Annotated in this window: 202 protein-coding genes and 2 pseudogenes (2 of these 204 cut by a window edge); 69 read left to right on the top strand and 135 right to left on the bottom strand. The window is 59.0% G+C overall.

Features of this window, described 5'->3' with window-relative positions; genetic code table 11:
* The 3 genes in view from purM to AC3IUF_RS08730 are tightly spaced (at most 8 nt apart) and all read left to right on the top strand, a layout consistent with a single transcriptional unit that may run on beyond the window.
* Positions 1-493 carry the 3' portion of a phosphoribosylformylglycinamidine cyclo-ligase gene (gene purM / locus AC3IUF_RS08740; protein WP_007919839.1) on the top strand. The gene continues 566 nt to the left of window position 1, outside the view, so only the last 493 of its 1059 coding nucleotides appear in the window; its start codon lies off the left edge, out of view; it ends in the stop codon at positions 491-493.
* Positions 493-1143 (top strand): phosphoribosylglycinamide formyltransferase, encoded by a 651-nt coding sequence (purN, locus tag AC3IUF_RS08735; RefSeq protein WP_007919841.1) that lies wholly within the window; start codon positions 493-495, stop codon positions 1141-1143. The genes purM and purN overlap by 1 nt, the downstream gene beginning before the upstream one ends.
* 8 nt (positions 1144-1151) lie before the next feature.
* Entirely contained in the window at positions 1152-1865 is a 714-nt protein-coding gene (locus AC3IUF_RS08730) for a DUF3108 domain-containing protein (protein WP_095114118.1), read from the top strand.
* Between the two features lie 259 nt (positions 1866-2124).
* Here AC3IUF_RS08730 and AC3IUF_RS08725 read toward each other — a convergent pair whose 3' ends face one another.
* The gene (locus tag AC3IUF_RS08725; protein ID WP_095114119.1) at positions 2125-3750 is read right to left on the bottom strand and encodes a methyl-accepting chemotaxis protein; all 1626 of its coding nucleotides are present in this window, start codon (positions 3748-3750) and stop codon (positions 2125-2127) included.
* Between the two features lie 130 nt (positions 3751-3880).
* Complete coding sequence (locus tag AC3IUF_RS08720) at positions 3881-4936, bottom strand: amidohydrolase family protein (RefSeq protein ID WP_489280878.1); 1056 nt, start codon at positions 4934-4936, stop codon at positions 3881-3883.
* Positions 4937-5064: 128 nt separating this feature from the next.
* Between AC3IUF_RS08720 and AC3IUF_RS08715 the strand changes: the two genes are divergently transcribed.
* Positions 5065-5481 (top strand): OsmC family protein, encoded by a 417-nt coding sequence (locus tag AC3IUF_RS08715; RefSeq protein WP_007919858.1) that lies wholly within the window; start codon positions 5065-5067, stop codon positions 5479-5481.
* 61 nt (positions 5482-5542) lie between these two features.
* Positions 5543-6415 carry a pirin family protein gene (locus AC3IUF_RS08710; protein ID WP_489280877.1) on the top strand — a complete coding sequence of 291 codons (873 nt, stop codon included), beginning with the start codon at positions 5543-5545 and terminating at the stop codon, positions 6413-6415.
* Positions 6416-6499: 84 nt separating this feature from the next.
* Here the strand turns inward: AC3IUF_RS08710 and AC3IUF_RS08705 are convergent, their stop codons facing one another.
* From AC3IUF_RS08705 to AC3IUF_RS08690, 4 genes are all read right to left on the bottom strand, one after another.
* Entirely contained in the window at positions 6500-7228 is a 729-nt protein-coding gene (locus tag AC3IUF_RS08705) for a dienelactone hydrolase family protein (protein ID WP_489280876.1), read from the bottom strand.
* A 68-nt stretch (positions 7229-7296) separates the two neighbouring features.
* On the bottom strand, positions 7297-9201 hold the full coding sequence (gene htpG / locus AC3IUF_RS08700; protein ID WP_489280875.1) for a molecular chaperone HtpG: 1905 nt from the start codon (positions 9199-9201) through the stop codon (positions 7297-7299).
* 82 nt (positions 9202-9283) lie between these two features.
* Complete coding sequence (locus AC3IUF_RS08695; RefSeq protein ID WP_489280874.1) at positions 9284-9736, bottom strand: PaaI family thioesterase; 453 nt, start codon at positions 9734-9736, stop codon at positions 9284-9286.
* The gene (locus AC3IUF_RS08690; RefSeq protein ID WP_489280873.1) at positions 9733-10209 is read right to left on the bottom strand and encodes a PaaI family thioesterase; all 477 of its coding nucleotides are present in this window, start codon (positions 10207-10209) and stop codon (positions 9733-9735) included. The genes AC3IUF_RS08695 and AC3IUF_RS08690 overlap by 4 nt, the downstream gene beginning before the upstream one ends.
* Before the next feature lie 158 nt (positions 10210-10367).
* Here AC3IUF_RS08690 and AC3IUF_RS08685 point away from each other — a divergent pair, with 158 nt between their 5' ends.
* Positions 10368-10604 (top strand): hypothetical protein, encoded by a 237-nt coding sequence (locus AC3IUF_RS08685; protein ID WP_007919867.1) that lies wholly within the window; start codon positions 10368-10370, stop codon positions 10602-10604.
* Between the two features lie 78 nt (positions 10605-10682).
* Here AC3IUF_RS08685 and AC3IUF_RS08680 read toward each other — a convergent pair whose 3' ends face one another.
* Both AC3IUF_RS08680 and AC3IUF_RS08675 read right to left on the bottom strand, forming a co-directional pair.
* Entirely contained in the window at positions 10683-11084 is a 402-nt protein-coding gene (locus AC3IUF_RS08680; RefSeq protein ID WP_007919869.1) for an MAPEG family protein, read from the bottom strand.
* The gene (locus AC3IUF_RS08675) at positions 11084-11821 is read right to left on the bottom strand and encodes a DUF599 domain-containing protein (RefSeq protein WP_007919871.1); all 738 of its coding nucleotides are present in this window, start codon (positions 11819-11821) and stop codon (positions 11084-11086) included. The genes AC3IUF_RS08680 and AC3IUF_RS08675 overlap by 1 nt, the downstream gene beginning before the upstream one ends.
* A gap of 233 nt (positions 11822-12054) precedes the next feature.
* Here AC3IUF_RS08675 and AC3IUF_RS08670 point away from each other — a divergent pair, with 233 nt between their 5' ends.
* The gene (locus AC3IUF_RS08670; RefSeq protein WP_489280872.1) at positions 12055-13290 is read left to right on the top strand and encodes an NHL repeat-containing protein; all 1236 of its coding nucleotides are present in this window, start codon (positions 12055-12057) and stop codon (positions 13288-13290) included.
* A gap of 96 nt (positions 13291-13386) precedes the next feature.
* On the opposite strand, the gene brnQ is transcribed toward AC3IUF_RS08670, so the two are convergent.
* The 10 genes from brnQ to sdhC form a co-directional block, all read right to left on the bottom strand.
* Entirely contained in the window at positions 13387-14700 is a 1314-nt protein-coding gene (gene brnQ, locus AC3IUF_RS08665) for a branched-chain amino acid transport system II carrier protein (RefSeq protein ID WP_150694967.1), read from the bottom strand.
* A 402-nt stretch (positions 14701-15102) separates the two neighbouring features.
* Positions 15103-15984, bottom strand: coding sequence for a succinate--CoA ligase subunit alpha (gene sucD / locus AC3IUF_RS08660; RefSeq protein WP_007919877.1), 882 nt, complete (start codon positions 15982-15984; stop codon positions 15103-15105).
* Positions 15984-17150, bottom strand: a complete 1167-nt coding sequence (gene sucC / locus AC3IUF_RS08655) for an ADP-forming succinate--CoA ligase subunit beta (protein ID WP_007919879.1) — start codon at positions 17148-17150, stop codon at positions 15984-15986. The genes sucD and sucC overlap by 1 nt, the downstream gene beginning before the upstream one ends.
* Before the next feature lie 199 nt (positions 17151-17349).
* Entirely contained in the window at positions 17350-18786 is a 1437-nt protein-coding gene (gene lpdA, locus AC3IUF_RS08650) for a dihydrolipoyl dehydrogenase (RefSeq protein WP_007919881.1), read from the bottom strand.
* A 97-nt stretch (positions 18787-18883) separates the two neighbouring features.
* Complete coding sequence (odhB, locus tag AC3IUF_RS08645) at positions 18884-20104, bottom strand: 2-oxoglutarate dehydrogenase complex dihydrolipoyllysine-residue succinyltransferase (protein ID WP_007919883.1); 1221 nt, start codon at positions 20102-20104, stop codon at positions 18884-18886.
* 44 nt (positions 20105-20148) lie between these two features.
* A complete protein-coding gene (locus AC3IUF_RS08640) occupies positions 20149-22980 on the bottom strand; it encodes a 2-oxoglutarate dehydrogenase E1 component (protein WP_007919886.1) in 2832 nt (943 codons plus the stop codon).
* Between the two features lie 251 nt (positions 22981-23231).
* Complete coding sequence (locus AC3IUF_RS08635; RefSeq protein WP_007919888.1) at positions 23232-23936, bottom strand: succinate dehydrogenase iron-sulfur subunit; 705 nt, start codon at positions 23934-23936, stop codon at positions 23232-23234.
* Positions 23937-23947: 11 nt separating this feature from the next.
* On the bottom strand, positions 23948-25720 hold the full coding sequence (gene sdhA / locus AC3IUF_RS08630) for a succinate dehydrogenase flavoprotein subunit (RefSeq protein WP_007919889.1): 1773 nt from the start codon (positions 25718-25720) through the stop codon (positions 23948-23950).
* A 3-nt stretch (positions 25721-25723) separates the two neighbouring features.
* A complete protein-coding gene (sdhD, locus tag AC3IUF_RS08625; protein ID WP_007919900.1) occupies positions 25724-26092 on the bottom strand; it encodes a succinate dehydrogenase, hydrophobic membrane anchor protein in 369 nt (122 codons plus the stop codon).
* On the bottom strand, positions 26086-26460 hold the full coding sequence (gene sdhC, locus AC3IUF_RS08620; protein WP_038363944.1) for a succinate dehydrogenase, cytochrome b556 subunit: 375 nt from the start codon (positions 26458-26460) through the stop codon (positions 26086-26088). The genes sdhD and sdhC overlap by 7 nt, the downstream gene beginning before the upstream one ends.
* Positions 26461-26822: 362 nt before the next feature.
* On the opposite strand from sdhC, the gene gltA reads away from it, so the two are divergent.
* Positions 26823-28112 (top strand): citrate synthase, encoded by a 1290-nt coding sequence (gene gltA / locus AC3IUF_RS08615; RefSeq protein WP_007919904.1) that lies wholly within the window; start codon positions 26823-26825, stop codon positions 28110-28112.
* Between the two features lie 1042 nt (positions 28113-29154).
* Here gltA and AC3IUF_RS08610 read toward each other — a convergent pair.
* From AC3IUF_RS08610 to AC3IUF_RS08600, 3 genes are all read right to left on the bottom strand, one after another.
* The gene (locus tag AC3IUF_RS08610) at positions 29155-30813 is read right to left on the bottom strand and encodes a cation acetate symporter (protein ID WP_007919906.1); all 1659 of its coding nucleotides are present in this window, start codon (positions 30811-30813) and stop codon (positions 29155-29157) included.
* Positions 30810-31121: a DUF485 domain-containing protein gene (locus AC3IUF_RS08605; protein WP_007919908.1), complete on the bottom strand. Its 312-nt coding sequence runs from the start codon at positions 31119-31121 to the stop codon at positions 30810-30812. Before AC3IUF_RS08605 ends, AC3IUF_RS08610 begins: the two co-directional genes overlap by 4 nt.
* A gap of 248 nt (positions 31122-31369) precedes the next feature.
* Positions 31370-32221, bottom strand: coding sequence for a glycine betaine ABC transporter substrate-binding protein (locus AC3IUF_RS08600; protein WP_007919916.1), 852 nt, complete (start codon positions 32219-32221; stop codon positions 31370-31372).
* Positions 32222-32507: 286 nt separating this feature from the next.
* On the opposite strand from AC3IUF_RS08600, the gene AC3IUF_RS08595 reads away from it, so the two are divergent.
* Positions 32508-34103, top strand: a complete 1596-nt coding sequence (locus AC3IUF_RS08595) for a glycoside hydrolase family 17 protein (RefSeq protein ID WP_489280871.1) — start codon at positions 32508-32510, stop codon at positions 34101-34103.
* Between the two features lie 95 nt (positions 34104-34198).
* On the opposite strand, the gene AC3IUF_RS08590 is transcribed toward AC3IUF_RS08595, so the two are convergent.
* Complete coding sequence (locus tag AC3IUF_RS08590) at positions 34199-34567, bottom strand: hypothetical protein (protein WP_007919927.1); 369 nt, start codon at positions 34565-34567, stop codon at positions 34199-34201.
* A 224-nt stretch (positions 34568-34791) separates the two neighbouring features.
* Between AC3IUF_RS08590 and AC3IUF_RS08585 the strand changes: the two genes are divergently transcribed.
* Positions 34792-36090, top strand: coding sequence for a serine protein kinase PrkA (locus AC3IUF_RS08585; protein WP_007919928.1), 1299 nt, complete (start codon positions 34792-34794; stop codon positions 36088-36090).
* Positions 36083-36871, top strand: a complete 789-nt coding sequence (locus AC3IUF_RS08580) for an MlaA family lipoprotein (RefSeq protein ID WP_123374660.1) — start codon at positions 36083-36085, stop codon at positions 36869-36871. The genes AC3IUF_RS08585 and AC3IUF_RS08580 overlap by 8 nt, the downstream gene beginning before the upstream one ends.
* A 92-nt stretch (positions 36872-36963) precedes the next feature.
* On the opposite strand, the gene AC3IUF_RS08575 is transcribed toward AC3IUF_RS08580, so the two are convergent.
* Complete coding sequence (locus tag AC3IUF_RS08575) at positions 36964-37878, bottom strand: DUF808 domain-containing protein (RefSeq protein ID WP_414916248.1); 915 nt, start codon at positions 37876-37878, stop codon at positions 36964-36966.
* A 135-nt stretch (positions 37879-38013) separates the two neighbouring features.
* Between AC3IUF_RS08575 and AC3IUF_RS08570 the strand changes: the two genes are divergently transcribed.
* Positions 38014-38619 carry a TetR/AcrR family transcriptional regulator gene (locus tag AC3IUF_RS08570; RefSeq protein ID WP_007919931.1) on the top strand — a complete coding sequence of 202 codons (606 nt, stop codon included), beginning with the start codon at positions 38014-38016 and terminating at the stop codon, positions 38617-38619.
* A 131-nt stretch (positions 38620-38750) separates the two neighbouring features.
* On the opposite strand, the gene AC3IUF_RS08565 is transcribed toward AC3IUF_RS08570, so the two are convergent.
* Positions 38751-39209: an REP-associated tyrosine transposase gene (locus AC3IUF_RS08565; RefSeq protein ID WP_042704959.1), complete on the bottom strand. Its 459-nt coding sequence runs from the start codon at positions 39207-39209 to the stop codon at positions 38751-38753.
* A 211-nt stretch (positions 39210-39420) separates the two neighbouring features.
* Entirely contained in the window at positions 39421-39861 is a 441-nt protein-coding gene (locus AC3IUF_RS08560) for a GlcG/HbpS family heme-binding protein (RefSeq protein WP_007919933.1), read from the bottom strand.
* A 268-nt stretch (positions 39862-40129) separates the two neighbouring features.
* Between AC3IUF_RS08560 and gcl the strand changes: the two genes are divergently transcribed.
* From gcl to AC3IUF_RS08520, 8 genes are all read left to right on the top strand, one after another.
* Positions 40130-41905: a glyoxylate carboligase gene (gene gcl, locus AC3IUF_RS08555; protein ID WP_007919935.1), complete on the top strand. Its 1776-nt coding sequence runs from the start codon at positions 40130-40132 to the stop codon at positions 41903-41905.
* Positions 41906-42097: 192 nt separating this feature from the next.
* Positions 42098-42880: a hydroxypyruvate isomerase gene (hyi, locus tag AC3IUF_RS08550; protein WP_095050211.1), complete on the top strand. Its 783-nt coding sequence runs from the start codon at positions 42098-42100 to the stop codon at positions 42878-42880.
* Between the two features lie 143 nt (positions 42881-43023).
* Positions 43024-43917 (top strand): 2-hydroxy-3-oxopropionate reductase, encoded by an 894-nt coding sequence (locus AC3IUF_RS08545; RefSeq protein ID WP_007919937.1) that lies wholly within the window; start codon positions 43024-43026, stop codon positions 43915-43917.
* A 163-nt stretch (positions 43918-44080) separates the two neighbouring features.
* Positions 44081-45355, top strand: coding sequence for a glycerate kinase type-2 family protein (locus AC3IUF_RS08540; RefSeq protein WP_123374658.1), 1275 nt, complete (start codon positions 44081-44083; stop codon positions 45353-45355).
* Positions 45352-46767 carry a pyruvate kinase gene (gene pyk, locus AC3IUF_RS08535; protein WP_095114130.1) on the top strand — a complete coding sequence of 472 codons (1416 nt, stop codon included), beginning with the start codon at positions 45352-45354 and terminating at the stop codon, positions 46765-46767. Before AC3IUF_RS08540 ends, pyk begins: the two co-directional genes overlap by 4 nt.
* Before the next feature lie 140 nt (positions 46768-46907).
* Positions 46908-47822 (top strand): urea transporter, encoded by a 915-nt coding sequence (locus AC3IUF_RS08530; RefSeq protein WP_489280870.1) that lies wholly within the window; start codon positions 46908-46910, stop codon positions 47820-47822.
* 21 nt (positions 47823-47843) lie between these two features.
* On the top strand, positions 47844-48668 hold the full coding sequence (locus AC3IUF_RS08525; protein WP_007919942.1) for an ion transporter: 825 nt from the start codon (positions 47844-47846) through the stop codon (positions 48666-48668).
* A 104-nt stretch (positions 48669-48772) separates the two neighbouring features.
* Positions 48773-49771, top strand: a complete 999-nt coding sequence (locus tag AC3IUF_RS08520; protein WP_007950301.1) for a sulfate ABC transporter substrate-binding protein — start codon at positions 48773-48775, stop codon at positions 49769-49771.
* Between the two features lie 239 nt (positions 49772-50010).
* On the opposite strand, the gene AC3IUF_RS08515 is transcribed toward AC3IUF_RS08520, so the two are convergent.
* Positions 50011-50622: a DUF5666 domain-containing protein gene (locus AC3IUF_RS08515; protein WP_095114132.1), complete on the bottom strand. Its 612-nt coding sequence runs from the start codon at positions 50620-50622 to the stop codon at positions 50011-50013.
* Between the two features lie 241 nt (positions 50623-50863).
* Between AC3IUF_RS08515 and AC3IUF_RS08510 the strand changes: the two genes are divergently transcribed.
* Positions 50864-52051, top strand: coding sequence for an MFS transporter (locus AC3IUF_RS08510; protein ID WP_489280869.1), 1188 nt, complete (start codon positions 50864-50866; stop codon positions 52049-52051).
* 69 nt (positions 52052-52120) lie between these two features.
* Here the strand turns inward: AC3IUF_RS08510 and AC3IUF_RS08505 are convergent, their stop codons facing one another.
* The 12 genes from AC3IUF_RS08505 to ccmA all read right to left on the bottom strand — a co-directional run bounded on the left by AC3IUF_RS08505 (position 52121) and on the right by ccmA (position 60326).
* Positions 52121-52525, bottom strand: coding sequence for a type II toxin-antitoxin system HicB family antitoxin (locus AC3IUF_RS08505; RefSeq protein WP_123374656.1), 405 nt, complete (start codon positions 52523-52525; stop codon positions 52121-52123).
* Positions 52525-52737 carry a type II toxin-antitoxin system HicA family toxin gene (locus tag AC3IUF_RS08500; RefSeq protein ID WP_007919951.1) on the bottom strand — a complete coding sequence of 71 codons (213 nt, stop codon included), beginning with the start codon at positions 52735-52737 and terminating at the stop codon, positions 52525-52527. Before AC3IUF_RS08500 ends, AC3IUF_RS08505 begins: the two co-directional genes overlap by 1 nt.
* Before the next feature lie 208 nt (positions 52738-52945).
* Positions 52946-53350 carry a hypothetical protein gene (locus tag AC3IUF_RS08495; RefSeq protein WP_016987493.1) on the bottom strand — a complete coding sequence of 135 codons (405 nt, stop codon included), beginning with the start codon at positions 53348-53350 and terminating at the stop codon, positions 52946-52948.
* A gap of 25 nt (positions 53351-53375) precedes the next feature.
* Complete coding sequence (gene ccmI / locus AC3IUF_RS08490; RefSeq protein WP_489280868.1) at positions 53376-54578, bottom strand: c-type cytochrome biogenesis protein CcmI; 1203 nt, start codon at positions 54576-54578, stop codon at positions 53376-53378.
* Positions 54575-55045 carry a cytochrome c-type biogenesis protein gene (locus AC3IUF_RS08485; protein WP_007919960.1) on the bottom strand — a complete coding sequence of 157 codons (471 nt, stop codon included), beginning with the start codon at positions 55043-55045 and terminating at the stop codon, positions 54575-54577. The genes ccmI and AC3IUF_RS08485 overlap by 4 nt, the downstream gene beginning before the upstream one ends.
* On the bottom strand, positions 55042-55578 hold the full coding sequence (locus AC3IUF_RS08480) for a DsbE family thiol:disulfide interchange protein (RefSeq protein ID WP_007919961.1): 537 nt from the start codon (positions 55576-55578) through the stop codon (positions 55042-55044). The genes AC3IUF_RS08485 and AC3IUF_RS08480 overlap by 4 nt, the downstream gene beginning before the upstream one ends.
* Positions 55575-57563: a heme lyase CcmF/NrfE family subunit gene (locus tag AC3IUF_RS08475; RefSeq protein ID WP_007919962.1), complete on the bottom strand. Its 1989-nt coding sequence runs from the start codon at positions 57561-57563 to the stop codon at positions 55575-55577. The genes AC3IUF_RS08480 and AC3IUF_RS08475 overlap by 4 nt, the downstream gene beginning before the upstream one ends.
* 3 nt (positions 57564-57566) lie before the next feature.
* Positions 57567-58022, bottom strand: a complete 456-nt coding sequence (gene ccmE / locus AC3IUF_RS08470; RefSeq protein WP_105709433.1) for a cytochrome c maturation protein CcmE — start codon at positions 58020-58022, stop codon at positions 57567-57569.
* Positions 58019-58195: a heme exporter protein CcmD gene (ccmD, locus tag AC3IUF_RS08465; protein WP_019692354.1), complete on the bottom strand. Its 177-nt coding sequence runs from the start codon at positions 58193-58195 to the stop codon at positions 58019-58021. Before ccmD ends, ccmE begins: the two co-directional genes overlap by 4 nt.
* Positions 58192-58947 carry a heme ABC transporter permease gene (locus AC3IUF_RS08460; RefSeq protein ID WP_016987487.1) on the bottom strand — a complete coding sequence of 252 codons (756 nt, stop codon included), beginning with the start codon at positions 58945-58947 and terminating at the stop codon, positions 58192-58194. Before AC3IUF_RS08460 ends, ccmD begins: the two co-directional genes overlap by 4 nt.
* A gap of 78 nt (positions 58948-59025) precedes the next feature.
* Complete coding sequence (gene ccmB, locus AC3IUF_RS08455) at positions 59026-59694, bottom strand: heme exporter protein CcmB (protein ID WP_007919970.1); 669 nt, start codon at positions 59692-59694, stop codon at positions 59026-59028.
* Positions 59691-60326 carry a cytochrome c biogenesis heme-transporting ATPase CcmA gene (gene ccmA, locus AC3IUF_RS08450; protein WP_016987486.1) on the bottom strand — a complete coding sequence of 212 codons (636 nt, stop codon included), beginning with the start codon at positions 60324-60326 and terminating at the stop codon, positions 59691-59693. The genes ccmB and ccmA overlap by 4 nt, the downstream gene beginning before the upstream one ends.
* Before the next feature lie 197 nt (positions 60327-60523).
* Between ccmA and fliK the strand changes: the two genes are divergently transcribed.
* Complete coding sequence (fliK, locus tag AC3IUF_RS08445; protein ID WP_095114136.1) at positions 60524-62098, top strand: flagellar hook-length control protein FliK; 1575 nt, start codon at positions 60524-60526, stop codon at positions 62096-62098.
* A complete protein-coding gene (locus tag AC3IUF_RS08440) occupies positions 62095-62424 on the top strand; it encodes an EscU/YscU/HrcU family type III secretion system export apparatus switch protein (RefSeq protein WP_007919976.1) in 330 nt (109 codons plus the stop codon). Before fliK ends, AC3IUF_RS08440 begins: the two co-directional genes overlap by 4 nt.
* Positions 62425-62521: 97 nt before the next feature.
* Here AC3IUF_RS08440 and AC3IUF_RS08435 read toward each other — a convergent pair whose 3' ends face one another.
* The 14 genes from AC3IUF_RS08435 to flhA form a co-directional block, all read right to left on the bottom strand.
* Entirely contained in the window at positions 62522-62914 is a 393-nt protein-coding gene (locus AC3IUF_RS08435; RefSeq protein ID WP_007919978.1) for a DUF2802 domain-containing protein, read from the bottom strand.
* Entirely contained in the window at positions 62915-63400 is a 486-nt protein-coding gene (locus AC3IUF_RS08430; RefSeq protein WP_007919980.1) for a chemotaxis protein CheW, read from the bottom strand.
* Positions 63401-63490: 90 nt separating this feature from the next.
* On the bottom strand, positions 63491-64441 hold the full coding sequence (locus tag AC3IUF_RS08425; RefSeq protein ID WP_489280867.1) for a CheW domain-containing protein: 951 nt from the start codon (positions 64439-64441) through the stop codon (positions 63491-63493).
* Between the two features lie 116 nt (positions 64442-64557).
* Positions 64558-65346 (bottom strand): ParA family protein, encoded by a 789-nt coding sequence (locus tag AC3IUF_RS08420; RefSeq protein ID WP_007919990.1) that lies wholly within the window; start codon positions 65344-65346, stop codon positions 64558-64560.
* 43 nt (positions 65347-65389) lie between these two features.
* Positions 65390-66280, bottom strand: coding sequence for a flagellar motor protein MotD (motD, locus tag AC3IUF_RS08415; protein WP_007919992.1), 891 nt, complete (start codon positions 66278-66280; stop codon positions 65390-65392).
* Between the two features lie 12 nt (positions 66281-66292).
* Entirely contained in the window at positions 66293-67033 is a 741-nt protein-coding gene (locus AC3IUF_RS08410) for a flagellar motor protein (protein WP_007919994.1), read from the bottom strand.
* Complete coding sequence (locus AC3IUF_RS08405) at positions 67033-68175, bottom strand: protein-glutamate methylesterase/protein-glutamine glutaminase (protein WP_489280866.1); 1143 nt, start codon at positions 68173-68175, stop codon at positions 67033-67035. Before AC3IUF_RS08405 ends, AC3IUF_RS08410 begins: the two co-directional genes overlap by 1 nt.
* 49 nt (positions 68176-68224) lie before the next feature.
* Positions 68225-70498 (bottom strand): chemotaxis protein CheA, encoded by a 2274-nt coding sequence (locus AC3IUF_RS08400; RefSeq protein ID WP_007919999.1) that lies wholly within the window; start codon positions 70496-70498, stop codon positions 68225-68227.
* A 54-nt stretch (positions 70499-70552) separates the two neighbouring features.
* Positions 70553-71341 (bottom strand): protein phosphatase CheZ, encoded by a 789-nt coding sequence (locus AC3IUF_RS08395; RefSeq protein ID WP_007920000.1) that lies wholly within the window; start codon positions 71339-71341, stop codon positions 70553-70555.
* A gap of 18 nt (positions 71342-71359) precedes the next feature.
* On the bottom strand, positions 71360-71731 hold the full coding sequence (locus AC3IUF_RS08390; RefSeq protein ID WP_161986607.1) for a chemotaxis response regulator CheY: 372 nt from the start codon (positions 71729-71731) through the stop codon (positions 71360-71362).
* A gap of 166 nt (positions 71732-71897) precedes the next feature.
* Positions 71898-72638: an RNA polymerase sigma factor FliA gene (fliA, locus tag AC3IUF_RS08385; protein ID WP_007920004.1), complete on the bottom strand. Its 741-nt coding sequence runs from the start codon at positions 72636-72638 to the stop codon at positions 71898-71900.
* On the bottom strand, positions 72635-73465 hold the full coding sequence (gene fleN / locus AC3IUF_RS08380) for a flagellar synthesis regulator FleN (protein ID WP_003222917.1): 831 nt from the start codon (positions 73463-73465) through the stop codon (positions 72635-72637). The genes fliA and fleN overlap by 4 nt, the downstream gene beginning before the upstream one ends.
* A gap of 116 nt (positions 73466-73581) precedes the next feature.
* Positions 73582-74922, bottom strand: a complete 1341-nt coding sequence (flhF, locus tag AC3IUF_RS08375) for a flagellar biosynthesis GTPase FlhF (protein WP_489280865.1) — start codon at positions 74920-74922, stop codon at positions 73582-73584.
* Between the two features lie 11 nt (positions 74923-74933).
* Complete coding sequence (gene flhA, locus AC3IUF_RS08370; protein WP_007920014.1) at positions 74934-77063, bottom strand: flagellar biosynthesis protein FlhA; 2130 nt, start codon at positions 77061-77063, stop codon at positions 74934-74936.
* Between the two features lie 630 nt (positions 77064-77693).
* Between flhA and AC3IUF_RS08365 the strand changes: the two genes are divergently transcribed.
* Positions 77694-78053, top strand: coding sequence for a DUF6124 family protein (locus tag AC3IUF_RS08365; protein ID WP_489280864.1), 360 nt, complete (start codon positions 77694-77696; stop codon positions 78051-78053).
* Between the two features lie 115 nt (positions 78054-78168).
* Here AC3IUF_RS08365 and AC3IUF_RS08360 read toward each other — a convergent pair whose 3' ends face one another.
* Both AC3IUF_RS08360 and AC3IUF_RS08355 read right to left on the bottom strand, forming a co-directional pair.
* Positions 78169-78609, bottom strand: coding sequence for a transposase (locus tag AC3IUF_RS08360; protein ID WP_414916258.1), 441 nt, complete (start codon positions 78607-78609; stop codon positions 78169-78171).
* A gap of 17 nt (positions 78610-78626) precedes the next feature.
* Positions 78627-78917 (bottom strand): hypothetical protein, encoded by a 291-nt coding sequence (locus tag AC3IUF_RS08355; RefSeq protein ID WP_095114141.1) that lies wholly within the window; start codon positions 78915-78917, stop codon positions 78627-78629.
* A gap of 315 nt (positions 78918-79232) precedes the next feature.
* Between AC3IUF_RS08355 and AC3IUF_RS08350 the strand changes: the two genes are divergently transcribed.
* The 4 genes and pseudogenes from AC3IUF_RS08350 to AC3IUF_RS08335 all read left to right on the top strand — a co-directional run bounded on the left by AC3IUF_RS08350 (position 79233) and on the right by AC3IUF_RS08335 (position 86434).
* On the top strand, positions 79233-79676 hold the full coding sequence (locus AC3IUF_RS08350; RefSeq protein ID WP_489280863.1) for a hypothetical protein: 444 nt from the start codon (positions 79233-79235) through the stop codon (positions 79674-79676).
* 725 nt (positions 79677-80401) lie between these two features.
* A pseudogene (locus tag AC3IUF_RS08345) lies at positions 80402-80760 on the top strand (DUF6124 family protein).
* A 316-nt stretch (positions 80761-81076) separates the two neighbouring features.
* The gene (locus AC3IUF_RS08340) at positions 81077-85528 is read left to right on the top strand and encodes a hypothetical protein (RefSeq protein ID WP_489280862.1); all 4452 of its coding nucleotides are present in this window, start codon (positions 81077-81079) and stop codon (positions 85526-85528) included.
* 546 nt (positions 85529-86074) lie between these two features.
* Entirely contained in the window at positions 86075-86434 is a 360-nt protein-coding gene (locus tag AC3IUF_RS08335; protein WP_331695150.1) for a DUF6124 family protein, read from the top strand.
* A 186-nt stretch (positions 86435-86620) separates the two neighbouring features.
* Here the strand turns inward: AC3IUF_RS08335 and AC3IUF_RS08330 are convergent, their stop codons facing one another.
* The 55 genes from AC3IUF_RS08330 to AC3IUF_RS08060 form a co-directional block, all read right to left on the bottom strand.
* Complete coding sequence (locus AC3IUF_RS08330; protein WP_489280861.1) at positions 86621-87295, bottom strand: hypothetical protein; 675 nt, start codon at positions 87293-87295, stop codon at positions 86621-86623.
* A gap of 178 nt (positions 87296-87473) precedes the next feature.
* Entirely contained in the window at positions 87474-88613 is a 1140-nt protein-coding gene (gene flhB, locus AC3IUF_RS08325; RefSeq protein ID WP_095114144.1) for a flagellar biosynthesis protein FlhB, read from the bottom strand.
* 3 nt (positions 88614-88616) lie between these two features.
* Positions 88617-89402 (bottom strand): flagellar biosynthetic protein FliR, encoded by a 786-nt coding sequence (gene fliR / locus AC3IUF_RS08320; RefSeq protein WP_007920024.1) that lies wholly within the window; start codon positions 89400-89402, stop codon positions 88617-88619.
* A gap of 3 nt (positions 89403-89405) precedes the next feature.
* The gene (gene fliQ, locus AC3IUF_RS08315) at positions 89406-89675 is read right to left on the bottom strand and encodes a flagellar biosynthesis protein FliQ (RefSeq protein ID WP_007920026.1); all 270 of its coding nucleotides are present in this window, start codon (positions 89673-89675) and stop codon (positions 89406-89408) included.
* A complete protein-coding gene (gene fliP / locus AC3IUF_RS08310; RefSeq protein ID WP_007920027.1) occupies positions 89672-90430 on the bottom strand; it encodes a flagellar type III secretion system pore protein FliP in 759 nt (252 codons plus the stop codon). The genes fliQ and fliP overlap by 4 nt, the downstream gene beginning before the upstream one ends.
* A complete protein-coding gene (gene fliO, locus AC3IUF_RS08305) occupies positions 90430-90882 on the bottom strand; it encodes a flagellar biosynthetic protein FliO (RefSeq protein ID WP_007920029.1) in 453 nt (150 codons plus the stop codon). The genes fliP and fliO overlap by 1 nt, the downstream gene beginning before the upstream one ends.
* Positions 90883-91332: a flagellar motor switch protein FliN gene (gene fliN, locus AC3IUF_RS08300; RefSeq protein WP_007920031.1), complete on the bottom strand. Its 450-nt coding sequence runs from the start codon at positions 91330-91332 to the stop codon at positions 90883-90885.
* Between the two features lie 56 nt (positions 91333-91388).
* Complete coding sequence (fliM, locus tag AC3IUF_RS08295; protein ID WP_007920032.1) at positions 91389-92357, bottom strand: flagellar motor switch protein FliM; 969 nt, start codon at positions 92355-92357, stop codon at positions 91389-91391.
* Between the two features lie 9 nt (positions 92358-92366).
* Complete coding sequence (gene fliL, locus AC3IUF_RS08290) at positions 92367-92870, bottom strand: flagellar basal body-associated protein FliL (RefSeq protein WP_007920033.1); 504 nt, start codon at positions 92868-92870, stop codon at positions 92367-92369.
* A gap of 598 nt (positions 92871-93468) precedes the next feature.
* On the bottom strand, positions 93469-94839 hold the full coding sequence (locus tag AC3IUF_RS08285) for a flagellar hook-length control protein FliK (protein ID WP_463542575.1): 1371 nt from the start codon (positions 94837-94839) through the stop codon (positions 93469-93471).
* A 104-nt stretch (positions 94840-94943) separates the two neighbouring features.
* Positions 94944-95291, bottom strand: a complete 348-nt coding sequence (locus AC3IUF_RS08280) for an Hpt domain-containing protein (RefSeq protein ID WP_095114147.1) — start codon at positions 95289-95291, stop codon at positions 94944-94946.
* 31 nt (positions 95292-95322) lie between these two features.
* Complete coding sequence (locus tag AC3IUF_RS08275; protein ID WP_007920036.1) at positions 95323-97026, bottom strand: ATP-binding SpoIIE family protein phosphatase; 1704 nt, start codon at positions 97024-97026, stop codon at positions 95323-95325.
* A 5-nt stretch (positions 97027-97031) separates the two neighbouring features.
* Positions 97032-97337: an STAS domain-containing protein gene (locus AC3IUF_RS08270; RefSeq protein WP_095114148.1), complete on the bottom strand. Its 306-nt coding sequence runs from the start codon at positions 97335-97337 to the stop codon at positions 97032-97034.
* A gap of 158 nt (positions 97338-97495) precedes the next feature.
* Positions 97496-97948 carry a flagellar export protein FliJ gene (gene fliJ, locus AC3IUF_RS08265; RefSeq protein ID WP_007920039.1) on the bottom strand — a complete coding sequence of 151 codons (453 nt, stop codon included), beginning with the start codon at positions 97946-97948 and terminating at the stop codon, positions 97496-97498.
* A gap of 6 nt (positions 97949-97954) precedes the next feature.
* Entirely contained in the window at positions 97955-99313 is a 1359-nt protein-coding gene (gene fliI, locus AC3IUF_RS08260) for a flagellar protein export ATPase FliI (protein ID WP_007920040.1), read from the bottom strand.
* Complete coding sequence (gene fliH, locus AC3IUF_RS08255; protein WP_489280860.1) at positions 99303-100109, bottom strand: flagellar assembly protein FliH; 807 nt, start codon at positions 100107-100109, stop codon at positions 99303-99305. Before fliH ends, fliI begins: the two co-directional genes overlap by 11 nt.
* A gap of 4 nt (positions 100110-100113) precedes the next feature.
* Positions 100114-101133, bottom strand: coding sequence for a flagellar motor switch protein FliG (gene fliG, locus AC3IUF_RS08250; protein ID WP_007920042.1), 1020 nt, complete (start codon positions 101131-101133; stop codon positions 100114-100116).
* A complete protein-coding gene (gene fliF / locus AC3IUF_RS08245) occupies positions 101126-102913 on the bottom strand; it encodes a flagellar basal-body MS-ring/collar protein FliF (RefSeq protein WP_007920043.1) in 1788 nt (595 codons plus the stop codon). The genes fliG and fliF overlap by 8 nt, the downstream gene beginning before the upstream one ends.
* A 15-nt stretch (positions 102914-102928) precedes the next feature.
* Positions 102929-103258, bottom strand: a complete 330-nt coding sequence (gene fliE / locus AC3IUF_RS08240; RefSeq protein WP_007920044.1) for a flagellar hook-basal body complex protein FliE — start codon at positions 103256-103258, stop codon at positions 102929-102931.
* A gap of 128 nt (positions 103259-103386) precedes the next feature.
* Entirely contained in the window at positions 103387-104778 is a 1392-nt protein-coding gene (locus AC3IUF_RS08235) for a sigma-54-dependent transcriptional regulator (RefSeq protein WP_007920046.1), read from the bottom strand.
* Between the two features lie 5 nt (positions 104779-104783).
* Positions 104784-105992, bottom strand: coding sequence for a sensor histidine kinase (locus tag AC3IUF_RS08230; RefSeq protein ID WP_007920048.1), 1209 nt, complete (start codon positions 105990-105992; stop codon positions 104784-104786).
* 110 nt (positions 105993-106102) lie between these two features.
* Entirely contained in the window at positions 106103-107578 is a 1476-nt protein-coding gene (locus tag AC3IUF_RS08225) for a sigma-54 dependent transcriptional regulator (protein ID WP_007920053.1), read from the bottom strand.
* 172 nt (positions 107579-107750) lie between these two features.
* Positions 107751-108047 carry a flagellar protein FliT gene (fliT, locus tag AC3IUF_RS08220; RefSeq protein WP_095114152.1) on the bottom strand — a complete coding sequence of 99 codons (297 nt, stop codon included), beginning with the start codon at positions 108045-108047 and terminating at the stop codon, positions 107751-107753.
* An 11-nt stretch (positions 108048-108058) separates the two neighbouring features.
* Positions 108059-108457 carry a flagellar export chaperone FliS gene (fliS, locus tag AC3IUF_RS08215; RefSeq protein ID WP_007920055.1) on the bottom strand — a complete coding sequence of 133 codons (399 nt, stop codon included), beginning with the start codon at positions 108455-108457 and terminating at the stop codon, positions 108059-108061.
* A gap of 129 nt (positions 108458-108586) precedes the next feature.
* On the bottom strand, positions 108587-110029 hold the full coding sequence (fliD, locus tag AC3IUF_RS08210) for a flagellar filament capping protein FliD (RefSeq protein WP_007920056.1): 1443 nt from the start codon (positions 110027-110029) through the stop codon (positions 108587-108589).
* A gap of 82 nt (positions 110030-110111) precedes the next feature.
* Positions 110112-110468: a flagellar protein FlaG gene (locus AC3IUF_RS08205; RefSeq protein ID WP_007920057.1), complete on the bottom strand. Its 357-nt coding sequence runs from the start codon at positions 110466-110468 to the stop codon at positions 110112-110114.
* Between the two features lie 73 nt (positions 110469-110541).
* Positions 110542-111393 (bottom strand): flagellin domain-containing protein, encoded by an 852-nt coding sequence (locus AC3IUF_RS08200; protein WP_007920059.1) that lies wholly within the window; start codon positions 111391-111393, stop codon positions 110542-110544.
* Between the two features lie 242 nt (positions 111394-111635).
* On the bottom strand, positions 111636-111902 hold the full coding sequence (locus AC3IUF_RS08195; protein ID WP_414916124.1) for a hypothetical protein: 267 nt from the start codon (positions 111900-111902) through the stop codon (positions 111636-111638).
* A complete protein-coding gene (locus AC3IUF_RS08190; RefSeq protein ID WP_489280859.1) occupies positions 111899-113188 on the bottom strand; it encodes a motility associated factor glycosyltransferase family protein in 1290 nt (429 codons plus the stop codon). The genes AC3IUF_RS08195 and AC3IUF_RS08190 overlap by 4 nt, the downstream gene beginning before the upstream one ends.
* Positions 113189-113276: 88 nt before the next feature.
* Positions 113277-114203, bottom strand: coding sequence for a ketoacyl-ACP synthase III (locus AC3IUF_RS08185; RefSeq protein WP_007920064.1), 927 nt, complete (start codon positions 114201-114203; stop codon positions 113277-113279).
* A 226-nt stretch (positions 114204-114429) separates the two neighbouring features.
* Positions 114430-115482 carry a pseudaminic acid synthase gene (gene pseI, locus AC3IUF_RS08180; RefSeq protein ID WP_095114155.1) on the bottom strand — a complete coding sequence of 351 codons (1053 nt, stop codon included), beginning with the start codon at positions 115480-115482 and terminating at the stop codon, positions 114430-114432.
* Positions 115475-116980, bottom strand: coding sequence for a UDP-2,4-diacetamido-2,4,6-trideoxy-beta-L-altropyranose hydrolase (pseG, locus tag AC3IUF_RS08175; protein WP_007920066.1), 1506 nt, complete (start codon positions 116978-116980; stop codon positions 115475-115477). Before pseG ends, pseI begins: the two co-directional genes overlap by 8 nt.
* Positions 116977-117672 (bottom strand): pseudaminic acid cytidylyltransferase, encoded by a 696-nt coding sequence (gene pseF / locus AC3IUF_RS08170; RefSeq protein WP_123376260.1) that lies wholly within the window; start codon positions 117670-117672, stop codon positions 116977-116979. The genes pseG and pseF overlap by 4 nt, the downstream gene beginning before the upstream one ends.
* Entirely contained in the window at positions 117669-118289 is a 621-nt protein-coding gene (locus tag AC3IUF_RS08165; protein ID WP_007920069.1) for a pseudaminic acid biosynthesis-associated methylase, read from the bottom strand. Before AC3IUF_RS08165 ends, pseF begins: the two co-directional genes overlap by 4 nt.
* A 31-nt stretch (positions 118290-118320) precedes the next feature.
* Complete coding sequence (gene pseC / locus AC3IUF_RS08160) at positions 118321-119478, bottom strand: UDP-4-amino-4,6-dideoxy-N-acetyl-beta-L-altrosamine transaminase (RefSeq protein ID WP_489280858.1); 1158 nt, start codon at positions 119476-119478, stop codon at positions 118321-118323.
* Positions 119475-120476, bottom strand: a complete 1002-nt coding sequence (gene pseB / locus AC3IUF_RS08155) for a UDP-N-acetylglucosamine 4,6-dehydratase (inverting) (RefSeq protein ID WP_007920072.1) — start codon at positions 120474-120476, stop codon at positions 119475-119477. Before pseB ends, pseC begins: the two co-directional genes overlap by 4 nt.
* Before the next feature lie 23 nt (positions 120477-120499).
* A complete protein-coding gene (locus tag AC3IUF_RS08150; protein ID WP_489280857.1) occupies positions 120500-123415 on the bottom strand; it encodes a glycosyltransferase family 2 protein in 2916 nt (971 codons plus the stop codon).
* Positions 123416-123469: 54 nt separating this feature from the next.
* Positions 123470-124207: a cephalosporin hydroxylase family protein gene (locus AC3IUF_RS08145; RefSeq protein ID WP_007920080.1), complete on the bottom strand. Its 738-nt coding sequence runs from the start codon at positions 124205-124207 to the stop codon at positions 123470-123472.
* A gap of 17 nt (positions 124208-124224) precedes the next feature.
* The gene (locus AC3IUF_RS08140) at positions 124225-125295 is read right to left on the bottom strand and encodes a class I SAM-dependent methyltransferase (protein ID WP_007920082.1); all 1071 of its coding nucleotides are present in this window, start codon (positions 125293-125295) and stop codon (positions 124225-124227) included.
* Positions 125292-126143, bottom strand: a complete 852-nt coding sequence (locus AC3IUF_RS08135) for an NAD-dependent epimerase/dehydratase family protein (RefSeq protein WP_007920084.1) — start codon at positions 126141-126143, stop codon at positions 125292-125294. Before AC3IUF_RS08135 ends, AC3IUF_RS08140 begins: the two co-directional genes overlap by 4 nt.
* The gene (locus AC3IUF_RS08130) at positions 126140-127366 is read right to left on the bottom strand and encodes a methyltransferase domain-containing protein (RefSeq protein ID WP_489280856.1); all 1227 of its coding nucleotides are present in this window, start codon (positions 127364-127366) and stop codon (positions 126140-126142) included. The genes AC3IUF_RS08135 and AC3IUF_RS08130 overlap by 4 nt, the downstream gene beginning before the upstream one ends.
* Entirely contained in the window at positions 127363-127923 is a 561-nt protein-coding gene (locus tag AC3IUF_RS08125; RefSeq protein ID WP_489280855.1) for a dTDP-4-dehydrorhamnose 3,5-epimerase family protein, read from the bottom strand. The genes AC3IUF_RS08130 and AC3IUF_RS08125 overlap by 4 nt, the downstream gene beginning before the upstream one ends.
* Positions 127920-129002, bottom strand: a complete 1083-nt coding sequence (gene rfbG, locus AC3IUF_RS08120; protein ID WP_489280854.1) for a CDP-glucose 4,6-dehydratase — start codon at positions 129000-129002, stop codon at positions 127920-127922. Before rfbG ends, AC3IUF_RS08125 begins: the two co-directional genes overlap by 4 nt.
* A complete protein-coding gene (gene rfbF, locus AC3IUF_RS08115) occupies positions 128984-129757 on the bottom strand; it encodes a glucose-1-phosphate cytidylyltransferase (RefSeq protein ID WP_414893332.1) in 774 nt (257 codons plus the stop codon). Before rfbF ends, rfbG begins: the two co-directional genes overlap by 19 nt.
* A 783-nt stretch (positions 129758-130540) precedes the next feature.
* Entirely contained in the window at positions 130541-132529 is a 1989-nt protein-coding gene (locus tag AC3IUF_RS08110) for a calcium-binding protein (protein WP_489280853.1), read from the bottom strand.
* 270 nt (positions 132530-132799) lie between these two features.
* The gene (locus AC3IUF_RS08105; protein WP_489280852.1) at positions 132800-135820 is read right to left on the bottom strand and encodes a beta strand repeat-containing protein; all 3021 of its coding nucleotides are present in this window, start codon (positions 135818-135820) and stop codon (positions 132800-132802) included.
* Between the two features lie 228 nt (positions 135821-136048).
* Positions 136049-139642 (bottom strand): glycosyltransferase, encoded by a 3594-nt coding sequence (locus tag AC3IUF_RS08100; protein WP_489280851.1) that lies wholly within the window; start codon positions 139640-139642, stop codon positions 136049-136051.
* A gap of 108 nt (positions 139643-139750) precedes the next feature.
* Positions 139751-141319 (bottom strand): flagellar hook-associated protein 3, encoded by a 1569-nt coding sequence (locus AC3IUF_RS08095; protein ID WP_095114164.1) that lies wholly within the window; start codon positions 141317-141319, stop codon positions 139751-139753.
* Positions 141320-141332: 13 nt separating this feature from the next.
* Positions 141333-143378 carry a flagellar hook-associated protein FlgK gene (gene flgK / locus AC3IUF_RS08090; RefSeq protein ID WP_007920110.1) on the bottom strand — a complete coding sequence of 682 codons (2046 nt, stop codon included), beginning with the start codon at positions 143376-143378 and terminating at the stop codon, positions 141333-141335.
* A gap of 24 nt (positions 143379-143402) precedes the next feature.
* Positions 143403-144695, bottom strand: a complete 1293-nt coding sequence (gene flgJ / locus AC3IUF_RS08085; RefSeq protein ID WP_414916114.1) for a flagellar assembly peptidoglycan hydrolase FlgJ — start codon at positions 144693-144695, stop codon at positions 143403-143405.
* A gap of 11 nt (positions 144696-144706) precedes the next feature.
* Positions 144707-145795, bottom strand: a complete 1089-nt coding sequence (locus AC3IUF_RS08080; protein WP_042704956.1) for a flagellar basal body P-ring protein FlgI — start codon at positions 145793-145795, stop codon at positions 144707-144709.
* Positions 145796-145822: 27 nt separating this feature from the next.
* Complete coding sequence (flgH, locus tag AC3IUF_RS08075; protein ID WP_007920116.1) at positions 145823-146518, bottom strand: flagellar basal body L-ring protein FlgH; 696 nt, start codon at positions 146516-146518, stop codon at positions 145823-145825.
* A 52-nt stretch (positions 146519-146570) separates the two neighbouring features.
* Positions 146571-147356 (bottom strand): flagellar basal-body rod protein FlgG, encoded by a 786-nt coding sequence (gene flgG, locus AC3IUF_RS08070; RefSeq protein WP_007920118.1) that lies wholly within the window; start codon positions 147354-147356, stop codon positions 146571-146573.
* A gap of 45 nt (positions 147357-147401) precedes the next feature.
* Positions 147402-148142 (bottom strand): flagellar basal body rod protein FlgF, encoded by a 741-nt coding sequence (locus tag AC3IUF_RS08065; protein ID WP_007920119.1) that lies wholly within the window; start codon positions 148140-148142, stop codon positions 147402-147404.
* A 272-nt stretch (positions 148143-148414) separates the two neighbouring features.
* A complete protein-coding gene (locus AC3IUF_RS08060) occupies positions 148415-149977 on the bottom strand; it encodes a sigma-54-dependent phenylalanine hydroxylase transcriptional regulator PhhR (RefSeq protein WP_007920121.1) in 1563 nt (520 codons plus the stop codon).
* A gap of 373 nt (positions 149978-150350) precedes the next feature.
* Between AC3IUF_RS08060 and phhA the strand changes: the two genes are divergently transcribed.
* From phhA to AC3IUF_RS08030, 6 genes are all read left to right on the top strand, one after another.
* On the top strand, positions 150351-151142 hold the full coding sequence (phhA, locus tag AC3IUF_RS08055; protein ID WP_007920123.1) for a phenylalanine 4-monooxygenase: 792 nt from the start codon (positions 150351-150353) through the stop codon (positions 151140-151142).
* Positions 151143-151259: 117 nt separating this feature from the next.
* Complete coding sequence (locus tag AC3IUF_RS08050; protein ID WP_003222798.1) at positions 151260-151616, top strand: 4a-hydroxytetrahydrobiopterin dehydratase; 357 nt, start codon at positions 151260-151262, stop codon at positions 151614-151616.
* Positions 151616-152809, top strand: coding sequence for an amino acid aminotransferase (locus tag AC3IUF_RS08045; RefSeq protein WP_489280850.1), 1194 nt, complete (start codon positions 151616-151618; stop codon positions 152807-152809). The genes AC3IUF_RS08050 and AC3IUF_RS08045 overlap by 1 nt, the downstream gene beginning before the upstream one ends.
* A gap of 267 nt (positions 152810-153076) precedes the next feature.
* A complete protein-coding gene (locus AC3IUF_RS08040; protein ID WP_016987951.1) occupies positions 153077-153208 on the top strand; it encodes a hypothetical protein in 132 nt (43 codons plus the stop codon).
* Positions 153209-153278: 70 nt separating this feature from the next.
* Entirely contained in the window at positions 153279-153461 is a 183-nt protein-coding gene (locus tag AC3IUF_RS08035) for a hypothetical protein (RefSeq protein WP_042704957.1), read from the top strand.
* Positions 153462-153575: 114 nt separating this feature from the next.
* Positions 153576-154763, top strand: coding sequence for an MFS transporter (locus AC3IUF_RS08030; RefSeq protein WP_447787518.1), 1188 nt, complete (start codon positions 153576-153578; stop codon positions 154761-154763).
* Here AC3IUF_RS08030 and arfB read toward each other — a convergent pair.
* The gene (gene arfB, locus AC3IUF_RS08025; RefSeq protein WP_007920134.1) at positions 154760-155173 is read right to left on the bottom strand and encodes an alternative ribosome rescue aminoacyl-tRNA hydrolase ArfB; all 414 of its coding nucleotides are present in this window, start codon (positions 155171-155173) and stop codon (positions 154760-154762) included. The genes AC3IUF_RS08030 and arfB overlap by 4 nt on opposite strands.
* Positions 155174-155628: 455 nt before the next feature.
* Between arfB and AC3IUF_RS08020 the strand changes: the two genes are divergently transcribed.
* From AC3IUF_RS08020 to queC, 6 genes are all read left to right on the top strand, one after another.
* A complete protein-coding gene (locus AC3IUF_RS08020) occupies positions 155629-155892 on the top strand; it encodes a PAAR domain-containing protein (protein ID WP_007920142.1) in 264 nt (87 codons plus the stop codon).
* A 117-nt stretch (positions 155893-156009) separates the two neighbouring features.
* Positions 156010-160635: an RHS repeat-associated core domain-containing protein gene (locus AC3IUF_RS08015; RefSeq protein WP_489280849.1), complete on the top strand. Its 4626-nt coding sequence runs from the start codon at positions 156010-156012 to the stop codon at positions 160633-160635.
* 4 nt (positions 160636-160639) lie between these two features.
* The gene (locus AC3IUF_RS08010; RefSeq protein ID WP_007919652.1) at positions 160640-160999 is read left to right on the top strand and encodes a hypothetical protein; all 360 of its coding nucleotides are present in this window, start codon (positions 160640-160642) and stop codon (positions 160997-160999) included.
* 1 nt (position 161000) lies between these two features.
* Positions 161001-161597 carry a hypothetical protein gene (locus AC3IUF_RS08005; RefSeq protein WP_447784160.1) on the top strand — a complete coding sequence of 199 codons (597 nt, stop codon included), beginning with the start codon at positions 161001-161003 and terminating at the stop codon, positions 161595-161597.
* 206 nt (positions 161598-161803) lie between these two features.
* A complete protein-coding gene (locus AC3IUF_RS08000; protein ID WP_007919654.1) occupies positions 161804-162271 on the top strand; it encodes an SUKH-3 domain-containing protein in 468 nt (155 codons plus the stop codon).
* 197 nt (positions 162272-162468) lie between these two features.
* Positions 162469-163167, top strand: a complete 699-nt coding sequence (gene queC, locus AC3IUF_RS07995; RefSeq protein WP_007919656.1) for a 7-cyano-7-deazaguanine synthase QueC — start codon at positions 162469-162471, stop codon at positions 163165-163167.
* Between the two features lie 53 nt (positions 163168-163220).
* Here the strand turns inward: queC and AC3IUF_RS07990 are convergent, their stop codons facing one another.
* Positions 163221-164099, bottom strand: a complete 879-nt coding sequence (locus AC3IUF_RS07990; protein WP_489280848.1) for a queuosine precursor transporter — start codon at positions 164097-164099, stop codon at positions 163221-163223.
* Entirely contained in the window at positions 164083-164688 is a 606-nt protein-coding gene (locus tag AC3IUF_RS07985; protein WP_042704939.1) for a helix-turn-helix transcriptional regulator, read from the bottom strand. The genes AC3IUF_RS07990 and AC3IUF_RS07985 overlap by 17 nt, the downstream gene beginning before the upstream one ends.
* Positions 164689-165219: 531 nt before the next feature.
* On the opposite strand from AC3IUF_RS07985, the gene glyA reads away from it, so the two are divergent.
* The gene (gene glyA, locus AC3IUF_RS07980) at positions 165220-166569 is read left to right on the top strand and encodes a serine hydroxymethyltransferase (protein ID WP_489280847.1); all 1350 of its coding nucleotides are present in this window, start codon (positions 165220-165222) and stop codon (positions 166567-166569) included.
* A 68-nt stretch (positions 166570-166637) separates the two neighbouring features.
* Here glyA and AC3IUF_RS07975 read toward each other — a convergent pair whose 3' ends face one another.
* The gene (locus AC3IUF_RS07975; protein WP_007919666.1) at positions 166638-168056 is read right to left on the bottom strand and encodes an amino acid permease; all 1419 of its coding nucleotides are present in this window, start codon (positions 168054-168056) and stop codon (positions 166638-166640) included.
* Positions 168057-168355: 299 nt separating this feature from the next.
* Between AC3IUF_RS07975 and AC3IUF_RS07970 the strand changes: the two genes are divergently transcribed.
* From AC3IUF_RS07970 to AC3IUF_RS07960, 3 genes are all read left to right on the top strand, one after another.
* Positions 168356-168742: a hypothetical protein gene (locus AC3IUF_RS07970; protein ID WP_489280846.1), complete on the top strand. Its 387-nt coding sequence runs from the start codon at positions 168356-168358 to the stop codon at positions 168740-168742.
* A gap of 207 nt (positions 168743-168949) precedes the next feature.
* Positions 168950-169087 (top strand): hypothetical protein, encoded by a 138-nt coding sequence (locus AC3IUF_RS07965; protein WP_003222780.1) that lies wholly within the window; start codon positions 168950-168952, stop codon positions 169085-169087.
* Positions 169088-169158: 71 nt separating this feature from the next.
* Positions 169159-170124 (top strand): M29 family metallopeptidase, encoded by a 966-nt coding sequence (locus AC3IUF_RS07960; protein ID WP_095114467.1) that lies wholly within the window; start codon positions 169159-169161, stop codon positions 170122-170124.
* Between the two features lie 231 nt (positions 170125-170355).
* Here AC3IUF_RS07960 and rluB read toward each other — a convergent pair whose 3' ends face one another.
* The 6 genes from rluB to AC3IUF_RS07930 form a co-directional block, all read right to left on the bottom strand.
* The gene (gene rluB / locus AC3IUF_RS07955; RefSeq protein WP_095114464.1) at positions 170356-171576 is read right to left on the bottom strand and encodes a 23S rRNA pseudouridine(2605) synthase RluB; all 1221 of its coding nucleotides are present in this window, start codon (positions 171574-171576) and stop codon (positions 170356-170358) included.
* A gap of 143 nt (positions 171577-171719) precedes the next feature.
* Positions 171720-171911 (bottom strand): DUF1289 domain-containing protein, encoded by a 192-nt coding sequence (locus AC3IUF_RS07950; protein WP_034153249.1) that lies wholly within the window; start codon positions 171909-171911, stop codon positions 171720-171722.
* Positions 171912-172016: 105 nt separating this feature from the next.
* Positions 172017-173012 carry an SMC-Scp complex subunit ScpB gene (scpB, locus tag AC3IUF_RS07945; protein WP_095114463.1) on the bottom strand — a complete coding sequence of 332 codons (996 nt, stop codon included), beginning with the start codon at positions 173010-173012 and terminating at the stop codon, positions 172017-172019.
* Between the two features lie 11 nt (positions 173013-173023).
* Entirely contained in the window at positions 173024-173845 is an 822-nt protein-coding gene (locus AC3IUF_RS07940; protein WP_007919671.1) for a segregation and condensation protein A, read from the bottom strand.
* A complete protein-coding gene (locus AC3IUF_RS07935; protein WP_095114461.1) occupies positions 173846-174475 on the bottom strand; it encodes an L-threonylcarbamoyladenylate synthase in 630 nt (209 codons plus the stop codon).
* Between the two features lie 13 nt (positions 174476-174488).
* Positions 174489-175352: a PHP domain-containing protein gene (locus AC3IUF_RS07930; protein WP_095114459.1), complete on the bottom strand. Its 864-nt coding sequence runs from the start codon at positions 175350-175352 to the stop codon at positions 174489-174491.
* A gap of 87 nt (positions 175353-175439) precedes the next feature.
* On the opposite strand from AC3IUF_RS07930, the gene AC3IUF_RS07925 reads away from it, so the two are divergent.
* The 6 genes from AC3IUF_RS07925 to AC3IUF_RS07900 all read left to right on the top strand — a co-directional run bounded on the left by AC3IUF_RS07925 (position 175440) and on the right by AC3IUF_RS07900 (position 179783).
* Positions 175440-176039, top strand: a complete 600-nt coding sequence (locus AC3IUF_RS07925; RefSeq protein WP_489280845.1) for a septation protein A — start codon at positions 175440-175442, stop codon at positions 176037-176039.
* A 1-nt stretch (position 176040) separates the two neighbouring features.
* Positions 176041-176340 (top strand): YciI family protein, encoded by a 300-nt coding sequence (locus tag AC3IUF_RS07920; RefSeq protein WP_007919677.1) that lies wholly within the window; start codon positions 176041-176043, stop codon positions 176338-176340.
* Positions 176341-176490: 150 nt separating this feature from the next.
* Positions 176491-176901 carry an SH3 domain-containing protein gene (locus AC3IUF_RS07915; protein WP_038363742.1) on the top strand — a complete coding sequence of 137 codons (411 nt, stop codon included), beginning with the start codon at positions 176491-176493 and terminating at the stop codon, positions 176899-176901.
* 7 nt (positions 176902-176908) lie between these two features.
* Positions 176909-177586 (top strand): response regulator transcription factor, encoded by a 678-nt coding sequence (locus tag AC3IUF_RS07910; protein WP_007919679.1) that lies wholly within the window; start codon positions 176909-176911, stop codon positions 177584-177586.
* 231 nt (positions 177587-177817) lie between these two features.
* Positions 177818-178267 carry a Spy/CpxP family protein refolding chaperone gene (locus tag AC3IUF_RS07905; RefSeq protein ID WP_007919681.1) on the top strand — a complete coding sequence of 150 codons (450 nt, stop codon included), beginning with the start codon at positions 177818-177820 and terminating at the stop codon, positions 178265-178267.
* A gap of 175 nt (positions 178268-178442) precedes the next feature.
* Positions 178443-179783 (top strand): sensor histidine kinase, encoded by a 1341-nt coding sequence (locus tag AC3IUF_RS07900; protein WP_489280844.1) that lies wholly within the window; start codon positions 178443-178445, stop codon positions 179781-179783.
* Between the two features lie 313 nt (positions 179784-180096).
* On the opposite strand, the gene AC3IUF_RS07895 is transcribed toward AC3IUF_RS07900, so the two are convergent.
* Entirely contained in the window at positions 180097-180663 is a 567-nt protein-coding gene (locus tag AC3IUF_RS07895; protein ID WP_007919690.1) for a nitroreductase family protein, read from the bottom strand.
* 121 nt (positions 180664-180784) lie between these two features.
* Here AC3IUF_RS07895 and AC3IUF_RS07890 point away from each other — a divergent pair, with 121 nt between their 5' ends.
* Complete coding sequence (locus AC3IUF_RS07890) at positions 180785-182239, top strand: TrkH family potassium uptake protein (protein WP_007919691.1); 1455 nt, start codon at positions 180785-180787, stop codon at positions 182237-182239.
* On the opposite strand, the gene AC3IUF_RS07885 is transcribed toward AC3IUF_RS07890, so the two are convergent.
* On the bottom strand, positions 182196-183257 hold the full coding sequence (locus AC3IUF_RS07885; RefSeq protein ID WP_202949280.1) for an AraC family transcriptional regulator: 1062 nt from the start codon (positions 183255-183257) through the stop codon (positions 182196-182198). The genes AC3IUF_RS07890 and AC3IUF_RS07885 overlap by 44 nt on opposite strands.
* Positions 183258-183421: 164 nt before the next feature.
* Between AC3IUF_RS07885 and AC3IUF_RS07880 the strand changes: the two genes are divergently transcribed.
* Positions 183422-183733, top strand: a complete 312-nt coding sequence (locus AC3IUF_RS07880; protein WP_414916104.1) for an Mpo1-like protein — start codon at positions 183422-183424, stop codon at positions 183731-183733.
* A gap of 14 nt (positions 183734-183747) precedes the next feature.
* A complete protein-coding gene (locus AC3IUF_RS07875; protein WP_095114453.1) occupies positions 183748-184338 on the top strand; it encodes an HD domain-containing protein in 591 nt (196 codons plus the stop codon).
* Between the two features lie 77 nt (positions 184339-184415).
* Here AC3IUF_RS07875 and AC3IUF_RS07870 read toward each other — a convergent pair whose 3' ends face one another.
* Positions 184416-185231 carry a UDP-2,3-diacylglucosamine diphosphatase gene (locus AC3IUF_RS07870; RefSeq protein ID WP_007919701.1) on the bottom strand — a complete coding sequence of 272 codons (816 nt, stop codon included), beginning with the start codon at positions 185229-185231 and terminating at the stop codon, positions 184416-184418.
* A gap of 135 nt (positions 185232-185366) precedes the next feature.
* On the opposite strand from AC3IUF_RS07870, the gene AC3IUF_RS07865 reads away from it, so the two are divergent.
* Both AC3IUF_RS07865 and AC3IUF_RS07860 read left to right on the top strand, forming a co-directional pair.
* Positions 185367-186131 carry an AraC family transcriptional regulator gene (locus AC3IUF_RS07865; protein WP_123376278.1) on the top strand — a complete coding sequence of 255 codons (765 nt, stop codon included), beginning with the start codon at positions 185367-185369 and terminating at the stop codon, positions 186129-186131.
* Positions 186132-186414: 283 nt separating this feature from the next.
* Entirely contained in the window at positions 186415-187308 is an 894-nt protein-coding gene (locus tag AC3IUF_RS07860) for a DMT family transporter (RefSeq protein ID WP_007919705.1), read from the top strand.
* Here AC3IUF_RS07860 and AC3IUF_RS07855 read toward each other — a convergent pair.
* Positions 187302-187589, bottom strand: coding sequence for an Rdx family protein (locus tag AC3IUF_RS07855; RefSeq protein ID WP_095114447.1), 288 nt, complete (start codon positions 187587-187589; stop codon positions 187302-187304). The two genes, AC3IUF_RS07860 and AC3IUF_RS07855, sit on opposite strands and share 7 nt — an antisense overlap.
* Before the next feature lie 71 nt (positions 187590-187660).
* On the opposite strand from AC3IUF_RS07855, the gene AC3IUF_RS07850 reads away from it, so the two are divergent.
* Positions 187661-189862 (top strand): patatin-like phospholipase family protein, encoded by a 2202-nt coding sequence (locus AC3IUF_RS07850; RefSeq protein WP_007919709.1) that lies wholly within the window; start codon positions 187661-187663, stop codon positions 189860-189862.
* A gap of 123 nt (positions 189863-189985) precedes the next feature.
* Here AC3IUF_RS07850 and AC3IUF_RS07845 read toward each other — a convergent pair whose 3' ends face one another.
* The 3 genes from AC3IUF_RS07845 to recQ all read right to left on the bottom strand — a co-directional run bounded on the left by AC3IUF_RS07845 (position 189986) and on the right by recQ (position 194751).
* Positions 189986-191746, bottom strand: a complete 1761-nt coding sequence (locus AC3IUF_RS07845; RefSeq protein ID WP_489280843.1) for a motility hub landmark protein FimV — start codon at positions 191744-191746, stop codon at positions 189986-189988.
* A gap of 127 nt (positions 191747-191873) precedes the next feature.
* Complete coding sequence (locus AC3IUF_RS07840; RefSeq protein WP_007919713.1) at positions 191874-192308, bottom strand: MarR family transcriptional regulator; 435 nt, start codon at positions 192306-192308, stop codon at positions 191874-191876.
* Positions 192309-192621: 313 nt separating this feature from the next.
* Positions 192622-194751, bottom strand: coding sequence for a DNA helicase RecQ (gene recQ / locus AC3IUF_RS07835; RefSeq protein WP_489280842.1), 2130 nt, complete (start codon positions 194749-194751; stop codon positions 192622-192624).
* Positions 194752-195127: 376 nt separating this feature from the next.
* Between recQ and AC3IUF_RS07830 the strand changes: the two genes are divergently transcribed.
* The 3 genes from AC3IUF_RS07830 (at position 195128) to AC3IUF_RS07820 (ending at position 198451) form a co-directional block, all read left to right on the top strand.
* Positions 195128-195715, top strand: coding sequence for a UPF0149 family protein (locus AC3IUF_RS07830; protein ID WP_007919726.1), 588 nt, complete (start codon positions 195128-195130; stop codon positions 195713-195715).
* A 10-nt stretch (positions 195716-195725) separates the two neighbouring features.
* Positions 195726-196121, top strand: coding sequence for a YbaN family protein (locus AC3IUF_RS07825; RefSeq protein ID WP_123376282.1), 396 nt, complete (start codon positions 195726-195728; stop codon positions 196119-196121).
* A 281-nt stretch (positions 196122-196402) separates the two neighbouring features.
* A complete protein-coding gene (locus AC3IUF_RS07820; RefSeq protein ID WP_489280841.1) occupies positions 196403-198451 on the top strand; it encodes an immunoglobulin-like domain-containing protein in 2049 nt (682 codons plus the stop codon).
* A 60-nt stretch (positions 198452-198511) separates the two neighbouring features.
* Here the strand turns inward: AC3IUF_RS07820 and AC3IUF_RS07815 are convergent, their stop codons facing one another.
* From AC3IUF_RS07815 to AC3IUF_RS07805, 3 genes are all read right to left on the bottom strand, one after another.
* Positions 198512-200800, bottom strand: a complete 2289-nt coding sequence (locus AC3IUF_RS07815; protein ID WP_414916099.1) for an autotransporter outer membrane beta-barrel domain-containing protein — start codon at positions 200798-200800, stop codon at positions 198512-198514.
* Positions 200801-200982: 182 nt separating this feature from the next.
* Entirely contained in the window at positions 200983-202923 is a 1941-nt protein-coding gene (locus AC3IUF_RS07810; protein ID WP_489280840.1) for a hypothetical protein, read from the bottom strand.
* Positions 202924-203073: 150 nt separating this feature from the next.
* Positions 203074-204987 carry a hypothetical protein gene (locus tag AC3IUF_RS07805; protein ID WP_489280839.1) on the bottom strand — a complete coding sequence of 638 codons (1914 nt, stop codon included), beginning with the start codon at positions 204985-204987 and terminating at the stop codon, positions 203074-203076.
* 339 nt (positions 204988-205326) lie between these two features.
* On the opposite strand from AC3IUF_RS07805, the pseudogene AC3IUF_RS07800 reads away from it, so the two are divergent.
* A pseudogene (locus AC3IUF_RS07800) lies at positions 205327-205433 on the top strand (DUF6124 family protein); the annotation flags it as partial.
* Positions 205434-205650: 217 nt separating this feature from the next.
* On the opposite strand, the gene AC3IUF_RS07795 reads toward AC3IUF_RS07800, so the two are convergent.
* A complete protein-coding gene (locus tag AC3IUF_RS07795; RefSeq protein ID WP_489280838.1) occupies positions 205651-214995 on the bottom strand; it encodes a retention module-containing protein in 9345 nt (3114 codons plus the stop codon).
* 532 nt (positions 214996-215527) lie between these two features.
* On the opposite strand from AC3IUF_RS07795, the gene AC3IUF_RS07790 reads away from it, so the two are divergent.
* From AC3IUF_RS07790 to AC3IUF_RS07780, 3 genes are all read left to right on the top strand, one after another.
* Complete coding sequence (locus tag AC3IUF_RS07790) at positions 215528-216886, top strand: TolC family outer membrane protein (RefSeq protein ID WP_007914523.1); 1359 nt, start codon at positions 215528-215530, stop codon at positions 216884-216886.
* Positions 216887-217079: 193 nt separating this feature from the next.
* Entirely contained in the window at positions 217080-219239 is a 2160-nt protein-coding gene (locus AC3IUF_RS07785; protein ID WP_007914521.1) for a type I secretion system permease/ATPase, read from the top strand.
* Positions 219240-219249: 10 nt separating this feature from the next.
* Entirely contained in the window at positions 219250-220611 is a 1362-nt protein-coding gene (locus AC3IUF_RS07780; RefSeq protein ID WP_007914514.1) for an HlyD family type I secretion periplasmic adaptor subunit, read from the top strand.
* 144 nt (positions 220612-220755) lie between these two features.
* Here AC3IUF_RS07780 and AC3IUF_RS07775 read toward each other — a convergent pair whose 3' ends face one another.
* The 3 genes from AC3IUF_RS07775 to AC3IUF_RS07765 all read right to left on the bottom strand — a co-directional run bounded on the left by AC3IUF_RS07775 (position 220756) and on the right by AC3IUF_RS07765 (position 223619).
* On the bottom strand, positions 220756-221352 hold the full coding sequence (locus AC3IUF_RS07775) for a tRNA-uridine aminocarboxypropyltransferase (protein ID WP_007914512.1): 597 nt from the start codon (positions 221350-221352) through the stop codon (positions 220756-220758).
* Between the two features lie 5 nt (positions 221353-221357).
* Entirely contained in the window at positions 221358-222251 is an 894-nt protein-coding gene (locus AC3IUF_RS07770; protein WP_007914510.1) for a LysR family transcriptional regulator, read from the bottom strand.
* Between the two features lie 225 nt (positions 222252-222476).
* Complete coding sequence (locus AC3IUF_RS07765; protein ID WP_489278862.1) at positions 222477-223619, bottom strand: IS481 family transposase; 1143 nt, start codon at positions 223617-223619, stop codon at positions 222477-222479.
* A 318-nt stretch (positions 223620-223937) separates the two neighbouring features.
* Between AC3IUF_RS07765 and speB the strand changes: the two genes are divergently transcribed.
* The 6 genes from speB to AC3IUF_RS07735 all read left to right on the top strand — a co-directional run bounded on the left by speB (position 223938) and on the right by AC3IUF_RS07735 (position 229524).
* Entirely contained in the window at positions 223938-224888 is a 951-nt protein-coding gene (gene speB / locus AC3IUF_RS07760) for an agmatinase (protein WP_003222717.1), read from the top strand.
* Between the two features lie 10 nt (positions 224889-224898).
* On the top strand, positions 224899-225321 hold the full coding sequence (locus tag AC3IUF_RS07755; protein ID WP_123376289.1) for a YybH family protein: 423 nt from the start codon (positions 224899-224901) through the stop codon (positions 225319-225321).
* Between the two features lie 55 nt (positions 225322-225376).
* On the top strand, positions 225377-226879 hold the full coding sequence (locus tag AC3IUF_RS07750) for a purine-cytosine permease family protein (RefSeq protein ID WP_489280837.1): 1503 nt from the start codon (positions 225377-225379) through the stop codon (positions 226877-226879).
* 163 nt (positions 226880-227042) lie between these two features.
* Positions 227043-228422 carry a sodium:solute symporter family protein gene (locus tag AC3IUF_RS07745; protein WP_007914497.1) on the top strand — a complete coding sequence of 460 codons (1380 nt, stop codon included), beginning with the start codon at positions 227043-227045 and terminating at the stop codon, positions 228420-228422.
* 85 nt (positions 228423-228507) lie between these two features.
* On the top strand, positions 228508-229233 hold the full coding sequence (locus AC3IUF_RS07740) for an MBL fold metallo-hydrolase (protein ID WP_489280836.1): 726 nt from the start codon (positions 228508-228510) through the stop codon (positions 229231-229233).
* Between the two features lie 42 nt (positions 229234-229275).
* Positions 229276-229524, top strand: coding sequence for a phosphopantetheine-containing protein (locus AC3IUF_RS07735; protein WP_034153223.1), 249 nt, complete (start codon positions 229276-229278; stop codon positions 229522-229524).
* Between the two features lie 105 nt (positions 229525-229629).
* Here the strand turns inward: AC3IUF_RS07735 and AC3IUF_RS07730 are convergent, their stop codons facing one another.
* Together AC3IUF_RS07730 and ptrR are read right to left on the bottom strand one after the other, a co-directional pair.
* Complete coding sequence (locus AC3IUF_RS07730) at positions 229630-229758, bottom strand: PA1414 family protein (protein WP_007914492.1); 129 nt, start codon at positions 229756-229758, stop codon at positions 229630-229632.
* Positions 229759-229900: 142 nt separating this feature from the next.
* Positions 229901-230686, bottom strand: the 3' portion of a protein-coding gene (gene ptrR, locus AC3IUF_RS07725) for a putrescine utilization regulator PtrR (RefSeq protein WP_123376292.1). It continues 108 nt past the right edge of the window; only the last 786 of its 894 coding nucleotides appear in the window; its start codon lies off the right edge, out of view; it ends in the stop codon at positions 229901-229903.

The following is a 230686-nucleotide window of genomic DNA, read 5'->3' as shown; positions in this document are numbered from 1 at the left end:
GCACTCCAACGGCTACTCGCTGATCCGCAAGATCATCGAAGTCTCCGGCGCCGACATCGAAAACATCCAGCTCGACGGCAAACCGCTGACCGACCTGCTGATGGCCCCGACCCGCATCTACGTGAAGCCGCTGCTCAAGCTGATCAAAGACACCGGCGCCGTCAAAGCCATGGCCCACATCACCGGTGGTGGCCTGCTCGACAACATCCCGCGCGTTCTGCCAAAAGGCGCTCAGGCGGTGGTTGACGTGGCTAGCTGGACTCGCCCGGCAGTGTTCGACTGGCTGCAAGAAAAAGGCAATGTTGACGAAACCGAGATGCACCGCGTGCTGAACTGCGGCGTTGGCATGGTTATCTGCGTGGCTCAGGAACACGTAGAAGTTGCCCTGAACACCCTGCGTGACGCCGGCGAACAGCCTTGGGTCATCGGTCAGATCGCTGCCGCTGCCGAAGGCGCTGCCCAGGTTGATCTGCAGAACCTTAAGGCTCATTAATGTCCGCAACCTGTGATGTCGTGGTGCTGTTGTCCGGCACCGGCAGTAACTTGCAGGCTTTGATCGACAGCACGCGGACCGGCGACAGCCCGGTCCGCATCGCTGCAGTGATTTCCAATCGCGCCGACGCCTACGGCCTGCAACGCGCCAGTGACGCGGGTATCGCCACCCGCTCGCTGGATCACAAGGCATTTGAAGGCCGCGAGGCCTTCGATGCTGCTCTGATCGAACTGATCGACGAATTCCAACCGAAACTCGTGGTGCTGGCCGGTTTCATGCGCATTCTCAGCGCTGATTTCGTTCGCCACTACCAGGGGCGCCTGCTCAACATCCACCCGTCGCTGCTACCCAAATACAAAGGGTTACACACTCATCAGCGCGCGCTGGAGGCCGGCGACACGGAGCACGGCTGCTCCGTGCACTTCGTCACCGAGGAACTCGATGGCGGACCACTGGTCGTACAGGCAGTATTACCGGTAGAGTTGCACGATACGCCGCAGAGTCTCGCGCAGCGAGTACACGTTCAGGAACACCTGATCTACCCGATGGCAGTACGCTGGTTTGCCGAAGGCAGGCTGGCACTCGGTGAACACGGTGCTTTACTGGATGGCCAGTTACTCGCGGCCAGCGGCCACTTGATTCGAAACTAGGAGATATTATGCGTCGCGCCCTGCTCTTCGCTTGCGCTCTGCTCGCCCTGCCCTTCGCGCAGGCAGCCGAACTTCAACCGTTCTCCGCCAGCTACACCGCCGACTGGAAGCAACTGCCCATGAGCGGCACCGCCGAGCGCAGTCTGGTCAAGGAAGCCAACGGCGTCTGGAAGCTCAGCTTCAAGGCCTCGATGATGATCGCCAGCCTGACTGAAGAAAGCACCCTGACCCTGGACAAGGACACCCTGCTGCCGCAGTCCTACCACTTCGAACGTGGCGGCCTGGGCAAAGCGAAAAAGGCTGATCTGGATTTTGACTGGAACAGCAAAATGGTCACTGGCACCGACCGTGGCGACGCGGTGAAAATCCCGCTGAACCGTGGCATGGTCGACAAGTCCACCTATCAACTGGCGCTGCAGCATGACGTCGCCGCCGGCAAGAAGACCATGAGCTATCAAGTGGTCGATGACGGCGAAGTCGATACCTATGACTTCCGCGTGCTGGGTTCGGAAAAAGTCGAGACCAAGGCTGGTCAGATCGATGCAATCAAGGTCGAGCGCGTACGCGACCCGACACAAAGCAAGCGCATCACCGTCCTGTGGTTCGCCAAGGATTGGGATTACCTGCTGGTTCGCCTGCAACAGGTTGAAACCGACGGCAAGGAGTACAACATCATGCTCCAGGACGGCACGGTCAACGGCAAAACCGTTAAAGGCAGCTGATCCGCCGCTACATCAAAGAGCCCCGCGAAATGCGGGGCTTTTTTTTGCGTGCTGGATTGGAGATTTGTACCTGGCTCGCCCCTCACCCCAGCCCTCTCCCGAGGGAGAGGGAGCTGACCGAGATGTCTGGCGCCATGCATCGACCTGAAAAGTCGAGTCGATTATGGATTCCCCAAAGCAAGATCAGGTCGGCGTAACTCGCTAATCTTCCACGGTCAGTCCCCTCTCCCCTTGGGAGAGGGGCTTTTGAAGGCGAACCTCAAACCGAAAACTTCGCGACCATGCTGTTCAGATCCACCGCCAACCGCGACAGCTCCTGACTCGCCGCACTCGTCTGATTAGCCCCCGCCGAGGTCTGCATCGCCAGATCACGAATGTTCATCAGATTGCGATCCACCTCCCGCGCCACCGCTGCCTGCTCTTCCGAGGCACTGGCGATCACCAGATTACGCTCGTTGATCAGTGTGAATGCCGAGGCGATCTCTTCAAGTGCAGTCCCGGCAGCCTTGGCCAATTCCAGCGTCGAACGCGCCCGCACATTGCTTTGCTGCATCGAACCGACCGCTGAATCGGTGCCCTGCTGAATGCCGCCAATCATCTGTTCAATCTCTTGCGTCGACTGCTGGGTGCGATGCGCCAAGGCCCGCACCTCATCCGCCACCACGGCAAACCCGCGCCCGGCATCACCGGCCCGTGCAGCCTCGATCGCAGCGTTCAACGCGAGCAGATTGGTTTGTTCGGCAATCGAACGAATCACATCCAATACTTTGCTGATGCCATGAACCTTCTGCGCCAGATCTTCGACCTGCGACGCATTGTTGGTCACGTCTTCGGCGAGCAACTCTATCGACGAAACGGTTTGCCGCACTTGTTCACGGCCATGCTGAGCAATGCGATCGGACTCACGCGAAGCTTGCGAGGTGGCCACCGCATTGCTGGCCACCTCTTCCACCGCAGCGGTCATCTGATTGACCGCAGTAGCGGCCTGCTCGATTTCCAGACTCTGCTGATGCAGCCCGCGCGTGGCGTCTTCCGTGACGCAGCTCAGCTCTTCCGAGGCCGAGGCCAATTGGCTGGAAGACTCGGATATTTGCCGGATAGTGTCGCGCAGGTTGTGCTGCATGCTCTTGAGCGCATGAAGCAGTCGCGCCGGTTCGTCCTTGCCGCTGATGCTGATATCACCGGTCAGGTCCCCACCCGCCACCACCTCGGCGACACCCAACGACTGCGCCAGCGGCAGCACAATGCTGCGCGTCAGCAGCAGGGCGAGGCCGATGGTGATCAGCGCGGTCACGCCGATCATCACCCCGACCCACACCCGCGAATTGATAAACACCAGTCGCGCCGCTTCAGTGGCGAGATTGGCATTGTGTTTATTCAGTTCGACCAGCTCGCGCAGCAGCACCGCGATTTCGTCGGCCAGCGGACTCATCTGGCCATTGAGAATGGTCGCGGCTTCTTCCACGCGATTCTGCGCAGATAACTGCATGACCTGCGCCTGAAACTCCAGGTACTGATGCTCGGCAACCTTGAAGCGATCAAACAACTTGCGCTCTTCGGGCAGCACGATCAGCACGTCGTAACGCTGCTGAGCCTCACTCAGCACCCCACGCAGCTCATTGAGTTTGACGACATTCTGCTCCAGCGCCTGCGGATCGCGATTGAGCAACAGGCGCATGGTCAATGCGCGCAGGCGCAGCATGTCCTGACTCATCTCACCGACCGCCATGACGCTGGGCAGCCAATTGTTATCGACCTCGTCAGATTGGGCGCGCATGTTCGACATTTGCAGCAAAGCGAACGCCCCGAGGGCAAACACCATCAGCGCCAACAGCCCAAAACCGAGGCCGGCGCGCGGGGCAATATTGAGACTACGGATACTCATTGCTCTGGTTCCTTCCAAAAGCGCTGCATCAACCCTGCAGCTGGTTGCTTTAGAAGGTATCGGCCCGGCGAAAATTTGCGTAAGACCAAAACGTGATATCAAAAGGCCTTAATACTCCGAACCGTGGGCATTAACGATTCAGCGCGGTTTTGCCGGACTTGAGCACCGTTCGCGGCAAGATCGCCAGGAAATTATCCCGAGCGACTTTTTTCGCAACGTCCTCGGGCAAGGCATCAAGGAACGGCTTGAAGCTATGCATTTCCTCACCGAGCTTGTTGAAACGCCCTACCACGTCCGAGCCAAGCATGAAGCGGTCCGGGTACTTCTCGACCAGCGCCAGCCATTCCGGGCGCGGCTTGCCCTGCTCGTCCAGCAGATACGGCGTGAGCATGCTCCACGACAAATCAATGAACAAATTGGGGTAAGCCTCGAGCATGCGCGTCAGGGTCGGCAGTAAGAACGGCAACTGTGTCTGATGCCGGTGAATTTCAGCACTGGTGCCTGCGTGCGCCCAGATAAATCGCGTGTGTGGGTGATTACGCAGCGGTTCTTCGACTTCCTTCAGATACAGCGGATTCTTCTCACGCTTGGAGGTGATATTGGAATGCAGCATCACCGGCAGACCGTTCTCGGCAGCGAGATGATAGATCTTGGTCATCGCCTCGTTGTTGGCCCGCGGCGTGTCGCCGGACGTCAGCGCCGTGAGGTCGTCATGCCGGGTGAACACCTCGCCGATGCCCTGCCACAGCCCCGGATACAGATCGAGCATGCGCTGGATGTGTGCGGCAGAGTTCTTGTCGTTGGGGTTGAAGCCCGACAGAAACGGATGAAAGTACGGCCGCTGCTCGGCGCTCAGCTTTTGCACGGCGTCGGCGACAATCACGTCGGTCGCACTGTACCAATAGGCATCAGCGTCATCGCCAGCGTAGTAGCGCGGACGCTTGGGTTCGTCCTCATGCCATTTTTTCGCCACAGGAATGCCAGAAATCATCACATGCTCGACGGAACCGTTCTTCATCGCCGTCAGCAGTTTCGCCATGCCTGCGCTTTCCTGGAAAAAATCCACGTAATGCAGGTGCGCATCGCTGTAGGTGTATTCGCGGGCGCTGACGTTGCCGGCAAGCAGCAGAAGACAGGCAAGACTCAAACGATACAGGGACACAAGTAATCTCCGGCAAGTAGGCATAGCCTAGACCCCGCCCTGACGACAAGGGTTCATCCCGCAGGAAAGTGGAACGCGTGCCAGTGGGAATGCTCTATAACTGCAAGGTCTTTTTTGATCGAACGACTTTTCCTACTGCCAGTGAGGTTCCCATGACCGTTACCGTCAATACCGTCTCCGCTGAAGGTTTTCGTCACACCGTACAGATTGATGACCACGAACTGTTTGCCGACGTGCCGAAATCCGCCGGCGGCGAAGGCTCGGCGCCTGAGCCGCACGACTATTTCGATGCCGCCCTCGGCGCCTGCAAAGCGCTGACCCTGAAGATGTACGCGAAGAAGAAAGACATTCCGCTGACCGGCGTCGGGGTCGACGTCAAACGCGACAACAGCGAAGAACAAAAAGGCAAATACGTCCTGCACGTCACCCTCACCCTCAAAGGCGTACTCACCGATGCTCAGCGTGAGGAACTGCTGCGCGTCGCCGACCGCTGCCCGATTCATAAACTGATGACCACGACCGACGTCAGCATCGAAACCCACGCCCCGCAAGGCTTCGACAGCCAGTAATCCTCCTCATGCCAGCGGCGGGTTATGCTTCTGGCATCACCCGCTCAGCCTGGAATGCACCATGGACACGCAACCTCTGATCATCCGCCCGCGCGCCGAAGACGTCGAAGGCCAGCCGATTCTGCGCCCGCTGCCGTCAGCCAAATGCCGCAGCGTCGGGCCTTTCGTGTTTTTTGATCACATGCTCGAGACGGTTTATCCGACGGGCAAAGGCATGAACATCCGACAGCACCCGCACATTGGTCTGTCGACGCTCACGTATCTGTTCGAAGGACAGATCCAGCACAAGGACAGCCTTGGCTCGGATCAGGTGGTCAGCGCTGGCGATGTCAGCTGGATGACTGCCGGTAGCGCGATTGCTCACGTTGAACGCACGCCTGAGCCGTTGTGGGACAAAAGCTTCACCATGCACGGTTTGCAGATCTGGCTGGCGTCGCCCAAGGATCACGAGCAAGGCCCGGGGCATTACAGCCATCACCCGGCAGCGACGTTGCCGGTCAGCGATAACCTCGGTGTACAGATCCGGATGATTGCCGGGTCAGGCTTTTGCCTGGAATCGCCGGTGCCGGTGCTTTCTCCTACGTTGTATGCGGAAGTGCAGATGCAAACCGCGACCACGTTGCTGATTCCGACCGAGCATGAAGAGCGGGCGGTTTATGTGCTGAGTGGGGATGCGCAACTGAACGGTGAAGCGCTTGAACCGCATGCGCTGGCGGTATTGCCGGCCGGGGAAGAGATGAGTCTGTTTGCCGAGAGTGATGTTCACGCCGTGGTGTTTGGCGGCGCGCCGCTGGACGGGCCTCGGCGGATCAACTGGAATTTTGTGGCGAGCGATCCCGCGGCGATTGATGAAGCGCGGCGCAAATGGGCGGCCGGGGACTGGCCGACGGTGCCGGGAGAAGTTGAGCGGATCGAGTTGCCGGCGGGCCGGTAAAGCAAAAGATCGCAGCCTGCGGCAGCTCCTACATTGATCGCGTGTAGGAGCTGCCGCAGGCTGCGATCTTTTGATCTTGAAAAATCAGCCCTTGAACACTTCATCCAGCAAATCATGCATCGACTTGAATGCGCGCTTGGCGGTCTTCGCGTCGTACATCATCTTGCCCGGCACATTGGCATGCGGATCGGTAAAGGAGTGCACCGCACCGCCGTAGCTCAGCAGTTGCCAGTCCACTTTCGCCGCGTTCATCTCGTCTTCAAACGCCGGCAACTGTTCTTTCGGCACCAACGGGTCAGAAGCACCGTGCATCACCAATACCGAACCCTTGATATTCTGCGCATCGGCAGGATTCGGCGAATCCAGCGTACCGTGGAACGACACCGCAGCCTTCACCGCCGCGCCAGTGCGCGCCAGATCCAGCGCACAGCAACCGCCAAAGCAGAAACCGAACACCGCCAGTTTCGACGTATCGACCGCTGCTTCGCCCTGCTTCTGCAATTGCTCGAACGCCGCTTGCATACGTTTGCGCAGCAGCGCGCGATCATCCTTCAACGGCATCATCGCCGCACCAGCCTGATCAGCGTTTTGCGGGCGCACCGCCTGACCATAGACGTCAGCGATCAGCACCACGTAGCCCTTGGCCGCCACCGATTTGGCTATCTCTTCGGCACCGGCGCTGACGCCCATCCAGTTCGGCGCCATCAACAAACCCGGAAGCGCGCCGTTGTGCTCGGCGTCGAATGCCAAACGACCTTCATAAGGCTGGCCGTCGATCTGATAGACCACGGAACGTACAGTGATTTGGCTCATTTCTGACTCCTGATTGGTTAAACACCAGAATGAAAAAACCCGCCGAAGCGGGTTTTTCTACGACTTGGTTAAACCGACAGCTCAACCAGCAGCTTGTTCAGACGGCGCACATAAGCGGCCGGATCTTTCAAGCTGTCACCCGCCGCCAGCGCAGCCTGGTCGAAGAGAATGTGCGACAGGTCGCCAAAACGCTCTTCGCTCTGCTCGCCATCGAGTTTCTCGATCAGCGGGTGGCTTGGGTTGAATTCGAAGATCGGCTTCGAATCCGGCACTTTCTGTCCGCTGGCTTCGAGGATCTGACGCATTTGCAGACCCAAATCCTGCTCGCCGATGGCCAGAATGGCCGGCGAATCGGTCAGACGATGCGATACGCGGACTTCCGCCACGCAATCGCCCAGCGCAGTTTTCAGACGCTCAACCAGACCTTCTTTGGACTTGGCGACTTCTTCTGCGGCTTTCTTGTCCTCTTCCGAGTCCAGGTTGCCCAGATCAAGATCACCACGCGCCACGTCGACAAAGGTCTTGCCGTCGAACTCGCTGAGGTAGCTCATCAGCCACTCGTCGATACGGTCGGTCAGCAGCAGCACTTCGATGCCTTTCTTGCGGAAGACTTCCAGGTGCGGGCTGTTTTTAACCTGCGCGTAGGTTTCGCCGGTGAGGTAGTAGATCTTGTCCTGACCTTCCTTGGCGCGGGCCAGGTAGTCGGCCAGACCGACGATCTGCTCGCCGTCGTCGCCATTGGTCGATGCGAAACGCAGCAGACCGGCAATTTTCTCTTTGTTGGCGAAGTCTTCTGCCGGGCCTTCTTTCATGACCTGACCGAAGTTCTTCCAGAAGCCCTTGTATTGCTCAGGCTCGTTCTTCGCCAGTTTTTCCAGCATGTCGAGCACGCGCTTGGTCAGCGCGGTCTTCATCGAATCGATAATCGGGTCTTTCTGCAGAATTTCCCGCGACACGTTCAGCGACAGGTCGTTGGAGTCGACCACACCTTTGATGAAGCGCAGGTACAGCGGCAGGAACGACTCGGCCTGATCCATAACGAACACGCGTTGCACGTACAGCTTCAGGCCTTTCGGCGCTTCACGCTGGTACAGGTCGAACGGTGCGCGGGCCGGCACGTACAGCAGCGAGCTGTATTCGAGCTTGCCTTCGACTTTGTTGTGGCTCCAGGCCAGCGGGTTTTCAAAGTCGTGCGCGATGTGCTTGTAGAACTCCTGGTATTCCTCGTCCTTCACTTCAGTGCGCGGACGGGTCCACAGAGCGCTGGCGCGGTTGACGGTTTCCCATTCAACGGCCGGAACCTCTTCGCCTTCGGCAGCTGCCGCTTCTTTCGGCAGCTCGATCGGCAAAGCGATGTGGTCGGAATACTTCTTGATGATGTTGCGCAGACGCCAGCCATCGGCGAATTCGTCTTCGGCGGCTTTCAGGTGCAGGACGATACGGGTGCCGCGCTCTGGCTTGTCGATGGTGGCGACTTCGAACTCGCCCTCGCCTTTCGACGACCAGTGCACGCCTTCGCTGGCCGGGGTGCCGGCGCGACGGCTGTACACGTCAACCTGGTCGGCAACGATGAAGGCAGAGTAGAAGCCCACACCGAACTGGCCGATCAAGTGCGAATCTTTCTTCTGATCGCCAGAAAGATTCTTCATGAAATCGGCAGTGCCGGATTTGGCGATGGTCCCCAGGTGGGTGATCACATCGTCACGGTTCATGCCTATACCGTTGTCTTCGAGGGTGACGGTCTTGGCGTCCTTGTCGAAACTCACACGGATTTTCAGGTCAGCGCCGCCTTCAAGCAGCTCTGGCTTGGCCAGGGCTTCGAAGCGCAGTTTGTCGACAGCGTCAGAGGCGTTCGAGATCAATTCGCGAAGGAAAATTTCCTTGTTGGAATACAGCGAATGGATCATGAGGTGCAGCAGCTGCTTTACCTCGGTCTGGAAGCCCAGGGTTTCCTTTTGAGTTTCCACACTCATGGTCATCAAACTCCAATCAGATGGCAGTGGCCGCGACCCGAAATGGTCGGCGGCGGGTTGTCTTGTGAGTTTGGGGCGCTGTTCAGGATTTCAAGGGCTCATCGATTTTGAAGTGCGCACGCGCGGTGGCAATCGGTTCGCTTTCGGTACTTTGCCAGGCGGTAACGGCGACATTGGCTACACGCCGGCCCTGGCGACACACCTGACATTTGGCCCAAGTGTCGCGAAACTGCCCGGCGCGTAGGTAATCGAGAGAGAAGTCGATGATCTTCGGCACCCCGGGCGCACCGGTGAAGATCAACAGATGCAGGGCGGCGGCCAGCTCCATGAACCCGGCGATCACCCCGCCATGGATTGCCGGCAATAAAGGGTTACCAATGTTGTCCTTGTTCGCAGGAAGCTTGAACAGCAATTCATCGCCGACGCGTGAGCATTCGATGCCGATCAGCCCGGCGTAGGGAATCAACTGCAACAGCGGCGCGTAATCGCCCTGCGCGTGAGCCTTGAGCAATTGCTGCTTGAGGTCATCGCTCATTGCCCTTCTCCCTTGATTACACCGCCAAAGCCTTTTGTGCCTTTGAGGCCCTTGCCCATGCGCATGAACGTACCGACCACATGGGCGATCGGCTGCTCGGGATCGTCCTGATAGGCGAAACCGCGAGCGAAGATTACGTCGGTGGTCACCCGGTAGCACTGAGCGAAGCCATACACATCTTTATCGGGTTCGGCGGCATGCATGTAGTCGATGCGCAGGTCGAGCGTCGGGCAGACCTCGAATTCCGGCAAAACGCACAGCGTGGACATTCCGCAGGCGGTGTCCATCAACGAAGTGATTGCGCCGCCGTGGATCACGCCGGTCTGTGGATTACCTACGATTTTCGTGCTGTACGGAAGGATCACCGTAAGCCCTTCGCTGGACGCGCTGTGCACGAGTAATCCGAGTACCTGACAGTGTCGCAGCGCGGAGAGAAACCGCGTCGCGCGCTCAAAAACGGGGTTTCCGTCCATTTGATAATTACTCTCGTTAGAGCCTTTTGCCAGTAGTAAGCAATACAGCAAAAGTTCCGTGTAAAAACAAACTTATATATCTGAAAGAAATGAGGAACTTAACCTGTAGCGCCGAGTTCTTAAGGCCAGTAGTTATTTTCCATAAGGAGAAACACCCCATGCGTAAGACTTTTGCTATTGCCTTGATGTTGACCGCTTCCCTCGGTCTCGCTGCCTGCGATAAAAAATCCGAGGACAAAGCTCAAGATGCCAACCAACATGCTGAACAAGCTCAGCAAGACATGAACAAAGCTCAGGATAAAGTGAACGACGCTGCGAAAGAAAACGCCGAAGCTGCCAAAGCTCAGGCTGAATCGAACGCTGCTGCACAAGAAGAAGCTGCCAAGAAGCAATAATTCGCTTTTTGCTGCAGAAAAAAGAAAACCCGCCAAGTGCGGGTTTTCTTTTGCCTGTCATCTAGCGCCCGGCTCGTCTTAGAGCAAGACAGTTCTAAAAGTCGGACTAATCATCAGTAGCAACGAGCACAGTACGCCAACTACCCAAACCAGGCTGCGCAGCTTGGGTTGGTCGGCCAGATAGAGCCACAAATAGAGAATCCGCGCGATAACAAAAACGATCGCCAATGTATCGATCAGCCATCCTGCCGTCTGAGTGGTGTGCGCCATCAACACGCCGACCGCGAACAACATGAACGCTTCAATCGTATTCTGATGCGCCGCCAGCGCCCGCGCGCCGTAGCCGGTCAGTTGCGCCTGTTGCTGACGCGGCAGGTGGTTGTTGTAACCGCCCTGCTCTTTCATCGCCTTGCCCACCGGCATACGCGCGATATAAATCAACAGCGCAGTGATAAACACACACCAGAACGGAATACTCATCAAGCGACCTCTTTGTTTGTCTCGGGAATGGGAGCTTCTGTAGGGGTATAGACCATGACATCGAGAACGTCGGAATGAAACTCGCGGCGATACAAGACCAACACCACCCCGGCGCTCATCAGCATGAACAGCCACGGGCTGACGAACCACGCCAGCATGGTCATGCCGAAATAGTAAGAGCGCAGCCCGAAGTTGAATTGGTTCGCCGCCATCGAAATCACCCGCGCCGCCCGCGCCGCGAACGCCTTGCGCTCCTGTTCGGAGACATGTCGCTCACCGATCATTGGCGCCGACCCGACCAAAACCGCCGCAAAATTGTACTGACGCATACACCAGCTAAAGGTGAAGAAGGCGTAGACGAACACCATCGCCAGACACAGCAACTTGATTTCCGACATGCCCTGCGATGCCTGCTGCACCATCGGGATGTCAGCCAGCAACGACACCGCCCGCTCCGAGGCACCAAGCACGGTGAGAATGCCGGCGAGGATGATCAATGTGCTGGAGGCGAAGAACGAGGCGTTGCGTTCAAGATTACCAATTACGCTGGCGTCGGCGATGCGGTTGTCACGCAACAGCATGCGGCGCATCCAGTCTTCGCGGTACAGGTGCAGCACGCTGGCCAGACACGCTGTATCGCGGCCTTTCCAGGAGGCATAACGGGTATAACCACCCCAGCAGATGACAAACCAGATGGCGGCGAGCAGGTGAATCAGGTTGGCTTGGATGAACGACATTCGTTTCCCTGAGCATGAGGAATGATGGGAGTAACCCTTTGTTTCGACGTATTGGCTCGCAAAAAGACACGCTCATTCGAGAGTCGAATTTATTTAAAAATAGACCGCAGCTATTAATTTGCGAAGGCTGATACCTGTCAACTCTGACAGTAGCACCGAGGGTGAGGCGGGCATAAGGTTGTTTGTGACCAGAGAATACTGACAGGCACGCTAACCCAGACAAGGACTCGATCATGACACCTTCGAACGCTGCACTGCCCATTGACGCAACATTCGGTAATCAAGGGTATGCCGACTCTTTTGCTCCGGGAAGCCAGGCTCTGAGCATCGCAGGCCTGCGCCCTGATGGAAAAATCCTTCTCGTGGGACAAACCTTTGTAGACGGCAAGGTCAGTTTTCATTTGGCGCAATTACTGGCGGACGGCACTAACGATACTGGCTTCAACAAAAACGGTTCGATCGTAGGTACGTTTACAGGTTCGGGACAAGCCAGCGGAACTGGCGCCTGTCTTTATAAAGACGGGAAGGCGCTGCTTTTCGGGTTTCAATATGATGAGGACCAAGGGAACCGGTTTGCGCTTGCCAGATTTTTCGCTGATGGTGAAAGAGATCGCGAGTTCGGTCCCGATGGGACGGTTTACATCCCTTTTCTCCCGCAGTCCGAATCGCAACCGTCAAAACCGGAGACTTCCGCTAACTCGAGTTCCAGAATCAGGGTAGTACTGACCGCTGATGAAAAAATTCTCGTCGGTCAAAACAACCGACTGTTCAGACTTGATCAGGAAGGAGTTTTTGATACCACTTTTAACGGCAAAGGCTGGTTAGATCTTGCCCCGAGCATCTCTTCGATTTCGGTTGCTGAGAATGGAGTCATCACAGTCGCAGGCGCGACAGCGGCCTCTCGAAAAGGAGTGATCGTGCGTCTGAATGTAAATGGAACGCCCGATAAAGACTTCGGCGATGATGGCACTGGAACTGTCCTTTTTCCATCGAATTACCCGACCCGCGTACGAAGCCTGATGCTACGTGCTGACGGCAGTTTTTTTGTTGCCGGTGAAGTCGACACCGCTCCTGACGACGATTGGGGTAAAGGGCGCAGAGGAATGATGGCCGCGTACAACCCCGACGGTAAACCAAATCGCGCATTCAATCAGGGTCAGCCTATCGTCACTGATCTTGGATTAACCGACGGTTGCAGTTGGTTCGATCTGAGTGGGGAGCCTAAGGATGGTCTGGTCGTGGTGGGAGGCACGGGGCAAAGAACAAGAGAGCAAATGCTCGCCTGCCGCTATCTGGCAACGGGAGAACTAGACACATCCTTTGGTGAAGGCAAGGGATACGTTACTCAGTACTTGGGGCCTGGTATGCAGTGGATTTCTGTGGCAGTGCAGCCCGACAAGCGAATACTCCTGAGCCGCGACAGCGACAACATCAATTTAGGGGCTCTGGTCGTACGTTATCTAGGCTGAGGATTATCAGCGTTCATAAAAAAATACCCCGTATCGATTGATACGGGGCATTTCTGTTTAAGCGTTGAAGAACCGCTTTTGGCGGGTCAGACAACGTCAGGCGACCGCTTCGCTGCGCTTGCCGAGCATGCGATCACAAACGACCGCAACCACCAGCGTCATCACGCACGGCACCAGCCATGCCAGACCCTGCTCGCTCAGTGGCAGGTGCGACAACTGCGATGGCATCCAGCCGGCCAGACCGGCGCCTTTCAGCGCGTCGATGGTGCCGAACACGAACGACACCAGCATCACCGGACCGAGAATGCGGCCGTGTTCATGCCAGAAGTCTTTGCAGAAGCTCAGCGCGACCAAAACGATGCACGGCGGATAGATCGCGGTCAGCACCGGAATCGAGAACGCAATCAGCTTGGTCAGGCCCAGGTTGGACACCAGCAGCGAGAATGCCGCCAGAATGATTACCAGAGTCTTGTAGGACAGTGGCAGCACACGGCTGAAGTATTCGGCACACGCACAAGTCAGACCGACCGCCGTCACCAGACACGCCAGCGAGATCAGCACTGCGAGGAAACCGCTGCCCAGCGAACCGAAGGTGTGTTGCACATACGCGTGCAATACCGCCGCGCCATTGGTCGCGCCCGCTGCTACTTCGTGGCTGCCGGAACCAAGGCGGAACAGGCTGACATACACCAGCGCCAGACCGACACCGGCAATCAGGCCAGCGATGATCGCGTAACGGGTGATCAGCGCCGGCGACTCGACGCCACGGGAGCGGATCGCGTTAACGATGACGATGCCGAACACCAGCGCGCCGAGGGTATCCATGGTCAGGTAACCATTGATAAAGCCTTGGGAGAACGGTGCCGCCACATACTCAGGCGTGCCGTGACCGATATCACCCGCCGGCAAGGCGAATGCAGCGATGCCGAGCACTGCCAGTGCGATGATTTTCAGCGGCGCGAGGAAGCGGCCAACGGTGTCCAGCAAACGCCCAGGGTAGAGCGAGATGAAGAACACCAGCAGGAAGTACACCGAGCTGTAGAGGAACAGTGCCAACGGGCTTTCGCCGGTCAGCGGCGCCAAGCCTACTTCAAACGATACGGTCGCAGTACGCGGGGTGGCGAACAACGGGCCGACCGCCAAGTAGCAAGCCGCGGCCAAAATGCCGCCAGCGATCTTGCCGATCGGGCTGCTCAGCGCATCCATCGCCCCACCGACCTTGGCCAATGCAACGACGGTGATCACCGGCAGACCCACCGCGGTGATCAGGAAGCCCAGCGCGGCCATCCAGACGTGAGGTCCGGCCTGCAAGCCAACGATCGGCGGGAAAATGATGTTGCCAGCCCCAACGAACAGGGCAAATGTCATAAAGCCAAGTGCCAGGATGTCCTGACCTTTCAAAACTTTCATTAAGGTAATACCACACTACTGAATCGGAATTTAGAGGGGGATTGCCCTGTGTAATTAGGGAAATGCTGTCGATCCGTATGGGACTGACCCTTAAAGCGCGTTGCATGCCTTGTGGGCGGCAGACGCAAAAATGGCTGCTAGCCTAACGAATTTGGCCTGCAAACGCACTGTTAGAGGGCGAACTATCCGATACGCGACGTTTCTGTGTCGCGTTTACGTATCTATTTTTCGTTGGTACGGCAAAGATCAAAAGATCGCAGCCTTCGGCAGCTCCTACAGGGGATCGCAATTCTCTGTAGGAGCTGCCGAAGGCTGCGATCTTTTGATCTTCCAAATTGCAGAAACAACAAAGGCCACCCGAAGGTGGCCTTTGTCAGCAGAGTTGCAAGCTAAGCGCGAGGCTTACTTGACAGCCCAACCAGTCAGCTCGGCCAGGGCCTTGCCGATATCTGCCAGCGAACGCACGGTTTTCACGCCTGCGTCTTGCAGAGCAGCGAATTTCTCGTCTGCAGTGCCTTTGCCGCCAGAGATGATTGCGCCAGCATGGCCCATGCGCTTGCCCGGAGGAGCAGTCACACCAGCGATGTAGGAAACAACCGGCTTGGTCACGTGTGCCTTGATGTAGGCAGCCGCTTCTTCTTCAGCCGAACCGCCGATCTCACCGATCATTACGATCGCTTCGGTCTTCGGGTCTTCCTGGAACAGCTTCAGGATGTCGATGAAGTTCGAACCCGGGATCGGGTCACCACCGATGCCGACGCAAGTCGACTGACCGAAACCGGCGTCAGTAGTCTGCTTCACAGCTTCGTAGGTCAGGGTGCCGGAACGGGAAACGATACCGACCTTGCCTGGCAAGTGAATGTGACCTGGCATGATGCCGATCTTGCATTCGCCTGGAGTGATCACGCCTGGGCAGTTAGGGCCGATCAGGACTACGCCCAGCTCGTCGCACTTAACTTTAGCGTCCAGCATGTCCAGGGTAGGAATGCCTTCGGTGATGCAGACGATCAGCTTGATGCCGCCGAATGCCGCTTCCAGGATCGAATCTTTGCAGAAAGGAGCCGGAACGTAGATCACGCTGGCGGTAGCGCCAGTGGCCGCTACTGCGTCTTTAACGGTGTTGAACACTGGCAGACCCAGGTGCTCGGTGCCGCCTTTGCCTGGAGTTACGCCGCCAACCATCTTGGTGCCGTATTCGATGGCTTGCTGGGTGTGGAAACTACCTTGCGAACCGGTAATACCCTGGCAGATAACTTTGGTGTCTTTATTGATCAGGACGCTCATTATTTGCCCTCCGCAGCTTTGACAACTTGTTGAGCAGCGTCGGTCAGGCTGGTAGCAGCGATGATGTTCAAACCGCTTTCTGCCAGTACTTTAGCGCCCAGCTCAGCGTTGTTGCCTTCAAGGCGAACAACAACCGGGATTTTCACGCCGACTTCTTTCACAGCGCCGATGATGCCTTCGGCAATCATGTCGCAGCGAACGATGCCGCCGAAGATGTTGACCAGTACTGCAGCGACGTTGGTGTCGGACAGGATGATCTTGAACGCTTCAGTTACGCGTTCTTTGGTAGCGCCACCACCTACGTCGAGGAAGTTGGCTGGCTTGCCGCCATGCAGGTTGACGATGTCCATGGTACCCATGGCCAGGCCAGCACCGTTGACCATGCAGCCGATGTTGCCTTCCAGTGCTACGTAGTTCAGTTCGAACTTGGCAGCGTGCGCTTCGCGCGGATCGTCTTGCGACGGATCGTGGAAAGTCTTCAGCTTAGGCTGACGGTACATTGCGTTGGCGTCGATGTTGATCTTGGCGTCCAGGCAGTGCAGATCGCCGTCAGCCTTGATCACCAGCGGGTTCACTTCCAGCAGAGCCAGGTCGTGATCCTTGAACAGCTTGGCCAGACCTACGAAGATCTTGGCGAACTGAGCAACCTGCTTGCCTTCCAGACCCAGCTGGAATGCCAGCTCGCGACCCTGGAATGGCTGAGCGCCAACCAGTGGATCGATAGTGGCTTTGAGAATTTTTTCTGGAGTGTCGTGAGCGATTTTCTCGATGTCCACGCCACCTTCGGTGGAAGCCATGAACACGATGCGACGGCTCGAACGGTCAACGACAGCGCCCAGGTACAGCTCTTTAGCGATATCAGTGCACGATTCAACCAGGATCTTGGTGACTGGCTGGCCATTGGCGTCAGTCTGGTAAGTCACCAGACGCTTGCCCAGCCACTGCTGTGCGAAGGCTTTGGCGTCTTCTTTGCTGCGAACCAGCTTGACGCCGCCCGCTTTACCGCGACCACCGGCGTGGACCTGGGCTTTGACAACCCACTCACTGCCGCCGATTTTGTCGCAAGCTTCTGCTGCTGCTTCCGGGGTGTCTACTGCGTAACCAGTGGAAACTGGCAGGCCGTATTCAGCGAACAGCTGCTTACCCTGATACTCGTGAAGATTCATGCTTTTTACCGTCTTCGTTAGGTACTGCGCATTCGGCGCTGCGCTCGTTTGAGTGCCGCGCCACCTGTGACTGCTGCTTGCGTAGCCTTTCCGGATAACCGGTGCAGCTACGCAAGACTGCGTCCAGCGGACATTCCGCGGTGAGACTTGCTCGCAAGGCTCACGACGGGCCGTTACCGCCGTGGTTTCTTATTGTCTGTTAACGCTTTTTGCGGTTGGCAATGTGGATGGCGCCGCCATTCACAGCCAGAGCAGCTTCGTGCAAGGCTTCAGACAGGGTCGGATGGGAGAAAACCATCATGCCCAGGTCTTCAGCGCTGGTGCCGAATTCCATACCGATCGCGCCCTGCTGAACCAGTTCTGCAGCGCTCGGGCCAATCACGTGCACGCCCAATACGCGGTCAGTCTTGGCATCAGCGATGACCTTGACGAAACCACCGGTATCGTTGGCGGCCATGGCACGGCCGGAAGCGGCGAACGGGAAGGTGCCGACGTTAACTTCAACGCCTTCAGCTTTCAAGGCCTGCTCGGTTTTGCCAACCCACGCGATTTCCGGGTGAGTATAAATAACCGAAGGGATCAGGTCATAGTTCATCTGGGCTTTGTGGCCCTTGATGCGCTCGACAACCATGATGCCTTCTTCGGATGCCTTGTGCGCCAGCATCATGCCGCGAACCACGTCACCGATGGCGAAAACGCCCGGTACGGTGGTCGCGCAGTGATCGTCAACGTGCACGAAACCGCGCTCGTCGAGGGTCACGCCGCTGTCGGCAGCCAGCAGATCAGTGGTCACCGGACGGCGACCAACGGCTACGATCAGCTTGTCGAACGTGATGGTCTGCTCGCCGTTGGCATCGGTGTAGTTCACAACGACTTCGTCGCCATTCACTTTCGAGCCGGTTACGCGAGCGCCCAGTTTGATGTCCAGACCTTGTTTGGTCAGGGTTTTCAGCGCTTCCTTGGAAACAGCGGTGTCCGCTGCCATCAGGAAGGTGTCCAGAGCTTCGAGGACAACCACTTCCGAACCCAGACGCGACCACACCGAACCCAGTTCCAGACCGATCACGCCAGCGCCGATCACGCCCAGACGCTTAGGTACGGATTGGAATTCCAGAGCGCCAGTCGAATCGACGATGACTTTCTGATCAACCGGAGCTGGTGGAATGTCAATCGGACGCGAACCTGGAGCCAGGATGACGTTTTCAGCTTCGATGACTTCAACCGAGCCGTCTGGCTTGGTGACTTCGACCTTCTTGCCAGCCAGCAGTTTGCCGTGGCCCTGGATCGAAGTAACGCCGTTGGCCTTGAACAGGGTGGCAACGCCGCCGGTCAGGTTCTTGACGATGCCAGCCTTGCGGCCAACCATCGCAGCGACGTCCATTTTGACTTCGCCAGTCGAGATACCGTGAACGTTGAAGCTTTCTTTCGCTTCCTTGTATTTCCAGGAACTGTCGAGCAGCGCCTTGGAAGGAATGCAGCCCACGTTCAGGCAGGTGCCGCCCAGGGCTTGCTTGCCTTCTGCGTCGGTGTACTTCTCGATGCAGGCAGTGGTCAGACCCAGCTGCGCGGCCTTGATGGCAGCCACGTAGCCACCAGGGCCAGCACCGATCACTACTACGTCAAATTTCTGCGACATTCAAAAAATCCTCTTTAGCGAAAAGCTTCAAGCCGCGCGCCCCAAGCCAAGCTGCCCTTTCCTGCAGCTTGAAACTTGAAGCCCGCGACTGCTTCTATCAGATATCCAGCAACAGACGAGCCGGATCTTCCAGCAGGTTCTTGATGGTCACCAGGAAGGTCACAGCTTCTTTGCCATCGATCAGACGGTGATCGTAGGACAGTGCCAGGTACATCATCGGACGGATAACGACCTGACCGTTGATGGCCATAGGACGCTGGATGATGTTGTGCATGCCCAGAATCGCTGCCTGCGGCGGGTTGACGATCGGGGTCGACATCATCGAACCGAAGGTACCACCGTTGGTGATGGTGAAGGTACCACCGGTCATCTCGTCCATCGACAATTTGCCGTCACGGGCTTTCTTGCCGAAAGTGGCGATGCCGCCTTCGATTTCAGCCAGGCTCATCAGCTCGGCGTTACGCAGAACCGGAACAACCAGGCCACGGTCGCTGGAAACGGCAACGCCAATGTCCGCGTAGCCGTGGTAAACGATGTCGCCGCCGTCGATCGACGCGTTGACAGCCGGGAAGCGTTTCAGCGCTTCGGTAGCAGCCTTGACGAAGAACGACATGAAGCCCAGGCGTACGCCGTTGTGGGACTTCTCGAACAGATCCTTGTACTTCGAACGCAGGGCCATGACTTCAGTCATGTCGACTTCGTTGAAAGTGGTCAGCATCGCCATGTTCGACTGTGCTTCAACCAGACGCTTGGCCACGGTGGCACGAACGCGGGTCATCGGTACGCGCTTCTCGATGCGGTCGCCAGCGGCGAACACAGGAGCGGCAGCCGAAGGAGCAGCAGCCTTGGCAGGCGCGGCAGCCGGAGCGGCTTTCTTGGCAGCAACAGCAGCCACCACGTCTTCCTTGGTCACACGACCACCTTTGCCGGTGCCGGCAACGGAAGCGATGTTGATGCCGTTTTCTTCAGCCAGCTTGCGCGCAGCTGGAGCAGCAACAGGATCGTCTTCGCCTTCGCCAGCAGCTGGAGCGGCGGCAGCAGCAGCCGGAGCAGCAGCGGCGGCTGGAGCAGCGGCAGCGCTGCCCTCTTCGATCGAGCCCAGTACCTGGTTGGAAAGAACGGTATCGCCTTCGTTGGCAACAATTGCGCCCAGCACGCCGTCAGCTTCAGCCAGGACTTCGAGTACGACTTTGTCGGTTTCGATGTCGACGATCAGGTCGTCACGCTTGACGGCCTCACCTGGTTTCTTGTGCCAAGTGGCAACGGTGCCATCGGCAACCGATTCCGGGAATGACGGGGCTTTGATTTCGATAGCCATTATCTGTGGGTCCTTAAAATTCGGTTTCAGTCAGCGCGAAGGCGTTAAACAGTGAAAGCATCTTGCAGCAGTTTTTCCTGCTGCTCGGCGTGCATCGATGCGTAACCACAAGCAGGTGCAGCAGAAGCCTCACGGCCCGCGTACTCAAGTACGAGAGACTTGTCGAGGTTACCGATGCTACGGCGCAAGTGATGCTGGCTGCAGTACCAGGCGCCCTGGTTCATCGGCTCTTCCTGACACCAAACGGCATTTTTGACGTTGGTGTACGGAGCCAGGACTTCTTTCAAGTCGTCCTCAGGGAATGGATACAGCTGCTCGATCCGCACGATGGCGATATCTTCACGGCCTTCGGCACGGCGTTTTTCCAGCAGGTCGTAGTAGACCTTGCCGCTACACAGGACAACACGCTCGACCTTTTTCGGGTCCAGAGTATCGATTTCCGGGATCACGGTCTGGAACGAACCTTCGGCCAGATCTTCCAGGGTCGAGATGGCCAGTTTGTGGCGCAGCAGCGACTTCGGCGTCAGCACGATCAACGGCTTGCGCAGCGGGCGAATCACCTGACGACGCAGCAAGTGGTAGATCTGTGCTGGCGTGGTCGGTACGGCGACCTGAATATTGTGCTCGGCGCACAGTTGCAGGTAACGCTCAAGACGTGCCGAGCTGTGCTCAGGGCCCTGACCTTCGTAACCGTGTGGCAGCAACATGGTCAGACCGCAGAGACGGCCCCACTTGTGCTCGCCGCTGGTGATGAACTGGTCGATAACAACCTGTGCACCGTTGGCGAAGTCGCCGAACTGGGCTTCCCAGATCACCAGCGCATCCGGCGTGGTGGTCGAGTAACCGTATTCGAAGGCCAGTACCGCTTCTTCCGACAGGAACGAGTCGTACAGGTCAAAGCGTGGCTGACCGTCGTACAGGTGCTGCAGCGGAATGTAGGTGCCCGCGTCTTTCTGGTTGTGCAGCACAGCGTGACGGTGCGAGAACGTACCGCGGCCGATGTCCTGACCGGTCATGCGGATCGGGTGACCTTCGAACGCCAGGGTCGCGTACGCCATGGTTTCGGCGTAACCCCAGTTGATCGGCAGGCCGCCGGCTTGCATCTTCTGACGGTCTTCGTAGATCTTCGAGACCTGACGCTGAACCACGAAGCCTTCCGGAATTTCCAGCAGCTTGGCGGACAGTTCTTGCAGGGTCTTCAGATCAAAACGCGTGTCGTGACGCGCAGTCCAGGCGTGGCCCAGATACGGACGCCAGTCCACGAACAGTTCTTTGTTCGGCTCTTTGACCAGCGATTTCACGACGTGCAGACCGTTGTCCAGCGCGTTGCGGTATTCGTCGACTTTCGCCTGAACACGCTCTGCGTCCAGTACACCGCCCTGGGTCAGACGATCAGCGTACAGCTCACGGGTGGTGCGCTGCTTGGTGATCTGCTGATACATCAGAGGCTGAGTACCGCTTGGCTCGTCGGCCTCGTTGTGGCCGCGACGACGGTAGCAGACCAGGTCGATCACCACGTCACGCTTGAACTGCATGCGGTAGTCGATGGCCAGTTGGGTCACGAACAACACGGCTTCCGGATCATCACCATTCACATGGAGGATTGGCGCCTGGATCATCTTGGCAACGTCGGTGGCGTACTCGGTGGAACGCGAGTCCAGCGGGTTGCTGATGGTGAAACCGACCTGGTTGTTGATCACGATGTGCACGGTACCGCCGGTCTTGAAACCGCGGGTCTGCGACATCTGGAAGGTTTCCATGACCACGCCCTGACCTGCGAATGCAGCGTCACCGTGGATGGAGATCGGCAGAACCTTCTCACCGGTCGGGTCGTTACGACGATCCTGACGGGCGCGAACCGAACCTTCTACCACCGGGGAAACGATTTCCAGGTGGGACGGGTTGAACGCCATGGCCAAGTGAACTTCACCGCCGGCGGTCATCACGTTGGACGAGAAGCCCTGGTGGTATTTAACGTCACCGGAACCCAGCTCGACCTTCTTCTTGCCTTCGAACTCGTCGAACAGCTCGCGCGGGTTCTTGCCGAAGGTGTTGACCAGCACGTTCAGACGGCCACGGTGGGCCATGCCGATGACGACTTCCTTGGTGCCGTAGGAACCGGAACGCTGGATCAGTTCGTCGAGCATCGGAATCAGGCTTTCGCCGCCTTCCAGACCGAAACGCTTGGTGCCCGGGTATTTGGTGCCCAGGTATTTTTCCAGGCCTTCACCGGCAGTCACGCGCTCAAGCAGGTGGCTCTTGATGTCGGCGGAGTACGTCGGACGACCACGCACGCTTTCCAGACGCTGCTGGAACCACTGGCGCTGCTCGGAATCGGTGATGTGCGTAAATTCAGCGCCGATGGTGCGGCAATATGTCTGCTGCAACGCTTCGTGAATTTCGCGTAGGCTCGCTTCCTCTTTGCCGATGAACAGGTCGCCGGCACGGAAGGTCGTATCAAGATCGGCATTGGTCAAGCCGTAATGATTGATCGACAGGTCTGCAGGTGCAGGACGCTGCCACAGTCCCAGCGGGTCAAGCTGGGCTGCCTGGTGGCCACGCATACGGTAGGCCTGGATCAATCGCAGCACTTCAACCTGCTTCTTCTCGTGCTCACTGCTCACGCTGCCGGCGGAAACCGGTTGGGCGCGGCGCTGGTTCTTTGCCAGCAGCACGAAATGATCGCGAATCGTGGAGTGCGAAACATCAGTGGCAGAGTTGCCGTCGGCAGGCAACTTCTGAAAGTAGGTGCGCCACTCTTCTGGCACAGCGTTAGGGTCGTGCAGGTAGAGCTCATAAAGCTCTTCCACATAGGCAGCGTTTCCACCTGAAAGGTAGGCGCTGTTCCACATGCGCTGCATCACGCTTTCTTGCATGCTTGGTCACCCTCGGTTAGGGGAACACCATCGATGTCGACACCGAGCAAACTTGCAGAAGTCCGAATGCAGCGACTAAAACAAGCCACTTAGGATCACACTGATAGTCCGGGTACCAGCCCGGATGCCCCTGCTTGTCTCATTTCTTCAAAATAAGAGCGGCAGCTTGTGGCTACTGCTCTGGTTATAGCCATGACGCGGGTTGAAGCCCGCGCCACAGCCTCTACGGTGCAGCGGTTACAGCAGCTGAATCACACGCCGCTCGAAAGCAGCATGTTACGGATGTGACCGATGGCCTTAGTCGGGTTCAGGCCTTTCGGACATACGTTGACGCAGTTCATGATGCCCCGGCAGCGGAAGACGCTGAACGGGTCATCGAGCGAAGCCAGACGCTCGTTGGTCTTGGTGTCACGGCTGTCTGCCAGGAAGCGATAAGCTTGCAGCAGCGCAGCTGGACCCAGGAACTTGTCCGGGTTCCACCAGAAGGACGGGCACGAAGTCGAGCAGCAAGCGCACAGGATGCACTCGTACAGACCGTCGAGCTTTTCGCGCTCTTCTGGCGACTGCAGACGCTCGATGGCCGGAGCCGGCGTGTCGTTCTGCAGGTAAGGCTTCACCTTCTCGTATTGCTTGTAGAAGATGCTCATATCGACGACCAGGTCACGGATAACCGGCAAACCTGGCAGCGGACGAACAATCAACTTGTTACCTTTTACAACGGCGGACAGCGGCGTGATGCACGCCAGACCGTTCTTGCCGTTGATGTTCATGCCGTCGGAGCCGCAGACGCCTTCACGGCAAGAGCGACGATAGGAGAAACCCTCGTCCTGCTCTTTGATCAGGGCCAGCACGTCCAGCACCATCAGGTCTTTACCACCGGTATCGACCTGGAATTCCTGCATGAACGGCGCAGCGTCCTGATCAGGGTTGTAGCGATAAACACTGACTTTCAACATGGCGGTCACCCTTAATAAGTCCGGACTTTAGGTTCAAAAGTCGGAACAGTCTTCGGCGAGAAGTTCACGGCACGCTTGGTGACGCGCTTGTCACCCGGGAAGTACAGGGTGTGGCACAGCCAGTTTTCGTCGTCACGATCTTCGAAGTCCTCACGGGCGTGAGCACCGCGCGACTCTTTACGGACTTCGGCAGCGATGGCGGTAGCTTCAGCCACTTCCAGCAGGTTTTGCAGTTCCAGCGCTTCGATACGGGCAGTGTTGAACGCCTGCGACTTATCGTTGATCTTCACGTTGGCGATGCGGGTACGCAGGTCAGCGAGCTGAGCGATACCTTTCTGCATGTATTCGCCGGTACGGAATACGCCGAAGTAGTTCTGCATGCAGCTTTGCAGTTCGCGACGCAGGGTTGCCACATCTTCGCCATCAGTACGGCTGTTCAGCGCGTTCAGACGCGACAGGGCAGCTTCGATGTCGGCTTCGGTAGCGTCGTCGTATTCGATGCCATCAGTCAGCGCTTTTTCCAGGTGCAGGCCGGCAGCGCGGCCGAATACCACCAGGTCGAGCAGCGAGTTGCCGCCCAGACGGTTGGCACCGTGCACCGATACGCAAGCCACTTCACCTACTGCGAACAGACCAGGGATGATCTGATCCACGCCTTCGGCGTTCTGGGTGATCGCCTGGCCGTGGATATTGGTGGCAACGCCGCCCATCATATAGTGGCAAGTCGGAACAACCGGAACCGGCGCAACAACAGGGTCAACGTGAGCGAACGTCTTCGACAGTTCGCAGATGCCTGGCAGACGGCTGTGCAGCACTTCCTCGCCCAAGTGGTCGAGTTTGAGCATTACGTGGTCGCCATTCGGACCGCAACCGTTGCCGGCGATGATTTCTTTAACCATCGAACGAGCAACCACGTCACGACCGGCAAGGTCTTTGGCGTTCGGAGCATAACGCTCCATGAAACGCTCGCCGTGCTTGTTGATCAGGTAACCACCTTCACCACGGCAACCTTCGGTAACCAGTACACCGGCGCCGGCGATGCCGGTCGGGTGGAACTGCCACATTTCAATGTCTTGTACCGGCACGCCAGCACGCAGAGCCATGCCGACGCCGTCACCGGTGTTGATCAGGGCGTTGGTGGTGGAAGCGTAGATACGACCTGCACCGCCGGTAGCCAGTACGGTGGCCTTGGCGCGGATGTAGGTGGTTTCGCCGGTTTCGATGCAGATCGCGATCACACCGACGAATTCGCCTTCCTGGTTTTTCACCAGATCAACAGCGTAGTACTCGTTCAGGAACGTGGTACCGGCTTTCAGGTTGCCCTGATAAAGGGTGTGCAGCAGTGCGTGACCGGTACGGTCGGACGCCGCGCAAGTACGTGCAGCCTGACCGCCCTTGCCGTAGTCCTTGGACTGACCACCGAACGGACGCTGGTAGATACGGCCTTGCTCGGTACGCGAGAACGGCAGACCCATGTGGTCCAGCTCGAAAACCGCGGCCGGGCCTTCCTGACACATGTACTCGATAGCATCCTGGTCACCGATGTAGTCGGAGCCCTTGACGGTATCGTACATGTGCCAGCGCCAGTCATCGTTCGGGTCAGCGGACGCGATTGCGCACGTGATGCCGCCCTGGGCGGACACAGTGTGCGAACGGGTCGGGAAAACCTTGGTGATCACGGCAGTCTTGTGACCGCCCTGCGCCAGTTGCAGCGCAGCGCGCATGCCGGCACCGCCACCACCAATAATGATGGCGTCGAAAGAAATCGTTGGAATGTTAGCCATGAATCAGATACCCCAGAGAATCTGCACACCCCAGACGAAGTAAGCGAACATCGCGATGCCGCAAACTGCCTGGAAAAGGAAACGTACTGCAGTCGCGGACTTGCCCAGCGCCATTGGCGTCAGGTAGTCGGTCGCGATGGTCCACATGCCGACCCAGGCGTGAGCGCCAAGGGCAACGAGGGCCAGCAGACTGAAGATACGCATCCCGTTGTGAGCGAACAGGCCGTGCCACTGGTCGTAGCCAATGCCCGGATTCGCTGCAAGGTATCCGATCAGGAAAATGAAATAAGCCGCGAGAACAACCGCAGACACACGTTGCGCCATCCAGTCATAGAGGCCCGAACGCGAAAGGTTCGTAACGCTGGTTACCATATCCAAACTCCTGCCAGAACGATCAGCACCACGGAAATGGCGATGATGATTTTCGAGCCCAGGCGGCCGCCTTCCAGCGTCTCACCGATGCCCATGTCCATGATCAAGTGGCGCACACCGGCTACCAGGTGATACAGCAGAGCGGACAGGAGGCCCCATGCTACGAACTTGGCCAGCGGGCTGGTCAAGCATGCCTTCACTTCGGCAAAACCTTCCTCGGAACCCAGAGACTTGCCCAATGCATAAAGCATGAAGCCGATACCCAGGAAGAGGATGATGCCGGAAACACGGTGAAGAAACGACGTAACGCCGGTGATGGGGAGTTTGATGGTCCTTAGGTCTAGGTTTACAGGTCGTTGGCTTTTCACGGCTTTTTTTTCACACTGAAGAGCCCCTAACAATCAGGGCAAAGTTGTTGGGGAGTGCACTGGTCAGGTAACCACCACCCAGGGATGCGACCCCCAACAAAGCTGGCCCAAAAGCCCTTGGCGGTCGGTGGCCGAGTATAGACAGTTAGGTTACTAATGACAACGCAATCACCTACCCCAAATAGCTGATTGCACAAGTCGTATAAAAGGCGTAAATGGCAGTCAATTTCGAGGAAAAAGTGCGCTTAAAGCCTTCTGGAGCAAGACTTTAGGCAAATTGACATTCGAATTTATCTCACTATAGTGGTGCGGGCCCTGCGTGGGGGGTCTGTCTGATGGTTCAAGCATAAATAGGAGGCCACATGGCTGACAAAAAAGCGCAGTTGATCATCGAGGGCGCAGCCCCCGTCGAGCTGCCCATTTTAACCGGCACCGTTGGTCCCGATGTAATTGATGTTCGGGGCCTGACGGCCACGGGCCGCTTCACGTTCGACCCTGGTTTCATGTCGACCGCCTCGTGCGAGTCGAAGATCACCTATATCGACGGCGACAACGGCATTCTGTTGCACCGCGGCTACCCGATCGAACAGCTGGCTGAAAAATCGGACTACCTGGAAACCTGCTACCTGCTGCTCAACGGCGAATTGCCGACCGCAGAACAGAAGGCCCAGTTCGTCAGCACCGTGAAAAACCACACCATGGTTCACGAGCAGCTGAAAACCTTCTTCAACGGCTTCCGTCGCGACGCCCACCCGATGGCCGTCATGTGCGGTGTAGTCGGCGCCCTCTCGGCCTTCTACCACGACTCCCTGGACATCAATAACCCGCAGCATCGCGAAATCTCCGCGATCCGTCTGGTTGCCAAGATGCCGACCCTGGCAGCGATGGTTTACAAGTACTCCATGGGCCAACCCATGATGTACCCGCGCAACGATCTGACGTACGCGGAAAACTTCCTGCACATGATGTTCAACACCCCGTGCGAGATCAAACCGATCAGCCCGGTGCTCGCCAAGGCCATGGACCGGATCTTCATCCTCCACGCCGACCACGAGCAGAACGCTTCGACCTCTACCGTGCGCCTGGCCGGCTCTTCGGGTGCCAACCCGTTCGCCTGTATCGCCGCCGGTATCGCTGCACTGTGGGGCCCTGCCCACGGCGGTGCGAACGAAGCTGTGTTGACCATGCTTGACGAGATTGGCGATGTTTCGAACATCGACAAGTTCATCGCCAAGGCCAAGGACAAGAACGATCCGTTCAAACTGATGGGCTTCGGTCACCGCGTTTACAAGAACCGCGACCCTCGCGCGACTGTAATGAAGCAGACCTGCGACGAAGTGCTGAAGGAACTGGGCATCAACAACGATCCGCAACTCGAACTGGCCATGCGCCTGGAAGAGATCGCGCTGACCGACCCGTACTTCATCGAACGCTCGCTGTACCCGAACGTCGACTTCTACTCGGGGATCATCCTCAAGGCGATCGGCATTCCGACCAGCATGTTCACGGTGATTTTCGCGCTGGCACGTACGGTTGGCTGGATCTCCCACTGGAAAGAGATGCTCTCCAGCCCGTACAAGATTGGCCGTCCGCGCCAGTTGTACACTGGTTACGAGTCGCGTGACATTTCCAAGCTGGAAGACCGCAAATAAGACTTGTCTTGCGATGACGTCTTAAAGTTGTACCGGGAACGGCCTCTATTTATATAGGGGCCGTTTTTGTTTGTGCTGTGGCAGTTTTATTGGATTGGGGGCATATCCGTTGCCGCGGGTGGTGCTGCTGGCGGTTTCGCTCTTACAGCGAGTCACCTTTTCCAAACGCCGAAAAGGTAACCCAAAAGGCTTTGCCCCGGCGTACGGCACTTCGCTGAGGCTCAGTGTTCCCTCGCTACGGTGTCCATCCGGGGGCATCGCCTACGGTTTGCTTCGCTGCACCTCCTCTCGATGTATGCGGCTACGCCGCACGGCGCTGCGCGCCTACCCCCGGATGGACACCTACGCTCGGCCTGCCGATGGGGCAAAAGATCAAAAGCCAAAGCCAAAGCCAAAGCAAGATCAAAAGCCAGATCAAGAGCCCCTCACCCTAGCCCTCTCCCGGAGGGAGAGGGGACTGACCGAGTGGTTTGGTAGAGGTACGCCGACGTGCGATACCGCGTTGAACTCAGATTCTGAAAAGCTCACAAATCGGCTCCCTCTCCCTCGGGAGAGGGCTGGGCGGGCGGCGTTCCGATGAGGGGCAAATCCACCACCGAACCAAAGCCGAACACACGCTCTTCACCACTCAACAGGATGAACGTTAGCTCGGCTGCAGCTCTTGATCTGTAAGCGACGTCGGAAGGCTGAGTGGAGGGATTGATCCGGGCGTGGGAGCGCAGCGACCGTTTGGCGAAGCCAAACACAGCGAGAGGAGGTGCAGCGAAGCAAACCGTAGGCGCTGCGCCCGGATCGATCCCGCAGCGAAGGAACCCCGAGCCCCAGCGAGCGGGCCGGACGTAGGAGCAAGCGTTTTTTGCTTACTTTTTTTGGCGTTTGAAAAAAAGTGAGTCGCCGTAAGGGCGAAACCCTAATCAGCCGTTACCGCAGCAACGGATATACACCCAATAAAAAACACACCAAAGTCCGATAACCGCCCACAAAAAATGCCCCGATCTCTCAACCGGGGCATTCAGCACAACATTACAAAACCATCAAACCATCAATGCGAAACCGCCCCACTCGCCCCCAACCCCGTCTGCGAACGCACAAACTGCGGGAAGAACAACGCCCGCTCATTGTCCGCAGCCGCCGACTTGTCAGTAATCGAGAAGAACCAGATCCCCACAAAGGCAATGATCATCGAGAACAACGCCGGATACTCGTAAGGGAAGATCGCCTTCTCATGATGCAGAATCTGCACCCAGATGGTCGGGCCAAGGATCATCAGGCCAACCGCACTCACCAGACCCAACCAGCCGCCAATCATCGCCCCACGAGTGGTCAGCTTCTTCCAGTACATCGAAAGCAACAGCACCGGGAAGTTACAGCTGGCAGCGATCGAGAACGCCAGGCCCACCATGAACGCAATGTTCTGACTTTCGAACAAGATGCCCAAGCCAATCGCCAGCACCGCCAAGGCAATGGTGGTGATCTTCGAGACACGAATCTCGTCCTTCTCGTTCGCCTTGCCCTTCTTGATCACACTGGCGTACAGGTCGTGAGAAACCGCCGAAGCACCGGCCAGGGTCAGGCCTGCCACTACCGCCAGAATGGTCGCGAACGCCACCGCCGAGATAAAGCCGAGGAAGATACTGCCGCCGACCGCATTGGCCAGGTGCACCGCCGCCATGTTGTTGCCGCCCAACAGCGCGCCAGCAGCATCTTTGAAGGCCGGGTTAGTGCTGACCAGCAGGATCGCGCCGAAGCCGATAATGAAGGTCAGGATGTAGAAGTAGCCAATGAAACCGGTTGCGTAGAGCACGCTCTTGCGGGCTTCTTTTGCGTCACTCACGGTGAAGAAGCGCATCAGAATGTGTGGCAGACCAGCCGTACCGAACATCAGCGCCAGACCCAGCGAGAACGCCGAAATCGGATCCTTGACCAGACCGCCCGGGCTCATGATCGCTTCGCCTTTGGCGTGAACCTTGATCGCTTCGGAGAACAGCGTGTTGAAGTCGAAGCCTACGTGCTTCATCACCATCAGCGCCATGAACGAGGCGCCGGACAGCAACAGCACAGCCTTGATGATCTGTACCCAAGTGGTCGCCAGCATGCCGCCGAACAGCACGTACATGCACATCAGCACACCCACCAGAATCACCGCGACGTGGTAGTCCAGACCGAACAACAGCTGAATCAGCTTGCCGGCACCGACCATTTGCGCGATCAGGTAGAACGCCACCACCACCAGCGAGCCGCAGGCAGACAGGGTGCGGATCTGGGTTTGCCCGAGGCGGTAGGACGCCACGTCGGCAAAGGTGTATTTACCCAGGTTACGCAGGCGCTCGGCGATCAGGAACAGAATGATCGGCCAGCCCACCAGGAAGCCGATCGAGTAGATCAGGCCATCGTAGCCGGAGGTGAACACCAGCGCGGAAATCCCCAGGAAGGACGCCGCCGACATGTAGTCACCGGCGATCGCCAGACCATTCTGGAAACCGGTGATCTTGCCGCCCGCCGCATAGTAGTCGGCCGCCGAATTGTTTTTCTTCGAGGCCCAGTAGGTGATGTATAAGGTCGCGCCAACGAACGCGACGAACATCAGGATCGCCGGAATGTTCAGTGGCTGTTTGGCCACTTCACCGGTCAACGCGTCAGCCGCCCAGACACTCGGCGCGAACGCCGCAACACTCAATAAAGCCAGTAGACGCCGGATCATTGCTGAGCCTCCTTGAGAATCGCATTGTTCAAGTCGTCGAACTCGCCATTGGCGCGGCGCACGTAGATAGCGGTGAGGATGAATGCAGAAAGAATGAGTCCGACACCGATTGGAATTCCCCAGGTAATCGAGGATTCCGGACTGAGTTTCGCGCCCAGAATGTGTGGCCCGTAAGCGATCAACAGGATGAAGCCAGAGTAAAGCCCGAGCATGATCGCCGAGAGTATCCAGGCGAACTTTTCCCTTTTTCGCACCAGCTCCTTGAATCGGGGACTGTTTTGAATCGAGAGGTAAATGCTGTCGTTCATTGTTTTTATCCTCGCAGCACAGATTATTGTTGGAACGTAGCTAATGTATGCGGCTGCGAGCGCGGTAACAGACGACCTTAGTAGTAGAACGCCATGACGTATTTGCCATTCTTGAGCACACACAAAAAACTGTGGGAGCTGGCTTGCCAGCGATGGCGTCGTGTCAGCCAACTATTAGTCAACTGAGAGAACGCTATCGCGGGCAAGCCCGCTCCCACAGGGTTCGTGGTGAACGATGCTATTTCGGGTTACTTAGTCCAGTCAGCCACGCGATCCGGGTGTTTGGCTACCCAATCCTTGGCCGCTGCGTCAGGCTTGGCACCGTCCTGAATCGCCAGCATGACCTCGCCGATTTCGTCTTTCGACGCCCACTGGAAGTTCTTCAGGAACTTGGCCACTTCCGGTGCTTTGGTCGCGAGTTCTTTGCTGCCGATGCTGTTTACGGTTTCGGCTGCGCCGTACACGCCTTTCGGGTCGTCGAGGAAGCGCAGTTTCCACTTGGCGAACATCCAGTGCGGCACCCAACCGGTGACCGCGATGGATTCGTTTTTCTTCTCGGCACGGGTCAGCTCGGCAATCATGCCGGCGCCGGAACTGGCTTTGAGGCTGTATTTGTCGAGACCGTAGTCCTTGATCGCCTGATCGGTCTTGAGCATCACGCCTGAACCGGCGTCGATGCCGACGATGCGATTCTTGAAGGTGTCGTCGGTTTTCAAGTCTTCGATCGACTTGGCTTTCACATACTCCGGCACGATCAGGCCGATTTTCGCATCCTTGAAGTTCGGGCCGTAATCGACGACCTGATCCTTGTTCTTCGTCCAGTATTCACCGTGGGTCACGGGCAGCCAGGCCGAGAGCATGGCATCGAGCTTGCCGGTGGCCACGCCCTGCCACATGATCCCGGTGGCGACGGCTTGCAGTTTCACGTCGTAGCCGAGCTTCTGTTTGATCACTTCGGCCGCCACGTGGGTGGTCGCGACGCTGTCGGACCAGCCGTCAACGTAACCGATGTTCAGGGTCTGTTTTTCTGCGCTGGCGAAAGTGGAACTCATCGCAAGCACCAGAGCAGCACTTGCGCCTAAAAGTCGTCGCATCTTCATCGTTACTTCCCCGAAATGCTGCGCCCGACGGATGACGGGCGGCGTCAACGTATTGTTATGGTGCACGGCGCCCCCATCACGCCTGACCGCAAACTCGTTAGAACATCAGCGGAGCACTGATGGCTTGATCATCAACCTCAGGCGGCAGTCGACCTGCTCTGCCAGCGACCTCAAGACAACGAGAAACGACATCACAAGGCCATTAATGACGTCTGAATATTTGGCGCCAGACAATCCGCCCGAACTTTGCATGTCAAAATCATGCGAGCCACCAACCCCTCTATAAATGCAGGTAACATGCGTCGCTTTGCAGCCACTCGGCCTGACCATGTCCGCGACCTCCCGCTTCCCTTTTCTGCCTTATCTCTTCGCCTGCCTGCTGGGGCTGTTTGCACTCGCTGGCTTCTGGTACGGCCTCGGCCAACCGGTGATCCTGCCGGACGCCGCTACGCCGACGCATAAATTGCAATGCGCCTCCTACACCCCGTTCGATAAAGACCAGTCGCCGTTCGACGTGCCGTTCAAGCTGCGCCCCGAGCGCATGGACGCTGACCTCGCGCTGCTGGCGACACGTTTTGAGTGCATTCGCACCTATTCGATGACCGGCCTCGAGGCGCTGCCGGATCTGGCGCGCAAACACGGCTTGAAATTGATGATCGGCGCGTGGGTCAACAGCAACCCGGTAGACACCGAGAAAGAAGTCGACCTGCTGATCAAATCAGCCAACGCCAACCCGGACGTGGTCAGCGCGGTGATCGTCGGCAACGAAGCGCTGCTGCGCAAGGAAGTCACTGGCGCGCAACTTGCCCGGTTGATCAACAAGGTCAAGGGCCAGGTCAAGCAACCGGTCACCTATGCCGATGTCTGGGAGTTCTGGCTCAAGCATCCGGAAATCGCACCGGCGGTGGATTTCCTGACCATCCACTTGCTGCCGTACTGGGAGGATGATCCGTCGAACATTGACGTCGCCCTGCAACATGTCGCGGATGTGCGTCAGGTGTTCGGCAATAAATTCGCGCCGAAAGACGTGATGATTGGCGAAACCGGCTGGCCGAGCGAAGGCCGCCAGCGCGAGACCGCCCTGCCGAGCCGGGTCAACGAGGCCAGGTTCATTCGTGGTTTTGTCGCGATGGCCGAGAAAGAAGGCTGGCATTACAACCTGATCGAAGCGTTTGACCAGCCATGGAAGCGCGGCAGTGAAGGCGCAGTGGGCGGTTACTGGGGACTGTTCGATGCTGATCGTCAGGACAAAGGCGTACTCGCCGGACCGGTGACGAATGTACCGTTCTGGAAAGAATGGCTGGCGGTCGGCGGGTTGATTTTCCTTGGCACGCTGATCCTTGGCGGTCGCGTTCGGACCACGCGCTCGGCGCTGGTGTTGCCGCTGCTGGGCGCCCTCGCCGCTTGCTCGATTGGCGCCTGGGGTGATCTGGCGCGGGTGACCACGCGGTTCACCAGTGAGTGGCTGTGGGTCGGTTTGCTGACGGCGCTGAATCTGTTGGTACTGGCACACGCGGCACTGACGCTGAGCGCGCGAACTGGCTGGCGTGAGCGGGTGTTCAATCTGCTGGAGCGGCGCGCCGGCTGGCTGCTCGCGGCAGCAGGCTTTGCCGCAGCGGTGATGATGCTGGAGATGGTGTTTGATCCGCGTTATCGCAGCTTTGCAAGCATGGCGTTTGTGCTGCCGGCGCTGGTTTATCTGTGCCGGCCGGTCAGCGTGCCGCGTCGTGAAATTGCCTTGCTGACCTTCATTGTCGGCGCGGGGATTGCGCCGCAGCTGTATCAGGAAGGTTTGCAGAATCAGCAGGCGTGGGGTTGGGCGTTGGTGAGTGTGTTGATGGTGGCGGCTCTGTGGCGCTGCCTGCGCGTTCGAAAAGACTGATCAAAAGCAAGATCAAAAGATCGCAGCCTTCGGCAACTCCTACAAGGTGTACGCCATTTCAATGTAGGAGCTGCCGAAGGCTGCGATCTTTTCCATCAGGCGCTACGTGACTCGCGGACCAACCGCAACCCGGCAATCACCAGCGCAAACACTGCCAACGTGGTGTTGTACAACGCCAGTGCCGGCATCCCAAACACCAGCGCCAGCACCGCCAGCCACCACCCTGCCCGCCCCGGCAAGACAAAACCGATCAACGCCGCACCCAGCGCCGTCCAGCCCAACACCTTGAAGTGAATCATCAAGCCAAGGTTCGACCGCACCTGACATTCCCAACGGCTGGCCTCGTCGACGCAGATGCCCACCCACTTGCCGTCTTCCATAAAGCCATACCGCGCGCCATAACTGGCGGCCAGCCACAACGGCAACAGAACGAGCAGTAAAATCACGGGCAAACGGCGGGACATGAAACACTCCAATCTTCGGAAATCGGCGGCCAGCTTAATCTGCCGCCAGCCGTGTGCAAGAACTAACAACTGTTAACTGTTCATTCAGGGCGTGCAAAGTGTATCGTCCAGCTACTATTACTCCGAATTCTGCCTGTTTGGTGCCGCAGCATGGCACTTTGGCGCAACCCCGGTGGTCATAGCCTGCGAACTTCATTCGGCACCTTCCTCTAAGGGATCTAGTCATGCTCCGTTCCTTGCGCTTCGCCGCGCTGTTCAGCGGCCTTATTTTGAGTGCGTCCGCACTGGCGGTGGATATCGACGCCGCCAGTTATGGCTACCCCCTGACCAACCCGTTCGAGGCGACCATCGCCACGACGCCGCCGGACTTGCGCCCGGAATTGCCGCTGGACGACGACATCAATCAGTCGGACCGCAGCCTGACCTTGCGCCCGGAGCGAGAGTTCATCCTGCCGGACAACTTCTGGGCGGTGAAAAAGCTCACCTACCGCATCGCCACCCAGGACAAACCGGCCCCGCTGATCTTTCTGATTGCCGGCACCGGCGCACGTTATGACAGCACGCTCAACGAATACCTGAAAAAGCTCTACTACAAGGCCGGCTACCACGTCGTGCAGTTGTCGTCGCCGACCAGTTTCGACTTCATCAGCGCCGCCTCACGCTTCGCCACCCCGGGCGTGACCAAGGAAGATGCCGAAGACATGTACCGGGTGATGCAAGCCGTGCGCGCGCAAAACCCGAAACTGCCGGTGACCGAGTACTACCTGACCGGTTACAGCCTCGGCGCCCTCGATGCTGCTTTCGTTGCGCATCTGGACGAGACGCGCCGCAGCTTCAATTTCAAGAAAGTCCTGCTGCTCAATCCGCCGGTCAACCTCTACACCTCGGTGACCAACCTCGACAAGCTCGTGCAAACCGAGGTGAAAGGCATCAACACCAGCACCACATTCTACGAGCTGGTGCTGTCCAAGCTGACCCGCTACTTCCAGCAGAAAGGCTACATCGACCTCAATGACGCGCTGCTTTACGACTTCCAGCAGTCCAAGCAGCACCTGACCAACGAACAGATGGCGATGTTGATTGGCACCTCGTTCCGTTTCTCGGCGGCCGACATTGCCTTTACCTCGGACCTGATCAACCGTCGCGGCCTGATCACCCCGCCGAAATTCCCGATCACCGAAGGCACCAGCCTCACACCGTTTCTCAAGCGTGCGTTGCAGTGCGACTTCGACTGCTACCTGACCGAACAGGTCATTCCTATGTGGCGTGCACGCACCGACGGCGGCAGCCTGCTGCAACTGATCGATCAGGTGAGCCTGTATGCGCTCAAGGATTACCTGCACGACAGCCCGAAAATCGCCGTGATGCACAACGCCGATGACGTGATCCTCGGTCCGGGCGACCTCGGTTTCCTGCGCAAGACCTTCGGTGATCGACTGACCGTTTATCCACTCGGCGGCCATTGCGGCAACCTTAACTACCGCGTCAACAGCGACGCCATGCTGGAGTTCTTCCGTGGCTAAACATCTCCTGCTGATTGCAGCGCTACTCTGCGCAGGCGTGGCCCAGGCCGACAACAGTAAAGCCAACGCGCCCGTGGTGGTCGACAGCGACGGCTTCAAAGAGCCGCTGTCCAAACTCAAGTTCAATCCGGGGCTGGATCAGCGCGAATTCGAGCGTTCGACGCTCAACGCGCTGAACGTCTACGACCCGCTGGAGTCGTGGAACCGCCGGGTTTACCACTTCAACTATCGCTTCGACCAATGGGTGTTCCTGCCGGTGGTCGATGGCTATCGCTACATCACGCCGAGCTTCGTGCGCACCGGCGTAAGCAACTTCTTCAACAACCTCGGTGACGTGCCGAATCTGGTCAACAGCCTGTTGCAGTTCAAAGGCCAGCGCTCGATGGAAACCACCGCGCGCCTGCTGCTCAATACCACCATCGGCATCGCCGGTCTGTGGGACCCGGCTACTGCCATGGGCCTGCCGCGCCAGAGCGAAGACTTCGGTCAGACCCTGGGCTTCTACGGTGTACCGGGCGGCGCCTACTTCGTGCTGCCGATCTTCGGACCGTCGAACATCCGTGACACTGCCGGTCTTGCCGTGGATTACACCGCCGAATCGGCGATCAACTTCCTCAACGTCTCGGAAGTCAGCTCCAACCATCCGGAAGTCTGGGCGTTGCGTGCAGTCGACAAGCGTTATCAGACCAGCTTCCGTTACGGCCAGATGAACTCGCCGTTCGAGTACGAGAAGGTGCGTTACGTGTACACCGAAGCGCGCAAGTTGCAGATCGCCGAATAGTTTTTGGCAGGTACAAAAAAGGGCCATTCGATGCGAGTCGAATGGCCCTTTTTCAATGGCACAACACTCCTACAAAGGTTATGTGTTGTTGATTAGTTTTTCAGGGCTTTCCAGATCTTGCCGACAACGGCAACCACCGCCAGCACCACCGCGCCAGCGATGATCCCCGCGACACCATTGAGCAACATCGGCACCGCAAACCCGGCACTACCGGCCGCCGCACCAACGCCTTCAATCCAGTCATGCACTACCGGCACGCCATGGGTGAGGATGCCACCGCCGACCAGGAACATCGCCGCCGTACCGACCACCGACAGGGTTTTCATCATGTACGGTGCCGCACTCAGGATGGCGCTGCCGACTTTCTTGGCAAACTGCCCAGGCTTTTGCGTCAGCCACAGGCCGAGGTCGTCGAGTTTGACGATGCCCGCCACCAGGCCATAAACGCCCACCGTCATCACAATCGCAATGCCGGACATCACGATCACTTGCTGAGTCAGCGAGGCCGTTGCCACGGTGCCCAGAGTGATGGCGATAATCTCTGCCGAAAGGATAAAGTCAGTGCGAATCGCGCCTTTGATCTTGTCCTTTTCGTACGCCACCAGATCGGTCGCCGGATCAGCTACCGCCTCAGTCAGTTGCGCATGTTCGGCCTCGTCTTCAGCCTTGCTGTGCAGAAACTTGTGCGCAAGCTTCTCGAAACCTTCGAAACACAGATACGCACCACCCACCATCAACAACGGTGTTACCAGCCACGGTACGAACGCACTGATCGCCAGCGCCGACGGCACGAGGATCAATTTGTTGACGAAAGAACCTTTGGCCACGGCCCAGACCACCGGGATTTCCCGCTCGGCACGCACGCCGGAGACCTGCTGGGCGTTGAGCGCCAGATCATCGCCGAGCACCCCGGCGGTCTTCTTGGCAGCCATTTTGGTCATCAACGCCACGTCGTCCAGCACGGTGGCAATATCGTCGATCAGCACCAGCAAACTGCTTCCTGCCATGAATCCTGTTTCCTTTTATGTATGAATGTTGCGAAGCATAACGCGACCGCAGGCCACATGGGGCATTGTTGAGCGCTGCGCGAGGCCGGTGCTACCATGCGCAACCGCCAGAACAGGCAAGGAACCACCGGGTTTATGAGCACAATCCGCGAGCGCAACAAAGAACTGATCCTGCGTGCCGCCAGTGAGGAGTTTGCCGACAAGGGCTTCGCTGCGACCAAAACCAGCGACATCGCCGCCAAGGCGGGATTGCCCAAGCCCAACGTCTACTACTACTTCAAGTCCAAGGAAAACCTTTACCGCGAGGTATTGGAAAGCATCATCGTGCCGATTTTGCAGGCCTCGACCCCGTTCAATCCGGACGGCGTACCGAGCGAAGTGCTGAGTGGCTACATCCGCTCGAAGATCCGCATCTCCCGCGACCTGCCCTTCGCCTCGAAAGTATTTGCCAGCGAAATCATGCACGGTGCGCCACATTTGAGCGCCGATCTGGTCGAGCAACTCAACGGCCAGGCCAAGCACAACATCGACTGCATCCAGAGCTGGATCGACCGCGGCCAGATCGCCCCGATCGACCCTAATCACCTGATGTTCAGCATCTGGGCCGCGACCCAGACTTACGCCGACTTCGACTGGCAGATTTCTGCGGTGACCGGCAAGGACAAGCTGGACGAGGCGGATTATGAAGCGGCGGCACAGACAATTATCCGGTTGGTGTTGAAGGGGTGTGAGCCGGACTGAAGTATTGCGGTGACGCCATCGCTGGCAAGCCAGCTCCCACAGGTTTATGTGTTGAATTCAGATTTGGCAAACAACACAAATACCTGTGGGAGCTGGCTTGCCAGCGATGGAGGCAACTCGGTTCAAAATTGTTAAAGCCAAACGGCATCCCACAGCGGATAGTCGCCAATCTTTTCGACGAGTCCCGCCCGTAAAGGGTTGGCTACGACATATCGCGCCATTTTCACCAGATCCTCTTCCCGCCGCAGCGCACGATCGTGAAAGCCCTGCTGCCAAAGCGGACCTTTCCTGTTGATAGAAATATTCACTTCCCGCGTAATCAACGACTTGGTTTCGCGCATCAGCTTTTTGAGCGAACAATTTTCCAGTTCGACCAGCCAGTGAAAATGATCGGGCATGACAACCCAAGCCAGTGAGTTCGCTAATCCGAGGTCTTGTGCCCGCCGAAATTGATGAACCACCAATCTGCCCAAAACGAAATCGGCAAAGATCGGTTCGCGATCAAGTGTGTTAGTGGTCAGTAGATAGATTCTATTAGGCTCGGCATAGCGGCCGGCACGCAGACGATGTGAAGCAGGAAGATCAGGCAATCCATTGCCCCTTCATGATGAGTTCATCAAAAGGCTAGACCTCAGTGATCTATTTGGCTGGACATGTCTTTTTTCATGATGTGTCAGTCAGGCCGCCATCGCTGGCAAGCCAGCTCCCACAGGGTTTTGTATTGGTTACAAAATCTCAATACGACAGAGAACCTTGTGGGAGCAGGCTTGCCAGCGATGACTTTCGGTCAGACGCTACAGATCAAGCAGCCACCCCCGCATCCGCCCGCAACTCCAACGCCTCCACCGCTTTAATCGCCACTTGCTCATCAATATCCGAAAGATCCCCGCTAATCCCGATCGCGCCCAGCACGTTCCCCGCCTGATCCCGAATCAACACACCACCCGGTGCCGGCACGACGCTGCCCTGGCCCATGCTGTTGAGTGCGGCAATAAACGCCGGGCGTTGTTGTGCATCCAGTGCCAGCAGGCGTGAGCCTTTGCCCAGGGCGATGGCGCCCCAGGCTTTGCCGATGGCGATGTTCGGGCGCAGCAGGCTGGCGCCGTCTTCGCGTTGCAAGGTGATCAGGTGGCCGCCGGTATCGAGTACCGCGATGGTCAGCGGCGCGGCGTTGATGCCGCGCCCTGCATTGATGGCCTGATTGACCAGGTTGACTGCGACTTTCAAGGTTAAAGCGCTCATGGTGCCGTCCTCATTTTGTTATAGGGAAAGTCGTGGGCCTGCGGTTTTGTGCCGCAGGCCGATGCAACAAATAGAACACAATGAGTTATTTTTTTGTATACAATAATTCTCGAAAAGCGCCACATGCGACGAAAAGCCACACTCAGACAGGCTTCCGACGAATGAAACAGGCGCTTGAGAAAATGGATTGACCTGCGCCGTCCGCCGTGAATACACTCTGCGCAAAGCCACTTGTATACAATTACAAAACGTAAAGAGGCACAAAACCATGAGCAAAATGAGAGCAATCGAAGCCGCCGTTCTGGTGATGCGCCGTGAAGGGGTTGATACCGCTTTTGGCATCCCGGGCGCTGCCATCAACCCGCTGTACTCCGCCTTGCAGAAAGTCGGTGGCATCGATCACGTCCTTGCTCGCCACGTTGAAGGCGCCTCGCACATGGCCGAGGGCTACACCCGCACCAAGGCCGGCAACATCGGCGTGTGCATCGGCACTTCCGGCCCTGCCGGTACCGACATGGTCACCGGGCTCTACAGCGCCTCGGCCGACTCGATTCCAATCCTCTGCATTACCGGCCAGGCACCCCGCGCCCGTATGCACAAGGAAGACTTCCAGGCTGTCGACATCACCAGCATCGTCAAGCCAGTGACCAAGTGGGCGACCACTGTTCTGGAACCGGGCCAAGTGCCTTACGCGTTCCAGAAAGCCTTCTTCGAAATGCGCTCCGGCCGTCCAGGTCCGGTGCTGATCGACCTGCCGTTCGACGTGCAGATGGCCGAAATCGAATTCGACATCGACGCCTACCAGCCACTGCCATTGGCCAAGCCGACCGCGACCCGCGTTCAGGTTGAAAAAGCTTTGGCTTTGCTGGATCAGGCTGAGCGTCCATTGCTGGTGGCCGGCGGCGGCATCATCAACGCCGACGCCAGCGATCTGCTGGTTGAATTCGCTGAACTGACCGGCATTCCGGTGATCCCGACCCTGATGGGCTGGGGCACCATCCCGGACGATCACCCGTTGATGGTCGGCATGGTCGGTCTGCAGACTTCGCATCGTTACGGCAACGCCACCATGCTGAAATCCGACGTGGTGTTGGGGATCGGTAACCGTTGGGCTAACCGTCACACCGGTTCGGTTGACGTTTACACCGAAGGTCGCAAGTTCATTCACGTCGACATCGAAGGCACGCAGATCGGTCGTGTGTTCACCCCGGATCTGGGCATCGTTTCCGACGCCGCTGCTGCGCTGACCGTGTTCATCGAAGTGGCCCGTGAATGGCAAGCCGCCGGCAAGCTGAAAAACCGCAGTGCCTGGCTGCAAGACTGCCAGCAGCGCAAAGCCAGCCTGCATCGCAAGACCCACTTCGACAACGTGCCGGTAAAACCGCAACGCGTTTACGAAGAAATGAACCAGGTGTTCGGCAAGGACACCTGCTACGTCAGCACCATTGGTCTGTCGCAGATTGCCGGCGCGCAGTTCCTGCACGTCTACAAGCCGCGTCACTGGATCAACTGCGGTCAGGCCGGCCCGTTGGGCTGGACCATTCCGGCTGCGCTGGGCGTGGTCAAGGCCGATCCGAGCCGGAAAGTCGTGGCCCTGTCGGGGGACTATGACTTCCAGTTCATGATCGAAGAACTGGCGGTCGGCGCTCAGTTCAAACTGCCATACATCCACGTCGTGGTGAACAACTCGTACCTGGGTCTGATCCGTCAGGCCCAGCGCGGGTTCGAAATGGACTACTGCGTGCAGCTGTCCTTCGATAACCTGAACGCGCCGGAACTCAACGGTTACGGTGTTGACCACGTCGCAGTGGCTGAAGGCCTCGGCTGTAAGGCACTGCGTGTGTTCGAACCATCGGAAATCGCCCCTGCCCTGCGCAAGGCCGAACAGATGATCGAAGAGTTCAAGGTGCCGGTGATCGTCGAGATTATTCTGGAGCGTGTGACCAACATCTCCATGGGCACCGAGATCAACGCCGTCAACGAATTCGAAGACCTGGCGCTGGTCGGCAACGATGCGCCAACGGCGATTTCGCTGCTTGATTGAACGTAGCTAGCCCCCTCTCCCTCCGGGCGGTCCGACGTTTCGGGAGGGCTGGGGTGAGGGAAAGGTTTTGCGGTGCTCGCAAAATTCGGATCAGACTCAGGGTCCCCCTCACCCTAACCCTCTCCCCCAGGAGAGGGGACTGATCGCGAACAATCTGACCCACCGTGTCACATCCGTTTTTAGGAGACCACCATGCCGCGTTTCGCAGCCAACCTGTCCATGCTGTTTACCGAACAGGATTTCCTTGCCCGTTTCGACGCCGCCGCCAAGGCTGGTTTCAGCGGTGTCGAGTACCTGTTCCCGTACGACTTCAGCTCCGCTGAAATCAAGGCCAGGCTCGACGCCAACGGCCTGACCCAAGTGCTGTTCAACCTGCCGGCCGGTGACTGGGCCAAGGGCGAGCGCGGTATCGCGTGCCTGCCGGATCGGGTCGAAGAGTTCCGCGCCGGGGTCGATCTGGCGATTGCCTACGCGCAAGTGCTGGGCAACACCCAGGTCAACTGCCTGGCCGGTATTCGTCCACAAGGCGTTGACGATGCCACGGTAGAAAAAACCTTCGTCGCCAACCTGAAATACGCCGCCGACAAGCTGCAGGCAGCGGGCATCAAACTGGTGATGGAAGCGATCAACACCCGCGACATCCCGGGTTTCTACCTGAACAACACGGCGCAAGCCCTGTCGATTCGCGAGCAGGTCGGCAGCGCCAACCTGTTCCTGCAATACGACATCTATCACATGCAAATCATGGAAGGCGATCTGGCCCGCACCCTGCAATCGCATCTGGGCGAGATCAACCATGTGCAGCTCGCGGACAACCCGGGCCGCAACGAACCCGGCACTGGTGAAATCAACTACCGCTTCCTGTTCGAACACCTTGATCGCATCGGTTATCAGGGTTGGGTGGGTTGCGAATACAAGCCGCTGACCACCACCGAAGCAGGCCTCGGCTGGCTGAAAACCCACAACGCAATCTGAACGAACACATGACCCTGTAGGAACTGCCGAAGGCTGCGATCTTTTGATCTTGTTTTTACAGATCAAGATCAAAAGATCGTCCGAACGCGGCCCGAGCCTTCGGCAGCTCCTACGGCTGTTTATAAAAACAAGAGGATTTTCTCATGGCTAAAATCGGATTTATCGGCACCGGCATCATGGGCCACCCAATGGCTTCGAACCTGCAGAAAGCCGGTCACAGCCTGTTCCTGTCGGCGCACCACGACGCCGCCCCGGCCGACCTGGTCGCCGCTGGCGCCGTCGCTCTGGCCAACCCGCGCGAAGTGGCGCAGGAAGCTGAATTCATCATCGTCATGGTCCCGGATACCCCACAGGTCGACGACGTACTGTTCCGCGCCGACGGTGTTGCCGCTGGCCTGAGCAAAGGCAAAATCGTTATCGACATGAGTTCGATCTCGCCAACCGCCACAAAGGCTTTCGCGGCGAAGATCAACGAGAAAGGCGCGCAGTACCTCGACGCACCGGTTTCCGGTGGTGAAGTCGGCGCCAAAGCCGCGACCCTGAGCATCATGATCGGTGGCGATGCCGATGCTTTCGAACGCGCTCTGCCGCTGTTCCAGGCCATGGGCAAAAACATCACCCTGGTCGGTGGCAATGGCGACGGTCAAACCGCCAAAGTCGCCAACCAGATCATCGTCGCCCTGAACATTCAGGCCGTTGCTGAAGCCCTGCTGTTCGCTTCGAAAAACGGTGCTGATCCGGCCAAGGTGCGTGAAGCACTGATGGGCGGTTTCGCCTCTTCGAAGATCCTCGAAGTGCACGGCGAGCGCATGATCAAAGGCACTTTCGATCCAGGCTTCCGCATCAGCCTGCACCAGAAGGACCTGAACCTGGCCCTGCAAGGCGCCAAGGAACTGAACATCAACCTGCCGAACACCGCCAACGCCCAGCAAGTGTTCAGCACCTGCGCAGCGATCGGTGGCAGCAACTGGGACCACTCGGCGCTGATCAAAGGTCTGGAACACATGGCCAACTTCTCGATTCGCGATAACAAATAAGCCCTGCCCCGTCGCTCGTTCCCACGCTCTGCGTGGGAATGCAGCCCGGGACGCTCCGCGTCCCTGCCGAAGTGGACGCAGAGCGTCCATTGAGGCATTCCCACGCAGAGCGTGGGAACGATCATCAGCACTAAACCAAGAACAATAAGATTGGGAGCCCGCCATGTCGGTCGATCCGCAACAACTGCTGCGCGAGCTGTTTGCCACAGCCATCGACGCGGCCCATCCGAACCAGGTCCTCGAAGCCCATCTGCCTGCAGATCGCAGCGGCCGGGTGATCGTCATCGGCGCCGGCAAAGCCGCCGCCGCGATGGCGCAAGTGGTCGAGCGCTGCTGGGAAGGTGAAGTATCTGGCCTGGTTGTGACCCGTTACGGTCACGGCGCCCCCTGCGAAAAAATCGAAGTGGTCGAAGCCGCGCATCCGGTACCGGACGCTGCCGGCCTGGCCGTAGCCAAACGCGTGCTCGAACTGGTCAGCAACCTGACTGAAGACGACCGCGTGATCTTCCTGCTCTCCGGAGGTGGCTCTGCCCTGCTGGCGTTGCCGGCCGCAGGCATCACCCTCGCCGACAAGCAGTCGATCAACAAAGCCCTGCTCAAATCCGGCGCGACCATCGGCGAGATGAACTGCGTGCGCAAGCACCTCTCGGCGATCAAGGGTGGGCGTCTGGGCAAGGCTTGCTGGCCTGCCACTGTTTATACCTACGCGATTTCCGATGTACCGGGCGACCTCGCCACGGTCATCGCTTCCGGCCCGACCGTGGCCGACCCAAGCACTTCCGCTGAAGCGCTGGCGATCATCAAACGCTACGGCATCGAGATCCCCGCTTCCGTGCGCAACTGGCTGCAAAGCCCTGAATCGGAAACCGTCAAACCCGGGGATCCGAGCCTGGCGCGCAGCCACTTCCAGTTGATCGCCCGTCCTCAGCAATCGCTGGATGCCGCTGCGGTGAAATGCCGTCAGGCCGGTTTCAGCACGCTGATCCTCGGCGACCTCGAAGGTGAGTCGCGCGAAGTGGCGAAAGTCCATGCCGGCATCGCCCGCCAGATCATCCATCACGGTCAACCATTGGCTGCACCGTGCGTGATTCTCTCCGGCGGCGAAACCACCGTGACCGTGCGCGGCAATGGCCGTGGCGGACGCAACGCCGAATTTCTCCTCAGCCTCACCGACAGCCTCAAGGGCCAGCCCGGCGTCTATGCGCTGGCCGGTGACACCGACGGCATCGACGGCTCGGAAGACAACGCCGGCGCAATCATGACCCCGGACAGCTACGCCCGCGCCGCCGCCCTCGGTTTGAGCGCCAGCGACGAGCTGGATAACAACAACGGCTACGGCTATTTCGCGGTGCTCGATGCGCTGATCGTCACCGAGCCGACCCGCACCAACGTCAACGACTTCCGCGCCATTCTGATCCTTGAGAGCTGCAAATCATGACGCCTGATAAAAAGGTCAAAATCCTCGCCACCCTCGGGCCAGCTGTCGATGGCATCGAAGACATCCGCGAACTGGTCGAGGCCGGGGTGAATATCTTCCGCCTGAACTTCAGCCACGGCGATCACGCCGACCACGCCAAGCGCTATCAGTGGATCCGCGAAGTCGAGCGTCAGCTCAACTATCCGCTGGGCATTCTGATGGACTTGCAGGGGCCGAAACTGCGCGTCGGCAAGTTCGCCGACGGCAAGGTGCAACTGCATCGCGGTCAGGCCTTCCGTCTGGATCTGGACGCGACACCGGGCGATGAGCGCCGGGTTAATCTGCCGCATCCAGAGATCATTGCCGCGCTGGAAGCAGGTATGGATCTGCTGCTCGACGACGGCAAGCTGCGTCTGCGCGTGGTCACCAAATACGCCGACGCGATCGATACCACCGTGCTCAACGGCGGCGAATTGTCGGACCGCAAAGGCGTCAACGTGCCGCAAGCGGTGCTCGACCTCAGCCCGCTGACCGCCAAGGATCGCCGCGATTTGAGCTTCGGCCTGGAACTGGGTGTGGACTGGGTTGCGCTGTCGTTTGTGCAGCGCCCACAGGACATCATCGAAGCCCGCGCATTGATCGGCGACAAAGCCTTTCTGATGGCGAAAATCGAGAAGCCGTCAGCCGTTGAACAACTGCGCGAAATCGCTGAATTGAGCGACGCGATCATGGTTGCCCGTGGCGACCTCGGCGTCGAAGTGCCGGCCGAAAGCGTGCCGCAGATTCAGAAAAACATCATCACCACTTGCCGCGAACTGGGCAAACCGGTGGTGGTGGCGACGCAGATGCTGGAATCGATGCGCTTCTCCCCTGCTCCGACCCGCGCCGAGGTAACGGACGTTGCCAACGCCGTGGCCGAAGGCGCTGACGCGGTAATGCTGTCGGCGGAAACCGCGTCCGGCGAATACCCACTGGAAGCTGTGCAGATGATGAGCAAAATCATTCGCCAAGTGGAAAACGGCCCGGACTATCAGACTCAACTCGACGTTAGCCGGCCGAAAGCTGAAGCGACCGTTTCCGATGCGATCAGCTGCGCGATCCGGCGCATCAGCAACGTGCTGCCGGTGGCGGTGCTGGTCAACTACAGCGAATCGGGCACCTCGAGTCTGCGTGCAGCGCGGGAACGGCCGAAAGCGCCGATTCTCAACCTGACGCCGAACCTGCAAACCGCACGGCGTTTGAGCGTGGCGTGGGGGATTCATTCGGTGGTCAACGATCGCCTGCGTCAGGTCGACGAAGTCTGCTCGACCGCGCTGGAAATCGCCCAGGCGCAAGGCATGGCCGAGCGTGGCGACACGCTGCTGATCACTGCCGGCGTGCCGTTCGGGCAGCCGGGTTCGACTAACTCGCTGCGGATCGAAACATTGATTTAAGCCCCCCACCATGATCGTTCCCACGCTCTGCGTGGGAGTGCGGCCCGGGACGCTCTGCGTCCCAAGAGCAGACGCAGAGCGTCCTTTGAGGCATTCCCACGCAGAGCGTGGGAACGATCATCTGCCCAGATTTTCTCAACATGCCTGCCAATCATTTCAACACCCACTGCCCCGACTGGGCCGAGGCTTTGCTCAACGGTTTCAGTCAAATATTCCTCCAGCGCCATCCGCTGTGCGGCCTGCTGTGCCTGTTGGCGATCCTGCTGACCGCACCTGTGCTGTTCGCCGGTGCGCTGCTCGGTGCCGTCGCCGGTTTGCTCACCGCACAACGGCGCAACTACGCCAAGGCTGATCGCCAGGCTGGACTGTTCAGCTACAACGGCATCTTGCTCGGTCTGTTGCTGAGCCTGTATTTCCCGTGGTCGCCGATGCTGCCGCCGCTGATTCTCGCCGCCGGCGGCTTGAGCGCAATGGTCACGCAACAATGGCTCAAACATGTGTACAGCAGTCGATCCATACCGGCCTACACCTCGCCGTTCGTGGCGATGAGCTGGGTATTGCTGCTATTCGCCGAACCGTCGGCGCCTGTCGCGCATGTCGAGTTGAACACGCTGAACCTGCTCGCCGCTGAACTGCGTGGCCTGGGTCAGGTGATGTTCCTCGGTCATCCACTGGCCGGCGCTTTGATCGCCGCCGGTTTGCTGATCGCTGATCGCCGGGCGTTTTGCTGGGCAATGCTCGCCTCGGCGATCGGCCTCGGTTCGAGCCTGCTGCACCACGAAACCAGCGCTGCGCTGTCTGGACTCGGCAGCTACAACGCCGTGCTCGCCGCCCTCGCCTTCTCCGCGCAACGCCAACAACCGTGGCTGCCGCTGCTCGGCATCGTCCTCGCGTTGCTGGTTACGCCGTTGTTTGCGGCGGTTGGCCTTGCGACCCTGACCGCGCCGTTCATCCTCGCTTGCTGGCTGATCCGCGCCGGCATCCAGATGCTTGGCAAAGCCATCGTCGAGCGTGCGCCTTGCGCTCATGGGGAGAATCAACCTAGGCTGCGCTGATCTTCGATTCAGGCGTTATCCATGGACAGCAGCAACAGTTGGCGCGAACGGCTTTACGTGATGATTTTCCAGAGCGATACCCGCGCCGGGCGTCGCTTCGACGGCATCCTGCTGTTGATCATCCTCGCCAGTCTGGTGATCGTGATGCTCGACAGCATCGACAGCATTCACCAGAACTACGCCGACGTGCTGGCCTACATCGAGTGGGGCTTCACGATCATCTTTCTCGGCGAGTACATCCTGCGCCTGTACTGTTCGCCCAAGCCGTTGCGCTACGCCTTCAGCTTTTACGGGCTGGTGGATTTACTGGCAATCGTGCCCGGCATCCTCGCACTGTATTACAGCGATGCGCAGTACCTGCTGATTATCCGGATCATCCGCATGTTGCGGATTTTCCGTGTGCTCAAGCTCAGCCCGTACCTCAAGCAAGCCAATTACCTGATGTCGGCGCTGCGCGGCAGCAAGCAGAAAATCGTCGTGTTTCTGGTCAGCGTCTGCACCTTGGTGACGGTGTTCGGCACCTTGATGTACGTGATCGAAGGCCCGGAGCATGGTTTCACCAGCATTCCCAAAGGCATCTATTGGGCGATCGTCACGTTGACCACCGTGGGTTTCGGCGACATCGTGCCGAAGACCCCGCTGGGCCAAGTGATTTCGTCGCTGGTGATGATCACCGGTTACTCGATCATCGCCGTGCCGACGGGGATTTTCACCGCCGAACTGGCCAACGCCATGCGCGGTGAACAGCTGCAACACGACTGCCCGGTGTGCAAGAAAAACAGCCATGAACATGGTGCGGCGTTTTGCTCGCGATGCGGCAATGCATTGTTCAAGAAACTGGAATAAGCAAAGAGCTTTTTAATCTTTAAACGACTATGCGCACCCCGTTATAGTCAGTGGCAATTGAACATCACCCCCTGCTCCTACACAGATAAAACAAGGAATGCGCAGTGAAAAAACTCTTTGGCGCCTCACTTCTCGCCGCCGGTCTGGCCTTGGCCAACATCGCTCAGGCAGCCCCGACGTTGCTCAACGTTTCCTACGACGTGATGCGCGATTTCTACAAGGACTACAACACTGCGTTCCAGAAACACTGGCAGGCCGAGCACAACGAAAACATCACCGTGCAGATGTCCTTCGGCGGCTCGAGCAAGCAAGCGCGCTCGGTGATCGATGGCCTGCCGGCTGACGTCATCACCATGAACATGGCCACCGACATCAACGCCCTCGCCGACAACGGCAAACTGGTGCCGGAGAACTGGGTCACGCGTCTGCCGAACAACAGCGCGCCGTTCACCTCGGCCACAGTGTTTATCGTGCGCAAAGGCAACCCGAAAGCCCTGAAAGACTGGCCGGATCTGCTCAAGGACGGCGTGCAAGTGATCGTGCCAAACCCGAAAACCTCGGGTAACGGCCGCTACACCTATCTGTCGGCCTGGGGTTATGTGCTGAAGAACGGTGGCGATGAGAACAAGGCCAAAGACTTCGTCGGCAAACTGTTCAAGCAAGCGCCGGTACTGGACACCGGTGGCCGCGCCGCCACCACGACCTTCATGACCAACCAGATCGGCGACGTGCTGGTGACCTTCGAAAACGAAGCGGAAATGATTGCTCGCGAGTTTGGTCGTGATCAGTTTGAAGTCGTCTACCCGAGTGTTTCGGCTGAGGCCGAGCCGCCGGTATCGGTGGTCGATAAAGTGGTCGACAAGAAAGGTTCGCGCGCGGCGGCGGATGAGTACCTGAAGTACCTGTGGTCGCCGGAAGGTCAGGAAATTGCGGCGGCAAACTACCTGCGTCCGCGTGATCCGGCGGTGTTGGCGAAGTACACCGATCGTTTCCCGAAAGTTGATTTCCTCTCGGTGGAGAAGACCTTTGGTGACTGGCGTACGGTGCAGAAGACCCACTTTAATGATGGTGGGGTTTTTGATCAGATTTATAGCGGGCAGTAAGGTTTAGGCTGACATGAAAAAGGCGACCCTCAGTGGTCGCCTTTTTTTGTGGCCGCTTTACCCTCACCCCAGCCCTCTCCCGGAGGGAGAGGGAGCCGACCGAGGTGTCTGGCGAGTTACATCGACCTGAAAGACCTTATCGATTATGGATTCACCACAGCAAGTTCAGGTCGGTGTACCTCTCAAGCATCCCCCAATCAGTCCCCTCTCCCTCCGGGAGAGGGTTAGGGTGAGGGGCTTTACATCGGCGGGGTGACGCCGTCTTTGCCGGCAGAAATCGATTGCGCCGTCAGCGTGCCATCCGCACCCTGCGTGACGAACGTAACAATCTTCACCCCAACCTTCAGCAAGCTCCGATCCCCCGGCTCGAGATTCACGATCGGCACATCCTCCGGCACCAGAATCTTCTGCTGCCCGCCCTTGTAGTTCACCGTGAGCACCCGCCCGTTGCTCACCACCAGATCGCCGACGCTGCCATTGGTCATGCTGCTGCCCTTGGCCAGATCGAACGGTCGATGACCATCGCCACTTCCGGCTAATTCCGGCGGAAACACATGCACTTCCAGCGCCTTGAGCGTGCCGTCCTCCTGTGGCATCGCCGCCGAACCAATGTAACTGCCGGGTTTGATGTCTTCGATATTGGCCAGGGTGACCGCGCGAACCTTGGTGTCGCCTGTCAACCGGATCACCACGTTCTCGCCGCTGTTGACGTGGACTTTCAGTGAATCGGCGCTGACCCCGGTAATCTCGCCGCGCACGCCGAGGCGCATCCCCGGTGCATCAGCGGCCTGCACGCTCGTCGCGCCCAGCAGGCTGATCAGAACAATCGTTGCAGTAAGGCGAAGCTTCATTGCAATCCTCCGGTCATCAATGTTGTACAAGCCAATGCAAACATAAGCACGCTATCGAACAGGATGTAAGTGAATGTATCATCGCCCCCTGACGGTCGGACGCAAGGTTCGCCGATGGATGACATGCGACAGCCACGGTCATTGCGCAACGGAATAACTGATATCGACCGAAGGCGCCTTCTGCCCATCGGGTTTGTCCCATAGCCTCACCGCATTCCCTTTCGCTGGATCGAGAAACCTTATGACCGCCACCACTCACGCAATGACCCGAGGCATGGTGCTGCTGTTCGCCTTCTGCTGCGGCGCCATCGTTGCCAACATCTACTACGCGCAGCCGATCATCGGCCTGATCGCGCCGGACATCGGTCTCTCCGACACCATGGCCAGCTTCATCGTCTCGCTGACGCAGATCGGTTATGCGCTGGGCCTGTTTTTCCTGGTGCCACTGGGTGATCTGCTGGAGAACCGCCGGTTGATGATCATCACCACCGTGGTAGCGATCGCCAGCCTGTTGGCGGCGGCGTTTACCTATCAGCCGAATGTGTTCCTGCTGATCTCGCTCCTGGTGGGTTTCAGTTCGGTGTCGGTGCAGATTCTGATTCCACTGGCAGCGCATCTCGCGCCGGAAGAGTCTCGCGGTCGTGTGGTCGGCGGGATCATGGGTGGTTTGCTGCTGGGTATTCTGTTGGCACGGCCGGTGTCGAGCGTGGTGGCCGACCATTTGGGCTGGCGCGCGATGTTCATGATTGCCGCCGCATTGATGGCAGCGATCAGCGTTGTATTGGCGTTGACCGTGCCCAAACGCCAGCCTGATCACAGCGCCACCTATGGTCAGTTGATCGGTTCGCTGTGGACCCTGCTGCGCCAGCAACCGGTACTGCGCCAAAGGGCGTTTTATCAGGGCTGCATGTTCGCCACGTTCAGCCTGTTCTGGACCGCCGTGCCGCTGGAACTGGCGCGCAACCATGGTTTGTCGCAAAGCGAAATCGCCATCTTCGCCCTGGTCGGCGCCATCGGTGCCATCGCCGCGCCGATCAGCGGACGCCTAGCCGATGCCGGCCACACCCGCATCGCCTCGCTGCTGGCCATGCTCTTCGCCAGCCTGAGTTTCCTGCCCGCCTTCATCCACCCGGCCTACAGCGTCATCGGCCTGGCCGTGACCGGCGTGGTGCTCGACTTCTGCGTGCAGATGAATATGGTCCTAGGCCAGCGCGCGGTGTACTCACTGGACGCGAAAAGCCGTGGCCGGCTGAACGCGCTGTACATGACCAGCATCTTCATCGGTGGCGCCTTCGGCTCGTCGGTGGCCAGTGCGGTGTACGAGCATGGCGGCTGGTTGTGGATCGTGATTGTCGGCAGTGTTTTTCCGCTGTTGGCGCTGTTGCGGTTTTTGAGTGTTTCGCAGCGTGGTTCATTGGCAGCGGCGTAAGGCGGCAAAAGCTTCGCGAGCAGGCTCGCTCCCACAGGTTATTCATTTAGCCTGGGGGAGCGATGAGGCTTAATAACGAACCAGTTTCTCCATTGCCGCATCCGCCAGAAAGGAGGAGCGGCTTTTGACGTTGTGTTCGCGCACGTAACGGTCGATGCGCTGAATCACGTAACCGGGCAGCGTTACGTTGACCTTTTCGGTTTTGCCGAGATAGGGCGAAATGTCCAGCTCAAGCATGCCCCAGCCCATGTCGGCAAATTCTGGATTACTGCGATGAGCGGATGCCGAAGTCGGCATAGGAATCGACTCCCCGTCCGCCGCAATCTCCTGCAGCATGATGTGGGCGACTTCGACCGCCGCCTTGTAGGCATCTTCAAAGCTGTCCCCTGCCGTAACGGCGCCGGGAATATCGGGGATCTGAATACCGATGGCAGTGTTCTCGTCTCCCCACTCGATACAGATTGGATATTGCATTACGGATCTCCTTCGAAACTGGCTGGCGGGTTGTACAACCCGGCACGCCTCCTGATGCTTTTGACCGTTCCCAACGGCAAATCCTTTTTCAGATGTGGGACGGGAATCGTGTACGGGTTGTATCGGTGCTTGAAGATGTGATGACTGCCGGTGACCCGATCCAGCGTCCAGCCTGCCTCCTCCAGCTCCTTGATCAATAGCCTGCTCTGCACCAACCGCCTCCTTGCCTTGGTCTCACAAAAATAACTCTAGGGTTATATTTACTCAAGCACAGAAATTGGCAGAACGACGTCTGGTTGTTTTACAGGGTGTGATTGAAACTGCTAAACCCTGAGCGCTGTGCAGCACTTCCATGAGCAATTTCTGTGAGAACCCAACAGGCACACAGCAAAACGGCGATCCGAAGATCGCCGTTTTCATTTACTGCCCGAATTGCTTGCCCAACCCCGGTGGCACGCCGTGGATGTTGGTGTCTTCCCACGGGCCGTTCGGGCTGACGGAGCGGCTCCAGCCGTTGTTCCAGCGGTAGTAGGTGCGCTGGCGGTAGAACGTGTTGGTTTGGTCGTCGAGGACGTAGACGCCGAGTTTCTGGTCCCAGTGGCTGTTGCCGCCCGGTGGCGGGGCGAAGCTGGCCGAGGTGCGAGGAACCGGTTTGGCCGGTTTCGCCGGGATACTTTTGCCTGGGGTCGGTGAGGTCGACGGGGTCGGGCTTGGTTGCGACGGCGGGATTGGCGGCAAATTCGTCGTCGGTTCCGGTCGTTGCACCGCACATGCACTCAAGCCCAGGGCCAGTGTGAGGACTGTGATTCGGGCGATGGTGTGCATGGCGGTGCTTTCCTGTTGTGTCCGGCTATTTGTCCGGGCTGTCGATGGTCAGTTTTTGTAGCGCAGTGGTGCTGCTGGCCAGTGGGCCGCTGCGACCGACCCACTCGCCGGCAGTCGGTTGGCCGGCGCGGGAGATGCGCGCAACCAGTTGGACTTCAGGGAAGTTCGACAGTTTCAACTGCGGCATCATTGCGTCGGCATCGCCCAGTTCGACGGTCACCGGCAGATCGGCCACGGTCAGGCGCTTGGCCGCCAGCGGTGCCGGCGGGCCGGACGTGGCGCGGGCGAAGATGAACACGCTGTCACCCGGCTGCACTTTGCCTTTGAGCTCGCTGGCCAGATCGACGCTGACTTTCAACAGCGCGGTTTTTGCGGCTACCGGTGCCTGAGCGACTTTGCCGCCACTGGCTTCCAGACGCTCGGCGGCACGTTTGATCCCGCCTTGCAGCGCGGCGCGGGAACTGTCCTCCGGCGGCAGTTGCGCCAGCAGACGGTTCCAGTAATCGATGGCTTGTTGATAACGCTCGCCTTCGAACGCAGCGATGCCGAGCAGACCGAGGCTGGTGACTTCTTTCGGATCAGCCTTCAGCGCTTCGTCGGTCAACGCCTGGATCTTTGCCGACCACTTTTTGCCGTCAGCAAAATACTGCGCCTGCGCCCATTGACCGAGCAGTTCCGGTTGACGTCCGGCCAGATTGGCAGCGCGTTCGAACATCTTTGCTGCGTCCGCCGGACGCTCTTGCGCCATGTAGGTACGGCCGAGGAAATACAGGCCTTCGGCAGAGTCCGGCTGTGCCGCGACGGCACGTTCCAGACGCTGGGTCATCTCTTCCATCGACTGCGGTGCCTGGGCGAATTCGCGGGTCAGTTCGACCTTGTCGGCAGCACCGAAATGCAGATACAGGCCTAGGCCCAACACTGGCACCAGAACTGCCGCCAGCAGCGGCAACGGCTTGCCCAATCGGGAAACCCGCGGCGCGGCAACGCCTTCGGTATCCGCGAGCAATTCACGCGCAGCCTCGGCGCGGCCGCTGTCCATTTGCGCAGCGTCGAGCACGCCTTCGGCCTGTTGCGCTTGCAACTCGGCGACACGCTCCTGATACAACGCGACGTTCAGGGCAGTCCGATCCTCTTCACGCTGGGCGCGACGCTCACGCAAAACCGGGATCAGCAGAAAACTCAGGGCGACCAGAAGCAACAGCCCTGCGGCAAGCCAGAAATCAATCATTCTTGGTTTTTATCCAACAGTTGGTCGAGGCGCTGACGCTCTTCGCTGGACAGCGCTTGCGGAGTCTCGGCACGCTGGCCGCGACGACGGCGGACGATCACCGCGATCACCACCAGACCACCGAGCAGCAGGCCGGCCGGGCCGAACCACAGCAGCGCAGTCTTGGCGTTGAGCGCCGGTTTGTAGCGAACGAAATCACCGTAGCGATCGACCATGAAGTCGATGATCTGCTGGTTGTCCTTGCCCTCGCCGAGCATGCGGAAAATCTCTTTGCGCAGGTCCGCGGCAATCGGCGCGTTGGAGTCGGCGATGTCCTGGTTCTGGCACTTGGGGCAGCGCAGTTCCTTGGTCAACTCGCGAAAACGCTCACGATCGCCTTCTTTGGCGAACTCGTAGGTGTCGATGGCGGCATGGGCGACACCGACCAGACTCAAACCCAATATCAGCGCAGCCATAAAGCGCTTCATGGCTTGGCCTCATCGACCAGCGCCTGATACTTGGCTGCGAGTTTTTCGCGCCAGACTTGTTCATCAATCACGCCGACGTACTTGTCGCGGATGATGCCCTTGGCGTCGATGAAAAAGGTTTCCGGGGCGCCGTAGACGCCGAGGTTCAGGCCCAGCGAGCCTTCATCGTCACGGATGTCCAGCGCATACGGATTGTGGAATTCGGCCAGCCACTTCAAGGCATCAGCGTTGGTGTCCTTGTAGTTGATGCCGTAGATCACCACGCCGCGCTCGGCGAGTTTGTTCAGCACCGGATGCTCGACCCGGCAGGAAATGCACCAGGTGCCCCAAACGTTGACCAGAGCCGGTTTGCCAAGAATGTCAGCTTTGGTCAGGCTCTTGTCGCCCTGCACGTTGGGCAGGGAAAACTCCGGGAACGGCTTGTTGATCATCGCCGACGGCAACTCCGCCGGATCGAGATACAGACCGCGATAAAGAAACACCGCCACCAGCAGAAAAATCGCCAGTGGCACCAGCATCAACCAACGTCTCATGCAGCCGCTCCCGTCATGCCCAGTGCTTCACGCACCTTGGCTTTCACCTTGACCCGATAACGTCGATCCAGCGCCGCCAGCAATCCACCAAAACCAGTGAGCAAGCCGCCGAACCAGATCCAGCGCACGAACGGTTTGACGTGCACGCGCACCGCCCACGCGCCGTTGTCCAGCGGTTCACCGAGGGCGACGTAAAGGTCACGGGTGAAACCGGCGTCGATACCGGCTTCGGTCATCACCGAGTTCTGCACGGTGTACAGACGTTTTTCCGGGTGCAGCACGCTGACTTCCTTGCCGTCACGAATGACCCGAATCGTGCCTTTGTCCGAGGTAAAGTTCGGCCCTTCGAAGTGCTTGGCGCCTTCGAAGACAAAGTGATAACCGGCCAGATCCATCGACTCGCCCGGTGCCAGACGCAGATCGCGTTCGGCACTGTTCTGACTCGACAACACCACGCCGAGCGCACACACGGCGATGCCGAGGTGGGCGATCTGCATGCCCCAATAACTGCGGGTCAGGGTCGGTAAACCTTTGATCAAGCCTTTGTGCCGGGTCTTGTCGACGATGTCGCGCGCACCGGCGAGCAATACCCACGCAGCGAGCAGGAAGGTCGCGATCACCGCCCAGTTGAAATCGCCGTAAGCGACACCGGCCACCACCGCCAGCGCGACGCTGCCGAGCAGCACCGGGGTCAGCATGCCGGCCAGCCATTTCACCGGCGTGTCTTTCCAGCGCACGATCACGCCGACCGCCATGACCATCATCAGCAGCGCCATCAACGGAATGAACAGCGCGTTGAAGTACGGCGGGCCGACCGACATTTTCGCGCCGCTCAGGGCATCAAGAATCAGCGGATACAGCGTACCGAGCAGAATCATCGACGCAGCAACGACCAGCACCAGGTTGTTGCCCAGCAGCAGGGTTTCCCGCGACCACAGGTTGAAACCGACCTGACTCTTGACCACGGGTGCGCGCAGGGCGAACAGCGTCAGCGAGCCGCCGACCACGAACAACAGAAAGATCAGGATGAACACGCCGCGCTCCGGATCGGAGGCAAACGCATGCACCGAAGTCAGCACGCCGGAACGCACGAGGAACGTACCAAGCAGGCTCAGCGAAAACGCAGCAATCGCCAGCAACACCGTCCAGCTCTTGAACACGCCACGTTTTTCCGTGACCGCCAGCGAGTGAATCAGCGCGGTGCCGACCAGCCATGGCATGAACGAGGCGTTTTCCACCGGGTCCCAGAACCACCAGCCACCCCAGCCGAGTTCGTAATACGCCCACCACGAACCGAGGGTAATACCGATGCCGAGGAAGGCCCAGGCAACGATGGTCCACGGACGCGACCAGCGTGCCCACGCGGCATCAAGGCGACCGCCCATCAACGCGGCGATAGCGAAGGCGAACGCCACCGAAAAACCGACGTAACCCATGTACAACATCGGCGGGTGCACGATCAGGCCGATGTCTTGCAACAGTGGATTGAGGTCAGCGCCATTGCTGGGCATTTGCGGCAGGATGCGTTTGAACGGGTTGGACGTGAGGATCAGGAACAGCAGGAAACCGGTGCTGATCATGCCCATCACCGCCAGCACTCGCGCCAGCATGACTTGCGGCAACTGCCGCGAGAACACCGACACGGCAAAGGTCCAGCCACCGAGAATCAGGGCCCAGAGCAGCAACGACCCTTCGTGGGCGCCCCACACTGCACTGAATTTGTAGTACCACGGCAACGCGGTATTGGAGTTGTTCGCCACATAGGCGACGGAGAAGTCATCGGTCATGAACGCGTAGGTCAGAATGCCGAACGCGAACAGCAAAAACGCAAACTGCCCCCACGCGGCAGGCTGGGCCAGACTCATCCAGAAACGGTCGCCGCGCCAGGCGCCAATCAATGGCACCACGGCCTGCACCAGCGCAAAACACAGCGCCAGGATCATCGCCAGATGACCGAGTTCAGGAATAAAAATTGCCGATGTCATCGATCAACCCTCCTTCGCAGGCGTTGGTGCGGATTGACCACTGTCTTTCAAGGCTTTGGTCACTTCCGGCGGCATGTACTTCTCGTCGTGCTTGGCCAGCACTTCATCGGCTACCACTACGCCATCGGCGTTGATCTTGCCCAGCGCCACAATGCCCTGCCCTTCGCGGAACAGATCCGGGAGGATGCCGCGATAGGCGATGGTCACGGATTTGTTGAAGTCGGTGACGACGAATTTGACGTCGAGCGAATCCGGCGAGCGTTGCAACGAGCCGGCCTCAACCATGCCGCCAGCGCGGATCCGCGTGTCTTGCGGTGCTTCGCCATTGGCGATCTGGGTCGGGGTGTAGAACAGATTGATGTTCTGCTGCAGGGCGCTGAGGGCCAGGCCGACGGCAGCGCCGACGCCGACCAGAATGGCCAGAATGATGATCAGACGTTTCTTGCGCAGCGGATTCACTTGCTGTTCTCCCGGCGCAAACGACGCGCCTCTTGTTGCAGATAGCGCTTGCGGGCCAGGATCGGTGCCGCCACGTTAAGAGCCAACACCGCCAGACAGATGCCGTAGGCCGACCAGACATACAGGCCATGATGGCCCATGGCGAGGAAGTCGCCGAATGAAGCAAAACTCATCGAGCGGCCTCCAGACTGTGCTGCACTTCTTCTTTCACCCAACTGGCGCGGGCTTCGCGCTTGAGCACTTCAAGGCGCATGCGCAGCAACAGCACGGCGCCGAAGAAGCAGTAGAAACCCAGCACCGTCAGCAGCAGTGGCAGCCACATTTCCGCCGGCATCGCCGGTTTTTCCGTGAGGGTGAAGGTCGCGCCCTGGTGCAGGGTGTTCCACCACTCCACCGAGTATTTGATGATCGGAATGTTGATCACACCGACGATGGCCAGCACCGCGCAGGCTTTGGCGGCGCTGTCGCGGTTGCTGATGGCATTGCCCAGCGCGATCACGCCGAAATACAGAAACAGCAGAATCAGCATCGAGGTCAGACGCGCGTCCCAGACCCACCACGAGCCCCACGTCGGTTTGCCCCAGATCGCCCCGGTGACCAGCGCTACGGCGGTCATCCACGCGCCGATCGGTGCGGCGCATTGCAGGGCGACGTCGGCCAGTTTCATCTTCCACACCAGCCCGACCACACCGCACACCGCCAGCATCACGTAGATCGACTGTGCGAGCATCGCGGCAGGTACGTGGATATAGATGATGCGAAAGCTGTTGCCTTGCTGATAATCCGGCGGCGCGAAGGCCAGGCCCCAAACGACGCCGACGCCAATCAGCAGCAACGCTGCGATGCTCAGCCATGGCAAGAACTTGCTGCTGATGCCGTAGAACCACTTGGGCGAGCCGAGCTTGTGAAACCAGGTCCAGTTCATACTGTTTCCATCACGGGTGCCGCTCATCGGTGTGAGCAGTCTCAGGGTCTTTGCTGGTTAAATTTTAACCAGACCTCATTATTCGCCGACGCTGATCTTCAGGCCAGCAGCTATTGCAAACGGTGTCAGGGTGATCGCCAGGGCGGTCAGGCTACCCAGCCACAGCAGATACCCGGTCGCCGGCATGCCTTGTAGAGCGGCCTGCAAGGCGCCACTGCCAAGGATCAACACCGGGATGTACAACGGCAAAATCAGCAGCGCCAGCAACAGGCCGCCACGCTTCAAACCGACCGTCAGCGCCGCGCCCACCGCGCCGAGCAAGCTCAGCACCGGTGTTCCCAGCAGCAACGAAAGCAGCAAAACCGGCAGACAGGCGGCAGGCAAACCGAGCATCAACGCCAGCAGCGGTGAGAGCAGAACCAGTGCCAGACCGGAGAAAAGCCAGTGTGCCAGCACCTTGGCCAAGACCAGAAGTGGCAGCGGGTGCGACGAAAGGACCCACTGTTCCAGCGATCCGTCTTCGAAATCACTGCGGAACAGCCCGTCCAGCGAGAGCAGGACCGACAACAGCGCCGCCACCCAGACTAACCCGGGGGACAGGTTTTGCAACACTTGAGTTTCCGGGCCGACGGCCAGCGGGAACAATGCGATGACGATGGCGAAGAAAATCAGTGGATTGGCCAGTTCCGCCGGGCGGCGAAACAGCAATCGGGATTCACGGGCAACCAGCAGGCCAAACACACTCATACTGCCCAGTTCCCCAGATCGATGTCGCGATAACCGGCCGGCATCCGGCTCAGCGTGTGGTGCGTGGTCAACACCACCAGACCACCGCGTTCGCAGTGCCCGGCCAGATGTTCTTCGAGCTGCGCCACGCCTTGCTTGTCCAGCGCGGTGAACGGCTCATCGAGAATCCACAGCGGCGGGCTGTCGAGATACAAGCGTGCCAGCGCCACGCGGCGCTGCTGACCGGCGGACAGGCTATGGCAGGGAACATCTTCGAAACCGCGCAATCCTACAGCTGCCAGCGCTTGCCAGATGGCCTCGCGTTCGGCGGGATGATGCAGGGCGCAGAGCCACGACAGATTCTCTTCCGGGGTCAGCAAATCCTTGATCCCGGCGGCGTGGCCGATCCACAGCAGGTTGCGTGCGAGTTCGCTGCGTTGTTCGGTCAGCGGCTGGCCATTGAGCAGGACTTGCCCGGCGGTCGGCTGCATCAACCCGGATAGCAGGCGTAACAGGCTGGTCTTGCCGCTGCCGTTGGGTCCGCTGATCTGCACCATATCGCCACTGGCGAGTCTCAATTCGAGATTTTCGAAGAGCAGCCGCAGATCACGTTCACACGCGAGGGCAACGGTTTGCAGGACAGGACTGGTCAAGGGATCACGGGCCTTATACGGTTCAAGTCGGCTCTGGCGCGGCCGTTAAAGAGATGCAGCATAGATGCATTGACGGCTCGATCTAGAGAGCTGGGTCAAACAATTGCTATGTTTTTTATTCGAAGCGCAAGACGGGCGGCATTATACATGTCGTGCCTTACTCTCAAGAGTGCAATTTCCTCAGGTTGTGTCCGCGTATGACAGGCGAAATGAACATCCTCCCGCTCCCGCCCACCACCCCGGCGACCGTTCGCCCGCAGGTCGGTGAGCTGCTCAAGCTGCTGACCCCGGTCGAAGGCCTGATCGGCGCCGGGCAAAGCGCCAAGGCCGAGGTGTTGTCGCTCAAGCAGGCGGACCAGACCTTTCAGTTATTGCTCAAGGTGACCGTCGACGGCGGACGCCAGACCACCGTGCAGGCGACCAGCAATCTGCCGTTGCCGCAAGGCACCAGCCTGGCGATCACCCAGCCCTCGGCGGGCAACCTGGCGATTACCGTGCAGCAGGCGATTGCCAGCAGCGTCGCCACCCTCACCCGCATCGACACCGCGCAATTGCCGGTCGGCACGCTGCTGCAAGGCAAAGTGCTGACCTCGCAGGCGCTACCGCAGACGCCGGGGCAGGCAGCGGTGTTCCGCTCGCTGGTCAGCCTGCTCAACACCGCACAGAGCGGCAGCACATTGACCATCGACAGCCCGCAGCCGCTGCGCATTGGCACCTTGCTGTCGGCGTTGGTGGAAGACTCACAAACCCTCAAGTTTCTGCCGATGAGCAGCCGCCAGGAACAACTGGCCGTCAGTCAGCAACTGCTCGGCCAGCAAAGTCGTCAGGCATCCCTGACAGGGTTGCTGAATGCTTTGCAAAATCTGCCGAGCGATACCGATCAGACATCGCAGGATTTGCGCGCGGTGGTCGACAAACTCCTTGCCAGCCTGCCAGACGTGCAACAACTGAGCACCGCCAAAGGCGTCGCGCTGGCGCTGGCCAACAGCGGCGCGTTCCTCGAAGCAAAACTGCTGACCGGCCAGAACCCGACGCTGGCTCCGGACATGAAAGCCGATCTGCTCAAGCTGATCGCACAACTGACCCCGGGCCTGCCGAGCAGCACCAGTTTCAACGCGATCATCGCCGCCAACACCTTGGCGCAAGCGCTGCCGAGCTTCGTCCGTAACGCCCTCGGCATGCTCGGCCAGGTCAGCGCCAAACCGGTGCCCAGCAGCTTCCCGCTGCCCGAGCGTTTGCTGCAAAGTCAGGACGGCGAAGGCGATCTGGAGCAATTGCTGCGCCTCGCTGCTGCCGCGGTTTCGCGCCTGCAAAGCCATCAACTGTCGAGCCTGGAGCAGACCGGCGTCACCGACGACGGGCGTCTGCTCAGCACCTGGCAGCTGGAAATCCCCATGCGCAACCTGCAGGACATCGTGCCGTTACAGGTCAAGTTCCAGCGTGAAGAAGCGCCGGAGCGCGAACCGCAACCGAACGAGCGCCGTGACGAGCGCGAGCCCAAGCAACAACTGTGGCGCGTCGATCTGGCGTTCGACATGGAACCGCTCGGGCCGATGCAGATTCAGGCGCAGTTGATCGCCGGCAGCCTGTCCAGCCAACTGTGGGCCGAACGGCCGTACACCGCGGACCTGATCGGCAACAACCTGTTCGCCCTGCGCCAGCGCCTGCTCGATCGCGGGCTCAACGTTGGCGACATCGACTGCCACCTCGGCACCCCGCCGCAAGGCAACCAAACCCGCCTCGAACACCGCTGGGTCGACGAAACCGCATGAACGATTCCACTGCCCCACGCCAGGCCATCGCCCTCAAGTACGACGGCAACCACGCCCCGACCCTCACCGCCAAGGGTGATGATGAACTGGCCGAAGAAATCCTGCGCATTGCTCGTGATTGCGAAGTGCCGATCTATGAGAATGCTGAATTGGTGCGCTTGCTGGCGAGGATGGAACTGGGCGACAGCATTCCCGAAGAGCTGTATCGCACCATCGCCGAGATCATCGCGTTTGCGTGGAATCTGAAGGGCAAATTCCCCGAGGGGCAGGACCCGAATGCGCCGATGGTCGAGAAGGACATCACTGATCGCGGCGATGATTATTAAGCCTTAAAAGCAAAAGATCGCAGCCTTCGGCAGCTCCTACATTGGAATGCGTTTCCCTGTAGGAGCTGCCGAAGGCTGCGATCTTTTGATCTTGCTTCTAGTTCTTGTGAAGCTTGCGCATCAACTCCGCCTCAGCCTGGGTCAACCCGCAGGACTGAGTCAGTTCATCGACGCTTGCGCCCATGCCTACCAGTTTCGCCGCCTGGGCGAATGACAGGCTCGACGGGTCGCGTTGTTCAAGCGCGACAATCTTGTCCGGCAACGGACTCACCACCGCGCGCAACTCGTGCAGGGCGTCGCCCATGCGCACATTGCCGTTCTGGTAATCGTCGACACGCTTGGCCAGTTCCTTGATGCGCTGATCACGCAGCGCATCGCCCTGGGCCTGTTGCGCAGCGATGACGCGCTGCGCCTTGATGTACGACACAAACATTGCCAGCGTGCCTGCCCAGAAGAGGAACAGGACAATGACCGCGACCTCGAGAATCAATCAGATATTCTCCAGGTCCGACCATTCTTCTTCGCTCATCATCTTGTCCAGCTCGACCAGGATCAGCAACTCGTTGTTCTTGTTGCACACGCCCTGGATGAACTTGGCCGATTCTTCGTTGCCGACGTTTGGCGCCGTCTCGATTTCCGACTGACGCAGGTAAACCACTTCGGCCACGCTGTCGACCATGATGCCGACGACTTGCTTATCGGCTTCGATGATGACGATACGGGTGTTGTCGCTGATCTCGCCGCTGTTCAGGCCGAAGCGCTGACGGGTGTCGATCACGGTGACCACGTTACCGCGCAGGTTGATGATGCCCAGCACGTAGCTCGGTGCACCTGGCACTGGAGCGATCTCGGTGTAGCGCAGCACTTCCTGAACGCGCATCACGTTGATGCCGTAGGTTTCGTTGTCCAGTTTGAAGGTTACCCATTGCAGGATCGGATCTTCAGAACCTTTTGCATTCGTCGCCTGACTACTCATACCCTGACCCCTCGAAAAAACCGCTCTGAGCGGTGTGTGTTCTGTGTGGCGGCATTCAACAATGCCGTCGCCTGATTGTTATGTCGGCAGCTATGTCGGTTTATGTAGCGGCTTGTGGCCGCCGAGGTGCTTTGCCCCACCGCTGGCGATCAACTCGGCCAGTGCGGAAACGTCAAGCAATGCACACATGTGCTCAATCACGGTGCCGGCGAGCCATGGCCGCTGACCCCGGTGACTTCTCCATTTGATTTCATTCGGGTCCAGACGCAACGAGCGACTGACCTGATGCACCGCCAAGCCCCACTCGTAACCTTGTACCGAAATCACGTACTGCAGGCCCTGACGGAAGTCATCGCGATAGCGATCGGGCATGACCCAGCGCGCGGTGTCCAGCACTTTCAGGTTGCCGGCCTGGCTCGGCAGGATCCCGAGGAACCACTCCGGCTGACCGAACAGCGGCGTCAGCTCATGGCCGGCCAGCGAATAGATCGAGCCGAGGCACACCAGCGGCACGGCCAGGGTCAGGCCAGCGACGTCGAACAGCAGGCATTCGAAGGCTTCCGAGGCCCACGCCGGACGGCCGTCGGTTTCCACCGGTGGCGGCGTGTTGTTCGGCGGCAGATGCACTTCCACCAGCGGCGGGACCAGCGTTTGCTCGACGGGTGCGGGTGCGACGGGTGCCGGAGCTGGTTCGACCACGGCCGGTTCCGGCGCGGTTTTCAGCAATTGGGTTTGCAGCAGCGGAGCGAGCGTCGAGACCGATGCACGAACCGGCGCTGCTTCCTCGATCAAAGCCACCGGCGCTTTGGCAACCGCTGCAACGGCAGGCGCGGCAACCGGCGCAGCAGGCCTGGCCGCTTTCTGCGCGTCACGCGCCTGCTCTTCCAGTACCGCTGCCTGGAACTCGTCCAGCGCCTCGGTACTTTCTTCGACAACTTCGACTGGCGTCGGCAACGCGTCAGGAATTTCCTGGAGCAAACTGTCCAGATACGACTGCAAGGCCAACTGCGGCTTCGACGTCAACTTCAAAGGCCGGTTCATGCACAGTCCCCTGTAGGAGCTGCCGCAGGCTGCGATCTTTTGATCTTTTCAGGCGCGCCACAAAGCAAGATCAAAAGATCGCAGCCTGCGGCAGCTCCTACAAGGTTCAACGTCATTCAAGCCACCTGCGGAACAAGTTGTTGCGCCAACAGGTGCTTGAGCAGCGCACGATACGCCAGCACGCCACGGCTCTTGCCGTCGAATTGCGAAGGCGTTACGCCGGCCCGGCTGGCGTCGCGCAGACGGGTATCGACCGGGATATAACCCTGCCAGATCTCTTCTGGGAATTTGTCGCGCAGCACACGCAAGGTATGCATCGATGCCTGCGTACGGCGATCGAACAGGGTCGGCACGATGCTGAACGGCAACGCCTGTTTGCGCGAACGATTGATCATCGCCAGGGTGTTGACCATGCGCTCCAGACCTTTGACGGCCAGATGCTCGGTCTGCACCGGGATCACCAGTTGCTGGCTCGCCGCCAGGGCGTTGACCATCAGTACGCCGAGCAACGGCGGGCTGTCGATCACCGCGTAATCGAAGTCCTGCCACAGCTGCGCCAGACTCTTGGCGATTACCAGACCCAGGCCACTCTGCCCCGGCGACTGACGCTCAAGGGTTGCCAGCGCGGTGCTCGATGGCAGCAGCGAAATACGTTCGTCACTGGTCGACAACAGCAGCTGCCCCGGCAGGCCTTGCGGCACGCTGCCCTTGTGCAGAAACAGGTCGTAGTTGCTGTGTTCCAGGCTGTCGGGGTCGTAGCCGAAATAGCTGGTCATCGAGCCGTGCGGGTCGAGATCGACCACAACCACGCGCTTGCCCGCCTCGGCCAGCAATCCGGCTAAAGCGATGGAAGATGTGGTTTTACCGACACCACCCTTTTGATTGGCGACTGCCCAGACTCTCATTCGGTTCGTTCCTCCCGGCCGATATGCTCGACCGAGACATAGCTCAGCGTGTTAATGCGGGTGACGGAGAATTGACGGCACTCTCGCGTCCCGGCGTCTTGACCGGGGTCGGTGCAGTTTGTGTGCCAGCCCGCTTCAATGCAGCGTCCGGTTGCGCATTGGCGGTTCCGGTGCCCGTGAGGCTGCGGCGCACATCGAGATTGCGCGACACCACCAGCACCACACGACGGTTTTTCGCACGGCCTTCAGCGGTGGCGTTATTGGCGACCGGCTGGAACTCACCGTAACCGACCGAGGCCAGGCGGCCAGGATTGACACCCTGCATCGCCAGCATGCGCACGATGCTCGCTGAACGCGCGGAAGACAGCTCCCAGTTGGTCGGGTACTGCGCGGTGCGGATCGGCTGATCATCGGTGAAACCTTCGACGTGGATCGGGTTATCGAACGGCTTCAGAATCGCCGCGACCTTGTCGATGATGTTGAAGGCGATGTCGCTTGGCATGGCGTCACCGCTGCCGAACAACAGGCTGGAGTTGAGTTCGATCTCGACCCACAGTTCGTTGCCACGCACGGTCATCTGATTAGAGCTGATCAAGTCACCGAAGGCGGCGCTGATGTCATCGGCAATGCTTTTCAGTGGATCGCTGGCGCCAGCGATACCGGCGTCGACCTGTTCGGCGTCCTTGACCAGCGGCTTGGCCGGGGTCACGGTCTTCGGTCGTTCATCACCAATCGGGATCGGTTTGAGCGAGCGGTCGGAGTCGGTGAAGACCCCGATCAGCGCTTCGGAAATGACTTTGTACTTGCCTTCGTTGATCGACGAAATCGAGTACATCACCACGAAGAACGCGAACAGTAGCGTGATGAAATCCGCGTAGGACACGAGCCAGCGCTCGTGATTGACGTGTTCTTCCTGGTGGCGACGACGAGCCATGAGGTTATTCCCTTAATCCATGAAGCCTTGCAGCTTCAACTCAATGGAGCGAGGGTTTTCACCTTCGGCGATCGACAGGATCCCTTCCAACAACATTTCGCGATAACGCGACTGCCGCAACGCGATTGACTTCAGCTTCGCCGCCACCGGCAGCAACACCAGGTTGGCACTGGCCACGCCGTAAATGGTCGCGACGAACGCCACGGCGATGCCGCTGCCCAGTTGCGTCGGATCGGCGAGGTTGCCCATCACGTGAATCAGGCCCATCACCGCACCGATAATGCCGATGGTCGGCGCGTAGCCGCCCATGCTTTCAAAGACTTTCGCCGCCTCGATGTCGCGGGCTTCCTGGGTGTAGAAATCCACTTCGAGGATGCTGCGAATCGCTTCCGGCTCAGCACCGTCGACCAGCAGTTGCAGGCCTTTGCGCGAGTAGTTGTCCGGTTCGGCATCCGCCACGCCTTCCAGGCCCAGCAGGCCTTCCTTGCGCGCGGTGAGGCTCCAGTTGACGACGCGATCGATGCCACCGGCCAGATCGACCCGTGGCGGAAACAGAATCCAGGCGAGGATCTGCATGGCGCGTTTGAACGCGCTCATCGGCGATTGCAGCAGTGCGGCACCGACGGTGCCGCCCAGTACGATCAATGCCGCCGGGCCGTTGGCCAGCGCACCGAGGTGACCACCTTCAAGGTAGTTACCGCCGATGATGGCGACGAACGCCATGATGATCCCGATAAGGCTTAAAACATCCATCAGAGACACGCCTCGACAATGTGTTTGCCGATGTCGTCGAGGCTATACACCGCGTCAGCGAGGTCAGCTTTAACGATGGCCATCGGCATGCCGTAGATCACGCAACTGGCTTCGTCCTGCGCCCACACCGCGCTGCCGCCCTGCTTGAGCAGACGTGCGCCTTCACGGCCGTCGGCGCCCATGCCGGTCAACACCACCGCCAGAACTTTGTCGCCGTAGGATTTCGCCGCCGAACCGAAAGTGATGTCCACGCACGGCTTGTAGTTCAGACGTTCGTCGCCCGGGAGGATTTTCACCGCGCCACGGCCGTCGATCATCATTTGCTTGCCACCCGGCGCGAGCAACGCCAGGCCCGGACGCAGGATGTCGCCATCCTCGGCTTCCTTGACGCTGATGCGGCAGAGCTTGTCGAGACGTTCGGCAAATGCCTTGGTGAATGCCGCCGGCATGTGCTGGATCAGCACGATCGGCGCGGGGAAATTCGCTGGCAACTGAGTCAGCACGCGTTGCAGCGCCACCGGGCCGCCCGTCGACGTACCGATGGCAACCAGTTTGTAGGCTTTGCGTTTCGGTGCCGGCGACGAAGCGCTGGCGGCCGGAGTACGGCTTGGAGCAGGTGCATGCACAGGCGCGGGTGTCGGACGTGCCGGTGCGCTGGTGCTGTGGCTGCTGAAGCTGGATGGCGCCGGAGCAGGCGTCGGTGCTGCGGCTGGAGCCGGCGCACTGTAAGCACTGAAACGACGGTTACTGCGCGAGATGCTATGCACCTTTTCGCACAGCAACTGCTTGACCTTCTCCGGGTTACGCGAGATGTCTTCGAAATTCTTCGGCAGGAAATCCACCGCACCGGCGTCCAGCGCATCCAGGGTGACCCGGGCGCCTTCGTGCGTCAGCGAGGAGAACATCAACACCGGGGTCGGGCAGCGCTGCATGATGTGCCGCACTGCCGTGATGCCGTCCATCATCGGCATCTCGTAGTCCATGGTGATCACGTCCGGCTTGAGCGCCAGCGCCTGATCGATCGCCTCTTTACCGTTGGTGGCGGTGCCGACCACCTGAATGCTCGGATCCGCTGAAAGAATTTCCGAGACGCGGCGGCGGAAAAAACCCGAATCGTCCACCACCAGGACTTTGACTGCCATAAACACTCCATTAGGTGCAGCGGGACGTTGTCGCCCCGCCGCCCCGGATTCAAATACGCCGTGCGGCGTAACGCTTGAGCATGCTTGGAACATCGAGAATCAGCGCGATGCGGCCGTCACCGGTAATGGTGGCGCCGGACATGCCCGGAGTGCCCTGCAGCATTTTGCCCAATGGCTTGATGACCACTTCTTCCTGACCGACCAGTTGATCGACGACAAAGCCGATCCGCTGCGTGCCCACCGAAAGGATCACCACGTGGCCTTCACGCTGCTCTTCGTGAGCGGCGGAGCTGACCAGCCAGCGCTTGAGGTAGAACAATGGCAGCGCCTTGTCCCGCACGATCACCACTTCCTGACCGTCGACGACGTTGGTGGTCGACAGGTCGAGGTGGAAGATTTCGTTGACGTTGACCAGCGGGAACGCAAACGCCTGATTGCCGAGCATGACCATCAGGGTTGGCATGATCGCGAGGGTCAGCGGCACCTTGATGACGATCTTCGAGCCCTGGCCCTTGGTCGAGTAGATGTTGATCGAGCCGTTGAGCTGGGAAATCTTGGTCTTCACCACGTCCATGCCGACACCGCGGCCGGACACGTCGGAGATCTCGGTCTTGGTCGAGAAACCCGGGGCGAAAATCAGGTTGTAGCACTCGGTATCGCTGAGGCGATCGGCCGCGTCCTTGTCCATCACACCGCGTTTTACCGCGATGGCACGCAGGACATTCGGGTCCATGCCTTTGCCGTCATCGGAAATCGACAGCAGGATATGGTCGCCCTCTTGCTCGGCTGCCAGCACCACGCGACCACCACGGGCCTTGCCCGACGCTTCGCGTTCTTCTGGCGACTCGATGCCGTGGTCGACGGCGTTGCGCACCAAGTGGACCAGCGGGTCGGCCAGGGCCTCGACAAGGTTTTTGTCGAGGTCGGTTTCTTCACCCACCAGTTCCAGGTTGATCTCTTTCTTCAGCTGACGTGCGAGGTCACGAACCAGACGCGGGAAGCGCCCGAAGACCTTCTTGATCGGCTGCATCCGCGTCTTCATCACCGCGGTCTGCAAGTCAGCCGTGACCACGTCGAGGTTCGACACGGCCTTTTGCATGGCTTCATCGCCGCTGTTCAGGCCCAGGCGCACCAGACGGTTACGCACCAGCACCAACTCGCCGACCATGTTCATGATTTCGTCGAGACGTGCCGTGTCGACACGCACGGTGGTTTCGGCTTCGCTCGCCGGTTTTTCCGGTGGCGGTGTCGCCGGCGCACGGGCCGGAGCCGGTGCAGCAGCGGCAGCCGGTTTTGGCGCTTCGGCTTTTGGCTCAGGCTTGGGCGCGGCTTTCGGCGCAGCAGCGGGAGCGGCCGCAGCCTTGGCGGCAGGCGCAGCCACCGTCGAAGCGGCGCCGGCAGTCGCGGCACCAACGTCAGTGAACTTGCCTTTGCCATGCAATTCGTCGAGCAGCGATTCGAACTCGTGATCGCTGATCAGATCGCTGCCGGCAGCAGCCGCCGCTGGAGCAGCAGGCGCCGGTGCCGAGGCAATCGCCGACTCCAGCGCATCGACGGCAAAGTTGCCCTTGCCATGCAACTGATCGAGCAGTGCTTCGAATTCGTCGTCGGTGATGTCTGAGCTGTCGCCCTTGGCCGGTGCCGCAGCAGCTGCCGCAACTGGCGCAACCGCGTCCACCGCGAACTGGCCTTTGCCGTGCAACTGATCGAGCAATGACTCGAACTCGGCATCGGTGATTTCATCGCTCGCGGCTTCAGCGGCCGTTTGCGCAGGGGCAGCAGCGGCCGGGGCTTCGGCTTCGGCCTTGACGGCGTTCAGCGAGTCCAGCAGTTGCTCGAATTCGTTATCAGTGATGTCGCCCGAGGAATCGCCTTCAACGACCAGTTCTTCGATCATCTCGGCCACCGGCGAAGCCGGGGCTGCGTCCGCCGCTTGCGGTTCGGCCAGGCGCGCCAGGGCGGCCAGCAGCTCCGGCGTGGCGGCGGTGATCGGAGCACGCTCGCGGACTTCGCTGAACATGCTGTTCACCGCGTCCAGTGCTTCGAGGACAACGTCCATCAGTTCTGCATCAACGCGACGCTCACCCTTGCGCAGGATGTCGAACACGTTTTCGGCGATGTGACAGCACTCCACCAGCTCATTGAGCTGAAGGAAGCCGGCGCCCCCTTTTACAGTGTGGAAACCGCGAAAAATTGCGTTGAGCAGATCTGCGTCATCCGGACGGCTTTCCAGCTCGACCAGTTGTTCGGACAGTTGCTCAAGAATCTCGCCGGCCTCAACCAGGAAATCCTGAAGGATCTCTTCATCGGCGCCGAAGCTCATTAATGGGGTGCTCCTACAGGTCTAAAAACCCAAAAAACCTAAAATTCCAAAACTCTAGAACCCGAGGCTGGATAACAAATCGTCCACATCGTCCTGACCGGACACAACGTCTTCTCGTTTATCGGCATGAATCTGCGGACCTTCACCCTGCGAGAGATGTTTTTGTGGATCTTTTTCTGCAAGCATCGCGGCGCGGTCATGTTCGATGCCCGCAAAGCGGTCGACCTGACTGGCCATGAGCACGAGTTTGAGCAAATTGCTTTCGACTTCGGTGACCAGTTGGGTCACACGCTTGATCACCTGACCGGTCAGGTCCTGGTAATCCTGGGCCAGCAGGATGTCGTTGAGATTGCTCGACACCGCACGGTTGTCCGTGCTGCTGCGTGACAGAAAACCGTCGACCCGGCGCGCCAGTTCACGGAACTCTTCAGCCCCGACCTCGCGACGCATGAAGCGGCCCCAATCAGCGCTCAAGGTCTGGGCTTCATCAGCCAGACTATTGACCACCGGCGTGGCGCTTTCCACCAGATCCATGGTGCGGTTGGCCGCGGCCTCTGTCAGCTTGACCACATAGCCCAGGCGTTCGGTGGCGTCGGTGATTTGCGACACTTCCTCGGCCTGCGGCATGTTCGGGTCGATCTGGAAGTTGACGATCGCACTGTGCAGTTCACGTGTGAGCTTGCCCACTTCCTGGTACAGGCCACGGTCACGGGTCTGATTGAGCTCATGGATCAGTTGCACAGCGTCGCCGAACCTGCCTTTTTCAAGGCTTTCGACCAGTTCGACCGCGTGTTTTTTCAGGGTCGACTCGAAATCGCCCTGTGAAGATTCGTTATGCTCCATAGCTCCCCCGCGCGTTCATCAGCCGATGCGTTCGAAAATCTTCTCGATTTTGTCTTTCAACGCCTGAGCCGTGAAAGGTTTGACTACGTAGCCGTTTACACCGGCCTGAGCGGCTTCAATGATCTGCTCGCGCTTGGCTTCTGCAGTCACCATCAGCACTGGCAGGTGCTTGAGCTTTTCATCGGCACGCACGTGGCGCAGCAGGTCGATACCGGTCATGCCCGGCATGTTCCAGTCCGTTACCAGAAAGTCGATGCTGCCGCTGTTGAGCACTGGAATGGCAGTCACGCCATCGTCAGCCTCGACGGTGTTGGTGAACCCAAGATCACGCAGCAGGTTCTTGATGATCCGCCGCATCGTTGAGAAGTCATCAACGATGAGGATTTTCATGTCTTTGTTCAATTCGACCTCCAAGCAGTCTTAAACGCGCCCAGCACCTGGACGCGCCACTTCAATCAATCGGCTTAGCACTCGAAGACTGTCTGGAGCACAACAGAGCAAGACCGGTGCCGTTCATCACCGCACCAGCCTCGTTCGCAGTGTCCCCACACCGCCTTCAGCGCGCTCGCCACTCCCCCAAACGCCCCCGCAAACGGGCCGCGCACTGGCTGTGTAACTGGCTGACCCGCGATTCACTGACGCCAAGGACTTCACCGATTTCCTTGAGGTTCAGCTCTTCGTCGTAGTACAGCGCCAACACCAGTCGCTCACGCTCCGGCAAATTGGCAATCGCGTCCGCCAACGCAGCCTGGAAACGTTCATCTTCCAGATCGCGCGACGGCTCAAGATGAGCACTCGCGCCATCCTCGTGCAGCCCTTCGTGTTCGCCGTCCTGCAGCAGGTCGTCGAAACTGAACAGGCGGCTGCCCAAGGTGTCATTCAAAATCCCGTAGTAATCGTCGAGACTCAATTGGAGTTCGGCTGCAACCTCGTGATCTTTAGCGTCACGGCCGGTTTTAGCTTCAATTGAGCGAATTGCGTCACTGACCATACGGGTATTGCGGTGAACCGAGCGTGGCGCCCAGTCCCCTTTGCGCACTTCGTCGAGCATCGCGCCGCGGATTCGAATGCCCGCGTACGTTTCAAAACTGGCGCCTTTGCTGGCGTCATATTTGGTCGAGACTTCGAGCAGACCGATCATTCCGGCCTGGATCAGGTCTTCGACCTGCACACTCGCCGGCAAACGCGCCAGCAAGTGGTAGGCGATGCGTTTGACCAGTGGCGCGTAACGCTCGATCAGTTCGTACTGCGCGTCACGTGCCGACTTCTTGTAGTAGTTCATACCGCTTGCGGTCATAGCACGGGCCCTGCCGTTTGCTGCACGAGGCGCTCGACGAAAAACTCAAGGTGGCCACGCGGGTTGGCGGGCAGCGGCCAGGTGTCGACCTTCTGCGCGATCGCCTTGAACGCCAGTGCGCACTTGGAACGCGGGAAGGCTTCATACACCGCACGCTGCTTCTGCACCGCTTTACGCACGCTTTCGTCGTAAGGCACGGCGCCGACATATTGTAGGGCCACGTCAAGGAAGCGATCCGTGACCTTGGTCAACTTGGCGAACAGGTTGCGCCCTTCCTGCGGGCTCTGCGCCATGTTGGCGAGGACGCGGAAGCGGTTCATGCCGTAATCGCGGTTGAGCAATTTGATCAGCGCGTAGGCGTCGGTAATGGACGTCGGCTCGTCGCAGACCACCAGCAACACTTCCTGGGCTGCGCGAACAAAACTGACTACCGAGTCACCAATACCCGCAGCGGTGTCGATCACCAATACGTCGAGATTGTCGCCGATGTCGCTGAACGCCTGGATCAGGCCGGCGTGTTGCGCCGGGCTCAGGTGGACCATGCTCTGCGTGCCGGACGCCGCCGGCACGATGCGAATGCCACCGGGGCCTTGCAACAGCACGTCGCGCAATTCGCAACGGCCTTCGATGACGTCGGCCAGCGTGCGCTTAGGGGTCAGCCCCAACAATACGTCAACGTTCGCCAGACCGAGGTCGGCGTCCAGCAGCATGACCCGACGGCCAAGCTCTGCCAGCGCCAGCGACAAGTTCACTGACACGTTAGTCTTGCCGACGCCACCTTTGCCGCCGGTCACCGCGATCACCTGTACGGGATGCATGCTGCCCATGTTATTTCTTTACCTTGTCTTGCATAGACGGAGGCCACATTACTGGCTGCGCGTTCACAACCGGAACAATGCATGGCAGACCATCGATGTAGGTACAAAAACTGTTCATGAATACCTCAGCCTACCTGCTTGGTCGGGCTGTGATAGATATCAGCGAACATGTCAGCCATGGCTTCTTCGCTGGGTTCTTCCTGCATTTGCACGCTGACGGCGCGGCTGACCAGTTGATGACGACGCGGCAGATGCAAATCATCCGGAATCCGTGGGCCATCGGTCAGGTACGCGACCGGCAATTCATGACTGATCGCCAGGCTCAACACTTCGCCAAGGCTGGCCGTTTCATCCAGTTTAGTCAGGATGCAGCCGGCAAGCCCGCAACGCTTGTAACTGTGATAAGCGGCGGTTAGAACCTGTTTCTGGCTGGTGGTTGCCAAGACCAGATAATTTTTTGACCGAATGCCACGCCCGGCCAGACTTTCGAGCTGCATGCGCAGGGCTGGATCGCTGGCTTGCAGGCCGGCAGTATCGATCAACACCACGCGTTTGCGCAGCAGTGGATCCAGCACCTGCACCAGCGATTGGCCCGGATCGACGTGGGTCACCGGCACATTGAGAATGCGACCCAGCGTCTTCAGCTGTTCCTGAGCGCCGATACGGAAACTGTCCATGCTCACCAGCGCGACATTCTGCGCGCCGTATTTCAGCACATAACGCGCGGCAAGCTTGGCCAGCGTAGTGGTCTTGCCCATGCCGGCCGGGCCGACCATGGCAATCACACCGCCCTCTTCCAGCGGCTCGACTTCCGGTACGGCAATCATCCGTGCCAGGTGCGCGAGCAACATGCGCCAGGCCTGACGCGGCTCTTCGATATCGGTGATCATCGCCAGCAGATCGCGCGACAACGGGCCGGACAGGCCGATACGTTGCAGACGGCGATACAGATTGGCCTGCGCCGGACGGCTGCCTTGCAGCTGATTCCAGGCCAGGGTACCGAGCTGGACTTCCATCAGCTCGCGCAGGCTGTTCAATTCAAAACGCATCGAATCCAGTGCGCGCGGATCAACACCGCCGGAAGACTGCGCAGGTGCCGGGGCTGGACGCGCCGGAGCGGCGTAGGTCGGCTCGGTCAGCGGTTCAGCTGCGGTCAGCGGCAGGCCGGCCGTCAACGGCAGGCCAGCGAAAATCTGGCGATTGCTGTTGCCATCGGCTTCGCCACGCAGGCTCAACTCGGCCTGAGCGGTGACGATGCGCGACTGGGTCTTGCGCAGCTCGTCTTCGAGCTCCATGTTCGGAACCCGTGGCGCCAGCGCCGACAATTTGTAATCCAGTGCCGCCGTCAGCTCGACACCGCCGGCAATGCGGCGGTTGCCAATGATGGCGGCATCAGCGCCCAGCTCATCACGAACCAGCTTCATGGCCTGACGCATATCGGCGGCAAAGAAACGCTTAACTTGCATAAACCACTACCTCAGCCGTTGGGCCCTACTGTCGCAACGATGGTCACTTGCTTGTTGTCCGGTATTTCCTGGTAGGCCAGCACATGCAATCCAGGGACTGCGAGGCGGCCAAAGCGCGAGAGCATCGCGCGGATCGGGCCAGCGACCAAAAGGATCACCGGCTGACCTTGCATTTCCTGACGCTGCGCCGCTTCGATGAGCGAACGCTGCAGCTTCTCGGCCATGCTTGGCTCCAGCAGAACGCCCTCTTCCGAGCCTTGTCCTGCCTTCTGCAGACTATTGAGCAATATTTGTTCCAACCTTGGTTCCAAGGTGATCACAGGCAGCTCCGACTCAGTGCCTACAATGCTTTGGACGATGGCGCGCGATACGCCGACGCGCACCGCAGCCACCAACGCGGCGGTATCTTGACTCTTCGCAGCGTTGTTGGCGATGGCTTCGGCAATACTGCGGATATCGCGCACCGGCACGTGTTCGGCCAACAGCGCTTGCAGCACTTTCAGCAGTTGCGACAGCGAAACCACGCCCGGCACCAGCTCTTCCGCCAGTTTCGGCGAGCTTTTGGCCAGCAATTGCATGAGTTGCTGCACTTCCTCGTGGCCGATCAGCTCACTGGAGTGCTTGTACAGAATCTGGTTCAAGTGCGTGGCGACCACGGTGCTGGCATCGACCACGGTGTAACCGAGCGATTGTGCCTGGGCACGCTGGCTGATTTCGATCCACACCGCTTCCAGACCGAAAGCCGGATCTTTGGCATTGATACCGTTGAGCGTGCCGTAGACCTGGCCCGGGTTGATCGCTAGCTCGCGATCCGGGTAGATCTCGGCTTCGGCGAGGATCACGCCCATCAGAGTCAGGCGATAGGCGCTCGGCGCCAGATCGAGGTTGTCGCGGATGTGCACGGTCGGCATCAGGAAGCCCAGATCCTGCGAAAGCTTCTTGCGCACGCCCTTGATCCGCGCCAGCAATTGCCCACCCTGATTGCGATCCACCAGCGGGATCAGGCGATAACCGACTTCCAGACCGATCATGTCGATCGGCGTGACGTCATCCCAGCCCAGCTCCTTGGTTTCCATGGCACGGGCCGGCGACGGCAGCAGTTCCTGCTGGCGCTTGACCTCTTCCAGCGCCACGACCTTGGCCACGTTCTGCTTCTTCCAGAACAGGTACGCGCCGCCAGCGGCTAGCGCAGCCATGCTCAGGAAGGAGAAGTGCGGCATGCCCGGCACCAGGCCCATCACGGCCATCAAACCGGCCGCCACCGCCAACGCTTTCGGCGAGGCGAACATCTGGCGATTGATCTGTTTGCCCATGTCTTCCGAACCGGAAGCACGGGTCACCATGATCGCTGCCGCTGTCGATAACAACAGTGATGGCAATTGCGCCACTAAACCGTCACCGATGGTCAGCAAGGCGTAAACCCGACCGGCATCGCCAAAGCTCATGTTGTGCTGGAAGATACCGACGGCCATGCCGCCAATAAGGTTGATGAACAGAATCAACAGACCAGCGATGGCGTCACCCCGGACGAACTTGCTGGCACCATCCATCGAACCGTAGAACTCGGCCTCTTGGGCGACTTCCTGACGGCGCATCTTGGCCTGGTTCTGGTCAATCAGACCGGCGTTGAGGTCGGCGTCGATCGCCATTTGTTTGCCGGGCATTGCATCGAGGGTGAAGCGCGCGCTCACCTCGGAAATCCGCCCGGCACCTTTGGTCACCACGACGAAGTTGATGATCATCAAGATCGCGAAGACCACGATACCAACCACGTAGTTACCGCCGATCACCACCTCACCGAAGGCCTGAATCACCTTACCGGCAGCGGCGTGGCCGTCCTGACCGTGCAGCATCACCACCCGCGTCGAAGCTACGTTCAACGCCAGCCGCAGCAACGTCGCGACCAGCAGAATCGTCGGGAACACCGCAAAATCCAGCGGCCGCAGCGCGTACACGCAGACCAGCAGAACGACGATCGACAGCGCGATGTTGAAGGTGAAAAACACGTCGAGCAGGAACGGCGGCACCGGCAACATCATCATCGCCAGCATCACCAGCAGCAACAACGGCACGCCCAGATTGCCCCGACTGAGGTCGGCAACGTTTGTGCGAGCAGTGTTGAATAACTGAGAGCGATCCACCGGTTTTCCCCGTTCCTTTAAAGCAAACTTTTGACGCCCAGAGCGGGCTCACGGCGGGTACTGCAAGAAGCTTTCCAACTTTTGCCGGGGAATGAAATCGGGAGAGAAAACATGCCCCCTGTAGGAGTGAGCCTGCTCGCGATAGCGGCGTGTCATTCAAAAAATTCGTCAACTGACACTCCGCTATCGCGAGCAGGCTCACTCCTACATTTGGTGTGCATTTCACTCTTACATTTGGAATGCAGTCTCTTCTGGGAGTGAGCCTGCTCGCGAAGAGGCCAGTGAAGTCCGCCAAATCGCCTTTTAAACTCAGGCGTTTAAAAGACACCTCCAGACACGCCTTCCAGGCTACAAATCCTTGCGCCATTGCCTACAGCCAAGCCAGAATCCGCCGGCTTGTGCGTCTTGGGGTCGGGTTCTATTGTGGGTCGGTCGCTGACGAATCAGCGATCGGGTCTCGCAGCCCGTCGATCTCTGGACGCACAACACCCGCTTTTTTATGGCGGCTGTACGTGGGAGACCTTCGGGTCTGCCGGTTCTAGAGTCCCGGTCTGCGACCCGCGTATAGCTGCCACCCTCATTCGTCTCGCAGCGAACGTTGGCAGCTCCAATGACTCTAGGAGCTTCACCATGATCAAACCAACACCCAACCCACCCGAAACCGACCCCACCTCCCCCTACGAATCCCTCGATTCCAAAAAGCTCCACGACGCCGCCGACCGCGCCCTCGATCACTACCTCTGCCCACCCGGCTCGACCCCGCCGCCACGTAAAACCCGTCGGATGTACGCCGTCACCGCAGATTTCAAGAACGAGGAACTGCTGGCCGATGCCAGCGAAACACTCGCCTCCGCCAGAACCATCGCCCATGACTTCGCCCATCTCCTTCCCGCGTCGCAACGCAGGACGCTGTTGGGGATCGCGCAATTGATCATGCTCGGCGAGCTGGCGGTGAATCGGGTGATGGATAATCTGCAGTTGCCGCAGTAACGCCCCGCGATGATCGTTCCCACACTCCTGTGTGGGAATGCCTCAACGGACGCTCCGCGCTCGGCTTCGGAAGGGACGCGGAGCGTCCCGGGCTGCATTCCCACGCAGAGCGTCACTAGTGTCCGGTAAAAACTGTTTCATAGCAGAAGGCAGCCTTGAGCTGCCTTCTGCTCTGTTCGCTTCTGCCTTCGGTGTTCAAGATGTTCGATACTTGATGGCGTTCGAACAACGTATGGGCTAGCCGAATGACGAAGCTGGAAATAGACCCGGAGCCACCTGATCGGCGCTGATAGAGATGCAGCAAAAGGTATGTGATCAGAGCGCTGTAAATCTGCAGACGAACGGCATTTTCGGAGAGGCAAAAATAGCGTTTGAGCTTTAGGTTTTGCTTGATCCACTTGAAAAACAACTTAATCTGCCAGCGCTGTTTGTACAGCCCGGCAATTTCTTCAGCAGAGCGAGAAAAGTCGTTAGTGACCAGCACCAGCGGTGTTTCGTGATCATCTCGGCGAATCTGTACTCGGCGTACCGCCTGATCCCGATAGAGATTCGCCAACCCCGCTGCGCTTCAAATTAAAAGCGGAGGTTTGTCACTTCCATCGAACCTTTTTTCACCAGATCACATACGACCGACCTACCGACTTTGAAGTTGAATTGGTGCTTTTGGCTTTCAGGGATCAGAAAGAAAAAACATCTTCCGTCAGGGTCAAGCGGAGGTTCCGGGTAAGGTGAGCGAATTTTCCCGGCAAGTATGTCTTTTATTCTGACGTATTCATCGTGCGTTCCCGGAAAGATAGTGCCCCTACCAGTTTTTTCGTTGTAGCTTACGAATGAACCCACGTCATCTTTATCTTTCAATTCCATTTCCTTTTCTCCTTTGCTATCGCATAAGCAAGCGCACCCGATGTGCGGCGCCACCCGGCAATCAAACCGCAGCAGCACGCGTCCCACACCTGTAAAACCTGACAGGTAAGACGTCTTTTCAGACGAAAGGTAAACCTGAGAATCACGCATAAGTCCGGTGATATCGGACCGAAAAGCGGACAGATTTATTTAACCATTGATGTATGGCCAAAAGCATTTCAGACGAACGGTGATAAAACCTGTAACTTCTGACAGTAGATGCGTTTTCATATGTCTGCTTGAGTAGCCACTCATCAACTCAGCAGAGCAATCGTCATGAGCACGGTCAATCGGATTATCGAAGATTTCAACAATATGGAAAATTGTGTATTCGTGCAGAACAGTGGATTCGAGCGACCCGATATGGACTTTTTCCTCGGCCCTCGACCCAATGAAAATTCGGTAATGGTCATCAGAAACTTTAAAGAAGAAGAGCACTTCGGCGGCAAGGTACTAGGTGTCATGAGCGGAGAGCTTAAAATAACCCTTAAAGCGCCGGCCTCGGCTATCAGCCTTTGGTTCATTAATGCCGGGGAAGGGTTTGAAGCCTATTTCTATAATAAAGACAATCAAAAACTCGGCCAGAGCGATCAGCGAGCAAAGGAGGGCGGTAGCATGTTGTTGGAACTGAAATTCGAACATCAAGACATACACAGCATCACCATCATTGAACCCAACGGGACGATTGTGCTCTTTGACAATATCGTGGCCACTTCCTGACTACGCAGCCTGACGGGAGCAAGCTCCCTCGCCACAATGACCGCACCAGGAGGCGGACTCTCATTGGGTCAGGCATAAAGAACCGCCGGCCCGTTCAATCGGGATGGCGGTTTTTTGTTGTATCACCGCAATGTCAGGAATCGCGGCGCAGTTCCGGCGGAATCGGCAAATCGTCCTTGAGCGGATCCGAGAAAAGGGGACAAATCTATTTAAGCAGTGATTTAAACAGCGAGACTTGGCCGAGATTTTTTTGCCTACCGGGATGGCCCTTTCGCGAGCAAGCTCGCTCCCACAGGGAAACGCATTGCAAATGTGGGAGCGAGCTTGCTCGCGAAGGGGCCAGTTAAGTCAGTGCAAATCGCCTTTTAAACTCTGGCGTTTAAAAGACACCTTCAGATACGCCTTTCAGGCTACAAATCCTTGCGCCATTGCCTACAGCCAAGCCAGAATCCGCCGGCTTGTACGCCTTGGGGGCGGGTTCTATTGTGGTGCGGTCGCTGGCGAATCAGCGATCGGGTTTAGCGATCCGATACCCTACAGACGCTCAATCCCCAGTCTCAATTGCAGCTTTTTCTATCTGCACTTGGCGTCATGGTGGCTGTGCGTGGGAGACCTTCGGGTCTACCCGGGGTTTCTGTGACCCGGATCGCTAACCTGCGTACAGCCGCCACCTTTACTTGTTTAGCGATGAGCCGTGGCGGCTAAATCAACCACGGAGTCTCACCATGATCAAACCAACACCCAACCCACCCGAAACCGACCCCACCTCCCCCTACGAATCCCTCGATTCAAAAAACTCAACGACGCCGCCGAACGCGCGCTCGATCACTACCTCTGCCCACCCGACTCTACCCCACCGCCACGCAAAACCCGCCGGATGTACGCCGTCACTGCGGACTTCAAAAACGAGGAACTGCTGGCCGATGCCAGCGAAACACTCGCCTCAGCCAGAACCATCGCTCATGACTTCGCCCACCTCATACCCGCGTCACAGCGCAGGACGCTGCTGGGTATCGCGCAACTGATCATGCTCGGTGAACTGGCGGTGAATCGAGTGATGGATAATCTGCAGTTGCCGCAGTAGCACGCCTCCGTGACAAGCCTTGAATGAGGCGCTGTGGCTGCCGATGCCTTCGTCGGATCGCCGCCCAGAGCAAACCCGCTCCCACAGAGATCGGTGTCGATCACAAGGCTGTATTTACACCGCCCAACCTGTGGGAGCGAGCCTGTTCCGGGCTGCGATCCGACGAAGGCGTCTTCAAAGACTCCCCATCGATCGAGCAAGAGATACAAACAACCGCTCGTCGAATACCCTTGCACACCTGTCAGATCTGACAGGTGTGCAATCTGCCGTTTCGCCGTTCAATCACTCCGTCATTTCCCGCCACGGAGTCCTCGCCATGTCCCCCCCCATCGAACCGATGATCCTTGAGGAACTCGGCATCCCCGGTCGCAGCAAAGACCCGGTGTCGACGGATCCCGATGTCTGGGGCATCAACATCGCTGCGGCGCTGGGCAACTTTCCGCTTCATGGCCTGCTGTGCCAGGCGGGGCCATGGGGCAACATGGCGGAAGGCGACAGGCTGACGATCTTTTGGGGCACCGGGCAGAACGTCTGGTTGGAAATCGTCAACAAGGACGAAGTCAAGACGCAACTGCGCATGTTCGTGCCTCCCCAGCACATGGTCGATGGCAAGTTTTCGGTGTCCTATTCCGTCAAGCCGCTGGGCGCGAGCAAAGATGAACCGTCCGAAGTCATGCAGGTGCTGGTCAAGCTGACGCGCCCGGGCGGCCATGATGACAACGGTGACGGCGGGCATTCCAAGCTGATCATGATCATTCCCCAAGACATTCTTGACGATGGCATCAACAAGGAGAACCTGGAAGCTGGCGTGAAGATCAGCATTGGCGAGGCCAATGGCACACCGCCCTACCCCTACGCTGCGGCCGGCGATATTTGTCGCTTGAGTTGGGGTGGGATCTACGTGTTCAGTGAGCCGCTGACCCAGGAACAGGCCGAAGGCAAGACGCCGATCATCATCACCATCACCAAAGAGATCATAAAAGAGGCCGGCGATGCGCCCGGCGTGGCCGTGGTGTTCGAGGTGTACGACTGCGTCTTCAACCGCTCCGAGGACTGGAGCCCCGAGCAGCGTATAAAGGTGGCCGTAGATGAGAGCCGGCTGGTGGCGCCGTTGCTCAAGGGAACGGTGAACAACGTGCTGGATGTCGACGAGCTGGGCGACGCCGATGGCACCGTGCAAGTTATTGCCACGGATACGAGCACGTTCAAAGTCGGAGACGAGGTATTCATCAGGATCAAGGGCACCCCCGTCGAAGGACCGCCGATTGATTGGGAACCGTCAGCAGGCGTGGAGTTGAACAGTGTGCCGAGCATTATGGAAATCAAGGCCCCCAACGCCGTGCTGCGCCAGTTGGCCAAATCGCAGATCACCTTGTCTTACCGCCTGGAAAAAGCCGACGGCTCCGCCGATCTGAAATCCAAAAGCCAATTCATCCGCGCCATCGGCGAAGTGCAGCGGCTGGCCGCGCCGGAAGTGCTGGACGCGAACTCCGGAGCGCTGGACCCTACACTGCCCCAAATCCGTCTGGAGATCCCCTTCGACAAATCCTTTGTCGAAGGCCAGGTCCTTCAGCCAGCCATGCTCGGTACCACGCCCGGCCGCAAACCGTACCTGCCTGAGCTGCCAACGCGCCCCATCACCCACAACGACATCGTCGCGGCCAAACCACTGTTGTACAACATCGACGGCAAACACCTGGCCCCGGTCGACGGAGGCACCGCGGAGTTCTACTACCAACTACTGATTCCGAGCGCAGTGCTCACCACGCTGGACGCGTTCGAGGCCTCCCGCGCCATTCGCGAGTCGGTCCACAGCGACATCCTGCGCGTCGGCGAACCACGCCAGGAACTGCCGCAACCCAAGGTGGCCGGCGTGGTAGACGACGTCCTGCCAGCAGACACCGCCGGCACCACCGCGACGGTGATCTATAAGGAAACGGTCAACGGCGATGAAATTTTCATGTCCTGGCTCGGCTCGATCACCGGTCAATACCCCGACTCGATCAAGCTGAACGAATTCACCGCCGGCAAGGAAGTGCCGTTCACCATCCCGGCCGCGATGATCAAGGACAATGAAGGCGGAACGGTCGAGGTCAAATACGAGATCAAACGCGCGGCGGGCGGGACGAGTTATTCGGATACGTTGAAGTTCAGTGTCGGCGTGGCGCTGGATCTAAAGCCGCCGAGAATTAAAGAAGCACTCAATGACATTCTTCAACCGATCGCTGCCAAGGAAACACTGACGGCGGTGATACCAGCGTTCACGAATATGGCTGGTAAAAAAATAAGCGTCGACTTTATCGGCACACCTGGCGAGGGCAGCCAAACAGTTGGCCCGACTGATGTGATCGCACCGGGAGACCTGGAGATACCCCTAGCCAACTCACTGGTCGCGTTCAATCTGGGAAAAACGGTGAAAGTTTCTTATCACGTTTTCCTTGATGAAAAATTGCTGGGTTCACATGAGTCACAAGCAACCGTCCAAAACTTCAGCGCGCAGGATCCCAACCTGCCAAGGCCGGCTATTGCTGGAGAAACTGGCACAGTGCTGAACACTGGCAACCTGCCAAATGACGCGGAGGTGCAAATTGAAAAGTGGCCTTTGCAATTGCTCCATCAAAATATCTGGCTGCGTTACGATGGTATTGACAACGATGGAAACGCCATTGCCAAAGTATTCTGGGCGGGAGCTGCGCACAAAGGTGACGACGGACTGTTTTATCGTGCAGAGGTTGCCTGGCTGCACAATCTCAAAGACACGAGCTTGTTAACCATAATGTTCAAATTGAACTTCGATAAAGTGGCCAATAACGATAGGGCAGTACTGTTTCCGTTACGCACTTACACGATCAAAACCGTCGAAAATGTGGAGCCGACCATTGACTCGGTCAAAGGCTCGTCCAGCAATGAAGACATTCCCGCCGGCGGCCAGACCGTAGAAACGACCATTATCCTGTCAGGTACGGCCACTCCAGACACAAAAATCGATCTGGCCAATAACGGCACACTGATGCCGAATACGGAAATTCAAGTTGATCCAAAGGGGGAATGGACATTTCGACTGACCGGACTGGTGGCAGGGAACACCTACAAACTGAGAGCCCGACGCAAGGACGGCATACTTTCCAATACCTGGGATATTGTCGTCGTCGCATCGGTAGTGCCGACGCTGGACAATGTGCTGGATGACAGAAATGAAGAAGTGCTGGAAGGTACAATCACGGTCAGCACCGATCTGATACTCAAAGGCACAGCTAGCCTGGGTCAACAGATCAACATCCGTGACGGCAGCGGGTCCGGTTCAGCCACAAGGGGAACTGCGACTGCCAACCTGACTACAGGCATCTGGGAATGTCCGATTACCGTGCCTCTCGGCGTGCGACGGTTGTACGCCGAGGCCTGTTATCCGAGTAATCCGTTGTATTCGGATGTGCGTAACCTGAGCGTAACGGAGCCCACCGCTCCCACGCTGACGTCAGTGAAAGGCTCACCAGGCAACGCCGAAATCCCCGACGGCAACCCCACGGTTGAAACGGCTGTGACGCTAAGCGGCGTGGCCGCCAAAGGCCAGAAGGTCGAAATCTTTGACGGGACCGTCTCCAAAGATCAGGTAACGGCACATGCCACAACCGGTGTCTGGACGCTGCTCGTCAGTGCCCTGGCTGTGGCAGCACACAGCTTTACCGCTAAGGCGCTGTACGGCTCTGGCGCCGTGTCAGCAGCCAGAACACTGACCGTCACAGCCGCCACCGCTCCCACTTTGACATCGGTCAAAGGCTCTCCCAGCGATGTCGAAATCCCTCAAGGCGGAGTCACGGTGGAAACTGCCGTAACCCTGAGCGGCGTCGCGGCCAAAGGCCAGAAGGTCGAAGTCTTTGACGGCACAGTCTCCAAAGATCAGGCAACGGCACATGCCACAACCGGTGTCTGGACGCTGCTCGTCAGTGCCCTGGCTGTGGCAGAACACAGCTTTACCGCCAAGGCGCTGTACGGTTCAGGTGCAGTGTCGGTGGCAAGAACGCTGACCGTCACAGCCGCCACCGCTCCGACTTTGACATCGGTCAAAGGCTCTCCCAGCGGTGTCGAAATCCCGGAAAACGGCTACACAGCGGAAACCGCAATCTCGGTCAGTGGCATCGCCGCCAACGGCCTGACAGTCGAAATATTTGACAATAATGTATCCAAGGCACAAGCCACCGCCAATGCGTCAGGTGCATGGGAGCGAATCATCACAGTCTTGAGTACAACAACGGCGCACAGTATTTATGCCAAAGGACTTTATGGACCGGGGGCTTCGACAGGAAAAAGGGGATTTACGGTGCTTCCGGTGTCTTTTGTGGAGGGTTTTGAAAAATATCCTGCGCAAATAATAAGCACCCTGGAAACGACTTACATGACAATTACATCCCAGCCTGCTCAAGATGGCTATGTAAGCATTATAAATAGCGGAAATGCATACCTATATTTAGTTAGCAGAAACAACAATATTGCGAGGGCCACGCTGAGTCTGAGAGTACCTTGCTCTCGTATAGAGTTCACTTACTCCATCTGGAGCGACAACAATCCTGGCGCTGCATTTACTGCGACTTTCTACGGAAATGGGTCTACGCCGTTGAAAACATTGAGGATACAAGCAAACCAACATACGGACCCTAAACGCGAGGTCGTTATAGAGCCGAATATCAGGCGAGTAGAACTAAGCCATTTAACTGGTGGTAGCGGCATCTTCATTACTATTGACGATATCAAGTTTACTGCTCAGGCGTGACTAGAAACTGTAAATAGAAGGGGACGGATTTATTTAACAAGTGAGTTAAACAGCGGGCTTGATCGAGATTTTTTGCTGACCGGGATGGCCCTTTCGCGAGCAAGCTCGCTCCCACAGGGAAATGCATTTCAAATGTGGGAGCGAGCTTGCTCGCGAAGGGGCGAGTGAGGTCAGCGCAAATCGCCTTTTAAACTCAGGCGTTTAAAAGACACCTTCAGACACGCCTTCCAGGCTACAAATTCTTGCGCCATTGCCTACAGCTACGCCAGAATCCGCCGGCTTGTGCGCTTTGGGGTCGGGTTCTATTGTGGTCCGGTCGCTGACAAATCAGCGATCGGGTTTAGCGACCCGGACCATCTCAGTGCATCAGCGTTCGTGGCTTCGTTGTAGGACTCTTCGCCTGCAATTACGTTATGGCGGCTGTATGCGGGAGACCTTTGGGTCTACCGGGGTGCCTGTGACCGGTTCGCTAACCTGCGTACAGCTGCCACCTTCACTTGTTTAGCGACAGGGAAAGAGTGGCTCCATAACCTCAGGAGCTTCACCATGATCAAACCAACACCCAACCCACCCGAAATCGATCTCGCCTCCCCCTACGAATCCCTCGATTCAAAAAAGCTCAACGACGCCGCCGAACGCGCGCTCGATCACTACCTCTGCCCACCCGGCTCCACCCCACCACCGCGCAGAACCCGCCGGATGTACGCCGTTACCGCCGACTTCAAAAACGAGGAGCTGCTGGCCGATGCCAGCGAAACCCTCGCCTCAGCCAGAACCATCGCCCATGACTTTGCCCATCTCATACCGGCGTCGCAGCGCAGGACGCTGTTGGGGATCGCGCAATTGATCATGCTCGGGGAACTGGCGGTGAACCGGGTGATGGATAATCTGGAGTTGCCGGGTTGACGCAGGCATTGGGGTCACCTGCTGATTGATCCAGCGTCAATTCTGACGCCTACGCGAGCAGGCTCGCTCCCACCGTTGAACGGCTTCCAAAGTGGGAGCGCGAATACTGGCTAAGGCGCAACACAAAACCTTGAGGCAGAAAAAAACCGCCGCCCCGTTTCAATCGGGGCGGCGGGTTGCAGATCACTACGCCGTTAAAACCTGCTCAGGTGTAATCGGGCCGAAACTGAGCTCCTTGCCGTTGATATAGCGCGCGCCCTTGAGCAGCTCCGTACCCTCAATAACGACGACCTCGTCCTGCGGGTACATAAACGTCACCACCGATATCGGCGTCGTACGCTCCGGCAGCCCCCAAGACACTTTTGTCCGCTGCTCTATGAGGGTGAGTGCCCAACCAAACCAAATGATGGGGAGGTCTTCGATCTTGATTTCGCGCTCCGGATTTTCCCAACGAAAATCCTGCCGCGCCGTCAACAAAAGCGCATTCCCCTCTATGACGAATTGCGGCTTGCCAAATCGCCTCTCCATTTCACTGTTGATCCAGACATCCAGGTACAAATCCGGATCGGTGAAGAGCTCGAAAAGCATCGCACTGTTGACGATTTTTCCTGCAGAAGCACCAATCACACTGTAGTGATTGTGGTACGCCAACCCCTCCAGTTCCGGCCGAATCGCGTTGTTCGACACTTCCAGATAATTGGCGCTGTAGGCGTTGGCCATCTGTTTGAAATGGGTGAAGTCCAGCATCAACTTGAAAGTCACGGTGTAACCGATTGCGCGATCGGCTGTACGCTGCTCCAACACTCCCGAGACGAATTCGAGCTCCATACCTTGCAACTTTATGTGGGGCTGGTCTGCCATGATTGCTTCCTCTGAAACCCGATGCAGGCGCCGCTCCCTGGTACTCGTATCAGATGAACAGAGCGACCAATGCAGGGAAATGCCGGGAGAATTCCCATGGCAATGAGAGCGCCGGCGGGCGCAGCCGTCTACTGTCAGACTTGACAGGTTCAGAGGCTTTCCAGACAGACGGTAACCGTCAGGAATCGCGACGCAGATCCGGCGGAATCGGCAAGTCGTCCTTGAGCGGATCCGGACGTTTGCCCTTGCCGGCGCGGTACTGGCGAATCTGGTAGACGTAGGCCAAGACCTGAGCCACCGCCAGATACAACCCGCCGGGGATTTCCTGCTCCAGTTCGGTGGAGTAGTAGATCGAACGCGCCAGCCCCGGCGATTCGAGGAGCATGACGTTGTTGGCGACGGCGATTTCGCGGATTTTCAACGCGAGGAAGTCGCTGCCCTTGGCCAGCAGGATCGGCGCCCCGCCCTTTTCCGAGTCGTACTTGAGCGCGACGGCGTAGTGGGTCGGGTTGGTGATAACCACGTCGGCGTCAGGAATTGCCGCCATCATCCGCCGCTGGGACATTTCGCGCTGGGTCTGGCGGATGCGCTGTTTGACCTCCGGACGACCCTCCTGATCCTTGTGCTCGTCGCGCACTTCCTGCTTGGTCATCAGCAGTTTCTTGTGCGCTTCCCAGAGCTGCACCGGCACATCGACAGCGGCGATGATGATCAGGCCGCAGGCCAGCCACAAGGTACTCCAGCCGACCAGAGTGACGCTGTGAATAATCGCCATCTCCAGCGGCTCGTGGGCGATGCGCATCAAGTCATCGACATCCGACATCAGCACCACCAACGCCACCCCCAAGGTGACCAGAAACTTGGCCAGCGCCTTGAGCAGTTCGACTACAGCCTTGAACGAAAACATTCGCTTCAAGCCTGCCGCCGGGTTCATCCGGCTGAACTTGGGCGCCATGGAACCGGCCGCAAACAGCCAGCCACCGAGGGAAATCGGCCCGATCAGCGCCGCGAGCAACAGGGTGATCATGAACGGCTGGATGGCCAACAACGCCATCTGACCCGACTTCAACAGAAATGCCCCCATGGAACCCTGATCCATGATCACCTCACGCGACAGCGTGAAGTTCAGGCGCATCAGCTCCATCAAGTCTTCGGCGAGCATGCCGCCGAACACCAGCAGCGCACCGGCGCCGGCCATCATCACGGCGAGGGTATTGAGCTCTTTGGAACGGGCAATCTCGCCCTTTTCACGGGAGTCTTTTTTGCGTTTGTCCGTGGGGTCTTCTGTTTTGTCCTGACCGCTTTCGCTCTCTGCCATGACTCAGCGCGCCCGTGCCAGTTCGCGTAGCAGCTGCAAGGCTTCAGTGGCCAGCGGCTGATACTGATTGAGAATGTCCGCCAGACCGACCCAGACAATAAACAGACCGAGGACCAGGGTCAGCGGGAAACCGATGGAAAAAATGTTCAGTTGCGGTGCGGCGCGAGTCATCACGCCAAATGCGATGTTGACCACCAGCAACGCGGTGACCGCCGGCAATACCAGCAGCAACGCCGCACCGAGGACCCAGCCGAGTTTGCCGGCCAGCTCCCAGTAATGCGCAGTCATCAGACCGCTGCCGACCGGTAGCGTGGTGAAGCTTTCGGTGAGCACTTCGAAGACCACCAGATGGCCGTTCATCGACAGGAACAGCAGCGTCACCAGCATGGTGAAGAATTGCCCGATCACTGCCACCGAGACACCGTTGGCCGGGTCGACCATCGAGGCAAACCCCATGCCCATCTGGATCGCGACAATCTGCCCGGCCACGGCGAAGGCCTGGAAAAACAGTTGCAGGGAAAACCCGAGCACCGCGCCAACGAGAATCTGCTCGGCTATCAGCAGCAAACCGCTGAGGTCCAGCGGGCTGACCGCCGGCATCGGCGGCAGGCTCGGCGCAATGCACACGGTTATCGCCACCGCGAAATACAGGCGGATTCGGCGCGACACCAGGGTGGTGCCGAACACCGGCATCACCATCAGCATCGACGCCACGCGAAACAGCGGCAACATGAACGACGCCACCCAGGTACTGATCTGGGTGTCGGTCAGCTGAAGCAGCGATTGCATGGCTTAGCCGATGACCATCGGGATGTTTTTGTACAACTGAATGATGTATTCCATGAACGTCTGCACGATCCACGGACCGGCGACGATCAACGTCACCAGCATCACCAGCAGACGCGGCAGGAAGCTCAACGTCTGTTCGTTGATCTGGGTCGCAGCCTGGAACATCGCCACCAGCAAGCCGACCAACAGGCTGGGCACAACCAGAATCGCGACCATCAATGTGGTCAGCCAAAGGGCTTCACGAAAGATATCGACCGCAACTTCCGGCGTCATGGCGAGACACCTCCAAAACTGCTGGCCAGGGTGCCGATGATCAGCGCCCAGCCATCCACCAGCACGAACAGCATGATCTTGAACGGCAGCGAAATGATCAGCGGCGAGAGCATCATCATACCCATCGCCATCAGCACACTGGCCACGACGAGGTCGATGATCAGGAACGGAATGAAGATCATGAAGCCGATCTGGAACGCGGTTTTAAGCTCGGAGGTGACGAACGCCGGCACCAGAATGGTCAGCGGCGCCTGATCCGGGGTGGCGATGTCGGTGCGCTTGGACAGGCGCATGAACAGCTCCAGATCGCTGGTGCGGGTCTGGGCGAGCATGAAGTCCTTGATCGGCACCTGGGCTTTTTCTACCGCTTGCTGGGCGGTGAGTTTTTCCGCCAGATACGGTTGCAGCGCATCGTTGTTAACCCGATCGAACACCGGGGCCATGATGAACAGGGTGAGGAACAGCGCCATGCCGGTGAGGATCTGGTTCGACGGCGTCTGCTGCAGGCCGAGGGCCTGACGCAGGATCGAGAAGACGATGATGATCCGGGTGAAACTGGTCATCAGAATCACGGCCGCCGGAATGAAGCTCAGCGCGGTCATGATCAGCAGGATCTGCAGACTGACCGAATACTCCTGCGCGCCATCGGCGTTGGTGCCCAGCGTGATCGCCGGGATCGACAACGGATCGGCGGCGAACGCCAGCGGCGCGGCCAGCAACAAGGCCAGCGTCAAGACGATGCGTAACGCACCCATTACTTCGTATCCTTCTGATCCTTGCCGAGTATCTTCAGCAACTGCTGGGCAAAATCCGGAGTGGCTTTTTCACTGGTGCTCGGCACCGGCACCGGCTCCTTGAGCACGTGCAGCGCGGTGATGGTACCGGGGCTCAAGCCGAGCAGAATTTGCTCGTTGCCGACCTGCACCAGCAACAAACGGTCACGCGGCCCGAGCGCGCGCGAACCGATCAGCTCGATCACTTGCCCCTTGCCGGCCGGCCCTGCCTGCTGCACCCGGCGCAACAGCCAAGCGAGGAAGAAGATCAACCCCAGCACCAGCAACAGGCCGAACACCAGTTGCGTCAGTTGCCCGGCCACGCCGCTGTTGACCATCGGCGCGGTGGCGGCAGGCACTGTGGTGGTCGTCGACGGTTCGGCGGCCAGCACGCTCAATGGCAATGCCAGCAAAGCCCAGAGAAACCGTTTCACTCAGCGCAGCTTCTTGATGCGTTCGCTTGGGCTGATCACGTCAGTCAGACGGATGCCGAACTTCTCGTTGACCACTACCACTTCGCCGTGCGCGATCAGCGTGCCGTTGACCAGCACGTCCAGCGGCTCACCGGCCAGACGATCGAGCTCGATCACCGAACCCTGGTTGAGTTGCAGCAGGTTGCGGATGTTGATGTCGGTGCTGCCGACTTCCATCGAGATCGATACCGGGATGTCGAGGATGACGTCCAGGTTCGGGCCGTCGAGGGTCACCGGATCGTTGTTCTTCGGCACGCTGCCGAACTCTTCCATCGGCAGACGCGAGCCGCTGGCTGCGTCGGCGGCCAGCAGGGCGTCGATGTCAGCTTGACCGTCACCGGTTTCTTCCAGGGCCGCAGCCCATTCGTCAGCCAGTGCCTGGTCGTCCTGGGCGTTCATATCGTCGTTCATCATGTGTCCTCGGCGGGCAACAATTCAGTTAATGCAAAAGGGGGTGTGGCGCCGTTTCAGCGGCGCTCGATCGGCTCGATCACTTGCAACGCGAGGTTGCCTTTGTGTGAGCCCATCTTGACCTTGAAGGCCGGCACGCCGTTGGCGCGCATGATCATTTCGTCCGGCATCTCGACCGGGATCACATCCCCCGGCTGCATGTGCAGGATGTCACGCAGCTTCAACTGGCGCCGCGCGACGGTGGCACCGATCGGCACGTCGACGTCGAGCACGTCCTGGCGTAGGGCGTTGACCCAGCGCTCGTCCTGATCGTCGAGGTCGGACTGGAAACCGGCATCGAGCATTTCGCGCACCGGTTCGATCATCGAGTACGGCATGGTCACGTGCAGATCGCCGCCACCGCCATCGAGTTCGATGTGGAAGGTGGAGACCACGATCGCTTCGCTCGGGCCGACGATGTTGGCCATGGCCGGGTTCACTTCCGAGTTGATGTACTCGAAATTGACTTCCATGATCGCCTGCCAGGCTTCTTTCAAATCGACGAAAGCCTGCTCCAGCACCATGCGCACCACGCGCAGTTCGGTCGGGGTGAATTCACGCCCTTCGATCTTGGCGTGACGGCCGTCGCCGCCGAAGAAGTTGTCCACCAGTTTGAACACCAGTTTGGCGTCAAGGATGAACAGCGCGGTGCCGCGCAACGGTTTGATCTTGACCAGGTTGAGGCTGGTCGGTACGTACAGCGAGTGCACGTATTCGCCGAACTTCATCACCTGCACGCCACCGACGGCAACGTCCGCCGAGCGGCGCAGCATGTTGAACATGCTGATGCGGGTGTAGCGGGCAAAACGCTCGTTGATCATTTCCAGAGTCGGCATGCGTCCACGGACGATGCGATCCTGGCTGGTCAGGTCGTAGCTTTTGACACTGCCGGGTTCGGCAGCGTTATCGGTCTGAACCAGACCATCGTCGACGCCATGCAACAGCGCGTCGATTTCATCCTGGGACAGCAGATCCTGCACGGCCATGTCGTGTTCCTACTGCAGTACGAAATTAGTGAAAAGCAACTGTTCGATCACCACTTTGCCCAGCTCTTTCTGCGCCACTTCCTGGACGCTGGCGGTGGCCTTCTGGCGCAACATCTCCTGGCCGACCGGGGTCGCCAAGGTGGCGAAATCCTGACCGGAGAAGAGCATCACCAGGTTGTTGCGGATAACCGGCATGTGCACTTTGAGCGCTTCCAGATCAGCCTGGTTACGCGCCAGCATGGTGATGCTCACCTGCATGTAGCGCTGACGGCCGTTCTGGTTGTAATTGGCAACGAAGGCCGGTGCCATCGGCTCGAAAATCGCCGGTTGCTTGCCGACAGGCGCTGCATCGGCGGCCTCGGCAGGCTTGCTCTGGGCACTGTGCATGAAGAACCAGGTCGCCCCCACGGATGCACCAATGGCCAGCAGCAATGCCAGCACGATCACAATGATCAGCTTGAGTTTGCCTTTGGTTGCGGGGTCTTTCACTGCTGCTGTTTCGCTCTTCGCCATGCCAATAATCCGTCACTATTCGGGTTTTCACAGTCGCACGGCAAGGCAAGAGCAAGTGTTATGCCAGAAGTGTCGGAGGTCGTGGAGACAACGCTAAAGTCAAAGGCACCCTCACCCCAGCCCTCTCCCGGAGGGAGAGGGGGCCGACCGAGTTGCTTTGTCGTGATACGTCGACCTGAAGTACCGAGTCGACTATGGATTCACAGCAAAAGTATCAGGTCGGCGTACTTCGCCAGCATCCCCCAATCAGTCCCCTCTCCCTCTGGGAGAGGGCTAGGGTGAAGGTTTTCAGAGGCCGACCGAGGTGCCTTGCTTCATATACCGAGCTGAAAGACCGGATCGATTATGGATTCACAGCAAAAGTATCAGGTCGGCGTACTTCGCCAGCATCCCCCAATCAGTCCCCTCTCCCTCTGGGAGACGGCTAGGGAGGGTTTTCAGAGGCCGACCGAGGTGCCTTGCTTCATGCATCGACCTGAGAGACCGTATCGATTATGGATTCACAGCAGAAGTATCAGGTCGGCGTACTTCGCCAGCATCCCCCAATCAGTCCCCTCTCCCTCTGGGAGAGGGCTAGGGTGAGGGGCTCTTGATTTGATCAGGCGTAATAGTCGACCGCGCTGCTGCCGATCACGCTGGTGGTTTGCGCAGCGGCATCAGCAATGGCGGCAGGCGCCAGTTCTTCATCCGCCGAATCGAGGCGACCACCGGCAGCGCGGGTGTGGCCACTCTGGCCCTGTTGCGCCTGCTCCTGACCTTGCTGGCCCTGCCAGCCACGGCTCTGATCGGAGACATTGACGTCAACCTGGCCCATGCCCTGCTGGTTGAACATTTCACGCAGGCGATGCATCTGCCCGTCCAGCGCTTCACGCACACTTGGATGCGCGCTCATGAACGTGACCTGGGTCTGTTGATCCGGGACCATGTTCACGCGGATGTCCAGACGTCCCAGCTCCGCTGGCTGCAACTGAATGTCCGCCGCCTTCAGATTGGCGCTCGACAGATACATGACGCGATTGACCACTTCCTCGGTCCAGCCGCTCTGGTGCATGGCAATCGGCTGATTCACCGGCACCGCATTCGCGGTCTTCGGCGTAGCCGCCTGCGTCAGTGCCGCCAGACGGTTGGCGAAGTCATCCACACGGGTATCGCTGGTCGCAGTCTTGAGATCTTTGAGGCCATCGTCGATCAACCCGCTGAAGGCTTTTTCGCCGCCTTGGCTGGTGCTGTCCTTGTCGGCTTGTACGTCGAGCATGCTGGCCATGCCAGCGGCAAAGTTCTGCGCCGCAGTCAATTCGCCGTCGGCCTGAGCCTGAGCTGGCGACGCTTTCGGCTGCGCCTGGCTGGCAGCGGAAATGTGCCCGCCCTGCTCCATCGCCATGCGCACGGCCGGCATCGAATCGAGGGGATCGGCCGAAGGGTCGAAATCGCTGTCGGTGGCCGGTGCCGGATCTTTGACCGTACCTGGTAGCGCGGCAACGGCTGGGGTTTCGGTTTCAGGCTGGGCAGTCGCGACGACCGCCGGAGTCTGCACAACCGGCGCCGCAACCACCGGCTGCACAGCGGTTGCCAATGCCGGATCGAGTGTCGGATCAACCGGCGTCGCGTCTACGACTGGAGTCTGGGAGGTGTCAGTGTTGTCGTCGCTGCTGGCGGTACTGTCATCGGTCGCCGCGGTTTTATCGGCAGGCAAGTCGTTGCCGCTATCGGCAACCGCCGGCTGCGCAGCGGCAGACTGATCTTCGCCAATGTCCTTTTTGCCGCTGTTGTCAGCGACCTTGTCACGCGACGACTTGGGCGAATTGTCAGCGGTGGCGACAGGCTTGCTCGATCCCTGATCGGCGAACACTTTAGCGAAGCTTGAGGCCTTATCCCCGGTATCTACGGCCATGGCCGACGTTTTCGCAGAGGCGGCTTGCGCCTTGGCCTGAGCGGCGTTCTGAAGAAGGATGTTGGGGGTCGCAGGCATGAAACGGTCTCCGCTGCACTGGGATCGTAGGTACAGTTGCAGAGATAACTGCAAGTGCCGGGCCAGATTTGCCCGGCGCTTGAGAAAAGCGCCGGACGGCGGGATCAGTGCGTGTGAGCGGGATGTTTTTCGCTTTCGTAAACCGGGCGAACTTCAGCAAATTCGCCACTGATCTCAGCGACCAGTTTGACTATTTCCGCCGGGCTCTTGTCTCTGGCGTCCGATTCGAGTTCCTGGCAGAGCGCCGCCAAGCGGACAGCTCCCATGTTGCTGGCGCTGCCCTTGAAACTATGGGCAACTTCCGACAACACCTTGGCATCAGAGGTCTTTTGCAACTCGCCCAAGCGACTTTCGGAATCCGCCAGAAAGGTATCCAGAAGCTCCGGATAACCCTCCTCCATGACTTCCCGCAGTACGCTCAGCGCCTCGCGATCAATATGTGTGTCAGTCACTTGTTCACTCCTTGATCAAGAATTGCGCGGATTATGCCTCAACCTCCCAGGAAAACTCCACGCGAGCACTACGACCTTCGTCCGACCAACTGGCATTACGCCCCAATTGCCGGACCAGACTGACGCCGCGCCCCGACAAACGGACACCATCCAGCGGCCGCTCCATGACCCGCGCCACATCAAAGCCCTTGCCGCTGTCTTCAACACGAATGATCAGTCGGCCGCCCTCGCCGTGTGGCTGCACCTGCAAATGCACGCGCACGAAACCGTCCTGCAGTGACTCCAGCCGATCATTGCGCTGCTGGTAGTAACGAGCGAACCCCGCCGCATCGCGCTTGAGACTGGAATCCAGACCGAGCACGCCATGCTCCAGCGCATTGGAATACAACTCGGCCAGCACGCTGTACAAAGCACCACTTTGCGCCCGCAGCCCATGCACCTCAAGCAGCAACTGCAACAGATACGGCAAGGGATTGAAGCGCTTGAGCGTGGCGCCACGGAATTCGAAACTCACCGACCAGTCCAGCGGACAGGATTGGCCGCTGTCGGAATACACCGGCGCCGACGGCTTGACCTGCGCCGGCTCCAGCAGGCTGACCTCGACCATGCTGACATCGTCGCGCGCCTCGCCGCGAAAATCCCGCAGTGCCTGCTCGATATCCTCGAACAAGCGATCCGGCTCGCGGTTGGCGGCGAACACCTGCTGCAAACGCTCGACACCGAACAGTTGATCACTGGCGTCACTGGTGTCGATCACCCCGTCGGACAACAGAAACACCCGATCGCCGACGGCCATCGGATGCACTTCCGTACGGTCATCGAACGCCTGCGCACTCAGCACCCCCAGCGGCAAGTGCCGTGCGGCCAGTGGTACACGCTCGCCAGTAGCAATCCGATGCAGATAACCGTCAGGCATGCCGCCATTCCACACTTCGACCGAACGCCGCTGAAAGCTCAGACACAACAGCGTGGCGCAACAGAACATGTCGACCGGCAGAATGCGTTTGAGCTTGGCATTCATCTCGCGCAGGGTTTCGGCCAGGCCATAGCCCTTGGCGGTCATGCCGTAGAACACCTCGGCCAAAGGCATCGCCCCGACCGCTGCCGGCAGGCCATGACCGGTAAAATCGCCCAACAGCACATGCATGTCGCCCGCCGGCGTGTACGCCGCCAGCAGCAAGTCGCCGTTGAACAAGGCATAGGGCGATTGCAGGTAGCGAATGTTCGGCGCGCTGAGGCAACCGGAGTGCGCAACCTTGTCGAACACCGCTTTGGCCACGCGCTGTTCGTTGAGCAGGTAATCGTGGTGTTTGGCGATCAGGTCGCGCTGTTGCAGCACGGTTGCCTGCAAACGCCGCAAGCGATCCATCGCCTTGATTTTGGCGGCGAGGATCACCTGGTTGTAGGGCTTAGCCAGAAAGTCGTCACCCCCGGCCTCCAGACAACGGGCCAGCGCTTCGCTTTCGGTCAGCGACGTGAGGAAGATGATCGGCACCAGCGTCTCGCCCGCCAGCGCCTTGATCTGCCGCGCTGCTTCGAAGCCGTCCATGACCGGCATCATCGCGTCCATCAGTACCAGATCGGGTTGCTGGCGACGAAACAAGTCGACCGCTTCGGCACCGTTGGCCGCCGTCAGGACTTCATGGCCTTGGCGGCGGACGATGGTCGACAGCAACAGGCGATCGGCGGCGCTGTCTTCAGCGATCAGGAGGGTCAGCGGCTCTTGCGCCTGCATGGCCGTCAAGTGATGTCGAAGAGTTTGTCGAAATTGGAGATGGCGAGGATCTTGCGCACGTCGGAGCTGCTGTTGACCACACGCACGTCCGACTCGTCACCGCCGGCGTGATCCCGCAACAGGAGGAGCATGCCCAGTGCGGAGCTGTCGAGGTAGGTGGCCTTCTTCAGATCCACCACTATGGACTCAGGCTTGGCATTGAGTCGCTCATAGGACTCGCGAAACTCCTGATGCCGACCGAAATCGAATCGCCCCTCGATCGAAATCGTCAGTTTTTTCCCATCCGGAGAGACTTCTGTAACGACTGACATTAACTGGCTTCCTTGTCATTGACGAACCTGTACAAGGTTTAGCACCTGCACAGGGTTGCAGCAAGGTTAGAAGCCAGATCAAGAGATCGCAGCCTTCGGCAGCTCCTACACCGATCCCTTGTAGGAGCTGCCGAAGGCTGCGATCTCTTGATCTTGTTTTAGAACGGGTTTTGTCGTGGCAAACGCTGGGACAGTTCATCAAGCAGCTTCTGCTCACGTTTGTCTTCAAGGCGTTGCGCCTCTTCGCGATAACGCTGCACCAGTTTACGCAGCCCCTCGACCTTGGCGAACGCCTGTTGCCATTCTTCACGCGCCTTGTCGAGTTTGTTCTGATGCCAGACCAGACTCTGGCGCTGCTGGTCGACGGCGGTGTCGAGTTGCGCCAGAAAGCCCTGAAAACCCAGCAGCCATTGCCCACTCACGCCGGTACTGCCGCGCACGATCCATTGCTCGGAATAATCCAGACGGAAGGCATTGAGGTCGGCCAGTTTGCTTTCCGCAACTTTCACCTGCCCCTGAAAATAGCCCAGGCGTTGCACGGCGGCTTTCTCGGCCTGTTCGGCCATGTCCACCACCGGCGCCAGACGCGCGGCTCGACTGACAGTGGCCATGAGCGGTTAGCCGCCCGCCGCTGGGGCAAACAGGGTTGCGAGGTAAGCCTGGCTTTCACCCATGTTGATTTTGTCGTTCAGCCCCTGACGCTGGTAGCGAACCAGTTGCGGTTGCAGGGAGATCGCCAGATCGGTCTCGCGATCGCCGCCGGCAACGTAGGCGCCAACACTGATCAGATCGCGACTCTGCTGATAGCGCGACCACAACTGCTTGAAATATTGCGCGCGTTGCATGTGCTCCGGCGAGACCACCGCCGGCATGACCCGGCTGATCGACGCTTCGATGTCGATGGCCGGATAGTGACCTTCCTCGGCCAGACGCCGGGATAGCACGATGTGGCCGTCGAGTACGCCTCGGGCCGAGTCGGCAATCGGATCCTGCTGGTCATCGCCTTCGGACAACACGGTGTAGAACGCGGTAATCGAACCACCGCCCTTCTCCGCATTACCGGCACGCTCGACGAGTTTCGGCAACTTGGCGAACACCGACGGCGGATACCCCTTGGTCGCCGGCGGCTCGCCGATGGCCAGGGCGATTTCCCGCTGGGCCTGGGCGAAACGGGTCAGCGAATCCATCAGCAACAGGACGTTCTTGCCCTTGTCGCGGAAATATTCGGCGATGCGCGTGCAGTACATCGCTGCGCGCAGGCGCATCAACGGCGCATCGTCTGCTGGCGAGGCAACCACCACAGAGCGCTGGAGGCCTTCTTCACCGAGGCTGTGCTCGATGAACTCCTTAACTTCTCGCCCCCGCTCACCGATCAGGCCGACGACGATAATGTCAGCCTCGGTGAAGCGGGTCATCATGCCCAGCAATACGGATTTACCGACACCGGTACCGGCAAACAGCCCCAGACGCTGGCCACGACCGACCGTCAACAAACCGTTGATGCAACGGATGCCAACGTCCAGCGGCACGCTGATCGGGTCACGGTTGAGCGGATTGATTGTCGGGCCGTCCATCGGCACCCAGTCTTCGGCTTTCATGCCGCCTTTGCCGTCCAGTGCGCGCCCGGCACCGTCGAGGACGCGACCGAGCATGCTCATGCCCATCGGCAAGCGCCCGGTATCAGCCAGCGGCACTACGCGGGCGCCCGGGGCGATGCCGGCGACACTGCCGACCGGCATCAGAAAGACTTTGCTGCCGGAGAAACCCATGACTTCCGCTTCCACCTGGGAGGGGTGATAGCTGTCGTCATTGATCACCAGACAGCGCGTACCCATGGCGGCGCGCAGGCCTTCGGCTTCGAGGGTGAGGCCGACCATGCGCAGCAGGCGACCTTCAAGAATCGGCGCACCGGCAATCTCGGTGGCCTCAGCGTAAGTACTCAGGCGCTTGGCGAAACTGGTGCGTTCAAGGCGCATCGGGGTCGTCCGCGAGCGGCTCTTCAGGTGTGGCCGCCGGTTTTACGTCTTCTGGAATGTCCAGACTCAGATCCGCTTCAGCCGGATGCAAAGCCTGCTCGTGCAATTGATCGAACAACTTCGCCATGACCTGGATCACGCGGGTTTCGATGCTGGCATCGATGCGGCTGTGCTCGGTTTCAACCCGGCAACCGCCCGGCAATAGCGATTCATCTTCGACGATGCGCCAGGTTTCCTCATGACGTTCGCGCAAAGCCTTGGCCTGTTCGAAGTCCTGCGGATTGACGTACAGGCGCACATTCTCGACGCCCAGCGGCAACAGCTTGAGGGCGTCGCGCATGACGTGTTCGATCTGGCTGGAATCGATGGCCAGTTCGCGCTTGATCACCTGTTTGGTGATGTGTTGCACGAGGTCGACCAGCGATTTCTCGATTTGCGTGTCTTGCTCGGCGATCGGTTCGAACAGGTTCGCCATCAACTGCTCAAGGCTGGCAAGTTTTGCCGCCAGCGCAACCTCCGTTTCCTGACGCACCTTGAGGGTCGCACTGTGAAAACCTTCTTTCTCGCCGATGCCAAAGCCTTCGTTGTAAGCCTCCTGACGGATGCTTTCGAGTTCTTCCAGGGTCAGTGGCTGGACTTCTTCCAGCGGCACTTCTTCCATTTCCGGCGGTTCGGGCTCCGGCTCAGGCTCGGGTTCCGGCTTCGGCGGGTCGAAGCTGGGCATGGCCCAGGATTCGAAACCACGGACATCGCGGGCACGGATCAGATCCGTCACATCGTCGTCGTGCTTGTCCATGGGCTTAGATCATTTCCTCGCCACCCTTGCCACCGAGGACGATTTCGCCGGCTTCGGCCATACGACGGGCAATGGTGAGGATTTCTTTCTGTGCGGTTTCGACGTCGCTGACGCGCACCGGGCCTTTGGCCTCAAGGTCGTCACGCAACAGTTCGGCGGCACGTTTGGACATGTTCTTGAAGATCTTCTCTTTGACGCCTTCGTCCGAACCCTTGAGGGCCAGCACCAGCACGTCGGAAGACACTTCGCGCAGCAACGCCTGGATGCCACGATCGTCGACATCGGCGAGGTTGTTGAACACGAACATGAGGTCTTCGATCTGACCGGACAGGTCTTCGTCGACTTCGCGGATCGAGTCCATGAGCTGGCCTTCGATCGAGCTGTCGAGGAAGTTCATGATGTCCGCCGCACGCTTGATGCCACCCAGGGTGGTGCGCGAGGCATTCGAGTTGCCGGAGAACTGCTTCTCGAGAATCTGGTTCAGCTCTTTCAGGGCCGCCGGCTGTACGGTGTTCAACGACGAGACGCGCAGGATGATGTCCAGACGCACTTTGTGGTCGAAGTTGCCGAGTACTTCACCGGCCTGATCCGGGTCGAGGTACGCGACCACGATCGCCTGGATCTGCGGGTGTTCGTAGCGGATCACGTCGGCAACGGCGCGCGGCTCCATCCATTTCAGGCTGTCGAGGCCACTGGTGTTGCCACCGAGCAGGATGCGGTCGATCAGGCCGTTGGCCTTGTCTTCACCCAGGGCCTGGGTGAGCATTTTGCGCACGTAGTCGTCGGATCCGACGCCGAGGCTGGTCTGGTCGCCGACGATGTCGACGAACTCGCTCATGACCTGCTCGACCTGCTCGCGATGGACGTTGCCCATCTGCGCCATGGCCACGCCGACGCGCTGAACCTCTTTCGGGCCCATGTGGCGCAGCACTTGTGCGGCATCGGTCGAACCCAGGGACAGCAGCAGAATCGCGGCTTTGTCGACCTTGTTCAGTTTGACGGTTGCGGCTCGGTTATCACTCATCTGCGTTAATCCACTCTTTCACGACCTGAGCCACGCGACCCGGATCCTCGGCCACCAGACTCTTGATTGCATTCAGTTGCGCGTCATAACCCTCACTTGGGCTCGGCAACAGAATGCTCTGCGGACCACCGAGGCTCACGCGGTCGTTGGAAAGTTCGCCGTCCAGGCCGCCCATGCCACCGAGTTCCACGTCGCTGCCAAGACCGGCCAGCTCCTTGCCTTTGCCGCCGCCGGTGATGTTGTTAAGCACCGGACGCAGCACACCAAACACCAGCACCAGGATGAACAACACACCCAGCACTTGTTTGACGATGTCCCAGAACCATGGCTGGGAGTAGAACGGAATATCGGCAATCACTTCGCCGCGCTCGGCGGAGAACGGCATGTTGATCACGCTGACACTGTCGCCACGGCTGGCGTCGAAACCGACGGCGTCCTGGACCAGACGGGTGAAGCGCGCCAATTCGTCGGCGCTCCACGGCGCACGGGTGGTTTCGCCGTTGGCCGCGTTGACCTTGACCTGATCGTCGACCACCACCGACACCGACAGACGATTCAGGCGACCCTGCTGCTGTTTGGTGTGGCTGATGGAACGGTCAAGTTCGAAGTTCTTGGTCGATTGTTGACGCTTGTCTGCCGGGTACGGCGCGAGCATTGGCTGACCGGTGGCCGGGTCCATGATCTGCTGACCATTGGCGTCAACCAATGGCTGACCAGGCTGGACCATGGCGGCCGGCGCGGCGGTGCCGCCGGTAGTTTGCGGCGCCGAGGCTGGCGACGGTGGCTGGTTGCTCAGGGCACCCGGCACGCCTTGCGGGCCATTGCTGGCGGTGCGTTGCTCGTTGACCGACTGCTCGCTGCGCAACGCCGGCTGATCCGGGTTGAACTGCTCGGCAGTCGACTCGACGGCATTGAAATCGATGTCGGCCGAGACTTCAGCCTTGTAACGATCATTGCCCAAAACCGGCTGCAAAATGTTGTGTACACGCTGGGTGAGCATGCTTTCCATGCGGCGGCTGTAATCGAACTGCTTGCCGGCCATGGTCATTTCGGAGTTTTCCGCCTGATCAGAGAGCAAGGTGCCCTTCTGGTCGACGACGGTGATCTGCGATTTGCTCAGCTCGGGAACGGAAGTCGCCACCAAGTTGATGATCGCAATTACCTGACCCGGCTCCAGCGAACGACCGCTGTACAGTTCAACCAGAACCGAAGCACTTGGCTTGCGCTCATCACGGACGAACACCGAACTCTTCGGAATCGCCAGATGCACACGGGCACCCTTGACGTTGTTCAGGCTGGAAATGGTCCGCGCCAGCTCACCTTCGAGGCCGCGACGATAACGCGTCGCTTCCATGAACTGGCTGGTGCCCAGACCCTGTTCCTTGTCGAGGATTTCGAAACCGATATTGCCGTCGCTGGGAGTGACACCAGCAGCAGCGAGTTTCATCCGCGCACGGGACAAGTCATCGGCCTTGACCAGCAAGGCGCCGGAATTGGGCTCGACGTTGTAAGGAATGTCAGCGGCGGCCAGAGTATCCATGACCTGCTTGGCGTCCATGCCGGCAAGGCTGCCGTACAACGGACGGTAATCCGGCTGCTGCGACCACAGCACCACGGCAAAGCCAATCGCCACGCTCGCAGCCAGGCCGACCAACAGGCCCACCTGACGCAGCATGGTCATCTCGGAGAGGTTTTCCAGGAAGGACAGACCGAACAGCGGCGGTTTGCCGTCTATCGGGGTGGCCTTGGCCGGAACGTTATCGGCGACTGCTTCTGCCATGACTCAATCTCGTCCTTAAACCGGCATCTGCATGATGTCTTGATAAGCCTGAACCAGTTTGTTGCGAACCTGGGTCAGAGCCTGGAACGACACGCTGGCTTTTTGCGAAGCGATCATCACGTCCGTCAGATCGACGCCGCTCTTGCCCACTTCAAAGGCATTGGCCAACTGAGTCGACGCGGTCTGGGTATCGCTGACCTTGTTGATCGCCTGACCGAGCATGTCGGAAAAGCTGCTGCCTCCCAGCTCAGGGACAGCGGTCGTCGATTTCGGCGCAGACATGGCATCCAGCTTCATGGCCTTCATGTCTGTCATCAACCGATTAAATTCAATACCTTGGCTCATGGTCTACTCTCTTGGGCGGCCCGCAATTTTTTGACACTCACTCGGCGGGTACACAGGTATTAGCAACAAGGGTGCCAGCTCATGGGCAGCCCTTTCAGAAAAGCGTTTTCAACGTTTTGCAGCACGGCTCAGGTGGCGAACAGATAACCTTCGACGTCCATCCCGGCATCGCGCATTTGTGCCAGTTTGTAGCGCAGGGTGCGCGGGCTGATGCCGAGCTTTTCCGCCGCTTCCTTGCGGCGTCCACGCTCGGAGCGCAGGGTGTCGATGATCATCTGAAACTCCCGGCGGCGCAGGTCATCGCCCAGGGCACCGGCCGAATCCGCTTCGATTTCCACTTCGCGAATCACCGCAGTCAGCGGCGCGGCGACAGGCACTGCGGTGTACGTCACGGGACCTGCCAGACAGAAATCCTGCGGCTGAATCAAACCGCCCTGCTGCAAGATCAGCGCACGTTGAATGGCGTTATCCAGTTCACGCACATTACCCGGCCACGGATACGCAATCAGGCAAGCTTGCGCGTCAGGCGAGAGTTTCGCTGCGGCGTGCTTCATTTTATTGACGTGTTTGGCCAGCAACCTTTCGGCCAGCGGCAGGATATCGGCAGTGCGCTCGCGAAGTGGACGCCAGGCCAGTGGGAAAACCGACAAACGGTAATAGAGGTCTTCACGGAAACGCCCCGCCGCCACTTCGCCCGCCAAGTCGCGGTTAGTGGTGGCAACCACGCGAATATCCAGGGCGATCGGCTTACGCGCACCGACGCGCTCGACTTCGCGCTCCTGCAACACGCGCAGCAGTTTGGCTTGCAGGCCAAGGGGCATTTCGGAAATTTCGTCGAGCAGCAACGTGCCGCCGTCAGCCTGCTCGAACTTGCCGGCCTGCGCGGCGATGGCGCCGGTGAACGAGCCTTTCTCGTGACCGAACAGCGTCGCCTCGAGCATGTTGTCCGGGATCGCTGCGCAGTTGATCGCAATGAACGGCTGACTGGCACGGTGGGATTGCTGGTGAATGTAGCGCGCCAGCACTTCTTTACCCGTACCGGATTCGCCGGAGATCAGCACCGTGGAATCGCTGCGTGCCACTCGTGCGGCCAATTCGAGAAGTTGCGCACTGGCCGGTTCGACAGCGATAGGGCCTTCACTTTCGCTCACGCCAATATTGCCCAGTGCATGCCGCGCCACCAGATCGAGCAAAGCCTTGGGCTCGAACGGTTTGACCAGATAATCCGCCGCACCCTGACGCATCGCATCGACTGCACGTTCGACCGCGCCGTGAGCCGTCATCAGCAACACGGGTAATTGCGGCTGACGAGCACGCAACAGGGCAAGCAATTGATGACCATCCATGCCGGGCATGTTGACGTCACTGACCACCAGACTGAACGCCTCGCGCGACACTGCCGTCAGCGCGTCTTCAGCGCAACCGACCGCGTGGTAATCGTGGCCGGCCAGCAACAACGTATCGGCCAGCGCCTCGCGCAACGAGCGGTCATCCTCGACCAGCAAAACCTTGATGCCCATGTCTTTCACTCAGCTCCCTGTACAGCGGAAAACAGCGGCAGGATCACCTGCGCGCACGTGCCACGCCCAACTCGCGAACGCAGGTGCAATTCTCCCTGATGTGCCCGGGCCACAGCCTTGACCACGGTCAGGCCCAGGCCGGTGCCGGTGACTTTGGTGGTAAAAAAGGGTTCGCCGAGCCGCGCCAGAACCGCGGGCTCGATGCCGCTGCCACTGTCGCTTATGCTCAGGCGCAGCGTGTTGTCGCGGGTGTAGCAATGGACTTTAAGGCGGATGTCGCTGGCACTGGCCTGAATCGCATTTTCGATCAAATTCAACAGCGCCCCGACCAGTGTGTCGCGATTACACAGCAGTTCGCCGGTATGGCTATCGCACTGCCAGCGGATTGGCAGATCCTGCACATGAGTCAGCGCCGCCGCTTGCAGCGCCTGCATCAAGGCATTGGGGGTGAGGCGATCGGTCAGCGGTAACTCACCGCGAGCGAACACCAGCATGTCGCGCACCTGGTGCTCCAGCTCGTGCAGACGCTCTTTCAGGCGCCCGGCAAAGCGCTGCTGAGTGGCGACCGGCAACTCCTGCTCAGTCAAATGACTGGCATAGAGCAAAGCGGCGGACAGCGGCGTGCGGATCTGATGCGCGAGCGAGGCGACCATGCGCCCCAGCGAGGACAAACGCTCGTGGCGCGCCAGTTGATCTTGCAGATGGCGGGTTTCTGTCAGGTCGTTGAGCAGCACCAATTGCCCCGGCTCGGCGTCCAGCGAGCGGGTGGCAATCGACAGGCGTCGACCGTTTTTCAGGGAAATTTCATGACCGTCGTCTTCACGCGGGGCGAAGCAGCGCGAAATCACATGGCGCCACAACTCACCCTCAAGCGGCAGGCCGAGCAGTTCGATGGCGGCCGGGTTGGCTTCGCGCACCCTGCCGTGACCGTCGATGACGATGACGCCACCGGGCAACAGATCAAGGAGGTTTTGCAGACGGTTGGCCAAGCGTTCTTTTTCCGCCAGCTCCTGCATGCGCTGGGCGCTGACCACCGCCAACTCACCCTTGAGCTCGGTTACCCGCGCTTCAAGCATGCTGTAGGAGTCCGTCAACTGGCTGGACATCTGGCTGAACAGCTCGAATGCCTGCTCAAGGCCCTGTCGGCTTGCCTGCTCTACGGAGGACGGCTGCCCCTCGGGACTGGAGGCAGAAGACATCTGGGCTTGGGGCATTGTGCTTTCTCGCTTGGCTGACCGTCAGTTAAACGGAACGTTGCGAGGGCTGTAGCAATACCCGTGCCTAAAAAAAACTGCTTATAAATGAAGCAGTTGAAAAACAGGCGTCAATCCTCCGCCTGTTCATCTCCATCGCGGCGGCTCATGCCGTACTTGCGCATCTTCTCGACCAGGGTGGTACGACGGATACGCAGGCGTTCAGCGGCACGCGCCACAATGCCATTGGCATCGTCCAGCGCCTGTTGAATCAGGCCCTGTTCCAGACCACCGAGGTAGTCCTTCAGGTCCAGACCTTCCGGCGGCAGCATGGCGTTGGCGGTGAAGTCAGGCGTATGGCCGTTGATCGCCACGCGCTCTTCGAGATCGCTGCGCAGGCTGTCGACCATTTGCTCGTCTTCGTCGTCGACGTAGCGGAATTTTTTCGGCAGTTCGACCACACCGATCACCCCGTACGGATGCATGATCGCCATGCGCTCGACCAGGTTGGCCAATTCGCGGACGTTGCCCGGCCAGCCGTGACGGCACAGCGACATGATCGCCGCCGAGTTGAAGCGGATCGAACCACGCTTCTCGTGCTCCATGCGCGAGATCAGTTCGTTCATCAGCAGCGGAATATCTTCGACGCGCTCACGCAGCGGCGCCATCTCGATCGGGAACACGTTCAGGCGATAGTAGAGGTCTTCGCGGAAGGTGCCGATCTCGATCATGCTTTCGAGGTTCTTGTGCGTCGCCGCGATGATGCGCACGTCAACGCTCTGGGTCTTGTTGCTGCCCACGCGCTCGAAGGTGCGTTCCTGCAGGACGCGCAGCAGCTTGACCTGCATCGGCAGCGGCATGTCGCCGATTTCGTCAAGGAACAGCGTACCGCCGTTGGCCAGTTCGAAGCGGCCGGCACGGCTGGTGATCGCGCCGGTGAAGGCGCCCTTCTCGTGACCGAACAATTCGCTTTCGAGCAACTCCGCCGGGATCGCCCCGCAGTTGACCGGCACGAATGGCGCATCTCGACGCTTGGAATGGTAATGCAGGTTGCGCGCGACCACTTCCTTGCCGGTCCCGGACTCGCCGAGGATCAGCACACTGGCGTCGGTGTCGGCGACTTGCTGCATCATCTGGCGCACGTGCTGGATCGCCCGGCTGGTGCCGACCAGGCTGCGGAACAGATTGGGTTCGCGATGACGGCCGCGCTCGCGAGCCTGGTCATACATCTCGCGATAGACCTGGGCACGGTGCAGGGAGTCGAGCAATTTGCTGTAGCTGGGCGGCATTTCGAGGGTCGAAAGCACGCGGCGACGCTGGTCTTCAGGCAGGTCGACGGAAGAATTATCGCCCATCAACAAAACCGGAAGGAACTCATCCCAGGTTGAGAGTGTCTTTAACAAGCCCAAAAGCGCGCCAGGAGCATTAACGGTCCCGATCAGTACGCAAATGACCTCACGACTAGACGACAAAGAGCCGACTGCCTGCTGCCAGTCATGGCTGCCGCAGGGTAAATTTTCTTCGCCAAGAAAATTTAAAATCACCGCCAGGTCGCGGCGGCGGACGCTATCGTCATCGATCAGCAGAATTTTGGTTTCACGCCACATGCAATAGCAACTTCCCTAGTCAACTCAATGCCCGAAATTAGGGGCAAGCGAGACGCTTGCAGGACACCATGTGCCTGTAGACGCCTGAAATCTGAAAACAGCCACTAGTTAAGTCAAAAAACCGTGCACAGTCAAATTTATGGCGCACATGCCTGGATTAACTGGGGGGCAATTAACCAAACAGATGGTAAACCTTTGCCGCCTTTTGCGCTTGGGTGATCTGCGACATCTCGTTGGCTATCGCTTGCCGCTCACCCATGGCCACCTCAAGAAGGTCCTTGTAGACGTGGAGCAACTCCTCAAGGTTGTCGCGCAACGCGACTTCATCAAGCGCAGCCTCCGCCATGACGTCTTCCATGCAGGAACGGCAAGCCAGATCCAGCTCGCCAATAGCTTCCCAATTGCGTTCGGCGAGGGCAGTAACCAACGCTTCACGGGTATCGGCGATTCGCTGCAATACAAGACTCATGACGATCTCCTTCAGAACTGCGGAGCAGGCACGGGGGCAATAGCATCCCAGCCTTCCTTGACCGTGCTCAGCAAGCCGGCAACCTCATCAAGAATGCGCGGGTCGCTGCTGATGTTCGCCTCGGCGAGGCGCTTCATCATGTAGATATACAGCCCATCCAGATCAGCCAGGGTATCTGCACTGTTTTCCAGATCGAGGCCTTCACGCAGACCGCTGACAATGCCAATCGCCTTGCTGATCGAAGTGCATTTGCTTGGAATGTCCTTGCGCTCGATGGCGCCTTTGGCCTGAGCGATACGGGCCAGTCCACCTTCCATCAACATTTGCACCAGACGGTGCGGGCTCGCTTCGGATGTCTGAGCGTGTGCGCCGACTTTCTGATACTGCCGAAGGGCTAACATCGGATTCATGTTCTACCTCATTGCCACAATGACTCGTGTAACCAGTGTATCGCCAACGAATCACAGAACTTTAGATCAAAAGACAAAAACCCGGCGCACGCCGATGAAGCGTAGCCGGGTTTTTGTCGTACCTGCCTGCTACTTCGCGGACTGCTGAGCGTTCAGCGAGCTGAAGAACGACGTGATGTTGCTCGCCGTAGCCTTCATCTGCCCTACCAGCAAGTCCATGGCGTTGTACTTGGCAGTCAACGTCTTGGTCAGGTTGGCGACGCGCAGATCCAGCGCCAACTGCTGCGACGTGAGGCTGCGGGTATTGTTGTTCAGAATGGTCATACGCTGATCAAGCAGACCGCTGGTGGTTTTGCCATCAGCAGAAGCTTTGAGGTACGGATCGACCGCTTTGCTCATTCGCGCCAACAGACCGTTTTTGTCGTCGGTGCCGGAGAACAGCTGCTGCACCTGACCAGTCATGCCTGGCTGAGACATGGCCTTGTTGAAAGCCGTCGCGTCCAGCGTCAGCTTACCGGTGTCGCGATCAGTCATGACGCCGATCTGCGACAGCACACCCAGCTCGCCAGGCGACGAAGTGGTCAATTGGGCACGAATGTCCGCAATCAACGTCCGCGGCAGAGAATCACCGGTAAACGCGGCCTGCACCGTCAACTTGCCATCTTCGTCCGGCGTTGCCTTGGACAGGCTATCGATGGTGGTCTTGAGCGTGTTGAAAGCGTCGACGAATTGCTGAACCGAAGCCTGCAAGCCCTTGGTGTTGGTATCGACAGAGACCTTGACCGCAGTGGGGCTGGCTTCCACCAGGTTCATGGTCAAGCCACTGATGGCGCCGCTCACTGTGTTGCTCTTGCTGGTAACGGCAAGACCATCAATGGTCAGCTTCGCATCCTTGGCAATATCGCCCACAGCTCCTGAGTCACCAGCGGCCGGGGTCGCAGACATGACCTTGGTGCCATCGATTTCCAGACCGGCAATACCACTGACCGTCAGGTCGGAGCCCGCGCCCGTCTTGTTGGAGCTGATCACCAGACGCGAAGCGCCCGAGCTGTCGGTCACGATGTTGGCGGAAACACCGTTGACACCCTGCGCCTTGTTGATGGCATCACGGGTAGTCTGCAAGGTGGCATTGGCCGGAATATCGACATTGTAATCAGTGCCATTCTGACTGATTTTCAGGGTACCACTCGGAATGGCACTGGCCGCGCCGCCGGCAAAGGATGCACTGGCTACTTTCGAGCCGGTGGCCAAGTTATTTACCACGACACTGTATGTGCCCGAAACAGCCGTGTTATCGGAAGTAGCGGTCAGCGTTGTCGGGGTAGCCGAGGTCGCCGCGTAACCGGCAAACGCAGGGTTGGTCTTACTGCCCAGATCGGTCATTGCCTTCTGGTAGGCCGCCAATGCGTTTTTCAGCGCACCGACACCGGAAATCTTCAGGGTGTTGGTTTTGGTCGCAGAATCGATCTGCGTCTGCTTCGGCGACTTGTCGGCGTTTACCAGCGCGGTCACGATCGCGCCGATGTCCAGGCCGGAACCCAGTCCGGAACCCGGTAGAATTGGACTTGCCATGTGCATCTCCCTTCAGATTGTTGCCATTCTTTTGACCGTTACACGCATCTTGAGAACGGACAAACATAATTCATGCCAGCTATCAGACTTTGGCGTCAAACAATACGTGACTCGCATTGGCGAGGCTGTCTGCCAGCTTGAGGGCTTCTGCGGAGGGAATCTGTCGAACGACCTCACCCGTCTCGCTTGCGATCACCTTGACGATGACCTTCCCGGAGTGTTCATCAATCGAAAACTCCAGATTGCGCTTGATCGACTGTACAAACTTTTCGATCTCCTGCACCGCCAGTTTCAATTTGGCGTCGTCCGAATCCTGACTCTTCGCAGCGACCGGCGCTTCAGTCTTGGCAACTTTAGGCGTCTCTGACGGTTTGTCAGCAACCGGCGTTACTGGCTTGGGAGCCGGATAAGACACGTTAAGCTTTACGCTCATGTCCATGCCCATCACCTCTTAACGTAAAAAGGCGAGAGAGCGCGACCAGCGCACCCCCCCGCCCAAACTCGATCCGAAATTACTGAAGCAGCTTCAGTACAGCGGAAGGCAGTTGGTTGGCTTGAGCCAGAACAGAGGTCGAAGCCTGTTGCAGGGTTTGCTGCTTGGTCAGGTTAGCAGTCTCTGCGGCGAAGTCGGTATCTTGTACGCGACCTTGTGCAGCAGTGGTGTTCTCGGTGATGTTCTGCAAGTTCTGGATGGTGCTGGTCAGACGGTTTTGCGAAGCACCCAGGCTGGCACGAGTTGCACCGATGGCAGCGATGGCAGCGTCGATCGCGGTGATCGCGTTGTCGATGTTCTGCGAAGCGCCAGTTACGGTAGCACCGGTCAGGGACAGAGTACCGCTACCTACCGACAGGCTTACTGCGTCGAACTTGGAGCTCAGTACCAGGTCGATGTGGTTAGCCGAACCGGTGTTTGCGCCTACTTGCAGGGTCACAGTACCAGCCGAACCGTCCAGCAGGTTTTTGCCGTTCAGGTTGGTCGAAGCCGAGATACGGGTGATCTCGTCGGACATCTGAGCGAATTCAGCGTTGGTAGCGGTCTGGTCAGCAGTGCCGTTGGTACCGTTACGTGCTTTAACAGCCAGTTCACGCATACGCTGCAGGATGTCGGTAGTAGCTTGCAGAGCGCCTTCAGCAGTCTGGGCAACGGAGATACCGTCGTTGGCGTTCTGGATGGCTTGGGTGTTACCACGGATCTGCGAGGACATACGGTTCGAGATCTGCAGGCCAGCGGCGTCGTCTTTAGCGCTGTTGATTTTCAGGCCGGAAGACAGGCGCTGCATCGAAGTCGACAGAGCGTCGGAAGCGCGGTTCAGGTTTTTCTGAACGTTCAACGACGTGGTGTTGGTGTTTACTGTTAAAGCCATGACGAATTCCTCGTTGGTTGGGTACTGCGGCTTCCGGCCCTGGCAACCGCCGGGTATGGCCTAGAGAACCTTCGTAATAGTTATCGTCGGGATTGCAGGTTGCTTGAGGGCTTTTTGAAAAAAATTTGCCATCACCCTGCCACCCCCGAGAAAACAAAGACTTAGCAGCCCATCCACCGCGAAAAAATGACGTCATAAAACCGACTGCCGCGCAAACCTGCGGGCCAGTGCTGTCGGCGTGTTCAGGCCGGAACACTTCCCAGCAAGTCGACCAGTTCGAACTCCATATAATCAGCCAGTGCCAACCAGTCCTGGCGCTCTTGGCAATCGAGCATTTGCGTGAGTATCTGCGCCCACACCTGCTGGACATCCGCAGGCGCAGACAGCAGCAACTGCTGCGCACCGTCAAAGACATCGACCATGCTCAGCGCTGCCTCGACATCCCGCCCCAGCCGAAACAGACCGGCACACTGACGGCATTCACCGATGCTTTTTTCCAGCGCCGTCATTGCACGAACTCCTGATTGAACTGCGTCCCGGCGATCAGCGCGCCCGCCCTGCTGCTATTGAAGAACTCAACGCGCGGATGCGCAGCGATGTAACGCTCCAGCACACACAGATAACCACGGAAGTTGAGCTGGGTACTGACCCGCTGCCCATGCCCGTCGCGCACCCAATGCCGCGCCTGATTAACCCCCGGCCCCAGATCACCGTCGCTCCAGCCGGCGTGAGTCTTGTTCATCGGGAAGGCGAAATCGGCGCCAAATAGCGTGATGCGAGACGCGCCCATTTTTACCGCCAGATCGACCGCCGGATGGATCACGCTGCCGCCGACGTGCAGCAGTGCGCGCGGATACTGTTCACGCAACCCGGCGTACACCGGACTGGCCGAGTAACCGCCATAGCGCTTGCCCTTCCAGGCCCGCAAAACTTCGGGATCGCTCATGGGCAAATATACCAGCGGGATACCGTCGGACGCCTCGAACGGCAAATGACGGAAGCTGATGCGCTGATCAATCGTCACCACCAGATCCGGGACAATCCCGTGCTCGATCAACGGCCGATACGCCGTGTCGACACAGATGAGCAGCGGGCGCTGAGCCTGAGTCCGGAGTGCTGCCAATCGTTCAAAATGCCTTTCCAGAGTCGGCCCGGTAGCAATCACGTAAATCTCACGATCGGTGCAGGTGCCAAACAACTGCGCCACATCGTCATCGCCAAGCAGCACCGGCAGGCAGTCCTGCAAGCGCTGTTGAATGAACGGCGACTGCGCGTCGAATTCGCGATTGGTGAAACTCAGATGGACTTCATTGACCAGCCGATCGCGAATCTTCGCGTTGTAATCATCGGCCAGCAGCATCTCGGCAGGCAGGGCAAAAAACGGCGTGAAAAAGTCCGGATGATCAGCGGCGTAAAACAACTCGACGCGCGGATCGTCCAGCCACTGGCGCTGATCGAGCAGTTGCACCACCAGCGCAAACAGCGCGCCATTGAGGATGTGCACGTACAAGCGTTGCAGTCCGGCACGCTCAAGCAGCACAGCGGGCAAATCGCCGAGGCCGGTGCCATAGACGTGCAATTGCGCCTTGTCGGGCAGACTGGTCGCCTGAATCCGCGCTTCATGAAGGCGATCGTGACGACTGGTGAGTTGAATGCCGTTGATGCTCAGCGTCGAGCCTAGCCCCTCAACCAGTTGAGCAGGGACGGCCGCACTGTCTTCCGTCATCAGTCGTTCGAACAGCGCCGGCCAGCGCCGTTGCAACACCTCGGCATTGGCTTGAAAAAACTCGCTCATGGCGCCTCGCGCTCCCTCTTCAGGCAAAAAAATAGCGTTCAAGGTTAACCTTGAACGCTATTTTTGTATCCGCCGTTTTTACTCTGGCTTAAGGGCGATAGATGATCGCCGAGCCCCACGACAGACCGACACCAAAACCGCTCAGCGCAATACGCTGCCAATCGGAATCGATAACGTGTTTTTCCAGCAGCAACGGAATGCTCGACGACACGGTATTGCCGGTCTCGACCATGTCCTTGATGAATTTTTCCGGCTCGCCTTCGAAACGTCGCGCCACCGCATCGACAATCGCCGCACTGCCCTGGTGAATGCAGAAGGCATCGATGTCGTCGGCCTTCAGACCGGAATCGTCCAGCAGCTCGTGCAAGTGCGCCGGGACTTTGAGCAGCGCAAAATTGAAGACCTGACGACCGTTCATGAAGAACACGCCATCGGTGACTTTCAAGTGCGGCGCACCGGAACCGTCGGTGCCGAACTTGGCCTTGCCCAGCGCCCAGGTCGGATCTTCGCCCATCCACGTAGCGGTGGCGGCATCGCCAAACAGCATGGTGGTGTTGCGGTCTTCCGGATCGACAATCTTCGAATACGGATCAGCGGTGATCAGCAGGCCGTTCTTCAGGCCGGCGGCTTCCATGAAACCCTTGATCGCGTAGATGCCGTAGACATAACCCGAGCAGCCCAGGGAAATGTCGAACGCTGCCACGTTGGTCGGCAGACCGAGTTTGTCCTGCACGATTGCAGCGGTGTGCGGCAGGCCTTCTTCGTCACCGTTCTGGGTGACGACGATCAAGGCGTCGATCGATTCACGTTTCAGATCCGGGTTGCTGGCAAACAGCGCATTGGCCGCTTCCACGCACAGGTCGGAGGTTTCTTGTTCAGCGTCTTTGCGCGGCAGGAATGCCGAACCGATCTTGCCAAGGATGAATTCTTCATCCTTCTCGAATTTTGCACCTTGTGCGTAATTGTCCACGCCGGCTACAGGAACGTAGCTCGCAATGCTTTTTATGCCAATCATTACGGCTTCCCAATAAAAAACAGCCCAAGACCACCGCTCGCAAGGATTTCGAGGGGCGCCGACAAACAGAAAACGGCCGCCACAACGGGCAGCCACGGGGAGCGCAAAGGGCTATCACTGGAATCGAAAACGAGCCAGGCGCCATCCCCCCGATCAATACAATACAGTGAAGATGCGCGTTATGACTCGCAGGTCACGCTATTTTGCCGAATCGGTGCAGATCGGGTTATTCGACCAACGACCAGTCCAGCGGCGTGCCGCGCTTGATCGGCGCGCGGGCGCGGCGGCCGAGGACGGCGTCGGTGTGCTTGGGCGGCAAACCGAGACCGGGGCGAATGGCGCGCAGATTGTCCCCGCTAAAGGTGTCACCGGCGGCCATGTCAGCCGTGACATACAGCGAGCGGCGATACACCAGCGACTTGCGCTCGGCCTCGGTAACGCCGTAATGCACCTGGCCCATGGCTTGCCAGGCGCGCTCGGTTTCCACCACCAGGCTAGCCATTTCCGCCGGTTCCAGCGAGAAACTGGCATCGACGCCACCCGCTGAACGGTCGAGGGTGAAGTGCTTTTCCACCACCGTCGCGCCAAGCGCCACGGCTGCCACCGACACGCCAACGCCCATCGAGTGATCGGACAGCCCCACTTCGCAACCGAACAACTCACGCAGATGCGGAATCGTGCGCACGTTGCTGTTGAGCGGTGTCGCTGGATAAGTGCTGGTGCATTTGAGCAACACCAGATCTTTGCACCCGGCCTCGCGCGCGGCGCGAACGGCCTCATCGAGTTCAGCGATGCTGGCCATGCCAGTGGAAATGATCAGCGGCTTGCCGGTGGCGGCCACACGACGGATCAACGGCAAATCGGTGTTTTCGAAACTGGCGATCTTGTAGGCCGGAACATCGAGGCTTTCGAGAAAGTCGACTGCGCTGTCATCGAACGGCGTCGAGAACGCGAGCATCCCCAGTTCCTTGGCACGAGCAAAAATCGGCGCATGCCATTCCCACGGTGTATGAGCTTTTTCATACAAATCGTAGAGCGAAGTACCCGCCCACAGACTGCCCGGATCCTTGATGAAGAATTCCCCCTCAGACAAATCCAGCGTCATGGTTTCGGCGGTGTAGGTTTGCAGCTTCAGCGCATGCGCCCCCGCCTTGGCCGCTGCCTCGACAATTTGCAGGGCGACGTCCAGTGACTGGTTATGGTTGCCGCTCATCTCGGCGATGATGAAGGGTGGCGCGTCGGCACCGATCAAGCGGTTGCCGATCTTGAAACTAGTCATGCGGGTGATCCTTCAAAACACGGGTGAACGCACAGGCACTCTGAGTGAACCCGGCGTCACGAAACACATTCAACGAGGGACGATTGTCCGGCAACACCCGAGCGGTGATGACCGTCAGTTGCGGCCAGTGCGCGGCAACAAATGCCTCGCCACGGGCCAATAGCGCCCTGCCCCACCCCAGCCCCATCCGCCGTTCGAGCAGGTAAATAGAAACTTCGGCTTCAAACCCGCGCAGGTCATACCGCACAACGCCGACCGCGCCGTCATCCGCCTCGGCGATCAGCAGCAGGCGCTGTGGATTACGCAAACTCGCCGTCAGCCAGTTCAGGTGCTGCGGCCAGTCGATCACGCCGCTGTCCAGCGACCAGCGCCGTACCGTTTCGGCATTACGCCCATCGAACAGCAACTGCGCATCATCCAGAGTCGCCGCACGCACCTTCAGCACCGCACCGGCCAGTGCCACCGCGACACGCTCGGCACCACGCCCGTCGACCAGTTGTCGCGAGCGTTCGGCCAGGCTTTGGCGCAAATAATGATTGCCGGTGACAAAGCCGATGGCGTCGCGCAACTGCTCGACACTGACTTGCTCACGAGCGCCCATGAACACATGTGCGCCCGCCGCTGCCATGACTTCGCCGTTGGCCTGCTGATTGTTCGACACGGCAATACAGATCGTCGGCAGCCCCATCGCCGCCCGTTCCCAACTGGTGCCGCCCCCGGCGCCGATAAACAGATCCGCTTCAGTCATGCGCTGATGGAAATCGCTGACGAAACTGTGCAGGCGCCAGTTCGGCCGCGTCTCGGCCAACGCCTGCATCTGCGCCCACGCCGGGTTCTCGGCACCGGCGACAAAATCTACCTGCAACTGGTTGAAATCAGCGAGCGCGAGCATCGCGTGATGAGTCTGCATGGCCGCATCGAAGCCACCGAAATTCACCAGTACCCGGCGAGCCGTGGGTTTGATCTCGATGGCCGGGCAATTGAACTCTTCACGCAGCATGGCGTAGCGCGGGCCCAGCAAGGTGCGGCACCCCTCGGGCAACAGCGGTGAGTAATTTTCACTGAGGCCGGACAAGTTCTGATTGAGCAAAAGATCAACGCTGTAGCGCCGGGTAGCCAGATCGTCGACTGCCGCTATGCGCTGCGCCCAGCGCCGGGCGGCGGTTTGCCAGTGATGATCGAGGCCGTAATGATCGACGATGATCCAGTCGAACCCGGCATGGCCGGCCAACAAAAGATCCAGCGCGTCGATGTCGGCCTGCCACGGCAGCATTGATTCGATGGCTTGCTGTGGGTCTTCATCACAATAGAGATCCGGCAACGCAAATGTCTCGAACCCTTCGGCGCTCAGCATATCGAGCCGATGCCCCGGCAATTGCCGGCAGGCAAACGCGACGTGGCTGCCCTGCCCGCGCAACACTCGCGCCAGCGTCAGGCAGCGGGCAATGTGGCCGCTGCCGATGGTTGGCGAGGCGTCGGCACGAATCAGCACTCTCATTGCAGCTCTCCACCCGCCTTGAGCGCGGCGTATAGGTATTCGGCGCGCTTCCAGTCTTCAAGGGTGTCGATGTCCTGCACCAGATGCCGGGGCAGAATCACCGGCAGGCTGGCTGGCGAATAGAGCACCTCGCCGCGCAACCACGCCTCACTGCGGCCCCAGTAGAACTGACCGGCATCCTGAAACGCTTCGGGCAAATCCTGCGAACGTGTATTGCGAAATTCCGGATACAAAGCGGTCAGCGCGCCCTGCCCGTCCAGCGTCAGCGCACGCTGCACCGGAAAACCGAAACTGCACACGGAAAACGCAAAGGACCGGTCGGGATGCTGTTCCAGTAACTCCAGTCCCTGATGCAGATAGCGCGCCTGCAGTAGCGGCGCCGTGGCGTACACACAGCAGGCGTAATCGAAGGCTGGCAGTTGCTGCAAGGCATGCACGATCACTGCCGCCGTGCCGGTGAAATCATCGGCCAGGTCTGCCGGGCGCAAAAATGGCGCCTGCGCGCCATGGGCTCGCGCGACATCGGCAATTTCGGCATCGTCGGTGCTGACCACCACCTGCTCAAACAACCCTGAATCCAGCGCGGTGCGGATCGAGCGGACAATCATCGGCACGCCGTCGAATGGCAAGAGATTCTTGCGCGGGATGCGTTTGCTGCCGCCACGGGCCGGGATGATTGCAACGTTGCTCAAGGACGTTTTTCCAACAGGAACCAAGTGATGTCGTCCGCCGGGAATTGCGGATCGCGGTGATAGGCAAAACCATAATCGAGAAGGTGCAGATCGGCATAGCGATCGAGCATCTCACCGGCAAAATCGCGCTTGAACAGCTTGCCGCTGTTGCCACGATAGGACACTTCCACCGGTGCCGGATTGTAATACTCGGCAATCAGGATGTAGCGCTGGCTCAACGCGTACAACTGCGCATAAGCGGTCGGCAACAGCTCCGGGGCCAAGTGAATCAGCACGCCTTTACTCAGGGTCAGGTCGTAGCGGCGCTCGCGCGGGAAATCGAACAGCGAGCCATGCCAGATCTGTGCAATGTCCAACGCCCGTGCCTGAGCACAGGCGCTGTCATTGATCTCGACGCCGAACAGCTCGCAACGCGGCAGCAGTTGATGCAACGCCTGCAAATTGTTGCCGGCGTTAGTGCCCAGTTCGACCAGGCTCTCGATGCCTGCGGCACGGCTCAGGGCTTTGGCAAACAACGCCAGATTCGTCGCCACCAGCGGTTGGCCGACATTGCGCTCGACGTACTGGTTGCCGAACTCACCCTGCCAGAATTTTTCCTGCTCGCTCAGATCACGCATGACTCAGTCTCACCCACCGCCACGGCGGCATTCATTCGGTCAGTCGACGCAATTGTTCGACTACATAATCCTGCTGCTGATCACTCAGCAACGGGTACAGCGGCAAGCTGATGGCCTCGGCGTAATAGCGTTCGGCCTCGGGAAAATCGCCCTCGGCAAAACCCAGATCACGGTAGTAGGGCTGCAAATGCACAGGAATATAGTGCAGGTTTACGCCGATCCCGGCGGCACGCAAGCCTTCGAACATCTGACGGTGGCTGAGGCCGATGCGATCGCTCTGCAAACGAATCACATACAGATGCCACGCCGATTGCGCCTCGGGCTGAGGGCTGGGCAGCGTCACCGGCAAGTACGCCAGCAGATGATCGTAACGCGCCGCCAGCGCCCGACGCCGGGCGATGAAATCGTCCAGCTTGCCCAGTTGCGACAGGCCCAACGCCGCCTGCAAATCGGTGATGCGGTAATTGAAACCCAGCTCGACCTGTTGGTAGTACCACGGCCCATGACTGGATTCGGTCATTTGCTGCGGATCACGGGTCATGCCGTGGCTGCGCAGGCGTTGCAGGCGCTCGGCCAGCTCCGGGCGGTTGGTCAACACCATGCCACCCTCGGCGCTGGTGATGATTTTTACCGGGTGAAAACTGAACACGGTCATCGCCGCGAACTCACCGCAACCGACCGGACGTCCGGCGTAACTGGCGCCGACGGCGTGCGAGGCATCTTCAATCACGGTGAAGTTGTAGCGCTCGGCCAGTTCGGCAATCTTGCGCATGTCGCAGCTCTGCCCCGAGAACGCTACGGCTACCAGCACTTTCGGCAATGTGCCGTCCTGTTCGGCCTGATCGAGCTTCGCTGCGAGGGCGAAGGCATCAAGGTTCCAGGTCAGCGGATCGATGTCGACGAAATCGACTTCGGCGCCGCAATAGCGTCCGCAATTGGCCGAGGCGAGAAAGGTGTTCGGCGTCGTCCACAACCGATCACCCGGCCCCAGGCCTGCGGCCAGACAGGCAATGTGCAGCGCCGCCGTGGCGTTGCACACCGCGACGGCGAAGTCAGCCTGGCAACGCTCGGCCATTGCCTGCTCGAAACGCTCGATGCTCGGCCCTTGGGTCAGCCAGTCCGATTGCAGCACCTCGACGACCGCATCGATGTCTGCCTGATCGAGGCTCTGCCGACCGTAGGGAATCATACCGAGAGCTTCGCGTGCAGATCGGCGATCTGGCCGACCGAAAGAAAATGCGGGTTGGTGTCGGAGCGATACTCGAAATCTTCGCTGACGACACGCCCCTGCTCACCGAGTCTGTCGACGGCGAAATCGACATCGACACTGGTGAAACGAATCGACGGCTGGATGGTGTAGTGATCTTCGAACTCAAGGGTCATCCGCGCATCGTCCAGCGGCACCATCAACTCATGGAGCTTTTCACCGGGTCGAATGCCGACGTTCTTGTGCGGCAAATGTTCAGCCATACCGCGCGCCAGATCGACGATGCGGATCGACGGGATCTTCGGCACGAACACTTCGCCGCCGTGCATCCGCGCAAAGCTGTCGAGGACGAACTGCACGCCGTGGTCGAGGGTGATCCAGAACCGCGTCATGCGCTCGTCGGTGATCGGCAACTCCTGAGCACCGTCGGCGATCAGCTTGCTGAAGAACGGCACCACCGAACCGCGCGAGCCGGCCACGTTGCCGTAGCGCACTACGGCAAAACGGGTTTCCTGCTCACCGGCAATATTGTTGGCGGCGACGAACAATTTGTCCGAGAGCAACTTGGTCGCGCCGTACAGATTGATCGGGCTGGCCGCCTTGTCGGTGGACAGCGCGACAACTTTTTTCACGCCGTTATCGATGGCGGCGGCGATGATGTTCTCCGCGCCATTGACGTTGGTGCGGATGCATTCGGTCGGGTTGTATTCCGCCGCCGGCACTTGCTTCAACGCCGCGGCATGCACCACATAGTCGATGCCGCGCATGGCCTGACGCAGACGATCGGCGTCACGCACATCACCAATGAAGTAACGCATGCACGGCGCGTTGAACGTCTGCTGCATTTCGTACTGCTTCAGCTCGTCGCGGGAGAACACCACCACGCGCTTGGGCTGATATTGCTCGAGCAGTCGGGCGATGAATTTGCGCCCGAACGAACCGGTGCCGCCAGAGATGAAAATCGATTTACCGTTGAACATAGGTTGATTCCTGTCCGGCACGCTTAGGCGAGCAACTGTGCCCAATTGATCGAGGCATTTTCACCCAGAGTGAAACCTTTGCCGGTCAGGGCCAGGTTGGCGTTGTAAGCCGGATCCTGCGCGAAGACGCCGCTCCATTTTTCACGCAGTGTCGCCAGTGCTTGCGGCGCCTGCGGCAGCTCACCGGTATGCAGCACCTGCACCAACGGCGTCCACACGGTGAGGTAACCGGCCTGACCGGCCTTGAGGCACAGGTCGACATCGGCATAACCCTCGGCGAACGTCACTTCATCCAGTCCGCCAAGGGCGTTGAACAGCTCTTTGCGCGCCATCAGACAGACCTTCGACACGGCCGAGTAATTCTGCTCGACAGTCAAACGATGCATATAGCCGTCTGCCGCGTGTTTTTCGCCGATGAAGGGCGAACCCACGCCATCGTTCAGGCCGAGAATCAGACCGGCCTGAGCAATCTTGCCGTCGCGATCGACCAGTTTGGCACCGACGATACCCACTTCCGGACGCTGGGCGTGGTTGAGCAGCGAATCGATCCAGTTCGGGTTGACGACTTCACTGTCTGCGGCCAACAGCACCAGATACTCACCCTGAGCCTGCTCGCTGGCGGCGTTGTACAGTGCGACTTCGCTCAGCGGCTGATCGGCACGCAGCACATTGACCTTGGCGTGGCGCAGCGTGCCAAGCCAGTCGTTGACCGCTGCCGATTGATTGGCGTTTGCCGCCAGCAACACTTCATAACGACTGTAACGGGTTCTGAGCAACACGCCTTCCAGGCAGCGACGCAGCACCGCAAGATCGTCGATGACCGGCACAATGATCGAAACCATTGGCTGTTCGGTGTGACGGTAATCGATCTGCCAGGTACCCGGCACCGTCGATGTGACCTTGGCCTTGTAGCCGCGATTACCTAGATGACGCAGCAACGCCTGGCGTTCATGGGCATTTTCTTCAAGCTCCGCCGCCCGAGTGATCAGCAGCGGCTCGTCGAGGTGCGCCAGGCCGTCAAGGCCACCCTGCTCAATGATGCGCAGCAACAGGTCAAATTCCAGCGCCTTACTGAAGTCAGCCTGATAACCGCCGGCTTCGAGCAAGACTTCACGACGGATCAACCAATGACGCGCCATCAGTGACGGCACGCTTTGCAGCAGATCCAGATTGAAACCGGGGCGGAACACGTCAACCAACGCGCCATTGTCCTTGCGCTGGACCTCGTCGGTGGCGACGGCACGCACCCCCTCGGCGGACATCAATTCCAGACTGGCGCGCAACAGGCCGCTGGCGGTGAACTGATCACCCGCCTCACCCAGCAGCAACCAATCGCTTGGCGACTGCTGAGCGGCCTGGTTGAGCTTGTCGACAAAGTTGCTTTGGGAGACTCGAACAAAGTGCAGCGTGTTTTGTGCAGTAGTCGCGGCCGGTGCTTCGCCGGTGGTGAACACGACAATCCTGAACGCTTTGCAGTGACCTTCGAGCAGGCTGTCGAGCGACACCTGCAACTTGTCGATGTCGTTATCCAGGTCGAGCAGGAAAATACCGAACTGCGGGCCGCCGCCTTCAGTCGCCAGATGCCGGCCAATCGACTCAAGCTGTTCGTTCGCCGGCGCGCGAGCCACCAGCCACTGCAACAGGCGGCCGGACTTCATTTTGCCGAAGACCGGCTGATGATCGTCGACCGTCAGCGTTTCGAGACGGGCAATCCACTCGTGCATGGCTTGCGCGGCGCTCTCGTCACCGACAACGTCCAGTTGCGCCGCCAGACGTTTGACCACAGTCTGGTTGAAGGCGTTGAGATCATGGGCCTGCCACAACCGGTCAACCACACTTTCCGGCGTGTCGTTATTGCGCGCCTGCAACAGGTGCGCCTGACGGGCCCACACGCCTTCCAGCCCTTCCAGTTGCATGCGACCGGCCGGCAGCGCGTGCAACATGAATTCGAACTGCTCCAGACGATCGAAGAATGCCTGGTTGTAAAACGGCATTTCGACATACTGCAGCGGGCCAAAACGACGATCTGGCGCCTTCAACGCCTGGTTCCAGGTCGATTCGAAAATCAGCTCGGCAGTCAGCGCACGCCCGGACTTCAGGCTGTCGGCCATCGCCTCGAAACTTTCCAGGGCAAAGGCCTTGGCCTGCGCGATATCCAGCCCTTCGATAGCGGTAGGCAGCGAGACGAGGAACTCGGCAAAAGCCTCTCGTTCGGCGACCGACTTGGCATCGACGTAGGTCAGCGAGTGATACACGTCGGTATTGTGCTCGGAGACGCCGTAGTTGATCTCGCGCACCACATAAGGAATCGGCAGGATGCGGGCCTTGGCACTGGCCAGCAGGTAGTAGACATGTCCGATTTCCTGCCACTGGAAATTGGTCCCCGGCGGCAACGCCGAATGCCAGTTTTTCATCAGGTCAGTACGGGTTACCGCGTAGAACGGCGGGATGTACTGGCTCATGTAATCGAGGACACGATCCTGCGCGCGCTCGGACGCATAGTCTTCCTGGACTTTCTTGTCGCGGCGGTAGTAGTTCACGCCATGAGCCAGTGACAGGTACATCAGGCAATAGCCGTGGCACATGCCGTAGTCAGGGTTGGCATGCAGGAAGCCGACGGACTCTGCCAGTGAATCGTGCAGGATGAAGTCGTCGTCGGCCGCCAGCACCATGTATGGCGTGGTCAGATGCTCGACACCATAGGCCAGTTTGGCCTGCATGCCCCAGTAGGCGAACTGCGGGACATGGTGGTAATCGACGGCGCAGAAGTCGCCTTCAGGTCGTTCGAGGGTCGAATCGAGCACCATGATTCTGCAGGGCAAGCTGCTGTAATACTTCACCGCCCGGCGCAGGAACGCCGGACGATTGTGAGTAATCAGCACCACCGTCAATAGCTCGTTGAGCGGTAGCGCCAGTTCAGAACTGTACTTGCCTTGCATAACTTCTCTCCACAACCGGCGACTCGCCGAAACAACGCTTGGTGATGTTGCGAATTAACGGACGCGACGCAGATAGCCGTCCGGCGCCACGGTGATCAACAGCTTGTTCTGCAACTGCTGGTCGATCTCGAAATCCTGGTTCTCTTCGAGGTATTTCCACACCGCGGTTTTCGGGTTGTCGCCCGGGCCCCACGGACGATCCGGGAAGAAATCGGCCGGCATGTCTTCAACCACGGTGTCCATGACCACGCAGTAGCTGTCGACCGACACCAGCGGTGCGTACAGACGCAGCTCTTCCAGTACGTGATCGTGGGTGTGGTTGGAGTCGAGTACCAGAATGACTTTCTTGCCTTTGGCCGCAGCCTGCACCTGGGCGGCAATGCCGGCGTCGATGCTCGAACCTTCGATCATCTTGATGCGCTTGGCCATCGGGTGGCTTTCGATCGCTTCGCGGTTGTGCGGGCGAATGTCGAGGTCGATGCCCAGCACTTCGCCGTGGCCTTGCAGCTCCAGCAACGAGGCGTAGTAGATGATCGAACCGCCGTGGGCGATGCCGCACTCGATGACCAGATCCGGTTTGACCTGCCAGATGATCTCCTGCATGGCCATCATGTCTTGTGGCAGCTGGATGATCGGACGACCCATCCACGAGAAGTGGTAGCTGTACTTGTGCTTGGCCGATTCGTTGAAGAAATCGCGGGCCAGGCCGGTGAGTTTCTGGTCGTCACCCTGCAGGGCAATCTGTTCCCGGCACTCGGCTTCGAAGGCTTGGTTGATGCTGTTGTCGGTCATTTTAATAATCTCAAGGGTCACTGAAACGAAGCGCTGTCGACGGCGTGATAGACGTAGCGTCCACCGGTCATCCGCTTGATCTCTTCGAGGTAATTGGAATTCATCACAAACAGGTTGGCGCCTTCGGGCAACGCGTCCATCGCCTCTTGCGGCGAGGACACCCGCGCGCCGCTCAACGGCAGATAACGCCCCTGCTTGGCCGGGTTGATATCCACCACACGGTCCACCGCGACACCGGCACGTTGCAGGAACAGCGAATAGATCACGCCTTTGGACGAAGCGCCCCAGATCGCCGAACCCTGCTCGGGGGCGGACTGAATGATCTGCACGGCGCGATCGAGGCTGGCGGTGAAACCGTCAGGCAGGCTCAGGCGCGGCACCGGTTGATCCGGAGTCAGGCGCAAGGTCGACAGGTCGGCGACGATGTACAGGTATTGGCCACCGAACAGGTGACCGGCCTCGTGCACCGTGCCAAACAGCCGGCGCAGGTCATCGAGGCGGAAATAATTGACGTGTTCGTAGAACAGGTCGAACCAGGCTTTGTGCTCAAGAATCCAGTCGAAGCACGGCACTTCGATGTAGATCTGCCCGCCCTGATTGGCGTTGGCGATTTCGGCGAGAAAGCTCAGCGGATCCTGAATATGCTCCAGCACATGGCGCAGGACGATGGCGTCTGCCGCCAGCCCGAGACCACGGGTGAACGGCGCCTTGATCACGTCGGCGTTTTCGCCTTCGTACGCCGGGTCGATGCCGGTGATCGAATAACCGAGGCCCTTGAGCAGCTCAAGGAAATAGCCTTTGCCGCAGCCGACTTCGATCAGTTCCTGACCCTTGAAGTGCTTGGCGATGATGCCTTCGACGTCACTCAAATGCTTCTGGAACTGGCCGGAATGCGCCTGCTCGTTCTGATAATCGGCGTCGTAGCTGAGTTTGTCAGCGTCGAACGCGGCGTTGAAGATCAGACCGCTGCGCTCGTCCTGCACCAACAGCATGTCGGCACTGGCCGAGGCCTGCGCCGACGCGGGATCGGCAAAGGTGCGGTTCTGCAGCACCGGTAGGTCAGTAACCCGATACAACTCGTGCCTCATTGCGGCTCTCCCAGTAACTGTTGCAAACGCTCGGTCACCGCCCAGAACGCCAGCGGTTCGTGGGTTGGGTATGGGTAGTGGCCGAGGTTCAGATGCAGCGACACGTCGCGTTCGCGCAGGCGTTGTTCGACCAACGCGCGCACGGACACCGGTTGGCCGCTGGCGCAATTGATCACGCCGTTGAAGTCGGTTTTTTGCAGGATCGCGGCGAGGTAGCCGGCAGCGCGTTCAATCGGCAGAAAATCGCGCAACTGCTCACCGGCGGACATGTTGAACGACGCCTCACCGGCATCGATCGCCCGGTCCAGCGCGGCCAACAGACTGTTGGGGTTTTGCCCTTCGCCATGCAGATAGAACAGGCGCGCCCACTGCAAAGTGAACGGCAACTCCTGCTGCAGGTTTTGCAGAAACAGGTGCAGTGTGTGTTTGGCCAGACCGTAAGGATTGCTCGGCTTTGGCTCGGTGTTTTCGCTGAGTGGCCCGCTCTGCATGCCGTATTCAAAACAGGTGCCGGTGACCAGCACCTGCTGCACGCCCGCCTCGACCGCGCTTTTGATAAAGCGGTAATCGGCCATCAGGTTGTGTTCGAAATGGAACAGCGCCCGGTAGTTCGGCAAGCCCGGCCAGGCCAGATGCGCCAGTGCATCGATACCCGCGGTCAACGCGTGGATATCGAGATCGGCGGCGTGAATATCCGCTGCGATGAACTCGACGTCGTTGATCCACGGCATGCCTTGCGCCGTTTCTGGGTTGCGCGCCACGGCGCGGATTTCACAACCACGCGCCAGCAATGCGGCAACCAGATGCCGGCCGACAAAGCCTGTGGCTCCGGTGACCAGAACCTTCACAGCACTTTCAACTCAGGCACGGCGATCACGAAGCGGCCGTCCCACCGACGCACTTGCGCCAGTTGCTGACTGACTTCGTGCAGCAGGTTCCACGGCAGCACCAGCACGTAATCCGGTTTTTCGAGATCAATCTGCGCCGGCGCCACAATCGGAATGCGGCTACCCGGCAGGAATTTACCCTGCTTGTGCGGGTTGGCATCAGCCACCCAGGCGAGCAGGTCCGGTTTGACCCCGGCGTAGTTGAGCAAGGTGTTGCCCTTGGCCGCCGCGCCGTAACCGACCACACGTTTGCCGTCGGCCTTGGCCTGCAGCAGAAAGCGCAGCAGTTCATGCTTGATGCGTTCAGCGGCGGGCGCGAGGGTCGCGTAGTACTCGGCGGTTTTCACCCCGGCATCCAGTTCGGCTTGCAACTGTTGTTGCACCGCAGGTTGAACCGCGCGGCGCTGGCCGTCCTTGCGCTGCACGAACACGCGCAGCGAACCACCGTGCGTCGGCAGTTGGCTGACGTCGAAGACTTCCAGGCTATTGCGCTCGCACAGCGCTTGCACGGCGGTCAGCGACAAGTAGGAATAGTGTTCGTGATACAGCGTGTCGAACTGCGCGCCGGCCATCAGTGTCAGCAGTTGCGGGAATTCGAAAGTGGCCACACCGGTCGGCTTGAGTAGCGTCGCGAAACCGCCGAGGAAATCATTGATGTCCGGCACATGCGCGAGCACGTTGTTGGCCGCCATCAGATCGGCGCCCCAGCCTTCGGCTTGCAACTGCGCAGCAGTCTCACGACCGAAGAACAGTTCACGAATTTCCAGGCCTTTTTCCCGAGCCGCTTGCGCGGTGCTGCGCGTTGGTTCAACACCGAGGCACGGAATGCCCCGGCCCGCCACGTATTGCAACAGGTAACCATCGTTGGCGGCGACTTCCACCACACGGCTATCGGCGGTCAGGCCGAAGCGCTCGACCATCTCGGCGACATAGCGTTCGGCATGGGCCAGCCAGGTGCTAGAGAACGAACTGAAGTAAGCGTACTCGGCGTCGAACAGGCTATCGGCGCTGGTGTAATCCTCGGTCTGCACCAGCCAGCATTGCTGGCACACGGCGACCTTCAGCGGCACCCACTGCTCGGCCTGTTCCAGGCGATCGGCGTGCACATAGGCGTTGGACGGCGGCGAGGTGCCGAGGTCGATCAGCGGCAGGCTCAGCGGTGCGGCGCACCCACGGCAGTTCATAGACGCACTCCAGCAAAGTGTTGATCGAGCGCGGGATGGCTGGAATCACGCGCTGACAAATTATTGACAGGCAACGGCCAGGCAATCGCCAGCCGCGGATCGTTCACCGACAGACCGCCCTCGTGCTCCGGCGCGTAATCGACGCTGTGCAGGTAAAGCAGTTCGGCGTCCTCGGTGAGGGTCTGGAAACCATGGGCGAAACCGGCCGGGATCAACAGGCTGCGGCCATCGCCAGCCTTGAGGTGCTCGGCGTGCCAGTGCAGAAACGTTTCGGAGTCAGGACGCAGATCCACCGCAACGTCCCACACTTCACCGCGCAGACAGGTGATCAATTTGGCTTCCGGCGCATTGGCATTCTGATAATGCAGACCGCGCACACTGCCCTTTTCACGGGTGCAGGAATGGTTGATCTGACGGATATAGAACTCAGCGCCGAACGCACTCAGGCTGCCTTCGCAAAACAGCCGAGCGAAGTGCCCGCGCTGGTCTTCGAAACGTTTGTGCTGAACGCTGAACAACCCGGCCAGCGGCAACGCCTTCAGGGAAAACTCGCTCACAGCGCGCCTCGGTACAGGTTCAATTGGCCGAGGGTGACGCTGCGCATGTCATCGCTGTTCTGCCACGCCAGGTGCCAGTCGAGGGTCTGCGTCAGGCACTGCTGCAAGGTCCAGCGCGGCTGCCAGCCGAGTACCTGGCGGGCGCGGCTGCTGTCCAGACGCAGCAGGCCGGCCTCGTGCAGTTCGCTTTTCTCGATGCGCAAACCGCGCGCCTGCGGCCAGCGGCTGGCAAGCAATTCAACCACTTCGCCGACGCTGCACATGTCCGCTTCGCCCGGGCCAAAGTTCCACGCCCCGGCGTATTCCGGGCCTTGTTCGTAGAGGCCGGCGGCCAGTTGCAGGTAACCGGCCAGCGGCTCCAGCGCGTGCTGCCACGGGCGTACGGCTTGCGGATAGCGCAGGGTCACCGGTTCGTCGGCGGTCCACGCTTTGAGCACGTCGGGAATCAGTCGCTCAGGAGCGAAGTCACCGCCGCCCAAGACGTTGCCGGCACGCGCCGTGGCCAGGGCCAGACCGTGTTCGGCGTATTTGTCCGCCGGGAAAAACGACGCGGCATAAGACTGTGCGAGCAATTCACAGCAAGCCTTGCTGCTGCTGTAAGGATCGTGGCCACCGAGGGCTTCGTCTTCGCGGTACGGCCACAGCCATTCCTTGTTGGCGTAGACCTTGTCGGTGGTGACCAGCACGCAGGCACGCACGCAACCGACCTGACGAATCGCTTCGAGCAGATTCAGCGTGCCCATGACGTTGCTGGAATAGGTCCCGAGTGGATCGCGATAACCTTCGCGCACCAACGGCTGCGCGGCCAAGTGCAGCACGATCTCCGGCTCGGTGTCGGCGATGATTTCCAGCAAGGCGCCGAGATCACGCAAATCACCACGCTGATCGTTGATGCCTTCGTGCACGCGCGCCAGTTCAAACAGGCTCGGCTCGGTCGAAGGATCAAGGGAGAAACCGCTGACTTGCGCGCCGAGACTTTGCAGCCACAGGGTCAGCCAACTGCCTTTGAAACCGGTATGTCCGGTGACGAGAACGCGTTTGCCGCGCCAGAAATCCGCACTCAGGCCCATTGCTTCCATGGGGCCTCCCCGCTCAGCCACAGCGCTTCGAGGTGGTTCTTGTCGCGCAGGGTGTCCATCGGGTGCCAGAAGCCTTCGTGCTCAAAGGCTTTCAACTGTTCGTCGGCCGCCAGACGCGCCAGCGGCTCGGCTTCCCAAGTGGTAGCGTCATCGGCGATGTACGGCAGCACTTTTGGCGAGAGCACGAAGAAGCCACCGTTGATCCAGCCACCGTCACCACGAGGTTTTTCGGTAAAGCCCAGCACTTGATCGCCTTGACGCTCAAGCGCGCCGTAACGACCCGGCGGTTGCACAGCGGTGACGGTCGCCAGACGACCGTGAGCTTGGTGGTAATCCACAAGCTGAGCGATGTTGATATCGGAAACGCCGTCGCCATAGGTGAAGCAGAACGCCTCTTCATCCTGCAGATAACGGCCGGCCCGCAGCAGCCGGCCACCGGTCATGGTTTCCTCACCGGTGTCAATGAGCGTGACGCTCCACGGCTCGCTGTAATTCTGGTGCACATCCATGCGGTTCTCGCGCATGTTGAAGGTGACGTCGGAGGTGTGCAGGAAGTAGTTGGCGAAGAAGTCCTTGATCGCATAGCCCTTGTAGCCGAGGCAGATCACGAAGTCATGAATCCCGTGGGCGGAATACTGCTTCATGATGTGCCAGAGAATTGGCTTGCCGCCGATCTCGATCATCGGCTTGGGCTTGAGGTGCGACTCTTCACTGATGCGCGTGCCGAGGCCACCCGCCAAAATAACTGCCTTCATCGTCTCCCCTCTTGTTCTACACCGGGCTGCGCGCCGCTTTCTTGAGCTTTGCGGGCCTTCTGGCTAAACCTTTTGCCGATCCGTGCGCCGCTGGAGTGACCGCGAGCGCTCGTTTTATGGCGATTTACAGGGGACTTGCAGGAAACGCGCCAGCTCCACAAGCCCCTCACCCTAACCCTCTCCCAAAGGGAGAGGGGACTGACCGTGGTGTTTGGGCGAGGTACGCCGACGTGCGATACCGAGTCGAACTCAGGCTTCGAAAAGCCCAAAAATCGGCTCCCTCTCCCTCGGGAGAGGGCTGGGGTGAGGGGCAGCAACAACGCAAATCAAAAGCCGAACACCCGCGCTCCTCACCACTCAATAGGCCGAGTGTCAGCTCGCCTGCTCTTGATCTTGATCCACGGGCGACGTCGGAAGGCTGAGTGCAGGGATTGATCCGGGCGTGGGAGCGCAGCGACCGTTTGGCGCAGCCAAACACAGCGAGAGGAGGTGCAGCGAAGCAAACCGTAGGCGCTGCGCCCGGATCGATCCCGCAGCGAAGGAACCCCGAGCCCCAGCGAGCGGGCCGCACGTAGGAGCAAGCCTTTTGGGTTACCTTTTCGGCGTTTGGAAAAGGTGACCCGCCGTAAGGGCGGAACCCTGATCAGCAACACCCGCAGCAACGGATACACACCCAAACCCCCAAGAGCATGGTCGGCCCAAAGGCCGCCAAGCCCCAGACAAAAAAAGGGATGAACCCAAAGATTCATCCCTTTCCACAAGCCAGATCAACAATGCAAACGACTACCCAAACATGGCAAACCCATCACCACTCACCGGCAGCTCAAACGCCTGACCATCGGCGGTCTGGATGTGCTCGATGTTGTTGAACCCGGCGTACCAGCCCGCCAGTTTCACGCCGTTGTCCGGCACACCAGTGCTGCCGTCATTGGCACTGTGCAGATAAGCGTCATCACCGATGCGGGTAACGTTCAACTGGCTGGCGTTGGCGATCGTGTTGAGGATCAGGGTGTCGTTCAGATCCCAGCCCTCATCCTGGATCGTCACCAGGCCGGTGGTGTTGACCACGTAGGTGTCATCGCCCTGACCGCCATAGGCACTGCCGCCGGAGGTCGACTGACCGGCCAGATTGAGGATCAGCAGGTCGTCGCCTTCGTCTCCTGTCAACGTGTAGTGGCTACCAGTGCCGGTGATCACGTCATTGCCTTGACCGCCATGGGCGAGGCCACGGCCGAGCGTAATGATGTCATTGCCCTCATCGCCGCTGACCCACGTGAACAGATCGTCGCGCGCAGCAACGATGACATCATCACCCGCACCACCGGACAAGCTGTCGGACTGCCCCGCAACGTCGAGACCTGAAGCCAGACCGCCGTAGATGTGATCGTTGCCATCGCCACCCTGAATCTGGTCGTCGCCCGCGCCGCCTTCAAGAATGTTATCGCCCCAGTCGCCCTCAAGAACGTCATTGAACTGGCTACCACGCAAGCCTTCGATATCGATGTAAACATCGTGGAACGCAATACCACTCTGCACGCCCCATTTCAGCGAAGCGCTCAAGCCTTCGCTACTGTCGTCATAGCTGACGATGTCGATACCAGCGCCACCCTCAAAGTTATCGGCACCCGCACCGCCCAACAGCACATCATTGCCGGCGCCGGAGACGATGGTGTTGTTCTCGTCATTGCCGTAGCCAACGAAGTCAGCGCTGCCGGTATAGGTCAGGTTTTCAACGAACGCACTCAGTCTCAACTCGGACAGGCTGGTGTACACGCGATCGGTCCCCCCCATGTAGCCTTCGATTTCCTCGACGGTCACACCGGTGCTGTTGATTGTGTAGACATCGTCACCGCCACCGCCAGCGACGACCACACCACTGGTGTTCACGGTGAAGTGGTCGGCATCGGTGGAACCAATAACCTCTTCCACATTAATCAGCGTGTCGCCCGCCGCGTTGACACCGCCGCCGATCAAAATGTTGACCGGATCGAAAGCGTAGCGATAACTCACGGTGTCATGGCCGTCACTACCGTCGATGCTCATAAAGTCTTTGTGACGATAAATCACATCATCGAAGCCCGAACCCTGCAGCGCTTCAATGCCGGTGAAGGTGTCACCGTAGGCAATGGTCAGCCCGTCAAAGTTGGCAAAGTCTTCGACTCTCACGCCTTCAAGACTGTCGCTATAGCTGACCGTATCGTAGCCATCGCCACCAACGAAGTGATCGGCACCATCCCCACCCCACAGCCAGTCGTTACCGGCACCGCCAATGATTTCGTTGTCACTGGCATTGCCGTAAGCCTTGAAATCGCCGGTGCCGGTGAAGGTCAGCTTTTCAATGAACGGGTCCATCTTGAGGGTGTTGAGGCTGGTGCGCAGTTCGTCATAACCCGCATTGTCTTCCTCGACAATTGCCACACCCTCACTGTCGACGATGTACAGATCATCCCCGACGCTACCCTCGAACGTCACACCGCCGACCGAACTGGTAAACGTATCGTTGTGGAACGTACCGAAGACTTTCTCGACACCGATGAGGGTGTCGACCTTGCCTTCAGCCCCTGCGACAGTCGTGGCATCTTTGCCGAACTCGACACTGACACCCGACGACATCGCGTAATAGGTCGCCGTGTCGAACCCTTCTCCGCCATCCAGCACATCAGAACCTGCACTGCCGATCAGTACATCATCCGACTCCAGTCCATAGAGTTCGTCATTATCGTCGGTGCCCAAGAGGACATCCGCTTCACTCGTTCCATTCACTACTGACATTTGCGTCTTCCTTGCGTTGTTGTTGAAAGCGGTTCTGTCGGCAGAGAGAGACCGTTCAAGCGTGCAATCCCTGCCGGATGAGTAAACGAATAAAGAGGTATCGACTGCAAAAACCCAAACCTTGAGCCTGCACACGAGAAAGTGTCGACGGGTGTGTAAGAAGGTTTCTCCAGAGACAAGAAAGGGCGAACCCGGAGATCGGGTTCGCCCTCAGCAGTATTGCCTACACCCTCAATCCCGTTGCGGGAGCGATGGTGTTCGATTCAGCGATCAGCCAAACATGGCAAACGCGTCACTGTTGGCCGGCAGGTTGATGACTTCTCCGTTGGCCGTCTGGATTTGCTCGATGGTATCGGAACCGGCGAACCAGTCTTTGAGCCGCACACCCTCCTGTGGAGTGTCACCCACGTTGAAACTCAATCGGTGCAGATAAAGATCATCGCCGACACGATCGATCTGCAATTCAGAGCTTTTGATGTACGACAACACTAGCTTATCGCCATGACTTACACCGTCATCCTGGATCGTCACCAGTCCCGGCGTGCCGATCGTGTAAATGTCGTCACCTTCACCACCATTGGCAAAACCGCTGGATTTGAGCACCAGTTGATCATCCCCGGCACCGCCAAACAGAGCAAAGCCCAGACCTGTTCCTGTGAGCAAATCGTTGCCCTCACCGCCATCGGCCATGCCGGAATTCACTGTAATAACATCACTGCCCGCCTCGCCGTAAGCCCGGCTGCCGGTGTCATTGGCGGCAGTCAGGAGGGTGTCGTTACCATTTCCGCCATACAACGTGTCAGCCTGCGCACCGGTATCGGCTCCTGGATTGGTAAGAGGGCCGATCAAAGACGCCAGACCGCCGTAGATGTAGTCTGCCCCGTCACCGCCATAAATAACGTCGCTCCCGGCATAGCCTTCGAGAAAATCAACGGCTGAAGTCCCCGTCAAAGTGTCGTTGTATTGGCTGCCGATGACTCGTTCGATGTTGAGCAGGACGTCTCCTTGCGCATCCCCGCCCTGATTGATGTTGGTTTGCAGATTAACCGTCACGCCAGCCGTGCTGTTGGCGTACCAGGCAACGTCATGCCCTTCGCGCCCGTCAATCCGGTCGGCGCCCGCACCGCCGATCAAGTTGTCGCCAGAAGCCGTTCCGGACAAGGTGTCGTCAAAGCTGCTGCCTTGGAAAAACTGGATCGAGGCGTAGGTATCGCCAGCCGCATCGCCGGCATTGATACCGGTTTTCAGATCAATGGTGATAGCACCGTCAGAGTGTTCGTAGCTGACCATATTGAAGCCACCCAAACCATCGAAAGTGGTGGCCGTATCGGCGCCGATGAAAACGTCATTGATTGCTGTGCCTCTGAAAGCCTCGATACCGACGTAAGTATCTCCAGCAGCAATACCGGAATTGATCCCTGTTTTCAGGTCGATGCTGACGCCCACCGCACTGTCGTTGTAACTGACGGTATCGATACCCGCGCCGCCGATAAACAGGTCGGCACCTGCACCACCGTAAAACAGATCATTGCCCGATCCGCCAGTGATGATGTTATCGCTGGCGTTCCCCCAGCCAATGAATGCTCCGGAGCCGGTGTAGGTGAGGCACTCGACATTGGCGCTCAGGTAGATCTGGCCGAAGTTGCTGCGCACTTCGTCATAGCCGCCACCTGCCTGTTCGATGACCGTACCGCCGGCACCATTGATGACATAAACGTCATCGCCGCCCCCCCCTTCAAACGTTGCAGTGGCACCGTCGACATTGAATGTGTCGTTGAGCGCCGTGCCGATGACCTTCTCGATATTGAACAGGGTATCGTCCTGAGCATCACCGCCGATGCCGGCACGACCCGCTCCCCCGCTGCGGATATCGACGTTGATGGACTCGGCAGATGTCGAGTAGTCAACCACATCACCGGTTCCGCCACCGCCATCAAACGCAAACACTCGGCTGTCGGCAATGAACGTGTCATTGGCGCCCGAACCCTTGATTGCCTCAATGCTCGTGTAGGTATCACCCGCGCCGATTCCGGAGTTCACTCCAGTCTTGAAGTTGAGCGTCACGCCCACCGGACTGTCGGTGTAATCAACGGTGTCCATGCCCGCACCGCCGATGAACTGGTCTGCACCGCCACCGCCGAGCAATATATCGTTGCCGATGCCACCCGTGATGATGTTGTCACTGGCGTTACCGTAACCGGTGAATGCCGTTGTACCGGTGTAGGTCAGTCGTTCGACGTCGGCGGCCAGCGATTGAATATCGTAGTTGGTACGCACTTCATCGTTGCCGCCACCCGCCTGCTCGATCACTGTGGTGACGCGAGTGCCATTGATGATGTACACATCATCGCCGGCACCGCCTTCCAGGGTGAACGTACCGCCATTGACACTGAGCGTGTCGTTGAATGCCGTACCGATGACTTTTTCGATACCGGTCAGCGTATCGCCCTGAGCATCGCCACCGATGCCGGCACGACCTGTTCCTGCAGAAACCAGATCAATATTGATCGCTGCGGACGATGTCGAGTAATCGACCACATCGCCAGTTCCGCCACTGCCATCAAAAGCGAACACCCGACTGTCGGCAATGAACGTGTCATTCGCGCCCGACCCTTTGATCACCTCGATGCCAGCGTAAGTATCTCCCGCCGCGATCCCGGAATTGACCCCGGTTTTCAGGTTGATGCTGACACCCACGGTGCTATCACCATAACTGGCGGTGTCGATACCGGCGCCGCCTATAAACTGATCGGCACCCGCACCGCCATACAACAAGTCGTTACCAACGCCACCTGTGAGGATGTTATCGCTGGCATTGCCCCAGCCAATGAAATCCCCCGTACTGGTATACGTCAGGCGTTCGACGTTAGCGCTCAGATAGATCTGACCAAAACTGGAGCGCACTTCATCATCGCCGCCCCCCGCTTGCTCGATCACCGTACCGCCATTGTTGAGGATGTAAACGTCATTCCCTGCGCCGCCCTCAAAGGTGGCGCCACCCTTTTGCGCGGTTAATGTGTCGTTGAACGCCGTGCCGATAACCTTCTCGATGTTGGTCAGGGTATCGCCTTGAGCGTCGCCCCCCGTACCGGCCAGACCCGAGAGGTCAACGTTGATCGCTTGCGCAGACGCCGAGTAATCCACCACGTCAGCGGTCCCGTCACCGCCATCAATCTTGTCCGCACCGGCACTGCCCTTAATCAGATCATTACCGGCCAGACCGTTGATCTCGTCATCCCCACTGGTACCCGTCAGCGTATCCGCGCCGTTAGTTCCGTTAATAACCGCCATTACTTCTTCCTTGCCTTGTTGTGAACCGGTACCGGCATGCGCGGCGATCAACATCCTCGCGGCAAGCGCTCTAAACCCACGAATGTGTTGATATCGACTGCAAAGACGCGAAGCTTGAGCGTCGGCAAAAATTTGTATCGAAACTGGTGCAAAGACGATTTTCAGAAGCAAAAAAAAACAGGTGACTATAAAAGTCGCCTGTTTTTTTTCAGATCACGCCTGGCTCGATCAATCGGCCAGCCAGCCGTATTCCCAGTAGCGCAGGTTATCGCCGCGCAACACGTAATCGCGCAGCACCACCTCACGCAATTCATCGCCCATGCGATAACTGGCATCCGGATCCGCCAGGTGCATGCGGATCGCTTGCAGCCATTCATCCGTGGAGTTGGTCTTGATCCGCGTGCACGGCAAGTAACCGCGATAGGCCTCGGTGTCGGTGCAGATCACCGGGTAACCGCAGGCGCCGTATTCCAGCAGCCGCAAGTTGCTCTTGCAGTCGTTGAAGATATGGAATTCCAGCGGCGCCAACGCGAGATCGAGGTTGAGGCTGGCCAGTTTCGCCGGGTACACGTCCAGGCCGATGACGCCATGGAACTCATGCATGTACGGCCGCAGATCATCCGGGCACATGCCGAAAAATACCCAGTCGACTTCATTGGCCAGTTCACGAACAACCTCGGCGATCACCGCCAGATCACCGTGGTGACTGGTGCCGCCGCCCCAGCCGACCCGCGGTTTCTTCGAGGTCCGACGCTGGCTGCGCAGGTGGCCCCACAAGTCCTTGGCCAACATGTTAGGGACGACACGAATGTCGTGGTGCATGTCCGACAGCACGTTGGCCAGCGGCGCGGTGGATACGACCGCGCGATCACACAGCCCGATGGCACGCCGCACCATACGCTCCATGTCCTGCTTGCTCGGCATATTACGGATGTGCGCATTGCGGTGGGGAACATCAATGACGTAGTCGTCGAGTTCGAAGATCCGTCGAGCGTTGAAGTACTTTTTCAACGGTGGGATTTCATCGATGGCGTGCTCCGAGTAGCGCCCTTGCAGAACGATCACATCAGGTGACTGACGTTCGATATCGATGATCGACGGCAAACCGTAGCAAATGCGCCCTTCTGCCCGATTGGCCGCTTCCAGCTCGATCATCGGCTGGCTCATGCGGTAATGGCCGATGGCTGAAGCGTTGATCGGCACCACCAGCAGATTGGGCAGCTGTGCCTTGGAGAACGCACTCCAACCGGTGCGCAGGCCAGGCTCCAGACTGAAGTTGGTGGCGCCCACGCCCTGCAACGTCAGGTTGACGTTGTAGGCCGGATCGCGCGCCACGAGCGGCAGCCAGCGCTGGTAAAACGTCTCCCTCTCCTCGGTGTGCTGCGCTTCTTCCTCAGGCGTCGCCATTGCACTTGGCCGTGCCCCCACGGCCAGCACCGCATGAGGGTTGAGCACCACCAGATAACCGTCACGGCCAACACGCAGACACAGATCGACGACATTGAGCGTTTGCTTGAGGTCCTGCTCGTCCAGCCCGCCGACCGCTTCGTACACCGACCGGCGAATCATCAGGCAATCACCGCCGACGGCACTCAGGTCATGCACTGCTTGCAGGCGGTGCATGTACCCTTCCGACTGCATCGGCTGGCCATAGAACGGCAACCCGACCGGCCCGTTCAAGCCAAGAATCAGACCCGCGTGCAGCACGCCACCGTCCGGGTTGAACAGCTTGGCGCCGACCACCCCGACCTCCGGTCGTTGCGCATGATTGAGCAGTTCGTCGAGCCAATCGCTCTGGGTGATTACCGCGAAGGCATTGAGCATCAGCACATACTCACCGCGCGCCTGGCCGACGGCAAAGTTGTGCACCGCTGCCGCATTGCCCTTTTGCAGGTAGCTCAGCACACGTATCCGCTCGCTGCCCATTTGCGCCATACCGTCCAGCCACGCCAGCGCTTCGGCGCTTTCGCTGCCGTTGTCGACCAAGAGCAATTCGTACTCGGTGTAGGCAGTCTTTTCCAGCAGGGTCTCGACGCAGCGCTGCAACGCGGCGGTCTGGTCCTGCGTGACAATGACCACCGACACCAGCGGGCGCCGGGCATGGTGATAGTCGACACGATTGAGCAGCCCGCTATTACCGACACGGACTTCATGAGCGATGCCAAGGCGTTGCAGATGCGCTTCGAGGATTCGCGGACTTTGCTCGACGACGCCGGGATTGATAAGCCATTGCGACAGGTCGTATTTCGACTCCAGCAGCACTTCAGCAATGTGCCCGACGACTTGCAGGCCATCACTTTCAACCATGCGCCACAGCACATCGTGGGGCGCCAGTTCGGCGAACGTCGAGGTAAAACCGCCAAGGGCCAGAAACCGTTCGCGCTGGAATGCCAAGGCGCGCCCGACGTAGGGATAGCTACGCATGAGATCAAGGTTGAAATCAGGTTTGAACGCAGGCTCTGCCGACTCGCCATCGCGCAGGCTGCCTTCGTCGCTGTACAGGCATGTCAACGAGCTTGCGTGCGCAATGCGATCGGCCATCACCAACAACGCTGGCACCACCGGGCAGTCACCTGGCTGCAGCAGATAAAACCAGTCGGCGCCTTCCAGTTGCGGCAGCAGAGCGTTGATCTGCTCCAGGCCGTCACCCTGCAACGGCATGTGGAACACCCGACCGTCCAGCTTCGCTTCGCTGCAAACCGTGGACAGCACCAGCACCAGCTCCGGCGGATAATCCTGAGCGGCGAGCGCATCAAGCGTACGTTCCAGACCATCGCGGCTGCCTTGCCCATCAATGATGATCGGCACGATGCGCGGCTGATGCGACCAGCCGGCGAGGGTTTCCGGCAGCCATTTGCGCTGTGCCGCGGTCAGCACCCGACACGCCAGCCACTGCGCATAGAGTTCGCCGAAACTGAAGCTGTCGACACCGACCCCCAATTCCTGACGGCTCTGCTTGGAACCCAGGGTACGGCTCAGCGGCAGTTCTTCCCAGACCCGAGGTGTCTCGTCGGCCTTGGTCAATTGCACATAGCGCACCCATCCCGGCGCAGGCGCCGACTCTCCGCTGCGGACCTTGAGCATTTGCGAGATCCACTCGCGCTCGATCTCCGCCGCGTCTTTCATCGGTTGCTGCGCGCTCAGACGCTCGGGGTAAAGTCGTTCGGCACTCAGCACATTGTTGGAGACCACCAGGTTGCCGCGCCGCAGCAGGCAGACATACAAAGCAAAATCCAGGGTCGCGACGAAGCAGGCTCCATCCTCGGTAAGGGCCGGCAGCAGTTCGGCGACGTCGGCGCGCCGGAACATTGCGCTGCTGAAACCGCCGAGCACGTTGACTGGAAATTTTTCGAAGATGCTTAGTACGTCGTCGCCTTTGAGCAAGCCACTGGCCGGCGATAACGAGCTGTTTTCCAGACGTGCGGGCAGGATGATGTCGTTGGCATCCCACAGCAACCGTTGCGCGACCACCAGACTGACTTCTTCGCGCTGCATCTCATGGGCTTGCTGTTCGATACAGGCCGAATACAGCAGATCATCGTCACACAGGAATTTGATGAAGTCGCCCCGGGCTTGCTCAAGGCAGGCCTTCAGGTTACCAACCAGGCCCAGCGTTCGTGAGTTGCGCACGTAACGCACTGCAAACCCGGTCTGCTCTGTCACCTGCGTAACGATGTCTTCGATCTCGTGGCCACGATTGTCATCGCATACGATGATTTCAAGATTGGCGTAATTCTGGCTGACGGCGCTGTTCAGCGTCCGCTCGAAAAAGCGCGGATTGAAGGCGGGAATAACGAGGCTGACAAGAGGAAGTGAATTCACGGCGGGCTCACAGGCGGTACGAGCCCGCTCGGAAAAGCGAGCCCTTGATACCGCTAAAAAACATGACTGAGGGACAAGGCAAACGGGCGCTTACACGCCCGTTGAGGATCAGATCTTGTTGAACAGACCCAACTGGCTGATCTTGCTGAACGCAAGCTGCGAAGCTTGCAGCATGGTCTGCTGCAGGGTCAAACGAGTCATCACTTCAGCCGGATCCGAATCGCGAATGGAGCCTTGAGTGGTGGTGTTCGCGGTGCTCAGGCTGTCATTGGTGACGGCCTGCATATCCAGCGCCTGACCACGTGCTCCAATCTCGGTCACCGCGGCGCCGATTTGATTGTTGGCCGCGTCGATGTTGCCGAGGCCCGCTTCCATTGCGCCCTGGAATTTCTGCTTGGCCACCGGATCCCCATCGATCGGAGTGTTCAACGCCGTGATCATCTGGCCCAGGGTGTCGAGCACGTTCTGGGTCTGGTGGTCGTTCGGCTGGATCGAAAACTGATCACCGGCAGCCGGGGCAGCGCCCAGTGCGAACGTGACGCCCGCCGCAGTAGCGTTGTTACCGACGATAGTGCCCGAGGACACGGGTTTGCTGTCGGCAGTGACCGGCGCTGCGTACAGATCGAACGCGGTGGCGCTGGTGAACTTGAGGACGGCGCCGCCCTGCGGGAATGCCGCGGTGTAGGCGGCCTGGTCGGTGATGCTGGAGCCGGTGATCACGGCGGTCGACGGGTTACCCGGGCTGCGCGTGGTGGTGAACGAGTCCGGCGCGGTGGACAACTGGAAGCTGTGGCCAGCTATCACCGCGTCCGGGTTGGTGTCGCCGGTCTTCAAGTTGATATTCAACTTCATGTCGACGCCACGGAAGCTCACCGTCTGGTTGGCGCCGCTGCTGTTGCTGACCAGACCGTTCTGGCTCGCTTCAGCGGTCACGTCATTGCCCAGGGCATCAGTGATTTTCAGCTGAGTGCTGCTGAGGAAGCTGACGGTGTACGGCTGGCCGGCAGTGAATTTGGAATCATAGGTGGCGGCAGTGCCGACCGTACCGTTGGACAGCACAACGCGGCCGTCATCCACGGCCGGCGCAGTCATGGTGACGTTGGTGCGCGCGGTATTGATGGTCTGCTGGAAAGCGGCCCAACCGGTGGTGTTGGTGCCAACAGTCATGCCGTCGCCGATGCCCAGATTGATCGTGGTCTGGTCACCGTTGTAGGAGTAGGTGCCATCGGCGTTCTGCGAGTACGGCGCGGTATCGGTTTTCGAACCGGAGAACAGGTAATTGCCGCTGGCATCCTTGGAGTTCATCAGGCCCAGCACTTGTTGCTGGATCTGGCCCAGTTCCGACGCGTAAGCCTGGCGGTCCTTGTCGGTGGCCGTGCCGTTGTTGGCCGCCAGGGCAAGTTCCTTGGCGCGTGCCAATGCGGTGGTGATGGAGTCCAGTGTCGACTCCTGCACAGTCAACGAACTTTTGGTGGTGTCGACGTTGGTCTTGTACTGATCGAGCATCGCGGCCTGCTGGCCCAACTGCAGCAAACGCCCGGCACCGATCGGATCATCGGCCGCTGTGTTGATGCGCTGCAGGCTGCTCGCCTCGCTGGCGGTGGCGACAGCCTTGTTGAAGTTACGCTGATAGTCCGACGCTTGCGTGCCGTAATACTGGGCGGTGGAAATGCGCATGAATTACGACTCCTTAAAGGCTGTTGATCAGCGTGGCGAAAGTTTCCTGCGCAGCTTTGATGATCTGCGAAGACGCTGTGTAGTACTGCTGATATTTGACCAGGTTGCCGGTTTCTTCATCCAGGTTGACCCCGGACAGCGAATCGCGGGCGCCTTTGGCGTTGTCCAGAATCGCCGTGGTGGCGGCGCTGTCAGACTTGCCTTGAGCGGTCTTGGTGCCGACGTTGGTCACCAGCTTGTTGTAAGCGTCAGTCAGGCTGATGCCTTTGCTGGCGGAACCGGTATCGACGGTCTGCGCAGTTTGCAGGGCGACCAGCGATTGCGCGTTGCGGTTGTCCGAGGACGCCGCACCGGTGAGGTTCATGGTGAAGGTTTCGCCAGGCTTCGGCGTGCCGCCAACGGTGGTCTGTACGGAGAAGGTTTTCTGTACGTTCGGCGTAACGCTGGTGTCCAGCACCGGGTTGCCGCTGGCATCGACGATGCCGACTTTAAGTTCCAGCGCGTTCGATTGACCGGGAACGATAGTGCCGCTGCTGATGAGGCCGCCCTTGGCATCCACAAAAGTGTAAGACTGGCTGCCCCCGGAGACCGCACCGAACACCAGTTTCACCGGCGTCGAATTCTTCAGCGCCGCCTGCATGTCAGCCTGGGAAGTCGGGTTGTAAATATCGATCTTGCTGTTGAGCGTCGGCTGGGTGAAGGTGCCCAGACCGCTGGCGCTGGCCACACCGGTCAACGGACCGGCCGCAGCGATTTTCTTCGGATCGGTGAGCACCGTCTGGATGCTCGCCGCCGCATTGCGGGTCGGGGTGATTTTGAAGCTGTCACCGGCGCTCAATGCCCCACCCTTGAGGGCGAGGGTGAATCCGTCGATCACTGGCGGCGGATTGGTTGTGGTGCTGAAGGCGCCCATGTCGGTGCCGTCGGAACGCTTGACGGTGTAGTCCGTGGCGCTGGTGAACGTCACTTGGTAATCGCTGGTGGTCAGCTTGCCGGTGTCCTTGATGGTGACATCGAGGTTTCCGGAACCGGTGCTGTTGCCCGACTGCGCGATGCTGCGCGAACTGATCAGCGCGGCACTGTTGATGTTGTTGAAAATCGCCGCACCGAAGTCACCGTTCTTGTCGATGCCTTGCGCTTGCTGGCTGTTGACCTGATCAGCGATCACCAGCGCCACTCGGCCCAGCTCGTTGAGCGACGGGTCGAGGACTTCTTTGCGGTAAGTCAGCAGGCCGCCGATTTCGCCACCGCTCATCGCCGAGGTGATGTCGATGGTGCTCGAACCGCGATCCATCTGGATGGCCATGCGCGACGGGTCGTCTTTGCTTGCGACCATGCTCAGCGTGTTGGTGGTATTGCCAATCACCAACGGCTGACCGCTGCCGATGTAGACATCGAAACTGGTGCCACGCTCGACGATCTGTGCACCGGTCAGTTCGGAGAGCTGGCGTACGGCTTCGTTGCGGCTGTCGAGCAGATCGTTCGGCGCACCACCGCTGGTGGAGATCTCGCCGATCTTCTGGTTCAGGTTGGCAATCGAGGTGGCCAGCTTGTTCACCTGGGCCGTCATGTCACCCAGGCTGCCGTTGAGGGTGGTGTTCTGATCGTTGAGCTGTTTGGCAATGGTGTTGAAACGACTGGTCAGCGCCTGCGCACCGGTCAGCACCGATTGACGGGAAGTGTCATCGGTCGCCGAGGTCGAAACGCCCTGCATCGTGGTAAAGAATTTTTGCAGCACGCCGGTCAGGCCGGTGTTGGTGTCCGACAACATGGAGTCCAGCGGCGTGGCCTGGGCCAGAAACGCGGCCGATTCGCTGTCGAGCGAGGTGGCCGTGTGCAGTTGGCTTTCCAGGTACGAGTTGTACACCCGGCGCACGTCAGCCAGGGTGGTGCCCGTACCGATGAACACGGTGCCGTACTGCTGCGAGGATTTGGTGCCCTGCACGGTTTGCTGACGTGAATAACCGGCGGTGTCGACGTTGGCAATGTTGTTGCCTGTCGTAGCCAAAGAGGACTGGCTGGCCGACAGTCCCGACATCCCGATATTGAGCAAACTCATGGTTCAGACCTTATACCTTGTGCCTTATAAAGGCGTGGTGGATACACCCGCCGCAGCGTAGTTTTGGAAACTGTTCATCTGCTTGGCTATCTGCGAAATCTTGCTTGCGTAGTTCGGGTCGGTGGCGTAACCGGCCTTTTGCAACTCGCGTACAAACTGTTCTGGGTTATCGGCAGACTTCACGACATCTTGATAGCGATTATTGCTCTGCAGCAAAGTCACCAGATCGTGGAAGCTGTCCTTGTACGAGGCGTAGGAACGGAACTCGGCCGTCTCCTTGACCATCTCGCCATTACGGAACTCGCTGGTGATCGCGCGGGCCGAATCGCCCTTCCAGTTGCTGCTCGCCTTGATGCCGAACAGGTTGTGGCTGCTGCTGCCATCCTGGGCGCGCATGACCGACTTGCCCCAACCGGTTTCCAGCGCCGCTTGCGCCACCAGATAACGCGGATCGACGCCGATGCGGTCGGCCGCTTCCTTGGCCATCGGCAGCATGGTGTTGACGAATTCGTCGGCGGAACTGAAGGCTTTCTTCGCCGGCGCCAACGGGATCTGCGCCATGGCGCGACCGTAAATCTGCATCTGCCCGCCGGAGGCTTTTTCGCCCTCGGCGCGTGCCAGCCAGTCGCCGTTGTACAGCGGGCCGGCGCCAGTGGTGGCCGCGGTAGTCGCGCGTTGCGGCAATTGCGTGGCCACTGCCGGCGTAGCCGATGGCACCAGGCCTGCGAGCAAACGATCGGCCAGTTTCGGTGGCAGAGCCAGACGACGCTGATTGATCAGTTCCATGTCATTGCGATGAGCCAGTTGCGTGTTCGGCGCGCTCACCGAACGCGAAGCCCACAACGGACGCTCGCCATTGAGCCGCGACAATGGACCGTTGGTAGCAACGGTGCCAGCGGCAACCGGTGTGACCACGGCCGCAGCTTTCGCCTTGGCCTCTTCCTGCTTGGCGGCGGACGCGACCGCAGCCTCACCCGGCGCCAGCGGTTTGTTCTTCGACATCTGCCGCATCAGCACGTCGGCCAGACCGATACCACCGCCCTCGCGGGACATGGAAACGGCCAGTTGCTGGTCGTACATTTCCTGATACTGCTTGGCCGCCGGCGTGTTCAGCGGGTTGTCTTCACCCAAGGCGTTGGTCGCCGAGCGCATCGACTTGAGCATCTCGCCGAGGAACAGCGATTCGAATTCCTGCGCCACTTTGCGCAGGTTCGCATCGCTGTTCTTGTCGCCGACCTTGAGCTGGTTCAGGCGATTGAGGTCCGAGTAGGAACCCGAATCGCTGCTGCTGACCAGACCGCTTTTGCGCATATCCATAAGGGTCGGCCTCAGATCACGATCAGGTCGGCTTGCAACGCGCCGGCCTGCTTCAAGGCTTCGAGAATGGCCATCAAGTCACCCGGTGCCGCGCCGACCTGGTTCACCGCCCGCACGATCTCGTCGAGGGTGGTGCCCGGGCCGAACTTGAACATCGGTTTGGCTTCCTGCTCGGCATTCACCCGCGAGCGTGGCACGACAGCGGTCTGGCCATTGGACAGCGGGCCCGGCTGGCTGACGATCGGGTCTTCGGTGATGGTCACGGTCAGGCTGCCGTGGGTCACGGCGGCTGGCGACACTTTCACGTTCTGGCCGATGACGATGGTGCCGGTACGCGAGTTGATGATGACTTTCGCCACCGCCTGACCCGGATCGACTTCGAGGTTTTCCAGGATCGACAGGTAGTCGACGCGCTGGCTCGGATCGAGTGGCGCGGTGACGCGGATCGAACCGCCATCGATGGCTTGCGCAACGCCAGGGCCGAGCATGTCGTTGATCTTGTCGACGATACGTTTGGCGGTGGTGAAGTCGGAACGGTTGAGGTTCAGCGTCAGACTGTTGCCCTGGTTGAAACCGCTCGGCACCGAGCGCTCTACCGAGGCACCGCCCGGAATGCGACCGGCCGACGGAACGTTGACGGTGATCTTCGATCCGTCACGGCCCTCTGCGTCGAAACCGCCAACCACCAGGTTGCCCTGAGCGACTGCGTAGACGTTGCCGTCGATACCCTTGAGCGGGGTCAGCAACAGCGTACCGCCGCGCAAGCTCTTGGAGTTACCGATCGAGGACACGGTAATGTCGACCTGCTGACCGGGCTTGGCGAACGCCGGCAAGTCGGCACTGATCGACACCGCCGCGACGTTTTTCAACTGCACGTTGCCCGATCCCGGCGGCACTTTGATGCCGAACTGCGAGAGCATGTTGTTGAAGGTCTGCAGGGTGAACGGGGTTTGCGTCGTCTGGTCGCCGGTGCCGTTAAGCCCGACCACCAGGCCGTAACCGATCAACTGGTTGGAACGCACGCCGGAAATGCTGGCGATATCTTTCAGCCGCTCGGCGTGGGCACCAAAAGCGGCGGACATCAGGGTCGCCGCCAGCATGAAGCTTTTCAGATTCAACGTAGCCACCTAGAAAGGGAACAGCGGGCTGAGGAAGAAACGGTCGAACCAGCCTGGCTGACTCGTATCGGCAAACGCGCCGGTACCCGAGTAGGTGATGCGTGCATCGGCGACCCGGGTCGACGACACGGTGTTGTCCGTGGCGATGTCATCGGCGCGCACCAGGCCGGCGATGCGCACCAGCTCGTCACCGGTGTTCAGCGTCAGCCACTTCTCGCCACGCACGGCGATAATGCCGTTGGGCAGCACGTCAGCGACGGTCACGGTGATCGAACCGGTCAGGCTGTTGCTCTGCCCGGACTTGGCGTCGCCCTTGGTCGAACGGTCAGCGCTATAGCCGGCGTTCAGACTCAGGTCACCGCCACCAATCGGGTTGTTGGTGGTCAGGCTGGAGCCGAACAACGAAGTCAGACCGACACTGTTATCGCTGTTCTTGTCCATCTGCGAGTTGGCGTTCTTGCTCGCCTGCGTGCGCTCGTTCAGGGTGATGGTGATGATGTCACCGACCCGGAAAGCCTTGCGGTCGCTGTACAGGTTCTGCTCGAAGCCGGCCTGATAGATCGAGCCATTATTGGCGGCAGCCGGCAACGGCGTGCGCGGCAACACCGGGGCGTAGTAAGGGTCATTGGGCTTGGGCGTCGGGGCGACGCAGCCCGCGAGCGAGACGACCCCACTCAATGCCAGAACAGATACAAAGCGATTCATGACCCTACCTCACGGTGTTGCAGGCGACCTCATGGCCGCCTCATAGACTTGATTACAGATTCTGCGTTACGAACGAGAGCATCTGGTCAGCGGTGGAGATCACCTTGGAGTTCATCTCGTAAGCGCGCTGAGTGGTGATCATGTTGACCATCTCCTCAACGGTGCTGACGTTGGAGGTTTCCAGGGTGTTCTGCAGGGTGGTACCGAAACCGGCCAGACCCGGGGTGCCGACTTGCGGCGCGCCGGAAGCGGCGGTTTCCAGGAACAGGTTGTTACCCACGGCTTGCAGACCGGCCGGGTTGATGAAGTCAGCGGTTTGCAGGTTGCCGATCACCTGCGACGCAGCGTTGCCGGCGACGGTGATGGACACCGTGCCGTCACGGCCGACGGTGAAGGTCTGGGCATCGTTCGGAATGACAATGGCCGGTTCCAGAGCGAAACCACTGGCGTTAACAATCTGGCCATTGGAATCGAGGTGAAAGGTACCGTCACGGGTGTACGACGTGGTGCCGTCCGGCTGCAGAATCTGGAAGAAACCGCGACCGTCGATGGCCATGTCCAGCGGCTGCTCGGTGGTTTGCAGGCTGCCGGCGGTGAAGTTTTTCTGGGTGCCGACAATGCGCACACCGGTACCCAGTTGCAGACCCGACGGCAGTTCGCTGTCCTGGGTCGACTGGGCGCCTGGTTGACGCTTGATCTGATAGAGCAAGTCCTGGAACTCGGCGCGATCACGTTTGAAACCCGTGGTCGACACGTTTGCCAGGTTGTTGGAAATGGTGGTCAGGTTGGTGTCCTGGGCGGACAGACCGGTTTTGGCAACCCATAGAGCCGGAAGCATTCGATTCTCCTCGTGCGCCTGTTTTACGGCGCGACGTTCTGATAATTAGCTGATCTGCAAGACCCGAGCCATGGCCTGGTCGTCGTCTTTGGCGGTGTTCATCATTTTGACGTGCAACTCGAACTGCTTGGCCAAGGCCAGCACCGAGGTCATCTCTTCAACGGCGTTGACGTTGCTCGACTCAAGGAAACCCGACACCAGCTTGACGTTGGCATCGGCCGGCGCAGGCTGGCCGTCCTTGGTGTAGATCGAGCCGTCGAGGCCCTTGTTCATGTTCTTGATGTCCGGGTTGACCAGTTTGATCCGGTCGACTTCCGCCATGACGCGCGGGCCTTCGCCCATCGCACGAATACTGATGGTGCCGTCTTCACCGACTTCGATCTGCTGCTCGGGCGGCACGGCGATCGGACCGCCGTTGCCGATCACCGGCATGCCGTTGCCGGCGCGCAGCACGCCGAGGGCGTCGACGTTGAGGCTGCCGGTGCGCACGTAGCTTTCGCCGCCGTTAGGGTTCTGTACGGCAATGAAACCGTTGCCGGTCACCGCGACGTCGAGGTCGCGGCCGGTCTGCACCAGCGAGCCCGGGGTGAAGTCGGTGGCGGGCCGTTCGCTCATGGCAAACGCACGCGCCGGAAAGCTGTCACCGAACACCGGCATCGAACGCGCCTGCTCCAGGTCGCGCTGAAAACCGTTGGTGGAGATGTTCGCCAGGTTGTTGGCATGCGCCTTTTGCGCCAGCGCATTCTGGCTGGCGCCGGTCATTGCCACATAAAGGTACTTGTCCACACTCTTTCCTCTGCATGCCGGACGTTTGCCGCCCACCGCTGTACTGCTGAGCCATAAGCAATTTGCAGACCAACTTTTTTCTGGCGCACAAAGGCCCGGTAAACAAAGGACTTGAGGGATGGCGAGAGGAAATTTGAAATGTATCGAAGTCGAAAAACCGGCGGTGTTATGCCGCTTGGCGGCAAAAGATCAAAAGATCGCAGCGTGCCGCAGCTCCTACATTTGAAATGCGTATTCCTGTAGGAGCTGCCGAAGGCTGCGATCTTTTGATCTTAAGCTTCGGGATCTTTGCCGACCTCATATTCACGCAGCTTGTTGGCAATCGTGGTGTGCGAAACCCCCAGCCGCTTACCCAACTGCCGACTGCTCGGATGCTCGGAATACAGCCGCTCCAGCACTGCTTTCTCGAAGCGCCCGACAATCTCGTCCAGCCCACCCTCCAGCGAGAAATCGCCAAGCGGCTGACGCACGCCGTAATCCGGCAGACGAATATGCTCAGCTTTCACCGTGCCGCCGTCGCACAGCGAAACCGCCTGGAACAACACGTTCTCCAGTTGCCGCACGTTGCCCGGCCAGTGGTAATGACTGAGGCGATCCATCGCCGCCGGCGCCAGTTTCGGCAGCGAGCAGCCGATCTGCCGACTGGCCTGATCAAGAAAATGCTCTACCAGTGGGGTTAACCCGTCGAGGCATTCGCGCAGCGGCGGGATGTGCAAGGAGAGCACGTTCAAGCGGTGATACAAATCCTGGCGAAACTCGCCCCGTGCGCACAGCTCAGACAAGTCCACCTGGGTGGCGCAGATCACCCGCACATCCAGATAAACCTCTTCATCACTGCCGACCCGGCGGAAGCAACCGTCCTGCAGAAAACGCAGCAACTTCACCTGCAAGCGCGGACTCATTTCACCGACACCGTCGAGAAACAGCGTGCCGCCCGCGGTCAACTCCAATAGCCCAAGCTTGCCCTCAGCGCGCGCGCCTTCGAACGCACCCGGGCCATAACCGAACAACTCGGTCTCGGCCATCGACTCGGGCAGGCCGGCGCAGTTAAGCGCCATCAACGGCGACTGCCCGCGCGGACTGGCGAGGTGGCAGGCACGCGCCAGCAACTCCTTACCGGTGCCGGTTTCGCCTTCAATCAATAGCGGCGCATCCAGTGGTGCCATACGCCGCGCTTCCCGCACCACGGCGGCCATGACTTTCGAACTCTGGAAGATGCTGTCGAAGCCACGCAACTCTTGCTTGCGCACGTTGTAGATGCGCTCGCCAACGCGATCGGCGCGATGCAAGGTCAGCACGGCACCGGCCATCGCTTCACTGTCGTCGTGCTCCGATTGCAGCGGTGCGATGTCGGCCAGAAAGATGTCGCCCTTGACCTTGACCCGCATGCCATTGATTCGCGATTTATTCGCGCGCACCAGCTCCGGCAAGTCGAAATCTTCGGCGTAGCGCGACAACGGAATCCCCGGCACCTCATCAACGCGCACACCGAGCAACTGCGCCGCCGCGCGGTTGGCCGCGACGATCGAGCCACCCATGTCGATCGACAACACCGGAAACTCCAGTGCGCCGAGCAGCGCATTCAACTCCATGTGCCGTCGTTCGCTGGGCATCAGCCCTACCCGCTTGACGCCAAACACCCCGGCGATCGCTTCGAACTTGGGGCGCAGCGCTTGAAACTGAATATTGATCAGGTTCGGACAGTGCAGGTAGATCGCATTGCCATGCTCGCCACCGACCTCGCCGCGCGCGACGTTGATCCCATAGGCAACCAGCAGGTTGAGAATGTCGCGCAGGATGCCGATGCGGTTCTGGCAGTGGACTTTGATGCGCATATAAATCGCCCGAATAAACGATGAGAAACCTGTAGGAGTGAGCCTGCTCGCGATGGCTTTGGGTCAGTTGGTATTGATGCTGACTGATACACCGCTATCGCGAGCAGGCTCATTCCTACAGGGGACCGCGCCAGACTTTTCTATGGTGGCACGCAGATAGTTGTCAAGATTATGTGACAGCCATCGGCCTTTTCAAACCTGTGAATCACCGTAAAAGCGAGATATCCGTCAAACCGTAACGATAACTTTACGAATTAGAGAGAAATTTCCTACGCGCAGGCCATTCAACCTGCTGCACATCAACCCGCTCTCAGGTAATTCTGAATCCATCGCTGGACATAACAAGAACGAATTCCCCTAGCAGGAGAGCAGTATGAAGCAGACGCAATACGTGGCCCGCGAGCCCGATGCGCAAGGTTTTATCGACTACCCCGCCGAAGAACATGCGGTGTGGAACACGCTGATCACTCGCCAGCTAAAAGTGATCGAAGGGCGTGCCTGCCAGGAATACCTGGACGGTATCGAAAAACTCGGTCTGCCCCACGACCGCATTCCGCAACTCGGCGAGATCAACAAGGTGCTCGGCGAGACCACCGGTTGGCAGGTCGCCCGCGTGCCGGCACTGATCCCCTTCCAGACGTTTTTTGAACTGCTGGCCAGCAAGCAATTTCCGGTCGCTACATTCATTCGTACCCGCGAAGAGCTGGACTACCTGCAAGAGCCGGATATTTTCCACGAGATCTTTGGTCACTGCCCGTTGCTGACCAACCCGTATTTCGCCGAATTCACCCACACCTACGGCAAACTCGGTTTGCAGGCCACCAAGGAAGAACGCGTTTATCTAGCGCGTCTGTACTGGATGACCATCGAGTTCGGCCTGGTCGACACCCCACAAGGCAAACGCATCTACGGCGGCGGCATCCTGTCCTCACCGAAAGAAACCGTTTACTCGCTGTCGGACGAGCCTGAGCATCAAGCCTTCGATCCGCTCGAAGCCATGCGCACGCCGTATCGCATCGACATCCTGCAACCGCTGTACTTTGTCCTGCCGAACCTCAAGCGTCTGTTCGATGTGGCCCATGAAGACATCATGGCCATGGTTCGCCAAGGCATGCAGCTGGGTCTGCACGCACCGAAATTTCCGCCGAAACCGAAAGCCGCGTGAACCGCGACTTTTGCTGACAATTGAGCCTGTCAGTCGCCGCCACTTTGGTTTAGCGTGACGGCATTGACAGCTCAAACGCTTTAATAAAAAAAACACACTCGATTTCAGGAATACACCATGTCGACTTTGAACCAAGCCCACTGCGAAGCCTGCCGCGCCGATGCGCCACAAGTCAGCGACGAAGAACTGCCGATCCTGATCAAGCAGATCCCTGACTGGAACATCGAAGTGCGCGACAGCATCATGCAACTGGAGAAGGTCTTCCTGTTCAAGAACTTCAAACACGCACTGGCCTTCACCAACGCTGTCGGCGAGATCTCCGAGGCCGAAGGTCATCACCCGGGCCTGCTGACCGAGTGGGGCAAAGTCACTGTGACCTGGTGGAGCCACTCGATCAAAGGTCTGCACCGCAACGACTTCATCATGGCCGCGCGTACTGACGAAGTGGCCAAGACTGCAGAAGGACGCAAGTAATGCATTTTGACGCCATCGGCCGGGTACCCGGCGACCCGATCCTCGGCTTGATGGAGGCGTATGCGCAGGACAGCAACCCGCGCAAATTCGACTTGGGCGTTGGCGTCTACAAGGACGCTCAGGGCCTGACGCCAATCCCGGAAGCGGTGAAACTCGCCGAAGCGCGCCTCGTCGAAAGCCAGGACACCAAGACCTACATCGGTGGCCACGGCAACCCGCTGTTCGGCAAAGCCATCAACGAGCTGGTGCTCGGTGCCGACTCGAAGCTGATTGCCGAACAACGTGCCGGCGCTACTCAGACCCCGGGCGGCACCGGTGCCCTGCGTCTGGCCGCCGACTTCATCGCCCAATGCCTGCCGGGCAAAGGCGTGTGGCTGAGCAACCCGACCTGGCCGATCCACGAAACCATTTTCGCCACGGCCGGGGTCAAGGTCAGTCACTACCCATACGTGGGCAGCGACAACCGCCTCGACGTCGAAGCCATGCTCGCGGTGCTCAACGAAGTGCCGAAAGGTGATGTGGTGCTGCTGCACGCGTGCTGCCACAACCCGACCGGTTTCGATTTGAATCATGACGACTGGCAGCGTGTACTGGACGTGGTGCGCAGCCGCAATCTGCTGCCACTGATCGACTTTGCCTACCAGGGCTTTGGCGATGGCTTGGAGCAGGATGCCTGGTCAACCCGCTTGTTCGCGGCAGAAGTGCCCGAGCTGCTGATCACCAGTTCCTGCTCGAAGAACTTCGGCCTGTACCGCGACCGTACCGGTGCGCTGATCGTCTGCGCGAAAACCGCCGACAAGCTCATCGACATCCGCAGCCAACTGGCCAACATCGCTCGCAACCTGTGGTCGACGCCACCGGATCACGGTGCGGCAGTGGTCGCGACCATCCTCGCCGATCCAGAACTGAAAGCCCGTTGGGCCGATGAAGTGGAAGCCATGCGTCTGCGTATTGCGCAACTGCGCAGCGGCCTGGTTGAAGCGCTGGAGCCGCACGGCTTGCGTGAACGTTTTGCGCACATTGGTGTGCAACGCGGGATGTTCTCTTACACCGGGCTGTCGCCGGAGCAAGTGAAACAACTGCGTGAGCATCACAGCGTGTACATGGTCAGCTCGGGCCGGGCGAACGTTGCCGGTATCGACGCTACGCGCCTCGCCTTGCTGGCCGAAGCCATCGCCAGCGTCTGCAAATAATCCCTCCCATTGCTCGCTCCCACGCTCCGCGTGGGAATGCAGCCCGGGACGCTCTGCGTCCCAACAGCGGACGCAGAGCGTCCATTGAGGCATTCCCACGCAGAGCGTGGGAACGATCAATCTCTCGTCTGGGCCTCCCCTGCGGCCATCTGTCGCATTAATTTGAATTAAAAGTCTGATTGTCATTTTTCCTGCTGTATCCTGCGCAGGCTTTCAAGAAGCGCGGATCTACCAGATCTATCAACAGACTTAGCGAGGAGCGCAACCATGCACGAGATTCCTAATCTCCCCTTCCCAAGCCTGCACGTACCTGAGCAGACGACCACGCAACAAGCCGGCGCGGGGCAACCCGAGCCGAAAGAAGCCGTTGAGAGCCGCCCGGCCGACAACGAAGAGTAAGACCCGTCGTACAGACCGTGTGGAAAGCGCTAACATGCGCTTTCCACACTGCCTGAACCCCGAGCCCGCCATGACCGACGAATTCTCCGAAAGCCAAGCTGCCGTACTGATCGGCGCCACCGAGAAAATGATCGAGATCTGGAACCGTCTCTCGCCCGAGAAACAAGCCGCCCTGCTCGCCCGTTTCGGCACAGAGGAAAACGCCCTGGCCGCGCTGGTCACCACGCAGCTGGTTGCCCCCGCCAAACCTTGATGTCGCCATCCAGCAAATAGTTTTACTTTTCCCGCCCCAGATCCGTCGGCGTCGGTATCATAAGCAGCCTATCTAATCTGCCGTTCCCGTGGATCGTTACCCATGTCGTCCTCTATGCCAGAACCCCAGCGCCCCCTGGCGGTTACGCTGCAAGTCGTTTCCATCGTCCTCTTCACCTTTATCGGATACCTGAACATCGGTATTCCGCTCGCGGTATTGCCGGGCTATGTCCACAGTGACCTGGGCTTTGGTGCGGTGATCGCCGGTCTGGTGATCAGCGTGCAATACCTCGCCACCCTGCTCAGCCGCCCGTACGCCGGCAAGATCATCGACAACCAGGGCAGCAAACGCGCGGTGATGATTGGCCTCGCCGGGTGTGGCTTGAGCGGTGTGTTCATGCTGATTTCGGCGTGGACACCGAGCATGCCGATGCTCAGTTTGATCAGTCTGTTGATCGGTCGACTGGTGCTGGGCAGCGCGGAAAGCCTCGTCGGCTCCGGCTCGATCGGCTGGGGCATCGGCCGGGTCGGCGCAGCGAACACCGCCAAAGTGATTTCCTGGAATGGCATCGCCAGTTATGGCGCACTCGCGGTCGGCGCACCGTTCGGCGTGTGGCTGGTCGGCCAGTTGGGATTGTGGAGCATGGGCGTCAGCATCATCCTGCTCGCCGCACTGGGCCTGTTGCTGGCCTGGCCGAAAACGCCGGCACCGATTGTCGCCGGCGAGCGTCTGCCGTTCATGCATGTGCTCGGTAAAGTGTTTCCCCATGGCTGCGGTCTGGCGCTGGGCTCGATCGGCTTCGGCACCATCGCCACCTTCATCACCCTGTATTACGCGACTCAGCATTGGGACAACGCCGTGTTGTGCCTGAGCCTGTTCGGCGCCAGCTTCATCGGCGCGCGGCTGCTGTTCGGCAACCTGATCAACCGCCTCGGCGGCTTTCGCGTGGCGATTGCCTGTTTGTCGGTGGAAACCCTTGGTCTGCTGCTGTTGTGGCTGGCGCCGGACGCGCACTGGGCGCTGGCCGGTGCGGCGTTGAGCGGGTTTGGTTTCTCGCTGGTGTTCCCGGCGCTGGGCGTGGAAGCGGTGAATCTGGTGCCCGCATCCAGCCGTGGCGCAGCGGTCGGCGCCTATTCGCTGTTCATCGACTTGTCGCTGGGGATCACCGGGCCGCTGGCCGGGGCGATTGCGGCAGGCTTCGGTTTTGCGTCCATCTTCCTGTTCGCCGCCCTCGCCGCGCTAAGCGGATTGGCACTGAGCGTGTATCTGTACAAGCACACCGCCAAGTATCGCGAAGACTAGAAGTCCACTTTGCCGCGCCCGGCCTTGATGCTGCCGCGCTTGGTTTTCGATTCGAGCCGACGCTTCTTTGAGCCGAGGGTCGGCTTGGTCGGACGGCGTTTCTTTTCGACTTTGGTCGCGCTGAGAATCAGCTCGACCAGACGCTCCAGCGCATCGGCGCGGTTGGCTTCCTGCGTGCGGTATTGCTGGGCCTTGATGATCAGCACGCCATCGCTGGTGATGCGACTGTCACGCAGCGCCAGCAGCCGCTCCTTGTAGAACTCGGGCAACGACGAGGCCGGAATGTCGAAGCGCAAGTGCATGGCGCTGGAGACCTTGTTGACGTTCTGCCCACCGGCGCCTTGCGCGCGGATGGCGGTCAGTTCGATCTCGGCATCCGGCAGATGCACGTTGTTGGAAATCACCAGCATGGAAAAGCGTCCGTAATCAGAGCGCGCAGGATACCGCGAAACAGACCTCGAACCTGCTGAAGATCCACTGCCGGCCTTCCCCTGTTCGCGATGAAGCCAAAGCAATCGCCATCGATTTGTCAGAAATCGATCAGCCGCCCAAGTGCGCAACTTCTTGCGCACCTGTCGTCAAAAAAACGCCCGTCAATAGTCTCCAGCCCATGTCACACGGGCCCTGTAGCCGAGTGCGCAAGAAGTTGCACAGCACTGCGCAACTTCTTGCGCACTTTGAACCGTTTTCCCCTGCAAAAATCGATTTATCCCGCAGTCATCCGGCGCAAACCCTTGCTGCGTAATGGCCATATAGTGGCTGGCACGGATTTTGATATCAAATCGGCACTAACGCCTGCTGAACGCAGGCAGGAAAGACAGGATTGCTCGCCGAGCCAGCCATCCTCGGTCAAAGGAATGACGCAATGAAAGACGCAATTCGCTTGGGCGACTCCACCACTCACGGTGGCAAAGTCCTCGAAGCCTTCTCCCGCACCGACCTCAACGGCAAGCCGATTGCCGGGGTCGGGCACAAGGTCAGCTGCCCGTTGTGCAAAGGGGTTTTCCCGATTGCCGAGGGCAGCAGCACCTATACCGTCGATGGCACCCCTATCGCACTGGACGGCATGAAAACCGCCTGCGGCGCCGCCTTGATCGCCAGCGGCCCGAAAGGCGCTGTCGTCAGCTAATCCCGTTTTTTCACTTTGATGCGTACCTCTGTGAGGCGGCTTGTTGTCGCCCGCTCGCTGAGGTCTTCAACTTTTTGCCCGCAAAGCCCGGCCCTTGTTGGCGGGTGAGATGCCGTAATGACCACTGAAACTGCTGTCGCAAAACGTGAGCCCCAAGCTGCCATCGTTCCACTCAATGCCATCGACGTTCAGGACGTCGCCAGCAGTGCAGCGGCTTTCGACGCCTGGCTGCAATCCGCCACCGATGGTGTGGTTACGCTTGACCGGATCAAGAACTACGCCGGTTTCTTGCCGGTGGTCGGCAACATCATGGCACTGGTCGATGCGCTGAGTGACATTGTCACCCTGTCGGACGCCAAGCAACGCGACTTGCTCACCTGGGCCAGCCTTGGCATCAACCTGATCGGCGTCTTGCCGTTGCCGCCGTCGATGGCAGCGGCGCGCATGACCCTGCGGCCGACGCTGTTTCTGGTACGTCAGGAGATGAGGGCCAGCGGCAAGTTGTTGCTCAGCACTTCCGTGATCGAGGTGCTGGTCGGTCACCTGAATGCCTCGATCATCGGCACCCTCGATGACTTTGTTGAGCAAGCCAAAGGCAAGTTACCAGGGATTCTGGCGGACGCTGGCAAGCTCGGCGAACAAATCATCAACGAGATTGCCACCGGTATCGAAACAACAGCCCTTGGCCGGCTGGATGCCAAGGGTGATCTGGAGGAAGCCAGCGCAAGAGCAAGCGTCGGGCGCGGCCAACTCCTCAACGACCCCCTCGCGACGGCCGACAACTTTTTAGCGGCCGCCAACAGCGCCTTGAAAGCGGCAGGCAAGGGCCTGGCCAACAGCGTCGCGCAGAATCTGGTGTCGACCAAGCTCCAGACACAGATCACCACCGAGACCGGCAAACTGCGCGCGATGGGCCCGGAACTGCGCACGCAGTTGAGCAAGCTCGACGATAAAAACGTGCAGAATTCCATCGGCTGGCTGCTGCAGATCCTCTCCAGCGCCGTGACCCTGTGGCGCAAGCGCAATGCCCATGGCCAGAACGCTGCGGTCCATACGGAGAAGACCGGTAAGGCCACGCACACGGCTGCGGAAGGCGAGTTGGGCGCTAACAACAAGCAAGTCCCAGCGAAAAGTGCGCCTAATCCGGAGAAAGGGCCCTGTAAATGCGCCACTGAATTCAGCATCAACTTCGCCCTGGGTTCGGAAAGCCTCAGCCATACCGATTTCAGCCTGCCCGGCCCCTTCCCGATCGAATGGACGCGCACCTACAACTCGCGCCTCGATGCCTACGATCAGAGCGAACTCGGCGCTCGCTGGATCAGCGAATTCACCACGCGTTTCGACTGCATGGACGATGGCCTGACGTTCTACGGCGCTGACGGCCGCGACCACAGTTATCCGTTGCCAAAAGTCGGCCTGTTCCACTACGACGCCATCGAAAACATCACCCTGGTCCGCAACAGCGAAGATCAGTTGCTGCTGTGCCGTGGTTTCGAACGCAAAGAAACCTACGTCCGCCGTGGCCAGCGCTTTGTGCTGAGCAATATCTCGCTGCGCAACGGCGCCGGGATGATGCTGCATTACGAGCATCGTCACGGCGAACACTCGCTGCTCTCCGACCTGATCACCTATCAGGAAAACGACTTCACCAAAGTCCATTTGCACCTCGGCACGATGCTCGACGATCACGGCCGGCTTATCGGCCTTTGGCAGATCGTTGACGGCGAACCGCTGCGCCAGCTCTGCGCCTACCAGTACGACGCCTATGGCGACCTGATTCAGGCGCAGGACGAGAACGGTGCAGTCTGGTCGTATCAGTTCCAGCATCACCTGATCACCCGCTACACCGACCGCACCGGGCGCGGCATGAACCTGCAGTGGGATGGTCAGAACGCCAAGGCCAAAGCCGTGCGCGAATGGGCCGACGACGGCAGTTTCGACACGCGCCTGGAATGGGACGAGAACATTCGTCTGACCTACGTCACCGACGCGCTCGGCAACGAGACTTCGCACTACTACGACATCCTTGGCTACACCTATCGCATTCGCTACGCCGACGAGCGTTCGGAATGGTTCTTCCGCGACGAGGCGAAAAATATCGTGCGCCGCGTCAATGCCGACGGCAGCACCGATCGCTACAGCTACGATGAACGCAGCAACCTGCTCGAACACATCCGCGCCGATCACACGGTGATGCATTACGCCTACGACGATCAGGACCTGCTGATCAAGATTAGCGACGCCGAGGGCGGACAATGGCAGCGCGCCTATGACGATCAAGGCAACCTGGTCGAAGCGCTCGATCCGCTCGGCAACAAAACCGAATACGCCTACAACAAATCCGGCCAGCCCACCGCGATCAAGGACGCCAACGGCAACGAAAAGACGTTGGACTACAACGACGCCGGGCAACTGGTCGAGTACGTCGACTGCTCGGGCAAAACCAGCGCCTGGGACTACAACGAACTGGGGCAAATGGTCTGCTTCACCGACGCTGCCGGCAACGCCACCGAATACCAATACAAGGCCGGCCAACCGGTGCTGATCAAGCACCCGGACAAGACCGAAGAGCGCTTTGAGCGAGACGCCGAAGGTCGGCTGTTGGCGCATGTCGACGCTCTCGATCGCTGCACCACGTGGAGCTACAGCGCCGCCGGTTTGATCGCCGAACGCATCGACGCAGCCGAACAAACCCTGCGCTATCGCTGGGATCGTCTCGGACGGTTAACGGCGCTGGAAAACGAAAACGAACAACGCGCGCACTTCCACTACGACCCGGTCGGACGCCTGCTCGAAGAGCGCGGTTTCGATGGGCGCAGCACGCGTTATCAGTACGACCCGCTCACCGGTCGCCTCGCGCAATCGATCAATGGCCAACGCGTCATCTCGTTGAGCTTCGACCCGATGGGCCGTTTGACCGAGCGTCGCGCCACTCTGGGCGACCAGTCGCAAAGCGAAACCTTTGCCTACGATGGGAACGGCAACCTGGTGCTGGCCGACAACGCCGACAGCCGTCTGCAATGGTTTCACGACCCGGCCGGCAATCTGCTGCGCGAACACCAACATTACCTCGGACTGGAAAAACCCACCGTCGCGATCTGGCAACACGAGTACGACGTGCTCAACCAACGAGTCGCCAGCGTGCGCCCCGACGGCCACCGCGTCAGCTGGCTGACTTACGGCAGCGGCCACCTGCTGGGCCTGCGCCTCGATGAACACGAACTGATCGGCTACGAGCGTGACGACCTGCACCGCGAAGTCGCCCGCCATCAAGGCAACCACCTGCTGCAAACCCAAAGCTGGGACCCGGCCGGCCGCTTGCAGGAACAGTTGCTGGGACGCAGCGACGACAAATCCACCCTGCTCAAACGCGAGTACAGCTACGACGCCGCCGGCCAACTGACCGACATCAACGACAGCCGCCGCGGGCCGCTCGCCTATCGCTACGATCCGGTCGGCCGACTGCTCAGCGCCACCACACGTCAAGGCGTGGAAACCTTCGCCTTCGACCCGGCCGGCAACCTGCTCGACGACAAAGCGACAGAAATTCGCCGCCCACTGGACCTGCCCCCACCACGCAGCAAACTGGTCGATAACCTGCTGCGCGAATACGCCGGCACCCACTTCGAGTACGACGAACGCGGCAACCAGATCCAGCGCTGGCACAACGGCCAACGCAGCGATCTACAGTGGGATTTGTTTGATCGACTTGTGCATTTCGAAGACCCGCGCCTAAGCGTGGATTTCGCCTACGACGCACTGGGACGCCGCCTGCACAAAAAATCCCGCGCGCATTACAAACAACGTCCTGAAGCAGGTTCCCTCTGGAACAGAAACGAGCACGCGCGCAAACAACGCGAACTCGGCTGCGGCTTCACCTTGTACGGCTGGGATGGCGACAACCTCGCCTTTGAAAGCAGCCCAGCGCAAAGCGATGGCGAACCGGGTCGCACGGTGCACTACGTCTTCGAACCGGGGACTTTTGTCCCTGTGGCACAGGCTGTGCGGCACGCGCCGATCGATCTGATTAGGCTGCCGGATTACAGTGGTGAATACAGCCTCGATGACGACCCGGTATGGAATCACAAGGCAACGGCTTTACCGTTTGATGCGTTGGCCTGGTATCAGTGTGATCACCTCGGCACGCCGCAGGAATTGACGGACTCGCAAGGCAACCTTGCCTGGACCGCGCAGTACAAGGCGTGGGGGCAGGTGACGGAGCAGCGCTCGGAGTGGGCGCGGCAGCATGGCGTGATGAACCCGATACGGTTCCAGGGGCAGTATCACGATCATGAGACGGGGCTGCATTACAATCGGTATCGGTACTATGATCCGGGGGTTGGGCGGTTCATCAGTAAGGACCCAATAAGTTATGAGGGTGGCATAAATATTTATCAGTATGCCCCGAATCCTATGGGGTGGGTCGATCCTTTAGGATTGGCAGCCCACAGAGGACGTATTCAAGCTCAAGGTGCCAAGCTTGAAGAGTCTGTCGCATGGAACCAAGATACGCCTCTGACCGCTAGCGACGCTAAGAAAAAGCTTGAGGAGTTGAAAGGAAAACTCAATAAAAAAGACCTCGCAGCCCGACAGGATGCATTCAAGAAGGCGGACAAATATATTGACAATGCGGCTAAGTGCGGCGGAGCGGATGCGCATATCAGTCAGACGTTCAAGGTAAAAGATACCAAAAGTGAGCGCGTTGATATCGAAGTAATTACTGGCAAAGCATTTGTGGAGTAGGGAAATGTTTGATGACTACCTGAGCAACAAAGACAGCTATTTTCAACTAGAGCAGGATTTTTATAAATTCTTTTATCTAGAGGTTCAGAAAAACGAAGTCGCTAGTGAAATATTCAAGGCGCCTTTTTACAATACATTCTTTTCAAACGGCACGCCGTTCATGGATGGAAATCCAATTTTTTCTGTAAGAAATGAGGTGAATGGCCAGATTCTTAGAATAGTATTAGACGAGGATGTTGATGAGCTTTCCTCGTATCAAGACAAAGAGGCGGGATGTGAGCTTGTTATATTCGGAAATCTATCCTTGATGGATGAAATAAAGAAAATGATTTCCGCGTGGATCAAGGCGCAACAACTCTTCTAGTATGATTTCTACAGATTTCCATCAGCTTGTTGAGTTGTTCATAGAGGGCTCGGGTAATTTTCAACCAAGTATTTTTGGGTTGGACAGCTTTTCCGAGTCGGATTTCATAAGCGGCGATTTTGAACTGATCGGCGATCCAAATGGCTTTCATTCTTTCGAGAAAGCATACGACGTTCCTTATTTTCGTAGAAAAATAACGGTAGTGTTCAAGCAGTATTTTTTTGCGAGTGAGGGTTTGGGGGGAGGTCTTGGTATTGCAGGTGGGGTAAGGCTGACATCGCTTTTGAGAAAACAGCCATTTGCTACATCAATGGGGCATGTCGATACGAATCGAATGGTGTTCTTTTTCTTCGAGGATAAAAGTGATGGAGCACTGATTTTCGACGAAAAAATCGTCATAAGTTTTGACCAGTGGTCCAAGCGCAATTCTTATATGTTTTCAACAGTAGAGTGTGATTTTGATAATGCGCAGTTCAATGAAATAGCAAAGAAAGCGGTTCGCGAAACGTTTGAACCGTCCACTCACGATTCGATCATCAGAGATGCAAAGCAACGAGGCTGCTCACGTGCGTTTAATCGTTTGATTGCAAAGCTTTAGCTCGACATGCTCATGCGGCAAACCAATTTATATGCTATTGGTGCGGCGCAAACTAATTCTGGGGAATAGTTATCATGAAAAATCCCATTGAAATAGGGGCATCTCTCAGAGACAAGGTATCCCGGTACGGCTGAATGTTGACAAACGATTCAGTGCAATAAAAAAGACCGTTAATGCAGAACGCTGCCTAAGCCTGGACGCTCCCAATGCACCCGCTGATCGAACTTCCCGAGACTCTCCACCCACTGTTCCTGGCTGCCGGTTGGCCTGTGACCCATATCGTGCCATTGCCGGATTTCGTCCCGCGCGAGCATCCAGCCGCTGCTCTGCTCGAACAACTGGCCGGCCTGACCGTCGGCACCTGCGGCACAGGCGAAGACTGCGCTACCAGCGATGTAGCGTTTGGCGCCTTTGAACACCTGTATGGAGATGAAGACTTCTTGGCTTGGCAGCAACGCTTGGGCAGCACCTTGGTGAACATCGCCGAAATTCATCATGGCCACGCTGCACTGTTGATGGACGAAAAAGGTCGCTGCTACGCCTTGAGTTTCATTCATGACGGGTTCTGGCTGCAGGGCAGAACTTTTGTCGAAGCGATGGAAAAGCTAGTGTTTGGGCGCAAGTGCGGTGAGCAAGTGGCGCTGGCCACACCGGGCGCCGTGCCAGTTGTTTAAATCCCTCTGCTTTTAGCAACGAGCTAAAAACGTTTGCTATTTAACATGCCTATTATTCAGGTATTGAAGCCTCACTCCACCTTAAGATAGCCGCTCGCGGACTCACGCGCGCCTCTGGACTCTGCACCGAACTCCATCCCTATTTCGAGTATCATCTCCACCTTTGCCCTCAAGACCTCAATGCAGGAAGCATAACCATGACCAACAAAGCAGTTATCGTATTCAGCGGCGGGCAGGACTCCACCACGTGCTTGATCCACGCCCTGACCCACTACGATGAAGTCCACTGCATCACGTTCGACTATGGTCAGCGTCATCACGCGGAAATTGAAGTGGCGCAGCAGCTGTCGAAAAAGCTCGGTGTGACCGTGCATAAAACGCTGGATGTGTCCTTGCTCAACGAGCTGGCCATCAGCAGCCTGACCCGCGATAACATTCCGGTGCCGACCGTGAACAGCTCTGGCGAGAGTCTGCCAAGCACCTTCGTTCCGGGACGGAACATTCTGTTTCTGACCCTGGCCTCTATCTATGCCTATCAAGTCCAGGCCAAAACGGTCATTACCGGTGTCTGTGAAACCGACTTCTCGGGCTATCCCGATTGCCGGGATGAGTTCGTCAAGGCCTTGAATAAAGCCCTCGAATTAGGCATGGATTACAAGCTGCAACTGGATACGCCATTGATGTGGCTGAACAAGGCAGAAACCTGGGCCTTGGCTGATTACCACCATCAACTGGATCTGGTTCGCGAAGAAACACTGACTTGCTACAACGGCATCAAAGGCACTGGATGTTCCGATTGCGATGCCTGTAATCTTCGCGCCAAAGGCTTGAATGAGTTCCTGAACAATAAAGTACAGGTGACTCAGCGCTTGAAAGAGAAACTTGGCTTAAAGTAATACTGCAACAAGAAGCGCTCACTCAAGCATGCCGAGTGAGCGCCCTCCTCTCTTTATTGCGTCTGCGCACCCGTCAGGTACTTCTTGAACAATGATCTTGCGCCGTAGGCCGGCAAGATATTAAAGAACGCAAAACCTACCTTGATTGCGATCTGAACGTAGATCATGCCCAGTATCGCGCTATTTTCCATCGTCCCGTAAAACGCGATATAGCAGAACAGAAAACTGTCGATGATCACGGCAAACAACGTACTTAAAAATACTCGCAAAAACAGAAACCTGGAATTTGTGAGTTCTTTAATCTTGCACAACAGATACGAGTTTATATTCTCGGAAACCAGAAACGATATAGAAGACGCTACCAGAACTGCTGACAACTGACTAATAACATCATTGTAAGCGCCATCGAGTTTCCAGCCCGGCAATCCCGGAAGATGGGTCGTGATGGCCAGCAGAATGATAATCGCGGCGTTGCTGATAAACGCGAACAGGATCGCTTTTCGCGCGAGCCTCAGGCCGAATGTTTCGTTGAGCAAGTCGACGATCAGGAATGTCAGCGGATAGAGGAAGGTGCCCGGCGTTACGACAATATCGAAATACTCGAGGTAGATCGGTTTTGTCGCTGCAATACTGGTAAAAATGTAAAGCGTGAACAGCATCAGGTTCAGGATGATGTAGATCATCCAGGAACTCTCATGCCGGTCATTGATTTCGTAAGCGGTGAGTGCTCCGCCTTGGGAGTAAAACTTCTTGTAGAGGTTTTTCACTTCGATTTTATTCAGATTATCCATAATCTCACTATTCAACACTTCACTTAGCTTTATTTTAATTATTTTGCCTGTCGCGATGACCATGATGACGGCCAGGCTTTTTCCATTTTCGAATCCCAGCAATTTGTACTTGCTGTTTTCCAATTCAACACTGTAATCCATTAAATCGTTCCTCGATTACATCTCCGATCACGCATACACGATCCGTATCAAAGTTGCCTTCATGGCTTATAGATAACTTCGCTGTGATTTTGTCATACACCAGCTTTTCCCTGTCGCTGGTCGACGCTCCTTTCTGCACGATCAATAGATCGCCGGGTTCATTCATGCCGCTGATTTCATTTTCCAGCAACACGCCAATCAGATTAAAGGACGCGCCAAAATAGTAAGTCAGTGGATAAATCGTGGCCAACTCACCAATTCTCTTATCCAGACTTTGCAGCAGCAGACTTTCTTTAATCACCGGAACCGCCGCCGGATTCATATTCCCCTGTGGCGAAATACTGCTTTCGATGATTTCCTTTTCTTCAAAATCAATCGTCTCTATTTCCTCGTAAGACACTCCGAAGAAATCAGAAATCTTGCGCACAGTGGACTGTTGTACATTGACCACTTTACCTTCAAGAATGTTATAGATGGTCGTGCGGGTCAAACCACTGGAGTGACACAAGGACAACTGCGTCTCCCCGCGACTCTTTATCAGGTATTTGATGTTGTTCTTCAGATTCTCCGATCTTTCTCTTCTGTGCATCACATGCTTATCATCCATTTTTAACTGCAATCAATGTCACATCCCGAATGATCATTCCGGACATACACAAGTGAGGTAGGAAATTGCAGTTATATCCCTGTCAGTGCCGCGCAGGATCATAGCATTCTCCCTCCTTGGGTTCGGTATAAAAAGTCAGCTTTCACAGGCTGCTTCCGCCAACGTGCGGGGTCATTTCAGCCTCCGTACGGACTCGTCAGTTCCTTTCGACTTCCACCCAAGGCCGGAAAATCGGCACCGGGCAATGCCTGTTTTACACCCGACGCGACCACAAAAAGAATCATTTTCTTTGAAGAATGTTCATTTTTTTGATTAATTCTGTGGCGTTCCTCACTGAAAAATTTATGATGCGTCAATCCGGCGTCCCATTCTCGAGAGTGAAAGGACGAAAAAACGGGGGGCCTGTACAGGGTTTAGTTTTGCGCGCACAGCGGTCAAAACACGGATTCGCCTGTACAGATCTGGCAAGCAAGGACATGCGCAAATCACGCAAAACCAGGGAAGGAATAAGCAATGGCAGTCATTACTGAACCACTCAAGAACCAGGCTGACTTGCTGCGACGCGGTCTGGCAGATCTCCGCGCAGAAGACGCCGAACTGGCGGCCATTCTCGACGCTGAAGTGACGCGCCAACAGCACACGCTTTCACTGGTCTCCTCCTCCTGCACAGTCCAGCCGCGAACCTTGGCGGCCTGCGCTTCCGTGTTGGTCAACGTGACCGCTGAAGGCGTCTCCGGCAAGCGTCACAGCGCAGGGTGCGAGAATGTCGAGCTGGTCGAATCGCTGGCCATCCGCCGGGCGCGGCAACTGTTCGGCGCGCAATACGCCAACGTGCAGCCACACTCAGCGTCGAACGCCGTTTACCAAGTGCTCACAGCTTTGCTAGAGCCGGGCGATACCTTGCTGGGCATGGCGGTGGAACACGGCGGTCATCTCACGCATGGCAGCCTCGCCACGTTTTCCGGCGCCTACTACAAGGCGATCCAGTACGGCACGACAGCAGACGGCCTGATCGATTACGACAAGGTTCGCCTGCTCGCACTCGCCCATCGCCCACGCGTCATCCTCTGCGGCGCCACCGCCTATTCGCGCGTGGTGGACTTCCAGCGGTTTCGCGAAATTGCCGATGAAGCCGGGGCCATCCTGCTCGCCGACATTTCGCATATCGCCGGGCTCGTCGCCACCGGACGACACCCAAGTCCGATCGACGCCGCCCACGTCACCGTCACCTGCACGCACAAGCAACTCGCCGGGCCTCGCGGTGGCGTGATTCTCAGCGGTGCTGATGCGAACACCAAGATTCCCGGTTTGCGGACCACCTTCAGTCGCCTGCTGGATCAAGCCGTTTACCCGCGAATGCAGGGCGCGCCTGCTGCCAACATGATCGCTGCGAAAGCTGCCGCGCTGGGTTATGCAATGTCCGCAGAATTCGATGCCTGCATGGCGCAGATCCGCAGCACGGCGGATGAAATGGCCAAAGCGTTTCAGGCCAAGGATTATGAAGTGGTCGGCGGCTGCAGTGAAAACCACACGGTGCTGGTGCGCTTGCGGGGTGGCATCACGGGCGCTATCGCCGAGGCGGCGCTGGGGCACTGCGGGATCATCGTCAACAAACATCGCGTACCCGACGATCCCCGTTCGGCACTTGTCACCAGCGGGCTGCGTATCGGCACCGCTGCGCTGGCGCAACGTCGGGTCGATGTCCACGGCAGCCGCCAGATCGTCGATTTGATCGTGCGGATTCTGAACACGGTAGCGCCGCTCGGCGAACAGGATTACACCCTGGAACCGCTGCTCCTCGCGCAGTTTCGTTCAGAGGTCGAAACCCTGTGCAGGGACTATCCTCTCGCCGACTATCAATAGCGCACCAATATTTGCACCCATAAAAAAACCCGGCACTCAGGCCGGGTTTTGTGTTTCTGCGTCAGCGCTTACTTGGCAGCACCTGCCGCGTGCACGGCCTGCTGCGCACCGCGCTTGTTCTTGATCACGTAGCAGACCCACATGAACACGACCCACACCGGAATCGCGTACACCGAGATCTGAATGCCCGGAATCAGCAGCATCACGCCGAGGATGAACGCGACGAACGCCAGGCAGATGTAGTTGCCGTACGGATACCACAGCGCCTTGAACAGCGGCGTCTGCCGGGTCTTGTTCATGTGCTGACGGAACTTGAAGTGCGAGAAGCTGATCATCGCCCAGTTGATCACCAGCGTCGCAACCACCAGCGACATCAGCAGTTCCAGCGCGTGCTGCGGGATCAGGTAGTTGAGCAGCACAGCGACCAGCGTCACCGCCGCCGAAGCCAGAATCGACCGCACCGGCACGCCGCGCTTGTCGATTTTCGCCAACACTTTCGGCGCATCGCCCTGCTCGGCCATGCCCAGCAGCATACGGCTGTTGCAGTAGGTGCCACTGTTGTACACCGACAACGCAGCAGTCAGGACCACGAAGTTGAGGATGTGCGCGGCGGTGTTGCTGCCGAGCATCGAGAACACTTGCACGAACGGGCTGCCGCTATACGAATCGCCGGACGCGTTGAGGGTTTCCAGCAGGCTGTCCCATGGGGTCAGCGACAGCAGGATCACCAGTGCACCGATGTAGAAAATCAGGATCCGGTAGATCACTTGGTTGATTGCTTTCGGGATCACGGTTTTCGGCTTGTCGGCTTCAGCGGCGGTGAAACCGAGCATTTCCAGACCGCCGAAGGAGAACATGATGATCGCCATGGCCATCACCAGACCGCTGACACCATTCGGGAAGAACCCACCGTGCGACCACAGGTTGCTTACCGAGGCTTGCGGGCCGCCGTTGCCGCTGACCAGCAGGTAGCTGCCCAGCGCAATCATGCCGACGATCGCCACGACCTTGATGATCGCGAACCAGAATTCGGCTTCACCGAAGACTTTGACGTTGGCCAGGTTGATCGCGTTGATCAGCACGAAGAAGGCTGCCGCAGAGACCCAGGTCGGGATGTCCGGGGCCCAGTAGTGGATGTATTTGCCAACCGCAGTCAGCTCCGACATGCCCACCAGAATGTACAGAATCCAGCAGTTCCAGCCCGACAGGAAACCGGCAAAGCCGCCCCAGTACTTGTGCGCGAAATGGCTGAAGGAACCGGCCACCGGCTCTTCGACGATCATTTCGCCGAGCTGGCGCATGATCATGAAGGCGATGAAGCCGCAGATGGCGTAGCCGAGGATCATCGACGGGCCGGCGGATTTCAGTACCCCGGCCGAGCCGAGGAACAATCCGGTACCGATCGCGCCACCGAGGGCGATCAGTTGAATATGGCGATTTTTCAGGCCGCGTTTCAGCTCGCCTGATTGCGAGGGTTGTCCACTCATGAAAAAGGTCTCACGCAAGGTTTGATGATGTTCAGTAGACGTTGCTGCCAGGTTGCGATTTCAAGCAGCCCCGATCAAACCCCAGCGCAGGCACCAGGAGTTCAGCTTATTTACAACGGTCATGCGTCACCTGTTTGTTTTTATCTGTGACGAAATCGAACCCGAAACGCTTGTGGCGCGACGGAGTGAACAAGGCGGATAGCCTTGAGATTTGCGCGATTACGCAGAGGGTCACAGTTAAAACGCGGCGCATTGTACACCGCTAACCCCCTGCTGCCAGACCCCGCTGGATCAGCGTGATGGTTGCCGGGATTGCGTGTGTCCGCTTCGAGATGCTCGAGCGGCTGCAAAAAATGAGTCAGGCCTTTGCAGGCCATCGGCGTGGACGAGGAAAAAACCGTCCCACGGAGAGAGGTGGAGATCAGTCACGGCGTTCATTGCGCCTCCTTCTTGTTATGCACCTGCACGACAGGCATGGGGCGCATCTCACCCTGCAAACGCCGCTGAAACAAGCGCGCCAGAGCCCTGCACAGCCTGCGGCGGAGCAGACTGCGGCAGCTTTTCCTTACAGCGCTCATGGCGGGTTGGATTCACTCGTTTTTAGCGGCATTTTCGTAAACATTTCTTTACGACGCGTAACGCAGAGTTTCCATTTCAGAAAATTCTGTCAGACGTCTGCAAATTGACGGTAGCTAGCTTGCTAATGAAAACCATGACTTAGTTTTTTGTTTTTAAATAAGAAAAACCGAGCGTAAAAACAGAATAAAAAGTCTATTTAAAAATTAAATGAATAATTTTTTGCATTACAAAAAACCCTGAACTAGGTTCTTCACGTCTTGCCGGCCACCTCGACCGGCCAGTCACAACCGTGAAAGTCATCTAGGAGATCGACCATGCAAGCACTGGAAAAAGACTTGGATACCGAACTGCAACTGGACGAATGGTTTGAAGCACCGACCCACGAGGCGGCTGTAGAAATGATGCAAGCCGACGCGGTAGTTCCGTTCGGCACGGCGATGTGGCCTCTGTAAGACATCCCCGGGCAGGCACGATCCGGCCGGTCGTGCCTGCCGCTTTCTTCACGGTCAGTCAGGGAGGACTCATGGATAAGCCCCGCGCGATCTCGCATTTCCTTTACTACCTCGAACATCACCCTGCCCTTGCCGGCCTCGACTCGGCGAAGGTATTGCTCGGCCACACGGCTGATTACGCAGCGCTGACCGGCGCGATCGCCGAACAGGCCGGCGATCATCCTCGCTTCCACTTCAGCGCCCGACGTCTGGACCTGGAAAGCACTGCAGCGCTGACCTCGGCAATCACCGACAGCGATCTGTACATTTTCTTCTACGACTCTTCCACCCTGCCCAACCCACGCCCCGACGGCCCGGAATTCGTCCGTGCGCTGCAAGGCGTGATGGCGGAAAACTGGAAGAAGTCGCTGCTGTTCAAGGACTACGGCGAGTATTTCTACGACACCTTCAGCGTCACCCCGCAGCGGATTGCCGGGCTCAACAGTCACCTGATCCAGCGCATGTCACAGGCGACCACGCTGAGCTTCAAGGACGACGACGGCTCATGGTTTGAAACGCCGCTGAGCAGCATCAAGAAGTGGACCGACATCAACGGCGTCGGCAACTTCGACCTCGCCCCCGGCGAAATCGCCACGCACAGTGAAGCCATCAACGGCCATGTGAAATTCAAGGGCACATTCCTCAGCACCATTCCGTTTGCGCGCAAATACGGAGTTCTGGAATCGCCACTGGAGTTGTGGATCGAAAACTCGACCATCAGCCGCATCGCCACCGACGTGCCGGGGCTGGAGCATGATTTCAACAAGTACCTGGACGCCAATCCTTCGAACCGGCGGATTGAAGAGCTGGGGATTGGCACCAACGAAGGCGTGAAGGATCTGTATGCGCGCAATGCCGGGTTTGAGGAGCGGCACTGCGGGTTGCACCTTGGTTTGGGCGGTGGGGCCAAGGGCAGTCATCACCTGGACCTGATCTTCTCGGGCGGCGTTTTGGCGCTGGATGACAAGCCGGTGTTTGACGGGCGGTTTGTCTTCTGATCCTGAAAATTAGGTGGCTGCATTGGCCTCATCGCCGGCAAGCCAGCTCCCACAGGTTTTTGTTGCGCTGCATAAATCCTGTGAACACCGCAGATACATGTGGGAGCTGGCTTGCCAGCGATGAGGCCCTCAAAAGCACCACATACCTTTCGCCAGACAAAAAAAACGCCAACCCTGCGGTTGGCGTTTTTGCTTTGGCTTGAAGCTTGCCGCTAAAAGCTCACAGCTGCCTTATTCCGGCTTCTTGCGACCAAACCCCGGACGCTGACCGGAACCGGCCGGTGCACCACGACGCTTGCCCGACGGCTTGTCGCCATCAACCAGTTTGATCCCCGGACGCTTCGGCGCAGGCTTGGCCGGGCGCTTGTTGGTGGTGTCCGCTGGACGATCCGCCACTGGCGTGCCACGACCGGCAGGTGCACCACGCTCGCCACGCTCAGTGCGACCGTTGGCCGGACGCGGAGCGCGCTCGCCGTCACGGGCGACTGGTTTGCGACCTGGACGCTCGCCTTCGATCTGCGGCTCGCGGCTTGGACGTGGGCCAGTCGGCGCGCCAGTGGCTGGACGCAGGGTGCGGACGCGCTCGGTCTTGCCCATCGGGCGCGACGATTTGCGCTGCATGCGCTCAAGCTTGTCTTTGCTCTTGGCGTTCAGTTGCGGCATCGCCACCGGCGTCAGGCCGACTTCAGCACTGAGGATGTCGACTTCGTACTGGCTCATTTCGCGCCAGCGGCCCATCGGCAGGTCGGAGTTGAGGAACACCGGACCGAAACGCACGCGCTTCAGACGGCTGACCACCAGACCTTGCGATTCCCACAAGCGACGAACCTCACGGTTACGGCCTTCCATCACCACGCAGTGGTACCAGTGGTTGAAGCCTTCACCACCCGGCGCCTGCTTGATGTCGGTGAACTTGGCCGGGCCGTCTTCCAGCACCACGCCAGCCTTCAGACGCTCGATCATTTCGTCGTCGACTTCACCGCGTACACGCACGGCGTACTCACGGTCCATCTCGTAGGACGGGTGCATCAGGCGGTTGGCCAGTTCACCGTCGGTGGTGAACATCAGCAGACCGGTGGTGTTGATGTCGAGACGACCGATGTTGATCCAGCGGCCTTCTTTCGGACGCGGCAGCTTGTCGAACACGGTCGGACGGCCTTCCGGGTCGTCACGGGTGCAGATCTCGCCATCGGGTTTGTTGTACATGATCACGCGGCGGACCGATTCGGCCGCCTCTTCGCGCTTGATCACCTTGCCATCAATGGTGATGGCGTCGTGCATGTCGACGCGCAGACCGAGGGTGGCGTCTTTGCCATTGACCTTGATCCGGCCCTGGCTGATCCAGGATTCCACGTCACGGCGCGAGCCGACGCCGATACGGGCGAGGACTTTCTGCAGCTTTTCGCCTGCTGGGCCGATTTCCTGGTCGTCTTTCTGAATGATGTCGCTCATCTGGGCACCTCCCGGTGTGGTCTGTTCAGGCGGCGCCTGAAGCATTGAAATCTGGGTACTCAGCCGAAGGGATCGGCGAAGGGCCGCGAATCATACGCGGATGTGCGCCGTCGCGCATCAGAGACTAGCTGATCAATGGGCAGTTATTTCTTTTTCCGCCGACCGGCGCCACCGAGCTTGATCAGGCGCAGTGCGGCTTCGGCCAGTACGCTGCGCTTGTCGTCCTTGTCGAGTTTCTTCCAGGCTTTGATTTCGCGCTTGCTGCGGCCGCAGCCGAGGCAGATGTCGTCGGTGAATTTGCAGAGGCTGATGCACGGGTCTTTAGTGGAACTCATTTGGGTACCTTTGGGAGATCAAAAGATCGCAGCCTTCGGCAGCTCCTACAGGGGACGTATTGCAATGTAGGAGCTGCCGAAGGCTGCGATCTTTTCAGCGCCCCCTCAGTCTTCGAATTCGCGGCGTTCGGCTTCGATGGCTTCGGCCAGCGCGCGGGCCTCGGCTTCTTCTTCGCTCAGCTCGGGTTCGGGTTCGGGCGCCGGTTGTTCGAGGGCGGCGACGGCAGCCAACAGCTTTTCGCGGGCTTCGGCGACGCCAAGAATGTCCTCTTCCGGTTCGGCTTCTGGCTCAGCTTCAAGTTCAACTTCGATGGTTGGCTCGGCGATCTGCGGCGCAGGCTCAGTCTCGATTTCTGCTTCAGGCGTCGGCACTTCACCATCCGCCGCATCCCGCAGCAAATCGTCGAAGTCGGTCTTGATCCCCTCCTCCATGCTGTCCAGTTCCAGCAACAACGTATGGAAACTGGTTTCCTCCTTCTCTTCCTCCGGCTCGGCGCTGGCGTCGGCCAACTCCTGCAAACCCTGCGGCACCGGCGCGTCGTCAAAATCGAGCACCGGGTCGGTTTCCATTTCGCGCAGCTCGGCCAATGGCGGCAGATCTTCGAGGTTCTTCAGGTTGAAGTGATCGAGAAAACCTTTAGTGGTGGCAAACATCGCCGGCTTGCCCGGCACATCGCGGTAACCGACAACCCGGATCCACTCACGCTCAAGCAAGGTTTTGACGATGTTGCTGTTCACCGCCACACCGCGCACGTCTTCGATCTCGCCACGGGTGATCGGCTGGCGATAGGCGATCAGCGCGATGGTTTCCAGCAACGCACGGGAATAGCGCTGCGGGCGTTCTTCCCAGAGTCGACCGACCCACGGCGAAAACTTCTCGCGGATCTGCAAGCGATAGCCGGACGAGACTTCCTTGAGCTCGAAGGCGCGGCCCTCGCAGGACTTGCCCAGCAGTGTCAGGGCTTTCTTGAAAACCGCAGGCTCGGGACGTTCACCTTCTTCGAACAGTTCAAAGAGGCGCTCAAGGGATTGCGGCTTTCCCGAGGCCAACAGAAAGGCTTCAAGCAGGGGCGCCAGCTCGCGGGGTTCAGTCAGGTTCATGTTTCGACTCGTTATTCGGCTCGGGCTCGCACGTGGATCGCGGCGAACGGCTCATTCTGCACCAGCTCGACCAAGGATTCCTTGACCAGTTCAAGGATCGCCATAAAAGTCACTACCACACCCAGCCTGCCCTCTTCGGCAGTGAACAGTTCGACGAACGGCACAAAACCGCCGCCCTTGAGCCGTTCCAGCACATCGCTCATGCGCTCGCGGGTGGACAATGCCTCGCGGCTGACCTGGTGGCTTTCAAACATATCGCCACGGCGCAGCACTTCGGCCATGCACATCAAAATCTCTTCCAGCGCGACATCCGGCAACAGCTTGCGCGCCCGGGCTTCCGGGGCGTCGAGCTTGGGCACGATGACATCGCGGCCGACGCGGCTCAAGCCGTCGATGCCTTCGGCGGCAGCCTTGAAGCGCTCGTATTCCTGCAAGCGGCGGATCAGTTCGGCGCGCGGGTCGTCTTCTTCGTCTTCGACGGTTTCGGCCCGTGGCAGGAGCATGCGCGACTTGATCTCGGCGAGCATCGCGGCCATCACCAGATACTCGGCGGCGAGTTCCAGGCGCACCGACTGCATCAGCTCGACATAGCCCATGTACTGGCGGGTAATTTCCGCCACCGGGATGTCGAGGATGTTGATGTTCTGTTTGCGGATCAGGTACAGCAGCAGGTCGAGCGGCCCTTCAAAGGCTTCGAGAAAGACTTCCAGCGCATCCGGCGGGATGTACAGGTCGAGCGGCATTTCCATGACCGCCTGGCCATAGACCATGGCAAACGGCAACTCTTGCTGAGCGCCGGCCTGGGGATCGGCAACGGTTTCCACTGCGGACATTCAGGCCTCGACCATGAACGGCGTCGGATCGCCGCAACCGACGCGGACCACTTCCGGGTCATCGCCGGTCAGGTCGATCACGGTGGACGCTTTGATGCCGCCAAAGCCGCCATCGATGATCAGGTCCACCTGATGTTCGAGCAATTGACGCATTTCGTACGGATCGCTCAGCGGGTCTTCATCGCCGGGCATGATCAGGGTCACACTCATCAACGGCTCGCCCAGTTCGGCCAACAGCGCCAGCGCGATCGGATGGCTGGGCACGCGCAGGCCGATGGTGCGCTTCTTCGGATGCAGCAGCAGACGCGGCACTTCGCGGGTGGCGTTGAGAATAAAGGTGTAAGGCCCCGGCAGATGCGCCTTGAGAATACGGAAGGTGCCGGTGTCGATCTTCGCGTAGTTGCCCAGTTGCGACAGGTCGCTGCAGATCAGCGCGAAGTTGTGTTTTTCATCGAGTTGACGCAAACGGCGCACGCGCTCGATGGCGGTCTTGTCGCCGATCTGGCAGCCGATGGCGTAGGAAGAGTCCGTGGGATAAACCACCACCCCGCCTTTGCGGATGATTTCGACCGCCTGTTTTATCAGGCGCGCTTGTGGGTTTTCCGGATGTATCTGGAAAAATTGACTCACATTCTCTACCTGTTCAGACGGCGGCAATATCTGTGTCATGTTTGAACCGACACCACAGGGGTGGAAGGTCCTCGGGAACCGGCCGGTACTGGCCGATCTCGGACCAGCCGCCAGGGCCATGGAAGTCACTGCCGGCGCTGACCAGCAGACCGAACTCACGGGCAAGGATTGCCAGGCTGCCCACCTGTTCCGCAGGCTGATGGCCATTGACCACCTCGATCGCATGCCCGCCTGCTTGAATATAGTCAGCAATCAGCTTCCGGCGCTTGCTGCGGGTGAAATCGTAGTGCCACGGATGCGCCAGGCTGACCCAGGCCCCGGCGGCGCGCAGTGTGCCAACGGTGTCTTCCAGCGTCGGCCAGTGCAACTTGACGTCACCCAGCTTGCCGGCGCCGAGCCATTTGCGGAAGGCTTCGGCGCGATCCTTTACAAAACCTTCACGCACCATCCAGTCGGCGAAATGCGGACGGGCCGGGGCGTTGCCGCTGTCGCCCAGTTCCTGCTGAACCTGCCGGGCGCCTTCGAGGGCACCGGGCATGCCCTTGAGGGCGAGCTTGCGGCTTATTTCTTCCGACCGCAGCCAGCGGCCATCGTGCAATTTGGCAATCGCCTCGACCAACGGCGCGGCATTCACATCAAAACCGTAGCCCAACACATGAATGGTCGCGCCGCCCCACGTACAGGACAATTCGACGCCGTTGACCAGTTGCATACCCAACTCAGTCGCAGCCGTGCGCGCTTCGGCGAGGCCCTCGAGGGTGTCGTGGTCGGTCAACGCCAGGACTCGCACGCCGTTCTCGAACGCACGCGCAACCAGAACCGCAGGCGCCAGGGCGCCATCGGAGGCCGTGCTATGGCAGTGCAAATCAACATTCACGGGGAGTTGTAACCTCAAATCAGCTGGCGCTATCGCGCGCCCATATGTTTGTTATTATGCCGCCACATCCAGCTTCTGGCTCTCACTGTGAAACAATTCATCGATTTCATCCCGCTTCTGCTGTTCTTCATCGTTTACAAACTTGATCCACGGGTCGTCGACATCGCTGGCCATGAAGTGACTGTAGGCGGTATTTACAGTGCCACGGCGATGCTGATCATCAGTTCCCTGGTGGTGTACGGCGCGTTGTTCATCAAACAGCGCAAGCTGGAAAAAAGCCAATGGCTGACGCTGATCGCCTGCCTGGTGTTCGGCAGCCTGACGCTGGCGTTCCACAGCGAGACCTTCCTCAAGTGGAAAGCGCCGGTGGTCAACTGGCTGTTCGCGGTCGCCTTCATCGGTAGCCACTTCATCGGTGACCGCTTGCTGATCAAACGCATCATGAGCCACGCGCTGACCCTGCCGGACCCGGTCTGGACCCGCCTGAACATCGCCTGGATCGCCTTTTTCCTGTTCTGCGGCGCTGCCAACCTGTTCGTCGCCTTCACCTTCCAGAGCTACTGGGTAGACTTCAAGGTGTTCGGCAGCCTGGGCATGACCCTGGTATTCCTGGTCGCACAGGGCATTTACCTGTCGCGTCATCTGCACGATGCCGATACCACAACAACACCAAAAACCGAGGACTGACATGCTCTACGCCATCATTGCCACCGACGTCGCCAACTCGCTGGAAGCACGCCTGGCCGCGCGTCCTGCGCATCTGGAACGCCTGCAAGCGCTCAAGGGCGAAGGCCGCATCGTATTGGCCGGCCCGCACCCGGCCGTCGACAGCAATGATCCGGGCGCAGCGGGTTTCACCGGCAGCCTGATCGTCGCCGAGTTCGATTCCCTGAGCGCTGCGCAAGCGTGGGCTGACGCCGATCCGTACATCGCCGCTGGCGTCTACGCCAATGTGGTCGTGAAGCCGTTCAAGCAAGTCCTGCCTTAAATGCCCCGTGATGAGGGGATTTGTCCCCTCATCACTCGCGACACGGCCACTGACAATGAACCTTCCTGGTTCTTGCTGCTCTCAATCGCTCATTATTCTCGTTTGCCTGCCGACAACCTGCCCAATATCCATTTGGAAGCAGGTGTCGCGATGCGCAAGGGTCCGTTGTGTCTGATGTTGGTCACGTTGTCGATCATGGCGCCCGCCCATGGTGAGGAGACCACCGAAGGCGGCAGCTCCACGCCATTGTCGTTAAGCGCCGGCAGCCAGATCACCGAGTTGCAGCAGCGCCTCAAAGCCAGTGAGCAGCAGCGGGAAGAACTGAGCAAACAACTGCAAAATGCCGACAATACCCGCGAAAGCGCCCAGCTTGCCCGGTTGCGCCAAGAGAACCAGCGCTTGAAGCTGCAACTCAAGGAAGCCCAGGCCAGTCCGCTGCCGCGTCTGCTGACCGATCAGCAGCAGTGGTTCGTCACGGGCGCCGGAGTAGCGCTATTGGCGCTGCTCTGCGGTATCTTTGCCAGTGGAGCAAGCCGAAAACGTCGGCAATGGCTAAATTGAGTGAGTCATGAGCGAGCTGTTACTGATTGATGATGACCAGGAGTTGTGCGAACTCCTGAGTAGTTGGCTGAGCCAGGAAGGCTTTCAGGTGCGCGCCTGCCACGATGGCCAGAGCGCGCGTAAAGCGCTGGCCGAAACCGCCCCGGCGGCGGTGGTGCTGGACGTGATGCTGCCCGACGGCAGCGGTCTGGAGCTGCTCAAGCAATTGCGCAACGATCACGCTGATCTGCCGGTGCTGATGCTCTCGGCCCGTGGCGAGCCGCTGGATCGTATCCTCGGTCTGGAATTGGGCGCCGACGATTACCTGGCCAAACCGTGCGACCCGCGCGAACTGACCGCGCGCCTGCGCGCGGTGTTGCGCCGCAGCCATCCGGCAGCGGTGTCGACTCAGCTTGAGCTGGGCGATCTGAGTTTCAGTCCGGTGCGCGGCGTGGTCAGCATCGACGAGAAAGAGCTGACCCTGACTGTTTCAGAAAGCCGCCTGCTCGAAGCCCTGCTCAAGCAGCCGGGCGAACCACTGGACAAACAGGAACTGGCGCAGCTCGCCCTCGGCCGCAAGCTGACCCTGTACGACCGCAGCCTCGACATGCACGTCAGCAACCTGCGCAAGAAGATCGGCCCGCACCCGGACGGCCGTCCGCGCATCGTCGCTCTGCGCAGCCGCGGTTACTTCTATAGCCTCTGAACCGCGCCCATTCCCACTGTAGGAGCTGCCGAAGGCTGCGATCTTTTGATCTTGTTTTTAAAAGACAGATCAAAAGATCGCAGCCTTCGGCAGCTCCTGCACAGGGCATGTGTAAGGTGGGACGCGAAGCGTCTTTACCCAAGCTTTACGCAGTGCTGACCGCCGCTGACCTTGATCTCCGTAATCTGTACTCATCCGGAACGTACCGGGAACGAGACAAGGAGATACACCATGCGCAAGACTCTTATCGCTCTGATGTTCGCTGCCGCTCTGCCAACCGTCGCCATGGCCATGCCACAAGACGGCGGCCCGATGGGTGGCCCGCTTGACGGCCCACGCCACGGCGGTCAGATGCACGGCATGCACGGCAAAGGTCCGTACAGCCAACTCGACCTGTCCCGCGAGCAGCGTGAGCAGATCCGCAAGATCATGGGCGAGCAGATGCACGAGCGTAAGCAAGTGGTCGACAAGTACCTGGAAAAACTCTCGCCGGCTGACCAAAAAGCCATGAAAGACGAGATGGCCGCCAACCACAAGAAAGCCGAGTCCGATGTGCGTGCGCTGCTGAAACCGGATCAACAGAAGAAATTCGACGAGATCCAGAAAAAGCAGGCCGAGCGTCGCGCCGAATGGGCCGAGTTCAAGGCGTGGAAAGCGCAACAGGCGCAAAAGGCGCAATAATGATCTAACTTCAGGCCCGACGGCTCACCCCGTCGGGCCTGTTTTCATCGATCCAAATGTAGGAGTGAGCCTGCTCGCGATAGCGGTGTGTCAGTTGACAGATTTTTGTCTGACCCTCCGCTATCGCGAGCAGGCTCACTCCTACAGGGGTTTTGCATTGTTCTGAGGATTTTCTGTGCGTTCATTGTTCTGGCGTATTCTCGCGAGCTTCTGGCTGGCCATCGCACTGGTGGCCGGCCTGTCCATTCTGCTTGGGCACATGCTCAACCAGGACGCGTGGATCCTCAGCCGCCATCCGGGCCTCAACACGCTGGCCGGCGAATGGACACAAACTTACGAAGCCCAGGGCGAAGAAGCCGCCCAGGACATCCTCGAACAGCGCAAGCGCCAATATCACATCGACGTTCAGGTGCTCAACGAAAGCGGCGACCCGGTGGTACGCGGCACCTTCCCGCGTCGCGCCGCCGCCTTCGAAGCACGCCAGAACAACGATGACCGACGCCTGCCATGGCGTCGCCTCACCGACGAATTCACCAGCGAAAAAACCGGTGACACCTACCTGTTCATCTACCGCATCCCACACCCGGAACTCGACTCATGGCACCGCGAAAGCCTGCTTTGGCCATTGAGTGCGTTGGGCATCGCGTTGGTGGTGCTGACCCTGTTCAGTCTGCTGGTGACCTTCTCCATCACCCGCCCGCTCAGCCGTTTGCGCGGCGCGGTGCATGATCTGGGGCAGACGACTTACCAGCAAAACAGCCTGGCGAAACTGGCCAACCGTCGTGATGAATTCGGCGTGCTCGCCAATGACTTCAACCGCATGGGCGCGCGCCTGCAAAGCTTGATTGGCAGTCAGCGTCAGTTGCTGCGGGACGTCTCCCACGAATTGCGTTCACCACTGGCTCGGTTGCGCATTGCCTTGGCACTGGCGGAACGCGCCAACCCTGAAGAACGGGAAAAACTCTGGCCACGCCTGACCCGCGAATGCGATCGGCTGGAAGCGCTGATCAGTGAAATTCTGGTGCTGGCACGGGTTGATGCGGACAACGCCAGTGCCGAAGACGTGGATTTGAATGCGCTGCTCGGCACTTTGCAGAAGGACGCAAAACTCGGATCGCCCGAGCAGATCGTCCGTCTCGATGTCGAACCGCAACTGAATCTGAAAGGCTGGCCGACCATGATCGAACGCGCCGTCGATAACCTGCTGCGCAATGCCCAGCGCTTCAATCCGGAAGGTCAGGCGATTGAAATGCAGGCCTCGCGTCAGGGCGAAAAAATTATCGTGAGTGTGCGTGACCATGGGCCGGGTGTGCAGGCCGAACATTTGAGCCAGTTGGGCGAGCCGTTTTACCGTGCTCCGGGGCAGACGGCGGCAGGGCATGGCTTGGGGCTGGCGATTGCGCGAAGGGCGGCGGAGCGGCATGGCGGGAGTTTGACGTTGGCCAATCATCCGCAGGGTGGGTTTATTGCCAGTCTGGAATTGCCGCTTGTCCCCGGTGCAGTTGTCCAACCCTAAAAGCCACCCTCACCCCAGAAAAGCCCCTCACCCCAGCCCTCTCCCAGAGGGAGAGGGGGCCGACCGAGGTGTCTTGCGCTATACATCGACCTGAAGAATCGAGTTGATTATGGATCCGGAAGGCACGTGAATCGTCGCCGACTCTGGATTCGAAATGCATCGGAACCGTTATCGACTCCGAGCTCGAAATGCATTGGAGCCGTTATCGATGCAGGATTCAACCGAGCACTTTCAGGTCGGCGTACCTCTACAGCATCCCCCAATCAGTCCCCTCTCCCTCCGGGAGAGGGTTAGGGTGAGGGGCTTTTGATCTTCAGGCCTTACCCGGCCAGGCGCTGACGAACTCAGCCAGATCAACCTTCTCCGCCACACGCGGTTCTTTCTGCGGCGTGCCGAGGTACAAGAACGCGATCACTTCTTCACCCTCAACCAAGCCCAAGCCTTTGGCCACATGCTGGGAATAAGCCAGATCCCCCGTACGCCAAACCGCACCAATCCCCTGCGCATACGCCGCCAGCAAAATCCCGTGCGCCGCACACCCGGCAGCGAGCAACTGCTCGGCCTTCGGATATTTAACGTGCTCCTGCAATTTAGCGATCACCACAACCACCAGCGGTGCACGCAGCGGGCCGTTGCGCGCCTTGTCGATCATCGCTTCGGTGACTTCGCCTTCCTGCAATTGCGCAGCCTCGGCCAGCAACTCGCCCATTTGCTCGCGTGCCGCACCTTCGATGGTCAGAAAGCGATACGGCTGCAAGTGCCCGTGATCCGGCGCGCGCAACGCGGCACCAAACAGGGCTTCGCGCTGCTCGGCAGTGGGGGCCGGTTCGACCAGTCGTGGAACGGAAACACGGTTGAGCAACGCGTCGAGAGCCTGCATCGGCCACCTCCTGAGAAAAATGTGCGGCTATTCTAGCTTCATCTGCCAACAGGATGCCGGTTTACATGCCCTGCCCCACGGGTAGAATGGCGCCCTTCCCACATCAGCCCGAGCGGACTTCATGGCGTTGCCGACCTTACGGATCATTGGTTTCATCATCGGCATCTTCCTGATCACCCTGGCCGTGGCCATGGTCGTGCCGATGGCCACCCTGGTGATTTTCGAGCGCACCAGCGACCTGCCGTCGTTCCTCTGGGCGAGCATGATCACCTTTGTCGCCGGCCTCGCGCTGGTGATTCCCGGCCGCCCCGAACACATACATCTGCGCCCGCGCGATATGTATCTGCTGACCGTCAGCAGTTGGCTGGTGGTATGCATTTTCGCTGCGCTGCCGTTTCTGCTGACTCAGCACATCAGCTACACCGACTCGTTTTTCGAAAGCATGTCGGGCATTACCGCGACCGGCTCGACCGTGCTCAATGGCCTCGACAACATGTCCCCCGGGATCCTGATGTGGCGCTCGTTGCTGCACTGGATCGGCGGCATCGGCTTTATCGGTATGGCGGTAGCGATTCTGCCGCTGCTGCGGATCGGTGGCATGCGCCTGTTCCAGACCGAATCCTCGGACCGTTCGGAAAAGGTCATGCCGCGCTCGCACATGGTGGCGCGACTGATCGTGGCGGCTTATGTCGGCATTACCATCCTCGGTAGTCTGGCGTTCTGGTGGGCCGGAATGAGCCCGTTCGACGCGATCAACCACGCGATGTCGGCGATTTCCACCGGCGGGTTCTCGACCTCCGACCAGTCGCTGGCCAAGTGGACGCAACCGGCGGTGCACTGGGTCGCGGTGGTTATCATGATTCTCGGCAGCCTGCCGTTCACCCTGTACGTGGCGACGTTGCGCGGCAACCGCAAGGCGCTGATCAAGGATCAGCAAGTGCAGGGTTTGCTCGGGATGTTGCTGGTGACCTGGCTGGTGCTCGGCACCTGGTACTGGTGGACAACCAATCTGCATTGGCTGGAGGCGCTGCGCCACGTGGCGCTGAACGTGACGTCGGTGGTCACCACTACCGGTTTTGCCCTTGGCGACTACAGCCTGTGGGGCAACTTCTCGCTGATGTTGTTTTTCTATCTGGGATTTGTCGGCGGCTGTTCCGGGTCGACGGCGGGCGGGATCAAGATCTTCCGTTTCCAGGTCGCCTACATCCTCCTCAAGGCCAACCTTAATCAGTTGATTCACCCGCGCGCGGTGATCAAACAGAAGTACAACGGCCACCGTCTCGACGAAGAAATCGTCCGTTCGATTCTGACCTTTTCGTTCTTCTTCGCCATCACCATCTGCGTGATCGCCCTGCTCCTGTCGCTGCTTGGCGTCGACTGGATGACAGCGCTGACCGGCGCCGCCAGCACCGTGTCCGGCGTCGGCCCGGGTCTGGGCGAAACCATCGGCCCGGCGGGCAACTTCGCCACCCTGCCGGATGCGGCCAAGTGGATCCTGTCGTTCGGCATGCTGCTCGGCCGCCTGGAGATCATTACGGTGTTTGTGCTGTGTATTCCGGCCTTTTGGCGTCACTGACCGCACCCGGCGCCTGCAACAACCGCGTCCGGTAATCGCCGGGCGTGGTGTCGAACCAGCGACGGAACGCGCGAAAGAAGTTGCTCGGGTCGGCAAACCCCAACAGATAAGCGATTTCCAGCAAGGTCATGCTCGGTTGCGCCAGATACTGCTCGGCTAGTTCACGGCGGGTGTCGTCGAGCAGTTGCTGAAAACTCGTGCCCTCCTCCTGCAAACGACGCTGCAAAGTGCGCTGCGACAAATGCAGGGTCTGCGCCACGGTATCGCGCTTCGGCTCGCCCTGCGGCAGCAACCGGCACAGCACCTGCCGCGCCTTGTGGGTCACGCGGCTTTCGGAAAAACGCGCCAGGTATTCCCCGGCAAACCGGTCATGCAACAGCGCCATCGCCTCGTTGGCGGTGGGCAGCGGCGCTTCCATGTCGGCACGCTCGAAGATCAGCGCATCGTACGGTGCGTTGAACATCAGTGGCGCGTGGAAAGCTTGTTTATAGGGTTCCAGGTCATCGGGTTCGGCGCCCTGCACCAAGACTTTGACCGGGTGCAGCGTGCGTCCGGTCAACCAGCCGCACAGGCCCAGCGCACAGGCCAGCGAGGCTTCGGCGCTTTGCCGGGTCGGCGGCAGATGGTCGCCGTGCACCGTCAGAATCAGCGCGTAACCTTCATCCAGCAGACGGAAACTCAGGTCGGCACTTTCGGCGATGATGCGCTGATAGCGCACCAGCCGCTGGAAGCCTTCGGCCAGGGTATTGCTCGACATCAACGCGTAGCCGGCGACATGAAACGACGCCGGGCGCACCACTTTGCCCATGTTCAGGCCGATCGCCGGATTACCGGACAACTCGACCGCCCGTTGCCAGAGGCGGGTCATGGAATCTTGCGGGAAGCGCGCATCCGGATCATCCAGAGCCGTGTAATCGAGCCCCAGTTGCTTGAACAGAACCCGGCAATCCAGGCCGTCCATCTCCAATGCTTTGACAATCCCCATCGCCCAGCTTGCAGAAGTCGTTCGTTCGCTCATGGCGTTTTTCTTTTACATGAGGGGCCGCATGCTACGGCCTGATTTGCCAAGGATACTAAAGTGGCGCCGATTGTCACTGGCCCACGCCAATGATCACTCTAGACTCAAATAAGCTACCCGCAGAACAACTCGTCGCCAGAACAATAACCACAGAGAACGCGGTCGTGGAAAACATCAAGCATTTCAACAGCTTCGCTGAGTTCTATCCGTACTACCTCAGCGAACACAGCAACAGCACCTGCCGGCGCCTGCATTTCATCGGCACCACGCTAGTGATTTTCATTCTGGCGATGACCATCGCCAAGGGCGCGTGGCTTCTGCTATTGGCGGTGCCGCTGGCCGGTTACAGCTTCGCCTGGGTCGGGCACTTCTTCTTTGAAAAGAACCGGCCGGCGACTTTCCAGCATCCGCTGTACAGCCTGTTCGGCGACTTCGTCATGTACCGCGACATGATTCTGGGTCGCGTGGCGTTCTGAATGAGGGTCAGCCAATGAATGCCAATGCCCGCTTCACTCATATGAAGGACGGTACGCAGGAAGACTGGGCGATCATCGCCGCCGACTTCAGTGCCTACGCCAAGCGACTGCCTTCGCGAATCCTGACTCACCTGAAACTGCTCGAAGGCGACTTCGGTGGTTTCCCGGTGGATCGTCTGACTCACTCACTGCAAACCGCCACCCGCGCCTTTCGTGACGGGCGCGACGAGGAGTATGTGGTTTGCGCGTTGTTGCATGACATCGGCGACACCTTGGGTTCCTACAACCATCCAGACATTGCCGCAGCGATCCTCAAGCCGTTCGTCAGTGCCGAAAATTTGTGGATGGTCGAGAAGCATGGGGTATTTCAGGGTTACTACTTCTTTCATCATCTGGGCATGGATCGGCATCTGCGCGAGCAGTTCGCCGGTCATCCGCAGTATCAAGCGACTGCCGAGTTCTGTGCCAAATACGATGCGGCGGCGTTTGATCCTGACTATGACACGCTGCCGTTGAGCTTCTTTGAGCCGATGATGGAACGGTTGTTTGCGCAGCCGAAGAACTCGATTTACAAGGCGGCAATGGAAGAACACACCACGGCCTAAGATCAAAAGATCGCAGCCTTCGGCAGCTCCTGCACAGGTCACATGCAGGAGCTGCCGAAGGCTGCGATCTTTGCTTTTCAGGCGAGTTCGGCGACTTTGGCCGCTTTCAGCTCCGCCTCGCGCGCCTGCGCGTCCGCCAGCCGATACAGCTCGATCGTGCCGTCCCAATGCTCGATCAGCGCCGTGCACGACTCCACCCAATCGCCGCAATTGAGGTAATCCACCTCCCCCACCTTGCGGATCTCGGCGTGGTGAATGTGCCCGCACACCACGCCATGCAACTCGCGCTTCACGCATTCATGGGCGATGGCTTCTTCAAAGTCGCTGATGAAACTCACCGCGGTTTTCACCTTGTGTTTCAGGTACGCCGACAGCGACCAGTAACCGTAGCCATAGCGCGCACGCCAATGGTTGAGCCAGCGATTGAGGGTAAGGGTGAATTCGTAGGCCGAGTCGCCGAGGAAGGCCAGCCAGCGGTGATAACGGGTGATCACATCGAACTGATCGCCGTGAATCACCAATAGATGCCGCCCGTCTGCGGTGACATGCACCGCCTCGTCAACCAACTGGATATTGCCCAGTATCAGCTTCGAATACCGACGCAGGAATTCGTCGTGGTTGCCGGTGACGTAGATCACCTCGGTGCCGCGCTTGCTCATGGTCAGCAAACGCCGGATCACGTTGGTATGCGCTTGCGGCCAGTACATGCCGCCGCGCAGTTTCCAGCCGTCAATGATGTCGCCGACCAAATAAATCTTGTCGGCATGGTAGCCCTTGAGAAATTGCGACAAGTGCTCGGCCTGGCAATCCCGCGTGCCCAAGTGCACGTCGGAGATCCACAGGGTGCGCACGCGTTGTTTGCGACTGGGTCTGGCGAGCTCGGCGCTGGTCATGGGCAACCCTCTGCGATGTTTTCGCCACTTTGCGCCTGCCCGGTTAATCGACCATGACAAGCGTGAGTCAGTCCTGTGACAACGCATCCGGTGTGCGCCGGTGTAGACTGGCGACCACTTCGGAGACAACCTGCCATGCGACCGATCCTCACCCTGCGTCAGTACACCCACGATTTGATCGTCCACAGCCACGACCACGCGCAATTGGTGTTCGGGCTGTCCGGTGCGCTGGATTTCGAGGTCGAGGGTTGTGGCAGTCAGGTGCGTCAGCAGAGTTTTGTAGTTATCCCTTCCGGCGCTCATCATGCCTGCGGCAGTCCCAATGGTAGCCGCTGTCTGGTACTGGATATCCCGGACGGCCAATGGCTGACGGATTCACTGGGCGAGCATGCCGACGCCAGCCATCGTCTGCTCGATCAACCGGCGCGCTTGTCGCTGGATTCGGGGCAAAGTCAGTTGGTCAGCTGGCTGGCAAACAGTCCGGTCAGCGATCCATTGATTGCCCAGCAAGGCGCGGTGTTGCTGCTGGCCAGCCTGAATCACGCGCAACCTGCGGAACACGCCATTCGCCGCCTGCCCTATGCCGCGCTGGATGCGCACATCGAGCAATACGCCGCGTATCCGCTGCAAGTCGCCGATCTGGCACGGGTGGCAGGATTGTCCAGCGCGCGTCTGCATGCGCGTTTCATGGCCGAATGCGGGCAGACGCCGATGGATTACATCCGCAGTCGGCGCCTGCATCTGGCCGTGCAAATGCTCCGCGACACAGCCCTGCCGATCGGCGAAGTTGCCAGTCGCGTCGGCTACAGCTCGCAAAGTGCTTTCTCGGCTGCTGTCCTACGTGAGTTCGGTGCATCACCCGGCCAGCTTCGGCGCGATTCCTGCGACAAAAGACGATAGCCTGCCGACAGACTTACTGAGCTCTACACGCTTAAATGTAGGAGCTGCCGAAGGCTGCGATCTTTGATCGTTCCCACGCTCCGCGTGGGAATGCAGCCCGTGACGCTCCGCGTCACTGGACGCAGAGCGTCCCTAGAGGCGTTACCACGCAGAGCGTGGGAACGATCAAAAGCAAGATCAAAAGATCGCAGCCTTCGGCAGCTCCTACAGTAAATGATCATTCCCACGCTGCTGCGTGGGAACAATCAATAGTTGAGATTGTGTTTGAGATAGAAGGATTGCAATGACTCCGCGTACCGCCCTCGGCGCTCTGCATATCGGTGCTTTGATGTTTGGCCTGACGGGTGTGTTCGGCAAACTCGCTGCCGCCTCCCCCGCTGTGATCGTGTTCGGTCGCGCGGCTTTCGCCGTTGTCGCCTTGGCGTTCTTCGCCCGCTTCGCCAGCCAGAGCGGCTGGCAGAAACTTCAGGCCGTGGATTGGCGGCGTCTGGCCCTCAGCGGCGTGTTGCTGGCCGGGCACTGGGTGAGTTTCTTCCTGTCTGTGAAGATCGCCGGTGTCGCCATCGCGACGTTGGGTTTTGCCAGTTTCCCGGCCTTCACGGTGATTCTCGAAGGACTGATCTTTCGCGAACGCATCCGCGCCAATGAAATACTGCTGGTGGTGTTGGTCAGCATCGGCCTGATTCTGGTGACCCCGGCCTTCGATCTCGGCAGCGGCGCGACCATTGGCTTGCTCTGGTCGGTGCTTTCGGGGCTGCTGTTTTCCCTGCTGTCGCTGACCAACCGCGCCAGCTCCGGGCGGATTCCGGCGGTGCAAGCGGCGCTGTGCCAAAACGTCGTGGTCGCGCTGTGTCTACTACCAGTTGCAGCACCGCAACTGAGCGAAGTGCGCGCACTCGACTGGCTGTGGATTGCGCTGCTCGGGGTGTTCTGTACCGGCGTCGCACACAGCCTGTTTGTGGCCAGTCTGGCGGTGATCAAGGCGCGCACGGCGGCGGTGGTGTTTGCCATGGAGCCGGTCTACGGCATCACCGTCGCCTGGTTGCTGTTCAATGAAAACCCGACGCCGAAGATGTTGCTCGGCGGCGCGCTGATCATTGTCGCCATTGTGGTTTCGGCGCGGATGTCAGGCCATGCCGACAAGAAAGCTGTCGCCGCCGAGGCCGCGTCTCACTGAGTGCGGTCGTTGTGACCGAGGTCGCGGTCAGGATCGATCTGATCGCGAACCCGCTGCTTCAAGATTTTAGCCTCGGGAAAACCGCCGTCAGCCTTGCGTTCCCAGATCTGCACGCCGGCGCAGCTGATGTGAAACACCCCGCCGGTGCCGGGCACCAGGGACACTTTGCCGAGGTCGTCAGCAAAGGTGCTGAGCAGTTCCTGCGCCAGCCACGCGGCGCGCAGCAGCCACTGGCATTGGGTGCAATAGGTGATGACAACTTCTGCTTTTGCGACAGTCATGTTCGCTGAAACTCCTGAGACAGAGGGCGCCGCTATAATAGCCGGCTTTATCGCTTGCCCCGAGACTCACAATGCGCCGTCTGCTGTTCTGCCTGCTGCTTGGTTTCCTCCCTTTGTTCGCTCACGCCGGCGTCGATGCCAGTGACGCGACGCGACCGAAAGTCGGCCTCGTGCTGTCCGGCGGCGCGGCGCGCGGGCTGGCGCACATCGGCGTGCTTAAGGCGCTGGAGGAGCAAGGCATCAAGATCGATGCGATCGCCGGCACCAGCATGGGCGCGGTGGTTGGCGGGCTGTACGCCTCGGGTTACAAGATCGATGAGCTGGAAAAACTCGCGCTGAACATCGACTGGCAAGCCGCGCTGTCCGACGCGCCGCCGCGCGAAGATGTGCCGTTTCGGCGTAAACAGGATGACCGCGACTTTCTGGTCAAACAGAAACTCAGCTTTCGTGACGACGGCAGCCTTGGCTTGCCACTGGGTGTGATTCAGGGCCAAAACCTCTCGTTGCTGCTGGAAAGCCTGTTGGCCCACACCAGCGACACCCGGAATTTCGACAAACTGCCGATTCCGTTCCGCGCTGTCGCCACCGACATCTCCAACGGCGAAAAAGTGGTGTTCCGCAAAGGTCATCTGCCCCAGGTGATCCGCGCCAGCATGTCGATCCCGGCGGTGTTCGCCCCGGTCGAACTCGACGGCCGGCTGCTGGTGGACGGCGGCATGACCGACAACATCCCGCTGGATGTCGCGCGGGAAATGGGCGTTGACGTGGCCATCGTCGTCGACATCGGTACACCGCTGCGCAACCGCAAGCAACTGACCACCGTGGTCGATGTGTTGAACCAGTCGATCACCCTGATGACCCGCAGTAACTCCGAAGAACAACTGGCCGCGCTGAAATCCTCCGATGTGCTGATCCAGCCCGCGCTGGCAGCGTTCGGTGTCACTGATTTCGGCAAGGCTCAGGAGATGATCGATGCCGGTTATCGCGCCACGCGAATCCTCGATGCGCGCCTCGCCGTCCTCAAACCCAAAGAATCCCAGGACGCCGAACTCAACGCCGCACGTTCGCCGGGTCAACGCACACCAATCATCACGGGCATCCGCGTCGAGAACGACTCGAAAGTAGACGACGATGTGATCCGCTACTACATACGCCAGCACATTGGCGAGCCGCTGGATCTGGCCCGATTGCACTCGGACATGGGCACTTTGTACGGCCTCGACTACTTCGAACAAGTGCAGTACCGCGTGGTGCACAAGGGCGAGGATCACACACTGGTGATCAGCGCTCGGGGCAAGCGCAGCGGCACCGATTACTTGCGGGTCGGCCTCAATCTGTCGGACGACATGCGCGGCGACAGCGCCTTCAATCTCGGCGCCAGCTATCGCATCAACGGTATCAACCGCCTCGGCGCGGAATGGCTGACCCGCGCGCAGATTGGCGACAAACAAGAGCTGTACACCGAGTTCTATCAACCGCTGGACGTCGGCTCGCGTTACTTCGTCGCACCGTACGCCTCGTTCGAGGCGCAGAACGTTGAAGCGGTGCTCGACAACGATCCGATCGCGCAGTATCGCGTCGAGCGCTACGGTTTCGGCCTCAACTTCGGCCGACAGATCGGCAACAACGGCGAAGTGCGTTTCGGTGTCGGCGAGGCTTGGGGCAAGGCCGATGTGCGGATTGGCGATCAGGATCTGCCGAGTGAAAACTTCAACGAAGGCTTCTACGCGCTGAAGTATTCCTACGATTCGCTGGATAACGTCTACTTCCCTCATGAAGGCAAGGACGTCAGTCTGACGCTGATGCAGTTCGAACCGGGCCTGGGTTCGGATACGCGCTACCGACAGTGGGAATTCAAACTCGACAAAGCCATGAGCCGTGGCCCGGATACGCTGATTCTCGGTGGTCGTTACGGGCGTACGCTGGACGATGCCAACGTGGTCACGTCAAGCTTCCTGCTTGGCGGTGCGCGGCAGTTGTCGGGGTTCAGAGAAGACGCGATTTCCGGGCAGAACGTCAGCCTGATGCGCGCGGTGTACTATCGCCGGCTGACGCCGCGCTCGTATCTGCCACTGGACTTCCCGCTGTATGCCGGCGCCTCGCTGGAGCGTGGACGGGCGTGGAACAACGACAATGAGTTCGACAGCGGCTATATCAACGCGGCCAGCGTGTTCATCGGTTTTGACACGCCGCTGGGGCCGTTGAATTTCAGTTATGGGTTAAATGATGCGAATGAGCAGGCGGTTTATCTGAACCTTGGGCAGACCTTCTGATCAGGTCGCCTGACAATCCGCCTTCGCGAGCAGGCTCGCTCCCACAGGGGAACGCATTCCAATGCAGGAGTGAGCCTGCTCGAGAAGGCGGTATCAGCTCAACCGCAAATCGGATCGGAGGCTTCAGCGAATTCCCGCCAGCAACGTCCGCGCCGTTTGCTTCAAAGGTTCATCGCCCTCTTTGAGCAATTCATTGAGCAACGCAATCGCACTGTCGATGTCACCGTCATCAATGCACGTCTGCGCCTGTTCGAGTTTGCCGGAGCTGGTGTCGTGTACCAGTTCCGGCTCCTGCAAATCCAAAGGTTGCAACGCCAGTGACGGCTCGGCATCAGCAAACTCATTGAGAAAATCCTCATCCAGCGGCCCGGCTTCCGATTCAGGGATCCACTCGAGTTCGGCCTCTTCGCTGGGCTCGGGCAATTCAAAGTCCTGAGGCAGAACCTGCAGACCGGAGCCGAGCGCCGAGGTGTCTGCTGCAGGTTCAGCGGTGGCCGGGCGACTGTCTTCCAGATCCCAACTGGAATCCATCGACAGCTCGCCCAGATTCAGTTCGAAATCATCTTCAGGCGCCGGTTGGGCAGCGGCAATCGGGGCCGCTGCAACAATCGGCGGTACCACGGCCAACGGTGCTGCACCCACCAGTTTCGGGTGCCGCGCGCGAACATCCTGCAACGTCCGGGCATCCACACCCAGCTCATGCAAATGACTTTCCTGTTGTTCATACGCGGCGCTGTCACCCTGACGTCCCAGCACTTCTAGCAACTGCAAACCGATATCAGTGCGCGCAGGCTCCTTGTGCAAGGCGTCGCGCAACAGCCCGGCGGCTTCGCCCAATCGGCCATAAGCCAGATAGATCCCCACCGCCTCCAGCACATCACCAGCGGCGGGTTCTTCGCGGTGTTGGTCTGATGTGTGAACTCTGACCGACTCGGTGTTCTCGGCCTCCGCCGCCTCCGGCTCATTGCCTTGCGGCAACAGTGGCAGCGGCTCGGCAACCTGCCGCTGTTGTTGCCGCCGACGGTGCACAAACAACCCGGCCAATGCGCCCAGCAACAGCAACAGGCCGCCGAGCAATGACCAGTTCAAACTGTCATCGCTGGATTCGACCGGTGCAACGACTGGCGCAGGAGCAGGTGCCGGGGTCACCACAGTCGGGGGCGGCGATTTCTGCAACTCGACCAGACGTGTTTGCAAGTCACTGATCTGCTTCTTGCCGTCGGCAATCTGCACATCCTGTGTCTGCAGTTTTGCGTTCAATTCGTCGACGGTCTTCTGCAGTTGCTGATTCAGCAACACATTGGCGGCCAACTGCTCGGCCAGTGCATCGCTGGCAGGCGTGGGTGCTGGCACGGTATCGCGCTTGGCTTGAGGTGCCTGTGGCGCTGCCACGACAGGCTCGACAGTGGGAAACGCGGAGGATTGCGCACGTAAATCCGGCTCATCGGTGGCCGGCACGATACCCGGCGAACCCGGTGGATCGATCAACACGGTGTACTCACGCAGCAACCGGCCGTTGGGTTGATCGAGCTGCACGAGGAAATTCAGAAAGGGTTCGTTGACCGGTTTGCTGGACGTCACCCGGATCATCTGGCGATTGCCATGCAGGATCGGGATGAACTTGAGGTCGTTGAGGAAGAACACCCGCTCGACCCCGGCCTCGGCGAATTCATCCGCCGTGGCCAGGCGCGCGGCCAAATCGTTTGGCGTCAGCCCGCCGACATCGACCAAGGCAATGTCGGCCTTGAGCGGCTGATTGAGGCCTGAATGGACGGTGATATCACCCAGCCCCAAGGCCATCGACCAGGCCGAATAACTCAATACACCAGCGACCAGCAGCCATTTGGCGCCGCCGCGCAGTACCACGTGCCGACTTGCGAGCATGAGCATCCCTTAAATAAGCAAAACCGACTTCTATGCGTTCGCACATCCGGTACGAACACGATATTGCCCAGTAGTTCTTATAGTCGGCGCAGCGCGATCTCTCAAAGATACGGCACGTGGATGTGCCTCAAGATTTTTCCAGGTTGGCCAGAATGTGCCCGTGAACCCGCATGCACACCTTCAAATCCGCCTCGTCGACGCCTTCGAACAACTCATGACGCAACTGTGTGGCAATGGTTTCGATTTGCTCGATCAGCGGCAGGGCCGGTGCGCAGAGGACGATTTTTTTCGCCCGGCGGTCTTCCATTACAGACTGGCGTTGCACCAGGCCCTGGCTCTCCAGACTATCGAGCAAGCGCGCGAGGGTCGGCCCTTCGACGCCGACACTCTGCGCCAGCTCCCGCTGGGTCGGTGCTTCTTCAAAACGCGCCAGATGCAGCAGCACCAGCCAGCGCGCCTGGGACAACCCCAGCCCGGCGAGGCGTCGATCCAGTTCGGCACGCCAGCCACGGGACATCTGGGCCAGTTGCATGCCAAAGCGGTGTTGATCGGTTAACGGCATAAAACACTCACGGTTAGACTGAAAATAAAGAATTTCTAATTATTAGCCAGCTAAGCATGAGCTGCAGTTATAGGCAAGTGGCGGTCTGTACTGAATCGTTACATCTTGAAGCCCCTCACCCAAGCCCTCTCCCAGAGGGAGAGGGGACTGAATGGGGGATATTTGGGAATTACGCCGACGTGGCAGATCGGCGCTGAATCCATAATCGACTCGGTCATTCAGGTCGATGTATGGCGCAAGACGCCTCGGTCGGCCCCCTCTCCCTTTGGGAGAGGGCTGGGCGGGCGGCGTTCCGATGAGGGGGACGGCCAAATTACATTTCGAATTCCGATTGCAGCGCAGCCCGCACGCAATACAGCACGCCTTCCGGCACACGCCCGGCAAACAGCTCGGCCACCTCGGCGACCGACGGCAGTTCGCCTTCTCCATCAAGGAACGCGTCCTGCACTTCGCCCATCAATTCTTCAGGCAAATCCAGCGCCTGTTCCAGCGACAACTGCTGCTTGCCGATCGCCTCGGCGAGCATGGTGTAGACGTTCTTCTCCGAGCACTGCAACTGACCGGCGATTTGCATCGGGGTCATGCCGGCGCGTGCCAGGGTGATCAGTTCGTGGCGCACGTCGGCCACCGCTTTCGGCGCCTCGACCTCGCCGCCGAGCACTTCTAGGAAGGCATCGCCATAGCGTTCCAGCTTGCGCGCGCCGACCCCGCTGACCCGGGCCATTTCCGCCAGCGAAGTCGGTTGCCTGCGGAGCATTTCCAGCAACGTCGAATCGGGGAAGATGACGTACGGTGGCACGCCATGTTCTTCGGCCAGTTTGCGCCGCAGCGCGCGCAGGGCTTCCCACTGTTCGCGCTCTTCGCCGCGCACCAGTTGGCTGGCCGGGCTCTTGCTGGCGGTTTTGGCGGTGACCTGCGGCTTGAGATCGCGGCGCAACTCCAGCGTGACTTCACCCTTGAGCAATGGCCGGCAACTGTCATTCAGACGCAGACCGCCATAACCTTCGTGATCGACGTCTGCCAGACCGCGCGCGACCAATTGGCGGAACAGCGAGCGCCACTCGCTCTCGCTCAGTGCCTTGCCGACGCCGTACACCGACAGATGCTGATGGCCAAAACTGCGGACTTTTTCGTTGTCCTTGCCCAGCAGCACGTCGACCAGATGACCGACGCCATAACGCTGGCCTGTGCGGAAAATCGCCGACAATGCCTGACGTGCGGGCTCGGTGGCATCCCAGGTCTGCACGCCATCGACGCAGTTGTCGCAATGCCCGCAAGGCTCGGGCATGTCTTCATCAAAGTACGCCAGCAGGGTCTGGCGACGGCAGCGGGTTTCTTCACACAGCGACAGCATCGCGTCGAGCTTGTGTTGCTCGAGACGCTTGTGCCGCTCGTCGCCTTCGGAGTTTTGCAGCATCTGCTTGAGCATCACCACGTCTTGCAGACCGTAGGCCATCCAAGCATCCGCCGGCAGGCCGTCACGGCCGCCGCGACCGGTTTCCTGGTAATACGCTTCAAGGGATTTCGGCAGATCGAGGTGCGCGACAAAACGTACGTTGGGCTTGTCGATGCCCATGCCGAACGCCACGGTGGCAACCATGATCAGGCCTTCCTCATTGAGGAAGCGCTTCTGGTTGAAGGCACGTAGCTCATTGGGCAAACCGGCGTGATACGGCAGCGCCGGGAAGCCCTGCTCGCTCAGGAACGCCGCGACTTCCTCGACTTTCTTGCGCGACAGGCAATAGACGATGCCGGCATCGCTGCGCCGCTCGGCGAGGAACGCCAGCAACTGCTTGCGCGGCTGCTCTTTGGGGACGATGCGGTAAAAAATGTTCGGGCGGTCGAAGCTCGACAGGAAGCGCTCGGCATTTTGCAGGTGCAGGCGGGTGACGATTTCTTCGCGGGTACGCTTGTCGGCAGTGGCCGTCAGGGCGATGCGCGGTACGTCAGGGAACATCTCGGCCAATTGGCCCAGTTGCAGGTATTCCGGACGGAAGTCGTGGCCCCACTGCGACACGCAGTGCGCTTCATCGATGGCGAACAACGCGATGTTCAGGCTCTGCAGGAATGAGAGCATGCGCGGCTGTACCAGACGCTCTGGCGCCAGGTAGAGCATCTTCACTTCGCCACGTTTGATTCGCGCGGCGAGGTCGCGCTGCTGTTCGGCGCTCAGTGTCGAGTTCAAGGCAGCGGCGGCCACGCCCAGCTCTTCGAGGGTGGCAACCTGATCGTCCATCAGTGCGATCAGCGGCGATACCACCACCGCCAGGCCCTCGCGCAGCAGCGCCGGCACCTGGAAGCACAGCGACTTGCCGCCACCGGTAGGCATCAGTACCAGCGCATCACCGCCACTGGCCACGCGCTCAATGATTGCACCCTGACGGCCACGGAAACTGTCGTAGCCGAAGATGTCCTTGAGGACGCGCTGAGCCTGTTCGAGCATAAAAACTCCAAAAATCTACCGATACATCCCTGCTCAGGCTGGTTCAGAACAGCCACGGCTGCTTAAACAAAACGTAAGAGCGCATTGCATGACAGCCGCAATGCGGCAGGGATCGCAAAACGCGGCAGTATACCCGAGCCCTTCCCTGCACAGGGCGACACCCGTCGATACAATCGCTGATACCTGTGTAGGTGCTGCCGAAGGCTGCGATCTTTTGATTTGCTTTTAATAAAGACAAGATCAAAAGATCGCAGCCTTCGGCAGCTCCCACAGGGTGTATGCAGGGTATGGCAGGTCAAATCTGCCATGCGGCTGGCTTGAGCGCGCAAGAAAGCCTAGAATTCCCGCATTGTTTATTCCCCAAGGTAGCCCCGTAATGTCCTTCGCTGAGCAACTGACCCGCCTGCAAGTCTTCCTCGACGCCGACGAGCTGCATGACGAGGCGCTGGATTACGTGGCCGCTCACGGCTACCTGACCGCGCTGTCTATCTGCGCCGAAGACGTACCGGAGCGTGAGTGGATCGACGCCCTGTTCGCTGAAGAGCCGCATTACAGCAGCGACGCCCAGCGCGAAGAGATCGAAGCCACCCTGATCGGTCTCAAAGCCCACATCGCCCGTCAACTGGCTTCGGATGAAGAATTCGAATTGCCATGCGAACTGGATCTGGGCGAAGAGCCGGACGATTCCGAACTGCGCGGCTGGTGCATCGGTTTCATGGAAGGCGTGTTCCTGCGTGAAGCGGCCTGGTTTGAAACCGCCGAAGAAGAAGTCAGCGAAATGTTGCTGCCGATCATGGTCGGTTCGGGCCTGTTCGACGAACAGCCAGAATTCGAAGACATCGCCAAGGACGCCAACCTGATGGACGACATGATCGTGCAAATTCCGGAAGCCCTGACCGCGCTGTACCTGCTGTGCCAGGCGCCCGACGAAAAACCGGCGATCCTCAAGCCACGTCACCACTAAGATCCGGCCTATGGACAATCCCATAGGCAACCGCCCCCTGATGTTGCGCTACTTCCTGCTGGCCGTCGGCTGGCTCAGCGTGGCATTGGGGGTGATCGGGATTTTCCTGCCCGTCCTGCCCACCACCCCTTTCCTTCTGCTCGCCGCGGCCTGTTTCGCGCGCAGCTCTGCGCGTTTCTATCAATGGCTGGTCGAGCATCCACGACTCGGGCCATGGATCCGCGATTACCTCGATGGCAACGGCATTCCGCTCAAGGGCAAGGTCTACGCGATCGGGCTGATGTGGGCGAGTATTCTGTTTTCGTGCTATCTGGTGCCACTGCCGTGGGCGCGGGGGTTCATGTTGACCAGCGCGGTGTTGGTGACGGTTTACATTTTGCGGCAGAAAACGCTGTACAAACCTTGAGTCGTCGGTAAATGCCTGGCTAAAAACAGCGTCCCGTCGAAACCGTTCATCTGAAAGCTTTGCATACCTGTCAGATCTGACAGGTGCGCTAACCCATCAATACAGGTTCAAATCACTCCATCACCCGACCGGAGTGCCTTCCTGTGTTCGTCAACTACCTCAAGCCGGAATCCCCGCTAATCCCCGCTAATCCCCGCTAATTCCCACTGATTCCCACTGAGTGAGAACTGCACCGGTCGTCATCAAAAAGCGCCTGAATGCTCTTCAAGAGGACTTGCCTGATGCCTTCTCACAAGCGTTTCCGCTTCCCTCCCCTGACGGAAGGCAACAATCCACTGACGGTGCTGCGTCCCCTGCTGATTCCGGGGATGGTCGAGCCGGTGCAAGTGACGGATTCACGGGGCCCGGTGGCAGAGGACGGCAAAACCCGCGACGAAAAAGTCACCGTCACCGGCACGGCCACGCGCGGCGAAACGGTCGAGCTGTTCGATGGAACGACGACATCGATGGGTACGGCGCTAGTGGGCGCCGACAGCACCTGGAGCCGCGAGATCGGCCCATTGACCGAGAAGTCTTACCGCATCAGCGCCAAGGCTCTTTATGGCGCCGACCCGGTGTCCAGCGAGCCGCGAACATTCACCGTGAAATTCGCCCAGACCCCGGAAATTCTTGCGGTCAGCGATTCACGGGGGGACGTCGCCCAAGGGGCAACCACCTATGACAACAGTGTGCTGGTGGCAGGCAGCGCGACGCCAAACCTGCAGATCAAATTGCTGGAAAACAAACAGTCGCTCATTACCCTTGATGTCGACGATAAAGGTGACTGGAACCACCGCATCAACGATCTGAAAGTTCGCTCCTACAGCCTCACTGCCGAGGCGTTGTACGAGATTGACTCTGCGACCAGTCCGCCGCGGGATTTCGTCGTGGCGCAAGCGGTCACGCCGACGATCTCTCGCGTGAATGACCTGCGCGGTGAAGTCGCCGCCAATGGCACGACCTACTACCGGACCGTCAACCTCACGGGTAAGGCCAGTCCAAACGAAAAGATCATTCTGCTCAATGCCGGTGCGAACGTCGAAACGGTGGATGTCAACGGCAGCGGCGATTGGCAACATGTTTTCAGCAGCCTGAACCTGACCACTTACCGCCTGACCGCGCGAGGCGATTACGGCAGTAACCCGGAGTCCAGCCCTCCCCGGGTCTTTACAGTTGCAGCCTTTGTTTCACCGACGATTACCGCGGTCACCGACTCGGTCGGTACGGTGGGACCGAATGAAACGACCTATGAGACTGCAGTGACCGTCAAAGGTGAAGCCACCCCGCGCGAGCAGATTCAGCTGTACGACAATGGCGCCCCCGTCGGTACGCCGGTCAGCGTCAATGCCGATAAACAATGGACAACGTCTGTCACCGGTCTGGCCATCCGCTCCCACAGTCTGACGGCCAAGGCCATGTATGACGCGGTTCCGGTAGAGAGCCCGGCGAGAAACTTCAACGTCGCCGCCCACATCGCGCCGACGCTGACGTCTGTGCATGACGGCATCAGTGAAATAGGCAATGGCGGGCAAACCAAAAGCGCCACGGTGACCCTGCGCGGTACAGTCACACCGAATCGTCAGGTCCAGATTTACGACAACAACAGCCCAAGGCACACGGTGACTGCCGTGGGCAGCGCCTGGAACACTACCTTGTCGGTGGGTTTGGGCGGGCATTCGCTGAGAGTAAAAGCGTTGAGTACCGGGCAGGATTCAAATACGCGGACCTTCACTGTGATCTCACCGATTCCGCCGTTGAATTTCAACACGGGCAGCGTGACATTGAGTGGCAGGTGTTACCTCATACCTAACTGGGCTGCATATCCAAACTTCGGTCCTGGCACATATGTACAGCACACGGCAAGCGGCGGAGTTCCTCCCTATCGTTACACGTCGAGTAACAACAACGTCGCCGCGGTAGACGGTTCAGGGTTGGTGACTGTCAGAGGTAATGGGCTCTCAACGATCACTGTCATCGACAACGCAAGCCAATCAAAGAGTTACAACGTTCATGTCACAGGAGTGAAATTCGTTTGGGGGCTGGACGGTGGAAGCTGGAACACGATCAGAGACAGGGCAGCAGCCCGAGGAAAGCGATTGCCATCAATGGGTGAGTTGCGGGAAATCCATAACGCTTGGGGTGGTCGTTGGCCGATGGGTGACTATTGGTACTGGTCCGCTGACTCCGCAGGTGGCTGGCCAGCTCGGTACTGGTTAAAAAACCTGGTCAATGGCGCAGAAGGGCACGTCCAGTACTACGGATCTGCCTTGGGAGTTTGCATTGACCCTTAGGGATGAAAAACGCCCCGCAAATCGTGGGACGCCTTCACTTGGGGTCATCCCGATGGCTCTTTACCAAAAATACCGTAACCCCAGATTCACCCCGTAAGGCTGCTCAATATGCTCCCCTTTGGCATAGTCCAGATCAGCATGCACCTGCCACCGCTCGGACATCGCCACAGCCACCCCCGCCCCAAACTCGGCCCGGGAGCCGGACAAGTCATTGTTGAACACGTTGTTGTTGACCTTCACTTCGTTGTTGGAAGCGAACTCATGAGCAACCGCCGCACGCACATAAGGCTGGGCGACTGCGCCGTTCCCGAAACCGAAGTTGCGTCCGACCGTGGCCCCGGCCTTGCCGAGCAGTGAGCGCATACGATCACCGTCGGCGTCCATGTCGTTGTCCAGCGTGTAGTGTTTGCCCTGGATCTGCACCGCCGACAGTTGCGCGAACGGTTCGACGAAGTAGTCGTTGGCCAGTTTGATATGCCGACCGAACTCGGCAGAACCGCCTACCCCCCAGTTGTCGTAATCACCTTTGGTGCGGCTGCCGTCGCTCAGGTTGACCTTCGACTCGTTGCGAAAGCGGTTGAACTTGAGCACGCCGTCAAAGTAGTAACCGGTATCACTGTCGAGCCAGGTGAGATAAGGCCCGACGTAGTAACTTTTCACCGTACCCGAAGTACCGCGATTCAGATCCAGATCGGACTCACTCGTGCCGGCGAGCACCCCGACCAGCACCTGGCTTTCGCCCAGTCGAGCGTCGGCGCCAAGGGACAAACCCTGTTGCGTCTGCTGATAGCCCACGCCCGAGCCATCGGCAACGTTGTACTTGTTGCCGTAGGTGCGGATCCAGCCGCCGGCCTGGCCACCGTTGAAACGCAATTCGCCCATGCGGCTGCGCAACGAACTCAACTCGCCGTACCACACGGTCGGAGCTGTGTTGAACAAGGCCAGTACCGAGCGCGCGCCGGGGCTGATGACTTCGGTGGTCGGGTCGAGAAACCACTCCTTCGCTCCCCCCTCGATTTCCCGACTGGCCAGGCTGTAAGACCATGTGCCGACATCAACCCGTTGATCGCCGGCCAAGGCAAAATTCGCACCGTCGAGGGTGCCGGTACGCACCAGCGTCAACGCCTGCGGTGAAGCGGCGTCCAGGCCAGAGGCCGCAACCGCCAGCGCAAAGTCCCCCGCCGAAGCACCGATGACATTGAGAAAATCATGCTCACCGCTGGCGAAATCGCCCTTCATTGCAAAGGTCCCATTGCCGGAAAGTGAGCCGACATTGAGCGTGTAATACATACCGGGAGCGCCCTGGGCGCCAAAGGTGACGGTGCCACCGTTCATGCCCAGTGCACCGATCGAATCGTTGCCGGTGAGTGTCCAGTTGGAGTTGCTGTTGACGTTCACGCTGTCGACATTGTCGAGGCGCCCGGTGAATTGTGAGAGGTTGTCCAGCGTGACAGTAGCGGTAGAGCTGCCATCGACCAGCACGTCCCCGGTTATTCTCCCTTGGTCGAAAACGAGATTGGCCGTGCTGTTATCCGCCACGCTGATGTTGCCATTCAGCGTGCTGTCGGCAACGGTCATGCTGGCGGTGGATGAGCCTTGAACATCCAGTAATCTGCCGTTGCCAGCGAGAACGCTGGAACCGTTGGAGACGACTATCGTGGCCTGAGTCCCGCGATCCACCAGAATCGCAGAACCGCTGACACCTTGCACCGTCGAGTTATCCAGCGACAAGGTAGGACCGCCCACGTTGGCAGCGTCATTGACCATCCGCACACCTGTCGCTTGACCGGTGATGGTCGTGCGCGCGGAAGCACTCACCTCGCCACCAAGGATATTTACACCTATGCCATCGCTGGCCGCGCCCATGATTTGCGTATTGCTCAATGACAGGGAACTCAGCCCTGTGACCTGTGACCCAATCAGTTGTCCACTGACCTGGCTATTGGAGACCGTCACCTTGGATCCGCCAGCCGCGACACTGGAACGGTTGACCGCCAGCCCGATTTCATCACTGGTCACGGTCGTTTGATCAATGGTTGCCTGACTGCTGGTCACTGTTACCCCATCACCACCGTTGTTACCGACGATGGTGGCGCCATTGAGGTTTAACAACGATCCGGACTGCGCCGTGATCGATCGGGTATTGGCGCCGGACGCGTTCAATACGCCATTGTTGCGCACCAGATAGTCGGTAGACGCAGCCGATGAATCGATATCCAGCGTGGTGTTATCGACGATAGTTGCCGAATGTGCAAAACCTGCGAAAAAAAAAACGGCCGGTAGGCAGAGCGATACTCCGAACCTGCCTGTTGGAAAAACGCGAACGTGTGATACATCCAACATGTTCATGATTGATTCACCTCAAAATAATTACAGGCCAAAGCAGCTCCGTAGCGTTAGCGGGCGTACATTAACGTTACCTACTCCCTGAAAATGTAGGAAAAGTCCTCAATACACATTAGAAAAGTCCTAGCGCCTGGTAATCCTTATAAGAAAAAGGGAGGCATTTAATGCCTCCCAGACTTCGAATATCAGATATCACACACTGATCCATCACCCTTTTTCATGTGCACCCTGACAAGGTGTCGCTGAGCTTGCACCGGGCGTCCGTCAATCATTGCCGTGTAAGTTATATCGCCCCACGCACTCTCCGTTGCCAAAATTTTCTGATAGGGAATTTTCACGATAAACCCGGCATTCGCTTCCTGTAACGATGGCGTATATGTGACCTTTTCTTCAGTACCAGGTTTTTTATTAGTACCTGCCGAATCGGTATAACCCTGATAGATAAATTCCAGTGTCTGATCGGCCAACTGCGGTTCACCAGGAGAAATCAGCACTTCTGCACATTTGACCAGTACCGGATCTGATCGCAGGGAGCCACAGTTGAACCAGTCTGTGAAGTCCGGATCAAGATGCTGAAATTTGATTTCAGGAACAACACCGGGCCGAATATTCACATCGACATCTCGGGGCAGTGAGCGGACCTCATTATCATTGATATCAGGGTTGGTAATTTTATAGGTGACTGGCAGCGGGTTACCGTTGCCGCCCGCGTCCACAACTTCCCAAAGAACATCGAACGTCAAATTCCCGGTTTCCGTACCGTTCAGTTCTATAACGCCACCTTGCGCCTGCGTGACCTCGACGCCTTTCCATATCAGCGTCATGATGTCTCCATCTTTGACACCAGCAAAAACAGCTACAGTTACACCGACATTACCAACCGAGTCGGCAGCCGTCAGAATGTTCTGGCCATTACCACCCGTACCTTGCACAGTTACCAGAGCCAGATTGGGATCCGGGTTTTCTCCACCGTCACCGTCTCCAGGCCGGCGCAGATCGACATCGACATCTTTTGCAGGCGCCGGTGTTCCCAATGGGTAGCGCAAGGTATGGCGTTTGATCCGATAACTGACGGCTACCGTTTTTTCATCCAGGTCGCCGTTGAATACATCCCGGTAAGGAATGTTCACATAGAAGGGAAAAGTATTGATTGTCTGCGCAGGTTGCACGATACCGTCATATGTCACTTCCAGCTGATCGATACCCTCCAGGTAGTTTGTGTACTCAGCCAGAATACCGACCCCCAGTGGCGCCTGAGCATCAGCCAGATCCACCAGTTTTGGAGCTGCGTCGTCATCAAAGAGCGGAATGCTGGGTTCCAGAAGCCCTTCGGGTGGGTCGGTCAGAGTGACATTAAGCTCGGTGTAATATTGTGGTGTATTGCGGTTCCCCTTGCGGTCGCTGAGGTAATAAAAAACCGATCTTAAACCTTCCTCGGTACCGACCAGCGCGGGAGTCAATTCAAACGTGATCGCAGCTGTGGGGTCCGTTATGGTCAACTCGCCGACCAGCGTCGGGGTTGGCAAACTAGAGCCAAAATAGCACTCAACAAAGTCACCGAGCTTTTTACTCCCATAGTTCGGAATGGTGATCAATACAAAACCGTTATCATCGAGGTATTTTTTTGTAATACCATCTCTTTCCACTTCGGGGGGAACAGTCGCCTTGCCGAAAGCTATCGGTGCTGTTGTATCAATATTGATTTCAAGGGGTGTTACATCAGACGGATTACCACCGAAGTTCAACACATAACTCAGCTCATGAGGCCCCGGGGCCGATGTATAGCCTTCAGGCAAAACAAGATCAAATTCGGTAGTACTTGCATCAACGGGGGTAGTGAAAGGTACTCGAGTAGAACGTATATTGGTGCCGTCCCACATTAGTTCAAGAAATCCTTGAACACCGTTTGGATCATCCGCCTCAGCAAATCGCGGGATTTGTACCTTCAGAGGAAACCCTTGAAAGCTTGAATGCAGTTGGTTGGGACTATCATCCGTTTCATCATCCAGCAACGGATTATCCGGATGAAGTGTCGGTGGTAGGGCTGCAGCTTTCGGACTGCGAAAACGAACACCAAAAAAACGTTCGCGATTCTGCGCCGGTGTCAACGAGTGAAAACTTGTCATCTTTTATCATCCTCTCAGCAACTTGATTGACTGACACAGGGCAAACAGCCGCTTTGCCAGAGTTTTTACACAATGACTGCATGGGTTAAACAGAATTTAAATAGAACCTGAAACCAACTTCGACCAATACAGCGCCAGCACTTCTACAACTTACTCTTCACAAAGATCGTTATCAGGACCACACACTTCACCACTCGGCAACGTTCGATTGATGATGACAAACTCGGGTTTTGAATTGCCGATGCCACCGTTGGCTTTTCTCAGGTGATAACTACACAGCGCCGAGCCATTGTTTACCATTGGCGAAATCAGACGCTCGTAATCACTGACATGCACATCAAAACCTTCACGAGCCTGACTGGCAGTGAGTTTTGTCTCGAATGTGTCGTAGATTCCGTCAATCGGACTGGTCCCATTCGGACCAAAACACCCCTGCCAGGACAATTCGACGATATCGTCTTCATCAAAGAAAGCATTGCCGTTGATATGTACCCAGACACCTTCCCACAACCTGGGTTTGGCGCAGCAGTGAAGTGCTCCATCACGGTTGGCGTGGGGAAACGTCGGTTCCGGCATGTTCTCGATCACGATGATCGCCACTTCAACGGCCGTCACATCAGCCTGCTGCAGATTCACACCATTACTGGTGGTGTACCACGTCAGCAGCGAGGGATTTACTTTGTCCTGTTCGATTGCCTCCCAAGGAATGAGGAACCTGATCGGCTTACCGGCGACGTCACCGGATTCAACCTCGTACTCGGCGACTGGTGTGCCAATTGCGCCCCAATAGAGGAAGAGCTTTTCACCTGGCACCGGAGTGTCATAAAGGGCCAGATGTGCTTCGGCCGCCTCGCCGTAATCTACGGTTAACAGCTTGTTCCGTTGTTTCGATATGGCACCGTAAACTTCCAGCCGGGCCAATGTGGTATTCAACAAGGCCGGGGCGTTGGCATGATCCTGCCCGGCGACTGTCAGATTCACCAGCACTCGCGTTTCGGCAGATGGCAAGGTCGGTGTGCCGCCACGCAGAATGCGGTAGCTCACTCGAACGTCCAATGGCCCTGGCCCATCTGCCATCAAGGTCAGCCATGGCACGGTAGCGACTTGCGGAAACTTGCCAGGATCGACGTCAAGCGCGGCCAGATCATGCCCGTTCCACTGGATCAGGACCCCGTCGGAAGGATCCGGGTTCTCATACGTATCAATTTCGACAGTGACAGCCCGCTGATTCACCGCGCCTTCACGCGCATGTTGACGGTCAATCAAGCCGCGGGCTGACAACGGCACTCTCGGCGGTTTGAGAATGCCCGGAGCCGGATTCAAATTGACAAAAACCGCCAAAAGCGTTGAGCGCGGCCCGCGATTTCCCGCCCAGTCACGGAGCCGATAGTAAACGTAGCGTTGCCCGGGACCACGTCCACGAATATCTGCCTCATACATCGTGATGATCAGACGCTTCTGGTCGATGTCTTGCTGGCTGAACGCTTGCTCACGAATTTCGGTTTCCGAATCCGGTGGATCCGGGTTGTCTGTCCAGTAATAGATCGCACGATCCCTGGCTTTGACGTCGACATACAGCGGTACCTGGAACCGGACTTCGCCATACCGGGAGAGGTAGTCATCAGTGATATCGCCTGTGACATCCAGCATGATCAGACGATCGGGTTCCTGATTATCGTTCGGCGGCGATCTATCGACGGTGACTCGCTTAATCGCCGAGTCCAACGGGTTGCCACCGTAGTTGACTCTGTACGACAGGGAATAAGTGCCGGGATCCAGCTTGTCTCGCGGGACGATAAGCGTCTTCTCTCCGGGGGAATCGAACTCCTGACGAAAGACCTCGGTGAACAGACCGCCTGCCAGTACCCAACTGACAATTACGATGTAAGGGATGGGATCAGTAAAAGGAGTGCTCCAGTCAGGAACGATAACCGTCAGGTCATCTGCCAAAGCGGCACGCGGCAGCAGCCCGTCGAGACTCTCCTTTCCCTCTTCGTCCTTGAGGATGGCAGGTACGCTTGGCACCTCAAGCAGCTCATCATTCCTGTGTTCAGAGCGTGTCATTGAACGAACTCCCTCGCATCAAACCAAGCAGGAAATGGGCAAATGACCAAGGAATCTATGGGTCCTTGCTGTGATTGATTTAACGACGCTGGAAGCGTCCTGCCTACTGTCAGAAATTACAGGTATTGCTACCGCTCGTCGGATTCAGTGCTCGTGCCGAGAAAGTTAAACAGGTGCGCTTCTCAGAAATGTGCAGACAACGAATCGAGCTATATGATCTTGCGTGAGCGCCTGCAGCAACCATGGCAGCGCCAATGATTCCAGGAGCTTCACCATGATCGACCCCACACCCAACCCGCCCGAAACCGACCGGGCCCTCGACCATTACCTCCGCACGCCCTGCTGCCGGCCTCGCAACGCCGAACGCTGCAGGGGCTTGCGCAATTGATCATGCTCGGGGGCTGGCGGTGAATCGGGTGCGGGATAATCTGGAGTTGCCGGGGTGAAGCTGGGATCAAGAATCCCTGCTGATTGATCGGGTGACAGTCATGTCCCCTTCGCGAGCAAGCTCGCTCCCACAGGTATCTGCGCAGATCACAAATCCCTGTTGCACCGTCAGACTTGCTTGCGAAGGCTGACTGACAGGCAATGCATCTCTACAGGCAGAAAAAACCCGCCGCCCCGGTTGAACGGGACGGCGGGTTTTGTCGTTTCAGACTGCGCTTACACCGTGTCCACCTTCAACGAATGATCATTCAGCATGCCGCTGATGATCGTCGCCGTGTCATGCCCACCGGCAACCACGCCACCAGCCCCTGGCGTCACACCGTAGTGGCTGGCGAGGTTGACGCCGGCCAGGTCGATGGTCTGGTTTGGCGTGGCGCCGGCCATGGCGCTGACGTCGATGCTGGTGAGCACCGAGGCGCCGCTGCCGCTGACGGTGAAGTGCAGGTAGTCATCCAGTGAGGCGGTGGTGCCGTTTTCACCTTGCAGCAGTTGCGACAGGTCGAGTTTGTCGGTGCCGGGGGTGAAGTCGGTGATCAGGTCGTGGCCGCTGTTGCCCTTGAGCCACTGGAAGGTGTCGGCCCCGGCGCCACCGGTCAGGGTGTTGTTGCCCATGCCGCCAATCAGCAGGTCGTCGCCACCGCCACCGTTGAGGATGTCGTTGCCGAGGCCACCGTTGATCACGTTGTTATTGTTATCGCCGGTGAGGGTGTCGTTGAAGTTCGAGCCGACGAGATTTTCGATGCCGGTCAGGGTGTCGGTGCCGGCGCCGAGGGTGTTCTGCGCACCGAGCAGGCCGAGGTTGACGGTGACGGCAGCCGTGGCGTGGGCGTAGCTGGCGGTGTCGCTGCCAGTGCCACCGTCGAGCAAATCGTTGCCCGGACCGCTGTAGAGCAAGTCGTTACCAGCGCCGCCGTGCAGCTCGTTATTGCCTGAGCCTGCGGTCAGCACATCGTTGCCGTCGCCGGCGTTGATGATGTTGTCGCCGCTGCCGGCCACCAGCACGTCATCCCCCGAGGTGCCGGTGAGGGTGTGGCCGTCCTGATAGCTGATGCTGACGTTGGCGGTGTCGCTGCCGCCATGGTTGTCGTTGGCGGTGTAGCTGCCGTGGAAGTCCGGGGTGATGTCATGCGCCCCGGCGTAGTTGAGGGTCATGGTCAGCTGATAGTTTTCCGCCGCGTTGGGGTTACCGCCGCCGGTGGGGTTGGTGATGTTGGTGATGTGGATCTGGTAGACCCCGTCCGACGTCGCGGTGAGGGTTTGCCCATCCGCCAGCGCGATGTAGGCGCCACCGTTGATCGAGTACTCCATGCTGACTTGACCGGCCGCCAGGTTGTGATCGAGGTTGAGGGTTTCGCCCTGGCGCAGGTTGACGGTGATGCGGTCTTCATCGTTGGCGTTGCTGTTGGTCACCGCACCGAGATAGCCACTGACCACCAGCACAGCAGTCATGGTCGCAGCGTTGGCACTGAACGAATTACGCACGTTGGCCAGGTTCTGGTTGGCGGCGGTGTTGACGTTGGTGCCGGTGAAGTTGATCGCCCCGGTGCCGGTGAAGTCCGCCGCTTTCGAGATCCAGCCGGTGTTGAAACTGGTGGGCGTAGCGTTGAGCGTATCGCCGTTCGGATCGGTGTCATTGGCCAGCAGCAGTTCGCCCGGTACGACAATATTGCCCGAGAGCACGTTGGTGATGACGTGGTCGTCCACCGCCACTGGCGGCGCGTTGGGGATCACTTTCACGGTCAGCGTCGAGCTGGCGAGATCGCCGTCGTTGTCACTGACGGTGAAGCCGATGTTTTCGGTGATGACCACCGCCGTGGTTTTCTGCGAGGTGTAGGTGTAGTCGCCGCTGTCGAGGTTGATCAGCAGTGTGCCGCCGTTATTGGTGGCGATGCTCAACGTGTTGTTGGCGGTATTGAAGGTGCCGTGATTGATGCCGCCACTTGGCGTCAGCGAGCCTTGGCCGCTGAGGGCTTTCGGGTCGTAGGTGTAGGTGGTGCCGTCGACCACGATGGATTTGATGAAGCCGCCATCGGCGCCGAAGGTGCCGCCCTCGCCCAGCAACGAACCAGTGACCGGCGCGCCCTGCACAGTGCCCGACAGCACCGAGTTGAGTTGATTGAGGTCGGTGACCACCACCGCATTGGTGTTGGTGTGGCTGATGCCGTCATACGCCAGCGGGTCGAGGTTGGCGTTGCTCACGCCGCTGCCGAGGCCGATCGCGTAGTTCTTGATGTTGTTGGCATCGAGGAAGTTTTTCAGCGCGGCTTCGTCAGCGGCGTTGATGTCGCCTTCGTTGGGTTTACCGTCCGAGAAGAAGTAACCGACGTTCTGTGCGCCGGTGAGTTTGCCCGAGGTGTTGAACGCGGTTTGCATGACCGCCACCGCAGCGTCGTAGTTGGTGCCGCCACCCGCCGACAGGCTGGCGAGAATCGTCTTCGCGGTCGCCACATCGACCCATACCGACGTTCTGTCAGTGGCGTTGCTGCTGAAGGTGACGAGCTGGACTTTGACATCGCCAAGGTCGTCGTACTTGTCGAGCAAGGCACTGATCGCCTGCTTGGCCAGGTCCAGCCGCGACAGGCCCGGCACACCCGAGGCGTCGGCCATACTGCCGGAGATATCAAGAACGATGAGCAGGTTGGAATCGATCTCCACTGCCGCCACCGAACGATCCGAGGCCACGGCTTTTGGCACGTCATCAACGATGTTCACCACAAGGGTGCTGGTGGTGCTGTTGCCCAGTGCATCGGTGGCTTTGTAGGTGAAACTTTCGCTCAGCGTGTTCGCCCCGTCGTTGGCGTTCGGGGTGGTTTTCGGTGCAGAAGTCAGCGTGTAGGTATAGGTGCCGTCGGCATTGAGCTGAATCTGCCCATAGCTGCCGGTGGCGCTGCCGACCAACGTGTAAGTGATCGCGCCCGTACCGCCGGTAACTGCGCCGACCAGCGTGCCGGTCGCGGTTTCACCGGTGTTGGTCGGATCGCTGCCGGTGACCGTACCGGCGGCCAGATCCTGGCCGTCCTTGGTCAGATCGAGGGCTTTTTCATAGACCGTTACGTCCTGATCGACCGAGGCCATCAGTTTGCTGTCGGCAACGTTGATGGTGATGGTCGTGGTGCTTTCATCGCCGTCGCTGTCACGGATGGTGTAGGTGAAGGTGTCAGTGGCGCCCGGTGGGCTCACCGAGTTCGGGTTGCTGTGATAGACGGCGTTGCCGGCCGCATCGAGGGTCAGATAACCGAAGTTGCCATTGATGTTGCTGTTGAGGCCGCCAATGGCCGAAGTGCCGGTATTACTGCCGGCGCGCACGCCGACCACTGTCGCCGCGCCATCGGCACCACTGACGTCATTGCCGAGCACGCTGACATTGAGCGTGCCGCCCTCGGCCACCGAGCCGGTGTCGGGTTTGGCGGTCGGCAGGTCATCGATGATGTTGACGTTGATCTGGCCGTTGGCGGTGCTGCCATCGGTATCGGTGGCCACCACGTTGAAGTTCTCGGTGAGGCTGTTGGCACCGTTGGCGGTCGGGTGGGCTTCGTTGTCGACCAGGGTGTAGCTGTAACTGACCACACCGGTGGCCGGGTTGTAACCGGTAACGGTGAAGGTGCTGCCCAGCGGCGAAACCACCGATTGCGGGAAGCCTGCAGCGACACCGTTGGTCACCACGGCGATGCCGCCGACGGTGAGGGTTTGCAGACCATCGAGCGCAGTCACGGTGAAGGTGCCGCTCTGGGTCAGCGCCGGGGTGTCGGGGCTGGTGCCGTCGCTGAGGTTTTTCTCGTAGACGGTGAGTTCGCCGCCATTGACGTCAAGGCCGTTGAGCACCACCGGATCGTCGTTGTTGTGAATGTTCAGCACCAGGTTGGCAGTGCTGGTGTCGCCATCGGCATCGGTCAGGGTGTAGGTGAACGTCTCGGTGCCGTTGCCGCCGCCGTGCAGGTTTTTGAAGTCGGCATCGTTGGGGTTCAGCGTGTAGGTGTACGTGCCGTTGGCGTTGAGCACGAGCGTGCCGTAAGTGCCGGTGAACGTGCCGGCGGTGATCGGCCCGGCATTCGGTCCGGTCGCCACCACATCGGCGCCTTGCACATCGTTGGTCAGCACATTGCCGGTCAGGGTCAGTTGCGTTTCCGAAGCGCTGTTGGCGTTGCTGTCGTTCACAGCTTTTGGCACGTCATCGACGATGCTGACGACAATGGTGCTGGTGACGATGTTGCCGAGCGAATCGGTGGCCTGATAGGTAAAGGTTTCGGTCAGGCTGTTGGCGCCGTCGTCGGCATGTGGCGTGGTGGTCGCCGGCGAGGTCAGCGTGTAGGTATACGTGCCGTTGGGGTTGAGGACGATTTGCCCGTAGTTGCCGGTGGCACTGCCAACCAGCGCGTAACTGATCGCACCGACTGCCCCGGTGACCGAACCGACCAACGTGCCAGACGCGGTTTCGCCGGAGCTGGTCGGGTCGCTGCCGGTGACTGTACCGGGCGCCAGATCCGCGCCGTCCTTGGTCAGGTCGAGGGCTTTCTCGAAGACGGTGACGTCGGTGTCGCTGGTGGCGCACAGCTTGCTGTTGGCGACATCGATGGTGATGGTGGTAGTGCTTTCATCACCGTCGGAATCGCGCACGGTGTAAGTGAACACATCCACTGCGCCCGGGCCGTTCACGACGTTGGGATTGCTGTGGTAGACGGCGTTGCCGTTGGCGTCCAGGGTCAGATAGCCATAGGTGCCGTTGATGTTGCTGTTGAGTCCGCCGATGGCCGAAGTCGAGGTGTCGGCGCCGGCGCGCACGCCGACCACTGCACCGGTTACGGCCGGACCGTCGGCGCCACCAATGTCGTTGTTCAGCACGTTGCCGCTGACCGTGCCGCCCTCCGCCACCGACGCGGCATCAGGATGGGCGCTGGGCAGATCATCGACGATGTTGACGTTGATCTGGCCGTTGGCGGTGCTGCCATCAGTGTCGGTGGCGACGACGTTGAAGTTCTCGGTGATGCTGTTGGCGCCGTTGGCGTTTGGATGAGTTTCGTTGTCGACCAAGGTGTAGCTGTAACTGACCACGCCGGTGGCGGGGTTGTAACCGGTAATGGTCAACGTGCTGCCGAGCGGCGTGACGATCGATTGCGGGAAGCCTGCGGCCACGCCGCCGGTGACCACGTTGATGCCGCCCACGGTCAGGGTTTGCAAACCGTCGAGGGCGGTGACGGTGAAGGTGCCGCTCTGGGTCAGCGCCGGAATGTTGGGGCTGGTGCCGTCGCTGAGGTTTTTCTCGTAAACCGTCAGTTCGCCGCCGTTGACGTCAAGGCCATTGAGGTAGACCTGATCGTCATTGTTATGGATGTTCAGCACCAGGTTCGCGGTACTGGTATCACCGTCGGAATCGGTGATGGTGTAGGCGAAGGTTTCCGTGCCGTTGCCGCCGCCGTGCAGGTTTTTGAAGTCGGCGTCATTGGTGTTCAGCGTGTAGGTGTAAGTGCCGTTGGCATTGAGCACCAACGTGCCGTAAGTCCCGGTGAAAGTGCCAGGGGTTACCGGCCCAGTCGGTACGCGATCGGCGCCTTGCACATCGTTGGTCAGAACGTTGCCGGTCAGGGTCAGCAAGGTTTCCGATGCGGTGCCGGTGTTGCTGTCATCCACGGCTTTTGGCAAATCGTCGACGATGTTCACGTCGAGGGTGCCATTGGCGGTGGTGCCGTTGTCATCGACCACGGTAACGGCGAACTGCTCAGGCAGATTGTTCGCACCGTTGGCGTTTGGATGCGCTTCGTTGTCGACCAGGGTGTAGCTGTAGCTGACCACGCCGGTGGTGGCGTTGAAACCGGTGATGGTCAGCGTGCTGCCCAACGGCGTGGTGACCGATTGTGGGAAACCTGCGGCCACGCCATTGGTGACGACAGCGATGCCGCCGATAGTCAGCGTGGTCACGCCGTCCAGCGCAGTGATGGTGAACGTGCCGCTCTGGGTCAGCGCGGTGGCATCCGGTGTGCTGCCGTCAGTGAGGTTTTTCTCGTAGACGGTGAGTTCGCCGCCATTCACGTCAAGGCCGCTGATGACCACTGGATCGTCGTTGTTGTGGATCTGCAGGACGAGGTTCGCGGTGCTGGTATCACCGTCCGAATCGGTGATGGTGTAGGCGAAGGTCTCGGTGCCGTTGCCGCCGCCGTGCAGGTTTTTGAAGTCGGCGTCATTGGTGTTCAGCGTGTAGGTGTAAGTGCCGTTGGCATTGAGCACCAACGTGCCGTAAGTCCCGGTGAAAGTGCCAGGGGTTACCGGCCCAGTCGGTACGCGATCGGCGCCTTGCACATCGTTGGTCAGAACGTTGCCGGTCAGGGTCAGCAAGGTTTCCGATGCGGTGCCGGTGTTGCTGTCATCCACGGCTTTTGGCAAATCGTCGACGATGTTCACGTCGAGGGTGCCATTGGCGGTGGTGCCGTTGTCATCGACCACGGTAACGGCGAACTGCTCAGGCAGATTGTTCGCACCGTTGGCGTTTGGATGCGCTTCGTTGTCGACCAGGGTGTAGCTGTAGCTGACCACGCCGGTGGTGGCGTTGAAACCGGTGATGGTCAGCGTGCTGCCCAACGGCGTGGTGACCGATTGTGGGAAACCTGCGGCCACGCCATTGGTGACGACAGCGATGCCGCCGATAGTCAGCGTGGTCACGCCGTCCAGCGCAGTGATGGTGAACGTGCCGCTCTGGGTCAGCGCGGTGGCATCCGGTGTGCTGCCGTCAGTGAGGTTTTTCTCGTAGACGGTGAGTTCGCCGCCATTCACGTCAAGGCCGCTGATAACCACTGGATCGTCGTTGTTGTGGATCTGCAGAACCAGATTCGCGGTGCTGGTATCACCGTCGGAATCGGTGATGGTGTAGGCGAAGGTTTCCGTGCCGTTGCCGCCGCCGTGCAGGTTTTTGAAGTCGGCGTCATTGGTGTTGAGGGTGTAGGTGTAAGTGCCGTTGGCATTGAGCACCAAGGTGCCGTAAGTACCGGTGAACGTGCCCGGGGTGACCGGTCCGGTGGGAACGCGGTCGGCGCCTTGCACATCGTTGGTCAGAACGTTGCCGGTCAGGGTCAGCAAGGTTTCCGATGCGGTGCCTGTGTTGCTGTCATCCACGGCTTTTGGCAAATCGTCGACGATGTTCACGTCGAGAGTGCCATTGGCGGTGGTGCCGTTATCGTCGACCACGGTGACGGCGAATTGCTCAGGCAGATTGTTCGCGCCGTTGGCGTTTGGATGCGCTTCGTTGTCGACCAGGGTGTAGCTGTAGCTGACCACGCCGGTGGTGGCGTTGAAACCGGTGATCGTCAGGGTGCTGCCGAGCGGCGTGGTGACCGATTGTGGGAAACCTGCGGCCACGCCATTGGTGACGACAGCGATGCCGCCGACAGTCAGCGTCGTGACGCCATCGAGTGCGGTGATGGTGAACGTGCCGCTCTGGGTCAGCGCGGTGGCATCCGGTGCGCTGCCGTCAGTGAGGTTTTTCTCGTAGACCGTCAGCTCCCCGCCTTCGACGTTCAGGCCATTGATAATCACCGGATCGTCGTTGTTGTGGATCTGCAGTACCAGATTCGCCGTGCTGGTATCACCGTCGGAATCGGTGATGGTGTAGGCGAAGGTTTCCGTGCCGTTGCCGCCGCCGTGCAGGTTTTTGAAGTCGGCGTCGTTGGTGTTCAGCGTATAGGTGTAAGTGCCGTTGGCATTGAGCACCAACGTGCCGTAAGTGCCGGTGAAAGTGCCTGGAGTGACGGGCCCGGTGGGCACGCGGTCAGCCCCTTGCACGTCATTGGTCAGCACGTTGCCGGTCAGGGTCAGCAAGGTTTCAGAGGCGGTGCCGGTGTTGCTGTCATCCACGGCTTTTGGCAAATCGTCGACGATGTTCACGTCGAGAGTGCCATTGGCGGTGGTGCCGTTATCGTCGACCACGGTGACGGCAAATTGCTCAGGCAGATTGTTCGCACCGTTGGCGTTTGGATGCGCTTCGTTATCGGCCAGGGTGTAGCTGTAGCTGACCACGCCGGTGGTGGCGTTGAAACCGGTGATGGTCAGCGTGCTGCCCAACGGCGTGGTGACCGATTGCGGGAATCCTGCGGCCACACCGTTGGTGACGACAGCGATGCCGCCGACAGTCAGGGTCGTCACGCCGTCCAGCGCAGTGATGGTGAACGTGCCGCTCTGGGTCAGCGCGGTGGCATCCGGTGCGCTGCCGTCAGTGAGGTTTTTCTCGTAGACGGTGAGTTCGCCGCCATTCACGTCAAGGCCGCTGATGACCACTGGATCGTCGTTGTTGTGGATCTGCAGGACGAGGTTCGCGGTACTGGTATCACCGTCGGAATCGGTGATGGTGTAGGCGAAGGTTTCCGTGCCGTTGCCACCGCCGTGCAGGTTTTTGAAGTCGGCGTCGTTGGTGTTCAGCGTATAGGTGTACGTGCCGTTGGCATTGAGCACCAAGGTGCCGTAAGTGCCGGTGAAAGTGCCAGGGGTTACCGGCCCAGTCGGTACGCGATCGGCGCCTTGCACATCGTTGGTCAGAACGTTGCCGGTCAGGGTCAGCTGAGTCTCTGACGCCGTGCCATTGCTGTCATCGAACGCTTTCGGCACGTCGTCGGTAATGTTGACGTCGAGAGTGCCGGTCGCGGTATCACCATTGCTGTCGCCGGCAATCACTGTGAACTGTTCGCTGAGATTGTTCGCGCCGTCGCCGGCCGCGTGGTTTTCGTTGCCGTTGAGGGTGTAGCTGTAGCTGACAACGCCAGTCGCCGGGTTGTACCCGGTGATGGTCAGGGTGTTGCCCAGTTGCGAGGTGATCGATTGCGGAAAGCCGATCGCCACACCGCCAACGATAACGTTGATGCCACCAATGCTCAGGCTGGTCAGACCGTCCGGCGCCGACACGGTAAAGCTGCCGCTTTGCGTGAGTGCGCCAGGGTTGGCCGCCGAGCCGGCAGGCAGATTGGCTTCATTGAGACTGAGTTCGCCGCCCGCCACGTTCAGGCCAGTGAGGGTTACAGGATTGTTGACCGGTGGCGGCACCACGACTGGCGGGGTGTCGTCACCGTTGTCGATGACCGCGTTATGGCGTTCTTCGGGGAATTCAGGAATACCGCCAAACCCGGCAGTCGGGAAACCGATGATCGGGTCGACCCGACCGCCAACTTCCGTCAGCAAGACAAAACTGTGACCACCGCCCAGTTCACCCGGTGTACCACCCGGTGCATTCGGACCGGCGGCGGTGGCTTCGGCGCTTTTAGTCGGGTCATCACCGGCGGCGATGGCTTTCTGGATCTGCTCGACGTCGGTCAGTTGCGCGTCGCTCGGGGTCACGGCCTCCGCGGCATTGACATGCGCCGCCTGACCCGCCAGCAGTTCACCGGTCATGGTCATGCTGCTGCCGCGTCCGAGAGTCAGTTCCTGGCCGTTTTGCAGATGAACGGCGACGGCGCCTTCTGCGCCGGTGATCAGTTGATCGCCGGCAAACAGGCGATCCCCTTCAACCAGTGCGCGTTTAGTACCGTCGGCTGACTGGGCGAAAACCTGGCCAATGACTTTAGTGACTGTGCCGATGAGCGTTGCCATGTGAAATCCTCCGCTGCCGACCACCGTCGGCACTGGTAAGCGAAGCAGCCCATGGCTCAATCGGGTTGTTGCAGGTGACGCTCGCACCTTCAACAGTTCGTTTCGCAGGTGGCTTCTTCTGGAAACATCAGTGCTATCAAGCACTTCCGCATCCTGATCAAAGCACTACGCCCGCTAACGCTACGTAACGCTGGTGAATCACTCGAGTGACAAAAATCTGTCGCTCATCAGCGGTTACGCGTCCCTCCCCTTCAGCAGTACTTCGCCGTATGTCGCAAAGTGAATGGAACTTTCCTCAAGCCTTTTTGCGCTCCCTAAAGCGCATAAAACAAAGGCTTTCATGCTGAACAATGTGCTGGTTTTTACGAAGCGCATAAGTTTTTTTCGGCATAAGCCTTATGAAAATTTTTTCTTAGCTACGCTTCAGGATGTTCTTAGCTCTGTTGTTACAAGAGTGAAACGCCTACACCTAAAAATATCGTCAAATATTTGGCGACAGTAACACACCATCAGGACTCAGGGAGATGCACCCATGCGCGTTCTAACCCCCCTCTGCAGCGCGGTTTTGCTGGCCATGGCTTGCACTTCACAAGCCCAGGCCATGAACCTCACCGAGGCGATTCAAAGCACCATCGCCACTCACCCGGAACTGGCCTCGCGCGTGGACGCCCGCCTGTCGGCTGATGAACAGGTCAAAGTGGCCAAGGGCGGCTTCTATCCGTCCGTCGATTTGAACGCTGCGTATGGCCGTGGCTACAGCGACAACACCAACACCCGGGCCTTCGGTAATCACCACACCGAAATCCTCAATTACACCCAGTCCGAGCTGCGCCTGCGGCAAATGCTGTTCGACGGTTTCAACACTGCCAACGAGGTCGAGCGCACCAAAGGCGTGTCCAATTCGCGCGCTTACTACGCGCAAGGTACCGCTCAGGATCTGGCCCTGCGCACCATCGAGGTTTACCTCGAAGTGCTCAAGCGCCGCGAACTGGTGACCCTGGCCCGCAACAACTTGCAAGCGCACTTGCGGGTCAACGATCAGATCGGCCTGCGCACCGAGCGTGGCGTCGGCAGCACCGCCGACTCGGATCAATCGGTCGCGCGTAAGGCGCTGGCACAAAACAACCTCGATACCGCCGAGGTCGATCTGTCTGACGCCGAAGCCAATTTCTACAGCGTGGTCGGGCGCATGCCCGATGAGCTGGAAACGCCGGCCTCGACCCGTGGCGAACTGCCGACCGAATTGCGTGAAGCCCAGCAGAGCATGGTCGACAACAACCCGTATCTGAAATCCGCCCAGGCTGACGTGCAGTCGGCCGAGAGCCAGTATGAAGTCGCCAAATCACCCTTCTACCCGCGCTTCGATGCCGAAGCCGCCGTCGGCGCGAACAACAACGTGCAGGGCGACGAAGGCCACGACAACGAATGGCGTGTGGGTGTGGTGATGAACTACAACCTGTTCCGTGGCGGCAGCGACAAGGCGCGTCTGGCGGCGAACGCGCACGATATCAATCAGGCGATGGACATCCGCAACAACGCCCTGCGCCAGCTCAACGAAAACATTCGCCTGGCCTGGAACGCCATGGAAAACGCCAAGAAGCAGACTCCGACCGCCCGCGAATACGCCGAGACCACCAAGCGTGTGCGCGCCGCCTATCAGGATCAGTTCGGCCTCGGCCAACGCACCCTGCTCGACCTGCTCGACAGTGAAAACGAGCTCTACAACGCCAACCGTCGTTACACCGAAATCCGCTACACCGAGGAATATTCGATGTATCGCGTGCTGGCGAACATGGGCCAGTTGCTGAGCAAGCAACGGGTGGTGCTGCCGGCCGATGCGATCGCCGCGACCGAAGTGAAAAACGAAGCGCGCCTGCCCGAGCTGAAATAAACGGTGCAGGAGCTGACTTTGCCCTGACCTGATCGTTCCCACGCTCTGCGTGGGAATGCCTCTAGGGACGCTCTGCGTCCAGTGACGCGGAGCGTCACGGGCTGCATTCCCACGCAGAGCGTGGGAACGATCACGCATCGACCGTAGAGCGTGGGAACGATCAACCTGAGTCCGTTCAACAGAGGCGATCAATATGACCAGCATGGAACCCGGCCATTCCGGGGTCGATCCGCGGCTGAGCTTCGATGACCCGTTGCTCGACGGTCTGTTGATCCTCTGCAAACTGCATGGCGCGACGGTCAGCCGGGCCAGCCTGAGTGCCGGGCTGCCCCTCAACAAACAACGCCTGAGCCTCGATCTGCTGCCCCGCGCCGCCGCCCGGGCCGGGTTGCAGGCGCGGATTCTGCGGCGTGATCTGAAAGACATCTCGCCGCTCAATCTACCGATTCTGCTGCTGCTCAACGACGGCCGCACCGCTGTTTTGCGGCGTTTCGGCGACGACGGCAAAGCGCTGATTCTGCCCAGCGAAGCCGATGGCGGCGAACAATGGATCAACCGTGAAGAACTCGCCGAGCACTACAGCGGCCAAGCCTTGTTCGCCCGTCCGCGCCACGAACTCGAAGACCTGCGCTCGCCGCTGGTGCCACGGGTACATGCGTGGTTTCGCGACACCTTGAAGCTGTCGAAATGGCTCTACAGCGATGCGATCCTCGCCAGTTTCCTGATCAATCTTTTAGGCCTGATGGTGCCGCTGTTCGTCATGCAGACCTACGACCGCGTGGTGCCCAATCAGGCCACGTCGACCTTATGGGTGCTGTCGATCGGGCTGCTGATCGGCACCGGTTTCGAACTGGTGTTGCGGGTGGTGCGTGCGCACCTGCTCGACACTGCCGGCAAGAAAACCGATGTGATCCTTTCCGCGACTTTATTCGAGCGCATTACCGGCATGTCGATGAAAGCGCGGCCGGCAACCATCGGCGGTTTTGCCCAGAGCATTCATGACTTCCAGGGCCTGCGTGAATTCCTCACGGCGGTGACCCTGACCAGCCTGATCGACCTGCCGTTCGTGGTGCTGATGCTGGTGGTGATCGGTCTGCTCGGCGGCTGGCTGGTGGTGATTCCGCTGCTGGCGTTTCCGATCACCATCGTCTTCGCGATGATCATTCAGGTACGTCTGCGTGACACCGTGCAGAAGAGCCTGAGCCTCGGCGCTGAACGCCAAGCGGTGCTGATCGAAACCCTCGGTGGCCTGGAAACCCTCAAGGCTTGCAGCGCCGAAAGCGAGCGCCAGCACAAATGGGAAAGCACCCACGGCGCCCTCACCCGCCTCGACAGCCACGCGCGCAATCTGTCGGCGCTGGCCACCAACGGCACGCTGTTCATTCAACAGTTTTCGGGGATGGCGACCATTGTCGCCGGGGTCTACAGCATCATCGCCGGTAATCTCAGCGTCGGTGCGCTGGTCGCCAGTTACATGCTCGGCAGCCGCGTGCTCGCGCCGCTGGGGCAGATTGCCGGGCTGATCACCCGTTATCAGCAAGCGCAACTGACCATGAAAAGCACCGACGCATTGATGGCCCTGCCGCAGGAACGCGACGGCAAACAGCGGCCGCTGGAACGCACGCAACTGCAAGGCGCGCTGGACGTCAGCGGCGTGACCTTTCACTACAACGGCCAGAACGCGCCGGCGCTGAGCAATGTCAGCTTCAGCCTGAAAGCCGGCGAGCGGGTCGGCATCATCGGCCGCAGCGGTTCGGGCAAAAGCACCCTGGCGCGATTGCTCATGGGCTTTTACGAACCTGAGGAAGGTCAGCTCCTGCTCGACGGCCTCGACCTGCGCCAACTCGATGTCGCTGACCTGCGCCAGCAGATCGGTTACGTCGCCCACGACCTGCCGCTGCTGGCCGGCAGTCTGCGTGACAACCTCACGCTCGGCGCACGTTACATCAGCGATTCACGCATGCTCGAAGTGGCCGAACTGACCGGTGTTACCGAACTCGCTCGTCAGCATCCGCAAGGTTTCGACCGGCCGGTAGGCGAACGCGGGCAATTGCTCTCCGGCGGCCAGCGTCAGGCGGTGTTGCTCGCGCGATCCTTGTTGCTTGATCCGCCGATCATGCTGCTCGACGAACCGACCAGTGCCATGGACAACAGCAGTGAAGACTTGCTGCGGCAGAAGCTGCACGGCTGGGTGCAAGGCAAGACGCTGCTGCTGGTCACCCACCGCACCTCGATGCTGAGCCTGGTGGACCGCTTGCTGGTGCTGGACAACGGCCGGGTCGTCGCTGACGGCCCGAAAGAAGCGGTCATCGATGCACTGCGCAAGGGCCGTGTCGGCTCGGCGGCGGTCTAGGAGTTGCCCCATGTCTGCTTCCTCCGATAGCAAAGATCGTGGCTACTTCGACAGTTTCGGCAAAAGCGCCGAAGCCGAATTCATGCCGGAAACCGCCGGCGCGTCCTTGCAGGATTCGCCGCGCTGGTCGCGGATCACCGTGTGGCTGGCCGCAGCGTTGCTGATCAGCGCGGTGGTCTGGGCCAAATTCGCCGTGCTCGAAGAAGTGACCATGGGTGAAGGCAAGGCGATTCCGTCGAGCAAGGTTCAGGTGATCCAGAACCTTGAAGGCGGGATCGTCACCGAGATCTTTGTGCGCGAAGGGCAAATGGTGAACAAGGGCGATACCTTGCTGCGCCTGGATGACACACGCTTTCGCTCGAACAAGGGTGAGAGCGAGGCTGATCGTTATGCGCTGACGGCGCAGGTCGAGCGGCTGTCGGCAGAGGCCGAAGGTCGGCCGTTCAAGCTCTCTGATGAAGTGATTGCCAAGGCGCCGCAAGTCGCCGAAGACGAACGTTCGCTCTACGAACAGCGCCAGCGTCGGTTGGCCAGCGAGCAGCGTACGCTGAGCGAGCAACTGCGGCAGAAGACTCAAGAGCTGGCGGAGTTTCGCTCCAAGCAGGGCCAGTTCAGTTCCAGCCTGGCGTTGCTGCAACAAGAGATGAACATGTCCGAACCGCTGGTAAAAACCGGCGCGGTGTCACCGGTGGAAATTCTCCGGCTCAAGCGCAGCGCGGTAGAAATCCGAGGCTCGTTGAACGCCACGACCCTGGCGATTCCCCGCGCCGAATCGGCGATTGCCGAGATCCGCAGCAAGATCGACGAGTCGGAACAGACCTTCCGTTCCGAGGCGGCGAAAGAGCTGAATGAGAAACGCACCGACCTGTCGAAAATCACCGCCACCAGCATCGCCATCGATGACCGTGTGACCCGCACCACGGTCACTTCACCGGTGCGCGGTGTGATCAAGCAAATGAAGGTCAACACCATCGGCGGCGTGGTCCAGCCGGGCAGTGACATGGTCGAAATCGTACCGCTGGAAGACAACCTGCTGATCGAAGCCAAGGTGCGTCCGCAGGATGTCGCGTTCCTGCATCCGGGCCAGAAAGCCATGGTCAAGTTCAGCGCTTACGACTACACGATTTACGGCGGGCTGAGCGCCAAGCTTGAGCTGATCGGTGCTGACACGATCACCGATGACAAGGGCAACAGCTTCTATCTGATTCAGGTGCGCACCGATAAAAACCATTTGGGCGGGGATGTGAAACCGCTGCTGATCATTCCGGGGATGGTGGCGACGGTGGACATTATTACCGGGGAGAAAAGCGTCCTCGATTACCTGTTGAAACCGGTGCTGAAAGCGCGGACCGAGGCGATGCGCGAACGCTAGAGATATCCGGATTTTGTGGTGAATTGACTGGCCCCATCGCTGGCAAGCCAGCTCCCACAGTGTCCGTGTCGGCCACAAAACCTGTGAACACCTCAGAACCTGTGGGAGCTGGCTTGCCAGCGATGAGGCCAGCAAGAATACCGACTATTTTTCAGCATGATTACGCTGGAAAGTCTCCTCCCCCATCGCCGCAATCTGCCCTTCGATCAAGGCCTCGAACGGCTTGAGCAACGGCTCGAATGACGTCGGTGCTTCCAGCGTCTGCAACGCCTGCACAATTGCCTCAATGGTCGACAACGCCCCCGGCCCCGGTGCTTTGCGCAAGCGATAGCGCGACACGCCACCCTCGGCCAGCGTCACCCGTGGCAACGCCGCCAGCAGCGGATTGAGGTGCAGCATCTTGCGCGCCTTGCGCCAGGTGCCATCCGGAACGACTAGCAACAGGGGTTCATCGGACTCGCCGTAAGCCTGCATCGGCTGCGCATCATCAGCGGGAAACAACAACCGCGCCCGATAGCCCGGACGGTTCAACAGCGCCGGCAAATCCTCGAACACCTCACCAACAATCATCTCGGCATTGCTCAACCCGAGTGCCGCCAACCGCGCGGTATTCAACGCATGATTAACTTCACTTGGATGCTGCAACAGCAACACCCGCGTGCGGCTGTCGAGGCTCGGGATCAACGGGCACAGGCAATGGGTTTGTGGGCGCAGGCAGCGCGGGCATTGAATTCTGGACATCGGTCTTAAGCCTGATTGAGCTGTGCTTTGAGCAAATCACGGAAGGTCTGGATCAGCGGTTCGCGGCTACGGCCGCGGCGCATGATCATCGAAAACGGTGCCTGATAACCAAACGTCGCCGGTAGCAGCACGCGCAAATCGCCCTTGTCGGCCCACGCCTGAGCGTAGTGTTCTGGCAAGTAACCGATGTAGGCGCCGGACAGCACCAGAATCAGTTGCGCTTCCATACTTTCCACGGTGGCGGCGCTGTGTTTGAAGCCGTGGCGGGCCAATTCGGCCTGACTCCAGTACCCACGCCCTACCATGCGCTGCTGGGTGATGACTTGCTCGGGAATCCGCCGCTCGTTGAACAACGGATGCCGGCTACTGCAATACAACCAATGTTGTTCGCGGTACAGCGGCATGTAGATCAGACCGCTCATGCGTGTGGAAAACGCACCGATGGCCAGATCGAGACGGTTGTCCTGCACGCCGAGTTGCAACTCGTAGGGGCTCATCACCGACAGGTGCAAATGCACCGCCGGGTGTTCCTGGCTGTAGGCGCCGATGGCTTCGGCGAACGGCAAGGCCTTGTCGCTGACGGTGGAGTCGATCACACCGAGGTTGAGCGTGCCGCGCAGTTCGCCCTTGAGCGCGGCGGCGTATTGCTCGAAACCTTCGAGTTCGGCGAGCAGGCGTAAGGTTTCCTGATGGAACAGCTCACCTTTGCTGGTCAGGCTGAACCCGCCGCGCCCGCGATGGCATAGCACTAGGCCGAGCGCGGCTTCGAGCTGGCTCATGTAAGTGCTGATGGCCGAGGTCGACAGGTTGAGTTCCTGTTGCGCGTTGGCAAAACCCTGATGACGGACGACGCTGACGAAGATGCGCAATAGTTTCAGGTCGGGTAAAGCGTTGGCCATGTCTGCTCCGGGCTTTGCAACTGTGTGTCTGTGGGAAAAGCCCCTCACCCCAGCCCTCTCCCCGAGGGAGAGGGAGCTGATCTCCATGGCTTTCAAATCCTGAGTTCGACTCGTTTTTTCAGGTCGCTGCAGATTCCGCTGACAACTCGGTCGGCCCCCTCTCCCTCCGGGAGTGTATGTACCGGAGACATGGTGGACACATGTTCGGAGACATAGTGGACGGTTTTAGATCTTCTTACCTGCCGTCACGATCTGCAAGTTCAAGTCGATTCGGGCGATACGATGTCTACTCCAGTAGACATCGTGGATGCCGTCCTCCGTCGTTTCCCGGATAGCTACTGACCTCCCGTGAAAAGCCTTTCCAACTGAGTATTCACGGTTCCTCCAGTAGATCTCTCCTTTTACCTGAACCTTCCTGACCACATCCCCATCGTCGTACTCCGGTGCCGCTGGTTGCTCCTGGTATTCCCGTGGGCTGCTGCTGTAACGAGTAGCAGGAACCTGCATGTCCAGCGCTTGATGCGGGCGCTTCTGGTTGTAGATATCACGCCAGATATCAAACGCCCGTTGTGCATCGTCCAGATCGATGAAGAGTTGGCCTTGCAGGACTTCCCTTTTCAGACTGCGGTGGAAGCGCTCCAGCTTTCCCTGGGTTTGCGGGTGATAAGGTCGGGAGTGGCCGACCTTGATGCCCTGGCTCATCAGCCAGACCTCCAGCGCGGTATAAACGCCGGTCTGGTCACCCCATGGCGAACCGTTGTCCATCGTCATGCGCAGAGGCAGACCGTAGCGCCGAAAGGCCCGCATTAGTTGCTCCTGGACGGTTCGGCGCTGCTCATTGGCGCACGCAGCGATGCACAGTGAGAACCGTGAGTGATCGTCCAGTATCGTCAGCGGATGGCAACGTCCGTGTTTCAGGCTGATATGGCCTTTGAAGTCGATCTGCCAAAGATCGTTGGGCGCCTCGTGCTCGAACCGGATAAACGGTTTGACCTCGGCAGCCTTTGGATCAACGCGCGAATGACGCTGTAAAACCGCATGCACGGTGCTGACAGAGGGCATCACTTTGCCGTCGTCTTCCAACACGCGCTTGAGCTTGCGAGCGCCCCAAGCGGCGTACTCCTGACTCACGGTCAAAATCTGCTGCTCAACCTCATCAGCGCAGCGTTTGGGTGACGTCTTCGGTCGTCGAGACTGATCGATCAACCCTTGAGCACCGAGGTTTTCAAACCTGTTGAGCCATTTGTAGGCAGTGCTTGGGCTGATATTGAATCGACGGCAAAGCTGCCGAACATTGGCCCCTTCTTGCCGAGCCAACAGCACGAATTCTGAACGAAGCTGCACGGTGGACACCTCTTCCCAAGACACAGGCCATCTCCTTCGCGATAAGCAATGTGTCTATTAAAATGTGTCCACCATGTCTCCGAACACCTGTCCACCATGTCTCCGGTACATACAGGGAGAGGGCTGGGGTGAGGGGGCCGCGATGTTCAGCCAGGCAAGAATCTCAAGATCGCAAAGTCTAATCCCAGCCTCGCCATTAGTTTAGAAAAATCTGAACTAAGTTTTTGCCCGTAGCGATTCTTCCGCCGCACTACATTTCGCATCATCGGCCCCACAGCGGCGTCCGCCCCCTGCTCTACGGCGCGCCGACATAAATAAAACAAAGACGATGAGGCCCTACCCGTGGACAAGATTCTTCACCAACCACTGGGCGGCAACGAAATGCCGCGCTTCGGCGGCATCGCCACCATGCTCCGACTCCCCCATGTACCGACCGCTGCCGGCCTGGACGCTGCCTTTGTTGGCGTGCCCCTGGACATCGGTACTTCGCTGCGCCCCGGCACCCGCTTCGGGCCTCGCGACATCCGCACCGAATCGGTGATGATCCGCCCGTACAACATGGCCACCGGCGCGGCGCCATTCGACTCGCTGTCGGTCGCCGACATCGGTGACGTGGCAATCAACACCTTCAATCTGCTCGACGCCGTGCGCATCATCGAAGAAGCCTACGACAACATCCTCGAGCACAACGTGATCCCGATGACCCTGGGTGGCGACCACACCATCACCCTGCCGATCCTGCGCGCGATTCATAAAAAGCACGGCAAGGTCGGTCTGGTGCACATCGATGCCCACGCTGACGTCAACGATCACATGTTTGGCGAGAAGATTGCTCACGGCACGACCTTCCGTCGCGCCGTCGAAGAAGGTCTGCTGGATTGCGACCGCGTGGTGCAAATTGGTCTGCGCGCGCAGGGTTACACCGCTGACGACTTCAACTGGAGCCGCGATCAGGGCTTCCGAGTGGTTCAGGCCGAAGAGTGCTGGCACAAGTCGCTGGCGCCGCTGATGGCTGAAGTACGCGAGAAAGTCGGCGGTGGTCCGGTGTATCTGAGCTTCGACATCGACGGCATCGATCCGGCCTGGGCGCCTGGCACCGGCACCCCGGAAATCGGTGGTCTGACGACCATTCAGGCGATTGAAATCGTCCGTGGCTGCCAAGGCCTCGACCTGATCGGTTGCGATCTGGTAGAAGTCTCGCCCGCTTATGACACCACCGGCAACACCTCGCTGCTGGCCGCCAACCTGCTGTACGAAATGCTCTGCGTACTGCCTGGCGTGGTCCATCGCTGAGGGTCGGGTCATGAACGAACGTGATCAGGTTTTGCGAGCGGCCGCCGAGCTGGTGGCCGCCTTCGCCCGCAACGATCGCGAAGCTTACTTCGGCGCGTTCAGCGCCGATGCGAGTTTCGTCTTCTACACCCTCGAACAGCCGCTGCTGTCGCGCGATGCCTATCAGGCCTTGTGGGACAGTTGGCGCGCCGAGGATGGCTTCGAGGTGCTTGCGTGCACGTCGAGCAACGCCTTCGTCAGCCTGCAGGGTGACGTGGCGATTTTCATCCATGACGTGGCCACCGAGCTGCGCATGCAAGGGGAGCAACACTTCAGCCAGGAGCGCGAGACGATTGTGTTCAAGAAACACGCGTCGAGCCTAGAACAACAAGGCCATTGGCTGGCCTGCCACGAACATTTGTCCGCAATGCCGGAAGGGCTGCCATCCCCTTAGCCAAGACAGGTGACGCTCACGCACGATGAGCGCGCCTTTATGATCGGAGCAGATCATGAATAACAACAACAACGACCAAAGCCTTACGCAGATTGAAACCCACGGGGTCGAACAGATCCCGGACCACGAACGCAGCGCAGGTCCGACGGACTTGTTCCGGATGATCTTCGGTGGTTCGAATACCTTTGCCACCGCCGTGCTCGGCAGTTTCCCGGTGCTGTTCGGTCTGTCTTTTCAGGCCGGCGTCTGGGCGATTGTGCTGGGCGTGCTGCTCGGCTCACTGATCCTCGCACCGATGGGCCTGTTCGGCCCGCTCAACGGCACCAACAATGCCGTGTCGTCCGGCGCACACTTCGGCGTGCACGGGCGGATCGTCGGTTCGTTCCTGTCGCTGTTGACCGCTATCGCGTTTTTCTCGCTCTCGGTGTGGAGTTCGGGCGATGCGCTGATCGGCGGCGCAAAACGCCTGATCGGTCTGCCGGAAACTGATCTGACTCTGGGCCTGGCCTACGGTCTGTTCGCGATTCTGGTGCTGACCGTGTGCATCTACGGCTTCCGCTTTTTGCTGTGGGTGAACAAGATCGCGGTGTGGAGCGCCAGCCTGCTATTCCTGCTGGGCATCTTCGCCTTCGCCGGTCCTTTCGACGCGCATTACGCTGGCACCGTCAGCCTCGGTCAGCCGGGCTTCTGGGCCGCGTTCATCGGTGCTGCGCTGGTGGCGATGAGCAACCCGATTTCCTTCGGTGCGTTTCTCGGCGACTGGTCGCGCTACATCCCGCGTGAAACTTCCAAACAACGGATCATGGCAGCGGTCGTGCTGTCGCAGATCGCCACGTTCATCCCGTTCCTGTTCGGCCTGACCACCGCGACCATCGTCGCGATCAAGGCGCCGGACTACATCGCGGCGAACAACTATGTCGGCGGTTTGCTGGCGGTGTCGCCGAGCTGGTTCTTCCTGCCGGTGTGCCTGATTGCGGTGATCGGCGGCATGTCCACCGGCACCACCTCGCTGTATGGCACCGGGCTGGACATGTCCAGCGTGTTCCCACGGGTGCTGTCACGGGTTAAGGCGACGCTGCTGATCGGCGTGCTGTCGATTGCCTTCATCTTCATCGGCCGTTTTGCGGCGAACCTGGTGCAGAGCGTGTCGACCTTCGCCGTGCTGATCATCACCTGCACCACCCCGTGGATGGTGATCATGATCATCGGCCTGTTGGTGCGTCGCGGCTTCTACTGCCCGGATGACCTGCAAGTGTTCACTCGCGGCGAACAGGGCGGACGCTACTGGTTCAGCCACGGTTGGAACTGGCGCGGTCTGGGTGCATGGATCCCGAGCGCGGCGGTTGGCCTGTGCTTCGTGAATTTGCCGGGGCAGTTCGTTGGCCCGCTGGGTGAAATGGCCGGCGGCATCGACATCAGTTTGCCGGTGACCCTGGGCCTGGCCTCGGTGGTGTACCTGACGCTGCTGAGCCTGTTCCCGGAACCGCGCGAAGTGTTCGGCCCGAAGGATGCCCGGCGTGAAGCCGCGGTAAAACCTCGACTGCGTCAGGCCGCCTGACGCAGATCCCCTGTGGGAGCGAGCCTGCTCGCGAAGACTTCAGCACATTCAACATTGATGTGCCTGACAGACCGCCTTCGCGAGCAGGCTCGCTCCCACAGTGGGCAGCCTTGCTGAACCAAATTTGTTTCACCATAAAAAAGACAATCGGAGACACGCCATCATGGCTTTGGATTTATTCGTCGTCCTCATCTACGCCGCCGGCATGCTCTTGCTCGGCTACTTCGGCATGCGCAAGGCCAAGACCAACGAGGACTTTCTCGTTGCCGGTCGTAACCTCGGCCCGAGCCTGTACATGGGCACCATGGCCGCGACCGTTCTCGGTGGCGCGTCCACCGTCGGCACTGTACGTCTGGGTTACGTGCATGGCATTTCCGGTTTCTGGCTGTGCGCGGCACTGGGTTGCGGCATCGTTGCGCTGAACCTGTTTCTCGCCAAACCGCTGCTGAAACTGAAGATCTACACCGTCACCCAGGTTCTGGAAAAACGCTACAACCCGATGGCCCGCTCGGCGAGCGCGGCAATCATGCTGGCTTACGCGCTGATGATCGGCGTGACCTCGATCCTGGCGATCGGCACCGTCCTGCAAGTGCTGTTTGACCTGCCATTCTGGGTTTCGGTACTCGTCGGTGGTGGCGTGGTGGTGATCTACTCCGCGATCGGCGGCATGTGGTCGCTGACCCTGACCGACATCGTCCAGTTCATCATCAAGACCGTGGGCCTGATGTTCATCCTGTTGCCGATCTGCCTGTACCGCGTCGGCGGTTGGGACGAACTGGTGCTGAAACTGCCGGCGACTGCCTTCAGCTTCACCACCATCGGCTGGGACACGATCATCACCTACTTCATGATCTACTTCTTCGGCATCCTGATCGGTCAGGACATCTGGCAACGGGTGTTCACCGTCAAGACCGCCAAAGTCGCGCAATACGCCGGCAGCATCGCGGGTATCTACTGCATCCTCTACGGCCTGGCTTGCGCGCTGATCGGCATGGCTGCACACGTGCTGATCCCGGATCTGGACAACGTCAACAACGCTTTCGCCGCCATCGTCAAACTGTCGCTGCCGGACGGCATCCGTGGTTTGGTGATCGCTGCGGCACTCGCTGCAATGATGTCCACCGCCAGCGCCGGCCTGCTCGCCGCGGCCACCACGCTGACGGAAGACCTGCTGCCGAAACTGCGTGGCGGTAAACCGTCGAGCCTGGGCATCAACCGCCTGTTCACCCTGCTGACCGGTGTAGTCGTGCTGGGTATCGCGCTGGTGGTGAATGACGTGATCAGCGCCCTGACGCTGGCGTACAACCTGTTGGTGGGCGGCATGCTGGTCCCGCTGATCGGTGCGATTTTCTGGAAACGTGCGACCACCGCCGGCGCCATCGCCAGCATGGGCCTGGGTTTTGCCACCGCGCTGCTGTTCATGTTCAAGGACGGTCTGGATGCGAACACGCCGATCTACTACAGCCTGGCTGTGGGTCTGGTGAGCTTTGTGGTGGTGAGCCTGGTCTCTCCTCGCCCGGCAACCGTGGCGAGTGCGATCTAAGCTCTGATGTAACGACTTGATGCTTTCTTCGACGGGTGTGGCGTCGGTTGCCACACCCGTTTTTTTCGTCTGAAGGAAAGTGCTGATGAAGATTGTTTCTCGCGATAAATGGTTCGAAGTACAACACCTGAGTGACGGCATTCGGCTGATTCACGAGCCGTATATTCGGCCGTTTTACCGATGCAACCTCTGGCACGTTCAGGGCCGTGACAAAGACTTGTTGCTGGATAGCGGTTCAGGGCTGGTCAGCCTTCGTGAGCAGTTGCCGTGGCTGACTGAACGCCCGTTAGTGGCAGTGGCCAGTCATTGCCACTTCGACCATATCGCCGGCCACCATGAATTTGCCGAACGACTGGTGCATCCCGCCGAGGCAGACATTCTGGCGGCGCCGGATGGCGAAAACGATTTGAGCCGCGCCTTCGTCGGCGACGACATGTTTGAAGCGCATCCGGACTGCCCGTTGTGCTACGCCGAATACCGGGTCAAAGCCGCGCCGGCCACCGGGTTTGTCGAGGACGGCGATGTGCTCGATCTGGGCAATCGCACACTGCAAGTGCTGCACACGCCGGGGCATTCGCCGGGTGGCATCAGCCTGTATGAGGCGGCGACGCAAACCCTGTTCAGCGGCGACATCATTTACGACGGGCCGCTGATCGAAGACGCCTACCACTCCAATCTTGAGGATTACGCCGTCAGTCTGCGGCGTTTGCAGGCTCTGCCGATCCGCACGGTGCATGGCGGGCACTTCGACAGCTTTTCCGGGGAGCATTTGCGCTCGATGATTGACGAGTGGTTACGCGGCCACGCCTGAGGCCTGCTTCACTCAAGCACAACAACAATCAGAAAATCTGCCATGAGAAGAGCTGCCGTGCGTGCCGCCGTGCATCGATATATCCGGCGTCTGCTGGAAACCCGTGAATTCAACGACAACACCAGCCTCGTGCAATTGGGCCTGGAGAAAGCTGATATAGAAGATTTGATCTTTCATCTGGAAGATGAATTCGGACTGACGGCGTTCACCGCCGAGGAAGACCGCATGCTCAAGACCGCGAAGACCGCGAATGACTTGAGCCGGTTTTTGCTGGAGATCGGCCGTCATTAAAAGCAAGAGATCGCAGCCTGCGGCAGCTCCTGCATTAATCCATGTAGGAGCTGCCGCAGGCTGCGATCTCTTGACCTTGAATCCTTTGATCTCGGATCGGGGGCGTTACCGGCGCCGTTGTTGACGGCGGCGCTGCTCGTCATCGGTGCGGATCGGTACAGGTTGCAGAGGCGGTTCGATCAAGCCGAGGGCAACACCCAAGTCGTGCAGCCAGTTTTGAATTTTCTCTTTCATCGTCATGCCCCCTTCAGGGTGGTGCTGAGCGGCCGGAATTCTGAGGCCGCTTCGCACTGATAATAGTCCGAAGTCCTACGCAATGCTCGGCCAAATCCGCAATGATCTGTTACTGAATTGAACAGGAATCGCCGGCATTGGTTCAGGCGGTTTCGCGGGTTTCGATCTGAGCCGCAGGATAGACAGCCTGCTGCACCTCGATCCAGGCATTGAGGTTGGCGCCGACCATGCCTTTGCGCCACATGAGCCATGTTGTCGCACCCACGAATGGCTCGGCCAACGGGTGCGCGGCGACGCTCTCGCGCCCCGGCAGGCTGGCCAGCATCGACTCCGACATCAGCGCCACACCACTGCCGGCGATCACACAGGCGAGCATGCCCTGATAGGACTCGATCTCCATCGCCCGGCCCATCGTCGCCTGGTAGTGCGAAAACCACGCCTCCAGACGCATGCGATAAGAACACCCGCGACGAAAGGTGAACACCGACCGCCCTTCGACATCTCGGGCGCCACGCACCGGCGGATGATCAATTTCGGTGATCAACACCAGTCGTTCCTCGCACAACGGCACACCGTCGAGGCCAGCCAACTCCAGCGGGCCATCGACCAACGCGGCATCCAGGCGTCCGGTCAGCAACCCCTCCAGCAACTCGCCACTCGGTGCTGACTGCACTTGCAGATTCACTGCTGGATAGCGCTTGTGATACTGCGCCAGCAACGCCGGCAGATGAATCGCCGCCGTGCTGTACATGGTGCCCAGAGCAAAATCACCGGCCGGCTTGCCACCCATCACCGCCGCGCTGGCCTGATCGCGCAGGGCAAAGAGTTTGGCGGTGTAGTCCAACAGGACTTTTCCTGCAGGCGACAGTTGCAAACGCTGACGCTCACGGACGAATAGCTCGACACCGAGCTGCTCCTCCAGTTGCTT

The sequence above is a fragment of the Pseudomonas sp. KH_040 genome (assembly GCF_057839305.1).
Note: the sequence above shows the minus strand (reverse complement) of the source record. Positions and strands in the feature narration are given on the sequence as shown.

Coding starts and splice junctions, on each gene's coding strand:
- AC3IUF_RS08475 (WP_007919962.1), bottom strand. CDS start 57,563: ATGACATCGGCAATTTTTATTCCTGAACTCGGTCATCTGGCGATGATC.
- AC3IUF_RS08050 (WP_003222798.1), top strand. CDS start 151,260: ATGTCGACTTTGAACCAAGCCCACTGCGAAGCCTGCCGCGCCGATGCG.
- hyi (WP_095050211.1), top strand. CDS start 42,098: ATGCCGCGTTTCGCAGCCAACCTGTCCATGCTGTTTACCGAACAGGAT.
- sucC (WP_007919879.1), bottom strand. CDS start 17,150: ATGAATCTTCACGAGTATCAGGGTAAGCAGCTGTTCGCTGAATACGGC.
- AC3IUF_RS08035 (WP_042704957.1), top strand. CDS start 153,279: ATGACCGACGAATTCTCCGAAAGCCAAGCTGCCGTACTGATCGGCGCC.
- AC3IUF_RS07870 (WP_007919701.1), bottom strand. CDS start 185,231: ATGACCAGCGCCGAGCTCGCCAGACCCAGTCGCAAACAACGCGTGCGC.
- AC3IUF_RS08730 (WP_095114118.1), top strand. CDS start 1,152: ATGCGTCGCGCCCTGCTCTTCGCTTGCGCTCTGCTCGCCCTGCCCTTC.
- pseB (WP_007920072.1), bottom strand. CDS start 120,476: ATGTTCAACGGTAAATCGATTTTCATCTCTGGCGGCACCGGTTCGTTC.
- AC3IUF_RS07875 (WP_095114453.1), top strand. CDS start 183,748: ATGAATGCCAATGCCCGCTTCACTCATATGAAGGACGGTACGCAGGAA.
- fliH (WP_489280860.1), bottom strand. CDS start 100,109: ATGGACAAGCACGACGACGATGTGACGGATCTGATCCGTGCCCGCGAT.
- AC3IUF_RS08350 (WP_489280863.1), top strand. CDS start 79,233: ATGAGCACGGTCAATCGGATTATCGAAGATTTCAACAATATGGAAAAT.
- AC3IUF_RS07810 (WP_489280840.1), bottom strand. CDS start 202,923: ATGACAAGTTTTCACTCGTTGACACCGGCGCAGAATCGCGAACGTTTT.
- AC3IUF_RS08270 (WP_095114148.1), bottom strand. CDS start 97,337: ATGTCAGTCGTTACAGAAGTCTCTCCGGATGGGAAAAAACTGACGATT.
- fliF (WP_007920043.1), bottom strand. CDS start 102,913: ATGGCAGAAGCAGTCGCCGATAACGTTCCGGCCAAGGCCACCCCGATA.
- AC3IUF_RS07805 (WP_489280839.1), bottom strand. CDS start 204,987: ATGACACGCTCTGAACACAGGAATGATGAGCTGCTTGAGGTGCCAAGC.
- fliL (WP_007920033.1), bottom strand. CDS start 92,870: ATGGCGAAGAGCGAAACAGCAGCAGTGAAAGACCCCGCAACCAAAGGC.
- rluB (WP_095114464.1), bottom strand. CDS start 171,576: ATGAGCGACATCATTCAGAAAGACGACCAGGAAATCGGCCCAGCAGGC.
- AC3IUF_RS08030 (WP_447787518.1), top strand. CDS start 153,576: ATGCCAGAACCCCAGCGCCCCCTGGCGGTTACGCTGCAAGTCGTTTCC.
- AC3IUF_RS08590 (WP_007919927.1), bottom strand. CDS start 34,567: ATGTCCCGCCGTTTGCCCGTGATTTTACTGCTCGTTCTGTTGCCGTTG.
- AC3IUF_RS08410 (WP_007919994.1), bottom strand. CDS start 67,033: ATGGATGTTTTAAGCCTTATCGGGATCATCATGGCGTTCGTCGCCATC.
- AC3IUF_RS08010 (WP_007919652.1), top strand. CDS start 160,640: ATGTTTGATGACTACCTGAGCAACAAAGACAGCTATTTTCAACTAGAG.
- AC3IUF_RS07890 (WP_007919691.1), top strand. CDS start 180,785: ATGGCGTTGCCGACCTTACGGATCATTGGTTTCATCATCGGCATCTTC.
- rfbF (WP_414893332.1), bottom strand. CDS start 129,757: ATGAAGGCAGTTATTTTGGCGGGTGGCCTCGGCACGCGCATCAGTGAA.
- AC3IUF_RS07910 (WP_007919679.1), top strand. CDS start 176,909: ATGAGCGAGCTGTTACTGATTGATGATGACCAGGAGTTGTGCGAACTC.
- AC3IUF_RS08720 (WP_489280878.1), bottom strand. CDS start 4,936: ATGCCTACTTGCCGGAGATTACTTGTGTCCCTGTATCGTTTGAGTCTT.
- recQ (WP_489280842.1), bottom strand. CDS start 194,751: ATGCTCGAACAGGCTCAGCGCGTCCTCAAGGACATCTTCGGCTACGAC.
- phhA (WP_007920123.1), top strand. CDS start 150,351: ATGAAGCAGACGCAATACGTGGCCCGCGAGCCCGATGCGCAAGGTTTT.
- AC3IUF_RS07860 (WP_007919705.1), top strand. CDS start 186,415: ATGACTCCGCGTACCGCCCTCGGCGCTCTGCATATCGGTGCTTTGATG.
- AC3IUF_RS08600 (WP_007919916.1), bottom strand. CDS start 32,221: ATGAAGATGCGACGACTTTTAGGCGCAAGTGCTGCTCTGGTGCTTGCG.
- ccmD (WP_019692354.1), bottom strand. CDS start 58,195: ATGAGTTTTGCTTCATTCGGCGACTTCCTCGCCATGGGCCATCATGGC.
- AC3IUF_RS07850 (WP_007919709.1), top strand. CDS start 187,661: ATGCGCCGTCTGCTGTTCTGCCTGCTGCTTGGTTTCCTCCCTTTGTTC.
- fliN (WP_007920031.1), bottom strand. CDS start 91,332: ATGAACGACGATATGAACGCCCAGGACGACCAGGCACTGGCTGACGAA.
- AC3IUF_RS08640 (WP_007919886.1), bottom strand. CDS start 22,980: ATGCAAGAAAGCGTGATGCAGCGCATGTGGAACAGCGCCTACCTTTCA.
- flgG (WP_007920118.1), bottom strand. CDS start 147,356: ATGCTTCCGGCTCTATGGGTTGCCAAAACCGGTCTGTCCGCCCAGGAC.
- fliR (WP_007920024.1), bottom strand. CDS start 89,402: ATGCAATCGCTGCTTCAGCTGACCGACACCCAGATCAGTACCTGGGTG.
- AC3IUF_RS08005 (WP_447784160.1), top strand. CDS start 161,001: ATGATTTCTACAGATTTCCATCAGCTTGTTGAGTTGTTCATAGAGGGC.
- AC3IUF_RS07775 (WP_007914512.1), bottom strand. CDS start 221,352: ATGTCCAGAATTCAATGCCCGCGCTGCCTGCGCCCACAAACCCATTGC.
- AC3IUF_RS07820 (WP_489280841.1), top strand. CDS start 196,403: ATGCCTTCTCACAAGCGTTTCCGCTTCCCTCCCCTGACGGAAGGCAAC.
- AC3IUF_RS08105 (WP_489280852.1), bottom strand. CDS start 135,820: ATGGCGGTTATTAACGGAACTAACGGCGCGGATACGCTGACGGGTACC.
- AC3IUF_RS08285 (WP_463542575.1), bottom strand. CDS start 94,839: ATGCCTGCGACCCCCAACATCCTTCTTCAGAACGCCGCTCAGGCCAAG.
- AC3IUF_RS08715 (WP_007919858.1), top strand. CDS start 5,065: ATGACCGTTACCGTCAATACCGTCTCCGCTGAAGGTTTTCGTCACACC.
- AC3IUF_RS08495 (WP_016987493.1), bottom strand. CDS start 53,350: ATGCACACCATCGCCCGAATCACAGTCCTCACACTGGCCCTGGGCTTG.
- AC3IUF_RS08485 (WP_007919960.1), bottom strand. CDS start 55,045: ATGAAGCGCTTTATGGCTGCGCTGATATTGGGTTTGAGTCTGGTCGGT.
- AC3IUF_RS08595 (WP_489280871.1), top strand. CDS start 32,508: ATGCAGGTAACATGCGTCGCTTTGCAGCCACTCGGCCTGACCATGTCC.
- AC3IUF_RS08695 (WP_489280874.1), bottom strand. CDS start 9,736: ATGAGCGATGACCTCAAGCAGCAATTGCTCAAGGCTCACGCGCAGGGC.
- AC3IUF_RS08080 (WP_042704956.1), bottom strand. CDS start 145,795: ATGCTGGCGGCGACCCTGATGTCCGCCGCTTTTGGTGCCCACGCCGAG.
- sdhD (WP_007919900.1), bottom strand. CDS start 26,092: ATGGTAACCAGCGTTACGAACCTTTCGCGTTCGGGCCTCTATGACTGG.
- AC3IUF_RS07740 (WP_489280836.1), top strand. CDS start 228,508: ATGAAGATTGTTTCTCGCGATAAATGGTTCGAAGTACAACACCTGAGT.
- AC3IUF_RS08575 (WP_414916248.1), bottom strand. CDS start 37,878: ATGGCAGGAAGCAGTTTGCTGGTGCTGATCGACGATATTGCCACCGTG.
- purN (WP_007919841.1), top strand. CDS start 493: ATGTCCGCAACCTGTGATGTCGTGGTGCTGTTGTCCGGCACCGGCAGT.
- ccmI (WP_489280868.1), bottom strand. CDS start 54,578: ATGATTGATTTCTGGCTTGCCGCAGGGCTGTTGCTTCTGGTCGCCCTG.
- AC3IUF_RS07840 (WP_007919713.1), bottom strand. CDS start 192,308: ATGCCGTTAACCGATCAACACCGCTTTGGCATGCAACTGGCCCAGATG.
- AC3IUF_RS07825 (WP_123376282.1), top strand. CDS start 195,726: ATGGACAATCCCATAGGCAACCGCCCCCTGATGTTGCGCTACTTCCTG.
- fliS (WP_007920055.1), bottom strand. CDS start 108,457: ATGAATCCGATGTTAGCCCTTCGGCAGTATCAGAAAGTCGGCGCACAC.
- AC3IUF_RS07770 (WP_007914510.1), bottom strand. CDS start 222,251: ATGGCCAACGCTTTACCCGACCTGAAACTATTGCGCATCTTCGTCAGC.
- AC3IUF_RS08430 (WP_007919980.1), bottom strand. CDS start 63,400: ATGAGTAGTCAGGCGACGAATGCAAAAGGTTCTGAAGATCCGATCCTG.
- AC3IUF_RS08330 (WP_489280861.1), bottom strand. CDS start 87,295: ATGGCAGACCAGCCCCACATAAAGTTGCAAGGTATGGAGCTCGAATTC.
- AC3IUF_RS08670 (WP_489280872.1), top strand. CDS start 12,055: ATGACACCTTCGAACGCTGCACTGCCCATTGACGCAACATTCGGTAAT.
- AC3IUF_RS08540 (WP_123374658.1), top strand. CDS start 44,081: ATGTCGGTCGATCCGCAACAACTGCTGCGCGAGCTGTTTGCCACAGCC.
- motD (WP_007919992.1), bottom strand. CDS start 66,280: ATGGCTCGTCGTCGCCACCAGGAAGAACACGTCAATCACGAGCGCTGG.
- AC3IUF_RS08110 (WP_489280853.1), bottom strand. CDS start 132,529: ATGTCAGTAGTGAATGGAACGAGTGAAGCGGATGTCCTCTTGGGCACC.
- pseG (WP_007920066.1), bottom strand. CDS start 116,980: ATGAGAGTGCTGATTCGTGCCGACGCCTCGCCAACCATCGGCAGCGGC.
- odhB (WP_007919883.1), bottom strand. CDS start 20,104: ATGGCTATCGAAATCAAAGCCCCGTCATTCCCGGAATCGGTTGCCGAT.
- AC3IUF_RS08570 (WP_007919931.1), top strand. CDS start 38,014: ATGAGCACAATCCGCGAGCGCAACAAAGAACTGATCCTGCGTGCCGCC.
- flgJ (WP_414916114.1), bottom strand. CDS start 144,695: ATGGATATGCGCAAAAGCGGTCTGGTCAGCAGCAGCGATTCGGGTTCC.
- AC3IUF_RS07730 (WP_007914492.1), bottom strand. CDS start 229,758: ATGAAAGAGAAAATTCAAAACTGGCTGCACGACTTGGGTGTTGCCCTC.
- fliT (WP_095114152.1), bottom strand. CDS start 108,047: ATGAGTCTTGTATTGCAGCGAATCGCCGATACCCGTGAAGCGTTGGTT.
- AC3IUF_RS08680 (WP_007919869.1), bottom strand. CDS start 11,084: ATGAGTATTCCGTTCTGGTGTGTGTTTATCACTGCGCTGTTGATTTAT.
- AC3IUF_RS08095 (WP_095114164.1), bottom strand. CDS start 141,319: ATGCGCATTTCCACCGCCCAGTATTACGGCACGCAAGCGTCGGACTAT.
- AC3IUF_RS08200 (WP_007920059.1), bottom strand. CDS start 111,393: ATGGCTTTAACAGTAAACACCAACACCACGTCGTTGAACGTTCAGAAA.
- AC3IUF_RS08060 (WP_007920121.1), bottom strand. CDS start 149,977: ATGCGCATCAAAGTCCACTGCCAGAACCGCATCGGCATCCTGCGCGAC.
- AC3IUF_RS07940 (WP_007919671.1), bottom strand. CDS start 173,845: ATGTCCGCAGTGGAAACCGTTGCCGATCCCCAGGCCGGCGCTCAGCAA.
- fliJ (WP_007920039.1), bottom strand. CDS start 97,948: ATGGCCACTGTCAGTCGAGCCGCGCGTCTGGCGCCGGTGGTGGACATG.
- AC3IUF_RS08365 (WP_489280864.1), top strand. CDS start 77,694: ATGATCAAACCAACACCCAACCCACCCGAAACCGACCCCACCTCCCCC.
- AC3IUF_RS08165 (WP_007920069.1), bottom strand. CDS start 118,289: ATGCGTGATCTGAGCGAGCAGGAAAAATTCTGGCAGGGTGAGTTCGGC.
- AC3IUF_RS08725 (WP_095114119.1), bottom strand. CDS start 3,750: ATGAGTATCCGTAGTCTCAATATTGCCCCGCGCGCCGGCCTCGGTTTT.
- AC3IUF_RS08510 (WP_489280869.1), top strand. CDS start 50,864: ATGACCGCCACCACTCACGCAATGACCCGAGGCATGGTGCTGCTGTTC.
- queC (WP_007919656.1), top strand. CDS start 162,469: ATGACCAACAAAGCAGTTATCGTATTCAGCGGCGGGCAGGACTCCACC.
- fliQ (WP_007920026.1), bottom strand. CDS start 89,675: ATGACGCCGGAAGTTGCGGTCGATATCTTTCGTGAAGCCCTTTGGCTG.
- AC3IUF_RS08505 (WP_123374656.1), bottom strand. CDS start 52,525: ATGCAATATCCAATCTGTATCGAGTGGGGAGACGAGAACACTGCCATC.
- AC3IUF_RS07865 (WP_123376278.1), top strand. CDS start 185,367: ATGCGACCGATCCTCACCCTGCGTCAGTACACCCACGATTTGATCGTC.
- AC3IUF_RS07905 (WP_007919681.1), top strand. CDS start 177,818: ATGCGCAAGACTCTTATCGCTCTGATGTTCGCTGCCGCTCTGCCAACC.
- AC3IUF_RS08150 (WP_489280857.1), bottom strand. CDS start 123,415: ATGCAAGGCAAGTACAGTTCTGAACTGGCGCTACCGCTCAACGAGCTA.
- AC3IUF_RS08205 (WP_007920057.1), bottom strand. CDS start 110,468: ATGGACATGAGCGTAAAGCTTAACGTGTCTTATCCGGCTCCCAAGCCA.
- rfbG (WP_489280854.1), bottom strand. CDS start 129,002: ATGGAAGCAATGGGCCTGAGTGCGGATTTCTGGCGCGGCAAACGCGTT.
- AC3IUF_RS08635 (WP_007919888.1), bottom strand. CDS start 23,936: ATGTTGAAAGTCAGTGTTTATCGCTACAACCCTGATCAGGACGCTGCG.
- AC3IUF_RS07975 (WP_007919666.1), bottom strand. CDS start 168,056: ATGAGTGGACAACCCTCGCAATCAGGCGAGCTGAAACGCGGCCTGAAA.
- AC3IUF_RS08185 (WP_007920064.1), bottom strand. CDS start 114,203: ATGATTGGCATAAAAAGCATTGCGAGCTACGTTCCTGTAGCCGGCGTG.
- AC3IUF_RS07970 (WP_489280846.1), top strand. CDS start 168,356: ATGGTTGCCGGGATTGCGTGTGTCCGCTTCGAGATGCTCGAGCGGCTG.
- AC3IUF_RS08020 (WP_007920142.1), top strand. CDS start 155,629: ATGAAAGACGCAATTCGCTTGGGCGACTCCACCACTCACGGTGGCAAA.
- AC3IUF_RS08000 (WP_007919654.1), top strand. CDS start 161,804: ATGCACCCGCTGATCGAACTTCCCGAGACTCTCCACCCACTGTTCCTG.
- AC3IUF_RS08405 (WP_489280866.1), bottom strand. CDS start 68,175: ATGGCAGTCAAAGTCCTGGTGGTGGACGATTCGGGTTTTTTCCGCCGC.
- AC3IUF_RS07795 (WP_489280838.1), bottom strand. CDS start 214,995: ATGGCAACGCTCATCGGCACAGTCACTAAAGTCATTGGCCAGGTTTTC.
- AC3IUF_RS08400 (WP_007919999.1), bottom strand. CDS start 70,498: ATGAGCTTCGGCGCCGATGAAGAGATCCTTCAGGATTTCCTGGTTGAG.
- AC3IUF_RS08235 (WP_007920046.1), bottom strand. CDS start 104,778: ATGGGCATCAAGGTTTTGCTGGTCGAGGATGACCGCTCGTTGCGCGAG.
- AC3IUF_RS07750 (WP_489280837.1), top strand. CDS start 225,377: ATGAATAACAACAACAACGACCAAAGCCTTACGCAGATTGAAACCCAC.
- AC3IUF_RS07965 (WP_003222780.1), top strand. CDS start 168,950: ATGCAAGCACTGGAAAAAGACTTGGATACCGAACTGCAACTGGACGAA.
- fliP (WP_007920027.1), bottom strand. CDS start 90,430: ATGGGTGCGTTACGCATCGTCTTGACGCTGGCCTTGTTGCTGGCCGCG.
- AC3IUF_RS08440 (WP_007919976.1), top strand. CDS start 62,095: ATGAACGATTCCACTGCCCCACGCCAGGCCATCGCCCTCAAGTACGAC.
- AC3IUF_RS08690 (WP_489280873.1), bottom strand. CDS start 10,209: ATGGACGGAAACCCCGTTTTTGAGCGCGCGACGCGGTTTCTCTCCGCG.
- AC3IUF_RS08545 (WP_007919937.1), top strand. CDS start 43,024: ATGGCTAAAATCGGATTTATCGGCACCGGCATCATGGGCCACCCAATG.
- AC3IUF_RS08480 (WP_007919961.1), bottom strand. CDS start 55,578: ATGAGACGTTGGTTGATGCTGGTGCCACTGGCGATTTTTCTGCTGGTG.
- AC3IUF_RS07790 (WP_007914523.1), top strand. CDS start 215,528: ATGCGCGTTCTAACCCCCCTCTGCAGCGCGGTTTTGCTGGCCATGGCT.
- sdhA (WP_007919889.1), bottom strand. CDS start 25,720: ATGGCTAACATTCCAACGATTTCTTTCGACGCCATCATTATTGGTGGT.
- AC3IUF_RS07755 (WP_123376289.1), top strand. CDS start 224,899: ATGAACGAACGTGATCAGGTTTTGCGAGCGGCCGCCGAGCTGGTGGCC.
- AC3IUF_RS08015 (WP_489280849.1), top strand. CDS start 156,010: ATGACCACTGAAACTGCTGTCGCAAAACGTGAGCCCCAAGCTGCCATC.
- AC3IUF_RS08225 (WP_007920053.1), bottom strand. CDS start 107,578: ATGTGGCGTGAAACCAAAATTCTGCTGATCGATGACGATAGCGTCCGC.
- AC3IUF_RS08230 (WP_007920048.1), bottom strand. CDS start 105,992: ATGCCCCAAGCCCAGATGTCTTCTGCCTCCAGTCCCGAGGGGCAGCCG.
- AC3IUF_RS07885 (WP_202949280.1), bottom strand. CDS start 183,257: ATGAGCGAACGAACGACTTCTGCAAGCTGGGCGATGGGGATTGTCAAA.
- AC3IUF_RS07845 (WP_489280843.1), bottom strand. CDS start 191,746: ATGCTCGCAAGTCGGCACGTGGTACTGCGCGGCGGCGCCAAATGGCTG.
- scpB (WP_095114463.1), bottom strand. CDS start 173,012: ATGAACCTGACTGAACCCCGCGAGCTGGCGCCCCTGCTTGAAGCCTTT.
- AC3IUF_RS07985 (WP_042704939.1), bottom strand. CDS start 164,688: ATGCACAGAAGAGAAAGATCGGAGAATCTGAAGAACAACATCAAATAC.
- fliD (WP_007920056.1), bottom strand. CDS start 110,029: ATGGCAAGTCCAATTCTACCGGGTTCCGGACTGGGTTCCGGCCTGGAC.
- AC3IUF_RS08610 (WP_007919906.1), bottom strand. CDS start 30,813: ATGATCCGGCGTCTACTGGCTTTATTGAGTGTTGCGGCGTTCGCGCCG.
- AC3IUF_RS08675 (WP_007919871.1), bottom strand. CDS start 11,821: ATGTCGTTCATCCAAGCCAACCTGATTCACCTGCTCGCCGCCATCTGG.
- sucD (WP_007919877.1), bottom strand. CDS start 15,984: ATGAGCGTCCTGATCAATAAAGACACCAAAGTTATCTGCCAGGGTATT.
- AC3IUF_RS08395 (WP_007920000.1), bottom strand. CDS start 71,341: ATGGAGCATAACGAATCTTCACAGGGCGATTTCGAGTCGACCCTGAAA.
- AC3IUF_RS08705 (WP_489280876.1), bottom strand. CDS start 7,228: ATGAGCCAAATCACTGTACGTTCCGTGGTCTATCAGATCGACGGCCAG.
- pyk (WP_095114130.1), top strand. CDS start 45,352: ATGACGCCTGATAAAAAGGTCAAAATCCTCGCCACCCTCGGGCCAGCT.
- AC3IUF_RS07830 (WP_007919726.1), top strand. CDS start 195,128: ATGTCCTTCGCTGAGCAACTGACCCGCCTGCAAGTCTTCCTCGACGCC.
- AC3IUF_RS08140 (WP_007920082.1), bottom strand. CDS start 125,295: ATGAGGCACGAGTTGTATCGGGTTACTGACCTACCGGTGCTGCAGAAC.
- AC3IUF_RS08585 (WP_007919928.1), top strand. CDS start 34,792: ATGCTCCGTTCCTTGCGCTTCGCCGCGCTGTTCAGCGGCCTTATTTTG.
- flhB (WP_095114144.1), bottom strand. CDS start 88,613: ATGGCAGAGAGCGAAAGCGGTCAGGACAAAACAGAAGACCCCACGGAC.
- AC3IUF_RS08340 (WP_489280862.1), top strand. CDS start 81,077: ATGTCCCCCCCCATCGAACCGATGATCCTTGAGGAACTCGGCATCCCC.
- AC3IUF_RS08390 (WP_161986607.1), bottom strand. CDS start 71,731: ATGAAAATCCTCATCGTTGATGACTTCTCAACGATGCGGCGGATCATC.
- gltA (WP_007919904.1), top strand. CDS start 26,823: ATGGCTGACAAAAAAGCGCAGTTGATCATCGAGGGCGCAGCCCCCGTC.
- AC3IUF_RS08685 (WP_007919867.1), top strand. CDS start 10,368: ATGCGTAAGACTTTTGCTATTGCCTTGATGTTGACCGCTTCCCTCGGT.
- ccmB (WP_007919970.1), bottom strand. CDS start 59,694: ATGAGTGTGTTTGGCCTGCTGGTTGCCCGTGAATCCCGATTGCTGTTT.
- AC3IUF_RS08355 (WP_095114141.1), bottom strand. CDS start 78,917: ATGGAATTGAAAGATAAAGATGACGTGGGTTCATTCGTAAGCTACAAC.
- AC3IUF_RS08195 (WP_414916124.1), bottom strand. CDS start 111,902: ATGACGGCGCTGGAAAAAAGCATCGGTGAATGCCGTCAGTGTGCCGGT.
- gcl (WP_007919935.1), top strand. CDS start 40,130: ATGAGCAAAATGAGAGCAATCGAAGCCGCCGTTCTGGTGATGCGCCGT.
- AC3IUF_RS07895 (WP_007919690.1), bottom strand. CDS start 180,663: ATGCAGGCTCTCGACGCGTTGCTCAACCGTGTTTCCGTTCCACGACTG.
- flgH (WP_007920116.1), bottom strand. CDS start 146,518: ATGAATCGCTTTGTATCTGTTCTGGCATTGAGTGGGGTCGTCTCGCTC.
- AC3IUF_RS08420 (WP_007919990.1), bottom strand. CDS start 65,346: ATGAGAGTCTGGGCAGTCGCCAATCAAAAGGGTGGTGTCGGTAAAACC.
- AC3IUF_RS08515 (WP_095114132.1), bottom strand. CDS start 50,622: ATGAAGCTTCGCCTTACTGCAACGATTGTTCTGATCAGCCTGCTGGGC.
- fliE (WP_007920044.1), bottom strand. CDS start 103,258: ATGAGCCAAGGTATTGAATTTAATCGGTTGATGACAGACATGAAGGCC.
- AC3IUF_RS07855 (WP_095114447.1), bottom strand. CDS start 187,589: ATGACTGTCGCAAAAGCAGAAGTTGTCATCACCTATTGCACCCAATGC.
- fleN (WP_003222917.1), bottom strand. CDS start 73,465: ATGGGCAGCATGCATCCCGTACAGGTGATCGCGGTGACCGGCGGCAAA.
- AC3IUF_RS08530 (WP_489280870.1), top strand. CDS start 46,908: ATGCCTGCCAATCATTTCAACACCCACTGCCCCGACTGGGCCGAGGCT.
- brnQ (WP_150694967.1), bottom strand. CDS start 14,700: ATGAAAGTTTTGAAAGGTCAGGACATCCTGGCACTTGGCTTTATGACA.
- AC3IUF_RS08275 (WP_007920036.1), bottom strand. CDS start 97,026: ATGCAGGCGCAAGAGCCGCTGACCCTCCTGATCGCTGAAGACAGCGCC.
- AC3IUF_RS08460 (WP_016987487.1), bottom strand. CDS start 58,947: ATGAACTGGACCTGGTTTCACAAGCTCGGCTCGCCCAAGTGGTTCTAC.
- AC3IUF_RS07785 (WP_007914521.1), top strand. CDS start 217,080: ATGACCAGCATGGAACCCGGCCATTCCGGGGTCGATCCGCGGCTGAGC.
- AC3IUF_RS07780 (WP_007914514.1), top strand. CDS start 219,250: ATGTCTGCTTCCTCCGATAGCAAAGATCGTGGCTACTTCGACAGTTTC.
- flgK (WP_007920110.1), bottom strand. CDS start 143,378: ATGAGTTTGCTCAATATCGGGATGTCGGGACTGTCGGCCAGCCAGTCC.
- fliG (WP_007920042.1), bottom strand. CDS start 101,133: ATGAGTGATAACCGAGCCGCAACCGTCAAACTGAACAAGGTCGACAAA.
- pseC (WP_489280858.1), bottom strand. CDS start 119,478: ATGATTCCCTACGGTCGGCAGAGCCTCGATCAGGCAGACATCGATGCG.
- fliI (WP_007920040.1), bottom strand. CDS start 99,313: ATGCGCCTTGAACGCACCAGTTTCGCCAAGCGCCTGAGTACTTACGCT.
- AC3IUF_RS07990 (WP_489280848.1), bottom strand. CDS start 164,099: ATGGATTACAGTGTTGAATTGGAAAACAGCAAGTACAAATTGCTGGGA.
- AC3IUF_RS07815 (WP_414916099.1), bottom strand. CDS start 200,800: ATGAACATGTTGGATGTATCACACGTTCGCGTTTTTCCAACAGGCAGG.
- arfB (WP_007920134.1), bottom strand. CDS start 155,173: ATGCTGGTGATTTCCAACAACGTGCATCTGCCGGATGCCGAGATCGAA.
- AC3IUF_RS08045 (WP_489280850.1), top strand. CDS start 151,616: ATGCATTTTGACGCCATCGGCCGGGTACCCGGCGACCCGATCCTCGGC.
- AC3IUF_RS08605 (WP_007919908.1), bottom strand. CDS start 31,121: ATGAACGACAGCATTTACCTCTCGATTCAAAACAGTCCCCGATTCAAG.
- AC3IUF_RS08560 (WP_007919933.1), bottom strand. CDS start 39,861: ATGAGCGCTTTAACCTTGAAAGTCGCAGTCAACCTGGTCAATCAGGCC.
- fliK (WP_095114136.1), top strand. CDS start 60,524: ATGACAGGCGAAATGAACATCCTCCCGCTCCCGCCCACCACCCCGGCG.
- AC3IUF_RS07745 (WP_007914497.1), top strand. CDS start 227,043: ATGGCTTTGGATTTATTCGTCGTCCTCATCTACGCCGCCGGCATGCTC.
- AC3IUF_RS08525 (WP_007919942.1), top strand. CDS start 47,844: ATGGACAGCAGCAACAGTTGGCGCGAACGGCTTTACGTGATGATTTTC.
- AC3IUF_RS08190 (WP_489280859.1), bottom strand. CDS start 113,188: ATGAGCGAGTTTTTTCAAGCCAATGCCGAGGTGTTGCAACGGCGCTGG.
- fliA (WP_007920004.1), bottom strand. CDS start 72,638: ATGACCGCAAGCGGTATGAACTACTACAAGAAGTCGGCACGTGACGCG.
- lpdA (WP_007919881.1), bottom strand. CDS start 18,786: ATGTCGCAGAAATTTGACGTAGTAGTGATCGGTGCTGGCCCTGGTGGC.
- glyA (WP_489280847.1), top strand. CDS start 165,220: ATGGCAGTCATTACTGAACCACTCAAGAACCAGGCTGACTTGCTGCGA.
- AC3IUF_RS07915 (WP_038363742.1), top strand. CDS start 176,491: ATGCGCAAGGGTCCGTTGTGTCTGATGTTGGTCACGTTGTCGATCATG.
- AC3IUF_RS08130 (WP_489280856.1), bottom strand. CDS start 127,366: ATGAACTGCCGTGGGTGCGCCGCACCGCTGAGCCTGCCGCTGATCGAC.
- htpG (WP_489280875.1), bottom strand. CDS start 9,201: ATGAGTGTGGAAACTCAAAAGGAAACCCTGGGCTTCCAGACCGAGGTA.
- AC3IUF_RS08040 (WP_016987951.1), top strand. CDS start 153,077: ATGCACGAGATTCCTAATCTCCCCTTCCCAAGCCTGCACGTACCTGAG.
- AC3IUF_RS08710 (WP_489280877.1), top strand. CDS start 5,543: ATGGACACGCAACCTCTGATCATCCGCCCGCGCGCCGAAGACGTCGAA.
- AC3IUF_RS08425 (WP_489280867.1), bottom strand. CDS start 64,441: ATGAACCGGCCTTTGAAGTTGACGTCGAAGCCGCAGTTGGCCTTGCAG.
- fliM (WP_007920032.1), bottom strand. CDS start 92,357: ATGGCCGTGCAGGATCTGCTGTCCCAGGATGAAATCGACGCGCTGTTG.
- AC3IUF_RS08145 (WP_007920080.1), bottom strand. CDS start 124,207: ATGACCGACAACAGCATCAACCAAGCCTTCGAAGCCGAGTGCCGGGAA.
- flhF (WP_489280865.1), bottom strand. CDS start 74,922: ATGCAAGTTAAGCGTTTCTTTGCCGCCGATATGCGTCAGGCCATGAAG.
- AC3IUF_RS08335 (WP_331695150.1), top strand. CDS start 86,075: ATGATCAAACCAACACCCAACCCACCCGAAATCGATCTCGCCTCCCCC.
- pseI (WP_095114155.1), bottom strand. CDS start 115,482: ATGACTAGTTTCAAGATCGGCAACCGCTTGATCGGTGCCGACGCGCCA.
- AC3IUF_RS07920 (WP_007919677.1), top strand. CDS start 176,041: ATGCTCTACGCCATCATTGCCACCGACGTCGCCAACTCGCTGGAAGCA.
- AC3IUF_RS07950 (WP_034153249.1), bottom strand. CDS start 171,911: ATGAGTTCCACTAAAGACCCGTGCATCAGCCTCTGCAAATTCACCGAC.
- AC3IUF_RS07960 (WP_095114467.1), top strand. CDS start 169,159: ATGGATAAGCCCCGCGCGATCTCGCATTTCCTTTACTACCTCGAACAT.
- AC3IUF_RS07735 (WP_034153223.1), top strand. CDS start 229,276: ATGAGAAGAGCTGCCGTGCGTGCCGCCGTGCATCGATATATCCGGCGT.